We start from the raw sequence: 226,726 nt of genomic DNA on the forward strand, positions 1-226,726 counted from the left end.
GCGCGGAGTGCGTGGACCTCGATGGCAACCACGTGAGCGTCTACGACCACATCGCCGGCAAGTCCGGCGGCGAGTCGCAGGAGCTCGTCGCGTTCATCGTCGGCGCCGCCCTGCGCTACCAACTCGGCGACGCCGGCGCGGAGCGGCCCCGGTACGCGCCGGTCTTCCTCGACGAGGCGTTCATCAAGGCCGACGCCCGGTTCGCCGGCCGCGCCGTCGGCGCGTGGCGGGGGCTCGGGTTCCAGCTGATCGTCGGCGCCCCGCTGGACAAGGTCAGCGCGCTGGAGCCGCACGCCGACGTCGTGCTGCAGGCCATCAAGGACGCCGGCGGCCGGTCGCGGCTGGTGACGCTCGTGGGGGAGTGACGACCGGTCGGCGGCGGGCCGCGCCGCGGGCGCGACCCGTGTGTACTGTCGTGACGTGACCGAGACCACGCCGCTGATCACGAGCCCGGAACCGACGGTCGAGGGGTTCGTGCGCGAGTACCTGCACGAGCTCAACTTCAGCCAGGGCACGATCCTGGAGCGGGCCACGGCCAACGACCGGTACCTGGCGCTCGCGCGCACGGTGCGGCACTACCTCATGTCCCGGTGGATGCAGACCACGGTGAGCCAGTACCGCACGCAGTCGAAGGCGGTGGCCTACCTGTCGGCGGAGTACCTGCTGGGCCGCCAGCTCGACAACGCGCTCATCGCGACCGGGCTGGAGGAGGTGGCCGCGGAGGCGCTCGCCAGCCTGGGGCTCGACCTCGGCGAGCTGCGCGAGGTCGAGGTGGAGCCGGGGCTCGGCAACGGCGGGCTCGGCCGGCTCGCGGCGTGCTTCGTCGACTCGCTGGCGACGATGAGCGTGCCCGCGATCGGGTACGGCATCCGGTACGAGTACGGCATCTTCCGGCAGACGTTCGTCGACGGGCGCCAGGTCGAGGAGCCGGACACGTGGCTCGACAACGGCGACCCGTGGGAGTTCGCGCACCCCGAGCACGAGGTGACGGTGGGCTTCGGCGGCCACACCGAGAAATACACCGACGACGACGGCCGCGAGCGCTCGCGCTGGGTGCCGGGCTGGCAGGTGCTCGGCGTCCCGTACAACTCGATGGTGCCGGGCTACCGGAACGGGCGCGTCAACACGTTGCGGCTGTGGAGCGCGCGGGCCACGCACGCGTTCGATCTCAAGATCTTCAACTACGGCGACTACGCCGAGGCCGTGCGGTCCCAGACGTTCGCCGAGAACATCTCCAAGGTGCTGTACCCGGAGGACTCCACGCCGCAGGGCAAGGAGCTGCGGCTCCAGCAGCAGTACTTCTTCGTGGCCTGCTCCATCCGGGACTTCATCGACCAGCTGCTGCCGGACGGCTTCGACCTGCACGACCTGCCCGACCGCATCGTCTTCCAGCTCAACGACACCCATCCCGTCATCGCGATCCCCGAGCTCATGCGGATCCTCGTGGACGAGCGCGGCTTCGAGTGGGACGACGCCTGGCAGGTGACGCAGCGCTGCTTCGCGTACACCTGCCACACGCTGCTGCCGGAGGCGCTGGAGGTGTGGCCGGTCGAGCTGGTGGGGCGCCTGCTGCCCCGGCACCTGGAGATCATCTACCGCATCAACGACGAGTTCCTCGCCCAGGTGCGCGAGCGCTCGGGCGGGAACGAGCTGCTGGTGCGGCGCATGTCGATCATCGCCGAGCACCCCGAGCGGTCGGTCCGGATGGCGTACCTCGCGACGGTCGGCGGCTCGAAGGTCAACGGCGTCGCCGAGCTCCACTCCCAGCTGCTGCGCGACAAGGTGCTCGCCGACTTCGCCGCCTTCTGGCCCGAGAAGTTCACCAACGTCACCAACGGCGTGACGCCGCGGCGGTTCGTGAAGCTGGCGAACCCGGGGCTGTCCGGCCTGATCACGGAGGCCATCGGCGACGGCTGGGTCACGGACCTCGACCGGCTGCGCGAGCTCGAGCCCTTCGCCGACGACGCCGAGTTCCGCCGCCGGTTCCGCGAGGTCAAGGCGGCGAACAAGGACCGTCTGGTCTCGCTCCTGGCCGCGCGCGACGGCATCGCGGTCGACCCGGCCACGATGCTCGACGTCATGGTCAAGCGACTGCACGAGTACAAGCGCCAGCTGCTCAAGCTGCTGCACGTCGTGACGCTGTACGACCGCATCACCTCCGGGGAGCTCGAGCTCGGCGACGTCACGCCGCGCACCGTCGTCTTCGGGGCGAAGGCCGCCCCCGGCTACGTGATGGCGAAGGAGATCATCGCGCTCATCAACCACGTGGGCGCCGTGGTCGCCGCGCACCCCGACGTGTCCCGGGTGCTGCGGGTCGCGTTCCCGGCGAACTACAACGTCACGGTCGCGGAGACGCTCATCCCTGCCGCCGACCTGTCGGAGCAGATCTCCCTGGCCGGCAAGGAGGCGTCCGGCACCGGGAACATGAAGTTCGCGCTCAACGGCGCGCTCACGATCGGCACCGACGACGGCGCGAACGTCGAGATCCGGAAGCTCGTCGGAGACGAGAACTTCTTCCTGTTCGGGCTCACCGAGCCGGAGGCGAGCGCCGTCGCGGAGGCGGGCTACCGGCCGTCGTCGTACTACGAGGAGAACGCCTCGCTGCGCCGGGCGCTGGACCTGATCGCGCGCGGCGCGTTCTCCGGCGGCGACGCGTCGGTCTTCGAGCCGGTCGTGTCCAACCTGCTCACCGAGGACCGCTTCATGGTGCTCGCGGACTACCAGGCGTACCTCGACGCGCAGGAGCGGGTGGAGCGCGCCTACGCCGACCCGGACGCGTGGAGCCGCTCGGCCGTGCTCAACGTGGCCCGCTCCGGCTTCTTCTCCTCCGACCGCTCCGTGCGCGACTACCTCGACCGCATCTGGCACGCCGCGCCGCTCACGGCCGACTGACCGGATCGGCTCCGGCGGCGCCGGGCTCAGCGGCGCCGGCGGGTGCCGAACACTGTGCGGGTGATCTCGCGCGCCAGGGTCGTGCCGACCGTGGTGAGGATCGCGTCCATCGGGCTGCGCGCGCGGCTGCGCGACGTCGAGCCGGAGGCTGGACGAGGCGCCTTCTCGGCCTGCCGGCGCGCCTTCTCGGCCTCCTTCTCGAGCTCGGCGGCGCGCTCGGCCGCGTCACGGGTCGCGGCGTCCTGCGCGGCCCGGGCCTGCAGCAGCTCGTACGCGGACTCGCGGTCGACGGCGGCGCCGTAGCGCGCCTGGCCGGGGGAGGCCGCGACGGCGGCGTCGAGCACCTGCTGCGGTGCGGGATCCATCGACGCCTGGGGTGCGCGCACCCGCGTCCAGGCCACGGGCGTCGGCGCGCCCTTCTCGTCGAGCAGCGTGACGACGGCCTCGCCGGTGCCGAGCGACTGCAGCAGCCGCTCGAGGTCGTAGGGCGAGGTGGGGAAGGTGCGGGCGGCCGCCCGCAGCGCCTTGGCGTCGTCGGGCGTGAAGGCGCGCAGCGCGTGCTGCACGCGGTTGCCGAGCTGGGCGAGCACGTCGGCGGGCACGTCCTTGGGGGACTGGGTGACGAAGAAGACGCCCACGCCCTTGCTCCGGATGAGCCGCACCGTCTGGACGACCTGCTGCAGGAACTCCTTCGACGCCCCCGTGAACAGCAGGTGCGCCTCGTCGAAGAAGAACACGAGCCGCGGCTTGTCGGGGTCGCCCACCTCGGGCAGCTCCTGGAACAGCTCGGCCAGCAGCCACATGAGGAACGTGGAGAACAGCGCGGGGCGGTCCTGCACGCCGGGCAGCTCCAGGGCGGAGATCAGCCCGCGGCCGTCCGCGGCGGTGCGCAGCAGGTCGGCGGTCTCGAACGCCGGCTCGCCGAAGAAGACGTCGCCGCCCTGCGCCTGCAGCCCCACGATCTCGCGCAGGATGACGCCGGCGGTCGCGGCCGAGACTCCGCCGATGCCCTTGAGCTCCTGCTTGCCCTCGTCGGAGGTGAGGTACGTGATGGTGGCCTGCAGGTCCTTGAGATCGAGGAGCGCCAGCTGCTGCGTGTCGGCCCAGTGGAAGATCAGCTCCAGGCTGGAGGACTGGGTCGCGTTGAGGCCCAGCACCTTGCTGAGCAGCAGGGGTCCGAAGTCCGTGACGGTCGTGCGGATCGGCACGCCGGTGCCGAGCCCGCCGAGCGAGTAGAACTCGACGGGGTACGACGTCGGCGTCCACTCCTGCCCGATGCTCGCCGCGCGCTCGGCGACCTTCGGGTCGTCCGGCCCCTCGACCGCGAGACCGGAGAGGTCGCCCTTGATGTCCGCGAGGAACACCGGGACCCCCTGGGCGGACAGGCCCTCGGCCATGCCCTGCAGCGTCTTCGTCTTGCCGGTGCCCGTGGCGCCCGCGACGAGCCCGTGCCGGTTGAGCGTCGCCAGCGGGAAGCCGACCTGGACCCTCGGGTCGGGGGTGGGGTCTCCACCGAGCGGGCCGGACAGCAGGGCTCCGAGCGGCAGCGTCGGGGCGTCGGAGGCGTACCCCGCGCGGACCTCGTCGGCGTAGGACGCCGGCGCGGCGGGCTCGGCGTCCGGCTCCGCCGGCCCCGCGCCCTCCGGCGAGGGAGCGGTGACGGCGTCGGGCACGTCGGCTGCGGGTGCCGCGTCCCGGCTCGCGGCCTCCGCCGCCTCGAGCGCGGCCTGTGCGGCGGCCGCCTTCGCCTCGGCCGCCTCGGCGGCGGCCTGCGCGGCGGCCGCACGCAGCGCGGCGAGGTCGGCGTCGTCGGTGGGCGGTGTCCCCTCGGCCATGGCCCGCACGCTAGCGCGCGGCCGTGACGGGTGCGCGGCGAGCGGACGCCCGATTGAGAATGGTTCTCACATCTGCTTCACTGGTCGCGCACCTGAGAAGCGTTCTCAAGTGCTCCCTTCGTGCTGCCCAGACCTGGAGAGAGTCATGCCTTCCACCACCCGAACGCACCGAGCCCCCGGCGCGCGCCGCCTGCCGGCGTGGGGGCTCGCCGTGGCCTTCCCCGCCGCGCTCGCCGGCTGCGCCTCGGGCGAGCCCGCCGGAGCGGGCGCGTCCGAGCCCGCGGCCGAGACGACGACGCAGGCCACCGAGGCGGCCGCGCCCACCGCGCGGATCGCCCTCACCTACGACGGCGGCGTCGTCGTCCTGGACGCCCAGACGCTCGAGCAGGTCGCCGACCTGCCGCTCGACGGCTTCACCCGGCTCAACCCCGCCGGCGACGGGCGCCACCTGCTCGCCTCCACCACCGGCGGGTTCCGCGCCCTGGACCTCGGCACCTGGGCCGAGGCGCACGGCGACCACCACCACTACTGGACCGCCGAACCGCGCCTCACGGACGTCACCTACGCGGCCGAGGAGCCCGGTCACGTCGTCGTGCACGACGGGCGCACCGTCCTGTTCGACGACGGCACCGGGCAGGTGACCGTGCTCGACTCCGCCCACGTCGGCGAGGGGGCGACACCCGCGCGGGAGCTCACGACGCCGTCGGCGCACCACGGGGTCGCCGTCGAGCTCGGCGACGACTCGCTGCTCGTCACGGAGGGCACCGAGGAGTCGCGCTCGGGCGTGCGCGTCCTGGACGCCGACGATCAGGAGATCGCGGCGAGCGACGACTGCCCGGGCGTGCACGGCGAGGCCGTCGCGGCCGACGAGGCGGTGGTCGTGGGCTGCGAGGACGGCGTCCTCGTCTACTCGGGCGGCGAGCTGACCAAGGTCCAGGCGCCGGATGCCTACGGCCGCATCGGCAACCAGGCCGGGTCGGAGGAGTCGCCGGTCGTGCTCGGCGACTACAAGACGGACCCCGACGCCGAGCTGGAGCGGCCCACGCGTGTCTCGCTCGTCGACACGCGCACCGGCGAGCTCTCGCTCGTGGACCTGCCCGCCAGCTACACCTTCCGGTCCCTCGCGCGAGGCGACGACGGCGAGGCGCTGGTGCTGGGCACCGACGGCGCGCTGCACGTCATCGACCCCGAGAGCGGGGAGCTCGAGGCGTCGATCCCCGTGATCGACGCCTGGGAGGAGCCGCTCGAGTGGCAGGAGCCCCGCCCGGCGGTGCTCGCCCTCGACGGGTCCGTGTACGTCACCGACCCGGCGACGCAGTCGGTGCACGCCGTCGACGTCGAGTCGGGTGAGGTGTGGACGTCGGTCCGGCTGGACGTCGCCCCGAACGAGATCTCGGGCGTCCCGGGCGGCGTCGGGGCCGACGGGTCGCACGACTCGCACGACCACGGCGCGCACGACGACGAGTGACCGCACCGACGCCGCCCGGCGCTCCCGGGCGGCGTCGGTAGACTCCCCGCCGATGCCCATCGATCCCTCGGCCGTCCGCGTCGTCACCGACTCGACCGCCTGCCTGCCCGCCGATACCGACGCCGACGGCGCGGCCGCGCCCGTCGTCGTGCCGCTCCGTGTCGTGTCGGGCGAGGAGTCGTGGCGCGAGGGCGTCGACATCACGCCCGAGGAGGTGGCGGCGCGCATCGCCGCCGGCGAGCGGCTGAGCACGTCGCAGCCCGCCCCGGCGGAGTTCGCGAGCGTCTACCGCGACCTCGCCGCCGACGGCGCGCGTGCCGTCGTCGGCGTGCACCTGTCCGGGGCCCTGTCCGGCACCGTCGACGTCGCCGCGAGCGCCGGCCACCGCGCCATGATTCCGGTGCGTGCCGTGGACTCACGCACCGTCGCGATGGCGCTGGGGTTCGCCGCACTCGAGGCCGCCCGCTGCGCCGCCGAGGGGCACGACGCCGCGACCGTGGCCGAGCGTGCCCGGCAGGTCGCCGCGTCGAGCACGACCGTGTTCCTCGTGGACTCCCTCGACCACCTGCGCCGCGGCGGGCGGCTCTCCGCGCCGGCGGCGGCGCTCGGCACCGCGCTCGGCGTGCGGCCGATCCTCGCCGTGCGCGACGGGGTGATCGAGATGTCGCAGCGCGTGCGCACGCGTCGCGCGGCGACGGACCGGCTGGTCGAGCTCGCGGTGCGTCGTGCCGAGGAGTGCGAGCGGCCCGGCGTGGCCGTGCACCACCTGGGGGTGCCGGACCGGGCCGCGGAGCTCGCGGCGCGACTGGGGGCCGCGACGGGGGCCGAGCCGGTCGTCACGCCCGTGAGCGCGGTGCTCGGCGCGCACGCCGGACCGGGCGCGCTCGCCGTGGTCGTCGCCGAGCTGGGCGGACGCCCTCGCGAGATCGCGCGCTAGGGAGCCTGCCCCCAGAAGCGGGCCGTCCACAGGGGTGCCGGTGGCGGCGCCCGGGGGCCGGCGGCGGCCCTAGCGTCGCCGCGTGACCACCACGCTGCCCCACGACCACGACGGTGCCGACGTCCCGCCCGACGACCTCGCGCCGCCGGGCGACCGCACGGTGCCGGACGACGGGCCGTGGGACGAGCCGGGGTCCGGCCCCGAGCCGGATCCTGCGCTCGGCGAGGCCGCGGCACGGTTGCGGGCGTGGCGTGCCACGCGCGCGGGCACCGGCGAGCGTCCTGCCCGGGACGACGGCGGCCGCGGGCGATCGCTCGACGCGGCGCCCTGGCCCGCCGTCGCGGCGGCACGGGAGCCGGGCGAGGCGGCAGGCACCGTGCCGGGAGCGGTGCCGGATGCCGCGCCGAGGCCGGTGCAGCCGGACGAGGACGAGCTCGCGGCTCGGCTACGGGCCCGCAGGTCGGCGCGGCACGTGGCGGCCGCGTACGCCGCCGCGCACGGGCACCCGCTCGGGGCGCACGACGACGCCGGCGGCCCGAGGCGGTGGTCGATCGGCCTGCGCACGGCCGTCGTCGCGTCCGTCGTGGTGCTCGTCGTGGCCGTCGTCGTCGCGGTCGTCGCGACGGCTCGCCCCGACGACGTGATCACCCTCGCCGGCGCGAGCGCGCCGTCCGCGGCTCCGTCCGGGTCCGCGGCGCCGACCGCCGCCCCGTCCTCGGCGCCGGAGTCCGGTGCCCCGGCCGGGGCGGAGGGTTCCGCGGAGTCCTCCGCCTCCGCGGACCCGCCGCCCGGGACGGTGGTCGTGCACGTGGTCGGGGAGGTGCGCGAGCCCGGCCTCGTCACGGTCCCGTCCGGTGCGCGGGTGGCGGACGCCGTGGCGGCCGCGGGCGGCACGACCCGCCGCGCCGACGCCGCGGCGCTCAACCTGGCGCGAGCGGTCGTGGACGGCGAGCAGATCCGTGTGCCGCGGCCGGGGGAACAGCTGCCCTCGGCCGACGGCGCTGCGGGGCCGGGCGGCGCGGAGGGCGCCGCTGGGCCGGGCGCGGGCGGGGCGGGCACCGCGCCGGGCACCGCCGTGAACCTCAACTCCGCCGGCGCGGCGGACCTCGAGGAGCTGCCGGGCATCGGCCCCGCGCTGGCCGAGCGGATCATCGCGTGGCGCGACGAGAACGGGCCGTTCACCAGCGTCGACGAGCTCGACGAGGTGTCCGGGATCGGCCCGTCCGTCCTGGGGCAGGTCCGCGACCTGGTCACCCTGTGAGGCCGGTGTCGCACCCGGACAGCGCCGCCCCGCCGGTGGCCCCGACCACCGCGCCCCCGGGGCGGCGCGTCGACCTCCGGCTGGTGCCCGCGGCCGCGGTGGCGTGGGCGGCGGCCTGGGTCCTCACCGGACCGGCGCTCGACCAGGCTCGCGCGGTCGCCGTCGTGGCGGTCGCCGGCGCGGTCGCCGCGGGTGTCGTGACCGCCCTCGCGCTGCGTCCACCGGGACGGTCACGGGCACGGTCGGCGGGGCCTCCGGCACGGTGGCGCGGCGCAGGTCCGCGGGGGGCCGGGATGCACGCGGTCCTGGCGCTGGCGTGCCTGGCTGCGGTCGCGCTGGGAGTGCACGCGCAGGCTGCCCGACAGGCGCCGCTGCGGGCCCTGGCCGGCCAGGGAGCGCACGCCGACCTGGTGGGTCGGGTCGCCTCGGAGGCGCGCCCCGCCGTCTTCGGGGACGGTGAGCGGTGGCTGGTGTCCGTGCGGCAGGCCACGGCGCGCGGGATCGCGTCGGCCACGGCGGGGCTCGTCGAGGTCACGGCGGACGCCCCCGCGCCGCGGTTCGGCGCCACTGTGGCGGTCTCGGGCGTGCTGCGCCCGGTCGCCGGCGGCGACGGCCCGCTGGCCCGGCTCGCGGCGGCGGGGCCGGTGGCGGAGCGGGCGCCGCCCTCGGCCCTGCTGCGCGCGACGCACACCCTGCGGTCGGCGCTCCTGGACGTCACCGAGCCCCTGTCCGCGCAGGCCCGCGGCCTGGTGCCGGGCGTCGCGGTGGGGGACACCAGCCGGGTGCCCGAGGACGTCGACGAGGCCATGCGCGTCACGAGCCTCACCCACGTCACCGCCGTGTCCGGCGGGCACTTCGCGATCGTGGTGGCCGCGCTCACCGCGCTGTGTGCGCTGGCGGGGGCACCGCGCACCGTGCGCGTCGTCGTGATCGCGGTCGCCGCCGCGACGTTCGTCCTCCTCGTCCGCCCGGAGCCCAGCGTGCTCCGGGCGGCGTGGACGTGCGCGGTCGCCCTGCTCGGTCTCGCGCTGGGACGGCCGTCGGCGGGGGCGCCCGCGCTCGCCGCGGCGGCCGCGGCGCTGCTCGTCGTCGACCCATGGCTCGCGCGCTCCTACGGGTTCGTCCTGTCGTGCGCGGCGACGGCGGGCCTCGTGCTTCTCGCGGGCCCGCTCGCCCGGCGCCTCGCGCCATGGACCGGTCGCCCGCTCGGGTTCGCGCTCGCGGTGCCGTGGGCCGCGCAGGCCGCGTGCGGACCGGTGCTGCTCCTGATCGACCCGCACGTGCCGCTCACGTCGGTGGCCGCGAACCTGCTCGCGACCCCGGCGCTGGTCCCGGCGACCGTGCTCGGGCTCGTGGCGACGCTGCTCGCCCCGTGGGCCCCCGCGCTCGCGCTGCCCGTCGCCTGGCTCGCGGGGCTCGCCACCGGCTGGATCGCCGCCGTGGCGAAGACCTTCGCGGCCGTGCCCGGCGCCCGCCTGCCCTGGCCGGGCGGCCCGTTCGGCGTGGCGGCGCTCGCCCTGCTCACCGTCGCGCTCCTCGCGCTCGTCCTGCGGCGGCCGCCCGGCGAGGGCTGGCGGCGCGAGTGGCGGGAGGCCGCGCCGCGCGCGGTGCGTCGGGTGCGCCGGCAGGTGCGACGCACGGCGGCACGCCACGGCCGCGCCCGGACCGCGGCGGTGGCGGGTCTGGCCGGGGCCGCCCTGCTCACCGTCCTCGTGGTGACGGTGCCCCGGCTCGCCGGCGCGGGACACCGGCCCCCGACGGACTGGCAGGTGGCGGCCTGCGACGTCGGGCAGGGCGACTCGCTGGCCGTGCGGACGGGGCCCGCGTCGGCCGTCGTCGTGGACGTCGGGCCGGACGGTGAGGCCGCCGGGCGGTGCCTGGACCGGCTCGGCGTCACGACCGTGGACCTGCTCGTGCTCAGCCACTTCCACGCCGACCACGTGGGCGGCCTGGCGCCGGTGCTCCGCGGCCGCACGGTGACGGCCGCCCTCGTCTCGCCGCTCGACGAGCCCGCGGGGCAGGCGGTGCGTGCGCGCTCGCTGCTCGCCGCCGCCGGGGTGCCGGTGCAGGTCGCGTCCGCGGGCGACGGCGGCACGGCCGGCTCGGCGACCTGGCAGGTGCTCGCCGCGTCGGGCGGGCCACCCGGCGCCGGGCAGGGCGGGGGAGACGAGGGCGACGGGGCGAACGACGCCAGCGTCGCGCTCGAGCTGCGCACCGCCGGCGGGCTCGACGTCGTCGCGCTCGGCGACCTCGAGGAGGCGGGGCAGGACGCGCTGGCGACCGAGCTCGCCGCGTCGGGGCGGGCGGCCGACGTCGACGTGGTGAAGATGGCGCACCACGGGTCGCGGTCGCAGTCCGCCACGCTCGCCCGGCAGCTCTCGCCCCGGGTGACGCTCGTGAGCGTCGGGGCGGACAACACGTACGGGCACCCGACCGACGACGCCCTGACGCTGTACTCCTCCGTCGGGTCCGCCCTCGTGCGCACCGACGAGTGCGGCACCGCGGCGCTCGTCGGCCGCGACGACGAGATCGGCCTCGCGTGCGGGTGACCGGGCACCGACGGGCGGGCGGCAGCGTCGGCGGTTCGTGGCAGGCTAGGGGCCGTGCCAGCCCCCTCCTCACGTCAGTCCCGCCCGGCCCGCAAGGGGAGGTCCGCGGCGAACAGCCGGTCCTGGGACGACCCCACGCTGGCGCCGGTCCTGCTGGTGCGCGGGCCCGAGGGGCTGCTCGCCGAGCGGGCCGTGGACGGCATCGTCGCCCTGGCGCGCGAGCGCGACGCCAGCACGGAGAAGGCCGAGCTCGACGGCGGCACGTATGCCGCCGGTCAGCTCGCCGTCGCGGCGAGCCCGTCGCTGTTCGGCGAGCCGAGCGTCGTCGTCGTGCGCGGTGCCGAGGCGGCCACCGAGGACCTGGTCGCGGACGTCGTCGCGTACGTCGCGGCGCCCGACCCGGAGACCGTCGTCGTGGTGGTGCACGGGGGCGGGCAGCGGGGCAAGAAGATGCTCGACGCCGTCGTCGCCAGCGGCGCGCCCGTCCTCGAGTGCGACCCGATCACGAAGGACGCCGACAAGGTGCAGTTCGTGACTGCCGAGTTCCGGGCGGCGCGACGCCGGGCGGACGCGGCCGCGGTGCGTGCGCTGGTCGACGCGCTCGGCACGGACCTGCGCGAGCTCGCGTCCGCGTGCTCGCAGCTCGTCGCGGACACCACGGGCACGATCAGCGAGGCCGTCGTCGACCGGTACTACGGCGGCCGGGTCGAGGCGACGGGGTTCAAGGTCGCCGACGCCGCCGTCGCGGGGGACACGGGCGGCGCGGTCGCGCTCCTGCGGCACGCCCTGGCGACCGGGGCCGACCCGGTGCCGATCGTCGCGGCCCTCGCGCTGCGGCTGCGCACCCTCGCCCGGGTCGCGGCCATCCGCGGCGGCGCGGCCACCGCACGCCAGCTGGGGCTGCAGGACTGGCAGGTGCGCAACGCGCAGCGCGACCTGTCGCGCTGGACCCCCGAGGGTCTCGCGACCGCCATCGGCGCGGTCGCCCAGGCGGACGCCGACGTCAAGGGCGGCGGCCGCGACCCCGTCTTCGCGGTCGAGAAGGCCGTGCTGACCATCGCCCGCGCGCGACGCGACTGACCGCCGCCCGCTCACGACACGGGCCGGACGCGCGAAGGGCGCCGCACCCGGGGGTGCGGCGCCCTTCGGAGCCTTGCTGGTCCGACCCGACGTGAGAGGCGTCAGGCGGACGGAGCGCGACGACTACAGGCGACTCAGAGAGCCTCGACCTGCTTCGCGATGGCCGACTTGCGGTTCGCGGCCTGGTTGGCGTGGATGACGCCCTTCGAGACGGCCTTGTCGAGCTTGCGGGACGCGGCCTGCAGCGCGGTGGCAGCGGCCTCCTTGTCGCCCGCGGCGACGGCCTCGCGCACCTTGCGCACGTAGGTCTTCAGCTCAGACTTGACGGCCTTGTTGCGCAGGCGCGCCTTCTCGTTCGTCTTGATGCGCTTGATCTGGGACTTGATGTTTGCCACGTGTGGACTTCCTGGTGTGTTCGCCTGCCGGCGAGCGGATAGGTCGTAGAGGGCGGCCACAGCTCCGGGACTGGGGTGGGGAACCCGTGGAGAGGAACTGCGGCTGTGCCCGCCGACCTGGGCGGACACGCAGAGAGCAACGATAGCAGAGGACCCGGGCCCGGCTGAACCCCCGAGCGGCCGGGCGGGCTGTGAGGTGCGCGTCAGCGGCGTGCGTCGGCCATCGCACGGGCGACCCGGTCGAACGTCCGGCGGTCCATGACGGCGCCCTCGCGGCGCACGGCCCGGGGGTCGACGCGGATCACGCGGTTGAGCCGCACCTCGCTGGGGCGCTGCCGAGAGTCCCACGCCCCGGTGCCGACGTCCATCCACAGCCGGCCGTGCCGTGCCTCCTGGGCGGCGTCCCGGTCGTGGTCCTTGCTGGTGAGCTGCAGGGCCAGCAGCCACGCGCCGTCGCGGCCCACCAGGAGCACGGGCCGGTCCTTGCCCTGGGCGTGGTCCTCCTCGTACGGCACCCAGGTCCACACGACCTCGCCGGGGTCCGGCTCCCCGTCCAGGCGCGGGGAGTACACGGGGCGCACCGCGCCGGTGAAGTCGCCGGGGTAGCCCCCGGCCGACGCGGGCCGAGCGGGAGTCGCGGTGCCACCCCGCCGGGTGGTCGTGGAGGGGCGCGAGGTGCCGCGCGACGCCGTGCGCCCGGACGAGCGGGTCGCGGAGCGCAGCACGTCCACCAGCAGGTTCAGCCATCGGTTCGCCACGGCGGACAGCCTAGGGTGCGGTCCGGGTTCCGACCGGCTCAACCAGCGAGCGAGAGGACGAACCGGGCCAGCCGGTCGGCCATCACCTCGGGCTCCCACGAGTGGTCGGCGCCGTCGACGGTCTCGGCCGTGCCGCCGGGCAGCGCGGCCGCGAGCTCGCGTGCGGCCTCCGGCATGCCGGGGAACGTCCGGGTCCCGGTCATGGCGAGCAGCGGGACGTCGATGCCCGCCAGCCCGCCGTCCGCCAGCGCGCGTGTCGCCCACGCCAGCGCCTGCGCGTCGGCGCGCTGCGAGACGACGGACGCCGCGATCGCGGGCCAGCCGGGGGAGGCCTTGGCGCCGGCGAGCCACTCGGGCGGCATGTCCTTCATGAAGTGCTCGGTGGCGCCCTCGAGGTCTCCGGCGTCGATCCGGTGCTCGATCTCGGCGGCCCAGTCGGCCGTCTCCTCGGCGCCCGACTCCAGGGGCGCCTCCCACAGGGCGAGCCCGAGGACGGGGAGGCCGCGGTCGGCCGCCCGCAGCGAGATCGCGCAGCCCGACGAGTGCCCGCACAGCACCGCGGGCCCGCCCGCGACGTCGAGCACCGCCGCCACGGCCTCGAGCTCGCGGTCCAGCTCGAGGCGCCCTGCGGCGGGAGAGTCGCCGCGGCCGAGGCGGTCGAAGACGACCGTCGTGACGCCGCGGTGCGCGAGCAGCTCGGCCGTGCGGGTGGTCACCGGGTCGACGGCGCGGAACGGGCCGGCGCCGGCGACGAAGACGACCGCGGGCCCCGTCCCCCGCAGGTCGTAGGTGACGCGGTCGCCGCGCGCGGTGACGACCGAGGCGGTGGTGACCTCGGGGCTGCCGGTCGTGGTGGAGGTGTCGTCGCTCATGGCGGATGGACCGGCCGGCCCGGGCCGACTCATCGGCGGGTCGGTCAGGGCACGAGAGGCGCCGCGAGCACCCGCCGGGCGGCATCGGGGTCGCCGTCGACGACGGCGCCCGCCTCACTCGGCGTGAGCCGCCCCCACAGCAGCAGGTCGAGCCGCTGCGCCGTCGCCGTGAGCGTCGCGTCCGGATCGTCCCCGCCACCGGGGCGACCGGCGTCGTCGCCGGCGCCGGGGGCGCCGAGCGTCCACGACCAGCCGAGGTCGGACGCGACGACGCGGAGCCGGTCGGCCGGCGGCGCCATCCGGCCCAGCCGCACCTGCCGCGGCTGGAACATCGTCACGACCTCGTCGACGCCGTCGCCCCACGTCTCGGGGGCGACGGCGACCGCTGCCAGGGCGGCCGGGCCGGACCCCAGCCGCGCGGCGTGCAGGTCGTGCAGGTGCACGAGCGTCTCGTGGGACTGGCGTCGCCACCAGAACGACGCCGGCCCGTCGCCGAGCAGCGTGCGCGCCGGGCCGTCCGGCCCCGCGGCGGCGAGCGTCGCGCGCAGGTCGGCGGCGTGCCGGCGGTAGAGCCCGGCGAGTGCTCCGGTCGCGTCGCCGGGCCCGGTGGTGTCGGGGGCGGGCAGGTCCTCGTCGCGCGACGGGTCGCCGACGGCCATCCCGGCCGCCCAGTGGTGCACGCCCGCGAGGTGCAGGACCAGCTCGGCCGCGCGCCAGTCGCCGCAGGCCGGGACGAGGGCGTCGGGCGCGACGTCGGGCACCGCGGCGGCGAACTCGTCCTGGAGGCGGGCGAGCAGGGCGAGGCGGTCCGGCTCGGGCCCGCCGTCGGTGCGCCGCCCGGTGCGCGGGTCGACGGCAGGACGGGGCAGCGCGCTGGAGGTCGGCACGGCGCGAGGCTAGCGCGCGGCACGACCCGGCGGCGTGGTGCTCCTCGGGAGCCCAGCTCCTCAGGAGCTCAGCACGGCGTCGACCTCGCCGAGGAAGTCGTCGAGGTCGCCCGGGTTCCGCGACGTCACCAGGGGGAAGCCTGCGCCGTCGTCGCGCACCACGGACCGGTCCACCCAGCGACCGCCGGCGTTGCGCACGTCGGTGGCCAGGGACGGGTAGGAGGTGAGGGTCGCCCCGCCGACGCACCCGGCCTCGACGACCGCCCAGGGTCCGTGGCAGATGGCCGCGACCGGGCGGCCGGAGTGCGCGAACGCGGCCACGAGCCCGACCGCGGCCTCCTGGAGGCGCAGCGTGTCGGCGTTGATGGTGCCGCCCGGCACCAGGAGCAGGTCCGCGCCGTCGGCGTCGACCGCGTCGTAGGTGGTGTCGGCGGGCACGGACCGGCCGGGATCCTTGTCGCCGACGAGGGTGCGCACCTCGCCCGGCTCGTTCGAGGCGACGACCACCTCGGCGCCCGCGGCGCGCAGGTGCTCGAGCGGCACCACCAGCTCGTCCTGCTCGACGCCGTAGCTCGTGACGATCGCCAGCACTCGCTTGCCGGTCAGGTCGGCGGTGTCGGTCATGTCGGGGCTCCTCCCGTCGCGTGGGTCGGTGGGTCATCGACCGTACGCAGGGGTGGGCGATGCCCGCACGTCGACGGGGGCATGGGACAATGACCGGGCCTCGTCACCACCGACGGCACCCACCCAGCGACCCTGACGGAGCGAGATCGCGTTGCCCATCCCCGGACCCGCGCTGAGTGCGCGCATCGAGCCGAACGCCACGGCGCCCGAGCTCATCCGCAACTTCTGCATCATCGCGCACATCGACCACGGCAAGTCGACCCTTGCCGACCGCATGCTGCAGCTCACCGGCGTCGTCGAGCCGCGGGCGATGCGGGCGCAGTACCTCGACCGTATGGACATCGAGCGCGAGCGCGGCATCACCATCAAGTCGCAAGCCGTGCGGATGCCGTGGCAGCTGGGCGACCAGGCCCACGCGCTCAACATGATCGACACCCCCGGGCACGTCGACTTCACCTACGAGGTCTCGCGCTCGCTCGCCGCCTGCGAGGGCGCCGTCCTCCTGGTCGACGCCGCCCAGGGCATCGAGGCCCAGACGCTCGCCAACCTGTACCTGGCGATGGAGAACGACCTCGAGATCATCCCCGTCCTCAACAAGATCGACCTGCCCGCCGCGCAGCCGGAGAAGTACGCGGAGGAGCTGGCGGGCCTGGTCGGCGGCGACCCCGACGACGTCCTCAAGGTGAGCGGCAAGACGGGCGAGGGCGTCGAGGCGCTGCTCGACCGGATCGTCGAGCGCGTCCCGGCCCCCGTCGGCGACGCGGACGCCCCGGCCCGGGCGATGATCTTCGACTCCGTCTACGACACCTACCGCGGCGTGGTCACCTACGTGCGGGTGGTCGACGGCAACCTCAGCCCGCGCGAGCGCATCGCCATGATGTCCACGCGCGCCACGCACGAGCTGCTCGAGATCGGCGTCATCTCGCCCGAGCCGATCGTCACCAAGGGGCTCGGCGTTGGCGAGGTCGGCTACCTCATCACGGGCGTGAAGGACGTGCGCCAGTCGAAGGTCGGCGACACGGTCACCAACATGGCCAAGCCCGCCGACGAGGCGCTCGGCGGCTACAGCGACCCGAAGCCGATGGTGTTCTCCGGCCTGTACCCGGTGGACGGCACGGACTATCCTGCGCTGCGCGACGCGCTCGACAAGCTCAAGCTCAACGACGCCGCGCTCAACTACGAGCCGGAGACGTCGGTCGCCCTCGGCTTCGGCTTCCGCGTCGGGTTCCTCGGCCTGCTGCACCTGGAGATCGTGCGCGAGCGCCTGGAGCGCGAGTTCGACCTCGACCTGATCTCCACCGCGCCGAACGTCGTCTACGACGTCACGCTCGACGACGGCACCGAGGTGAAGGTGACCAACCCGTCGGAGTTCCCGGGCGGGAAGATCGGGGAGGTCCGCGAGCCGGTCGTGCGCGCGACCATCCTCGCCCCGAGCGAGTTCGTGGGCACGGTCATGGGCCTGTGCAACGACCGCCGCGGCCAGATGCTCGGCATGGACTACCTGTCCGAGGACCGCGTGGAGCTGCGCTTCACGCTGCCGCTCGCCGAGATCGTGTTCGACTTCTTCGACCAGCTCAAGTCCCGCACCCGCGGCTACGCGTCGCTGGACTACGAGCCCTCGGGGGACCAGGCCGCCGACCTGGTGAAGGTCGACATCCTGCTGCAGGGCGACCAGGTGGACGCGTTCAGCGCCATCGTGCACAAGGACAAGGCGTACGACTACGGCGTCATGATGACGGCGAAGCTCAAGGAGATCATCCCGCGCCAGCAGTTCGAGGTGCCGATCCAGGCGGCCGTCGGCGCGCGCGTCATCGCCCGCGAGACGGTGCGCGCCATGCGCAAGGACGTGCTCGCCAAGTGCTACGGCGGCGACATCAGCCGTAAGCGCAAGCTGCTCGAGAAGCAGAAGGAGGGCAAGAAGCGCATGAAGAACATCGGGTCCGTCGAGGTCCCGAAGGACGCCTTCATCGCCGCGCTCTCCTCCGACAGCGGGGGCGGCAAGGACGCCAAGGACAAGAAGAAGTAGTGCCCGCGCTGCCTGACGGCGAGGCCGTGCCGGACGACGGTGCCCTGCCGTTCCTGCCGCTGGTTGAGCCTGTCGAAACCCAGAACCGGGTTTCGACAGGCTCAACCAGCGGCGGTGCCCGGCCGTTCGGGGTGTACGTCCACGTGCCGTTCTGCTCCGTGCGCTGCGGCTACTGCGACTTCAACACCTACACGGCGTCCGAGCTGGGCGGCGGCGCCAACCAGGCCGCGTACGCGACGACGGCGCTGCGCGAGGTCGACCTCGCGGCGCGCGTGCTCGACGACGCCGGCCTGAGCGGCCGCCCCGTGTCGACGGTGTTCTTCGGCGGCGGCACCCCCACGATGCTGCCCGCCGCCGACCTCGCGCGGATCCTGCGCGGGATCGACGACGCCTGGGGGTTGGCGGACGGGGCCGAGGTGACCACCGAGGCCAACCCGGACTCCGTGACGCCCGAGTCGTTGCGCGTGCTCGCCGACGCCGGGTTCACGCGCGTCTCGTTCGGCATGCAGTCGGCGGTGCCGCACGTCCTGGCCACGCTGGAGCGCACCCACGACCCGCGCCGCGTGCCCGACGCCGTGGCCTGGGCGCGCGACGCGGGCCTCGACGTCTCGCTGGACCTCATCTACGGCACGCCGGGGGAGTCCCTCGACGACTGGCGGGCGTCCCTCGAGGCGGTGCTGGCCACCGGCGTCGACCACGTCTCGGCGTACGCGCTCGTCGTCGAACCGGGCACCAAGATGCACGCCCAGGTGCGCCGCGGCGAGCTCGCGCTGCCCGACGAGGACGACCAGGCCGCCAAGTACGAGCTGGCCGACGACCTGCTCACCGAGGCCGGCCTGGGCTGGTACGAGGTCAGCAACTGGGCGCGCGGACCCGAGCACGCCTGCCGGCACAACCTCGCCTACTGGCGCGGCGACGACTGGTGGGGGATCGGCCCCGGCGCCCACTCGTACGTCGCCGCCCCCTCGTCGCCGGTGGAGCCTGTCGAGATGGCCGCCGGGGTGCGCTGGTGGAACGTCAAGCACCCCCGGCGGTACGCGGCGCTGCTGGAGTCCGGCGCGTCGCCCGGCGCCGGGCGGGAGCTGCTCACGCCCGGGCAGGCGCAGCTCGAGCGGGTGCTGCTCGGCGTCCGCGTGCGCGAGGGGCTGGACGTCGACGCCCTGGACCCGTCCCGGCGCGCAGCTGTCGCCGGGCTGGTCGCGCGCGGCCTGCTCGACGGCGTCGCGGCGGTGCGCGGGCGGGTCGTGCTCACCCGCCGCGGGCGGCTGCTGGCCGACGCGGTGGTGCGGGACCTCACCGCCTGATCTCGGCCGGGCCGGCCGTCGGTGGGTTGGCTCAGCCGCTCATCCTCCCGCCGGGCTGCGGACCGGCGACCGGCGGGGCCGGGTCATGAGACGAGGCGGATGTTGATCGGGTAGCGGTAGGCCTCGTGCCGGTTCACGGCGACGGCGGCGAGGATCGCGAAGACGATCGACGCGATCCAGACGGCGGCCCACAGGATGAAGCCGATGAACACGAGGAAGAGGATCGCCGAGACCACGTAGCCGATCAGCAGCGTGATCTGGAAGTTCAGCGACTCCTTGGCCTGGTCGGCGACGTAGGCGCTGCGGTCGCGCAGGAAGAGCCAGACCAGCAGCGGGGTGAGGAAGGCGAGCAGGCCGAAGCTCAGCAGCGCCAGCACGGGCGGGCCGAGGTGCGCGACCATCGCCCAGGTGCGCTCGTCCGACGGCGAGAGCGGGAGCGGGCCGTACCCGTACGGGGGCTGCCCGGGCGGCTGACCGCCGTACGGCGGCTGGCCCGGGGGAGGCCCACCAGGCGGCGGCTGCTGCGGCGGGGGTCCGTACGGCGGCGTGCTCATGGGGCCCATCCTCGCGCATCTGCCGTGGTCACGTGCGGTGGCGGAGCCGTTCGGCTGCGGCCAGAGTGGGCGAAGGCGCCGGCCCCGCCGGGTGCGTCGCCCGGACCACTGAGGAGGAACGATGAGCGAGAACACGCCGCAGCAGCCCGGCGACCCGCAGCAGCCCGGGTACCAGCCGCCGCCCGGCCAGCCCGCCCCGCAGCCGCCGTACGGGCAGCAGCCGCAGGCGGGGCCGCCCCCGCACGGCGGCCAGCCGCCCTACGGCGACCAGCCCTACGCCCAGCCGCAGCAGCCGTACGAGGGACAGATGCCCGACCCGGGCCTGTACCCGGGCTCCGAGTACCCGCCCGACCGGTCGGGCGGGCCGATCACGCCGCACGGCGAGGGCAGCGGCTTCCTGGGTGCGCTGTTCGACTACTCGTTCAGCCGGTACATCACGCCCAGCGTGGTGAAGGTCGTCTACATCATCGTCACGGTGCTGGTCGCGCTGGCGTGGCTCTCCGGCCTGGTCGCCACGTTCTCCCAGTCGGTCTGGGGCGGGATCCTCTACCTCGTGTTCGGGTGGATCATCGCGCTCGTCTACCTGGCCCTCGCCCGCATCACGCTCGAGTTCTTCGTGGCCGTCATCACGGTGTCGGAGAAGGTCAACGCCTACGCGCAGCGGGACGGCATCACGACGCGCTGACCCTCGCGCGAGTCACGCCGTCACGAAGTCGATCAGCTCCTCGACCCGGCCCAGCAGGGCCGGGTCGAGGTCGCGGTAGTCGCGCACCGTCGCCAGGATCCGCTGCCAGGCGCGGCCGACGTCCTCGGTGGACGACGCCGGCCATCCCAGCTCGCGCAGGATCCCGCGCTTCCACTCCGTGCCCCGCTCGATGGTGGGCCACGACGCCAGGCCGAGGCGCTCCGCCTTCACGGCCTGCCAGACGTCCACGTACGGGTGGCCCAGCACCAGCACGGTGCCGCGCGGGACCCGCCGCAATGCCTCGTCCGCCAGGCGCCGCTCCTTCGACCCGGGCACGAGGTGGTCCACCAGCACCCCCACCCGCCGCTCCGGCGTCGGAGCGAACTCGTCCAGCGCGTCGGCGAGGTTGTCCACGCCGTCGAGCAGCTCCACGACCACGCCCTCGACGCGCAGGTCGTCGCCCCACACCTTCTCGACGAGCTCGGCGTCGTGCTTGCCCTCGACCCAGATGCGCGACCCCCGCGCCACCCGGGCCCGTTGGTCGTGCACGGCCACCGAGCCGGACGCGGTGCGGGTGGGGCGCGCGGGGGCGCGGTTCGTCACCGGGGCGGTGAGCTCCACCGGCTGCCCGTCGACCCAGAACCCCGGGCCGAGCGGGAAGGACCGGGTGCGGCCCTTCCGGTCCTCGAGCACCACGAGGTGGACGCCGCCCGACTTCTCCACGCGGACCACCGCCCCGACCCAGCCGGTCGTGACCTCCTCGACCACGAGCCCGTGGTCGGCCGGCCGCGGCCGGGAGACCGGACGCCGGCGGTGGTGGGCGGAGCCGTCCGGCGCGCCCGGGGCGCGGGAGGTGGCGGAAGACAGGACGTCGGAGCCGTAGCGGTCGTGCACGGCCGTGAGCCTACGGTCGTGGTCACGGGGGAGCAGGCCCCGACACGCGCCGCGGGTCGGCCCGGCCCGGACGCGTCGGCTCAGGTCAGGTGTCCGGGTGCGTCGGGCGGCGTCAGGAGCCTTGTGACCGCGCCACGACCGCCGCCTCGGTGCGGCTCGCCACCCCGAGCTTGCGGAGGATCGCGGACACGTGCACCGACGCCGTCTTGCGGCTGATGAACAGCCGCTCGGCGATCTGCCCGTTCGTCAGGCCCTCGGCGACGAGGGCGAGCACCTGGCGCTCGCGGTCGGTGAGGGCCCGGTCGACGGCGCCCTGCCCGGCACGGGCGCGTCGCGACGCGCCGCCGGCGAGGCCCGCGCCGTCGAGCAGCGCCCGCGCCTGGTCGGCGACGAGGCCGCAGCCGATCGCGTCCGCGGCCTCGACCGCGGCGTCGAGCCGCTCGCGCGCGGCGGACCGGTCGCCGGCCTCCAGGAGCGACGCGCCGTCCCGGAAGAGCGCGTAGGGGCGCAGGTACGCCGGCCCGTCGGCCGAGACGACGGCCTCCCACGACCCGTCGCCGAGCTCGGCGTCGAACAGCGCCGCCCACGTCGGGTAGGTGGGCCACACCGCGCACGAGGCGAGGGCCTCGCGGTACGGCGCGACGTCGACCTCGCGCCCGGCCCTCCGGGCGCGGTCCAGCACGCGCGCGGCGACGGCGAGCGTGGTGAGCCGGTAGAACGGACCGAGCGCGCCCGGGGCGATCGCGAGGCTCACCAGGTCGAGTGCGTCGTCCAGGTCGTCGCGCAGCAGGGCGAGCTCGGCCAGCGTGGCTGACACCCGGGCCCGGATCTGCTCCTCGACGCGCCCGAAGCGCTGCCACGTCGCGCGGTGCGCCCGGGCCCGGGCCTGCGCGGCGTCGACGTCCCCGCGCCACATCGTGAGCCAGGTCCACCGCTCGCCCAGGTAGACGGAGTAGTCGCTGAGGTCGATGAGCGGGACGGACCGCTCGTACCACGCCGCCGCGTCGGCCCACCGCCCCGACCCGATCCACGCCTCGGCGACGTTGCCCTCCAGCATCGCGCGCGTGGCCCATCCCGCGCCGAGCGCGCGGGCGATCCGGGCGCCGGAGTCGGCGAGGCGCTCGGCCTCGCCGAACCGCGCGAGCTTGAGCTGGATGTCCGACGCGTTGGTGTAGTAGTGGCACTGGGCACGCCAGTCGTCGCCGGCGACCTCGTGGGAGCGCTCGAGCTCGTCCAGGGCGTCGAGGTCGCCGTTGTCCAGGCGGCTCATCGCGCGGAGGTTGAGGGCGAGGGAGGCGTTCTGGTGGTCGCCGACCGCCGTCGCGGCGGCGAGCGCCTCCCCGGCGACGGCGATCGCCGCGTCGTGGCGGTGGTCCATCATCGCGTTCCGTGCCTTGAGCCGGAGCAGCGGGGCCCGGCCGGCGTGGTCGTCCTCCGGCAGCAGGGCCAGCGCCTCGTCGAGCATGGAGTCCGAGTCCGGGTCGCCCGCCTTGCCGAGGATGTGGGCCAGGGTCGACAGCGCCTGTGCCCGACCCGAGGGGTCGTCGGCGGGCCACTCGGCGACGGCCTCCCGCGCCAGGCCGGCCGCCCGCTCGATCTGTGCCGCGTCCTGGAGCGCCACCGACACGTGGCGCAGCAGCGCGGCGTGGCTCAGCCCGGCGACCCGTGCGGCGTCGGGCACCAGGTCCCACAGCTCGAGCGCGCGCTCGCCGGCCGCGGCGATCACGGCGGACGACGTCCGGCCGTACGTCTCGGCCGCGGAGACGACCTCGACCGCGGAGGCGAGCGCACGGTCGGGCAGGCGGGCCCGCCACCAGTGGTCGGCGGCCGCCGCGATGCGCGCCAGGGTGCGGTCGCCCTCCTCCAGGGCGCTCGCGCACGCCGCGTGCAGCCGGCGCGACTCGCCGGGCAGGAGCTCGGCGTCGACCGACTCCTGGATGAGGGCGTGCCGGAAGCGGAAGCCGTCCGCGTCGGCGACCAGCACGTGGGCATCGACCGCCTCGCGGGCGGCCGGCTCGGCCTCGTCGAGCCCGGCAGCGCCGAGCATCGCGACGAGCAGCTCGTGCGGCGCGCGCTGGCCGGCGGCCGCGACGGTCCGGCAGAACCGCTGGGCGGCGTCGCCCAGAGACGAGTAGCGCAGCAGGAGCAGGTCGCGCAGCGAGTCGGGCATCGCGTCGCCCGCGAAGTCGGCCAGCTCCTCGGCGTAGAACGGCACGCCCTCGCTGCGCTCGACGAGCTCGCCCAGCACGGCCCCGGGGAGCTCGGGGGCGTCGGGGCGCATCGCGACGAGCGACGAGAAGAGGCGGGTCGCCTCGGCGTCGTCGAGCCGCGGCACGTCGACGCGCACGGCGAGCCGGGCCCGCTCCAGCTCGGCCAGGGTGGTGCGCAACGGGTGCCGCCGCCCCACGTCGTCGCTGCGGTAGGTGGCGATCACGAGCAGGCCCGTGCCGGGTGCGGTGCGCGCCAGCCGGGCGAGCACGGTCCGCGTCACGTCGTCGGACCAGTGCAGGTCCTCCAGCACGAGGATGACGGGCCGGTCGGCGGCGAGCGCGAGCGCGAGGTCGGCGAGCACCTCGGGCAGGCGGCCGGTGTCGACGTCGTGCCGCACGTCGACGAGTCGGGGCGCGACGACGCCCAGCGCGTCGGCGGCGGGGCCGGCGGCCGCGAGGGTCGCCTCCGGGCCGAGGGCGTCGACGACGTCCGCCAGCACGCCCGTGAGCGCGGCATAGGGCAGGGGGCCCGACCCGGAGTCGGCGCACTGCCCGTGCAGCACGAGAGGTGCGGCGTCGGCCGGTCCTCCCGACCGCTCCTGCTCGGCCAGGAACTCGGTGACCAACCGGGTCTTGCCGATGCCCGCCTCCCCGCCGACGACGACCACGCCGCCCGAGCCGGCGCGGGCGCTCGCGAACGCCTCGCGCAGGGAGTCCAGCTCGGCGGCGCGGCCGACGAGCGGCGAGGGGGCGGAGAGGGTGGGCACCTCGCCATCGTGCCAGGTGGCGTGCGGCGCCGCCGCGTCCGTCTGGGTCGCGGGCGGGGCCGTCGGGGTGCTCGTGGGCGTGGTCATCGGGACGTCACTGCGGCCAGGGCCGGACCAGGCCGCCGGGCAGCTCCCAGGGGCGGCGCTCCGCACGACGGCGGCGCGCCACCTCCCGGCGCCGGGCGCGACGCTCCCGGCGGACGAGCTGCGCACCGACCCGGCTCTCCGCCTCCCGGCGCACCGCCCGCTCCAGGTCCGCCTGGCGGACGCGGAACTCGTCGTAGTACAGGTACTCGTTCATCACCGTTCTCCTTCGCCGGGGCCGTGCGGCCGCCGGTGACTCCACCCTCGGCTCCTGAGGTACGGCGGCGGATCGGTCAGGTGCCGGATCTTCGGGGGCGGGGGTACCTCAGAGCGGGGCGGGGTACCTCAGGGCGGGCCCGCGGGCGGTGTTGCGGCGTGCCGGCGGCCGGGTCCCGCCGACCCCCGGCGAGCCCGCGTAGGATGGCACTCGGGATATGAGAGTGCTAAGACCGGGAGGGCTCGGTGCAGCCCACCCGGACCCGACCCGAGGAGGACCGTGAGCGAGGAACGTCGCCTGGCCGTGCTCCGCGCGATCGTGGAGGACTACGTCCACACGCGTGAGCCCGTGGGGTCGCGCGTGCTCACGGAGCGGCACGGCCTCGGGGTCTCGCCCGCCACGATCCGCAACGACATGGCCGCCCTCGAGGAGGCCGGGTACATCGCCCAGCCGCACACGTCCGCGGGTCGCATCCCCACGGACAAGGGGTACCGGCTCTTCGTCGACCGGCTCGCGGAGGTCCGTCCGCTCACGACGCCGCAGCGCCGGGCGATCGAGACCTTCCTGTCCGAGGCGATCGACATGGACGACGTCCTCGGCCGCGCCGGGCGGCTCATCGCCCAGCTCACCGGCCAGGTGGCCGTGGTCCAGTACCCGTCGCTGCGGCTCGCCGGGCTGCGGCACCTCGAGCTCGTCCCCGTCGGGGGCGCGCGGCTGCTGGTCGTGGTGATCAGCGACAGCGGCCGGGTGGAGCAGCGGTTCCTCGACGTCGGCGTCGGGCCGGGGGCGGAGCCCTCGGTCGTCGCCGTGGACGCCCCTGCCGGGCCGGAGCCCGACCCGGGCGCCCTCGACGAGGGCACGCTGAGCGTGCTGCGCGCCCGCCTCAACGCCGCCGCGGCGGGCAAGGGCCTGGAGGACCTGCCCGACGCGTTCGCACACGTCGTGGCCGGGATGGACGCCGCCCTGGCCCCGCTGGCGCGCGGCATCGCCGACCTGGTGGTCGACACGCTCGGCGCGCAGCGCGAGGAGCGCATCGTGCTGGCGGGCACCGCCAACCTGGCCCGCGCCGAGATGCGGTTCGAGCAGGGCCTCAGCCCGGTGCTCGAGGCGCTCGAGGAGCAGGTCGTGCTGCTCGGGCTCCTCACCGAGCTGGCGTCCGAGCCCGGCGGAAGGGTCGGCGGCGGCGTCGGCGTCCGCATCGGGCACGAGAACCGCCTCGACGGCCTCGCCGAGACCTCCGTCGTCGCGTCCGGGTACGGCGGCGACGGCGACACCGTGGCCATCCTGGGGTCGATCGGCCCCACGCGGATGGACTACCCGGGCACGATCGCCTCGGTGCGCGCCGTCGCCCGCTACCTGTCCCGGGTGCTGCCCGGCTGACCCCCCGGCACCCTTGAACCCGCCGACCTGACCGTGCACGTCACCGACACGTCACCGAAGAGAGACCTGTGACCGACTACTACGAGATCCTGGGCGTCCCCCGCGACGCCTCGGCCGAGCAGATCAAGAAGTCGTACCGCAAGCTCGCGCGCGAGCTGCACCCCGACGTCGCCGGCGAGGCCGGCGAGGAACGCTTCAAGGACGTCGCCCGCGCGTACGAGGTGCTGTCCAACCCGGACAAGCGCCAGCAGTACGACATGGGCGTGGACCCGAGCTCGCCGTCCGGCGGCGCCGGTGCCGGCTTCGGCAACGGCTTCGGCTTCCAGGACATCTTCGAGACGTTCTTCGGCGGCGGCGGGCAGCCGGCGGGCCCCGTGCCGCGCGCCCGTCGGGGCCAGGACGCCCTGGTGCGGATGGACATCGACCTCGCCGAGGCGGCGTTCGGCGCCAAGCGCGAGCTGCAGGTGGACACCGCCGTGGTCTGCGGCACCTGCGGCGGCAACGGCTGCCGGCCCGGCACCGACCTCAAGACCTGCGACGTCTGCCACGGGCGCGGCAACGTCCAGCGCGTGGCGCGCTCCTTCCTCGGCCAGGTCATGACCACCGCGCCGTGCGCCGCCTGCCAGGGCTTCGGCACGGTCATCCCCGAGCCGTGCGCCGACTGCTCCGGCGAGGGCCGGGTCCGCTCCCGCCGCACGTTGACCGTCAACGTCCCGGCCGGCGTGGACACCGGCACGCGCATCAAGCTCACCGCGCAGGGCGAGGTCGGCCCCGGCGGCGGCCCCGCGGGCGATCTGTACGTCGAGATCCGCGAGAAGCCGCACGACACCTTCGTCCGGCGCGGCGACGACCTGCACTGCACGCTCCAGGTGCCGATGACGGCGGCCGCGCTCGGCACCGTGCTCGACCTCGAGACCCTGGACGGCGAGCAGGAGATCGACCTGCGCCCGGGCACCCAGCCGGGACAGGTCGTGACGCTCAAGGGCCTCGGCGTCGGGCACCTGCACGCCGGCGGGCGCGGCGACCTCAACGTGCACGTCGAGGTCCAGGTGCCCACCGCCCTGGACGACGAGCAGACCGAGCTGCTGCGCTCGCTGGCCACGCTGCGCGGCGAGGAGCGCCCCGAGCCGCGGCTGACCGCGGCGCACCCGGGCGTGTTCTCCCGGCTGCGGGACAAGCTGAGCGGCCGGTGAGCCCCAGGACGCAGCGGTGAGCGCCCCCGTCTTCCTCGCCGAGGGCGGCGCGCTGGGCGCGCTCGCCCCGGGGGACGTCTACCTGCTCGACGGCGCCGAGGGGCGGCACGCGGGCGTCGTGCAGCGCCGCGGCCCGGGCGAGCGGCTGGACGTGGTCGACGGCGCGGGCACGCGGCTGCGGTGCGTGGTCGAGTCCGTCGACGACGGCGAGGTGCGCCTGCGCGTGGACGAGGTGGTCGTCGAGCCCGCCCCGGACGTCGTGCTGACGCTGGTGCAGGCGCTCGCGAAGGGTGACCGCGACGAGCTCGCCGTCGAGGCCGCCGTCGAGGTGGGCGTCGACGCCGTGGTGCCGTGGCAGGCGGACCGGTCCGTCGTCGTGTGGCGCGGGCAGCGGGCGGCGAAGTCGCTGGCCAAGTGGGTGGCGACGGTGCGCTCGGCGGTGAAGCAGGCGCGGCGCGCCTGCCTGCCGCCGGTGGCGGATCCCGTCACTTCCCGCCAGCTCGCGGTGCGCGTGCGCGAGGTGGTCGCGACCGGCGGGGCCGCCGTCGTGCTGCACGAGGACGCCACGACGCCGCTCGCGGACGTGGCCCTGCCGTCCCCGGCGCCCGGCGCCGTGGAGTCCCCCGCCCTGCTCCTCGTCGTCGGGCCCGAGGGCGGGATCTCGGACGCCGAGGTCGCCGCGCTCGAGGAGGCGGGGGCCGTGACGGCGCGCCTGGGGCCGCACGTGCTCCGCACCTCCACGGCGGGGCCGGTCGCCGTCGCGCTGCTGAGCGAGCGGCTCGGGCGTTGGGCCTGAGCGGCCGGCTGACCGTGGTCACGGCGCACGGTGGCGGCGCGCTGTCACGGTGCGCGGTAACGTCCGGGGCATGACGAGCGCGCCCAGCACCGACTGCCTGTTCTGCAAGATCGTCGCCGGCGACGTGCCGGCGGACGTGGTCGCCAGCACCGACCGCGTGATCGCGTTCCGCGACATCGACCCCAAGGCGCCCGTGCACGTGCTCGTGGTGCCGAAGGAGCACCACGGCGACGTCGCGACGCTCGCCGCGGCCGACCCGGCGCTGCTGGCCGAGGTGGTCGAGCTGGCCGACCGGGTGGCGGGCGACCTCGCGGACGGCCAGTTCCGCTTCGTCTTCAACTCCGGCCCCCGCGCGGGCCAGAGCGTGTTCCACGTGCACGGCCACGTGCTCGCCGGGGCCCAGCTGGGCTGGACGCCGGCCTGAGCGTCGCCCGGCGGCGGAATCCCCGTGCCGGGGTCGGTGCCCGCTCGATAGACTCGTGGTGCCCACCACCCCGTCTCGCGAAGGAGGGCCCCGGCGCAGCCGGCCCCATGACATCGACACCCAGCACCGCGCCGGGCGACCCCGCCGCGCACGCCGAACGTTCGACCGAGCACCGCATCGTGGTGCCCCCGCACGTGCCGATGGTGGCGCTGCTCGGCAGCCGGGACTCCGTGCTGCGGGCGGTGGAGGACGGTTTCCCCGGCGTCGACGTGCACGCCCGCGGCAACGAGATCGTCGTCAGCGGCCCGGCCGGCGACGTCGCCCTGGTCTCCCGCCTCCTCGACGAGCTCGTCGAGGTGGTCGAGTCCGGCACGCCGCTCACGCCCGAGGTCGTGGCGCGGTCGGTGCAGATGCTCACCGCCGCGTCGGTGCAGCGCCCGGCCGAGGTGCTGACCTTCAACATCCTCTCCAGCCGCGGTCGCACGATCCGCCCGAAGACGGTGGGGCAGAAGCGCTACGTCGAGGCGATCGACGCCAACACGATCACGTTCGGCATCGGCCCGGCCGGCACGGGCAAGACGTACCTCGCGATGGCCAAGGCCGTCCAGGCGCTGCAGGCCAAGCGCGTGAACCGCATCGTGCTCACCCGGCCCGCCGTGGAAGCGGGGGAGAAGCTCGGCTTCCTGCCCGGCTCCCTGAGCGACAAGATCGACCCGTACCTGCGGCCGCTGTACGACGCGCTGCACGACATGATGGACCCCGACGCCATCCCGCGGCTCATCGAGGCCGGGACGATCGAGGTGGCGCCGCTCGCCTATATGCGCGGTAGAACCGTAAATGATTCTTTCCTGATTCTTGACGAGGCGCAGAACACCTCCGCCGAGCAGATGAAGATGTTCCTCACCCGCCTGGGCTTCGGCTCCACGATGGTCATCACGGGCGACGCCACGCAGGTGGACCTGCCCGGCGGGACGACGTCGGGCCTGCGGGTGGTCGAGGACATCCTCACCGGCGTCGACGACGTCGAGTTCTGCCGGCTGACCTCGGCGGACGTGGTGCGGCACCGCCTGGTGAGCGACATCATCGACGCGTACGCGCGCTGGGACGTCGCGACGGCGCGCCCGGAGCCGGGTCGGCAGGGACAGGGCAGACAGGGACAGGGACGGCAGGGCCGCGGCCCGCACGAGCGAGGGACGCGCAGGTCATGAGCATCGAGGCTGCGGCGAGTGGACGGGGCGAGCGCCCATGAGCATCGAAGTAGCAAACGAGTCCGGTGTCGAGGTCGACGAGGCGGAGTTCGCCGCGCTCGGCCGGTTCGTGCTGGACACCCTGCACGTGCACCCGCGCAGCGAGCTGTCGATCATGTTCGTCGACACGGCCGTCATGACCGAGCTGCACGTGCAGTGGATGGACGAGCCCGGCCCCACGGACGTGCTCTCCTTCCCGATGGACGAGCTGCGCCCCGGCCGCGAGGGCGAGGAGACGCCGCCCGGCACGCTCGGCGACGTCGTCCTCTGCCCCGAGGTGGCCGCCCAGCAGGCGAAGGTCGCGGGGCACTCCACCACCGAGGAGCTGCTGCTGCTCACGACGCACGGCATCCTGCACCTGCTCGGCTACGACCACGCCGAGCCCGAGGAGGAGAAGGAGATGTTCGCGCTGCAGCGCCGCCTCCTGCTCACCTTCCTCGCGGGCCGGTGACGGCGACGTCGGACCGGACGGTGGCCTGATGGACGGACCGGAGCTGCTGCTGGCGCTCGTGGCGGCGGTCGCGCTCGCCCTGGCGGGGATGCTGTCGGCGGGCGAGGCCGCGGTGCTGCGGATCACGCGCACCTCCGTGGCGGACGCGGTGATCGAGGCGGAGACGTCGGAGGACCTCACCCCGACGGCCCGCCGCACCCGGCTCGCCCGGCTGCGCGCGGTGCAGGGCCTCGTCGTCGACCCGCCCGCGGCGGTCGCGGCGTTCGCGCTGGTCCGGGTGTTCGCCGAGACGGTCGCGCTCGCCGCGGCGACGCTGATGATCGCGGACTGGTTCGACTCGTGGTGGCAGGTGTTGCTCGCCGCCGCCGTCGTCGGCCTCGTGGCGGGCGTCGTCTTCGTGCGGCTGAGCCCGCGCGCTCTCGGCCTGCGGCGCCCGCTCCCGGTGCTCGTCGCGCTCGCCGGCCCGCTGTCCGCGGTGCACCGCGCCGCCGCCTGGCTCACCGACCGCACGCCGGACCGCGCGGGCGGGCGCGGCCCCGAGCGCGACGGCGAGCACGACCCCGGCGAGGACGCCCTGCGCGAGGTCGCCGAGCGGGTGCGGGACAACGAGGCGATCGAGGACGCCGAGCGCGAGCTCATCCGTTCCGTGGTCGAGCTGGGCGGCACCCTGACCCGCGAGGTGATGGTGCCGCGCACGGACATGGTCACGGTCGCCGCGACGACGCCGCTGGGCAAGGTCATGCGGCTCTTCCTGCGCTCCGGCTACTCCCGCGTGCCGGTCGTCGGGGAGGAGGTCGACGACCTCGTCGGCGTCGCCTACCTCAAGGACGTCGCGCGCGTCCTGGAGAACGAGCCGGCGGACGCGGAGCGCCCCGTGGTGGAGGTCGCCCGCGACGCCGTGTTCGTGCCGGAGTCCAAGCCCGCGGACGAGCTGCTGCGCGAGATGCAGGCCTCCCGCTCGCACATCGCCGTCGTCGTCGACGAGTACGGCGGGATCGCCGGGCTCGTCACCGTCGAGGACGTCATCGAGGAGCTGGTCGGCGAGCTGACCGACGAGCACGACACCGCACCGGTCCTCGAGCCCGAGGACCTGGGCGACGGCACCTTCCTCGTCTCCGCGCGGATGCCGGTCGACGAGCTCGGCGAGCTGTTCGACCTGCGGCTGGACGACGACGACGTGGACACCGCCGGCGGCCTGCTGGCCAAGGCGCTCGGCAAGGTGCCGCTGACGGGCGCCACAGCGGACGTCGGCGGCCTGCACCTGACGGCCGACCGCGTCGACGGGCGCCGCAAGCAGCTGGCCACCCTCCGGGTGCGCCGCACGACACACCCCTCGCACGACGAGGACGACCCAGCAGCGGGTGGCGAGCACGCCACGCCGCCAGACCAGAAGGAAGCCCACGCATGACCTCCTCCCACCACCATCCCTCCGTCGTCGCCCCGCACGACGAGGGCGACGCCCACCGCTCCGGCTTCGCCTGCCTCGTGGGCCGGCCCAACGTCGGCAAGTCGACGCTCACCAACGCGCTGGTGGGGGAGAAGGTCGCGATCATGTCCGCGCGGCCCCAGACCACGCGGCACACCATCCGCGGCATCGTGCACCGGGACGACGCGCAGCTCGTGCTCGTCGACACGCCGGGACTGCACCGCCCGCGCACCCTGCTCGGGGAGCGGCTCAACGCGCTGGTGCAGGACACGCTCGGCGAGGTCGACGTCATCGCGTTCTGCCTGCCCGCCGACCAGAAGATCGGGCCGGGCGACCGGTACATCGCCTCCCAGCTGGCCCCCCTGATGGAGGGCCGCCGGGCCGTCCCGGTGGTCGCGGTGGTGACGAAGTCCGACCTGGTGGACCGGGGGCGTCTCGTGGAGCACCTGCTCGCCGTCGACGAGCTCGCCCGCTCCGTCGACCGCGACTGGTCCGCCATCGTGCCGGTGTCCGCCCGCGACGGCTACCAGGTGGACGAGCTGACCGACGTGCTCGTCGCGCACCTGCCCGCCGGACCCGAGCTCTACCCGGGCGGCGAGCTCACCGACGAGCCGGAGCAGGTGATGGTCGCCGAGCTGGTGCGCGAGGCCGCGCTGGAGGGCGTGCGCGACGAGCTGCCGCACTCGCTGGCCGTCGTGGTCGAGGAGATCCTCGAGCGGGAGGGCACCGGCGACCCGGCGAAGGGGAAGCCGCCGCTGCTCGACGTGCGCGTCAACCTGTTCGTGGAGCGCGAGAGCCAGAAGGCGATCGTCATCGGCAAGGGCGGGTCGCGGCTGCGCGAGGTCGGCACGAACGCCCGCAAGGGCATCGAGAAGCTGCTCGGCACGCGCGTGTACCTCGACCTGCACGTCAAGGTGGCGAAGGACTGGCAGCGCGACCCGAAGCAGCTGCAGCGCCTCGGGTTCTGACGCGAGGTCCGGGCGTGGTCCGGGCGTGGTCCGGGCGAGGTCCGGGGGACGTCCCCCGAGGTCGCGGGGGAAATCCTGGCCGTGCCCGGGGACTGCGCCGAGTAGCATCGCTGCGTGGTGTTCCGGACTATTGCGACGACGGCGGCGATCCTGGTGGGCCTGGCACTGACCGGGGCGGTGGCCGGCCCGCAGTGGGACCCGGTGCCCGTCACGGACCACCTCGTCCCGGCGACCGAGGACACGGCGATCGGCGGCGTGGACCCCGACGCCGACCTGGGCGAGGTCGGCGAGTTCGAGGTGCGCGAGACCGCGGTGACCATCCCGCTCGACGGCGCCGTGGTCGGCGGGCTGCTGCGGCAGCCGCTGGGCGACGACGGCGAGCCGCTGACCGACCGGCCCGGGGTCGTGTACGTGCACGGCGCGGGCACGGGCAAGGCCTCGGAGGCCTTCACCGAGTCGGCCACGGCGCTCGCCAGCGCCGGCGTCGTCACCCTCGTGCCCGACAAGCGCCTGGACACCTACACCACCCGTGACCGGGACTACGTCGCCATGGCCGCGGACTACCAGCACTCGGTCGACCTGCTGCGCACCATCGACGGCGTCGACCCCGAGCAGGTGGGTGTCTACGGCGAGTCGGAGGGCACGTGGATCGTGCCCGTCATGCAGGCGAAGGACCCGACGATCGCGTACACCGTCCTCGTGTCGGCGCCGGTGGTGCCGCCCCGCCAGCAGGCCGCGTTCGCGGTCGACAGCTATCTGCGCAACACCGGCGTGCCCCAGCAGGTCTTCCGCGCCATCCCGCGCGCGGTCGGCATGCAGCTGCCGGGCGGCGGGTTCGAGTACGCCGACTTCGACGTGCGCCCGTGGCTCGAGCAGCAGACCGCCCCCGTCCTCGTCGTCTACGGCACGGCCGACCCGTCCATGCCGATCGAGCAGGGCGCGCGACAGGTCATCGCGGACACCGCGGTGAACGGCGACGACGCCCCGGTGACGGTGCGGTACTACGCCGGGGCCAACCACGGCATCAACGTGGCGCTGGACGGCGGGATGCACCTGCACCCCGACTTCGCGCGGGACGTCGCCACCTGGATCCAGGGGATGCCGGGCACCGCCGAGGCGGCCCCCCGGATCGCCGGCGACACGCCCAACCAGCTCTACGTCGCCTCGGCCGTGCCGCAGCCGCGGTGGTGGGGCAACGGGGACATCGTCGTGGGCGCGGTGATCGCGGGCGCGGGGCTGCTCGTGCTCGGGCCGCTGGTGTGGGGGGTGCACGCCCTGGTACGCCGCACCGTGCTGCGCCGGTCGTCGGCCGTGGCGCCCCGTCTCGCCCGCGGGCTGCGGTCCTCGCTGCTCGGGCTGGCGCTCGGCTCGGTCGCGACCATGGCGGCGCTCGTGGTGTACCTCCTGGCGGTGGCGCGCCTCGCCCTGGACTACCAGCGCGACGACCTGGTGGTGCAGGGCGGCTGGATCGTGGTGCGCCTCCTCGGGGTCGCGACCGCCGTGGCCGCCGCCCTGGTGATCCGGCGCGTGGCCGACGCCCGCACGGAGCGCCGGGCGGGGGGCGACGTGGCCGTCGCGCGCGGCTGGCCGGCGGTGCTGACGTTCTGGTGCACCCTGGCGGGCTCGCTCGCCCTGCTGGGCACCCTCGCGTACTGGGGCGTGTACCAGCTCGGCATCTGACCGCGTCTGTGAACGTGCCGTGCGGGGGCGGCGACGGTGTGACCAACCCACCCGCGCGGGAGACGACGCGGAGCCTCGGCGTCGGGTAGAAACGGGTGCGGGGGCACCGTGCCCCGGCCCCCTTCGGATCCCAGCCCTGGAGACGCACGCATGACCGACCCCGACACCCTCGACGCCCCCGAGCAGGAGCGCTCGCCGTTCGGTGGGGTGGCGGTCCGCGAGCTCGTGCGTGACGTGGTGGCCGCGTTCGCGCTGCTCGTCGCGCTCCCGCTCCCGTGGGACCACGCCCACCGCGGCAGCGACCGGCTCGAGATCGTGCTCGTCACCGTGCTCGCGCTGCTCGCGCTCGCGGCCCCCTACCTGCGGCGCGGCGGCGTCGGCCCGTCGTCGTGGGACGTGCTGTCGTCGCGCCGCACCGTGGCGCTCGCCTGCGTGCCGTACGTGGTGGTCGCCGTCGTCTACCTGGTGCTGGACGCCTTCGCCCCCGCGGACGCGGCGGGCGGCGTCGGCGCCGGTCTCGCGGTCGGTCTCGCGGGCGCCGCGCTCGCGGCCGCGCCCCGGTGGGTGCACACGCCCGCCGTCGTGGCGGGCGTGGTCGCGGTCGGCACGCTGGCCGCCCCGGTCGCGGCGCTCGTCCAGGGCGCGCCCTGGGCCGGGCCGGTGATCGGCGTCCTCAACGCCCTCGTGGTGCTGGGCGTGCTGTGGTTCACGGTCGGCACCTACCTGCGCTCCGGCGACCTCGCCGCGGGGTACGTGCTGCTCGCCCTCGGCGGCGCCGTCGCGCTCGAGCTCGTCCTCTTCGCGGGCGGCAACGTGGACCCGTGGTTCGAGAGCGTGCACGAGCAGCGCCTCGGCCTGCTGCTCCTGCCGGTGGTCGCCGCCGTCACGGCGCGCCGCATCGTCGACGACGCCGCGGCCACCGCCGGCGAGACCGACGACGTCCGCGCCGCGCGCTGGGTGGCGGTCGCGCTGCGGGCCCTGGGGCTCGTCGCGCTGGTCGCGGCGTTCGTCGCGCTCGTGGCGCTGCTGCTGATCGTGGCCGACGGCGTGAGCGTGGGACGCGTGCTGCGCCTCGTCGTCGGCGTGCTGATGGTCGGTGTCGCGGTCGCCGCGCGGCGTTCCCTCGCGCGCGACCCGCGCGCCGGGCACGCCGCGGCCGTCGGCGCCTCGTGCGTGATCGTGGTGCTCGGCCTGGTGATGGTCGTCGCGCGCGCCGGCCTCGGCACCCAGTCGAACGTGGAGGAGCTGCTGGTGGCCTTCGGGCTGCCGGCCATCGCCCTCGCCGTGCTGCTCGTGCCGCCGTCGGTGCGTGCGCTCGTGGCGTCGGCTCCGGGGGCGCCCGAAGCGTCCGAGCCCGCGGCGGACGACGCCGGGACGACCGCGCCGTCCGAGCCTGCGCAGGCTGACGTCTCCTCGTCCGACGGTTCGTCGTCCCCCGGGACCGGCGCCCTTCCGGCAGCGGAGCCGGTCGCGCCGCAGGCTGCGACCCCGGCGGCCACGCCCGTCGAGGCTCCCGCGCGCACGGCGCCCCAGGCCGCGCCCGCCGCGGCCCGGCCGGCGGCCCGACCGCTCGACGCCACCCAGCAGATGGAGCCGGTGCGCGTCGCGCAGGCTCCCGACTCCACGCAGGTGCTGCCGCCGGTGCGGGAGGCGCCGGCCGCGGCGGCGCCGGGCTGGACGGTGGCCCAGGCGATGGACCCGTCGACGCCGCTCGCCGACCTCGCTCGTATCTCCGCGGAGGCACCGCACCTGCGGTCCTACGTGGCCGCGAACCCCTCGACCTACCCGGCGCTCCTGGACTGGCTCGGTGCCCTCGGCGACCCCGCCGTGGACGCCGCGCTGCGCTCCCGGCGCTAGGTCAATACGCTGCGGCAAGGCGGGCGTCCGGCCAGATCCTGGACGCTCCAGGCGACGCCCTGACGAAGGTGTACGGTGGCAGCGTGCAGCGCACGGTGGTCCTTCTCCTTCGGTGCCGCGGCGGGGCCCTCTAGGCCGGACTCCCGTCGCGGAGGTTGTGGCGCGCCGGCCGACTGGTCATGACCGACGACCCCATCCGGGACGTGGGTCACCGAGCCCCCACCGAAGGACGCGACACCATGCAGAACCACCACCCTCAGGGCATCGCCGGCGCCAACCCGCAGCGCCCCTCCGGGATGCCGTACACCCGCTACGTCCCGTTCCACGAGCAGATCACCGTCGACCTGCCGGACCGCACGTGGCCCGACAAGCGCATCACCCAGGCGCCGCGCTGGTGCGCGGTCGACCTCCGTGACGGCAACCAGGCCCTGATCGAGCCGATGGACGCCGAGCGCAAGCTGCGGATGTTCGACCTGCTGGTCCAGATGGGCTACAAGGAGATCGAGGTCGGGTTCCCGTCCGCGTCGCAGACGGACTTCGACTTTGTGCGGCAGCTCATCGACACCGGTCGGATCCCCGACGACGTGGTCATCCAGGTGCTCACCCAGTGCCGCGACCACCTCATCGAGCGCACCTACGACGCCATCCGCGGCGCCAAGCAGGCGATCGTGCACATCTACAACTCGACGTCGATCCTGCAGCGCGAGGTCGTCTTCCGCAGCGACATGGACGGCATCGTCGACATCGCCCTGCAGGGCGCGCGGCTGTGCCGCAAGCTCGAGGAGACCATCCCCGAGACGACCGTCTACTACGAGTACTCGCCCGAGTCGTACACCGGCACCGAGCTGGAGTTCGCCGCCCGCATCTGCAACGAGGTGCTGGAGGTGCTCGAGCCCACGGCCGAGCGCCCGGTGATCGTCAACCTGCCGGCCACGGTCGAGATGGCCACCCCGAACGTCTACGCCGACTCGATCGAGTGGATGAACCGGAACCTGGCGTACCGCGAGCACGTGGTGCTGTCCCTGCACCCGCACAACGACCGTGGCACCGCCGTCGCCGCCGCCGAGCTCGGCTACCAGGCCGGCGCGGACCGCATCGAGGGCTGCCTGTTCGGCAACGGCGAGCGCACCGGCAACGTCGACCTGGTGACGCTGGGGATGAACCTGTTCGGGCAGGGGATCGACCCGCAGATCGACTTCTCCGACATCGACGGCATCCGCCGCACGGTGGAGCACTGCAACCAGATCCCCGTCCACGAGCGGCACCCGTACGTGGGCGACCTGGTCTTCACCGCGTTCTCCGGCTCGCACCAGGACGCCATCAAGAAGGGCTTCGAGCACATGGGCGCCCGCGCGGAGGCGGAGGGCAAGCCGGTCGACGAGCTCACCTGGGGCGTGCCGTACCTGCCGATCGACCCGAAGGACGTGGGGCGGTCGTACGAGGCCGTCATCCGCGTGAACTCGCAGTCCGGCAAGGGCGGCATCGCGTACCTGCTGTCCACCGAGCACTCCCTGGACCTGCCGCGCCGCCTGCAGATCGAGTTCTCCGGCGTCGTGCAGCGGTACACCGACGCCGCGGGCAGCGAGGTCACGGGCTCCGACATCTGGCGGATCTTCAGCGACGAGTACCTGCCGGTCGAGGCCGGCGACTCGCGCGGCCTGGAGCCGTGGGGCCGCCTGCGCCTGCGCGAGACCCGCACGACGGCGGCCGAGGGCGGCGCCACGGCGCTGGCCGTGGACGTGCTCGACCAGGGCGTGGAGCACACGCTGGAGGGCGTCGGCAACGGCCCGCTCGCCGCGTTCGTCGACGCGATCTCCAAGGTCGGCGTGGACGTGCGGGTGCTGGACTACGCGGAGCACGCGCTGTCCGAGGGCGGCGACGCCACCGCCGCCGCGTACGTCGAGTGCCAGGTGGGCGACGGCGTGCTGTGGGGGGTGGGCATCGACCCGTCCATCACGGGCGCGTCCCTCAAGGCGATCGTGTCCGCCGTGAACCGGGCCGCCCGCGCCTGACGGCTCTCGTCGGTCGAGCCGGTGGAGACCTCGCGATGGTCCCGACCGGCTCGACCGGCGGAAACATGTGGGTGGGGGCTGAGAGAATAGGGCCGTGCCCCTCTACCGAGACGACGCGATCGTGCTGCGCACCCACAAGCTGGGCGAGGCCGACCGCATCGTCACGTTCCTCACCCGCGAGCACGGCAAGGTGCGCGGGGTCGGTCGCGGCGTGCGGCGCACGTCGTCGCGGTTCGGGGCCCGCCTGGAGCCGTTCATGGTGGTGGACGTCCAGCTGCACACCGGGCGCAACCTCGACACCGTGACCCAGGTGGAGACGGTGGGCCCGTACGCCCGCGCGATCTGCGAGGACTACGGGCTGTACACGTCCGGCGCGGCGATGCTCGAGGCCGCCGACCGCCTGGTCGCCGCGGAGCACGAGCCGGCGGTGCAGCAGTACTGGCTGCTCGCCGGCGCGCTGCGGGCGCTGGCGGAGCGGGCGCACGCGCCCGGCTTGGTGCTCGACTCGTACCTGCTGCGCGGGCTCGCGGTCGCCGGGTGGGCGCCGTCGTTCACCGAGTGCGCCCGCTGCGGCGAGCCCGGCCCGCACCACGCGTTCTCGGTGGGTCAGGGCGGCGCGGTGTGCTCCCGCTGCCGGCCGCCGGGGTCGACGGCGCCCGCGCCGGAGACGTTCGCGCTGCTGGGCGCGCTGCTCGGCGGCGACTGGGAGACGGCGGACGCCTCCGACCCGCGCCACCGCACCGAGGCCTCGGGCCTGGTCGCCGCCTACTCCCAGTACTACCTGGAGCGCACGCTGCGCTCGTTGCGCATGATCGAGCGCGCCTGAATCCGAGAAAGAGACCCGATGCCCCGTTCGTCCGACGCCCAGTACGCCGAGCCCTACCCGCACCCGTCGGGCGCGACGCCGCCGAACATCCCGGCGCAGTTCGTGCCGAACCACGTGGCGATCGTCATGGACGGCAACGGCCGCTGGGCCAACGCCCGGGGGCTGCCGCGCGTGGAGGGGCACAAGCAGGGGGAGAAGTCCCTGCTCGACGTCGTGGCCGGAGCGGTGCAGATCGGCGTCAAGCACGTCTCCGCGTACGCGTTCAGCACGGAGAACTGGAAGCGGTCGCCGGACGAGGTGAAGTTCCTCATGAACTTCAACCGTGACGTCATCCGCCGCCGCCGCGACGAGATGTCCTCGTGGGGCGTGCGCATCCGCTGGGCCGGCCGGCGGCCGCGGCTGTGGGGCTCCGTGATCAAGGAGCTGCAGGTCGCCGAGGAGATGACCAAGGAGAACGACCGCTGCACCCTGACGATGTGCGTGAACTACGGCGGTCGTGCCGAGATCGCCGACGCGGCGGCCGCCATCGCGCGCGACGCCGCCGCGGGGAGGCTGAACCCGGCGCGCGTCACCGAGAAGACGGTCCAGCAGTACCTCGACGAGCCCGACCTGCCGGACGTCGACCTGTTCCTGCGGTCGTCGGGGGAGCAGCGCACCTCGAACTTCATGATCTGGCAGGCCGCGTACGCGGAGATGGTCTTCCTGCCCGAGCCGTGGCCCGACGTCGACCGGCGGCACCTCTGGCGCGCCGTGGAGGAGTTCGCCCGCCGCGACCGCCGCTACGGCGGCGCCGTCGACACCCCCGACGCCGGCTGAGCCTGCCGAGACGGGACACGCTGGTTGAGCCTGTCGAAACCCGTTGAGGGGAACGACAGGCTCAACCAGCGGGTGGGGTGCCGGGGGTTTCGACAGGCTCAACCAGCGTTGAGGACCTTCGCCATCGAGTCGACGAGGGTGGGGAAGCCGTCCTCCCAGTAGACGGACAGCGCGGTGGGCGGCGACACGGCCGACACCTCGGGCGGCCCGACGACCTTCACGACCTTCCCGGCCTTGACCGCCGGGATGGCCTGCAGGTCCTTGTTCTCGTCGAAGGCCTTGGCGGCCTCGTCGCTGTACGCGTAGGCGACGACGAAGTCGGAGTCGAGCTTGTCGAGCTCCTCGTAGGACAGGTCGTAGTAGAAGCCGCCCTTCGACGTGTCGAGGTCCGAGACCGCCGGGGCGTTCTTCACGCCCAGACCCTCGAGGAACGTGGTGCGCGGGTCCGCCGGCGTGTAGACCGACACGATGCCCTTGGTCGGGTCGTCAACGATGGCGGCGAACGTCTTGCCGGCGAACTCGGGGTGCTCGTCGGCCTTCTTCGCGACGAAGTCGTCGATGTCGGCCAGCACCTTGTCGCCGGCCGCGGACCGGCCGAGCGCCTGGGCCGTGAGCGTGATCGTGTCCTGCCAGGTGGTGGTCCACGGGGCGTCCGGGTAGGCGACGACCGGGGCGATGTCGCTGAGCACGTCGTATTGCTCCTCGGTGATCCCCGAGTAGGGCGCCACGATGAGGTCGGGCTCCGCCTCGACGAACTCCTCGTACGGCACCGTGGAGCCGCCGTCCGGGTCGGACAGGATGGCGGGCTTGTCCACGCCTGCCTCGTCGTAGGCGTCCTCGACCCAGGGCAGCAGCGCGTCCTCGCCGACGGTGAAGACCTGCTCCGCGACGGCGACGGGGTAGACGCCCGCGGCGATGGCGGCCTCGGTGGAGCCCCAGCCCCAGGTGGCGACCCGCTGCGGAGCCTTCTCGACCACCGTCTCACCGAGCGCGTGCTCGATGGTGACCGGGAACTCGTCGGTGGGCTCGGACTGCACGTTGCCCGTGGCGGCCGGGCCCTCGTCGTCGGACGAGCCGCCGGAGCAGCCGGCGAGGGTCAGGGCGGCGGTGGCCGCGACGGCGGCCGCGGCGGCGAGAGGACGGCGAAGACGCACGAGTTCTCCTCGGTGTGCTCGCGCGGACGGCGCGAGAGGAACGGTAGGTGAGGCGAGCCTAACCTATCTTCCACCGTCGGTGTGCGACCGTCCGAGGGGCACGACGAGCGGTGTGCCCGACACCGGGTCCGGCACGACCTGGGCCCGCAGGCCGAACGCCGCGTGCACCGACGCGGCGGTGAGGACGTCGCCCGGTCGCCCCTCGGCCACGACCTGCCCGGCGCTCATCACGACGAGGTGGTCGGCGTACCGGGCGGCGAGGTTGAGCTCGTGCAGCACCATGACGACGGTCGTGCCGCGGGTCCGGTTCAGCTCGGTGAGCAGGTCGAGCAGGTCGACCTGGTGGGCGAGGTCGAGGTACGTGGTGGGCTCGTCGAGGAGCACGATGTCGGTCTCCTGCGCCAGCACCATCGCGATCCACACGCGCTGGCGCTGCCCGCCGGACAGCTCGGCCACGGGCCGGTCCGCGAGGTCGGCGACGCCGGTGGCCTCGAGGGCCCGCAGCACCGCGCCGTCGTCGGTGGAGCTGTGCCGGCCGAACCACCCCTGGTGGGGGTAGCGACCGCGGGCCACCAGCTCCGCGACGCGGACGCCGTCGGGCGCGATCGACGACTGCGGCAGCACGCCGACCCGCTTCGCCAGCTCCTTGCGCGACAGGGCGCCCACGTCCTCGCCGCCCAGCGTGACGCGGCCCTCGTCGAGGGGGTGCAGGCGCGCCAGGCCGCGCAGCAGCGTCGACTTGCCGCAGGCGTTGGGGCCGACGATCGCCGTCACCCGGCCGGCGGGGAGCTCGAGGTCGAGCCCGTCGATCACGCGGTGGCCGTCGTAGCCCAGGCTCACGCCGTGGGCGCGCAGCGTGACGTCCGGCGCCGCCTCGCGGGGCGAGCCGGGGGTCGCGTCGGGACGCGCGGGCGCCGGGGCGGGCCGGTGCACGTCGGTCATGCGAGTCTCTTCCTTCGGTCGGTGGCCAGGAGCCACAGCAGGTAGGGGGCGCCGATGAGGCCGGTCACGATGCCGGTGGGCGCCTCGAGGCCAAACAGGAGGTGCTGGGCCACGACGTCCGCGGCGAGCACCAGGAGCGCGCCGGTCAGCACGGAGACGCCGAGCGCCGGGCCGCCGTCGGACAGGAGGCGGCGGGCGATCGCCGGCGCGACGAGCGCGACGAAGGCGAGCGGGCCGACGAACGACGTCGCCACGCCCACCAGGCCGACGGCCAGGAGCAGGGACGTGACCCGCGCGGCGTCCACGGGGACGCCGAGGGCGCGCGCGTTGTCGTCGCCCAGGGCGAGCGGGCCCTGCCACCGCGAGACGACGGCGATCCCGGCGCCGAGGACGAGGGCGGACGCGGCGAACGTCACGAGGTCGCCGCCGCGGACGTCGGCCACGCTGCCGACCGTCCAGACCAGCGCGGACTGCGCGGCGCGGATCTCGACGCTGGCCAGCAGCCACGCCAGCAACGACGAGCACAGGTAGGCGAAGCCGACGCCGACCAGCACGAACCGGATCGAGTGCAGGCCCTGGCGCCACGCGAACACCCAGATCGCGAGGGCGACGAGCAGCGCGCCGGCGAACGCCGCCCCCGACACGGCCAGCCCGGTGAGCCCGAGCACGAGCATGGCGGTGACGGCCCCGAGGCTGGCGCCGCTGGCGATGCCGAGGATGTCCGGGCTGGCCAGCGGGTTGCGCAGCGTGGTCTGGAACATGGCGCCCGCGAGCCCGAACGACGCCCCCGCGAGCACCGCCGTCTCGATGCGCGGCAGCCGCAGCCGGTGCACGACGAACACGTCGGCGTCCGACCCGAACCCGAACAGCGCCGCCAGGGCGCGGCCGGGGGCGAGCGAGGCCTCGCCGAGGGTGAGGGCGAGCGTCGCGCACGCCACGAGCAGGACCGCGAGCACGGCGACCACGAGGGCGAGCCGGCGACGTCGGCGGTGCCGCAGGACGGCGACGGGGTCGGCGGGGGATCCCGGCGCGTCCGGGCGGGCGGCGAGGTCGGCGGTCATGTCACACCCCCGCCACGGTCTTGCCGCGGGCCACGGCGACGAGGACGGGGGCGCCGATCGCGGCGGCCACGACGCCGGCCTCGAGCTCGGAGTGCGGCAGCACGAGGCGACCGATGACGTCGGCGCCCAGCAGCATCACGGGGCCGAGGACGGCGGTCAGGGGCACGATCCACCGGTAGTCCGTGCCGACGAGGCGGCGGGCGGCGTGCGGGACGGCGAGCCCGACGAGGGCGATCGGCCCGGCCAGCGCGGTCGCCGTACCGGCGAGCAGGACGACGGCGAGCGCCGTGAGGCCGCGCGTCACCCCGACGCGCTGGCCGAGCGCGGAGGCGACGTCGTCGCCGAGCGCGAGCATGGACAGCCGGTGCGCCAGGAACCCGGCGAGCACGACCCCGACGGCGACGAACGGCCACAGCACCGCGAGGGTCTCCGTGCCCCGCCCGGTGAGCGAGCCCACGGCCCAGAAGCGGTACATGTTGAACGCCTCGGGGTCGCGCAGCAGCACCAGGGTGATCAGGGGCGTGATGAGCGCGGTGACCGTGGCGCCGACGAGCGCGAGCTTGACGGGCTGCCCCGCGCCGATGGAGAAGACGAGCAGCGCGGCGGCGGCGGTGCCGGCGAACGCGAACCAGACGAACCCGAGCGGGGAGGCCACGCCGAGCAGCGACACGGCGATCACGACGGCGAGCGACGCCCCCGAGTTGAGGCCGAGCAGGCCGGGGTCGGCGATGGGGTTGCGCGTGACGCCCTGGACGAGGGTGCCGGCGATGCCGAGGGCGGCGCCCGCGGCGAGGCCGATGAGCGTGCGCGGCACGCGCTGGTCGCGCACGACGTCGTGGTCGACGTTCCCGGCGATCGGGTGGGTGAGCGCCTGCCAGACGGTCGCGACGTCGATGTCGCGCACGCCCAGGGCGAGGCTCGCCAGGACGACCAGCGCGAGCACGACGAGGGCGGCCAGGACCACGAGCAGGCGGCCGCGGGCGCGCCGGGCGACGAGGGCCGCCGCGGGGCGTGCCGCCGGGGCCACGGGGGCGGTGGTGGCGCTCATGCGGCGTCCTCCGCCGCGGGGGCGGCGGTGCGGTCCGCGCGGTGCGTCAGGCGGTAGACCACCCACGAGACCAGGGCGACCGCGCCGAGGCCGACGGCGACGAGCGTGACCGGGTGGCGCAGGCCCACGGCGATCGCGGCGTTGACCGCCGCCGTGCCGACCGTGGTCCAGATGCCCGCCCACACGGCGCAGCCCGCGAGCAGCGCGACGAGATAACGGCCGAAGGGCATCCGCAGGTAGCCCGCGGCGAGGTTGACGAGGGTCTGCACGCCGACGGTGAAGAACGACAGGGTCACCGCGGGCGGGCCCCACCGGTTCACGCGCGCGATGACGGTCACGGCGCCGGGGCTCGCCAGCGCGTCGGCGACCCGGCCGCGGGACGTGCCGCGGGCCACGCCGCGGCCGGCCCAGTAGGTGGCCTGGGCGCGCACCAGCACGATGCCGAACGCCGCCGCGTACACCACCCAGAACGGCACCCCGGCGATGGTGAACACGCCGGTGCCGCCGGACTCCTCGGCGGCCCGGGCGAGCGCGGGCGTGGTCAGCTGCACGGGATCATTGTGCCCGACTGAGGTATGCCTGCCCTAATTCGACCGGTCGGCGGACGCGCGGCACGCGGCGCACGTGCCCCACAGCTCGACGGTGTGGTCGATGTCGGCGAAACCGTGCGCGGCGCCGACGGCCGCCGCCCACTGCTCGACCGTCGGGCCGTCGATCTCGACGGCGCGCCCGCAGGCCCGGCAGACCAGGTGGTGGTGGTGCTCGCGCCGGGCGCACCGGCGGTACAGGCTCTCGCCGTCCTCGCTGCGCAGCACGTCCACGTCGCCGCCGTCGGCCAGGGCCTGCAGCGTCCGGTACACGGTGGCGAGGCCGACGGCGTCGCCGCGCGAGCGCAGGAGCTCGTGCAGCTGCTGCGCGCTGCGGAACTCGTCGGTGTCGCCGAGGGCGTCCGCGACGGCCGCCCGCTGCCGCGTCATCCGCGGCGGCGGGGCGGTGCGTGCGGTCCGGGTGGTGTCGTTCACGGCGTGCACTCCTCCTGAGGCGCTCCCCGCCCGGCGCCGGCCGGGGCGACGGCGACGTCGTCGGGGATGTCGGGATGCGGGTCGACGGGCGCGCGGCGCCTGGCGAGCAGCGGGTGCAGCGCCGCGACGACCACGTAGACCGCGATCGCGAGCACCACGATGAGCGCGCCCGGCGAGACGTTGTGCCAGTAGGTGATGGACAGGCCGGTGACGCACACGAGGACGCCGACGACCGACCCGACGAGCATCGTGCGGCGGAACGACCGCGTGACGAGCTGGCCGATCGCCACGGGCACGATCATGAGCGCCGAGACGAGCAGCAGCCCGACGACGCGCATCGCCACCGTCACCGTGAGCGCGGCCAGCACCGCCACCGCCATGTTCAGCGCCCACACGGGCAGGCCGGAGGAGACGGCGAACTCCTCGTCGTGGCTCACCGAGAACAGCGCGGCGCGCAGCCCGAGGCCGATGAGCAGGATGAGCCCGCACAGCGCCACCGTGACCCAGACGTCGGACAGGGTCACCGACGAGATGGAGCCGAAGAGGTACGCCATGAGGCTGCCGGACGAGCCGCCCGCCAGGCCGATGAGCAGCACGCCGCCCGCGATGCCGCCGTAGAACAGGATGGCGAGCGCCAGGTCGCCCGACGTGCGGCCGCGGCGGCGCACCACCTCGATGAGCACCGAGCCGGCGACGGCGGCGACCACCGCGCCGGGGACGGCGAGGACGTCGTCGGGCACGAGGCCCATCGCGGCGCCGACGAGCCAGCCGAGGGCGACGCCCGTGAGCGCGACGTGCCCGATCCCGTCGCCCAGCAGGGCGAGGCGCTTCTGCACCAGGTAGGTGCCGACGACGGGCGCGCTGACGCCCACCAGCAGGGCTGCGACGAGCGCGCGCTGCATGAACGGGTCGGTGACCATCTCCCACAGGCCGCTCACGGTGCCACCTCGTCCTCGGTGTCGTCGGGTCGTTCGAACGGGCCGTCGGCCAGGCGCACGTCCTCGGGCCGCTGCACGGTGCGGCCGTGCGCGTGCGGGTGCACGTGCTCGTGGGCCTCGCCGCCGTGGCCCGGCTGCGGGGCGGGCGGGGCGCCGTCGTGCACGACCTTGCCGTGCCGCAGCACGACGCACCGCTGCACCAGCGGGGCGAGCTCGCCGAGCTCGTGGAGCACGACGAGCACCGTCATGCCGTCGGCCACGAGCCGCGTCATGGTGGCGGCGAACGCCTCCTGGCTCGGCCGGTCGACGCCCGCGACGGGCTCGTCGAGCACGAGCAGCTCGGGCCTGCGCACCAGGGCGCGGGCGATGAGCACGCGCTGCTGCTGGCCGCCGGAGAGCTGATGGGTGGCGTACCGGGCGCGGTCGGCCAGGCCGACCAGGTCGAGCGCCTCGCGCACCCGGGAGCGCCAGCCGCGCGGCAGCCGCAGGCGGCGGCCGTGCAGCAGCCCGGAGGCGACGACCTCCGCGGCGGTGGACGGCACGCCCGCGGCCGCGCTGACGCGCTGGGGGACGTAGCCGACGCGGGACCAGGGCACGGCGTTGCCGAGCGCGTGGCCGAAGAGGTGCACGCTGCCCGCCGTGGCCGGCAGCACGCCGACGAGCGTGCGCACCAGCGTGGACTTGCCGGAGCCGTTGGCGCCCAGCAGCGCGACGACCTCGCCGCGCCGGACGGTGAGGTCCACCCCGCGCAGGACGGGGCTGGCGCCGAGGCGCACGTGCACGTCGCGGGCCTCGATCGCGGGGACGGCGTCGTCGGGCGGCGTGGTCGCGCCGCTCGGGGAGTCGGTGGCGAGGGTGGTCATGAGCACTGCAGCCCTTCGGTGAGCGCGGCGAGGTTGTCCTGCATGACCGAGACGTAGTCGTCGCCGGCCTCGGCCGCGTCCTTCGACAGGCCCTCGAGCGGGTCGAGGACGGCGGTCGTGACGCCGATGTCCTTCGCGAGGGTCTCGGCGACCTTCGGGCTGGTCAGCGTCTCGGTGAAGACGGTGCTGACGTCGTTCTCCTCGACGATGGCACCGACCTCGCGCAGCCGCGCGGGGGACGGCTCGGCCTCCGGGTCGAGGCCTACGATGCCCACCTGCTCCAGGTCGTAGCGCTCCGCGAGGTATCCGAACGCCTCGTGGGACGTGACGAGCGTGCGCGACGCGCACTCCTTCAGCCCGGCGGCGTAGTCGGCGTCGAGGTCCTTCAGCGACTTCTCCAGGGCCCGGGCGTTCTCGGCGTACGTGGCGGCGTGCTCCGGGTCCGCCTCGCCGAGCGACGCGGCGACGGCGTGGCCGACGTCGATCACGCGCGTCGGGTCGAGCCAGAAGTGGGGGTCCATCGCGCCCTCTGCGTGGTCGTGGCCGTCGTCCGTGCCCTCGTCGGCGTGCTCGTCCGCGCCCTCGAGGGCGTCCGCCGTCGCGTCCTCGTCCGTGGGGGTGCCCGGGTGCTTCTCGAGCGACACGACGTCGCTGGTGTCCACGACGTGCTCGGGCGACTGCGTCCCGACGGCCTCGTCGACCGCCGCCTGGAAGCCGGAGGAGTAGACGACGAGGTCGGCCGTGCCGATCTCGCGCACCTGCGCGGGGGAGAGCTCGAGGTCGTGGGGCTCCGCCGCGGGCGGCGTGAGGTTCGAGACGGTGACGAGGTCGCCGCCCACCTGCTCGGCCACGTACTGCAGCGGGTAGAACGAGGCCAGCACCTCGAGCGTGCCGTCGGCGGCGCCGTCGTCGGTGGAGCAGCCCGCCAGCACGGCGGGCAGGGCGAGGACGGGCAGGGCGGCGAGGGCCGCGCGTCGGCGAAGCATGAGAACGATTCTCAGGAAGTTGAGAACGGTTGTCAACTCGCGGGGCTGTCGACACCGCCGAGCCTCCCTACCCTGGAGGAGGGAGCGGCCGGCGGGCGTCGCAGGGAGGGGACGGGCCGATGCGGTTCGACGAGCTGGTGCTGGTCAGGCTGGTGCGCCCGGACGACTGGGCGCCGCTGCCCGCGGACGCGGAGGTGCAGGTCCAGGACGCCCACCTGGCCGCGGTCGCCGACCTGCACGACCGCGGCCTGCTGCTCGCGGCGGGACCGGCCGCAGGACCCGACGAGCGGCTGCGTGGCTTCGGGCTCATGACGTGCGGAGTCGTGGAGGCGCGGGAGCTGTGGGCCCAGGACCCCGGCGTGCTCGCGGGGCGTTTCGTGGCCGAGTGCACGCGGTGGCTGCCGGCGGGGATGGTCGTCGCCGGCCCGGGCGTCCCGCCGCGCTCGTCGGCCGAGGCGGAGGGCTGAGGGCGTCGGGTCGCGCCCGCCCGGGAGGCGGCCGGCCGCCCCGGTAGGCTGGGGGCACCGCAGCCGGTCGACGTCGGGCCCCGACGTGCCGACCGGGCGGCGTACCCCGCACCGGCCCCACGAGCCACGTGGCGGCCCGACACCCAGGAGTGATCCGTGGCAGCACCGTCCCCCAGCGCCCAGCTCGACGCCGTCGTCTCCCTCGCCAAGCGGCGGGGCTTCGTGTTCCAGTCCGGCGAGATCTACGGCGGTACGCGCTCCGCGTGGGACTACGGGCCCCTCGGCGTCGAGCTGAAGGAGAACATCAAGCAGCAGTGGTGGCGCGCGATGACGCGCCGCGACGACGTCGTGGGCCTCGACTCCGCCGTCATCCTCCCGACCCCCGTGTGGAAGGCGTCGGGCCACCTCGGCGCGTTCAACGACCCGCTGACCGAGTGCCTGTCCTGCCACAAGCGGTTCCGCGAGGACCACATGATCGAGGAGTTCGAGGAGAAGAAGGGCCGCGCGCCCGAGGGCGGCCTCGCCGAGATCGCCTGCCCGAACTGCGGCACCCGCGGGCAGTGGACCGAGCCCCGCGACTTCAACATGATGCTCAAGACGTACCTCGGCCCCGTCGAGGACGAGTCCGGCGTGCACTACCTGCGGCCCGAGACGGCGCAGGGCATCTTCGTGAACTTCGCCAACGTCGCGGCGGCCGCGCGCAAGAAGCCGCCGTTCGGCATCGCGCAGATCGGCAAGTCGTTCCGCAACGAGATCACGCCCGGCAACTTCATCTTCCGCACGCGCGAGTTCGAGCAGATGGAGATGGAGTTCTTCGTCGCGCCGGGCACGGACGCCGAGTGGCACCAGTACTGGATCGACACCCGCATGGCCTGGTACACGGACCTGGGCATCGACCCGGAGAACCTGCGCCTGTACGAGCACCCGGCGGAGAAGCTGTCGCACTACTCCACCCGCACGGTGGACATCGAGTACCGCTTCGGCTTCACCGGCAGCGAGTGGGGCGAGCTCGAGGGCATCGCGAACCGCACGGACTTCGACCTCAAGACGCACTCGGAGCACTCGGGCAAGGACCTGTCGTTCTTCGACCAGACCACGAACGAGCGCTGGCTGCCGTACGTCATCGAGCCGGCCGCGGGCCTCACCCGCTCGCTCATGGCGTTCCTCGTCGAGGCGTACGCCGAGGACGAGGCGCCCAACACCAAGGGCGGCGTCGACAAGCGCACCGTGCTGCGCCTCGACCCGCGCCTCGCGCCCGTCAAGGCCGCCGTCCTGCCGCTGAGCCGCAACGAGGCCCTGTCGCCCAAGGCGCGCGACCTCGCCGCGGAGCTGCGCCGGTCCTGGAACGTCGACTTCGACGACGCCGGCGCCATCGGCCGCCGCTACCGCCGCCAGGACGAGATCGGCACGCCGTTCTGCGTCACGGTCGACTTCGACACCCTGGACGACGACGCGGTGACCATCCGCCACCGCGACACCATGGCGCAGGAGCGCGTCTCGCTGGCCAAGGTCACCGGGTACCTCGCGGAGCACCTCGCCGCGTTCTGACCCGACCCCGCGTCACCCGAGCGCCCGGTCCCGCCTCCCGCGGGGCCGGGCGCTCACGCGTCCGCGACGCGGGCGAGGGCGCCGGCGACCGTCGCCAGGGCGGCGGCGTCCCACGGCTGCGGCGTGACGAGCACCAGGTGCGTGACGCCCCAGCCGGCGGCGGCCTCCGCCTTCGCCGCGAGGACGTCGGCCGTCGCGCCGGGCTGCAGCCGCGCGCTGAGCGTGCGGTCGATCGCGTCGGGGTCGCGCCCGACGTCGGCGCAGTGCTCGGCGAGGACGGCGAGCTTGTGCCGCACGGTGACGCCGTCGTCGGGCAGGTCGAAGACGTTGCACGCGTCGGCGTGCTCGGCCACCAGCCGCAGCGTCCGGCGCTCGCCCGCGCCGCCCACCAGGACGGGCGGGCCCCCGGGCGTGGTGGGCGCCGGCCGGCAGCGCGGGCGCTCCAGCCGCAGCCCGTCGCTGCCGGTGAAGGGCGACTCGTCGCCCGCCCACATCTGTCGCGCGAGGCGCAGCACGTCCTCGAGCCGGTCCAGGCGGGCCCGCGTGCCGGGCAGCTCCAGGCCCATGTCGGCGGCCTCCTGCGCCTCGTGGCCCGCGCCGACGCCGAACCACGCGCGCCCGCCGGACAGGACGTCGAGCGTCGTGACGGCCTTGACCAGCAGGGCCGGCGCGCGGAACGTCGCCGCGCTCACCATCGTGCCGAGCCGGACCCGCGACGTGCGCGCGGCGAGGTAGCCGAGCGTCGTGTACGCCTCGAGCTGGTCGTCGTGCTCCGGCGGCAGCGTCGGGTCCGCCTGCACGAGGTGGTCGGGCACCCACAAGGTGTCGACGCCGGCGTCCTCGGCACGGCGCGCGACGTCGGCGAGGGCGCCGGGCAGGGTGTCGGGCGGGGCGTCGGGCGGGGCGTCGGGCCACGACTGGTCGGTGACGTTGATGCTGATGCGCACGGGTGCTCCTTCGCTCGGTCACCACGCCGACCGGGGCGCGATGTCGTCGTGGGTGAGGCTGCCGTGCACCACCCCCTCGATCACCTTGGTGAGGGCGTCGACGGCGGGCCGGTGCGGCGCGGACGCCGGCTCCAGCAGCACGATCTCCCGCTCGACGAGGTCGCGCAACGTGCTGGTGCGCAGCTCGCCCGCCGGGCGCAGCGTGCGCATCATCGGGGTCGCGAGCGCGACGCCCAGCCCCTGGGCGACGAGGGCGAGCGTGGTGGAGGTGTCGTTCACCTCGTGGGCGGCGCGCGGCTCGAAGCCCGCGGCGCGGCACGCGTGCCGCACGGCGGCGCCGTAGTGCGTGGGCAGCGGCGGCAGGATCCAGGGCACGTCCTCCAGGTCCGCCAGGGCGAGCCGGTCGGGCAGGTCGGCCGTCGGCGCGGACACGACGCCGAACCTCTCGGTGCGCAGCGGGCGCAGCGTGGTGCCGGGCACGCGGGGGATCGGGGCGCCCGGGTAGTCCAGGCCGAGCCCCAGGTCGACGTCCCCGCGGCGCACCGCGGCGGCGACGTCGTCCACGGTGAGCTCGTACCCCTCGAGCGTCACCCGCGGGTGCAGCGTCGCGAGCCCGGCCACGAGGCGGGGGAGCATGCTGGCCGCGACGGTCGCGAAGGCGCCCACCCGCACCGTGCCGACCGTGTCCGCCGTGGCGGCGCGCGCCGCCAGCACGGCGTCCCGCTGGGAGACCAGCAGCCCCTCGGCCCGGGCCGCGAGCACGGCGCCCGCCTCGGTGAGCGCCACGCCGCGTCCGTGCGGGCGGACGACCTCCGTGCCCAGGTGCCGGGCCAGCACCGCGAGCTGCTGCGACACCGCGCCGGTCGTGTACCCCAGCGCGGCCGCCGCGGCCGTCATCGTGCCGTGCTCGGCCAGCGCCCGCAGGGCCCGCAGCGCGGGCCACGGCAGGTCGTGCGAGGTCGTGTCCACGTCGTCACCTCCGCCTCCATCGTGCGCCCATCCGCGCGCGCTCACCGTATAGCCGGCCTGAACGGTGGGCGTCACCAATCTTCGATGGTGCTGGACGCTCCGGGTCGGCACGATGAGACCGGGTCGCCGAGCGAGGGAGGTCGGGTGGCGCACAGCGTGCCGAGGGCGCAGGAGCTGCCGGGAACGACGGACGCCGTCGTGGTCGGCGGCGGGGTGATGGGCGCGTCCGTCGCCTTCCACCTCGCCGAGGCGGGGGCCCGCGTCGTGCTGCTCGAGGCCGGCGAGCTGGGCCGCGGCAGCTCCGGCAAGCCGATCGGGGGCGTGCGCGCGCAGTTCTCCGACCCGGCGAACGTCGCGCTCGGCCACCGCAGCCTCGAGCTGTTCGAGGACTTCCGGTCCCGGCCGGGGGCCGACGTCGGGCTGCGGCAGCCCGGCTACCTCTTCGCGCTGCCCACCGACGACGACGTCGCGCTCTTCGGCCGGTCCGTCGCGATGCAGCGCGACCTCGGCGTCGACAGCCGGCTGCTCACCGTCGCCGAGGCGCGGCGCCTCAACCCGTACCTGTCCGCGACGGCGTACGCCGGCGCCGCGTACGCGCCCCGCGACGGCTGGGCGCACCCGGCGTCCGTCGTCGCAGGGTACGCGGACGGCGCGCTGCGGCACGGGGCGAGCGTCGTCACCGGGGCTCCGGTGACCGCCGTCGAGGCCGCACCGGGCGGCCGGTCGACGGTCGTCACGCCGCGCGGCGCCGTCACGGCCGCCGCCGTCGTCGTGTGCGCCGGGGCCTGGTCGCGCGCGGTCGGCGCCCTCGCGGACGTCGAGCTGCCCGTGGACCCCGTGCGGCGCCAGATCGCGTTCACCGCGCCGCTCGAGCCCGCGCCGCCGACGCTCCCGTTCACCATCGACTTCGGCACCACCTACTACCTGCACAACGCCGACGCGCGGGGCACGCTGCTGCTGGGCGCCTCGGAGCCGGACACCCCGGTCGGCTTCGACACCGCCTACGACCCGGGTTGGGAGCCGTGGCTGCGCGGGCTCGCCGCGCGGGCCACGCCGGCGCTCGCGGACGCCCCGCTGACCGGCGGCTGGGCCGGGCTGTACGAGCTGACGCCCGACCACGACGCGCTGATCGGCGAGGCGCCGACCGGCCCGGGCGGGGCGCGGGTGCTGTACGCGTGCGGGTTCTCCGGCCATGGCTTCCTGCAGGCACCCGCCGTGGGCGAGGCCGTCACCGACCTGTACCTCGGGCGGGCGGGGACGCCCGCAGCACGGGGTGTCGACGTGTCCGCGTTCGACGCCGGGCGGTTCGGGGCGCGCCGGACGCGCACCGAGGCCAACATCATCTGAGAGAGGACGCACGCACCGTGACGACCGAGTTCTTCGCACCGTGGCAGCTGCGGGCCGCGTTCGCGCGCTCGCTGTCCGACATGTACGGGCGGGAGGTGCCCGCCTACACGACGCTGCTCGAGGTGTCCCACGACGTCAACGCCGACGTCGTGCGCGCCCGCGGCGCCGACGCCGAGCGGCTCGGTTCCATCGACCGCGTCACCGCCGAGCGGCACGGCGCCATCCGGGTGGGCACGCCCGCGGAGCTGCAGCAGGTCGCGCGGATCTTCGGCGCGATGGGCATGCACCCGGTGGGCTTCTACGACCTGCGCGACGCGTCGTCGTCCTCCGTGCCCGTGATCTCCACGGCGTTCCGGCCGACCGACCGCGCGGAGCTGGCGCGCAACCCCTTCCGCGTCTTCACGTCCCTGCTGGTGCCGTCGGACCGACGGTTCTTCAGCGCGGACCTGCAGGCGCGGCTCGAGACCTTCCTGACGAGGAGGTCCCTCTTCGGGCCCGAGCTGCTCGCGCTCGCCGACCGCGCCGAGGCCGACGGCGGCCTGGGCGCCGACGACGCCGCGGAGTTCCTGCGCCTCGCCACCGCCGCGTTCGAGCTGGGGCGCGAGCCGGTCGACCAGGCCTGGTACCGGGAGCTCGAGGCCGTCTCCGCCGTGGCCGCGGACATCGGCGGCGTGCCGTCCACGCACATCAACCACCTCACCCCGCGGGTGCTCGACATCGACGACCTGTACGCCCGTATGGAGGCGCGCGGCATCACGATGATCGACGCCATCCAGGGCCCGCCGCGGTGGGAGGGGCCGGACGTGCTGCTGCGGCAGACGTCGTTCCGGGCGCTCGCCGAGCCGCGCACGTTCCGCACGCCGGACGGCGAGGTCGTGCAGGACTCCCTGCGCGTGCGGTTCGGCGAGGTCGAGGCGCGCGGGATCGCGCTGACCCGCGAGGGCCGGGCGCGGTACGACGCCGCCGTCGTCGAGGGCGCGACGCCCGAGGTGTGGCGCCGCGCGTTCCCCGCCACCGAGGCCGGGCTCGTGGAGCAGGGCCTCGGGTACTTCATGCACGAGGTCGGCGACGACGGGTCCCTGACGCGCGAGCCGGTCGTCTACGAGGACTTCCTGCCCCGCTCGGCCGCGGGCATCTTCCAGTCGAACCTCACCGAGGAGGGCGCCAAGGACGCCAGCCAGGCCGGCGCGGAGCGCGACGCCGGCTGGATGGCCGACGCCGTCGGGCGCGAGCTGTTCGACCCCTTCGACCTCTACGCGGCGCAGGTGGCGGCCTCGCTCGCCTCCGCCGCGCAGCGACTCGGCGTCGCGCCGGAGACCCTGGCCGCGACGCCCGCCGTCCCCACCACCACCAGCACGGGAGCAGACCGATGACCACCCAGACCTCCAGCACGCTGACCGCCGAGCTGCGCGAGGCGGCCCTCGCCGCGCTGCGGCGGATCGGCGCCGACGTGCCGTCCGTCGAGCTCGTCGAGGCCGGCTCCGGGGTCTCGACAGGCTCGACCAGCGAAGGGATCGACGTGGTCTCGCCGCTGTCGGGCGAGCCGCTGCTCCGCCTGCCCGAGGCGGGCGCCGCCGACGTCGACGCCGCGGTCACGGCCGCCGCGGAGGCGTTCCGCACCTGGCGCTCGGTGCCCGGGCCGGTGCGCGGCGGCGTCGTGCGCCGCCTGGGCGAGCTGCTCACCGAGCACAAGGCCGACCTGGCCGAGCTCGTGACCCTCGAGGCCGGCAAGATCACCTCCGAGGCCCTCGGCGAGGTGCAGGAGATGATCGACGTCTGCGACTACGCCGTCGGCCTGTCGCGGTCGCTGGGCGGGCGCACCATGCCCTCCGAGCGCCCCGGCCACCGCCTCATGGAGCAGTGGCACCCGCTCGGCGTCGTCGGTGTCGTCAGCGCGTTCAACTTCCCGGTCGCGGTGTGGTCCTGGAACACGGCGGTCGCGCTGGTCTGCGGCGACACCGTCGTGTGGAAGCCGAGCGAGAAGACGCCGCTGAGCGCGCTCGCGTCGAACGCGCTGCTGCGGCGGGCGCTCGCGGAGGCCGGGTTCCCCGAGGCCGTGAGCCAGGTGGTGCTCGGCGCGCGCGAGGCGGGGGAGGCGCTCGTCGCCGACCGGCGCGTCGCGCTGCTGTCCGCCACGGGGTCGGAGCGGATGGGCCGGCAGGTGGCGCCCGTCGTCGCGGGGCGCGGCGGCCGGTACCTGCTGGAGCTCGGGGGCAACAACGCCGCCGTCGTGACGCCGTCGGCGGACCTCGACCTCGCCGTGCGCGGCATCGTGTTCGCGGCCGCCGGCACGGCCGGGCAGCGGTGCACGTCGCTGCGGCGGCTCGTCGTGCACTCGTCCGTGGTGGACGACCTGGTGGGCCGGCTCGAGCGGGCGTACGCCGGGCTGCCCGTCGGGGACCCGCGCGCGGACGGCACGCTCGTCGGTCCGCTCACCGACGCCGCCGCGCGCGACCGCATGCTCGCCGCGCTCCAGGAGGCGCGGGCCGACGGCGGCACGGTCGTCGTCGGAGGAGCGGCGGTGGACGTCGACGGCGCCCCCGGCGCCGCGTACGTCTCGCCGGCGCTGGTGCGGATGCCGGCGCAGACGGACGTCGTGCGTCGGGAGACGTTCGCACCGATCCTCTACGTGCTCACCTACGACACGCTCGAGGAGGCCATCGCCCTGCACAACGACGTCCCACAGGGGCTGAGCAGCGCCATCTTCACCCTCGACGTGCGGGAGGCCGAGACGTTCCTGTCCGAGGCCGGTTCCGACTGCGGCATCGTCAACGTCAACATCGGCACCTCCGGCGCGGAGATCGGCGGCGCGTTCGGCGGCGAGAAGTCCACCGGCGGCGGCCGCGAGTCCGGCTCCGACTCGTGGAAGCAGTACATGCGGCGCGTCACCAACACCGTGAACTACTCCACCGAGCTCCCCCTCGCGCAGGGCGTGAACTTCGGCTGACCCACCCGCCACCCGCTGGTTGAGCCTGTCGAAACCCGGCCCGTGGGTCTCGACAGGCTCGACCACCGGGTGCATGACAGATGTCATGTCGACGTCGTGACAGGCGACCCTGCAGGTCAGGGCGCCGCGCGACCAGGATCGAGGCATGACCTCGACACCTCGTCCCACCCCCGCGCTGAGCCTGCGCGGGCTGCGCAAGGAGTTCCCGTCACCGTCCGGCCCCGTCCGCGCGGTCGACGGCATCGACCTGGAGATCGCCCCCGGCGAGGTGGTGGCCTTCCTCGGCCCCAACGGCGCGGGCAAGACCAGCACGATCGACATGGTGCTCGGCCTGAGCACGCCCACGTCCGGCACCGTGCAGGTCTTCGGCGCCGAGCCCGCCGACGCGATCGCGGCGGGCCGCGTGGCCGCCGTCATGCAGACCGGCGGCCTGCTGCGCGACATCACCGTCGCCGAGACCGTCGCCCTCACGGCGTCGCTGTTCGGCCGGACCGGGTCGCCGCAGCCCTACCTCGAGCGGGCGGGCATCGCCGACCTCGCCGACCGGATGGTGGGCAAGTGCTCCGGCGGGCAGCAGCAGCGCCTCCGGTTCGCGATGGCGCTGGTCAGCGAGCCTGACCTGCTGCTCCTCGACGAGCCCACCACCGGCATGGACGTGGAGGGCCGCCGCGAGTTCTGGGCCGCCATCCGCGCCGACGCGGCCGCCGGGCGCACCGTCGTCTTCGCCACGCACTACCTCGAGGAGGCCGACACCTACGCCGACCGGGTGGTCCTCGTCAGCCGGGGCCGCGTCGTGGCCGACGGCTCCACCGCCGAGGTGAAGAGCCTCGCGTCGGGCCGCACCGTGAGCGCGCGCATCGACGACGACGGCGAGCGCGCGGCCGTCGCCGCCCAGCTGCGCGGCCTCCCGGTCGTGGACGCCATCGACCACCGCGGGGCACGCCTCGTCGTGCGGACCGGCGACTCCGACGTCGTCGCCCGCTTCCTGCTCACCCAGACCGCCGCGAGCGACCTCGAGGTCGCCTCCGAGAATCTCGAGGACGCGTTCGTCGCCCTCACCGCCACCACCACGGACGGAGCCGCCCGATGAGCGCCACGACCTCCACCCCCGCCGCGGCCGGCGTGCCGACCGCCGTCTCGACCGCCCGCCCGCGCATCCGTACCGCCGCGGCGGTCCGCACCTACCTCGGCGTCGAGATGCGGCGTTCGCTGCGCAACCGGCGCACGCTCATCTTCTCGACGGTGATGCCGCCGGTGCTGTTCCTCATCTTCGGGCTCCAGGGCGACTACGCGAACCAGAGCACCGGCAACGGCAACGTCACCGGCTGGATCGCCGTCTCGATGGCGCTGTACGGGGCGATGGTCGCCGCCACCGGCGGCGGCGCGAGCGTGTCGGTGGAGCGGGCCCAGGGCTGGACGCGGCAGCTGCGCCTCACGCCGCTGAAGCCCGCCGCGTACGTCGTCGTCAAGGTCGCGGCGGCGATGGTGCTGGGCGGCGTCTCGGTGCTGCTCACCCTCGTCGTCGCGGCGTTCACCGGCGCGCAGATGTCCGCGGGCGCCTGGATCCTCTGCGCCCTGCTCGCCTGGGTGGGCTCGCTCGTCTTCGCCGCGTTCGGCCTGTTCATGGGCTACCTGCTGCCGGCGGAGAACGTCATGCAGATCCTCGGCCCGGTGCTCGCGCTGCTCTCCTTCGCCGGCGGGCTGTTCGTGCCGCTCGGCGACGGGTGGTGGGCCACGGTCGCGCAGTTCTTCCCCACCTACGGGCTGGCCGAGCTGGTGCACGCGCCGCTCGGCGGCGACCTCGGGGTCGCGGCCGTGGTGAACGTGGTCGCGTGGGCCGCGATCTTCTCCGCCGGCGCCGCGTGGCGGTTCCGCAAGGACACGGCGCGGGTGTGAGCGCCCGGTCCGTCACGACGGGTGGCGGGCGTGGCACGGTGGGGGACGTGACCTCGACGTCCCCCACCGCGGCGTCCGCGGAGCCGCCCGCCGGGGGCCCCGTCGACCCCGACTCCCGCGCCCCCTTCGGGCGCATCCCGCGGTTCGGCCCGATCCTCGCGCTCGTCTGGCTCGTCTTCCTGGTCGAGCCGCTCCAGTCCTCGCTCGAGGCCCCCGAGGGATGGCTCCGGGTGGTCGGCGTGGTCGGGGTGCTGGGCGTGGCGGCGATCTTCGCCGCGATCTTCCTCCGGTTCCGCCGCACGGTCGTGCTGGCCGGGGCTGCCGCCGACGGGGAGAGACCCGCGCTGGGCACCCGCGCGGCCGGGACCTTGCTGGTCGCCCAGGTGGTGTGCGTCGGGCTGTCGTGCCTCGCCGCGCAGCAGCACGGCCTGGTCGGCCTGGTGTTCGTCTGCGTGACGGCGATCTACGTCGTGCGCGGCCGCGCCGCCGTCGCGATCGTGGTCGCGAGCGTCGCGGTCATGCTCGTGCTGCCCCGCGTCCTGCCGGGCTGGCAGACCGAGGACGGCAACGTCGTCGGCGCCGTGCTGGCCAGCGCCGCGGTGTACGGGTTCACGCAGGTGATCGACCGGAACCGGCGGCTGCGGGAGGCCCAGCAGCAGGTGGCGGACCTCGCCGTCGCCCGGGAGCGCGAGCGCATCGCGCGCGACATGCACGACGTCCTCGGCCACTCGCTCACCGTCATCTCCGTCAAGGCGGAGCTGGCCGCCAAGCTGCTGCGCGCCGGCGCCGCCGATCGCCCCGCCACCTCGCCCGAGGCGCGCGCGGCGGTCGAGGTCGCCGACATCCAGGACCTGGCCCGCGGCGCTCTCGCAGACGTGCGCGGCATGGTCGCCGGGTCACGACAGGTCACCCTCGCCGGAGAGCTCGCCGCCGCCCGGTCCGCGCTCGACGCGGCCGGGATCGAGGCGGGGCTGCCCGGAGCGGTCGACGACGTGCCCGCCGAGCAGCGGGAGCTCTTCGCGTGGGTGCTGCGGGAGGGCACCACGAACGTGCTGCGGCACTCCGGCGCCACGCGGGTGGTCGTCACCGTCCGTCCCGTCCGGCTGGTCGTCGACGACGACGGCACGGGCGCGGGGCCGGCACCCTCGGGCGGCGGGAACGGCCTGATCGGCCTCACCGCCCGCGCCCGCGCGGCCGGCGCCGTGCTGGAGACCGGCCCGAGCCCGCTCGGCGGCTTCCGGCTGGCCGTCACGGTCCGGTCGGGCGCGTCCGGTCCGGGTGCCAGGATCGTCCCGTGATCCGACTGCTGCTGGCCGACGACCAGGCCCTCGTCCGGGGCGCGCTCGCCGCGCTGCTCGACCTCGAGACCGACCTGGAGGTCGTGGCCCAGGTGGGGCGGGGCGACGAGGTGGTCGACGCCGCCCGCGCCTGCGCCGCCGACGTCGCCCTGCTCGACGTCGAGATGCCGGGCCTCGACGGCATCGCGGCCGCCGCCGCGCTGCGCCGCGAGCTGCCGGCCTGCCGGTCGCTCGTCGTGACGACCTTCGGCCGGCCCGGCTACCTGCGCCGGGCGCTCGACGCCGGGGCGAGCGGGTTCGTCGTCAAGGACACGCCCGCCGAACAGCTCGCCGACGCCGTCCGGCGCGTGCACTCGGGGCTGCGCGCCGTCGACCCGGACCTCGCCGTCGCGTCCCTGACCGTGGGTGCGAGCCCGCTCACCGAGCGGGAGCGGCACGTGCTGGCGCTCGCCGCGGACGGCGGCACCGTGGCGCAGGTGGCGGCGGAGGCGTTCCTCTCCGAGGGGACGGTGCGCAACTACCTGTCGGCGGCGATCGGCAAGACGGGCGCGCGGACGCGGGCGGAGGCGGTGCGGATCGCGCAGGAGAACGGCTGGCTCTGACCGCTCGCGGCATCAGCGCGCCGGCCAAGGCGGGAGGGTGACGAACCTGACCGCAGGGCGCTGCGGTGGTTTGCGACAATGGGGGACGTGACTTCCACCCTCGATCCCGTCAGCACGCCCGCGCCCGGAGAGCTCGGCGCGGCCGAGCGCGTCCTGCCGCCGCTGCAGATCGGCCCGATCACCGTGGACACCCCGGTGGTGCTGGCCCCGATGGCCGGCGTCACCAACCGCGCGTTCCGCACGCTGTGCCGCGAGGCCGGCGCGTCGCAGGGCTTCGACCCCGGGCTGTACGTCGCGGAGATGGTGACCAGCCGCGCGCTCGTGGAGCGCAACGTCGAGTCGCTGCGCATCGTCACCTTCGGCGAGGACGAGAACCCCCGGTCCGCGCAGGTGTACGGGGTCGACCCGGCGACGGTGGGCGCCGCGGTGAAGATCATCGCGGGCGAGGACCGCGCCGACCACGTCGACCTCAACTTCGGCTGCCCGGTGCCCAAGGTGACGCGCAAGGGCGGCGGCGCCGCGCTGCCGTGGAAGCGGCAGCTGTTCACCGACATCGTGCGCGCCGCGGTCGAGGCCGCCGAGCCGCACGGCGTGCCCGTCACCGTGAAGATGCGGGTGGGCATCGACGACGAGCACCACACGTTCCTCGAGGCGGGCCGGATCGCGGAGTCGCTGGGCGTCGCGGCGGTCGCCCTGCACGGGCGCACCGCGGCCCAGCACTACTCCGGCACCGCCGACTGGACCCAGATCGCGCGCCTCAAGGAGGCCGTGCGGACGATCCCGGTGCTCGGCAACGGCGACATCTGGTCGGCCGAGGACGCGCTGCGCATGGTCCGCGAGACCGGCGTGGACGGCGTCGTCGTCGGACGAGGCTGCCAGGGGCGCCCGTGGCTCTTCGCCGACCTCGCGTCCGCGTTCCACGGCACGACGACGCGGGTGCGCCCCGGCCTGCGCGACGTCGCCGACACGATCTACCGGCACGGCGAGCTGATGATCGACTACTTCGACGGCGACGAGGGCAAGGGCATGCGCGACCTGCGCAAGCACATGGCCTGGTACCTCAAGGGGTACGTCGTCGGGGGAGAGGCGCGGCACGCCCTGGCGATGGTCTCCACGCTCGCCGAGCTGCGCGAGCGGCTCGACGCCCTCGACCTGGAGCAGGGCTACCCCGGCGAGGACGCCGAGGGCCCGCGTGGTCGCGCCGGTTCGCCGAAGCAGCCGCACCTGCCCTACGGCTGGCTCGACTCCCGCGACCTCGACGCCGAGTTCGAGGCGAGGCTGCGGGAGGCCGAGCTGAGCGTCAGCGGCGGCTGACCGAACCGTGCCGAGGTAGTTCACGAAGCGCCGAGGTAGTTCAAAAATCGCCGAGGTAGTTCGAGGAGCCGTGAGGTAGTGCACTACCTCACGGGGCTCGAACTACCTCGGCGATTTTTGAACTACCTCGGCGGATCCGGAACTACCTCGCGGACGGTCAGGCGCGGAGCCAGACCGTGGTGTCGGCGGGCACGCGCGTCTGCGGGTCCGCGGACCGGTCGGTCATGACCGGCCCGGAGGCGAGTAGCACGTCCGCGCCGCGGGGGAGCAGCACCGGCTCGGTGCCCAGGTTCGCCAGCACGACGACGTCCTGGTTGCGCAGCGCCACGACGTCGGGCGAGTCGGCCCAGGCGTCGAGCCAGGCGAGCGCTCCCTGGCCCAGGCCCTCGGCCTTCCGCAGGGCGAGCGCGGCGCGGTAGGTCTCGAAGGTCGAGCCGGGGACGCCGTACTGGGCGTCGGCGGCGTACCGCGCGAACGACGCGGGCTGCGGCAGCCACGGGTCGCCCGCGGGGCCGAAGCCGAACCCGGGGGCGTCGGCCGACCAGGGCAGCGGCACGCGGCAGCCGTCGCGTCCGGCCTCGGCGCCGCCCGTGCGGAAGTGCCCCGGGTCCTGGCGGACCTCGTTCGGCAGCGACGTGTGCTCGGGCAGCCCGAGCTCCTCGCCCTGGTAGAGGTAGGCCGAGCCGGGCAGGCCGAGCATGAGCAGGCTGGCGGCGCGGGCGCGGCGCAGGCCGAGCTCCTCGTCGGGCTGCGGGTCGGTGGCGAAGACGCCGTTGACCTTGCGCGACGGGTCGGCGGAGCCGAGCCGCGAGGGGTGTCGCACGACGTCGTGGTTGGACAGCACCCAGGTGGTGGGCGCCCCGACCTCGTCGTTCGCCCGGTACGACGCCGCGACGACGGTGCGCAGCGCGGCGGCGTCCCAGCCGGTGGTGAGGAACGAGAAGTTGAACGCCTGGTGCATCTCGTCGGGGCGCACGTAGCGGGCCAGGCGGCTGAGCGGCTCCACCCACGCCTCGGCGACGAGGCAGCGGTCGCCGTCGTACTCGGCGAGCACCCGGTGCCAGGCGCGGTAGATCTCGTGCACGCCGTCCTGGTCGAACATCGGGCCCTGGTTGCCGGCGCCGGTGGAGCCGTCCTCGGGGGCCCCCGGGTCGACGTCGCCGGTGCTCTCGTCGGCGGCGTCGTCGGACGAGCCGGCGACCATCTCCACGTGCCCGTCCCAGTCGGGCAGGCCGTCGGCCTTGATCATGCCGTGCGCGACGTCGACGCGGAACCCGTCCACGCCCCGGTCGAGCCAGAAGCGCAGCACGTCCTCGAACTCCGAGCGCACCTCGGGGTTGGTCCAGTCGAGGTCGGGCTGCGTCGAGTCGAACAGGTGCAGGTACCACTGGCCGGGGGTGCCGTCGGGCTCGGTGACACGCGTCCAGGCGGGGCCGCCGAAGATCGACTGCCAGTTGTTCGGCTCCTGGGAGCCGTCGGCGCCGCGGCCGTCGCGGAACAGGTACCGCGCGCGCTCGGGGGACCCGGGGGCGGCGGCGAGCGCCTGCTGGAACCAGGCGTGCTGGTCGGAGGTGTGGTTCGGCACGAGGTCGACGATGACGCGGATGCCGCGGGCGTGGGCGCCGGCGAGCAGGTCGTCGAAGTCGGCGAGCGTGCCGAACAGCGGGTCGACGTCGCGGTAGTCGGCCACGTCGTAGCCGGCGTCGTTCTGCGGGGAACGGTAGAACGGGGACAGCCAGACGGCGTCGACGCCGAGGGTCTCGAGGTGGTCCAGCCGCGCGGTGACGCCGGGGATGTCGCCGATGCCGTCGCCGTTCGCGTCGGCGAACGAGCGCGGGTACACCTGGTAGATCACGGCGTCGCGCCACCACTGCCGGGCGGCGCCGCTCCCGGCGTGCACGACGGCGCCGGTGCGGAGCAGGTCGTCCCCGACGTCGGACCTGTCGTCGGCCACCGTCGCGGCGGGGGTGGGCTGGGTGGAGGTCATCGCTGGCTTCCTCACCTGATCGGGGTCTGGGTCGGCACGGTCGGTCGATCCGTGCCAGACCGTCGAGTGTAAGCGTTGCTGCAAGGGTTGCAGCAATCGCCCCCGAAGCGGCGCCCGTCAGTCCTTCGGCGCCGCCCCGGTGGAGCCGCGCACGACCAGCTCCGGCGCGAACAGTAGCTCGGTGCGGGTGGCCTGCTCGCCCTGGATCTCGGTGAGCAGCGCGCTCACCGTCGCGCGAGCCATGGCCTCCACCGGCTGCCGCACGGTGGTCAGGGGCGGCTCGGTGAACGCGATGAGCGGGGCGTCGTCATACCCCACGACCGACACGTCCGCGGGCACGGACAGGCCCCTCGAGCGCGCGGCACGCACGGCGCCGAGCGCCATGAGGTCCGACGCGCAGACGATCGCCGTGTGGTCGGCGTCGAGCAGCTCGGCGGCCGCGGCCTGCCCGCCCTCGAGCGTGTACAGGCTGGAGCGCACGTGCCCCCGCGCGGCGTCCTCGTCGTCCGCCAGCCCGTGGCGCACGAGCGCGGCGAGGAACGCGGCGAGCTTGCGCCGCGACGGCACGTACCGCTCGGGGCCGATGGCGAGGCCGATCCGGCGGTGGCCCAGCGTGACCAGGTGCTGCACCGCGACGTCCACGCTCGCGGCGTCGTCGGGCGAGACGAACGGGGCGTCGATCCCCGGCGCGTAGCCGTTGACCAGCACGATCGGCACTCCCTGGCTGCGCAGCATCGAGTACCGCGTGTGGTCGGCGCGCGTGTCCGCGTGCAGCCCGGAGACGAAGACGATGCCGTCGACCGAGTGGTCCACGAGCGTGCTGACGTACTCGTCCTCCGTGGTGCCGCCCGGGGCCTGCGTGCACAGCAGGGGCGTGTACCCGCGCTGGGCGAGGATCGACTCGATCGCTTGCGCAAACGCCGGGAAGACCGGGTTGGTCAGCTCGGGGACGATGAGGCCGACCAGGCCGGCGGAGCGGCCCCGCAGCACCGACGGGCGCTCGTACCCGAGGACGTCGAGCGCGGCGAGCACGGCCTGCCGGGTGGAGCTGGCCACCCCGGGCTTGCCGTTGAGGACGCGGGACACCGTGGCCGTCGACACGCCTGCCTGCTCTGCCAGGTCGCTCAGTCGGGTTCGCACCCGAGGAATCGTAGGGGACACGGGACCTCCTCGTCCTGGGGTGGGACGCCGGCGGTCGGTCGCCGGTCGCCTGCGCGTCTCCTGCTGGTTGCCGCGCGTTGCTGAAAGGTTATCGCAAGATCTTGCATCCCGCTGCAACCGTCCGTACGTTGTGGGCATCAAGGGCCCGGCGACGAGCGCGTCGCGCGGGCCGTCCACCGATGACAGCTGGGAGTAACCACGATGCGAAGGAGCATCCTTCTCGCCTCGGCCCTGGCCGCGACCCTGGCCCTGACGGCGTGCGGCAGCGGCGAGCCGAGCGGCGACTCGAGCGCCGACGCGGACGCGAGCGCCAAGCCCTCGGCCTCCGGTTCGCTGACGGTCTGGGTCGACGAGACCCGCGAGGCCGCCGTCCAGGCGGCCGCCGAGGCGTACGAGGCGGAGTCCGGCGTCGACGTCGAGATCGTCCAGAAGAACTTCGAGGACATCCGCGCCGACTTCCTCGCGCAGGTTCCCACCGGCGAGGGCCCGGACATCACGGTCGGCGCCCACGACTGGCTCGGCGAGTTCACCGCGAACGGCGTCGTCGCGCCGATCGAGCTGGGGGACAAGGCGGGCGACTTCATCCCCGTCTCGGTGCAGGCGTTCACCCAGGACGGCCAGGTCTACGGCCTGCCGTACGCCATCGAGAACATCGCGCTCATCCGCAACACGGAGCTCGCCCCCGAGGCGCCGAAGACCTTCGACGACATGATCGCCGCGGGGAAGAAGGCGGACACCAAGTTCCCGTTCCTCATCCAGTCGGACGGCGACAAGGGCGACCCGTACACGTACTACCCGTTCCAGACGTCGTTCGGCGCGCCGGTCTTCGAGCAGAACGACGACGGCTCGTACCGTCCGGAGCTCGCCCTCGGCGGCAAGAACGGCGAGGCCTTCGCCACCTGGCTCGGCGAGCAGGGCGAGGCGGGCAACCTCAGCACCGACATCTCCTACGACATCGCGGTGGAGGCGTTCGCCAAGGGCCAGTCGCCGTTCGTCGTCGGCGGCCCGTGGATGCTCGAGAAGTTCAAGGGCATGAAGCTGTCGGTCGACCCGATCCCTGCGCCCGGCGACCAGCCCGCGCAGCCGTTCGTCGGCGTCCAGGGCTTCTACGTGAGCGCCCAGAGCAAGAACGCGCTCCTCGCGAACGACTTCCTCGTGAACTACCTGTCGACGCCCGAGGCGCAGACGGCGCTGTTCAAGGCCGGCGGCCGCCCGCCGGCGCTGGTCGAGGCCGCGGACGCGGCGTCCGAGGACCCGCTGGTCGCGGGCTTCCGTGAGGTCGGCGCCTCCGCGGTGCCGATGCCGTCCATCCCGGAGATGGGCTCGGTGTGGTCCTTCTGGGGCGTCACCGAGGCGAGCATCATCTCCGGCAAGGCCGACGACCCGGCCAAGGCCTGGGACACGATGGTCTCCGACATCGAGGGTGCGCTCGGCTGATGTCGCGTGCCCGCTACAAGGGCGCCGAGGCCGGCTCCGGGACGCATCCCGGAGCCGGCTTCGCCGTCAAGCTCGTGCTCATCGCGCTCGTGGACGCGCTCGGCGTCTTCGGGGTGCTCGCCGCGTGGCGTGCCGGGTCGTGGGGGATCCTCGCGGCCATGGTGGCCCTGCTCGCCGCCGCGAACTGGGTGTACTTCACCAAGCGCTCCCTGCCGCTGAAGTACATCCTGCCGGGGCTGGCCTTCCTGCTCGTCTACCAGGTGTACGTGGTCGGCTACACCGGCTACGTGGCCTTCACCAACTACGGCGACGGCCACAACTCCACCAAGGAGCAGGCGGTCGACGCCCTCCTGGCGCAGAACGAGCGCCGGGTCGACGGCTCGCCGGCCCTGCCGCTGACGGTCGTGGAGAACGGGGACGGCGAGCTCGGCTTCGCCGTCGTCGAGGGGGGCGAGACGGAGGTCGGCACCGCCGACGAGCCGCTCGCGGCCGCGCCCGACGCGACGCTGGACGGCGGCACCGTGACCGAGGTGCCGGGGTGGACGGTGCTCGACCGCGCCACCGTGCTGCAGCGGCAGGACGAGGTCACCACGCTGCGGGTGCCCGTGTCCGACGACGCCGCCGACGGCTCCGTGCGCACGCAGGACGCCCGGACGGGCTACGTCTTCCAGCCCGTGCTGGAGTACGACGAGGCCGCCGACACGATGACCGACACGTCGACCGGGGTGGTCTACACGCCCAACGACGACGGCCAGTTCGAGTCCGCCGACGGCGAGACGCTGCCCGTGGGCTGGCGCGTCACGGTGGGCTTCGAGAACTTCGCCACGGCGTTCGGCGACGAGCGGTACGCGGGCCCCTTCGTGAAGATCCTGTTGTGGACGTTCGCGTTCGCCGTGCTGTCGGTCGTGACGACCTTCGCGCTGGGCATGTTCCTGGCGATGGTGTTCAACGACCCGCGGCTGCGCGGGCGCAAGGTCTACCGGACGCTGATGATCCTGCCGTACGCGATGCCGGGGTTCCTCGCGGCGCTGCTGTGGTCGGGCATGCTCAACAAGAGCTTCGGCGTGATCAACCAGGTGCTGCTGGGCGGCGCCGCGATCCCGTGGCTCACCGACCCGTGGCTGGCCAAGCTGTCGGTGCTCGGGGTCAACCTGTGGCTCGGCTTCCCGTACATGTTCCTCATCTGCACCGGGGCGCTGCAGTCGCTGCCGGGCGACGTGTACGAGGCGGCCCGGATCGACGGCGCCGGGAAGTGGCGCACGTGGCGCTCGATCACGATGCCGCTGCTGCTCGTGGCCACCGCGCCGCTGCTCATCTCGAGCTTCGCCTTCAACTTCAACAACTTCACCCTGATCAAGATGCTGACGGGCGGCGGTCCACGGTTCGACGACGCGTCGGTGCCCCTCGGGCACACGGACATCCTCATCTCGATGGTCTACAACGTGTCCGGGCTCGACGGCTCGGCGCCGCGCGACTACGGCCTCGCCAGCGCGCTGTCCATCGTGATCTTCGTGGTGGTCGGGGTCATCTCCGCCGTCGCGTTCCGCCAGACCCGCAAGCTCGAGGAGATGGTCTGATGACGACGACGACCGACCGCGCGGGCTCGTCCGCGACGACGGGCGCGGGTCAGCAGGAGCTGCGGCACCGGATGAGGCCGGGCCGCTGGGCCCGGGAGCTCGGCTGGCGCCACGTCGTCGGCGTGCTGGCGGTGCTGTACGCCGTCTTCCCGATCGTGTACGTGGTGTCGGCCTCGCTGTCGCCGACCGGCACCCTCACCGGGTCGAACGAGCTGTTCGCCCAGGTCAGCGGGGTGAACTACGCCGCGCTGGGTGCCACCAAGTTCTGGACGTGGATGGGCAACACGCTCGTCATCGGCGTCGCGACGGCCGTCGGCACCGTGCTCATGGGCGCGGCCGCGGCGTACGCCTTCTCCCGCTTCCGGTTCGCGGGCCGGCGGCTGGGCCTGACGTCGCTGCTCATCATCCAGATGTTCCCGCAGATGCTCGCGTTCGTCGCGATCTTCCTGCTGCTCATCTCGCTCGGCGAGGTCGTGCCGGCGCTCGGGCTGAACTCCAAGCTGGCGCTCATCTGCGTGTACCTCGGCGGCGCCCTGGGCGTGAACACGTTTCTCATGTACGGGTTCTTCAACACCGTGCCGCGGGAGCTGGACGAGGCGGCGAAGATCGACGGCGCCACGCACGCCCAGGTGTACTGGACGATCATCCTGCGGCTGGTGACGCCGATCCTGGCCGTCGTGGCGCTGCTGAGCTTCATCAGCACGTTCGGCGAGTTCATCATCGCCCGCGTGGTGCTGCAGTCGGAGTCCAACTGGACGCTGGCGGTGGGGCTGTACGGCTGGGTGTCGTCGTTGCTCGAGGCCAACTGGGGCCTCTTCGCGGCGGGCGCCGTGCTGTCGGCCATCCCGGTGCTCGCGCTGTTCCTCTTCCTGCAGAAGTACATCGTGGGCGGCCTGACGGCGGGCTCCGTCAAGGGCTGAGCCCCCCGCCGCACGGCGGCCGCCGCGAGGTTCGCGCGGATCCACCCGCGATCCTTGTGGCGGCCGTCACAGCGCGGTCCTAGCCTGGGCGTCATGACCGACGACTCGCGCTCCTACGCCCCGGACCTCGCACGGCTCACCGACGCCGCCGACGACTCGTTCTCCGTGCGCCGCGCGTACGGCGAGCCCTACGAGCACCAGGGGCAGCTGATCATCCCCGTCGCCAAGGTGTGGGGCGGGATCGGCACCGGCTCGGGAGGCGGCGCGGGGAACGGCGCCGCCAACGGCGCCGGCACGGGGACGGGCAGCGGCTCGGGCCGGGGCACGGGGCAGGGCAAGGGCGACGGCAGCGCGCCGGGCTGGCGCCGGTCGTTCAACATCGGCTCGGGCGGCACCGACGCCGCCGCCGACGAGCCCGCCGACACGGCGGACGCGGGCGACGCGCCGCGCGGCGGCGGGTCCGCTCGCGGCGACGCCTCCGGCGAGGCCCAGGGCGACGCCAAGGGCGAGCTGCAGGGCGAGGCCCACGGGGAAGGCCACGGCGAGGGTGGCGGCGGTGGCGGCGGCTACGGGCTGCGCGTCAAGCCGCTGGGCGTCGTCGTGGTCTCGGCCGAGGGCACGCGCTACCAGCCGGTGCTGGACCTCAACAGGGTGATCCTCGGCGGACAGGTCGTCGGGATCGCCATCGCGCTCGCCGCCGGGTGGGCGATCGGGCGCCGCCGCCGCTGACCGTCGTCCGGTCGGTCCGGCGGCCAGCCCGCCGGACCGACGAGAGGACGACATGACGACGCACACCACTTCGACCACCGCCCGTACCACCGCCCGGACCACCGTCCGCACGCTCCTGGACGTGCCGCACCACGACGGGTCGGCCCTGTACGCCCCGGCCGGCACGCCCGCGCTCGGCGACGAGGTCACCGTGCGCGTGCGGGTGCCGAAGGGTGCCGGGGCGCGCGACGTGCGCCTCCGGACGGTGCACGACGGCGAGCCCCGCCTGCTGCCCGCCCGCCGCGACGGCGGGGACGCGCACGAGGACTGGTACGCGGCCGACGTCGTCGTGCACCACCCGGTGACCTCCTACCGCTTCTTCCTCGCCGTGCCGGGCGGGTACCGCTGGCTCGACGGGCGCGGGGTGCACGACCGCGAGGTGCCCGACGCCGCGAGCTTCCGCCTCACGACGCACGCCCCGGCGCCGGGGTGGTTGCGCGACGGGCTCGCGTACCAGGTGTTCCCCGACCGCTTCGCGCGGTCCGCCGGCGCGGACTCCCGCCCGGTGCCCGGGTGGGCCGTGCCCGCCGCCTGGGACGACGAGCCGGCCGGCTCCGGCCCGCTGGCGGGCACCCAGCTGTTCGGCGGCGACCTCGACGGCGTCGTGGAGCACCTCGACCACCTCGAGGCGCTCGGCGTGCGCACCCTCTACCTCACGCCCGTCTTCCCGGGGCGGTCGAACCACCGGTACGACGCGGCGACCTTCGACCACGTCGACCCGCTGCTCGGCGGCGACGCGGCGTACGCGCGGCTGGCCCGCGCCGTGCACGTGCGCGGGATGCGCCTCATGGGCGACGTCACGACCAACCACACCGGCGACGGGCACGAGTGGTTCGCACGGGCGCTCGCGGACCCGGCGTCGCCCGAGCGCGACCTGTACCTGTGGGACGACGGCGGGCCCGATGTCGTGCGGCCCGCCCGGTACGGGAGCGACGCGGACCCGTACGTCGGCTGGCTCGGGCACGGCTCGCTGCCCAAGCTGGACTGGGCGGCCGAGGAGACGTGGCGGCGGATGGTCACGGGCGACGACGCGGTGATCGCGCGCTACCTGCGCGAGCCGTTCGCCCTCGACGGCTGGCGCGTGGACGTGGCCAACATGACCGGCCGGCGGGGGAGCGCGGACCGCACGCACGCCGTCGCTCGGGCGCTGCGCGAGCGCATCCTCGCCGAGCGGCCCGACGGCGCGCTGGTGGCGGAGCACTTCCATGACGCCGCCGGTGACCTCGCCGGCGACGGCTGGCACGCCGGTATGAACTACGCGGGCTTCACCCGCCCCGCCTGGTCGTGGCTGGTGCCGGGCGGCTCCGACGTGCCGTTCCTCGACCTACCCGTGCCGGTGCCGCGCCGCCCGGCCGCCGCGATGGTCGAGACGATGCGCGAGGTCGCGGCCCTGGTGCCGTGGCGGGTGACGGCGACGCAGTGGAACATGCTGAGCTCGCACGACACGCCGCGGCTGCGCTCGCTCGTGGGCTCGCGCGCGCTCGTCGAGGTGGCGGCGACGCTGCTGTTCACCTACCCCGGCGCGCCCGTGGTGTTCGCGGGCGACGAGGTGGGCGCCACCGGCACCAACGGCGAGCACGCCCGCACGACGATGGCGTGGGACCAGGCCGCGCGCGGCGGCGGGCCCCGGTGGGACGCCGCCACGTTGGGCGTCTACCGGCGGCTGTCCGCGCTGCGCTCGTCGTCGGCCGCACTGCGCGACGGCGGACTGCGCTGGGCGGCGGTGCACGACGACGCCGTGGCCTACCTGCGCGAGACGCCGGACGAGCGCGTGCTCGTGGTGCTGGCCCGGGCGCCGTGGCCCGGCGTGCGGCTGCCCGGTTCCCTGCTGGCCCCCGGCGCCGACCCGGAGGTGCTGTTCGGTGGGCTCGGCGTCCGCGCGACGTCGGGCGGGCTCGACGTCGCCGGCGACGGGCCCGGCATCGCCGTCGTCCGCCTCGCCTGACCCGCCGACCAGGCGGTCTCGCGCGTTCTGAGCGCTCAGAACGCGCGAGACCGCCTGCTCGGCACCGGGCCGGCGTGGCAGCATCGGGGCGTGGCTGCAGAACTGGAGCGGATCGCCGTCGTCTCGGACGTGCACGGCAACCTCGGGGCGCTCGAGGCGGTGCTCGCCGACATCGAGACCCGGGGGATCACGCGGGTGATCAACCTCGGGGACGACGCCGGCAAGGGGCCGCGCGGCAGCGCCGTCGTCGACCGCCTGCGCGAGGTCTGCGAGGCGGACGTGCGCGGCAACTGGGACGACTTCCTGCGCACGATCGGCGACGGAGACCCCGACGAGATGGTGTGGTGGCGTGACGAGCTGCGCCCCGACCAGGTGGCGTGGCTCGGCGCCAAGCCGCTCAGCCACGACCTGCTGCTCTCGGGCCGCCGCGTGCGGCTGTTCCACGCCTCGGCCACGAGCGTGCACACGCGCGTGCACTTCCACCACACGCCCGAGGAGTTCGCCGGCATGTTCGCCGCGACCGACCTCACCGGGCGCGGGCCTGAGCCGACGGTCGTGGGGTACGGCGACGTGCACGACGCCTACCTGGAGGTCTCCGACGGGCGCACGCTGTTCAACACCGGCAGCGTGGGCAACCCGCTGGACGACCCGACCCCGGTGTACGCGATCCTCGAGGGCGTGGCGGACTCCCCGGACCCGGCGCCGTTCGGCATCCAGCACGTGCGGGTGCCGTACGACGTCGAGGCCGAGCTCGCCGTCGCCCGCGAGGTGGGGATGCCCCGCTACGCAGAATGGGCGCAGGAGCTGCGGACGGCCGTCTACCGCGGACGCGCGGTCGTGTCGACCTGACGCGCGGCCTCGACGACGGCGGCCACGAGCGGCCCGTTCTCCGGCGCCGCCGCCGCCGCCGGCGCCGAAGCGCGAGCGCGCGTACCCGTAGGCGATCCCGGAGCCGGGGTCGGCGAAGCCGAGCGCCCCGGCGGCGCCCGAGTGCCCGAACGCCCCGGCCGGGGCGTGGGCGAACCGGGACGCGATGCGCTCGAAGCCGGTCCCGAAGTGGTCGCGCTCACCGGTGACCAGGTCGCGCCCGGCCTGCCGGGGGATCGCGAGGTCGCGCGCCGTCGCGGGAGAGAGCAGCGGCTCCCGCCCGGCGGCCCCGGAGATCGCCGCCGCGTAGAGCGCCGCGACGCCACGCGCCGTGCCGAAGGCTCCCGACGAGGCAGGGCCGCCGGTGTGGATCCTCGGGTCGGAGGCCAGCGCGACGACGTCGGTCGGCGCGGGGGCGTGCCGGTTGAACGCGAGGTCCGTGAGCGTCGCGTCGGCCGGCGCCACCGGGACGGCGTCGGGCTCCGGGGCGCCGGTCGCGCGCACGACCGGGGCGAACCGGGCGCGGGCGGAGTCCGGCAGGCCCAGGTGCAGGTCGACGTCGAAGGGGTCGCGCACGCGCTCGGCGTACAGCCGGGCGAGAGTCGCCCCTGTCGCCCGGCGCACCACCTCGGCGACCAACGCCCCGATGACCAGCGCGTGGTAGCCGTACCCGCTGCCGGGGCGCCACCAGGGGCGCTGGCCGGCGAGCCGTTCGGCGAGGGCGGCGTCGTCGGCGATCTCGTCGACGGTGAAGCCCCCGGGCACGGCGACGAGGCCCGCGCCGTGGGACCAGAGCGTGCCGACGGTGACGTCCCCCTTGCCCTCCGCGGCGAACTCGGGCCAGTAGTGCGCGACGGGACGGTCGAGGTCGACCGCGCCGTCCTGCACCGCGAGGGCGCCGACGAGGTGGGCGATGCCCTTGGCGACGGAGAACAGGCCGGTCACGGTGTCGGCGGACGTGTCGGGCGCCCAGAGGTCCACGACGGACCGGCCGTGATGCCGGACGGCGAGCTGCGCGCCCACCGGCTCCGGGTGGGCGGCAACCGAACGGGCGAAGGCCTCGCGCACGGGCTCGAAGCCCGGGTCGACCGTGCCGAGCACGACGTCGGTGCCCGCGACCGCGGTCATCGTGCCTCCCGGGCGGCGGGGCCGTCGACGGCCGGGCCGGACTCCGCGGCCACCAGCTCGACGATGGGGGCGAAGAACGCGGCGACCGCGGGGTCGTCCCCGCCGCGACGCCGCGACTCGGCCAGGTCCTCGGGGCGCCGCCATCGCACGACGTCGACCCAGGTCTCGGCGTCGAGCCGCACCAGCTCGGCCCCGAGGAAGCCCTGGCGGTGGGCGGCGAAGGCCGCCACCATCCCGGGCCGTGCGGCGAGCAGCTCGTCGGCGCGGTCGGCGGGTACGCGGAAACGGGTGAGCTCGACGGTCACCGGGGCGCCGCCGCCTGTGCTGCCGGTAGGGAGGGACATGAGGTTCTCCGCTCGCGAGACGTACGATGTGGTCACCGATCCATATCGTCAACATAGGTGACTATATTCCGTCGTCGCCACCGGAGGAGGAGATCTCGCATGGACACCCCCCGCTCGTCGCGCGCCGTGGCCAAGGCGGAGCACCCCGACCTCGGCGTCCTGGCGAGTCGGCTGTTGTTCGCCGTCCAGGGTGCGCTCTTCGGCAGGCTCGCCGCCGAGGGCTTCGACGACCTGCGGCCGCAGCACGGCGCGGTGCTGGCCTGGCTCGACACCGACGGGAGCCGTGCGACCGACCTTGCCCGCCGATCCGGCCAGCACAAGCAGGTGGTGGGCAAGCTCGTGGACGAGCTGGAGGCGCTGGGCTACGTCGAGCGGCACCCCGACCCCGACGACCGCCGGGCGAAGCTCGTCGTGCCGACCGCCCGCGGGCGGCGCCAGATGACCCGGTCGGACGCGATCGTCGCCGACCTCGAGAGCGAGCTCGCCGGCGCCGTCGGGCCCGAGGCGTACGCCCGGTTCGACGCGCGCCTGCGGGCGGTCGTCGAGGCCGCCCGGGGCGTCGGCGGGGCTCGCTAGGCTGCCCCCGTGCAGACCTTCGAGCAGGGGGCGTTCGACGCCGAGGTGATGGGCCCCGCGGCGCGCCCGGGCGTGCCCGAGGAGTGGCTCGGGTCGTACACCGACGCGGACACCGAGCGGTGGTACCCGGAGCCGCCCAAGTCGAAGCACCGCACCGCGTTCGAGCGCGACCGCGCCCGCGTGGTGCACTCGTCGGGGCTGCGTCGGCTCGGCGCCAAGACGCAGGTGCTCGGGCCCGGCAGCGACGACTTCGTGCGCACGCGGCTGACGCACTCCCTCGAGGTGGCGCAGGTCGGGCGGGAGATGGGGCGTGCGCTCGGCTGCGACCCCGATCTCGTGGACACCGCCTGCCTCACGCACGACCTCGGCCACCCGCCGTTCGGGCACAACGGGGAGCGGGCGCTCGCGGAGGTCGCGGCGGGCATCGGCGGCTTCGAGGGCAACGCCCAGACGCTGCGGCTGCTCACGCGCCTGGAGCCCAAGATCTTCGCCGGCGACGGGTCGCCCCGCGGCCTCAACCTCACGCGGGCCAGCCTCGACGCCAGCGTGAAGTACCCCTGGGCGTTCGGCGCCGGCCCGGCGCGTCCCGACGGCGCGCCCACGCCGAAGTTCGGCGTCTACCCCGACGACCGGCCGGTCTTCGAGTGGCTGCGGCGCGGCGCGCCGCGCGGCCGTGCGCGGTGCATGGAGGCGCAGGTCATGGACCTCGCCGACGACATCAGCTACTCCGTGCACGACGTCGAGGACGCGGTCGTGGGCGGCCGGCTCGACCTGCGGGTGCTCGACGACGCGGACGAGCGGGCGCGCGTGGCCGCGCACGTGCGGGCCTGGTACGGGAGCTGGCACGAGCCCGACGCGATCGACGCGGCCCTGTGCCGGCTGCGCGACACCGGGTACCTGGTGACGGACTTCGACGGCTCCCGCCGTGCCCTCGCCCGCCTCAAGGACGCGACCAGCCAGCTCATCGGCCGGTTCAGCGGCGCGGCCCAGGACGCGACGCGCGAGGTGTTCGGCGACGGCCCTCTCACGCGGTACGTGGCGCGACTGGTCGTGCCGCAGGAGACCGCGGACGAGATCCTCGCCCTCAAGGGCGTCGCCGTCGCCTACGTCATGGCGCCGCGCGAGTCCGAGCCGGTGTACGGGCGCCAGCGCGAGGTCGTCGCGGAGCTCGTGGACGTCCTCGCCGATCGCGCGCCCGATGCCCTGGAGGCGCCGTTCGCCGCCGACTGGCGCGCCGCGGTCGACGACGGCGCGCGGCTGCGCGTCGTCGTCGACCAGGTCGCGTCGCTCACGGACGTGTCGGCGCTCCAGTGGCACGACCGCCTCGTGCGCGGGCGCTGACCGGGCGTCAGGACTGCTCGGCCATCCAGCTGTCGCTGGCCTTCTGGACGTCGGCGGCCGTGACGTGGTCGGCCACCTGGGCGAAGAACCACCGGTGCCCTGCCGGGCAGCGCACGGCGGCCTGCCGGAACCCCGGGAACCAGTCGCCCGGCTCCTGCGTGCTCGTCGCACCCGCCGCGACGGCGCGGGCGTGGGCGGCGTCGGCGTCGTCCACGGACAGCGTGAACGAGCCCGTGGTGGCGCCGTCGCGGTCGGGGGCCACGGCTCCCTCGGCGGGGAAGGCGGCGGCGACGGTGAACGTGGACACCCCCTTCTCGGTGGCGATCCGCAGGTCGGAGTGGATGACGGCGTCGCCCGCGGTGATCTCGTCGATCACCTCGGCGCCCAGGCCGGCGACGTAGAAGTCGATCGCGGCGCGCGGGTCGGCGACGGTGAGGTTCGGGTGCAGCGGCGACAGGTCCATGGGAGCCTCCGGAGGTCGGTCGAGCTGGACGGGCACCACCCATGCTGCTGTCGGTGGGTGCGGGCAGTCTTGGAGGAATGCGACAGGTGTTCGAACAGCGGACGGGGCGGCCCGTGCCGACGGCGCCACCGGGCCCGACGGCGTCGACGCGCGGGCTCGTCGACCCGGCGGCCGCGCGCTCCGGGTTCGAGCTGGTGCGCCTGGACCCCGCGCCCGACCTGGCGGACCTCGTGGAGCGGCACTGGGTGGTGCGGTGGAGCCTGCCGCCCGGCGCCGAGTTCACGCAGGTGGTGATCCCGCACCCGAACGCCAACGTGGTGGCCGAGGCTGACGGGTTCGGCGTGCACGGGATCCCCGGCGGCCTGTTCTCGCGGACGCTGCGGGGATCGGGCGCGGTGCTGGGTACCAAGCTGCGCCCGGGCGCGCTGCGGGTGCTCCTCGGCGGCCCCGACGCGCTGCGCCCCGGGCTCGTCGCGCCGGCCGCCGTCGCGCTCTCGGGTGCGCACGGACCGGCCGGGCACGACGTCGAGGACGCCGGTCGCCGGGCCGTGGCCGCCGCGCGGGCGGGGGACGACGCGGCGGCGGTCGCGGCCGTCACGCCGGTGCTGCGGGCCGCGGCGGCAGCACGTCGAACGCCCCGGGCGGCTCGCGCCCTCGACCGGGTCGCCCACGTGCTCGGCGCGGTGGTCGCGGGGGAGCTGGGGCCGGACGCCGGGGTCGCCGACCTCGCCGCGCTGGTCGGGACCACGCCCCGCTCGCTGCAACGTCTCTTCGCCGACTGGGTCGGCGTCAGCCCCAAGTGGGTGCTCCAGCGGCACCGGGTGCATCTCGCCGCGGACCTGGTCGCCGCCGACCCCGGCCTGCCCCTCGCCGAGGTCGCCGCCGCCGTCGGCTACTACGACCAGGCCCACCTCACCACGGACTTCGCGCGTGCTCTTGGGACGCCACCGGCCGCCTACGCCCGCCGGTGCGCCGCCTCGCGCGCCGCGCTCGCGACCGCGGTCGCCGGCCCGGCCCCGTCCCCCCGGGGGACGGCCGACCTGGTCACCTCCGGGCGCGCATAGACTCGGGCCCGTGGCGGGACTGATCAAGCGCGAGGACGTGGAGGCGGTACGCGAACGCGCACGGATCGAGGAGATCGTCTCCGCCCACGTGACGCTCAAGCCCGCCGGCGTCGGCTCGCTCAAGGGGCTGTGCCCCTTCCACGACGAGCGCTCGCCGTCGTTCCACGTGCGGCCGGGCGTGGGGCGCTGGCACTGCTTCGGCTGCGGCGAGGGCGGCGACGTCATCTCGTTCGTGCAGAAGATCGACGGGATGGGGTTCACCGACGCCGTCGAGTACCTCGCCGACCGTGCGGGCGTGCAGCTGCGCTACGAGGACTCCCGCACCGGGGCCGCCGCGAACCGGGGCCCGCGCGAGGAGCCGGGCAAGCGGCAGCGCCTGATCGAGGCGCACAAGGTGGCCGCCGAGTTCTACGCCGAGCAGCTCTTCGCCCCGGGCGCGCAGGCCGGGCGCGCGTTCCTCGCCGAGCGCAGCTTCGACCGCGCGGACGCCGAGCGCTTCGGCGTCGGCTACGCCCCGACCGGCTGGGACACGCTGCTGCGCCACCTGCAGGGCCGGGGCTTCACGCAGGCGGAGCTCGTCGCCTCCGGGCTGGTCAGCCAGGGGCAGCGCGGCATCTACGACCGGTTCCGCGGCCGGCTCGTGTGGCCGATCCGCGACGTCACGGGCGCGGTGATCGGGTTCGGCGCTCGCCGCCTGTACGACGACGACCAGGGGCCCAAGTACCTCAACACGCCCGAGACGTCGCTCTACAAGAAGTCCCAGGTGCTGTACGGGATCGACCTGGCGAAGAAGTCCATCGCGCAGGGCAAGCGCGTCGTGATCGTCGAGGGGTACACCGACGTCATGGCCGCGCACCTGTCCGGGGTGGAGTCGGCCGTCGCGACGTGCGGCACGGCGTTCGGCGCCGAGCACGCCAAGGTGGTGCGGCGCCTGCTCGGGGACACGACGGCGGGCGGCGGCCTGCAGCTCGCGTCGGGGGCCTCCCTGGGCGGCGAGGTGATCTTCACGTTCGACGGCGACGCGGCGGGGCAGAAGGCCGCCGTGCGCGCGTTCGGCGAGGACCAGCGGTTCCACGCGCAGACGTTCGTGGCCGTCGAGCAGAGCGGCATGGACCCCTGCGAGCTGCGCATGGCCCGCGGGCCCGAGGCGGTGCGCGCCCTGGTGGACGGGCGGCAGCCGCTGTTCGAGTTCGTCATCCGCACCACGCTCGACACGTTCGACCTCGACACGGTCGAGGGGCGCGTCGGTGCGCTGCGCGCCGCCGCGCCGCTGGTCGCGGGCATCCGCGACCGGTCGATGCAGCTGGGGTACTCCCGCTCGCTCGCGCGGTGGATCGGCATCGACACCGAGGACGTCCGCCGCGAGGTGGCGCGCGCCGCCTCGACGCCGTCGCGCGGCGCCCGGCAGGACCAGCGCCGCGACGCGCGTCCCGCTCCCGAGGACGCGCCGGCGACGCCCGTCCTCGCCGCGCCCGACCCGCGCGACCCGGTGGCCCGGCTGGAGCGCCAGGCGCTGATCGTCGTCCTGCAGTACCCGCAGCACGTGCCCGCGTCGTTCGACGAGCTCGGCGAGGACGCGTTCGGCGTCCCCGCCTGGCGGGCCGTGCACGACGCCGTGCGCGCGGCCGGCGGCGTGGCCGCGGGCCGCGACGTGGGCGGCGGCCGCTGGGTGGAGGCGGTGGTCGAGGAGGCGCCGGAGACGGTCGCGCCGCTGGTCACGGAGCTGGCGGTCGCACCGGTGCCGGAGGACCGCGAGTCCGTCATCGGGGCGTACGTGGCCGACGTCGTGCGCGCCCTGGTCGACCTCGGGCTCACGCGCCGCATCGCGGACGCGAAGAGCCGCCTGCAGCGCCTCGACCAGGAGAAGGACCCGGCCGCCTACCAGCAGGCGTTCACCGATCTGCTCGCCATCGAGCAGCAGCGCCGCACGCTGCGGGAGCGCGCCGGGTCCTGAGGCGGGTCCGGTCCGTCACAGGTCTCGCACGAGGAACACCGAGTCGCCGTGGACGGCGTCCGCCTCCACGCGGCCGGAGGGCACGAAGCCGGTCTTCGCCAGCACCCGGAGCGAGGCGGTGTTCCAGTCGCGGACGGTCGACCACAGGCGCCGGTAGCCCGACTCGCGCGCCCAGCCGACGACCGCCCCCGCGGCCTCCGTCGCGTACCCCGCGCCCCAGGCCCGGCGCAGCAGCTCGTACGCCAGCTCCGGCTCGTGGGGGCCCACGGCGCCGTCGACCAGGCCGCAGTACCCGATGACGTCCCCCTCGCGTCGGCGCTGCGCGGCCAGCAGACCGAGCCCCGCGCGGGAACCGCCGCGGATCCACGCCTCGATCTCGTCGGTCGTGGGGCGGCCTGCCTCGTCGAGGCGGCGGTGCGGCGGGACGCGGGGGTCGCGCTCGGCCCACAGCGCTCGCTGGACGACCGCCTCCTCGACGCGCCAGGGTCGCAGCAGCAGCCGCTCCGTCTCGAGCACGACCTGCGGCCCCCGCGCCGACACGACTCCCATCCGCCGACCCTAGCGGCCGGCGGACGGGGGCCGGCCGGTCAGCGCAGGTGCCGCGCGAAGAACCGCGCCGCGTCGTCGCCGGCGAACGCCGGGACGCCGGTGTGGCCGCCCAGGTTGGCCTGGAGCGTCTTCTCCGCCGAGCCGAAGGCGTCGAACAGGTCCAGGGCCGCCTGTCGGTCGTTGCCCTCGTCGTCCCACTGCAGCAGCACGTGCACGGGGATCGTGACGCGCCGGGCCTCCTCGACCGTGGCCCGGGGCACGTAGCTCCCGGCGAAGAGCCCGGCGGCGACGAGGCGCGGCTCGACCACCGCCAGCCGGACGCCCACGGCGATCACCCCGCCGGAGACACCGACCGGCCCGCCGATCTCGGGCAGGGCGAGGAGCGCGTCGAGGGCGGCCTGCCACTCCGGGACCGCCTGGTCCACGAGCGGGAGGACCAGCCGGTCGACGACCTCGTCGGGGACGGGCTCGCCGGCGGACAGCGCGCTGCGCAGGTCCGCCCGCGCCTGGTCGGCGCCCGGGAGAGGTGGTCGGTCGCCGCTGCCGGGGCCCTCGAGGGCGACCGTCGCGATGCCGTCGACCGCGGCGTGCCGCGCCCGGCCCACCAGCCGTGGGTACATCCGGTCGAGGCCGAGGCCCCCGGGTGAGCCGAGCAGGATCAGGGGAGCGGGGGCGGACGGCGTGGCGGTCGCCGGCGTCCAGAGGATGCCGGGGATCCCGGGGGCGTCGCCGAGGGTGAAGCGGCGCTCGAGGACGCCGTCGTCGAGCTGCCGCTCGGTCGTGAAGGTCAGGGTGGTGCCCGGCGTCGGGCTGGGGGTCGAGCGCGGTGCGGCGTTCATGGTCGTGCCTCTCGGGAGTGCTGAACCAGCGGCGCTCCCGGGCGACCTATCGCCCGACCATGACTCCGTGGAGGAGCACCTGTGTCGTTCCGTTCACGGGTACCACCTCCTTGCTCTGTCTCGCACGGCCTCGGCGAGAGGCTAGCAGCGGGTGCGGCGCCGCTCCACGAGTTTCCGGTCACGGGTGCGGCCCCTCGGCGGGCGCCAGGCTGCCGTGCACCATGGCGTGGGCGAGCCGGTGGGTGGTGGCAGCGTCGACCGGGACGGCTCCGGTGACCAGCGTGAGCAGCGTCCCGCCGTACAGCAGGACGAGCGTGGGCACCGCCGCGGGGTCGACGTCGAGGCCCGTGTCGGCGTGCATCGCGGCCGTGAGGTCGGACGCCTGCGTGGCCAGCCCGGCGAGGGCCGCGGCGAGCGCGGGCCGGCGGCGTGCCTCGAGCTGGAGCTCCGCGATGGCGAGGTAGCGGTCGCGGTGGCGGGTCGCGGCGTCGAGGAGCGAGGCCGCGAGGAGGTCGGTCATGCGCTCGAGGATCTCGGCCCGGGCGTCCCGCTCGTCCCGCTCGTCGTGCCGGTGGACGCCCAGCGGCTCGGCCGCCACCGACGACTCCGTCGCGGCCCGGGCGTCGGCGAGGTGCAGGTCCACGACACGCTGCGCCGTGGCGACCAGCAACTCCTCGCGGCCGGGGAAGTAGTTCGCGGCCGTGCCCGCGGGCAGGCCGGCGGCACGCTCGACGGCTCGGTGGCTGAGCCCGTGCACCCCCGCGTCGACGAGCAGCGCGATCGCGGCGTCGGTGAGGGCGCGGCGTCGCTCGGGGTTGGTCCGGGGCACGTGCGCCAGTATGGCAAGATCGATACCACCACGCACGTAGTGGTATCGACTCGCACGGAGGACGACATGGCAGACACCGCGATCGTGGTCGGGGGCGGCATCGGCGGGCTCGCGTCGGCCGTCGCGCTGGCCGAGGCGGGCTGGCGCACGACGGTGCTCGAGCGGGCCCGCGAGCTGGGCGAGGTCGGCGCGGGGGTGGCGCTCACCCCGAACGCCGTGGCAGCGCTGGGCGGTCTCGGGCTGGACGGGGACGCGGTCGCCGCACTCGGGCCCCGCACCTGGGCCACGGGCACGTGGGACTGGCACGGTCGGCCGATCCTCCGCCTGCCCGACGACCCCGGCCTGCGTGCGACCACCGCCCTGCGCGGCGTGCACCGCGCGCGCCTGCACGGGGCGCTGCTCGACCGTGCCGGCGCGCTCGGCGTCGAGGTCGTCACCGACGCGCGCGTCACGACCGTCACCCAGGGCGACCCGGGCGGCGAGCGCGCCGTGGTGCGCCACGCGGGCCGCGCGGGGACGGAGCAGGCGCGCCAGGCCGACCTGGTGGTGGGGGCCGACGGCGTGCGCAGCGCGGTCCGCGCCGCACTCTACGACGGTCGCGGGCCCGTGTACTCGGGGTACTCGAGCTGGCGTGCGGTCGTGCCGGGGCTGTCCGTCGGGCCGGGCCTGCTGCAGTACTGGGGACCGCACGCGGAGTTCGGCACGATGCCGGTGTCCGACGGCGCCACCTACTGGTACGGGTACGTGCGACTGCCGGAGGGCACGCGGTTCGACGACGAGCACTCGGCCGCCGCCGAGCGGTTCGCGGGCTGGGCCGACGAGGTGCGGCGGGTGATCGACGCGACGCCGCCCGCCGCCGTCATCCGGCACGACGTGCTGCACCTGCCCGGCGGTCTGCCGCGCTACGCGCGGGGCCGCGTCGTCATGGTCGGCGACGCGGCGCACGCCACCCTCCCCACGATGGGTCAGGGCGCCGCCACCGCGCTCGAGGACGGCGTGTGCGTGGGCCGGATCGTGGCGGCGGGGGTGGCGTCGGGCAGGCCGCTCGGCGAGGCGCTCGCGGCCTACGACGCCACGCGGCGGCCACGGTGCCGGGCGCTCGCGCGCGCGTCGGTGAGCAGCGGCCGGTTCGGTTCCCACCTGGGCCCGCGCTGGCAGGGCCTGCGCAACGCGCTCCTGCGCCGTGTGCCGGCCGCGGCCGTCACCCGCGGCGCCCGCGCCGTCATGGGCTGGACGCCGCCCGCGCTGCCCTGAGCACCGGCCGGGGCGCGATCAGGCCGGTGTGGCGTCCGCCGTCGCCGCGCGGCGCTCGCGGGCCTCCTGCAGGTCGGCGGGCATGAGCGCGGCGAGCACGACCAGCACCGCGGCCACGCCCACCAGCAGCACGAACACGAGGTGGATCGCCGACATCAGGCCGGGCCCGGCCGGGGTGCCGTCCGGGCCGACGGTGGTGCGCGCGTTGACGATCGCGCCGCACACCGCCACGCCGACGGCGGAGCCGAGCGACCGGGCGAACATGTTGGTGCCCGTCACCGCGCCGCGCTCGGTGAACGACGCCTGCGACTGCGCGGCGATGAGCGTCGGCACGGCGGTGAGACCCATGCCCGCCCCGATGACGAAGCACGCCGCGGCGACCGCGAACACCGACGACCCGGAGGCGAGCAGGAGCGTGAGCGCCGTGCCCACCACCACGAGCGACGTGCCGATCACGGCGGTGTACCGGAAGCCGATCCGCAGGTAGAACCGCCCGGCGTTGGACGCCGACAGCGGCCAGCCCACCGTCATGGCGGCGAGCGCGAAGCCGGCGACGAGCGGGCCGGTGCCCAGCACGCCCTGGGCGTAGATCGGCACGTACGTGGACAGGCCGAGCACGACGACGCCCACGAGCAGCGACACCGCGGTCGACACGCCCACCACGCGGCGGCGCAGGATGGCGAGGTCGACGATCGGGTGCCGGGTGCGCCGCGCCTGCACGGCGAACGCCGCGAGCAGGAGCACCGCGGCCGAGAAGATCACGACCGACGGCAGCGAGCCCCACCCCCAGCGGGTGCCGCCCTCGAGCAGGCCCAGCAGCAGCATCGTGCTGCCGCCCGCGAGCAGCGCCGCGCCCAGGTAGTCGATCGGCTCCCGCTCGCCCTCGCGCGGCGCCTCGCGGTACCGGCGCGCCAGCATCCAGGCCGCGAGCGCGCACAGCGGGATGTTCACCCAGAAGATCCAGCGCCAGCTCGTGAACTGGGAGAAGACGCCGCCCAGGGTCGGGCCGACGACGGCGGAGATCGCCCACACGGACGCGAGGTAGCCCTGCGTCTTCGCGCGCTCCTCCAGGGTGTAGATGTCCGCGGCGATCGTCATCGACACCGGCATGACGGCGCCCGCGCCGAGGCCCTGGAGCACGCGGCCCGCGATGAGCACGCCCATCGTCGGGGCGGCGCCGGCGAGCACCGACCCGGCGAAGAACAGCGCCACGCCGGCGAGCATCAGCCGCTTGCGGCCGAGCACGTCCGCCAGGCGCCCGAACACCGGCGTGCTCACGGCCTGGGCGAGCAGGTAGGTGGAGAACAGCCAGGGGAGCTGGTCGAACCCGCCGAGCTCCCGGGCGATCGTGGCCGACGCGGTGGCGATGATCGTCGAGTCGAGCGCGACGAGCGCCGTCGCGAGCATGAGGGACAGGAGGATGGGGCCGCGCTCGGAGCGCAGCCCGACGGAGGCATGACCGGTCGTGGGCACGTGAGGCACAAGCCGGTCGCCCGTGGCAGGTATTCCCGGTCGGGCCGGAAGGCGCGGGTGCGAGAGACTGTGCCCTGCACCGCCGCCCCCACGAAGGACCGTCCGTGACCCAGACCCGCCCCTCGTCCGACCCGCTCTACCTCGACTGCGACACCGGCGTCGACGACTCGCTCGCCCTCGCCTACCTGCTCGCCTCCCCGGAGATCGACCTGGTCGGGGTGGGGAGCGTGCACGGCAACGTCGGCGCCCGGCAGGGCGCGGTGAACACGCTCGACCTGCTGGCGCTCGCGGGCCGCGACGACGTCCCTGTCGCCGTGGGCGCGCACGACCCGCTCGCGGGGCGCTACGGGGGTGGGGTGCCGCACGTCCACGGCCGCAACGGCGTGGGCGACGTGCACCTCCCGTCGTCCGGCCGCGAGCCCGTGGACGAGTCCGCGGTGGAGCTGCTCCTGCGGCTGTCGCACGAGCACGCCGGGCGGCTGCGCGTCGTGGCGGTCGGGCCCCTCACCAACCTTGCCCTCGCGCTCCGCGCGGACCCGACGCTCCCGGAGCGGGTCCGCGACGTCACCGTCATGGGCGGCGCGGCCCTGCACCCGGGCAACGTGTCGCCGGCCGGCGAGGCGAACGTCGCGAACGACCCCGAGGCGGCCGCGGAGGCGCTCGCCGCCGACTGGGACGTCACCCTGGTGCCCCTCGACGTCACGATGGCCAACCTGCTCGAGGAGACGGACCGCAAGGCGCTGCTCGAGGCGGGGACCGCGCTGGCCCCGTGGCTCGGCGAGGTGCTCGACCTGTACTTCGGCTTCCACGTGCCCACGTTCGGCCGTCGCTGCTCGGCCCTGCACGACCCGCTGGCCGCCGCGATCGCGGTGGGCGGCGTGACGCCGACCGTGGCGCCGCGGGTGCCCGTCGTCGTCGACGCCACCGACGGGCCCGGCCGGGGCCAGACGCTGTGCGACCTGCGCGGCCGGTACGCCGGGTACCCCGACGTGCCGGGGGCGCGCACGCGCGTCGTCCTCGCCACGGACCGGCCGCTCGCCCCGCACCTCATGGAGCGGCTGCTCACCCTCTGACCGGGCGCAGCCCGACCGCGACCGACGACGACCGCCCGACACCCCGGAGAGACGATGCCGACGACGCCCACCGCTCCCGCCCCGACCGCGGCACCGTCCGTCGTGGTCGTGGGCTCCGCCAACGCCGACCTGCTGGCCCGTACCGAGGTGCACCCCGCCCCGGGCGAGACGGTGCTCGGCCGCGACCTGTCGGTGCTCCCCGGCGGGAAGGGCGCCAACCAGGCGGTGGCGGCCGCCCTGCTCGGGGCGCGGGTGGCCTTCGTCGGCGCGGTGGGCGACGACGAGTTCGCCGACGCCGCCACGTCGGGGCTGCGGGCGGCCGGGGTCGACCTCGAGCGGCTGGCGGTCGTCCCGGGCGGCACCGGCGTCGCGGTGGTCACCGTCGCCGCCGACGGGGAGAACTCGATCGTCGTGGTCCCCGGGGCGAACGGCACGGTCGACGCCGCCGCCGTGGGCCGGCACGCGGACCTGCTCGCCGCGGCCGGCGTGGTGGTGCTGCAGGGCGAGATCCCGCGCGACGGGGTCGAGGCCGCCGCGCGCCTGGCCGGCGGACGGCTGGTGGTGAACCTGGCGCCGGTGATCGCCGTCGACCCCGCGGTGCTGCGGCGCGCGGACCCCCTGGTCGTCAACGAGCACGAGGCGCACGGCGCGCTCGGGCTCCTCGACCCCGGCGGCTCCGTCGGGGCCGACGTCGGCGACGAGGACGTCGTGTCCCGGCTGCGTGCCCTCGGTGTGCCCTCGGTGGTGCTGACCCGGGGGCCGCTGGGCGCCCTGGTCGCCGGCCGTGAGGGCGCCGGCGAGCCCGCTGACGTCCCCTCTGGCGCTGACGTCGTCGTCGTGCCCGCGCCGCGCGTGGACGCGGTGGACACCACGGGCGCGGGCGACGCGTTCGTCGGCGCGCTGGCGGCCGAGCTCGCGCGGGGGAGCGGGCTCGTCGACGCCGCGCGCGTCGCCGTCCGTGTGGGGGCGTTCGCCGTCCGTGGGTCCGGGGCGCAGCCGTCCTACCCGCGGGTGGGCGACGAGCTGCCCTGAGCCGACGACCGCCCCTGCGCGACGTCGCGGGGGACACGACGAAGGCCCCTGTCCTGCGGTGCAGGTCAGGGGCCTCTCTCGATGCTCCCGCGGTTGGACTTGAACCAACGACCGTCCGATTAACAGTCGGATGCTCTGCCAGCTGAGCTACGCGGGATCGCGTGGTCGTCCGGCCGGTGGCCTTCGAACCGGGAAGAACAATACCAGGCTCACACGGGTAGTCCGGACGCTCCCCGGACCCTGGACTCCGTGGCGTCCACCACTCGGGCGACGCGCGGGTCGTCGAGATCGACGCCCGCCCCGGCCACGGCCTGGGAGAAGAACCGGCCGTCCGCGGTCCTGCGCACGGCGACCTTCACGTCGCCGCCGGGCACGGCCACGGTCTCGGACAGCACCACCGACCACTGCACCCGCTCGCGCAGCGCCTGCGGGAACGACGTGCGCTCGGCGTCCATGAGCCGCAGCACCGTGTCCGGGGCGGCGTCCACCCACTCGATCGCCAGCTCGGACCGCTCGGGGTCGAACACCCCCCGGTCGACGTCGCACCACGGGCGTCGCGTCACGACGTCCCCCGTGCCGGGGCCGACGACGACCAGGTCGGCCGTCGTCGCCACGGCCCACCGGTCGTCGACGAGCTCCGCGGACGCGAGGATCCGCTCGCCGCGGGCCAGGGGAAGGGTGCGGCGGACGTCGTCGGGCAGGGGCAAGCGGCGGAACCACATGGCGTCACCGTACCGAGGTGGACGGCGAGGCGAGGCGCCGCGCACGACGTCGCCGGATCGGCCACCATGTGACGGTGCCCGCACACAGCCCTGAGACGGACCCCGCGCCCACGGGTCGAGCCACGGCGACGCGCCTTCTCGTCGTGCTTGTGGCGACCGTGATCGGAGCGCCCGTCCTGGCGTTCACCGCGCTGGCGGGCGCCATCAGCGGGGGCCTCGGCCTCCTGCTCGTCCCGCTGCCGGTCGTCGCGGCCGCCTGGGTGGGGTCCGAGGCGATGCTCCCGGCGGGGCCTGTCGCTCGGCGGGCAGGGGCGACCGGTCCGGTGGTCGGGCTCGCGGCCTGGGGAGCCGCGCTGAGCCCGACGGTGTCTGCGCCGGTCGGCCCGGTGATCACCGCGGTGGCTGCGGGACTGGTCGCGGCCGCGATCGCCGCGCTGCCGCTGCGACCGCCGTGGTGGGTCGCCGGGGCGGCGGTCCTGATCGGCATCGCGGTGCTCGCCTGGCTCGGGTACGACGTCGTGGACCCGACGATGGGGACCGCGTGAGAGGACGGGCCGCGGGCAGGTCCGGGTCGACCGGGCGCGGTCAGCCCGCGGCGGGCCCGCGCTGCTCGTCCTCGGCGCTCGGTGCCGGGTCCGGTCCCGCCTGCTCGCGTTCCCGCTTGAGGCGCGCCTGCTCCAGCAGCCACCGCATCTCGGGGTCGTCGTCGGGGCTCGAGGGAACGTCGTCGGTCTCCCAGGTGCGCCGACGCCCCGGGTACTGCGCGGGCGGCAGGGGCCCGGCGGGGTACCCCGCCCGCGGTGCGGGGCGACGGTTCGCCCGGGCGCGCCGGCTCACGACGATCCACGCGATCGACCCGGCGAACGGGAGCAGCAGGATGATGAGGATCCAGAAGCCCTTCTGGATGCCGCCGCCGTCCTCCTCGTCGGACTGGACGACGTCCACGAGGGCGTAGACGACGAGCGCGAGGTAGGCCAGCATCGGCAGCACGCGGAGCATGGCCCGGAGCGTAGCGGGTCGGTGCCCCGTGCCGGGCTTGAACCGGCGACCGATCGATTATGAGTCGACTGCTCTGACCAGCTGAGCTAACGGGGCGCGCGGCGAGCATACCGGCCCGGGCGTGCGCCGGGCCGAGGGGCGCGGTGTCATGGGCAGGTGACCATCGCCGTCAAGCGTGTCTACGACGAGCCGTCCCCGGAGGACGGCTCGCGGGTGCTCGTGGACCGGCTCTGGCCGCGCGGCGTCTCGAAGGAGCGCGCCCGCCTCGACCGCTGGTCCAAGGAGGTCGCGCCGTCGTCGGACCTGCGGACCTGGTTCCACCACGACCCGGAGCGCTTCGAGGAGTTCGAGCGGCGCTACCGTGCTGAGCTCGCCGACAACCCGGAGGTCGCGGAACTTGCCGCGCTGGGCGCGGGGGACCGGCGTCTGACGCTGCTGTACTCGGCGCGCGACCCGGCGCACAACCAGGCGCTGGTGCTGCGCGACGTCCTGCAGGCCTACCTCGACGACGCGGGGTCCGGCTCGGGCACCTGAGCTGCCTGTGCCTCCCGCGGGGCGCGGCTGAGCGCCTGGGTCGTCCGCTCGAGGTCGCGCGCGACGGCGCGGCGCAGCCGCGGCCCGAACGGGCGCTCGACGAAGCGGTGCACGAGGTAGGCGACGGCGAGCATGACGACGGTGACGAGCGCGAACGTCGCGCCGGCGGGCAGGTGCGGGCTCGTCTTGCCGATGAGCCACTGCCCCCACGACGAGTGCAGCAGGTACAGCGGGTAGGTCAGGGCGCCGACGACGGTGAGCCACCGCCACGAGAGCCGGTCGAGGCGCGTGAGCGCGACGACGGCGACGAGCACGAAGCAGGCGACGATGGCGACCCAGTACGTCTGGGGGCCCACGGTGACGTCGGTGCTGGTCGCGATCCGCAGCGCCTGGCTGTGGCCCGAGACGACCGCCGCGAGCGCGACGTTGAGCCCCAGGACGAGCCACAGCACGAGCGACCGGCGCTCCTTGGTGAGCAGGAAGAGCATCATGCCGCCCGCGAACAGGGGCGCGTCGGTGCCCACGAGCAGCGTGGTCCACAGGGTGCTGCCGGACTGGACGGCGACGGCGGCCACGACCGGCCACACCGCGGCGAAGGCGACGAGCCGGTTGCGGGTCATCCCGACGGCGAGCAGGAGCCCGACCAGCACGTAGAACCGCAGCTCGGCCCACAGGGTCCAGTAGACGGACTCGATGTCCTGGACGCCGAACGCCCGCTGGACCATCGTGAGGTTCGCCGCCGTCTCCGGGATGCCCACGTCCTTGTGCCCGGGCGCGACGACGACGAGCAGCAGCACGACGGCGGCCACGGACAGCCAGTACGCGGGGAACAGCCGGCCCACGCGGGACGCGGTGAACGAGCGGACGTCACGGCCCCAGGCGGACATGAGGATGACGAAGCCGCTGATCACAAAGAAGAGCTGCACCCCGAACGAGCCGAACGCGGCCACCGGCTGGAGGTTCGGGAACGAGTCCTCCGTGCGGGCGCCCCAGGCCGAGTGGTTCACGGCGACGTAGTGGTAGGCGAGCACCGCCATCGCGGCCAGGAAGCGCAGCCCGTCGAGTGCCGCCAGCCGCGGGCGGCCCGCAGCGGGAGCGGCCGCCCGCCCCGGGGCGAGGGCAGGCGTCGTTGACTCGGTCATCCGTCGTAGCATCGCTCGGCACGTTATCAAACCGTGATAATCGGCGCCTCGACCGGCTCACGACGTGGGAGAATGCGGGCCATGGCGATGCGAGAGATCCGGGTGCTGCCCGACCCCGTGCTGCGCACCCCGTGCGACGAGATCACCACCGTGGACGACCGGGTGCGGTCCCTCGTGGAGGACCTCGTGGAGACCGTCGACGCCGACGGGCGGGCGGGGCTCGCGGCCAACCAGATCGGCGTGAACCTGCGGGCCTTCTCCTGGAACGTCGACGACGAGATCGGCTACGTGCTCAACCCGCGCATCGTCGAGCTCTCCGACGAGACGCAGGACGGCGACGAGGGCTGCCTCTCCGTGCCGGGGCTCTGGTACCCGACCACCCGTGCCTGGTACGCCCGCGTGGTGGGCATGGACGTCGACGGCAACGAGCTCGTGGTCGAGGGCACCGGACTCATGGCGCGCTGCCTGCAGCACGAGTGCGACCACCTGGACGGCAAGCTCTACCTGGACCGCCTCGAGCGCGCCGCGCGCAAGAAGGCCATGCGGGAGCTCCGCGAAAGGCTCTGAGTTCCTCAAGGGGTGCTCAAGAGGAGCGATGAGATCTGCGTTTCCTCTCGCACCCCGGCCCGCCATCGGGCAGGATGTGTCAAGACGACACACCGTCGGAGCTCGCCGACCAGCAGGCCAACCGGTTCGAGGACGTAGGGGAAGACGGACCTCGGAACCAGGGAGGACAACATGGCTGGTGCGATCACCCGCGGTGTGCTGTTCGTGCACTCGGCACCCCGTGCGCTCTGCCCTCACCTCGAGTGGGCGGCGGGCAACGTGCTCGGGGGACGCGTGTCGCTGGACTGGACTGCCCAGCCGGCGGGGCGCGGACTTTACCGTGCCGAGTACTCGTGGCAGGGCGCCCAGGGAACGGGTGCCCGGTTGGCTTCTGCCCTGCGGGGCTGGGACCACCTGCGCTACGAGGTGACGGAGGAGGCGAGCCACGGCGCCGACGGCGCGCGCTGGTCGCACACCCCCGACCTCGGCATCTTCCACGCCATGACGGACGTGCACGGCAACGTCGTCGTCCCGGAGGACCGCATCCGGGCCGCGATGGAGTCGGCGCACGACGGCCGCGGCGTGCGCGAGGCGCTCGACCTCGCCCTCGGCACGGCCTGGGACGACGAGCTCGAGCCCTTCCGCTACGCCGGCGCCGGCGCTCCCGTGCGCTGGCTGCACCGGGTCGGCTGAGCCAGAACGGCGGTCGAGCCTGTCGGAACCCGAAACGTTGGTTGAGCCTGTCGAAACCCGGCGAGGGCTTCGACAGGCTCAACCAACGAGACTCAGGCGCTCGTCACGGTGAGCGCGACGTTGTGCCCGCCGAAGCCGAACGAGTTGTTGAGCGCGACGATGTCGCCGTCGGGCAGCTTCTCCGGCGTGGCGCGCACGAGCGGCACCTGGAGCTCCGGGTCCGGGTTCTCGACGTTGATCGTGGGCGGGGCGAGGCGCTCGTGCACGGCCTTGACGGTGAAGAGCGTCTCGAGCGCGCCGGCGCCGCCCAGCAGGTGGCCGGTCATGGACTTGGTGGCCGAGAGCCGCACGTGGTCGGCCTCGCCGCCCATGAGGGTGCGGATCGACGCGGTCTCGGTGAGGTCGCCGACCTTCGTGGACGTGGCGTGCGCGTTGACGTGCACGACGTCGCGGGATGTGACGCCCGCGTCCTCGAGCGCGCGGCGCATGGCGGAGACCTGCCCGGTGCCCTCGGGGTCGGGGGAGGTGATGTGGTAGGCGTCCGCCGACAGGCCGACCCCGGCGATCTTCGCGTAGACGCGGGCGCCGCGGGCGGCCGCGTGCTCCGCGCTCTCCAGCACCACGATCGCGGCGCCCTCGCCGACGACGAAGCCGTCGCGGTCGACGTCGTACGGGCGGGACGCGCGCTGCGGGTCGTCGTTGCGCAGGGAGAGCGTGCGCGACGCGGCGAACGCCGCGATCGGCATGGGGTGGATGGTCGCCTCCGTGCCGCCGCAGACGACGACGTCGGCCCGGCCGTTGCGGATCATGTCCACGCCGTAGCCGATCGCCTCCGCCCCCGACGCGCACGCGGAGACCAGGGCGTGGGCCCCGGCCTTGGCCCCGAACTCCATCGAGACGTAGGCGGCCGGGGAGTTGGGCATGAGCATCGGCACGGTCATCGGCAGCATCCGGCGGGCGCCGCGCTCCTTGAGCGTGTCCCACCCGTCCAGCGTGGTCCAGATGCCGCCGATGCCGGAGGAGACCACAGCGCCGAGCCGCTCGCCGTCGACCTCGGGTGCGCCGGCGTCCTGCCACGCCTCGCGGGCGGCGACCATCGCGTACTGCGTGGACGGGTCCATCCGCTTCGTCTCGGGCCGGGAGAGGACCTGGTCGGGCGTGACCTTGATGGACGCGGCGAACGTCACGGGAAGGCCGTAGGTCTCGGCCCAGTCGTTGTCGAGAGTGCGCGCGCCCGACTCTCCCGCGAGGGCGGCAGCCCAGGTGCTGGGGGCGTCGCCACCGAGAGGGGTGGTGGCGCCGAGGCCGGTGACGACGACGTCGCGCGAGGCGGGTGCGGCAGTCATGGGTGGGTCACTCCTGAGGTGAGAGCGGGTTCGGGTGGTTCAGGTTGCCGGGCGGGCCGGGGTCACCGGCCCGCCCGCGCGGCGGGGCGGGCGCCCCGCGGCGTCACGCGGCCTGCGCACCCTCGATGTACGAGACGGCGTCGCCGACCGTGGTGAGGTTCTTGACCTCGTCGTCGGGGATGCGGACGCCGAACTTGTCCTCGGCGTGGGTCACGATCGTCATCATCGACAGCGAGTCGATGTCGAGGTCGTCGGTGAACGACTTCTCGCTCACGACCGCGTCCGTGGGCAGACCGGTCTCCTCGGCGACGATCTCGGCGAGGCCCTCGAGGATCTCCTGGGAGGTGTAAGCCATGGGGTGCGTCTCTCCTTGAAACGGGGTACCGGCCGTCCGGCACCGTGGGGTGTTGCGGTGCGATTGTCCCGCACCACGGGGGTCGGTCACGACCCCGGGCGTCCGATCGCGTGGCCGATCGCCGGGGTCGCACCTGAGGCTAGGGCAGCACCACGACCTGGGCCGCGTAGACGAGGCCCGCTCCGAAGCCGATCTGCAGGGCCAGGTCGCCGGAGCGGGCCTGCCCCTCGGCGAGCAGCCGCTCGGTCGCGAGCGGGATCGACGCGGCGGACGTGTTGCCGGTGTCGGCGATGTCACGCGCGACGACGACGGTGTCGGGCAGCTGCAGCTGCTTGACGAGCTGGTCGATGATGCGCATGTTCGCCTGGTGCGGCACGAAGACCTGGACGTCCTCGGGCTCGACGCCCGCCTCCGCCATGGCCTTCGCCGCGATCGGCGCCATCTGGAAGCCCGCCCACTTGAAGACGGTCGGGCCGTCCTGACGCAGCGTCGGCCAGCCGGCGGTGGGCTCCGCCCGCAGGTCCGACCAGGGGCGCGTCTGCGTGATGGCCTGCGCCTTCGCGCCGTCCGAGCCCCACACCGTCGGGCCGATGCCCGGCACGTCGGAGGGGCCGACCACGGCCGCGCCCGCGCCGTCGCCCAGCAGGAACGAGATCGAGCGGTCGGTCGGGTCGACGAAGTCGGACATCTTCTCGGCGCCGATCACCAGCACGTGGCGGGCGGCGCCCGACCGCACGAGGGCGTCCGCCTGGCCGATCCCGTAGGCGTAGCCGGCGCAGGCGGCCGAGACGTCGTAGGCGGCGGCCGGGGTGGCGCCGAGGCGCTCCGCGAGGAGCGCGGCGCCCGCCGGCGTCTGGTGGAAGTACGTCACCGTGGACAGGATCACCACGTCCACGTCCGCGCCGGTGAGGCCGGCCGCGTCGAGCGCCCTGCGGGCCGCGGCCTCCGCCAGGTCGAGCACGTCGACGTCCGCCGCGGCGTACCGCCGCGTGACGATGCCCGTGCGCTGGCGGATCCACTCGTCGGAGGAGTCGATCGGCCCGGCGACGTCGTCGTTCGTGACGACGCGCTCGCCCCGCTCGCCGGCGATCGCCAGGATCCGCGAGAAGCGGACGGGCTCGGCCTGGCGGAGCGTGCGGCGCGGCCCCGGGGGCGGCTGGTTCACGCGGCGGTCCCGGCGCCGGCGGCGACCGAGTGGCGGGCGATGAGGTCGCGCGCGGCCTCGACGTCGTCGGGGGACTTCACCGCGACCGACTCGACGCCCTTGAGCGCGCGCTTGGCCAGGCCCGTGAGGACCCCGCCCGGGGCGAGCTCGAGGATGCCGGTGACGCCGCGCTCGGCGAGCGTGGCCTGGCACAGGTCCCAGCGCACCGGCGCGGTGACCTGCGCGGCGAGGCGCGCGAGGACGTCCGTGGCCGTGCCGTGCCCGTGGGAGCCGGCTGCGAGGGTGTCGTAGGTGGCCCCGTCGGCGTCCGACAGCAGGGGCAGCCGCGGGTCGGTGGCCAGCCAGCCGGTCGCGACCTGCTCGAAGGCGACCCGGGCCGTCTCCATGAACGGGGTGTGGAACGCGCCCGCGACCTGCAGCGGGATCACCCGGGAGCGCGTCGGCGGGTCGGCGGCGAGCGCGGCGAGGCGCTCCTTGTCACCGGCGGCCACGACCTGGCCGCCGCCGTTGACGTTCGCGGGGAAGAGGCCGGCGGCCTCGATCGCGGCCAGCACCTCGTCGGGGTCGCCGCCCACGACGGCGCTCATGCCGGACTCGGCGGCGGACGCCGCCTCCGCCATCGCCCGCGCGCGGTGCGAGACCAGCCCGACGGCGCCGGCGTCGTCCAGCGCGCCCGCGACGGCGGCGGCGCTGAGCTCGCCGACCGAGTGGCCGGCGGTGACGTCCACGACCTCGGTGGTGGGGCGGCCGTCGAGGATGGCGCGCAGGGCGAGCAGCGACGACGAGACGATCAGCGGCTGGGCCACGGCGGTGTCGCGGATCGTGTCCGCGTCCGACGTCGTCCCGTGCTGGGCGAGGTCGGTCCCGGCCGCGGCCGAGAAGGAGTCGAGCAGGTCGGCGGTGCCGGGCAGCTCCAGCCAGGGGCTGAGCATCCCGGGGGTCTGAGAGCCCTGTCCAGGGCAGACGACGGCGAGCACGTGCTCACGTTGCCACCCCGCGCGGGGGGCGCGTCGTCGCGACGCGCACGAACCTCGTCGGAGGCGATTGTGGGAATCCTCTAACTGCCGCCCTCGAGCTGGCCGAGGGCGAGGGCGATCTGCAGCACGAAGGACTCGCGGGCGTCGAGCGGGTCCCAGCCGGTGATCTCCGAGACCTTGCGCAGCCGGTACCGGACCGTGTTGGGGTGCACGTACAGGCGCCGGGCGGCGGCCTCGAGCGACCGGCCGGTGCCGAGGTACGCCGAGAGCGTCTCGAGCACCGAGCCGGACGCCTCCTGCAGGGGCCGGAACGCCTGGGCCACGAGGGTGCGGCGCGCGGTGACGTCGCCGGTCAGCACCCGTTCCGGCAGGATCTCGTCGGCGAGGACCGGGCGGGGGGCCTGCGGCCAGGCAGGCGCCGCGGCGAGCCCGGCGAGGGCTGCGGCCGCGGACGAGGCGGCGTCGGACACGTCCGGCACGACGCCGCCGATCACCACCGGGCCGGGGCCGAAGCGGTCGAGCAGCGACGTCGCGGCGGCCACCAGGTCGCCCTCCCCGCCCAGCACGAGCACCAGCCGGTCCCCGTGGATGCCGACCAGGGCGTCGCCGGCCGCGCGCCGCGCCAGGCGGCGCAGCTCGGCCGTGCGGACGTCGTCGAGCCGCGTCGTCGCCTCGCCGACCACCACAAGCGCCTGGCCGCGGCCGCTCCAGCCGAGGGCCGAGACGCGCGACCGGAGCGAGTCGTCGCCGTCGCCGCGGACCAGCGCGTCCACGACCAGCGCCTCGAGGCGGGCGTCCCAGGCGCCGCGGACCTCCGCGGCCCGGGCGTACACCTCGGCCGCCGAGAACGCGATCTCGCGGGAGTAGCGCAGCACGGCCTCCCGCAGCTCGCGCTCGTACCCGGGGGCCGCGATCTCGTCCGAGTGCTGCTCCACGACGTCGACCATGAGCCGGACGAGCTGCAGGGTGTGCTGCAGGGAGATCGAGCGGGTGAGCTCGGGGGGCGCGGCCGCGAACATCTCGCCCACGCCGTGCGGCGTGGGCGTCGGCTCGGCGAACCAGCTCACGAACGCGTTGATGCCGGACTGCGCGACCAGGGCCACGTAGGACCGGTCCTCGGCCGGGAGCTGGCGGTACCAGTGCACCTCCTCGTCGAGGCGCCGCATCGCGGCGGAGGTGAGCACGCCGAGCCCCTCGCGCACGCGCTGCACGTTCTCGCCCCGGGAGACCGGGGTGCCGTCCGTCGCGGTGCCGTCCTCGGGGACGGCGGTCCCGTCGGTCGGGGAGGTCGCGGTGCCGCTGGTCGTCATGGGACGAGGATACGGGCGCCGTTGTGGGGAGTGCACAAACACCGTGCCGGCCAGAGCGGCCCCCGGCCGGCACGGAGCGCATTGGATAGGGTCGGTCCCATGGCCCTCATGCCCCGGCTCCGGCAGCTGTTGCGCCGGCCGTTCTCCGCCTCGACGGTGGCGGCACGGCGGCCGTCGCCGTCGCAGGAGCACGGGGACACGCCGTCCGAGGACGCCCTGCGGGCCATCCTCACCGACGACCCCAACGACGCGCCCGCCTTCCGCGCCCTCGCCGAGATCGTGCGCCGGCGGGCGGCCGAGTCGCCCCATGCCGAGGACCCGCTGACGGCCCCGTCCGACGAGGCCGCGCAGCAGCGGGCCGCCGATCTCGCCGTCTGGTCGCTCGCGGAGGAGCTCGCGGGGCACCCGCGAGGCTGGCGCCCGCTGCTGGAGCTGGGCCGGCTGTCCGTCTCGGACGACCCGGAGGGCGCGGCGCGGCGGCTCGCCACCGCGGCCGAGCGCGATCCTGGCGGCGAGGCGCTGGCGGAGGGTCTGGCGATCCTGCGCGACGCCGGCATGCCGACCGAGGCGCTGGGGCTCGGCGTCGGTCACTGGCGCGTGCGGGAGCACGTGCCGGAGGTGGGGCGCCAGCTGGTGCTCGCCGCGCTCGAGGCGGGCCGTGTCGCGGAGGCGCGCCAGCACCTGGAGTCCCTCGCGCTGCACCCCGGCACCGACGAGCTGCGGGCGGAGCTGGGCCGCGTCGTCGCCGCGCGCGAGCAGACGTCCCCGACCTAGAAAGGCGAGTGCCCTCGCACGCTGGTCGAGCCTGTCGAAACCCGGTAGGAGGTTTCGACAGGCTCAACCAGCGAACGAGGGCTGGCCTCTGCCTGGCGTCAGCTGTCGCCGCCCGCGACGCCGGACGTGCCGGCGTTGACGTCGAGCAGGCGGTACTTCTCGACCGCCTTGGCGACGACGTCGGCCGAGACCTCGCCGCGACGGGCGAGCTGCTGCAGCGTCTTCACGACCATCGACGGGCCGTCGATGAGGAAGAACCGCCGCGCGGCCGCGCGGGTGTCGGAGAAGCCGAAGCCGTCCGCACCGAGCACCGCGTAGTCGCCCGGCACCCAGGCGCGGATCTGGTCCGGCACCAGGTGGTCGTAGTCGCTGGTGGCGACGAACGGGCCCTGGGCGCCCGACAGCTTCTGCGTCACGAACGGGGTGCGCGGCTCGGCCGTGGGGTCGACCAGCGCGTCCTTCTCCGCGGCCAGCGCGTCGCGACGCAGCTCGTTCCAGCTGGTCACGGACCAGACGTCGGCCGACACGCCCCAGTCCTCGGCGAGGAGCTGCTGCGCCTCGAGCGCCCACGGCACGCCCACGCCGGAGGCGAGGAGCTGGGCCTTGGGGCCCTCGACGTCCGACGTCGAGATCCGGTGGATGCCGCGGAGGATGCCCTCGACGTCCACGTCCTCCGGCTCGGCCGGCTGGATCATCGGCTCGTTGTACACCGTGAGGTAGTACATGACGTTCTGGTCGCGCCCGTCGGACCCGTCGCCGTACATGCGCTCGATGCCGTCGCGCACGATGTGGCGGATCTCGTAGCCGTACGCCGGGTCGTACTGCACCATCGCCGTGTTGGTGCCGGCGATGAGCGGCGAGTGCCCGTCGGCGTGCTGCAGGCCCTCACCGGTCAGGGTGGTGCGGCCGGCGGTGGCGCCGATGATGAAGCCGCGGGCGAGCTGGTCGCCGGCCGCCCAGAACTGGTCGCCGGTGCGCTGGAAGCCGAACATCGAGTAGAAGATGTAGACCGGCACCATGGCCTCGCCGTGCGTCGCGTACGACGTGCCGACGGACTGGAAGGCGGCGGCCGAGCCGGCCTCGTTGATGCCGGTGTGCATGATCTGCCCGGCCTCGGACTCCTTGTAGCTCAGCATGAGCTCGCGGTCCACGGCGAGGTAGTTCTGCCCCTGGGTGTTGAAGATCTTCGCGCTCGGGAAGATCGCGTCCAGACCGAAGGTGCGGGCCTCGTCGGGGATGATCGGCACGATGCGCTTGCCGAACTCCTTGTCCTTGATGAGGTCCTTGAGCAGGCGCACGAAGGCCATCGTGCTGGCGACGTGCTGCGTGCCCGAGCCCTTCTTGAGGATCTCGTAGGACTTCGGCTCCGGCAGCGTCAGCGGCTTCGGCGTCGAGCGGCGCTCGGGCAGGAAGCCGCCCAGGTGCCGGCGGCGCTCCAGCATGTACTGGATCGCCTCGTCGTCCATGCCCGGGTGGTAGTACGGGGGCAGGTACGGGTCGGCGTCGATCTGCTCGTCCGTCAGCGGGATGTGCAGGTTGTCGCGCAGCGCCTTGAGGTCCGAGTTCTTGACCTTCTTCATCTGGTGCGTGGCGTTGCGGCCCGCGAAGCTCGAGCCGAGGGCGTAGCCCTTGACCGTCTGCGCCAGGATGACCGTCGGCTGGCCCGTGTGGGCGCGGGCGGCCGAGTACGCGGCGTAGATCTTGCGGTAGTCGTGCCCGCCGCGCTTCATGTTCCAGATGTCGTCGTCGGTCATGTTCTCGACGAGCGCCTTCGTCCGCGGGTCGCGGCCGAAGAAGTGCTCGCGGATGAACGCGCCGGACTCCGCACGGTAGGTCTGGTAGTCGCCGTCGGGCGTGGCGTTCATCAGGTTGACCAGGGCGCGGTCCTTGTCCGCGTTGAGCAGGGCGTCCCACTCACGGCCCCAGACGACCTTGATGACGTTCCAGCCGGCGCCGCGGAACTGGGCCTCCAGCTCCTGGATGATCTTGCCGTTGCCGCGGACCGGCCCGTCGAGGCGCTGCAGGTTGCAGTTCACGACGAACGTCAGGTTGTCGAGCTGCTGGTGCGCCGCCTGCTGCAGCATGCCGCGCGACTCGGGCTCGTCCATCTCGCCGTCGCCGAGGAACGCCCAGACGTCCTGCTGGCTCGTGTCCTTGATGCCGCGGTTGTGCAGGTACTTGTTGGTCCATGCCTGGTAGATCGCCGACGCCGGGCCGAGGCCCATGGAGACGGTCGGGAACTCCCAGAAGTCCGGCAGCATGCGCGGGTGCGGGTAGGAAGGCAGACCGCCGCCGGCGTGCGACTTCTCCTGGCGGAACCCGTCGAGCGTCTCCGCCGACATGCGGCCCTCGAGGAAGCTGCGGGCGTACTGGCCGGGGGAGGAGTGCCCCTGGAAGTACACCTGGTCGCCGCCGCCCGGGTGGTCCTTGCCGCGGAAGAAGTGGTTCAGGCCCACCTCGTACAGCGTCGCCACCGACGCGTAGGAGGAGATGTGGCCGCCCACCGAGATCTCGGGGCGCTGGGCGCGCGTCACCATGACGGCCGCGTTCCAGCGGATCCACGAGCGGTAGCGACGCTCCATCGCCTCGTCGCCCGGGAAGTACGGCTCGTCGTGCACGGCGATCGTGTTGACGTAGGGCGTCGCGAGCGTCGCCGGGATGTGCACGTTGCGCTCCCGCGCGCGACGCAGCAGGTTGAGCATGACGTAGCGCGCCCGCGGGCCGCCCTTGTCGTCGATCAGACCGTCGAACGACTCGACCCACTCGCCGGTCTCGGCGGGGTCGATGTCCGGGACGGCGCTGAGCAGGCCGTTGATCAACGGTCCGGTCTCGTCGTACGAAGCCACCAGCAACCTCTCTCATCTTCGGACGGTGTGCGGCACATGGTCGCCGCCCCGGTCCGTGTCAGGCATCCCGTCGTGAAGGCACCGCGGCGCGTGGTCGCGACGGTGCGGCCCCCGAACGGGTGGTCATCACTCATTGTGTCCCCAGACGGGCCGGGGGAACACCATCGGGCGGTCAAGGATCCGTGATCTACGTCATGCCGGCACCTGTCGATGTTGCCGAGATCACTGTCCCGGCTCGATCGGAGGCAAACTCGCAGGGGTCAGGGGGTTGCCGGGCGCCGACGCGTCCGGTGGACTACGTTGGCGCACACGAGAGATGACCGCCACACGCGGTCCGCGCGGCTCAGCAGTCAACGGAGAGGAACGAAGGTCCAACGTGGGTAAGCAGGCGGAATCCCCGGCAGCACGCTTCGGGTTCACCACCGGCCAGGTGGTGCAGGAGTTCGGGTGGGGAGACGACGTCGACGACGCGCTGCGGGCCGATATCGAGGCCCTGGTCGGCGGCGAGCTCGTCGACGAGGACTACGACGACGTCACCGACGGCGTCATCGCGTGGTGGCGCGACGAGGACGGCGACCTGACGGACATGCTCGTCGACGTCCTGACGGTGCTCGACGACGGCGGCCTCATCTGGTTGCTGACGCCGAAGCCGGGCCGGGACGGGCACGTCGCGCACGACGAGATCCAGGAGGCCGCGACCACCGCCGGCCTCCATGCCACCAGCACGTTCGCCGTCGCGCCCGACTGGTCGGCCACCAAGCTGGCCAACCGCGGCCGCGGGCGCTGAACCGGTGACGGGCACGACGCCCGAGGTGCGCTGGCGCGCGGGCGACCCCGCGCCCGACTTCACCCTGCCGGACACGCACGGCACCCCCGTGCACCTCGCCGACCTGCGCGGCGAGCCGGTGCTGCTCGTCTTCTTCCCGTTCGCGTTCTCGGGCATCTGCACCGGAGAGCTGTGCGAGCTGCGCGACAACATCGAGGAGTTCGAGGCGGCGGGGGTGCGCCTGCTGGCCGTCTCCACCGACCCGGTGTTCACGCTCAAGGCGTGGCACGAGCAGGAGGGGTTCGGCTTCGACCTGCTCAGCGACTTCTGGCCCCACGGCGCCGTGGCCGACGCCTACGGCGTGTTCGACCAGGGCAGCGGGCACGCGCTGCGCGGCACCTTCCTCATCGATGCCGACGGGATCGTGCGGTGGTCGGTCGTGAACCCGCGGGGGCAGCGTCGCGACCTTGAGGCGTACCGCGAGGCGCTCGCCGAGATCTGACCGCGACGAGCGCCGCGCGGCGGTCCGGCGAGGCGTCGCCGCCGGGTATTCTTTGCTGCGCTGTCCAGGGCCTGTAGCTCAGCTGGTCAGAGCGCCACGCTTACACCGTGGATGTCGGGGGTTCGAGTCCCTCCGGGCCCACCACCCCCGCTTTTCTTGCTCTGACCTGCAGCTTTGCTTCCGGCCGCCCTGGACGCGCGAGGACACCAGGGCCCCCGAATGGCCGTTCATTCCCCCGCCACACCCCCGCGGGGGAATGGTGGAGCGCCCCCTGAGGTCCCCACCGGAGTCAGGACGCTTCAGTCCGTCTCCTCACGGCGATACCGTTTTCCCCAAGCCGTGCTCGTGGAGGTCGGCGATCGCGGCCGTGCATGCATCGTCGAGCGCGGCACGCGCCTCGCGGGCAGCTGCTGCGGGGTCGACGGCGTCAGCGGGCTCGAGCAGTACGGCACACGCCGTGGCCAGTGTTGTCTGGGGGTCGCTGCCGGGCAGCAGGTCGGCGACATGCTCGCGGGAGCCGATGTCGCGCAGCCCGTGCAGGAGCCCGGCGGCGGCGTGCACCTGCATCTCCAGGGGCAGGTCGGCGCGGATCACCTCGTGACGTCGCAGGACGGGAAAGATTCGCAGGAGCACTGCCACAGGGCCGATGGAGCGGGTCATTCGCTCGATAGCGGGATGGTTCCCCATCACGCTGCGCACGTTTTGCCCGGTCGAGAGCACGGCGACCGCGAAGGGATGCTGCTCGAAGGTGCTGGCGACCAGCGGCAACAGGCGGTGCGGGACGACGTTCGCCGGGTTGTCGCGTATCGCGGCGCCGATCTCGGAGAGCACGTCGAGGAAGTCGTGGGCGAGCAGGTCGGCGAAGAGGTCTTCCTTCGTCGCCCAGTACAGGTAGACCGTGCCCTTGCCGACTCCGGCGTGGTGGGCGATGTTCGCGATCGTGACGCCGCGCGTCCCGCCCTGCAGCGCCAGCTCCCGCGCGGCGTGCAGGATCCGCTCGATCCGCGGCGACGTGGTGCCCGTCGTCCCCATCAGTGACTCCTCGTGTCCTGCGCCTCACCGGTTGCTGGGTGGTCGCGTCCGTCGTCTGCGTCGCTGTGGCCGCACGGTCCGGCCGTGCGCCCATTCTCGCTGGAGCCGGGCAGCCAGCATGCCGCAGCGGTCGCGGCCTGGACGCACGTCGCACGTGCGTCTTCAGACCTGTCGCCGCTGCGGCGTGGTGGCTGCCACGGTGCGGCTGGATCAGGCGGCGAGATCGGCCTCGCGCAGTCGGAACAGGGGCAGCCGGGCGAAGACGGCCCGTGCCGGAGGCAGGGCGAACATGCGTCGGTAGAAGGCCTGGATGCGACCGCTGCGCCTGATCTCGTCCTCGGTGTCCACGGTGAAGATGGCGCGCATCGGTGACGCGGACCTCTGGAAGGTCGCCACGGGGCCGCGCATCGCCGCTTCCCAGGCGGTCAGGGCCTTCTCGAGCGAGTCGGGGTGCTTCAGGAGCATCGCCCGCAGCACGTCGGCGCCGCTGAGGCTCGAGGTCGCGCCCATCCCGGAGTAGAGGGTGGGGCACCAGGCCGCGTCGCCGAGCAGCATGACGTTGCCGTGGTGCCAGTGGTCCACGTGTGCCTGCTCGACCGAGTCGAAGAGGAACTCGTCGGTGCTCTCCAGGTGGCTCAGCGCCGCCTCGAGCATGTCGCCGAGCGGCTCAGGTCCGTAGACCTCACGCAAGCGCGCAGCGACCCCGATCTCCTTGGCCCGGGCCCGCTCGGCGTCGACGTCCTGCGCCTTGTAGGAGAACGCCACCGTCGGCGCGTGGTCCTCGAAGCTGAAGACGGTGAACGAGCGTCCCGCCTCCTTGATGCTCGCGCCGTCCTGGACCCGCAGACCGGGAAGGCCCTGCGGCAGCTCGTAGGCGCAGACCATGTCGCCCACCCGGTCCAGATAGTCGGTGTGCGGGCCCCAGGCCAGCCGGCGGACCGTGGAGCGCAGACCGTCGGCACCGACCACCAGATCGAAGTCCTCGGTCCGCTCGGTGCCGTCCACGGTGTTGCGCAGAGTGACCGTCGCGCGGTCCGCACCCTGGACGATCGCCGTCGGAGTCGTCGAGAAGTGGACGTCCACGGAAGCGGGCAACGACTCGAAGGCCGCTGCCTCGACGTCCCCGCGCAGCATCAACCACGGGCTCGTCGGAGTGTCCCCGAACCCGACGCTCGGGCCCCGCAGCCCCTGGCGGTCGGCCTTGTAGGTCCTGCCGTCTGCCGGGTTGCGCGCACGCAGCCCTGTGATGCCCAGGTGCTGCGCGGCGATCCGACCGGAGCCGAACATCATGATGAAGTAGCCGCCGCGACGCCGACCGGGGGACCGCTCGACGATCTCGGCCTCCCAGCCCGCCTTCTCGAGCGCGATCGAGGCCGACAGCCCGGCGATTCCTGCCCCGACGACCAGGGCCCTGCGTGAGGTGTTCGATGCGTCCGTCATAGGGACATCGTTGACCCGACTGACCCATCTGGTCAATCGGTCAGTTCTGGGTTGGTGAGTAACGTCGGCCACATCTCGGCCGTGGCGCACGCGACTCCCTCACCCAGTGACTGAGGGCTGTCACGCACAGGGCGGCATCCTGTAGACCTTCGACAACGGACGCCGATGCATCAGAACTGACCGATTCTGAGTCGCGCCAGAATCGGGTTCTGGATGTTTCGAAACCTCCAGGTGGTGCTGTCCTTGGGGCAGGCCTAGAGGCCGGCTCGGAACCAGGATGATCGGCGACGGCAGGGGCCGGACACGTCCGTGGGGCTGACCTGATCGCGCACCATCCGTTCGACGCCGGCTCGCACGATGCCGCTCAGGAACCAGGTGGTCAGCTGTACGTCGGCCCTGGCCGACGCGGCGGAGGAGTTCAGGGTGTCGGTGAAGACCATCCGGCGACGCATCGCCGACGGCACCGTCGTGACGACGACGCACGGGCGTCGCCGGGAAGAAGAACGATCATGCGAACCACGAACTCGAAGGACCGGGCGACCCGCCGTAGGCGCCTCGTGGCGTAGGTGTGCCGTCGTGCCCAGGAGATCCCTCGGGCTCCACCCATGGGCGTCACCGGGTACCGGGTGGGCAGGCTCATCCGTATCGACCTGGACGAGCTGCGCGACAGGCTGGCGATGACGATCCCGTCGGCACGGACGTAGGGCGGCGACTTCATGAGCGATGACTGTGGACGCCGCTCGGTGCGGCGCGGACGCACTTGCGCAGGTCGCACGGTGCCGCGGAGTCCGCGGCACCGTTGATTTTCCCGAGAACGCCTCGCCCGGCGATCGTCAGATGCCGTCCCGTCGGCGTCACGACGACCTGTGCCCTGGACGACGCCGACCGCTCGACGGTGCCGAATCGTCACCGTCGGGCCAGCTCTCGAAGGCGCGTGCAGGGCGAGGTGAGCATGGCTCGATGATCGACCCGGTGCGTTACCGCAAACGTACGGGGTGGGCACCCCGTACGGACCCCGTACGCACCCTCGCCCAACAGATCACCGCAGGTCAGGGTGCGTACGGGGATTGCCTCTTGACGTCGCTCGAGGGGTGGAGCCTTCGGAGCGATTGCAGGGCCAGGAAAGGAACGGATCTGACGCGTGTGGGAATGGGGACTGGACGCTTTCCGAAACCCTGCCGCATGCAGCTCACACGGCCCCGAGCGCTACTTGGTGACGGAGACGGCGACGATGGTCGTCGCGCTGGCCCGGTCGGGCGCTGGTTCACCTGATCTGCATGACGCGCGATCGCTCACGACACCGGTCGAATGGACGAGGACGTCGATACGACGGTGGGGTCTCCCGGCCCGGCTCACGGCGTTCGACGAACCGCGGCACGTGGAAGGACGACCATCATGAGCGAGCTCACGGAAGACACTCCTGTGCGCGACCTGCTGGTACGCATGACTGCAGATTCGGTCGACGCGTCGGACCTGGACACCCGGACGCTGATGCTCGTCCGGCTTGCCGCACTCGTCGCGGTCGATGCACCCCCGGTGTCGTACCTGATGAACCTCGAGGCGGCCGCCGGCTCGGGGCTCGACGCCGACACGGTCGCCGACGTGCTCGCTGCAGTCGCTCCCATCGTCGGGACCTCCCGCGTCGTCGCAGCATCGGCCGGTATCGCGAAGTCTCTGGCGATGGAGGTCGCGGTCGCCGTCGTCGACGCTGAGGAACAGAACGAGGCGTAGCACCCGTGACAGGCGACGGGGGCGGCCGCGTCCCTGCCCGTGACGGTGCGGGGTCGGGGAAGGAGACGGCGGCGGGCTCGGGAAGGTCGCTCACCTGGGGGCCCAAGCTCGGCATCTGGGCGTGGAGCTTCGTGGGTGTCGTGGCGACGGTCGTCATCGTCGTCCTCGCCCTCGCGGCGGTGAGCGAGATCGTCCTGCCGCTCACCTTCGCCGCCGTACTCGCCGTGTGCTTCAAACCGCTGGCCGACCAGCTGCGCCGCCACGGGGTCGGCGGCTCCGTCGCGGCGGGACTGATCGTCCTGCTCCTGCTCGGCCTCGCGACGATCGTCGTGGCCGCCACCGTGCGAGGTGTCGCCCAGCAGACGGCGGGGATCGGTGACTCCGTCGACGACGCGATCGCGCGCCTCGTCGCTGAGACCGACCTCGACCAGGGCACGCTGGACGCCGCCCGCCAAGCGGTCGAGGACGCCGCCCCCACCGTGACCGGTGGGTTCGTGACGGGGCTGGTCGAAGGTGTCGGCACGATCGTCGGCCTGGCGAGCGGTCTGATCCTGGGTGCGCTGATCATGTACTACCTGCTCAAGGACGGCACCAGGCTCAAGGCGGCAGCGGCCTCGCTGTTCGACCAGGACGACACGCGCGCGGAGGTCGACGGCTTCATCGGCGACTCGTGCCGAACCTTGCGCGACTACGGACGGGGCCGCACCGCGATGTCCGCCATCGTCGCCGTCGTCATCGGGCTCGCCGCGCTCGTGCTGGGCCTGCCGCTGGTCCTCACCATCGTGGTCGTGAACTTCGTCGGTGGCTACATCCCGTACATCGGCGCGTTCCTCGGCGGTGGGCTGGCCGTGATCGTCGCGCTGGGCGACGGCGGCCCTCCCACCGCCGCGATCATGCTCGTGGTGGTGATCGCATCCAACCTGCTGCTGGAGAACTTCGTGGAGCCCCGCGTGATGGGGCGCACGCTGGACATCCATCCCCTGGTCGTCCTCGTGGTGACCGCGCTCGGTGGGATCGTCGGCGGCATCGTCGGGCTGATCCTGGCGGTCCCCGCCTGGGTGGTCGCCGCCGAGGGCCTCGCCCGGCTGCGCCGCCGCGGCTTCTTCGACCGGGTGTTTACCCGTGCCAAGCCCACGGTGCAGCGGATGCTCCAGTAGCCCGACCCGGCGCACCCATCCACCACGTCGGAGGGAGCGGAGGTGCAAGCCAGCGAACCACACGAGGAACGCAGCGACGGCGGCACCGATACGGCCGGCACGCCGCCCTTGCAGGCCCTCACCGCCAGGCGCCGAAGGGCGCTGGTCACCCTCGGCCTGCTGCGCGCGGGCGCGACGGCGCTCCTTCTGGTCGCGCTCTACTACGTGCTGCCCTTCGACCGGGGCTCGACCTCGTCCCTCGTGCTCGTACTCGTGCTCGGCCTCGCAGCGCTCGTGGCGACGACGGTCTGGCAGGTGCGCGCAATCGTCCGTTCCCCCTACCCGGGTATCCGGGCGACACAGGCGTTGGCGACCGTCGTGCCGCTCTTCCTCATCGTGTTCGCGACGACGTACTTCATGCTCTCGTTCCAAGACCCAAGTTCGTTCAGCGAGAGCCTGAGCCGGTCCGACGCGCTGTACTTCACCATCACCACGTTCGCCACCGTCGGGCTGGGGGACGTGGCCCCCACCGCGCAGGGCGTACGGCTCCTCGTCGCCGTGCAGGTCCTCCTCGACCTCGTCGTCCTCGGGCTGGGCATCAAGGTGATCATCGGCGCGGTCAGGAAGGGCCGCTCCAGCTGACCTTCCCAGAGAGTTCCCTGTCCATCCGTGGATCGCGCCGTCCCGGAGCGCGTCGTTCACCTCTTCTGCGTGATGTGCCGCTCGGGCGCCGTTCCTAGCGTCGACGGTGTCCATACTCTCGCCCGACCAGGGAGCTCCCGATGCGACCCGATGCGCATGCCCGCACGATGCTGCCGATCCCTGACCGGCCGGCGCCGGGTCTGACGACCTACGACGCCAAGGACCCTGACACCTCCTACCCGCCGATCGAGCCGCTGCTGCCGCCCGAGGGCGCCCCGAACGTGCTCGTGATCCTGCTCGACGACGTCGGGTTCGGGGCGTCGAGCGCGTTCGGCGGGCCGTGCCGCACCCCGACGGCGGAGCGGCTCGCCGCGAGCGGGCTGAAGTTCAACCGGTTCCACACGACGGCGCTGTGCGCACCGACCCGCCAGGCGCTGCTCACGGGCCGCAACCATCACTCCGTGGGCATGGGGAGCATCACGGAGACGGCGACGTCGGCGCCGGGCAACAGCTCGCTGCGCCCGAACACCAAGGCGCCTCTTGCCGCGACGCTCAAGCTGAACGGCTACTCGACCGCCCAGTTCGGCAAGTGCCACGAGGTGCCGGTGTGGCAGACGTCGCCGATGGGCCCGTTCGACGCGTGGCCGACGGGCGGGGGCGGGTTCGAGACGTTCTACGGCTTCATCGGGGGCGAGAACAACCAGTGGGACCCGGCCCTGTACGACGGCACGACGCCGGTCGAGCCGCCTGCCACGGAGGAGGAGGGGTATCACCTCACCGAGGACCTGCTCGACCACGCGTGCGCGTGGGTGCGCCAGCAGAAGGCGCTGATGCCGGACCGGCCGTTCTTCGTCTACCTCGCTCCCGGCGCCACCCACGCCCCGCACCACGTCGCCCCCGAGTGGATCGAGAAGTACCGAGGCAGGTTCGACGACGGGTGGGACGCGCAGCGCGAGCGGACCTTCGCCCGGCAGCAGGAGCTCGGCGTCGTCCCGGCCGACGCCGAGCTCACCTCGCGGCACGCCGAGATCCCGTCCTGGGACGAGATGCCGGACGACCTCAAGCCCGTGCTCGCCCGGCAGATGGAGACGTACGCCGGCTTCCTCGAGCACACCGACGTGCAGGTGGGGCGGCTCATCGACACCCTCGCCGATCTGGAGGTCCTGGACGACACACTGGTCCTGTACATCATCGGCGACAACGGCGCGTCGGCCGAGGGCACCCTGCAGGGCGCCTTCAACGAGATGGCGAACTTCAACGGCATGGCCGCCCTGGAGACGCCGGAGTTCATGCGCGGCAAGATCGACGAGTTCGGGTCCCCGTCGTCGTACGGCCACTACGCCGTGGGCTGGGCATGGGCCATGGACACGCCGTACCAGTGGACCAAGCAGGTCGCGTCGCACTGGGGCGGCACCCGCAACGGCACGATCGTGCACTGGCCGCGCAGGATCGCCGAGCGGGGTGGCCTTCGCTCGCAGTTCGTGCACGTGGTCGACGTGGCGCCCACGGTGCTGGAGGCGGCGGGCCTGCCGGAGCCGGTGATGGTCAACGGCGTGCAGCAGTCGCCGATGGAGGGGACGTCGATGCTGTACGCGTTCGGCGACGCCGACGAGCCCGAGCGGCACGACCTGCAGTACTTCGAGATGTTCGGCAACCGCGGCGTCTACCACCGCGGGTGGAGCGCGGTGACCAAGCACCGCACGCCGTGGGTCATGGTCGGCGGCACGGTGCCGCCATTCGACGACGACGTGTGGGAGCTCTACGACGGGACGACGGACTTCAGCCAGGCCCACGACCTGGCCGCCGAGCACCCCGACGCGCTCGCCCGGCTCCAGCGGCTGTGGCTCATCGAGGCCACCAAGTACAACGTGCTGCCCCTGGACGACCGGACGTCCGAGCGGCTCGAGCCCTCGATGGCGGGCCGCCCCACCCTCGTGCGGGGAACGTCCCAGCTGTTCTACCCCGGCATGGGCCGCCTGTCGGAGAACAGCGTGGTGAGCATGAAGAACCGGTCGTTCTCCGTGACGGCGGAGGTCGACGTGCCCCAGCGCGACGCGCACGGCGTGCTCATCGCCCAGGGCGGGCGGTTCGGCGGGTGGAGCGTGTACGTCCACGAGGGCCGGCTGACCTTCGCGTACAACGTGCTCGGCATCCACCTGTACCGGGTGGTGGCGGACGAGCCGGTCCCGCCCGGCAGCCATCAGCTGCGGGCCGAGCTCGCGTACGACGGCGGCGGCCTCGGCAAGGGTGGCGACGTCACGCTCTACCACGACGGCACGCTGGTCGGCACAGGCCGGGTCGAGGCCACGCAGCCGCTGATCTTCTCCGCCGACGAGACGACGGACGTCGGGTACGAGTCCGGCACGACCGTCTCCCCGGACTACACGGCCCACGGCAGTCGGTTCTCGGGCCGGCTCCACTGGGTCCAGCTCGACGTCGACAAGGACGACGCCGACCACCTCGTCAGCCCCGAGGAGCGGCTGCGCGTCGCGATGGCGCGGCAGTAGACGACGTGCGTCGCTCGACACAGGAGGCTCTCATGGCGCAGACGGACGACCCGGGCCCTCCCCATACCGGGAGGGCCGTGCTGGGCGGCGGGATGGTGCCGGTCGTCGGGCGCGGGTTCCTCATGGGCAGCGCGGACTTCTACCCCGAGGAACGGCCGGTCCGGGGCAAGCGCGTCGGCAGCTTCTGGATCGACCGCTGTCAGGTGACCAACGCCCAGTTCGCGGCGTTCGTCGCCGCGACGGGCTACGTCACGGTCGCCGAGAGGCCGCTCGACCCGGAGGGCTTTCCCGGCGCCACGGCGGAGCTGCTGCAGCCTGGCGGCCTGGTCTTCCAGCAGACGGACGGGCCCGTCCCGTTGAACGACTACACCGCGTGGTGGCGCTATCAGCCGGGCGCGAGCTGGCGCACTCCCCGGGGCCCGGGGACCGACGTCGAGCTGCTGGCGGACCACCCCGTCGTGCAGGTGGCGTACGAGGACGCGAGCACCTACGCCGCCTGGCGCGGTGCCCGGCTGCCGACCGAGGCCGAGTGGGAGTTCGCGGCCCGCGGCGGGCTCGACGGGAGCGTGTATACCTGGGGCGACCAGCCGGACTCCGACGGGCCGTACCTGGCCAACACCTGGCGCGGGCGGTTCCCCTGGCAGAACCTCGCCCTCGACGGCTACGAGGCGACGTCCCCGGTGGGCTCCTTCCCCGCCAACGGATACGGCCTGCACGACATGGCAGGCAACGTCTGGGAGTGGACGAGCGACTGGTGGCACGAGGGCCACCGCCCCGCCGCTCATGCCTGCTGCGGTACGGACGACGGCCGGAGCACGGCCGCCCCGGGCGAGGGCGTCCCTCGGCGCGTGATCAAGGGCGGCTCGCACCTGTGCTCTCCCGACTATTGCTTGCGGTACCGTCCCGCGGCGCGACAGCCCGAGGCCGTCGACACCGCGACCTGCCACCTGGGCTTCCGGTGCGTCGTCGACAGGTCCGCGGACGCGGCGACCGCGTGAGGACGAGGGGCGGTGGCGGCCTCACCTGCCGGCAGCGGCGGGCGCGGCCCGCCGGAACCTGCTGGCCAGCGGCCCCGCGCTGAACCCGTGGGCGACCACGCTGAGCAGTACGGTCAGCGCGATGACGGCAACGACGTCGGAGGCAACGCCGTGGAGGTCCTCCAGCGCCAGCAGCGCGAAGACGACCGAGGCGAGCCCGCGTGGGCCGAACCAGCCGATGAATCCGACCCGGTAGCGGTCGAATCCCGCACCGAGGAGGGCGAGAGCGACCGGGAGCATACGGACCACGGTGAGGCTGAGGACCGCGTAGAGCACCATGGCCCAGCTCCACTGCGCCCCGATCACCGGCACGGCCACGGCGCCGAAGATGAGCCAGCTGACCATCGAAGCGAGGCTCCCGCACTGCTCGACGAAGTACGTCTCCTTCGCGCCGCCACGTCCCGCCACGTTCCCGAACATCAGCCCACCCACGAACGCCGCGACGAAGCCGTTGCCCTCGACCAGCAGTGCCGACGTGTAGGCGATGAGCGCGAGGGCCAGGACCGCGGGACCCGCGAGCTCCTCCGAGAGCCAGCCGCGATCGCGGGCCGTCCGGGTGAGCGCACCGCCGAGGCCGCCGATCACGGCCCCGACGAGCGCGCCCAGGGCGAGGGCCAGGACCGCGCTGCCGGGGCCCTCCACGCCGGCGATCCCGTGGTCCGTGGCGACTCCGGCGATCGCCACGAGCACGATCGGGGTGGCGATGCCGTCGTTGAGGCCGCTCTCGACGTTGAGCGTGTTCCGTACCTTCTCGGGGACGGCGGGGTTGGACATGACCGTGGCGCCGAGGGCCGCGTCGGTGGGAGCCAGTGCCGCGCCGAGGAGCAACGCCGCCCACGGATCGAGGCCTAGGACGAAGACGGCGATCACGGTCCCCAGGGCGACGGTCAGCGGGAGGCCGACGCCGAGCAGGCGGACGTACGTGCCTAGGTCACGCCGGAACCGGCTCAGCCGGACCCCGGAGGCGTCTCCGAAGAGCACCCAGACGAGAGTCACCTCGGCGATGAGCTTGACCAGCTCGGGACCGATGCCCACCTCGAACAGGCCGAGCACCTGGACGAACGCGAAGCCCGCCGCCACGAACACGATCGGAGCGGTCAGACCGGGGCGTCCGAGCCGGTCCGCCAGGACGCACCAGCCGAAGATCGTCACGAGCACGACCGTCAGCGCGAGATCGTCCACCCTCATCCCCTCCGTCCTGGCCCGCCGAGCGCCGACAGCACCTCGTCACGGATCGGCTCCAGCCGGGCTCTGTCGACGGACCGTGCGGCCTCGGCCAGGTGATCCAGCAGGAGCAGCATCCGGCGCAGCACCATCGGGGACGCCCGAGCCGTCGGCAGAAGGTCGGTGACAGCGGTCCGCAGGTAGTCCGACCACGCCGGCACGACGAGCCGTGCGCGGACCTCGCCGGAAGCGTCATGAACCTCGACGGCGGTCAGGTCACGCGTGGCCAGGTGTTGCAGCAGCTCGTCGGTCGTGTCGAGCGCGTCGACGGCGGTCGCCGGGTCGTTCACCGCCGTCGACAGGGCACGCAGGCCGATGTCCGCCAGCAGTCGGAACGCGAACATCGGGTCCTGGTCGAACGAGCGCTCGCGGCCACGGACGACCGCCCGCCGGACCAGGTCGTCCGGAAGGTCACCGCGAACGACCGCGGCGAGCGGCGTCCCCTCGACGATGGTGTCGCCCACCGCCACCCGGAAATGGACGACACCGTCGACCCGGCTGGCGGCCTCGACGAGCTGCCGCAGGTCGAGCTGCTGGACCACCCCGTGCCGGCCCGCCCAGACGATCGTCCGCACCGGGGGTGGGAGTTCGGCAGGGGGCTCGGCAGGGCCCTCGTCATGGGTACCGGGCCGTGGCGGGTACAGACGATCGATGACGCGCCGGCCCCGTGCCGCCACCACCTCGAGCACGTAGGCCAGCTGGATCGACAGGAATGCGCGGGTCTGCAGCTGCCGGATGAGCGCGATCGTCGTCAGCACGCCCAGGATCGCTACGACAGGGACGAGGACCGACACCCGCGGCAGGTCCGTTCCGGCCACGGCTGCGACGGTGCAGAACACGAACACCCCGATCGCTGACCCGAAGGTCCGCCACACCAGCGCGTCGCCGCGGAAGATCGGGAGACGCGGCGAGAAGGCGCCGGCCGACCACTGGACCACGCCGAACAACAGCGTGTACACGAGGCTGACCACCCCGATCACCCCGATGCCCAGGGTCACCAGGGGCTCCACCAGGCGACCGCCGTCCACGCTCGGGCCGACGCCGGAGGCCGGCAGTGTCAGCCCGGCGGCCGCGCCGACCCCGGCGCAGAGCAGCTGGACGACGCCCGATCGCAGCCGTCGGCGCGCGCGGAGCGGGCGACGTTCCGGCAGGCGTCGCTCCGTCGGACGCGGGAGGGGAGACATGTCTCGCGGCGCCCCGGACTGGTCAGCCCAGGGCTCTCTCCTTGAGGGCCGCGAACTCCTCGTCGTTGATCACCCCAGCGTCGTACAGCCCTTTGGCCTCGGTGATCTGCGACGCGGCCGACGACCCACCAGCCGTGGCGCGGATGTACGCGTCGGTCTTGGTGCGGTCCGCGCTCACTCGTGCCTCCTGCCGCTCGGCCATCCCACGCCCCCGGGCGATCAGGTAGACCAGGGCCGAGAGGAACGGGATCGCGATCAGGGCGACCAGCCACAGCGCCTTCCACCAGCCGCTGAGGTCCCGGTCCCGGAACAGGTCGCCGATGATGTGGAACAGCACGATGAGGTACATGACGAACGCGAACCACCAGAGCATGAGCCAGAACCAGTCCATGAAGCTGTTCACGGAGCTGCCCTCCTCGCAGATCGGGCCTTGACGGTCACGGCCCTGATCGCATGCTGCGGCGCTCGCCCGGCCCGCGTCGTCATGCAGAGTGCGTGAACTCCGTACCCGCGTGCCCGGTTCATGTGATCGGGGTGATGCCAGACGACGGCGTGCGCGCGTTGATGAAGGGGCAGGTCGACCGACGCCGGAGAGGCGATCCTCGTGGACTACATCGACCGACTGCGGCGCTTCGCCGTGAACGATCCGAACCTCGACACCGAGGTGCACATCGCACCGAGGGTGCTCGACCCGCGGGACGTTGCGCTGACGCGGCTGGCCGCGCTGGTGGCCGTCGGCGGCGCCGAGCCGACGTACGGCAGCCTCGTGGACGAGGCCGTGACGGCGGGAGCGACCACGGCCGAGATCGTCGACGTCCTCGCCGCGGTCGTGCCTGTCGTCGGCCTCGCCCGGGTGGTCGCGGCCGCGCCGAAGCTCGCGCTGGGTCTCGGCCACGACCTCTATGCGGCGGAGGCCGACTGAGTGCTCGGTCAGGAGCCGAGCAGCCCCATGGCGGTGGCCCGGTCGACCGCGCCGCTGCGGGACGACACCCCGAGCTTGCGATAGATCGAGCCCACCTGGGAGCTGGCGGTGTTGCGGGTCACGAAGAGCCGGGCACCGATCTCGCGGATGGTCAGGTGCGTCTGCAGGTAGGGCAGGAGCCGCAGCTCGGCCGGAGTGAGCGGGGCCGCCGGCGGGGAGCCGGGATCGGTCGGCGCGAGGGTGCGTCCTTCGGCCCCGAACGCCTTGCGCAGGTCGGCGGCCTCGTCGACGAGCGTGCCCAGGGCCGGTCGCCGCAGCAGGACGTCGTCGATCTCCCGGAACAGGTGGCGGACGGCGGCGACGTCGCCCGTCGCCCAGCTCGCTCGGGCGAGGTGGAGACGCACGCGTACGGCGAGCGTCGGGAAGGCGTAGGTGCAGAACGCCCGGGCCCGCATTCCCTGCGTCAGCCGCCGGCGTGCCTCCTCCATGTCGCCGTCATGGAGCGCAAGGCGGGCGGCGGCGGCGTAGCCCAGGCCGCTGGTCGGGTAGTCGTCCATCCGGTGCTCGCGCACGGCCCCCAGGGCGTGCTCGACGCGCCCGCGGGCGTCGTCCCAGCGGTCGTGGTCCATGTCGAGCAGGGCGAGCAGTGCCTCGCCGAAGACGAGGGTGTCCCCGTTCCCGACGGCGAGCGCGGTCGCGACGGTCTCCTCCAGGCACCGTGTCGCGCCCGCGACGTCACCCCCGGCCAGGAGCCCGTCGCCCGCCATGGCGAGCGCGGTGTCGCGCCACACGCTCCACGGCGGCTCCTGCGCCAGGGCGACGCGGGCATCGTCGACCATCCGCTGCGGGCCGTCCGGGCACCGCAGCGCGTGGTACATCGCACGCGCCGAGGTGAACGAGGCGGTCCCGTCGATCGTCTCGCCGTCGTACGTCGCGGCGTCGGCCACGGCGCCCCACCGCTCTGCCTCGAGCGCGCGCCCCTCGTACACCGCCACGTAACCGGCGAGCAGAGCGAGCGGCGGATAGCCCGCGATCGCGTCGTCGCCGAGGGCACGCAGCCATCGCTCGACGGTCGCGATACGCCCGGCCTGGAAGCTCGTCATGACGATCCGTGTGACGAGGCGGACGCAGCGGTCGCGCTCGGGCGTAGGGAGCAGGTGCTCGACCGCCTGCTCGGGCAGGTCGTGAGACTCGAACCAGTCTGCGGCACGGACCCGCAAGACATCCTCGTGACCGGGCTCGTCGGTCGCGAGCACGCCGAGGAGGAACTCCCGGAAGAGCGCGTGGTAGCGGTACAGCTCGCGACGCCGGTCGAGCGGGACCAGGAACATGCTCGACGCCTCGAGCCGGCGCAACAGCCGCTGCGAGAATCTCTCCTCGAGGACGGCGTCGCACAGCGGCGCGGACAGGACCTCGAGCACCGCCGTACGGCGCAGGAACCGTCGCATCGTCGCGGACAGCCGGCCGAAGGTCTCGTGCTGCAGGTAGTCGGCGATGTACGGGTCGCGCCCTGTCACCGACACTGACCGCGGGTCGCCGTGCCGAGCGACGAGCGCGGCGAGGTAGACGCCGGCCGGCCAGCCCTCGGTCCGCTCCGTCACGGCGGCGGCGTCGTCCAGCGACATGGTCACGCGCGCGGCCGCGAAGACCTGCTGGGTGTCGGCGACGCCGAGCGCCAGGTCGCTCGCGCCGATCTCCACGACCTCGTCCGAGGCGCGGAGTCGTGAGACGTGCGGCTGTGCGGCCCTGCTCGCGGCGACGAGCTGTGACCCGGCGGGCAGGCCCGCGATCACGACGCCGAGGGCGTCGTGGCCGGCCGAGGAGCGGATCTCGTGCAGGTCGTCGAGCACGAGCAGGAACGGTTGCCGCGCAGATCGCAGGGCCGCCGCGAGGCGCGGGGCGGCCCGTCCCAGGACGGACGTGTCGGGCCCGATCATGTCCGCGACCAGGTCGTCGTGCCCGGGACACGCTCGAGAGAACGCGGTGGCGACGACGGTGAGGAGGCTCAACGGGTCATCGTCGAGCCGGTCGAGAGAGACCCAGCCGACAGCACGGTCGTCGCGGGCGGCCCACTCCGCCAGCAACGTCGACTTGCCGTACCCGGCGGGCGCGGTCACGCCCACGACCCGGCAGCCGCTGGTCCGTGCGGCGTGGATCAGGTCGGCCCGGTTCGCCGTACCCGCACGAGGGCGGGGCACGGTGAACTTGGCCTCGAAGAGCAGGCGGCTGAAATCCGCGGATGCCCCAGCCGTGCCCGGCTCGTGGCTCACCCCTCAAATCTAGGGACCGCGGCCGCTCGGGGGCAGATGCTCGGCGCTTTTCACCCGAATGTGCCTGAGCAGGTCCCGGGGAGCCGGAGATCGTTCCTGATAGCTCGTTCACCACCTGCTCCAGCGCCGTCGCCATGGCACGGTGGGTGCACGCGGCATCGCTCGCCGACGTACCCCCGCTGAACTCCCGGCGAGGCGGCCACCCGGCGCAAATCTGCAGGTCAGAGCCAGTTCCGGGGACTACACCGTGGGTGTCGGGGGTTCGAGTCCCTCCGAGCCCACCACGCATGAATCGTGGTGAGGCCTGGTCCCGGTGAGGTCACGTCTCAGAAGGCGCGAGCCGCGACGTCCGGCCGCCGGGCTCCGGCGAGCAGCGCGCGCAGCGCGTCGACCGGCAGCGGCTTGCCCGGGTCGGTGAGGTAGTTCTCCGCGAGCGACGAGGGCTCGGCGGCGTACGCCTGGGTGTAGGCGGCGGCCTCGGGCTCGAACCGCCAGCCCTCCGACATGCCGCCGGCGTCGACGGTGTCGAACCCGAGACGGTCGACCAGCCGGGCGGCGGCGGCCTTGGCGCCGTCGTCGTCGCCCGCGATCGGCAACGCGCTGCGGTCGTGGGCGCCGGCGGGTCGGGCGAGCAGCGGGATGTGGCGGGCGAGGATGTTGTTGAAGGCCTTCACCACGTGGGCGCCGGCCAGCAGCTGCTGGGCGTACTCGCCCGTGGTCAGCTCAAGAGCGTCGAGCTCGGCGATGCGTCCGTCGCGGTGCGGGTAGTAGTTCCCGGTGTCGACGACGACCTTTCCCGCCAGGGCCTCGAGCGGCAGGTCGCGCAGCCTGGTCAGCGGGACCGCGACCACGACCTGGTCGGCGAACGCCGCCGCCTCGCTCGAGGTGCCCGCGCGGGCTCCGGCACCCAGCTCCGCCACCAGGTCGGCCAGCGACTCCGGGCCGCGCGAGTTCGCGATCAGCACCTCCAGGTCCGCGGCGACGGCCAGCCGGGCCACCGCCGAACCGATCGCGCCGCTCCCGATGATCCCCAACCTCGCCATGCTTCAATCTCCTCCTTGGTCGCCTTCTGGTCCGACCAAGCGACGCCGCCCTCCGATTGTTCCCGGGCCGCTCCGGAAGGCAGCTGTCGCGCGGCGCACACGTGTCCCTCACGGAGGTCCTGCTGCGACCCACGGGGCAGGGGCGCCGGCGACACGGGACGGTGCGACAGGCAGGGGTGACGAGGGGGTCCAGTCGCTCTCTGCTTCCGGCGTGGCGACGCGCCGGCCGCCCCGGTGAAACCCGGTGAGTCTCGTCCTTACCTGCGACTCGACCCTCCGCCTGTCAGCCCGTCCGACCGCGCTCGGGAGCCGGCTGTGACACCGCCGACCTGCTCGTGGGCGCCCGGTTCGGCGGCTCGGTCACACCGCCATCGCGGCCCGGCGCCGTCCTCCCGCAGCTCCGACGGGCGCCGTGCGCGCCGCCGCGTGGCCACCGCGGAGCGCCAGGAGCTGTTCCAGGGGACGGACCTCGCCCTCCTGGGACGCGGTGAGGAACGCGGCGACCAGGTTCCGGTGGGCCGCGGACTCGACCGGCGCGCGCGCCGGGCCCCGTGTGATCCGGGGCGCTGCCCGACGGACGAGCTGTCGGGCGTTGACGGCGCTCGTGCGCAGGAGGCGCGCGATCTCGTCGTAGGGGTAGTCGAAGACCTTCCGCAGCAGGTAGGCGGCCAGCTCGCCGCCCGACAGCCGGGACAGGAGCAGCCCGAGCGCCTCGGACAGCGCGGCGGTCTGGTCCACCCGGACGGCCGGATCGGCACCGTCGTCCTCCGGCCGCGGGGCGTGGACATCGGTCGGGTACTCGTGGCGGTGGCTGGCCGACTGCACGACGTTGATCGCCAACCGTTTCGTCGTGGTCGTGAGGAACGCCTCCGGGTTCCGCACCTCGGTCCGGTCGGTGCGCTGCCACCGCAACCAGGCTTCCTGGACGACGTCCTCCGCGCTCGAGGAATCCCCGCCGGTGACCCGGAGGGCGATGCGGAACAGCCGTGCGCGCTGCGAGGCGAAGAATACGCCGGCGCGCTCCAGGTCGTCGGGGCGCGCGCAGGCCCCGCGGATCGTGCGGTCGGGCTCGGTCGTCGACGCATCCATGGCGGCTCCTTCGGTGCGGGTCGTCCGGGTGGGCGACATGCCCAGCCTTCGGCCGCGTCGGGGGCTGGCGCGCCATGCAGTCCCGTGGTCCGGTCCGTGGTGCTGCGTGGTGCCGTGCGTGGTGCCGGGCGCGCGGGATGCCGTGCTCACGCGGGGGAGGGCGTGCCCCCCGCCGCGGCGCCGGGGCTCGCCAGCGCGCGCGAGAGCTCCCGTCGCGAGGCGATGCCGAGCTTCGTGTAGACCTTGCGCAGGTGCCACTCGACGGTGTGGGGGCTCAGGAACAGCTCCGCGCCGATCCTCGGGTTCGTCATCCCGTCCGCCGCGAGTGCGGCGATCTGTGCCTCCTGCGCGGTGAGTGGTGACGCCACCGTGTCGTCGCGCGCGCGGACCCTGACGCCGGAGGCGAGCAGCTCTCGGCGCGCCCGTTCCGCGAACGCGGCAGCGGGCATCGCCGCGAACAGGTCGTGTGCCGCGCGCAGGTGCTGCCGCGCGGCGGCCCGCCGGCCCTCTCGGCGCAGCCACTCCCCGTAGAGCAGATGGGTGCGGGCGACCTCCGCGGTGACACCTTCCCCGCTCAGGTGGTCGAGCGCCGCGCGGTACAGCGCGTCGGCGTCGTCCCCCGCGCGGAGCAGGGCCAGGCAGCGCGCCCTGAGCCCGCGCGCCCAGCCGGTGTCCGCCACGCCGATCAGCGTGTCCAGGCGGGCGAACGCCGCTGCGGCCTGCTCGGGCTCGCCGCAGCGCACGGCCGCCTCGACGTGCTCGACCAGCGCCAGCCCGATGAAATTGAACCCGTCGTGGTCGATCACGGTGCGTGACGCGGCGAGGGCCCGGTCGTACTGTGCCAGCCCGTTGTACAGCACGCCCTGGACGTAGCCCGTCACGGCGAGCAGCGACGCCTCGCCGCCCTCGGTGGCTCGGGCGAGCGCCTCGTCGAAGAAGGCGACGGCGGTCGCCTCCTCGCCGCGCCACGCCGTCAGGACCAGGGACGCGTAGGCGAACGGGGCGTTCCCGGTGGCGGCGGCGATCGTGTCGGCCTCGTCGATCTTCCGTGCCGCGCCGGCGAAGTCGCCGTGGAAGACGTCGACGCCCGCCGTGTAGACGAGCGCCGGCGGCAGCACGCCCAGGGCGCCGACGTCCCGGGCGAGGCGCACCGCCCGCGCCGAGATCCGGTCCCAGGCGGAGAAGTCCCACGCGTGGTGGAAGAACGCCTCCATCGCGACCGGCGCCAGCAGGAGCCAGCGGGTGGTGGCCCCGGGGCCGTCGAGCTCCTCCTCGGCGAACGGGACGAGAGCCGCCCGGATCGCGCCGACACCTGGCCCGGGGCCGTCGGCGAGGAGGGTGGCGATCGCGTCGAGCAGGGCGTCGGAGGGGCTCGACCCCGGCAGCTGCGCGTCGAGGCCGCGGGCGGCCCGCGCCGCCGCCGCGACCCCCGCGGTGCCGTGGACGCGGCCGGAGAAGACGGCGGCGCTGAGCGCCTCGAGGTAGGTCTCCCTGGCGAGCGGCGAACCTGCCGAGGCGAGGCCGGCGGCTGCCTCCAGCAAGAGGGGAGCGGCGTCGTCGCTGCGGCTGCGGGCGAAGAGGACGCGGGCGCGGAGACGGTTCACACGGGCGCGGTCCGTCGGGTCGAGCGGGCAGAGGTCGGCGGCTGTCGCCATCTCGGTCGCACGGTCGAGCGCCGCCGCCGAGAAGTGCGCCTCGGCCGCGGCGAGGGCGCGGCGTCCGCGCCGCCCTGCGTCCGGCGTGAGCTCGGCGGCACGTTCGAGCAGCACGGCCTCGGCGGCCATGCCGCCGCGCTGCCGGGCACGGGCCGCGGCCCGCTCCAGGCCGTCGGCGACGTCCTCGTCCGGCCCGTCGCACGCCTGCGCGGCGTGCCACGCGCGGCGGTCGGGCTCGTGGACGGCATCGGTGGCCGCGGCCAGGGCCGCGTGCGCCGCCCGGCGTTCAGCGGGGCTGGCCGCGCGGTAGACCGCGGACCGCGCCAGAGGATGGCGGAACCGCACCGCCTCGCCGAACTCGACGAGGCCGGCCGCCTTGGCGGGCGCGACGTCGGGAGCGATGCCGAGGTGCTCGGCTGCCCTCAGCAGGAGTCGTGCGTCGCCGACGGGCTCCACCGCGGCGACGAGCAAGAGGGCCCGGGTCGGCGAGGGGAGCGCTCCCAGACGACGGCTGAAGTCCGCCTCGACACGGTCGGGGACCGAGCCGAGGACGTCGGTATCGAGCCCGTAGGCCAGCTCCGCCGCATGGCGACCTCGGTAGAGCTCCAGGAGGGCGAGCGGGTTCCCGTGCGTCTCCGCGACGAGCCGCGCCCGCACCGGGTCGTCCAGGCGGCCGTCGACGGCGGAGTCGAGCAGCCGGCCGGCCGACTGCGGGTCGAGGCCCTCGACACGCAGCTCGACGAGCCCCGCCAGCGCTCCCTGTCCCTCGGGGTCGCGCACCGCGGCCACCAGCGCGACGGGTTCGGCGAGGAGCCGCCTGGCGACGAACTCGAGCGTCAGGAGGGACGACTGGTCCAGCCACTGCGCGTCGTCCACGACGACGAGCACCGGCCTCGCCTCGGACGCACGGGTCAGGAGCGTGAGCACCGCGAGGCCGACGAGGAACCTGGCGGGTGGCTCTCCCGTCGCCGTCCCGAAGGCCACCGCCAGGGCGTCGCGCTGCGGGTCCGGGAGTCGCCCGGCCTCGCCGAGGAACGGGGCGCACAGCTGCTGCAGGCCGGCGTACGCCAGCTCGATGTCCGCCTCGACGCCGACGGCCCGCGTCACGGTGACCCCTGAGGCCTGGGCGGCCACGTAGTCGAGCAGCACCGACTTGCCGACGCCGGCGTCGCCCCGCAGGACGCACACCGCCGACGTCCCACCGCGGAGGCTCGCGAGCACCGCGTCGAGGGCCGCGCGCTCGCTGCCGCGCCCGACCAGACGGGGGAGGGGACTCGCGCTCATCGCAGCTCCTGGCCTCGCGGGGAGCACACCGTCGGTGGCGCCCTCGGGGGCAGGCTACCGGGCCGTGTCACGCACGGCGCCGCCACACGGTCGATCCATGGTCAGCAGATCGTCTGTCGCAGGAGGAACCGTGTCCCCACGTACACATCAGCTCGCCACAGCGGTGCTCGTGATCGGCACCGGAGGCTCGGGCCTGCGCGCCGCGATCGAGCTCGCCGAGGCGGGCGTCTCCGTGCTCGCCGTCGGCAAGCGCCCCGCGCCCGACGCGCACACCTCGCTGGCGGCGGGCGGCATCAACGCCGCCCTGGCCACGACCGACCCCGCCGACTCGTGGGAGCAGCACGCGGCCGACACGCTCCAGGAGAGCTACCTGCTGGCCGACCCCCGCACCGTGCAGGTCGTGACGCAGGGGGCGTCGCGGGGGATCGACGACCTGGAGCGCTACGGCGTGCGGTTCGACCGTCAGCCTGACGGCCGGATCGCGCAGCGCTACTTCGGCGCCCACACCTACCGGCGCACCGCCTTCGTCGGCGACTTCACCGGGCTGGAGGTCCAGCGGGCGCTGCTCGAGCGCGCGGCGGCGCTGGCCGTCCCCGTCCTGTCGACGGTCTACGTGACCCGGCTGCTGGTCAACGACGGGGTGGTGTTCGGCGCGTACGGCTTCGACCTCGTCGACGGGTCGCGCTACCTCGTGCACGCCGATGCCGTCATCCTCGCGACCGGCGGCCACACCCGGATCTGGCGGCGTACGTCGTCCCGGCGCGACGAGAACACGGGGGACTCGTTCCGCCTCGCCACGGAGGCCGGGGCCCGGCTGCGGGACGCCGAGCTGGTGCAGTTCCACCCGTCGGGGCTGATCGAGCCGGAGAACGCCGCCGGGACCCTCGTCAGCGAGGCCGCGCGGGGCGAGGGCGGCGTCCTCCTCAACACCCTGGGAGAGCGCTTCATGGCACGGTACGACCCGGAGCGGATGGAGCTGTCCACCCGCGACCGTGTCGCCCTCGCGTCCTCCACGGAGATCAAGGAGGGCCGCGGGACCCGGGCCGGGGGCGTGTGGCTCGACCTCTCGCACCTCCCGCGCGAGACGATCCTCACCCGGCTGCCGCGCGTGTACCAGACGCTCATGGACCTGCAGGTGCTCGACGTGACCCGCGACCCGATCGAGGTGGCACCGACCGCGCACTACTCGATGGGCGGCGTGTGGGTGCGCCCCGAGGACCACAGCACCGACGTGCTCGGCCTCTTCGCCATCGGCGAGGCGTCCAGCGGGCTGCACGGCGCGAACCGGCTCGGCGGCAACTCGCTCATCGAGCTCCTGGTGTACGGCAGGATCACGGGCCGCGCCGCCGCCGCGTACTCGGCTGGGCTGGCGACGCAGCGCCGGTCGCTGGGCGCCGTGCGGGACGCCGAGCAGGCGGTCGACGGGCTGCTCGACTCCGACGGCGACCAGAACGTCCGCGCGATGCAACGCAGCGTTCGCGACCTGATGACCGAGCACGCCGGGGTGGTGCGCGACGAGGCGGGCCTGCGCGCCGGTCTCGCCGGACTCGACGAGGTCGAGGACCGGATGACGCGGGCGGGCATCCATATCGACATCGGCGGGTACCAGGACCTCGCGCACGCCTTCGACCTGCGGTCCGCGGCGCTCGCGGCGCGGGCGACCTTGGAGTGCGCGTTGGAACGGCGGGAGACGCGCGGGTGCCACAACCGGTCCGACCACCCGGACCTGGACCCGGAGCTGCAGGTCAACCTGGTGTGGTCGCCGGGGACCGGGGTGCGTCGCGAGGCGCTGCCTCCGATCCCGACCGACATCGCCGAGCGCATGCACGACGTCTCCGCCGACGGAAAGCTCGTCGAATAGCGCGTGCGGTGTCACGCGCCCGCACGACGTCCGGTCGTTCAGGGTGACGGCGCCCGCCGTCGACGGACACGGCCTCCTGGCGTCGCAGCGCGCGCCCCGACGGCCTCCAGCCGACGCAGGAAGGACACCCCCATGAACGACCACGTTCTCGAGCCCGAGGCGCAGGCCATGGCCGACGCGACCGCACAGCCGCCCTACTTCTACGAGATGACACCCGAGGACGCCCGCCAGGTCCTCGCCGACGTCCAGGCGCAGCCCACCGACCTGGCGGACGTCGAGGAGGAGTGGGTCGTCGTGCCCGCCCCCGCCGGGGACGTCCGGGTGCGGGTCGTCCGGCCCGTCGGCAGCACCGCCCCGCTGCCCGCCGTCCTCTACGTCCACGGCGGAGGCTGGGTGCTGGGCGACGCCGGCACGCACGACCGCCTGGTCCGCGACCTCGCCACGGGCGCCGACGTCGCCGTGGTGTTCGTCGAGTACGACCGGTCGCCCGAGGCCCGGTACCCGGTCGCGATCGAGCAGGCGTACGCGACGGCGCAGTGGATCACCCGGCATGGTGCGGACGCGGGCCTCGACCCCGCCCGGATCGCCGTCGCCGGCGACTCCGTGGGCGGCAACATGGCGGCCGCCGTCGCGATCCTCGCCAAGCAGCGCGGTGACGTGACCTTCCGCCACCAGTCGCTCTACTACCCCGTGACCGACGCCGCGCAGGACACGGCGAGCTACGTGGAGTTCGCCGAGGGCCCCTTCCTGCGGGCCAAGTCGATGGCCTGGTTCTGGGACGCGTACCTGCCGGACGAGTCCCGGCGCCAGGAGATCACCGCGTCGCCGCTGCGGGCCACGCTCGAGGACCTCGCCGGCCTGCCCGAGGCGTTCGTCGTCGTCGACGAGAACGACGTGCTGCGCGACGAGGGCGAGGCCTACGCACGCAAGCTCCTCGCGGCGGGGGTCCGGACGACGACCGTGCGCTACAACGCGACGATCCACGACTTCATGATGCTCAACCCGCTGCGGCCGTCGGCCGCGTCGTCCGGCGCGGTCGCGCAGGCCGTCGCGGTCCTGCGCGCGGCGCTCCACGCCCGCTGAGACACCTACCCGCACCCACCACAGGAGACCGAGATGGACACCCAGTACCCCACCGTCGTGCTCGTGCACGGCGCCTTCGCCGAGTCCGCGAGCTGGAACGGCGTCATCGACCGGCTGCACGAGCTCGACATCGAGGCCGTCGCGGCGGCGAACCCCCTGCGCGGCGTAGCCGGCGACGCCGCCTACGTCCGTGACGTCGTCGCCGCGATCGGCCGGCCCGTCCTGCTGGTCGGCCACTCGTACGGCGGGATCGTGATCACCGAGGCCGCCGCGGGGAACCCCGACGTCGTCGGCCTCGTCTACGTCGCGGCGTTCGCCCCGGACCACGGCGAGAGTGCGTTCGAGCTCTCGGCGCGGTCCCCGGGCAGCACGCTCGGCGAGGCGCTGACGGCCTACCCGGTGAGCACCGGCGGCAACGAGCTCGCCATCCGGCTCGACGCCTTCCCCGCGCAGTTCGCGGCCGACGTGCCGCTCGCGGACGCGACACGGCTCGCGCGTACGCAGCGGCCGGTCACGGAGTCCGCGCTCCGGGACGGGCTTCCCACCGACACTCCGGCGTGGCAGACGCTGCCCTCGTGGTTCGTCTTCGGGGGCCAGGACCGCAACATCCCGGCTGCGGAGCTGCACGCCGAGGCTCAGCGCGCGCGGGCCCGGACGGTGAACGAGGTCGAGGGCGCGTCCCACGCGATCGCCGTCTCCCGTCCCCTCGAGGTCACGAGCACCATCCTGGAGGCCCTCGGCGCCGACGTCGCCGAAGAGGTCGCGTGACGCGTCGGCGGAAACACCGGCCGACGTCCGACGGCTCCCGCCCCGTTCGCTGGGGGCGGGAGTCGTCCGGGATCGACGTCGGCGACGCCGTGGCGGGCGGGGGTGCGCCGGTTCGGCGCGGATCGTCCCGAGCCAGGCATTGACACCGTTGGTCGCGTTCTTCTAATGTCTGCGTGCAGCACGAGTTATACGAATGACGCCAGGGTTGGCGCGGACCACGAGGAGGTGACGGCATGGCGCGAGGTGCGAACGGCGCGTCCAAGCAGCCGACCATGTGGGACGTGGCCAGCCTGGCCGGCGTCTCGCAGGCGTCCGTCTCCCTCGTGCTGAACGACGCCGGCCGCGGGCGCGTCTCGGACGCCACCCGCGAGCGGATCCTCGACGCCGTGCGGGAGCTGGACTACCGCACCAACGCGTTCGCCAAGTCGCTGCGCAGCGGCGAGTCCGGCCTGATCGGGTTCGTCTCGGACGAGGTCGCCAGCGCGCCGTTCGCGGGTCGTCTCCTGAAGGGGGCGCAGGAGCTGGCCTGGGAGACCGGGCACGTGATCCTGAGCGTCGACTCCTTCGGCGACGACGCGCTCGAGGAGGCCGCGATCGACATGATGCGGTCCTACCGGGTGCGCGGCGTCGTGTACGGGTCCATGTACCATCGGGTGCTGCGGCTTCCCGCCGCCCTGCAGGACATCCCGGCCGTCGTGCTCAACGCCCGGGAGGCGGACGGCAAGGTCCCGAGCTTCTTCCCGGACGAGGAGCGGGGCGGGTACACCGCGACGCGCCACCTGCTCGACGCCGGACATACGCGCGTCGCGATGATCAACATCCAGCCGCCCGACAGCGACCTGCCCGCCGGGATCGGCCGGATGGCGGGGTACCGCCGGGCGCTGGAGGAGGCGGGCGTGGAGTTCGACGAGCGGCTCGTGCGCTACGGCGGCGGTGTGGTCGAGGACGGCCTGGCGCTGACCCGCGACCTCATGGCCGGGCCCGCCGCCCCGACGGCGATCTTCTGCGGCAACGACCGGACCGCCTGGGGTGCCTACCGCGCCCTCGAGGCGCTCGGCCTGCGCATCCCCGACGACTGCTCGATCGTCGGCTTCGACGACCAGGAGACGCTCGCGCCGTACCTGGACCCCGGACTGACGACCGTGGCGCTGCCGTTCGAGCAGATGGCTCGCAGCGCCCTGGACACCCTGCTCGGGACGCGTCCCGACGAGGTGTCCGACCATCCCATCGAGTGCTCACTGGTCCCACGGGGATCGGTGGCGAGTGCGAAGGTGCACGAATGACAGCTCACGCAGAGGCCCGGGCGACGATCGTCGCGCGCCGCACGCCGTGGTGGCGGCGGGTGATCAGGTCCTGGCAGTTATACGTACTACTTACGCCGGCCGTCGTCTACGTCCTGGTCTTCAAGTACTGGCCGATGTTCGGCGCCCAGATCGCCTTCCGCGACTACAACCCCGTGGACGGCTTCACCGGCAGCCCGTGGGTGGGGCTCGAGCACTTCACCCGCTTCGTCGAGTCGTTCCAGTTCGAGCGGCTCATGGTCAACACCCTCACGGTGAACGCGCTCGGGCTGCTCATCGCCTTCCCCGTGCCGATCGTCCTGGCGCTGATCGTCAACCAGCTCTCCGGCGACCGGTTCAAGAAGTTCACGCAGACCGTTCTCTACGCGCCGTCGTTCATCTCCGTCGTCGTGGTCGTGGGCATGATCTACCTGCTCTTCTCGCCACGGTCGGGGATCGTGAACAGCGCGATCACGGCGTTCGGGGGAGACCCGGTCTTCTTCATGGGGTCGCCCGAATGGTTCCGGCCCCTCTACATCGGGTCGGACATCTGGCAGAACGCCGGGTTCTCCATGATCGTCTACCTGGCCGCGCTGACGGCGATCGACCCCGCCCTGCACGAGGCCGCCCGCGTCGACGGGGCGAACAAGTGGCAGCGGATGTGGCACATCGACATCCCCGGCATCCTTCCCGTGATCACGATCCTGTTCATCCTGGCCATCGGGAACCTCTTCAACCTCGGATTCGAGAAGGTCCTGCTGATGCAGACCGACCTCAATCTCCCGACGTCCGAGGTCATCCAGACCTACGTGTACAAGACCGGTCTGCAGGGCGCCCAGTTCAGCTATTCGGCCGCGATCGGGCTCTTCAACTCCCTCATCAACCTCGCCCTGCTGCTGACCTTCAACTGGGTCGCACGCCGGGCCAACAAGACGAGCCTGTGGTGATGACGCCATGACGACCATCCATCCTCCCGTCGAGGCGCCGGCCTCGACCCCGGACGCCGCGCCGCGGCCCCCGCGGGCGCGCCGCCGCCACCGCGAGTCCGGCGCCGACAGGGCGTTCACGATCGTCGTGACCGCGACCCTGCTGTGCGCGATCCTCGTGATCCTCTACCCGCTCTACTTCGTCGTGGTCGCGTCGGTCAGCGAGCCGTCCGCGATCCTCAACGGCGACGTGTGGCTGTGGCCCCGAGGCCTCACCTTCGAGGGATACGCCCGGATCCTGTCCGACCCGGGGATCCTGCGGGGGTTCGCCAACTCCGTCCTGTACACGGTCGTGGGCACGGCCGTCAGCGTCGCCACGATCCTCTGCGGTGCCTACGCGCTGTCGCGTCGTGACCTGTTCGGCCGCACGTTCTTCATGCTGCTGTTCGTCATCACGATGTTCATCGACGGGGGCCTCATCGCCCGCTACCTCGTGGTGCAGGAGCTCGGGATGCTCAACACCATGTGGGCCGTCGTCCTGCCGGGCGCGGTGGGCGTGTGGAACCTGATCATCGCCCGCACGTTCTTCGAGAGCAACGTGCCGGACGAGCTGCGGGACGCGGCCCAGCTCGACGGCGCGAACGACTTCCGGTTCTTCTGGCGGATCGTCCTGCCGCTGTCGAAGCCGTTGATCGCGCTGATGGTGATGATCCACCTGGTGGCGAACTGGAACGCGTTCTTCGACGCCCTGATCTTCCTCGACGACGAGAACAAGTACCCCCTGCAGCTCGTGCTGCGCAACATCCTGATCCAGTCCGAGGTGTCCGCCTCCGGAGGTGCGGGCGCCGTCGACTCCTATGCCGCGGCACAACGCATGGGAGAGCTGATGAAGTACGGAATGATCGTCATCTCCACGATCCCGCTGCTCATCGCGCTGCCGTTCATGCAGAAGCACTTCACCAAGGGCGCCCTGCTCGGCGCCGTCAAGAGCTGATCGACGCCGCGCCGACGCCCGTCGACACATTCCCCGATCTCTTCACCATGGCAATCGCGAGGAGCGAACCGATGAGACACAGCCGTTTTGTCATCCCTGCCGTCACCACCGTCGCCCTGCTGGCCCTGACCGCGTGCAGCGGCGGGTCTCAGCAGGCCGCCGAGATCGACGACGCCTCCGCCGACTTCGGGCTCCATGCCGAAGGCCTGCCGATCGTCGACAAGACGCTCACGCTCACCTTCGGCGGGTCGAAGTCCGCGCTGGCGCCGGACTACTCCGAGATGGAGCTCGTCCAGCGGTGGGAGAAGGACACCAACATCGCGATCGACTGGGAGAACCTGCCCGACCAGGTCTACCAGGAGAAGAAGAACCTCATGCTGGCCTCCGGCGACCTGCCGGACGTGCTGTTCAACTCCGGCCTGACCGACGCGGAGGTCGTGGACAACGGCAGCAACGGCACCCTGCTGCCGCTGGAAGGCCTCATCGACGAGTACGCGCCCACGCTCAAGAAGATCCTCGACGAGCGGCCGGACGTCCGGGCGGCGATCACCGCCTCGGACGGGCACATCTACACGCTGCCCTCGGTCGAGGAGCTGGGCATCCTGCCGTACCCCAACTTCCTGTTCATCAACACGAAGTGGCTGGACGAGCTCGGCCTGGAGATGCCGCGCACGATCGAGGAGTACCGCCAGGCGCTCGAGGCCTTCGCCACGAAGGACCCGAACGGCAACGGCAAGGCCGACGAGATCCCGCTGAGCTTCCGCCCCGACTCCTTCGCGGCGAACCCGTGGGACCTCATCACCGCGCTCGGCGGGCAGCCGGAGAACAACGACCACCGGATCGTGCGCGACGGGAAGGTCGAGTTCACGGCGAACACCGACGCCTACCGCGACGGGGTGAAGGCCCTCGGCGAGTGGTACGCGGACGGCCTCATCGACCCCGAGTCGTTCTCGCAGGACGACGTCGCCTACCTCGCCAAGGGCAAGGCGAAGACGCCCGTGCTGGGCTCGTTCTTCTGGTGGGAGCTGGAGGAGATGGTGGGCACCGACCAGCTGGACGACTACGAGCTCGTCGGCGTCCTCGAGGGCACCGACGGCCAGCAGCGCGCGAGCGTCACCAACAACCAGGAGATCAGCCGCGGCGCGATGGCGATCACCCGGGCCAACAAGTACCCGGCGGCCACGATGCGCTGGGCCGACCGGCTCTACGACCCGGTCATGTCGGCCGAGACGTCGTGGGGACCGATCGGCGTCACCCTCGAGAAGAACCCGAAGTCCGGCCTCCTGGAGCAGATCCCCGCCCCGGCAGGGACCTCGGAGGGGGAGCGCCGCCAGCAGGTCGCGCCGATGGGGCCGCGCATCACCACGGCCGAGGACTTCGAGACCGTCGTCGCCCCGGAGCCCCGGGCGGCCGAGCGGCAGAAGCTCGTCAAGGAGTTCTACGAGCCGTTCGCGGCGAACGAGAAGTACCCGCCGGTCCTGCTCTCGAACGACGAGCTGGACCAGGTCTCCTACCCGGAGACCGACATCAAGACCCTCGTCAAGGAGAAGTTCGCCAGCTGGATCGTCGACGGGACGATCGACGGCGAGTGGGACGGATACGTCTCCCAGCTCCAGAGCCTCGGGGTGGACGAGGTCACCGCGACCTACCAGCAGGCCTACGACCGCTTCATGGAGACCGATCAGTGACAGACACCACCGTCGACCGGGCGCGGGCACGCGCCACCGCGAACCTGCGCCCGGTCGCGCACTTCACCGCCCGCGACACCTGGCTGAACGACCCCAACGGCCTCGTGTTCCACGGCGGCACCTGGCACCTGTTCTTCCAGAACAACCCGGACGGAGACACGCACGGCAACCTGTCCTGGGGCCACGCGACGTCGCCCGACCTCGTGACGTGGACCGAGCAGCCGGTGGCGATCCGGCACACCGCGCAGGAGGAGGTCTTCTCCGGCAGCGCCGTCGTCGACGAGCGCAACACCGCGGGGTTCGCCGGGCCCGGCCAGACGGCGCTGGTGGCCGTCTACACCAGCGCGTACCGCCCCGGCCACCCGACGCTCGCCGGCCGGCAGGCACAGTCCCTCGCCTACAGCCTCGACGACGGTCGCACCTGGACCCGGTACGAGGGCAACCCGGTCGTCGACCGGGGCAGCGCCGACTTCCGGGACCCCAAGGTGTTCTGGTACGAGAGCGAGGGCGGCGGCCACTGGGTGATGCTCGCGGTCGAGGCCACCGACCGCCAGGTCGTGCTGTACCGCTCCGACGACCTCAAGCGCTGGGAGCACCTGTCGACGTTCGGGCCGGCGCACGCCACGGGCGGCGTGTGGGAGTGCCCCGACCTGTTCCCGCTGCCCGTGCGCGGGACCGACCGGGTGCGCTGGGTCATGATCGTCAGCCTCAACCCCGGCGGTGTGGCGGGTGGCTCCGGCGCCCAGTACTTCGTCGGGGACTTCGACGGCACCACGTTCACCCCCGACCGGCCCGGCGACGGGCCGCAGGGCGCCGACTGGCTCGACCACGGGCGCGACTACTACGCGCCCGTGTCGTTCAACGGCGCCCCGGACGGGCGGCGCGTCACCATCGGGTGGGCCAGCAACTGGGACTACGCGAACGAGACCCCGACCGCGCCGTGGCGCTCGGCGATGTCCCTGGCCCGCGAGCTCGAGCTCGTCCGCACGCCCGACGGGCGGGACCGGGTCGTCCAGCGGCCCGTGCTGCCCGCGGGGCCGCGCGACGGGCTGGTGGTCCACGAGGTCGCCGTCCCGGCGGACGGGGGGCGGCACGAGATCGTGCTGCACGGCGACGGGCCCGACGCCGTGGTCCTCACCGTGGACGGGGCGGCGCGGACGCTGACCAGCGACCGCCGCGACAGCGGGGACACCGGGTTCCACCCGGCGTTCCCCTCCGTCGACACCGCCCCGCTGCACGACGTCGGCGCGGCGGTCGACCTGACCGTCGTCGTCGACGGCTGCGTGCTCGAGGTCTACGCCTGCGGCGGCCTCACCACGCTCACGCAGCTCGTCTTCCCGAGCGCCCCGCTCACCCGGCTCACGGTGCGGGAGGCCGCCACGGCATGACCGGGCCCGGGCGGCCTCCGGCACGGTCGGCCGCCCGGGCGCGCCCCGCCGCACCCGGCGGGGCTGAAAGAAGAGACGAGAAGTCAGACCGAGACGAGAGAAGGAGCTTGTTGCGATGACGGAACAGCGACGGACGGATCACGGCCCCAGGCTCGGACGCAGGACGTTCCTGCGGGGCGCGACGGTCGCGGCAGCAGTGGCCGCGGTGGGGGTCCCGAGGCTCGCTGCCGGCGCGGCCGAGGCGGCCGACCCGGTGCTCCACCTGGCGTACGACGAGGCGAACGGGGCCACCGAGTTCCTCGACAAGGCGGGGCAGCGCACGTTCAGCGCCCACGTGGCGAAGAACCCGGCCGAGCGCGTGCCGGGCGTGCGGGGGAACGCCTTCCGCACCGACGGCTTCTCGACCTGGGCGACCGGTGACTTCGCGGCGCCGATCACCTCGCAGCTGACGGTGCAGACCTGGGTCGCCCTGGAGAGCTACCCCTCGGGGACGGAGCTGCCGTACGAGGAGCTGTCGTCCTCGTCGATCATCCACCAGAAGTCCGACTCCGCAGGCTTCGACCTCGGCATCAACACCTACGGCGAGTGGTGGTTCACCGCCACGATCGACGGCAAGGAGCGCACCGTCAAGGCGCCCTGGCTGTTCCCGCTGTACGAGTGGGTGCACGTCGCCGCCGTGGTCGACGGCGACGCCGGCGAGCTGCGGATCCAGCTGGACAGCAGCGCCGGGACCAGGGAGGCGCGCCTGGAGATCCCTGCCGGCTCGACCTTCGACCAGGCCACGGGTGCGCCGCTGGTGATCGGCAAGGCCGCGAAGGACGAGACGATGGACATATTCCTCGTCAACGCCCTGGACGCGGCGTACGACGACACGAAGATCTACACGGTCGCCCGCGACAAGGCCGCGCTCGCCGCGGAGTACACGGCGGGGATCGAGGGCGCGGGCAGCGCGGACGAGGCCCTGCAGGTCACGGCGCTGCGGTTCGCCGACGACGTCCTGCGGCCGCGCGTCCACGCCATGCCGCCGGCCAACTGGACCAACGAGCCGCACGGCCTCGTCGAGCACGGCGGAAAGTTCCACCTGTTCTACCAGCGCACCCCGAACGGCCCGTTCAAGTCGCAGATGCACTGGGGCCACATGTCCAGCGCGGACCTGGTGACCTGGAAGAACCAGCACGACGCCCTCCTGCCGGAGCTCAACGACCGGGAGGCGCAGCTGGGCGCCGTCGCCGGGGCGGGCCTGTCCGGCCAGGGGTCCAAGGGCATCTGGTCCGGCGACGTCGTCTCGGTCGACGGCACCGCGTACGCGTTCTTCACGACCGTGAACTACGGCGGGCCCTTCGACCCGGGCGTCACGCGCGCCACGAGCAGCGACCCGGACCTGGCCACCTGGACGAAGGACTCCGCCGGGCTGTTCGACAAGACCGGCGTGAACGACACGCGCGACCCGTACCTGTTCGCCGACGGCGACACCTGGCACATGGTCGTCGGCGCCGCCGTGGACACCGGGGGTGGCCTCGCGCACTACACGGCCTCCAGCGTCGGCGGGCAGTGGACCCGGTCGGAGAAGCCGTTCTCCACCGTGGGGTTCGGGCAGATGGACATCGGCTCCGTCATCTGGGAGATGCCGGTCTTCGAGAAGCTCGGCACCCACGACGGCACCGACGTGTACATCCTCCTGGCCAACCCCATCGGCGGCGAGGTGTCCAAGCTGACCGAGCCGTACACGCGCGGCGTCTACTGGACGGGGACCTGGGACGGGGCGCAGTTCACGCCGTTCGAGGCCACGCCGAAGCCGCTGGACGTGATCCACGGGCACCTGTCGCCCGCCGTCGCTCGCGGCCAGGGCGGCAGCCTCGTGGGGATCGGTATCGTCGACGAGCGGTCCAGCTCGCAGATGCAGCTCGACCTGGGCTGGGCGCACACCTACAGCCTGCCGCGCGAGTGGCGCCTGCTGGCCGACGGCAGGACGCTGGGGCAGCGCGCCCTGCCGGCCCTGCAGTCGCTGCGCGGCACGAAGCAGAGCGTCGCCGACGTCGCCGTCAGCGGCGACCACCGGCTGGCCGCGCAGGGCAACCAGGTCGAGATCCTCGCCCAGGTCGACCCGGCCAGCACCGGGACGCGGTACGGCCTCGCGGTCTGCGCGTCGCCCGACGACCAGGAGATCACCCGGATCTACTACGACGACGGCGACCTGGTCATCGACAAGAGCAGCTCGAGCACCGGCTTCGACAACGAGGAGGCCGTGCTCCTGCGCGCCCCGTACGACGAGGCCGCCTTCGGCAAGCCCGAGACGTTCCACGTCTTCGTCGACCACTCGGTCGTCGACGTCTTCGTCAACGACGCCGCCGCGTTCTCCAACCGGATCTACCCCACACGCACGGACGCGGACGGCGCCGCCCTGAGCACGGGCATCCTGCTGACGTCCGGCGGCGGGGAGACGCTGTTCACGTCGGTCGACGTCTGGACGCTGCGGGCCGGCGGGGCGTAGCCGCCGGGGTCCGGCTCGGCGTCCCTCGACGGGACGTCGGGCCGGGCCGGTGCAGCTACGGCCGCCACGCCTCGTCGAAGTCGGGGTGGTCGGCGTAGGGGAGCGCGAGGGCACGGAGCATGCGCTCGCCGACGAACTCGATGCCGCTGACCTGTCGTGCGTCGACCTCTCGGTCGAGGTCCTTGTCCATGTCGAGGCCCGTCGCCTCGTAGGCGAGATGGACGAGCTGCCGCTTCGCCTCGACCTCCGCCAGCAGCCGCGCCCGCGTGAACGGCCGATCGGGCTCGCCCCGCGGCGTCCCGCCGTCCGGCCCGCGGTCGCTCCGGAGCTCCGCGGCCGTCGCTCTGGCCTCGTCCTCGTTCAGCCGGGCGGTCAGGAACTCGGTCAGGGTCACAGGGGCAGCATACGGCCGCAGCGCGCCGCCGATCCCGGCGGCCGGAGGCCCACGGCGCCGACTGCGGGCGTACCGTGAAGGAGTGGGTGGTCGACGGCTCGGCCCGCACGAGGGCGATCGAGACGGCTCGCCGACGGAGGTTCGGTCCTCCGCTCCCGACGAGGACACCTCCGAGGCGCGCTGGGACGACGACGGCGGCTACGAGCCCGAGGACGCCGACGTCCCTCCCGACCGCGACACCCCGGTGCCGGCCGGGCTCTTCCTGCGCGGGATCCTGGACTCCGCCCTGCCGCACGAGCTCGGCACGGACGACGGGCCGGAGCGCTACACGGTCGCAGCGGTCTTCTCGCGCCAGGTCGCCCCGGAGGAGCGCGCCCTGATCGAGGGGCCGGACGCCCGGTCCACGCTGGCGGAGCGGGGATACCCGGGGGTGGGGCTCAAGGTCGCGGACCGTCGCCTGGAGATCTCGGGGACGAATCTGGCGGCGCTCGAGAGCGGACTCGCCTCGCAGGTCGCGGCACTGCTGCGGGGCGTCGAGCAGCAGGTTGCCGCGGCGCGTGAACGGCGCGACGACGAGCGTGCGCGGTGGAGCGAGGCGGAGGCCCGCCGTGCTGCCCGGGTGAAGGCGGAGGCAGACCGTGTCCGTTTCGAGTGACCGGCCGACGCCCTCGAGGACGACCGACCGCAGCCCCGCCAGGCGCGTCACGAGGGACTACGCGGTCCTGGCCAAGGTCGTCCGGGAGTCCGGCCTCACGCGCCGTCGTTACGCCTACTACTGGACGCGCCTGATCGCGACGGTGGCCGCGTTCGCCCTGGTGTGGGCCGGGGTCGTGCTGCTGGGCGACTCCTGGTGGCAGCTCGTGCTCGCCGCGGCGCTGGCCGTCGTCCTGGCCCAGCTGGCGTTCCTCGGGCACGACAGCTCCCACCGGCAGATCTTCCGCTCGCGGGCCTGGAACGACTGGACCGGACGGGTCCTGGCGAACGTGTTCGTCGGGCTGAGCCACGTGTGGTGGACCACGAAGCACAACGCCCACCACGAGGCGCCCAACCGCGAGGGGCACGACCCGGACGTCTCGCCCGGGGTCATCGCGTTCACGCCGGGGATCCTCGCGAGCCGCCGCGGATGGCGCCGGTGGTTCGCGCGCCGGCAGGGCTGGTTCTTCTTCCCGCTGCTGACCCTCGAGGGCCTCAACCTGCACGTGGCGAGCGTGCGCACCGTGCTGGGTCGTGGCCCGGTCGTGCACCGCGGCGTGGAGGTGCCGGTCCTGCTGACCCGCCTGGCCCTGAACGTCGCCGTCCTGGCGATCCTCCTGCCACCCGCGATGGCGGGCGCGTTCCTCGCCGTCCAGCTCGGCCTGTTCGGCGTCCTCCTGGGCGGGGCGTTCGCGCCCAACCACAAGGGCATGCCGATCGTCCCGGCGGACGCCGAGGTCGACTTCCTGCGGCGACAGGTGCTCATGTCCCGCAACATCCGCGGCAACGTCGTCGTCGACTTCTTCATGGGCGGGCTCAACCGGCAGATCGAGCACCACCTGTTCCCGAGCATGCCTCGGCCGAACCTCCGGCGCGTGCAGCCGCTCGTGCGCGAGTACTGCGCGACGCTCGGCGTCACCTACACGGAGGTCGGGTTCTTCGTCTCGTACCGGATCGTCGTGGGCTACCTCAACGACGTCGAGCACCGCGCGCGCGACCCCTTCGGCTGCCCGCTGGCCGCGCAGCTCGGACGGTGAGGCGCGCCGGCCCGAGCCGGGGGAGCGGCGCGTAGAGTCGAGGTATCCGGGACGAACGTCCCCCACCTGAGGTGCGCGGGTCCGGAGAAGCGAGGAGGCCGTCATGGCCACCGCCCCGACCCCGACCCCGCCGTTGGCCTCCGCGACCAACGGCAACCCCACCCGCAGGGTGACCGGCACCCGCCGGGCGTCCCGCGGCGCCCGCGCGAGCGCCGGGACCGTCCCCGGGAGCCCCCGGCGCGGTCGTTCCGGTGCGGTCTGGACCGCCGTCGGGGTCGCCGTGCTCCTCCTCGCCGCCCTGGTCGTCTTCATGCTCCAGAACACCCAGGCGGTCCTGGTCTCGTTCCTGGGGCTGGAGGGCACCGTCCCGCTCGCGGTCGCCCTGCTCATCGCCGGCGTCGGGGTCGGGGTCGTCGTGCTGATCGTCGGCGCGGCCCGCTCCGGCCGACGCCAACGGCGCTCGCACCGGACCGAGTGACCGGCCGCCCCGCGCTGGAGGTGCACCATGACCCGCGACGCCCTGGCCTCCCGACCGGACCGGCTCCACGACCTGCTCGGTGAGCTCGCCGCCGCGCAGTGGGCCGTGGAGGACGTGGTCGCCGTCGTCGACGGAGGCCTGCCGATCGACCTCGCGCTCTACCTGACGGCCCGGGCGCGGCTCGACGCCGCGGTCACCGCCTGGAACCGGCGCGCCGGGGCCGACGCCCGGGGGACAGCCCCCTTGTCCTGAGCCTCGGGCCACGTAGGCTCGAGGCATCCGCACGACCGAGTGACCGCTCACCCCCACGGCTGGGAAGTCGACCTCGAGCTCTGCGAGACCAGATGACCACAGCCACCGCCGACCGCTCGCCGGCAGCCGCCCGGCTCTCCGACGCCCCGCACACCAGCTCCTACAGCGCGCTGTCCCGCACCGTGCGCGAGGCGGGCCTCCTGCAGCGCGCGTACGGGTACTACCTGCGGACGGGCGCGCTGCTCGTCCTGGCGCTCGCGGGCGCGGCCACGGGGTTCGTGCTGCTCGGCGACTCCTGGCTCCAGCTGCTCGTCGCCGGCGCCCTCGGGCTGATCCTCACGCAGTTCGCGTTCCTCGCGCACGAGGCGGCGCACCGCCAGGTCTTCGCGACCGGGCCGGTCAACGACCGGGTCGGCCGGGTCCTCGCGAACGCCGTCGTCGGCATCAGCTACTCGTGGTGGATGTCGAAGCACACGCGCCACCACGCGAACCCGAACCACGTGGGCAAGGACCCGGACGTCGCGAACGACACGATCGTCTTCACCGAGGAGGGCGCCCGCGAGCACCGCGGCCTCCTGGCGCTCGTCACGCGGTACCAGGGCTGGCTGTTCTTCCCGCTCCTCACGCTGGAGGGCCTCAACCTGCACCTCACGTCGGTGCGCTCGCTGCTGCACGGCAACGACGCCGACCGCGGCGACCGCGCCCGGGAGCTCGTGACCATCGGCCTGCGGCTGGCGCTCGGCACGGCCGTGGTGTTCTGGTGGCTCCCGCTCGGCATGGCGTTCGCCTTCCTGGGCGTCCAGCTCGCCGTCTTCGGCGTGTACATGGGGGCGTCGTTCGCGCCCAACCACAAGGGCATGCCCATGGTCCCGGAGGGCAGCCGCCTCGACTTCCTGTCCAAGCAGGTGCTCACCTCGCGCAACATCCGCGGCGGCGCCTGGACGAGCGCGCTCCTGGGCGGCCTCAACCACCAGGTCGAGCACCACCTGTTCCCGAGCATGCCCCGCCCGCACCTGGCGCGCGCACGCCTCCTGGTGCGCGAGCACTGCGCCGCCCACGGCCTGCCGTACACCGAGACCGGGCTCGTGCGGTCGTACGCCATCGTCGTCGGCTACCTGAACCGCGTCGGCCTCGCCGCCCGCGACCCGTTCGACTGCCCCCTGCGGCAGAGCCTGCGGGGCTACTGAGTCAGGGCGTAGGCGTCGAGCCGTTGCCGCCCGCGTTGTCGACGGGTCCGCCGGAGGGCTCGGGCTCCGCCGGGGGAGTCGTCTCCTCGTCGGTCGGGTCCGGCTCCGGCTCCGTCGTCTCGTCCGTCGGGGTGGGCGTCGACGTCGGCTCGTCCGTGGGGGTGGGCGTCGACGTCGGCTCGTCGCTGGGCGTGGGCGTCGGCGTGGAGGACGGCGTGGGCGTGGAGGTCGGCGACGGAGTCTCGCTGGGCGTCGGCGTGCTGGTCGGGGTGGGCGTCGACGTCCGCTCCGGCCGCGACGTCGGCTCGGCCGGGGCCTGCGTCGTGGGGTCCGTCGCGCTCGGCGTCGGCGACGGGGTGGTCGACGGCGACGGGCTGTGGGTGACCGGGGCGACCGGGGCCCCGTCGTCCGTGTCGCGGAAGAACCAGAACGCGCCCGCGCCGACGGCGACCACGAGGAGCGCGGCCAGCACGATCAGGAGGACCCGGCGCGACCGGGACGGCTCGGGCTCCGCGGCGGCGGGCACCCCGGCGACGGGGGTGTCCGTGGGCGGCTCGGGCGGCGGCCCGCCCAGCACCTGGGTGGGCTCCTCCCCGGCGTCGGCGAGGGGCTCCGTCGGAGCGCCGGCGTCCGGCAGCGGCGTCAACGGCTCGGTCGCGTCGACGGCGCCGAGCATCCTCGTGCGCTGCAGCTCGGCCTCGGCGCCCGCCGCCGCGGCGGCTGCGAGACCGGCGGCGCCGATGGCCGCCGTGCGGTGCGGGTCCTGGGCGGCGATCTGGCCCATCGTCAGGGTCTGGTCGCCGTCGGCGTTCTGGGGGCCGTCGGCCCCCGGGGTCGTGGCCGCCGCCGTCGGCGGCGCGCCGCCGAGCAGCGTGGCCACCGTCTCGCCCATCGCGCCGGCCGTCGCGAACCGGCGGGCGGGGTTCTTCGCCATGGCCCGGACCACGAACCGGTCGACGGCGGAGGGGACGGCGGCCTGGCGCGCCGACGGCGCGGGGACGGGCGCGCCCACGTGGGCCAGCAGGACGTCGCCGGGGCGGGCCCGCTCGTACGGGGGGTGGCCCGTGAGGGCGAAGTAGGCGAGCGCCCCGACCGAGTACAGGTCGCTGCGCGCGTCGAGCGGGTGGCCCTGCGCCTGCTCCGGAGACATGTACGACGCCGAACCCGCGACGCGCTCGCCGTCGCCGTCGCCCCCGCCGGGCGCGGTGAGGCCGAGGTCGAGCAGCCCCACCGTCATGCTGCCGTCGTCGTGCCGGTCGACCACGACGTTGCGCGGGCCGACGTCGCGGTGCACCAGGCCCGCATCGTGCACGGCCGCGAGCCCGTCGAGCAGCCCGCCGACGACGGCGAGCGCCTCCGGCCAGGCCAGGCCCGTGCCGCCCGCCAGCTCCGACAGGGGGGTGCCGGGCAGGTGTCGCATGAGGAGCCAGGGGACGTTCGCCCCAGCGACCTCGTCCTCGCCGGTGTCGAGGACCTTCGCCACCCCGGGGTGGTCCACCAGGGCCGACGCCGCGATCTCGCGGGCGAGGCTGGCGCGCGCCACCTCGTCGTCGACGAGGTGCGGGTGGAGCACCTTGACCAGGAGCTCCGGCTCGTCGGCGGGCGCGGGGGACCCGGCGCCGTCCGCACCCTCCGCGTCGGCGACGTCGCCCGCCGTGGTCGCCGTGTCGGCCGGGGACTCCGAGCCGGGCAGGCGAGAGGCCTCGTAGACCGTGTACGTGCCGCCGGTGCCGAGGACGTCGCCCAGCACGTACTTCCCGCCGAGCACGACGTGGCCGGCTCCCGGCTCCTCGGCCGGGTCCTTCGGCGTCATGCCGGGCACCGCGGCGAACGTGGGGGGTCGAGGCGGACGCCTGCGCGCGGCGGCGTCGGGGCGGCGAACTCGGTCATTTCAGTCATGGGCCATCACAGGATAAGTGGTGGTCACGCGTGCTGCAGTGTGCCCGGTCACGCCTCGCGGAGGTCTGCCAGCGCGCTCTCGATGGCGCGGTGGAACGTGGGGTAGGCGTAGATGAGGCGCCGCAGGTCGGCCACGGGCACCCGCGCCTGCACGGCGAGCGTGAGGACGGCGAGGATCTCCCCGCCCGCAGGCCCGGCCGCCGTCGCGCCGACGAGCACGCCGGCGTCCGCGTCCTCGACCAGCTTGATCAGGCCCTCGTTGCCGGGCCCGTGCACGAAACCGCGCGACGACGCCGAGAGGTCGGTGGACCCGGTCCGGACCGTCAGCCCGGCCTCGCGCGCGGCGGCCTCGGTGAGCCCGACGCCCCCGATCTCCGGGTCGGTGAACGTCACGTGCGGGACGGCGCGGTAGTCGGCCCGCTCCTCGCCGCCGTCGTCGCCCGCGAGGATGTCGGCGGCCGCGATGCGCGCCTGGTACATCGAGACGTGCGTGAACGCCCCCTTGCCCGTGACGTCCCCGACGACCCAGACGCCGTCTGCCGCGCGCAGCCGGTCGTCGACCGGGATCGTGCGCCCGGAGTCATCGATGCCGACCGTCGCGACCCCGAGCGCCCGCAGGTCGGTGCGCCGTCCCGCGGCGACCAGCAGCTGCTCGGAGACCAGCCGTGTCCCGTCGCCGAGGGTCAGGGTGAACCCGGCGCCGTCGTGCGACACCGACGCGACCTTCGCCGACGTGCGCACGCCGATGCCCTCGGCGGCGAACCGGTCCGCGAGGAGCGCGCTCGCCTCGGGCTCGTCGGGGGCCAGCAGGCGGGGGCCGGCCTCGACCACCTCGACGGCGGTGCCGAACCGGGCGAAGACCTGGGCGAGCTCGCAGCCGATGGCCCCGCCGCCCAGCACAGTGAGCGACGTCGGCGCCTCCGTGGCGCGCACCGCGTCCCGGTTCGTCCAGTAGGGCGTGTCGGCCAGCCCCTCGACCGGCGGCACGGCCGGATCCGTGCCCGGGTTGAGCAGCACGCCCCGCGTGGCGCGGAACCGACGCTCGCCGTCGGGCGTGGCCACGGCCACCTCGCCCGGCCCCACCAGCCGCCCGCGTCCCCGGACCACGCGCGCGCCCGCCTTCTCCAGCCGCTCCACGGCCGCGGTGTCGTCCCAGTCGGTGGTGGCCTCGTCCCGGACGCGCCGCGCCACGGGCGCCCAGTCGGGCGTGACGTCGACCCGGCCGGCCAGCGTGCCGGCGCGGCGGGCCTCCGCGAGCGCGTCCGACGCGCGGACCATCATCTTCGTCGGGATGCAGCCGAAGTACGGGCACTCGCCGCCCACCAGTCGTGCCTCGACGGCGACGACGTCCAGCCCCGCACGGGCCAGCCGGCCGGTCGCGTCCTCCCCGCCCGGGCCGGTGCCGATCACCACGACGTCGACGGTCTCGACGGGCTGCTCGGTCGTCATGCGGGTCCTCCTTGCAGGGGTGGCCGGCCGGGTGCGCCGACCCCGGCCAGCGCACCACACCCGCGCGCCCGTCGCGCGGCGAACGGACGCGTCGGCGGCGACGGACGCCACTCTGCCAGGCTGGCGCGGTGGACCTGATCGCCGCCGGCCGCGACGCCGACGTCTTCGCCCTGGACGAGCGCCGCGTGCTGCGCCGCTACCGTGACGGTCGCCCCGCGGAGCAGGACGCCGTACTGCTCGCGGCAGTGCGCGCCGCCGGATATCCCGCCCCCGCGGTCCTCGACGTCGACGGACCCGCCCTCGTGCTCGAGCGGTTGACGGGCCCGACGCTCGGAGCGGCGCTGTTCGACGGCACCTGCGACGTCGCGGAGGCGGGCCCGCTGCTCGCGTCGCTGCACGACAGGCTCCACGCCGTGCCCTGGCAGGGCGGCTCTCTGCTGCACCTGGACCTGCACCCGTTCAACGTGATCATGTCCGCCCGGGGGCCGGTCGTCATCGACTGGACCGACGCGCGCCCCGGTCCGGCGCCGCTCGACGTCGCCATGACGGCCCTGACCTTCGCCCTCAGCGCGCTCGAGCCGGCGTCGGCCACCGTGGGCGGGGCGTCGGCCGACGAGGTCGCGCCCTTGGCACGCGGGCTGCTGGCGGCGTTCGTGGCCGCGTGCGACCCGGAGTACCGCGACCACCTGACCGCCGCCGTCGAGCTGCGGCGGGTCAACCCCGCGATGAGCGCCGCCGAGGTCGGACGCCTCGACGAGGCCGCGGCGCTCGCCGCCTGTCCGGCGTGACGGCCGCCGCGTCGTCGTCGGTGGCCCGGGGCAGGATGGCGGCGTGCACGTCGTCCTGACCCGAGAAGCTGACGGCACGGTCCGCGTGCACGACGGTGCGCAGCGCGCCGTGCCCGTCGGGGCGCTGCCCCCGCTCGTGGCCGACGCGGAGGGCGGGGCTCGCGGGGGCGCGGCCGTGCCGCGCTGGACGTGGGACGACACGAACCGCTGGTACCTCGGCCTGCTGCGGGCGGGCGTCCGGGTCGAGCGGTCGCACGACCTGCGCCTCGTGCATCGCATCCTGCGGCACTCCGCGGCCACCGCGGGCTCGGAGCTCGCGACGTCGCCGCCCGGCGCCTGGGACGCGATGACCCCGACGCCGGCGGGCGCGGAGCCGCTGGCGGGCGCTCGCCGCGCACCGCAGGGCGACGCGCTCTTCGACCTCGCGGCACCCGCGCCGTCGGCCCGCGACGAGCACGCGGCCGGGGCGGCCGACCCGGTGGCGGAGCTGCGGCGGCAAGAGGACGCGGTGCGCGGCTCGGCGGCCCCGGGCCGGCTGCGGCTGCTCGCGGCGGGGGAGTCGGCGGGCGCGCTCGTCGCCGCCGAGATGCATCACGCGGGCCTGCCGTGGCGCGCCGACGTGCACGACGCGATCCTCACCGAGGCGCTGGGCCCCCGGCCGCCCGAGGGGCGACGACCTGTGCGGCTCGAGGAGCTCGTGCGGCAGATCCGCGCAGCCCTGGACGCCCCGCCGTCGCTCAACCCCGACTCGCACCCGGACCTGCTCAAGGCGATGCAGTACGCCGGCGTGGGGGCGCGCAGCCTGCGCAAGTGGGAGCTGTCGACGATCGACCACCCGGTCGTCGCCCCGCTGCTGGAGTACAAGAACCTCTACCGGCTGCTCACCGCCAACGGCTGGCACTGGCTCGACGAGTGGGTGACCGACGGGCGGTTCCGCACCGAGTACGTGGTGGGCGGGGTGGTCACGGGGCGCTGGGCGTCCACCGGCGGCGGCGCCCTGCAGCTGCCGAAGGGCGTGCGACGCGCCGTGGTGGCCGACCCGGGCTGGTGCCTCGTGGTCGCCGACGTCGCCCAGCTCGAGCCGCGCGTCCTGGCGGCCATGGCCGGCGACGAGGCGATGGCGACCGCGGGCCGCGCCGGCGACCTGTACGCCGGCATCGTGGCCTCCGGGGTGGTGCCGACGCGCGAGCTGGCGAAGGTGGGCATGCTCGGCGCGATGTACGGCGGCACCACCGGGGCGAGCGCGCAGGTGCTGCCGCGGCTGGGCCGGGAGTACCCGCGCGCCATCGCGCTGGTGGAGGAGGCCGCGCGCACGGGCGAGCGCGGGGGCGTCGTGACGACATGGCTCGGCCGGTCGTCCCCGGTCCCGGGCGCCGCGTGGGACGAGGCCCAGGCGGGCGCGTTCGCCGACGACGCCGGCGCCGACGCGGCCGCCCGGGCCCGGTCGGCCACGCGGTCGTGGGGGCGGTTCACCCGCAACTTCGTGGTGCAGGGCACGGCCGCGGAGTGGGCGCTGTGCTGGCTGGCGTCGATCCGCCGGCGACTGTGGGCGCTCGGCGTCGCCGACGGGGCGCGGCCGGGCCTGGCCCCCGCCCCGTTCGCCGACCGCCCGCACCTCGCGTTCTTCCTGCACGACGAGGTGGTGGTGCACGCCCCGCGCGAGCTCGCCGACGCGGTCGCCGTCGAGGTGCGTGCGGCCGCCGACGAGGCGGGCCGCCTGCTGTTCGGCGACTTCCCGGTGGACTTCCCGCTCACCGTCGCGACGGTCGACTCGTACGCCGACGCCAAGTAGCTGCCCCGTGGCCGGCGGGTGTGGCCGGTGGTGTGGAGCTAGCGTCGAGGAAGGCTCCGCGCCGGCCGACGCGGACCACGAGACGGACGGCGGCAGGGTGCCATGGGCAGCATCCGGGTCGAGCGGACCCTCGTCGACGGGCTGGGGGTCGTCTACCGGCGCGCGGGCTCGGGGGCGCCACTGGTCCTCGTGCACGGCGCCGGCGAGGACGGCCGGGGCTGGACGCCCCAGCTGGAGTCGTTGTCGGACGAGTTCACGGTCGTGGCGTGGGACGAGCCGGGCGCGGGCGGCTCCGAGGACGTCCCGGACGGCTTCGCGCTCGCCGACTACGCGGACTGCCTGGCGGGCGTGATCGACCGGGCGGTGGGTCGCCCGGCGCACGTCGTGGGCCTGTCGTGGGGCTCCACGGTCGCGCTCGAACTGTACCGGCGGCACCCGGACCGGACGGCGTCCCTCGTCCTCACCGGCGGGTACGCGGGCTGGAAGGGCTCGCTCCCTGCCGAGGAGGTGGCCGCCCGTGTCGCGGGCGTGCGGCGGATGCTCGACGCCGAGCCCGGAGCGTTCGACCCGACGATGCCGGGTCTCTTCGCCGCGGGCCCGCCGCCCGAGCACGTGCCGCTGATCGAGTCGATGGCCCGCGACGTGCGGCCGCGCAGCATGCGCCACGCACTGGCGATCATGGCGGAGGCGGACCTGACCGACGTGCTGCCGACCGTCGCCGTGCCCGTCCTGCTGCTGTGGGGCGAGCTCGACGCCCGCTCCCCGGTCCGCGTCGCCCGGCAGCTCGAGGAGGCGATCCCCGGCGCGCGGCTCGTGCTGATCCCCGGCTGCGGCCACGTGACCAACCTCGAGCGGCCCGCCGAGTTCGACGCCGCCGTGCGGGAGTTCTGCCATGGCGTGGACGGCCTGGAGAGTGCCGACGGCGCGCGTTGACGGTCATCCACCCTAGGGTCGGGCGCATGGATGCCACAGCCGCCAGCGCCCCACCGCTCGCCGACGTCGTCGCCGCCCTCGAGGACCTCTACCCGCCGTCGACGGCGGAGGGCTGGGACGCGGTGGGCCTCGTGGTGGGGGACCCGGCGGCGCCGGTGCGCAGGATCCTGTTCGCCGTCGACCCGGTGGCCGAGGTGGTCGACGAGGCGATCTCCTGGGGCGCGGACCTGCTCGTCACGCACCACCCCCTGTTCCTGCGGCCCGTGCACTCGGTCGCGGCGACGACGTTCAAGGGCGACGTGGTGCACCGGCTCCTGCGCGCGGGCTGCGGGCTGTACGTCGCGCACACCAACGCCGACGCCGCCCCGCGCGGCGTCGCGGACGCGCTCGCGGACCTGGTCGGCATCACCGACCGGAGCCCGCTCGTCGTGGGGGACGACGGGGACGGCGTCGAGCGGGGGATCGGCCGGGTCGGCCGGCTCGCCGAGCCCACCACGCTGGGCGGGTTCGCCGAGCGCGTCGCGGCCGCGCTGCCGGCGACGGCGCAGGGCGTGCGCGTGGCCGGCGACCTGGACGCGCCGGTCGCGACCGCCGTCGTCGTCGGCGGGTCCGGGGACTCGCTGTTCGACGCCGTCCGCGCGGCCGCCGTCGACGTGTACGTGACCGCCGACCTGCGGCACCACCCCGCCTCGGAGCTGCGCGAGCGGGCGGAGTTCGAGGCCCGCCCCGCGGGCGGCAACGCGGCGACGCCCTTCCTGGTGGACGTGGCCCATTTCGCGAGCGAGTGGCCGTGGCTCGCCTACGCCGCCGAGGACGTCGTCGCGCGCCTCGGGGGCCGGCCCGGAGGCGTGACCGGGGAGGGTTCCGGAGAAGGTACGGTGACCACGAGGGTGAGCACGATCGGCACCGACCCGTGGACCGCGCGGGTGGCGAGCACCGTGCGCGAGACCGACCGCCCCACCAGCTGAATCACTGCGAGAGGACCCGCCCGTGGCCACTGCACCCCCCGAGGACCAGCGCCGACTGCTCGAGGTCCAGGCCCTCGACACGCGGCTGCAGCAGCTCGTCCACCAGCGCCGCAACCACCCGTCGCTGGCGACCATCGCGGAGCTCGACGGCCGCATCGGCGACCTGCACACCTCGCTCGTCGACTCGCGCACGGCCGTGGCAGACCTCGAGCGGGAGCTCGCCAAGGCGGAGTCGGACGTCGCCCAGGTGCGCACGCGCGCCGAGCGCGACCAGCAGAAGCTCGACTCGGGAGCACTCTCGGCGAAGGACTCCCAGGCCCTGGTGAGCGAGCTCGAGTCCCTCGCCCGGCGCCAGTCGGTCCTGGAGGACGCCGAGATCGAGGTCATGGAGCGGCTGGAGGCGCACCAGGGCTCGCTCGCCGAGGTCGAGTCGGCGCACGCCGAGCTCGAGGCCGCCAAGGCGAAGGCCACGGCTGAGCGGGACGAGGCGTGGGCCGAGATCAACGCGACCGGCTCGAAGGTCAAGGCCGAGCGGGAGGCCGTCGCCGCGGGGCTCGACGCCGGCCTGGTCGCCCTCTACGACAAGCTGCGCGCCCAGCTCGGCGGTCTCGGCGCTGTGGCGCTGCGCGGCGGCCGGTGCGAGGGCTGCCGCCTGGACCTGAACCCCGGCGACCTCGCGGCCGCCAAGGCCGCCCCGGCCGACCGGATCGTGCGCTGCGAGGAGTGCGGCCGCATCCTCGTGCGCCTGGCGGACGACGGCGCCGCGGCCTGATGGCGCGACCGTCCGGCGCGAGCCCGGCGGCGGGCGCCGACCTGCGCACCGTCGTCCTGGTGCGGCACGGCGTCACGGAGCTGACCGAGGCGCGCGCCTACTCGGGCGGCGCCGTCCCCGGCCCGTCGTTGACGACGCGCGGTCGCGTGCAGGCGGCTCGGGCGGCGGACGCCGTCTTCCGGATCGGCAAGGACCTGTGGCCCGACCTGCCGCGCGCCGGCACCCTCCTGGCCTCGCCGCTGGTCCGCACCCTCGAGACCGCGGCCGCGGTCGGCCGCCGCACCGGGCAGCACGTGCGGCCCGACGAGCGGTTCGCCGAGTGCGACTTCGGTGACTGGGAGGGCCTGACGCCGGAGGCGATCGCCGGCCGCTGGCCCGACGAGCTCGCCGCGTGGGCCACGACCGGCACCGACCGGGCCCCCGGCGGCGAGTCGTACGCCGACGTGGGGGAGCGCGCCTGGGTCGGCCTGCGCGACGCCGTCGCGGACGCCGACCCCGCCTCGACGACCGTCGTCGTCGCGCACACGGTGACGATCCGCGCGCTGGTCGGGAGGGCGCTCGGCACGCCGCCGTCGTCGTGGCGGCTGCTGCGCGTGCCCCCGTGCTCGCTCACCGTGCTGCGCTTCGGCCTGGCGGACGACGGCGAGCCGGCGCTCGCGGAGGTCGTCGCGGCGGGCTTCCCGACCGACGCTGGTTGAGCCCGTCGAAACCCGTTCCCCGCTGGTTGAGCCCGTCGAAACCCGTTCCCCGCTGGTTGAGCGTGTCGAAACCCGGTCGTTGCTGGTTGAGCTTGTCGAAACCCGGGTGCTCGGTTTCGACAGGCTCAACCAGCGGTGTCGCGCTTGGGCGGCAGCGCGAGCGCGAGGTCCACGCCCCGGTCGACCCACGCGTGCAGCGCGTCGTCGTCCGCCGTGACGTCGGGTCCCACCGTGACCGTGCCGCGCATGGTGCGCTCGCCCATCCGCATCTCGTGCGCGCCGTCGGTGAGCGCCTGCGCGTGACCGTCCGTCCCGACGTGCACCATGAGCTCGTCGTCGCCGACGCCCACCGCCATGTGGGTGTTCACCATGAACGCGACGCCCCCGAACATCTTCCGCTCGACGAAGTCGGCGCGCTCGGCGACGGCGTCGCGCACGCGGGCGGCGAGCACCTCGTCGTAGGCCATGCGGTCAGTGTGCGCCGGGTGGGCGGCTTCGCGCCCGTCAGGCGATGACGACCTCGAGCGTGCGCGGCCCGCGCCGCGTGGCTGCGTCGTGCAGGGTCGCCTCGACCATCCGGTACGACAGGCCGGTGCCGACCTCCGTGCCGATGACCTGCCCGTCCAGCTCGCGGGCCGCGTCGAGCAGTTCGTCCGCGCTGGTCGGGGCGGGCCCCGAGCGGCGCAGCAGGTGGCCCGTGAGCACGCCGCGGGTGTGCTTGGCGTTGTGCGACACGACGGTGCGCTTCCCGTCCGCCTCGCGCACGACCCGGACGGTCACCCAGTCGGCGGCGGCGTCTCCCGTGGTGGCGGGCTTCCACGCGGCGAGGTAGGCGGCCGAGCGGCAGTCGACGACGACGTCGCCCGCGGCGCGTGCGTCGAGCGCCGCGGACAGGTGCGGCCGCCACGCGGTGGCGAGCCTGCCGATGCCCGGCAGGTCGACGCCCATGGAGAGGCGGTACGCGGGGATCAGGTCGGCGGGGGAGACGGCGCCCCACAGGCCGGAGAACACCCGGACGTCGCGGGCGGCGCGGCGCGCGGCGTCGTCGGGCAGGTCGGCCAGGCCGGCCGCGGCGTAGAGCACGCCCGTGTAGACGCGGGACGCGGGCGCGGTCGGCGCGCCCTTGAGCTCGGTGTTGCGCGCGACCTCGGCGGCGAGCGACGCGGCCACCCCGAGCACCTGGGTCGCGTCCGGCCGCGCGCTCACCGCGGCGAGGGCGTCGAGCACGGCGCGCCGCTGGTCGGTGAGCTGCTCGGCCCCGGTGAGGCCGTCCAGGTCGGCCGGTGCGGCGCCGTCGGGCGCGGGCGTCTTGCCCTCGGAGGGCGGCAGGCAGATCAGCACCCCGACACCCTACGGGCGGGTCTCGGCACGCGGACCGTCCGGTGACAGTGCGGTCGGTCACCGCTAGCGTCGCCGGGCATGGTCCACGTGAAGGTCTACGGCAACCGACGGGTGTGGGGACAGCGGCGCGCGGAGGTGTCCGACGCGCTGCACGCCGCGATGGTCGGGGCGTGGCAGATCCCCGAGGAGAAGCGGTTCCACCGGTTCCTGCTGCTGGAGGACGGCGACCTCGTCGCCCCGCGCTCCGACGACTACCTGATGATCGAGATCGTCGCCTTCGCCGGCCGCACGCGGGAGGCCAAGCGTGAGCTGATCCGCCGCGTGTACGACGACGTCGCGCCCGCCCTCGGGGTCGCCGCGGACGACGTCGAGCTCGTCGTGATCGAGTCTCCCGCCGAGAGCTGGGGCATCCGCGGGCGGTCCGGCGACGAGCTGTCGCTGAACTACAAGGTCGACGTCTGACCGTGACGACGTGAGCGGGCGTCCGACCGGCTCGACCGCGCATAGACTGTGCCAGGCGGACGAGTCGGTCGGACGGTCGCGTCGGCGGTGCCCTCGGGTGTCGTCGCCGAGGAACGTCCGGGCTCCGAAGGGCGAGGTGGTGGCTAACGGCCACCCGGGGTGACCCGCGGGACAGTGCCACAGAAAGTAGACCGCCGTCGCCGGGCGACCGGTGGCGGTAAGGGTGAAACGGTGGTGTAAGAGACCACCAGCGCGGCCGGTGACGGTCGTGGCTCGGTAAACCCCACCTGGAGCAAGGTCAGACAGGGAGCGTTCGAGGGTTGCCCGCCCGATGCTCCCGGGTAGACCGCTCGAGCCCTGCGGCAACGCAGGGCCTAGATGGATGACCGTCGCCCGCGCCGGGGCAACCCGGCACGGGAACAGAACCCGGCGTACAGACCGGCTCGTCCGCACGTTCCGACCGCTGCCCTACGCCGCGTCAGGCGGCGGAGGGCTCCGGTCTGGCGGCATGCTCGAGCGCCCAGGTGAGGGCGTGGTCGGCGACCTGTTCCCAGCCCGGCGCGGCGCAGGTCCAGTGGTCCCGCCCTGGGAACTCGTGGTACGCGGTGACGGCCGGCGACTTCTCCCAGTGCTTGGCGTTCGACCGGTTCACCGACGGCGGCATGATGTGGTCGAGCTCGCCGGCGATGAACAGCAAGGGCGCCCGGTCGGTGCTGAAGTCCACCCAGGTCTCCTGGTGACCCGGCTTGAAGTTGGCGATCAGGCCGTAGTCCCAGACCCAGCGGCCGGGAGCCGGGATCGCGTAGCGCTCCCACGCCGCGCGCGACTCCTCCTCCGCGAGCGTGTTGGTGAACGCGTAGTGGAACTCCTCGGGAGTGAACCCGACGGCCCGATGCCTGTTGGCGGGATTCTTGAGCGCCGGGAAGAGCGACCTCGCCTGAGACGGCGGGTTGACCCGGACGCCCTCCGTCGGAGCGGAGTCGAGGACCACCCCGGCGGCGCCGAGGCCCCGGGCGAGGAGGATCTGGGTGAGGGTGCCCCCGAAGGAGTGGCCCATGATGATGGGCGGGCGGTCGAGGCCGCTGATGACTCCGGCGAGGTGCTCGACGGTCTCGGGGACGCCCAGGTCCGCGATGACCTCCGGATTCTCGCGGAGGGCCTCGACCTCGATCTCGAACCCGGGGTAGGCCGGGGTCACGACGGTGAAGCCCTTCTGCTGGTAGTGCTGGACCCAACCCTCCCAGCTGCGGGGGGTCATCCACAGACCGTGGACGAGGACGACGGTGTCGGGCGCGGTGGTACCGGTGGTGTCGCTCATGGCTGGCCTCTCAGGGGGAGTCGAAGTGCGCCAGAGGATCCGCGCCCAGCCGGTCGCGGTCGGTGTCGGGCGGGCGTGTCCGCTGCCCGGGTGGTCAGGAGGCGTGTGTCGCTGCCGGCACGGACGACACGATAGGGAAGCGCTCCCAACGCGGCGCGGCCGGTCGCGAAGTTCACCCGCTCGCGGAGTCCCGCTGGTCGGCGCCCGACGCGGCCGGCACGAGGGCGCGCAGGTATCGGCGGCGGTAGAGCCGCTGGGCCACGAGGATGACGGGGAAGGGCACCCGCCACAGCCCCCGACCCGGCCGGGTGAGCGAGCGCAGCGTCATGCTGACGCACCCGTCGTCGTCGCGATGGACGATGAACGCCTCCTCGCCCGTGACGGGATGACCCTCCAAGGCGCCGTAGGACAGGGCGGCCCGCCGCTCGGTCGCGATGACGTCGACGACCTCGATCGGCTCGCGCACCCGGAACGGACCCACGCCCGCGACGAGCCACGACCGCTGTCCTCGTCGCGCCGGGACGCCCGGCTCGAGCGGCGGGTCGACGGCGAAGCCGCTGCGCGTCTTCACGCCCCACGACAGGACGGCCTCGGAGGCGTCGTCCCAGACCTGGGGCCCGACGCCGAGGTGCACGGTGCGCTCGAACGCCCGCCATCCCTCCGGCGGCCGCCAGTCCTCGGCGGCGGGCGCGGTGGCGCCGAGGGCGCCTCCGGAGGTCAGCGTCCGCCGCCGGAGTCGGCGCTCCGCCAGGGGCGTGAGGTCGTCGACGCACCCTCCGGCGTGCTCGATGGCGGACCTGACCACGTCCGCCTCGCCCAGGGTGAGTCGGAACGCGGCGCTGGTGCCCGTGTCGTTCACGTCCCAGACGAGGTCGCCGCGCGCGCTGATCCCGGAGCCGCCGATGCTGTGCGGTGCGAGCGCGAGAGCGATGTCGAGGTCCTCGTCGTCCCGCGGGTCGAGGGCCACCGCAGAGCTCGACCCGCGACGAGCCGCCAGCCGGCGTTCGGCCTCCCGGACGGCGTCCTGCGCCCCGGGCGGCCACTCGTCGTCGGAGAAGACATCGATCTCGACGAGGGCGAGACGCAGCCGCTGCGCGCGCAGCGCGCCCTGGATGGCCGCCTCGACGGTGGCCCGTGGGGCGTGGTCTCGGACGACGAACCACGTGTGGGAGGCTGCCGGTCTGCTCATGCGCCCGTCCTTCCGCGCGCTGTTCGTGACGTCGCAGCGTAGCGGGCGCGACGGACCGTCCGAGGCGTCGCCGGCGACCCAAGGCGCGTGTGAACGGTGCGTAAAGAAACCCTATGCCGAGGTTCCGTTCCGGGTCGGCAGAGGTGTACCGTGTCGGACGTCGCGACGACGAGGTCGCGAGTCCGGAACGCAGCGCTCGAGACCGAGGCGCGCAGGGACGCAGGACGTGGGACGAAGGTGCGGCAGTGACTTTCACCGACGAGGCTCAGGCCGGGGGCATCGCCCTCGTGGAGCGGACCGACGTGAGCGTGGTGGACATGTGGGGCGAGATCGACATCGCCCTGCGCAACGAGGCGAGCGCGGCGCTCGCGAGGGCTTTCGAGCGCGACCTCCCCGTGGTGGTGGACACGTCGCGCGTGACGTTCATCGACTCCGCCGGGGTCGCCTTTCTCGTGCAGCTCTGCCGGATCGGTCGGGACGAGGGCCTGCGCGTGTCGCTGCACCGCCCGCCGGCGGCGGTCCTGGACGTGCTGCGGATGCTCGACCTCGACGTCCCCGGGGACGCCAACGTCCTCGACGGGCCCACCACGCCGACGGCGCCGGCCCCCCGCGCTCCGCACAGCCTCGCCGGCTGAGGGGCGCGAGGCGCGATCGGGCGTCAGTGGTCGCGACCGCTGGCGGCGAGCGCTGCGGCCCCGACGATCCCGGCACGGTTGCGCAGGGTGGCGGGGATGATCGGGGCGTGCAGGTCGAGCAGCGGCAGGAACTTCTCGTGGTGCTTGCTCACGCCGCCTCCGACGACGATGAGCTCGGGGGAGAGCAGCATCTCCACGGTCTCGAAGTAGCGCTGCAGCCGCTCGGCCCACTTCTCCCAGGACAGGTCGTGGCGCTCTCGTGCGGACTCCGCGGCCCGTGACTCGGCGTCGTGCCCGTCGATCTCGAGGTGGCCCAGCTCGGTGTTCGGCACGAGCACGCCGTCCACGAGCAGCGCGGAGCCGATGCCGGTGCCGAGCGTGACCACGAGGACGACGCCGTCGCGCCCCTGGGCGGCGCCGTACCGCTGCTCGCCGACTCCCGCGGCGTCGGCATCGTTGACGGCGGTCACCTGCCGGCCCGTCGCTTCGCTGGCCAGGGCGGGCAGGTCGACGCCCTTCCACGACTTGTGCAGGTTGGCGATGAACCGCACGACGCCGTGGTCCATCGGCGCGGGGAACGCGACGCCCACCGGCACGTGCGGCGGGAGCTGGAACGAGTCCACGAGCTCGGCGAGCACGCCCGCCACCGCCTCCGGCGTGGACCTCTCGGGGGTGGGGATGCGGCGGCGCTCGTCCGCGAACTCGCCCGTCGTCAGGTCGACGGGTGCCCCCTTGATCCCCGACCCGCCGATGTCGATGCCGAACGCGACCGGCTGCGCTGCCTCCACCATGGGGCCCATCTTGATGCAGGATCGTCCTATGAGCGACACAAGCCCGGTGCAGTACTGGTACAACACCAAGACCGGTGAGGTCGAGGAGAGCCGCGACCGCTCCAGTTGGAGCCATCGGATGGGTCCGTACCCCACGCGCGAGGCCGCCCGCAACGCCCTGGACTCCGCGCAGCGCCGCAACGAGGAGTGGGAGGGCGAGGACGCCGACTGGCGCGGCCGTGACTGATCGGCACGACGTCAGCCCGCGCCGATGAGTTCCCACAGCCTCCGGCGTCAGCCGGGCATGACGACGACTGTCGAGGCGAACGGTGTCACGCTCGGTGTCGAGCACTTCGGGGACGCGGCGGCTCCGCTGGTCCTCTGCGCGGGCGGCACGACGATGCTGTCCTGGCCGGACGCCCTGTGCGAGGCGCTCGCGCGCGGCGGCCGGCACGTGGTGCGGTACGACCTGCGCGACGCCGGTGCGTCCACCACCGCGGACCCGGAGGCGCCGTCCTACACGCTGCGGGACCTCGCCGCCGACGCCGCGGCGCTCGCCCGGGAGCTCGACGACCGGCCGGCGCACCTGGCGGGGATCGGCGTCGGCGGGATGGTCGCCCAGGTCGCCGCGCTGGAGCACCCGGAGGCGTTCGCGACGCTGACCCTCGTCGGCACGCGGCCCGTCGCGCCCGGCCCGGTCGATGACGACCTGCCCGACCACGACGGCGCGGCGATGGGGCGGCTGTTCTCGCTGCCGATGCCCGACTGGTCCGACCGCGACGCCGTCGCCGAGCACGCCGCCCGCGGCGCCGAGGTCCTCGGGGACGACCCCGTCGCGGCGCGCGCGGTCGCCGGGCGCATCTGGGACCGGACGCCGGGGACGGCGCCCGCGGTGCACGCCGCCAACCAGCTCGGCACGGTCTTCGCCCACCTCGACTGCGCCCCGCGCTGGCGCGAGCGCCTCGCCGAGATCGCCGTGCCGACCCTGGTCGTGCACGGCCGGCGCGACCCGTTCTTCCCGGTCGGCAACGGCCAGGCGCTGGCACGCGAGATCCCGGGTGCGGGCCTGCTGGTCCTCGAGGACGGGTCGACGGCGGTCCCCGACGCCGCTGCCGGCCGGGTCGCGGCGGCGATGCTCGCCCTCTCGGGCGGCACCGACAGCGCTGGGGGCGCCTAGCGCTCGAAGGAGTGCGCGGCGTCGGGGAAGGTGCCGCCGCGGACCTCGTCGGCGTAGTCCTGGGCCGCCTGGCGCAGCAGGTTGCCCACCTCGGCGAACCGGCGCGCGAACCGCGGCGACCAGTCCGTCATCCCGGCCATGTCGGTCCAGACGAGCACCTGCCCGTCGACGCGCGGTCCGGCGCCGATCCCGATCGTCGGGATGCGCAGGATCTCCGTGGCGCGTGCGGCGACGTCGACCGGCACCATCTCGAGCACGACGGCGATCGCCCCCGCTTCCTGCACGGCGAGCGCGTCCTCGCACAGCGCCTCGGCGGCGCCGTCCCCGCGGCCCTGCACGCGCGGACCGCCGAGGATGTTCTCCGACTGCGGCGTGAAGCCCAGGTGCCCGACGACGGGGATGCCGGCATCGGTCAGCGCGCGGATCTGGGCGGCGGACCGACGCCCGCCCTCAAGCTTGACCGCGGCGGCCCCGGTCTCCTTCATGACCCGCACCGCGGAGGCGAGGGCCTGCTCGGGGCCGGCCTCGTAGGTGCCGAACGGCAGGTCGACGACGACGAGGGCGTGCTCGGCGGCGCGCGCGACGGCGCGGGCCGGCGGGATCATGTCGTCGAGGGTGACCGGCAGCGTGGTCGCGTGCCCGTGCATCGTGTTGCCGATCGAGTCGCCCACGAGCAGCAGGTCGAGGCCCGCCGCGTCGAAGATCCGGGCCGTGACCGCGTCGTACGCCGTGAGCATCGTGAGCTTCTCGCCACGCTCCTTGGCCTCGGCCAGGTGGTGCACCCGCACGCGGCGGTGGCGCGTCAGGTCGGCGGCGGGCGAGGGTGCTGCGGCGACGTCGGCGGCGGCGTCGGGACCGGGGTTCGACATGCCGGCCAGCCTATGCCAGTCGCGACATACGCTATTAACACTTCTCGTGCAGGATGGGCTCATGGACAGGCAGCAGGAGTTCGTGCTCCGCACGGTCGAGGAGCGCGACATCCGCTTCATCCGGCTCTGGTTCACCGACGTGCTCGGGGTGCTGAAGTCGGTGGCGGTCGCCCCGGCCGAGCTCGAGCAGGCGTTCACGGAGGGCATCGGCTTCGACGGCAGCTCCATCGAGGGGCTGACGCGGGTCTACGAGGCGGACATGATCGCCAAGCCCGACCCGACGACGTTCCAGGTGCTGCCGTGGCGCGGCGAGCGGCACGGCACGGGCCGCATGTTCTGCGACATCCTCACGCCGGACGGCGAGCCCTCGCTCGCGGACTCCCGCAACGTGCTCAAGCGGACGCTCGCGAAGGCCAGCGACCGCGGCTTCACCTTCTACACGCACCCCGAGGTCGAGTTCTACCTGTTCAACCAGCTCGCGTCGCCGGAGGACCCGCTGGTCCCGGTCGACAACGGCGGCTACTTCGACCACCTGGCACGGGGCAGCACGCACGACTTCCGCCGCGCGGCGATCACGATGCTCGAGTCGATGGGCATCTCGGTGGAGTTCTCCCACCACGAGGCCGGGCCCGGCCAGAACGAGATCGACCTGCGGTACGCCGACGCACTGACCACGGCGGACAACCTCATGACCTTCCGCACGGTGGTCAAGGAGGTGGCGCTCGAGCAGGGTGTGTTCGCGTCGTTCATGCCCAAGCCGATGGCCGACCAGCCGGGCTCCGGCATGCACACCCACCTGTCGCTGTTCGAGGACGACCAGAACGCCTTCCACGAGCCAGGCGCCCAGTTCGAGCTCTCCAAGACGGCCCGGCAGTTCATCGCCGGCCTGCTGGTGCACGCGGCCGAGATCACGGCCGTGACCAACCAGTACGTCAACTCGTACAAGCGGCTGTGGGGCGGCGCCGAGGCGCCGAGCTACATCTGCTGGGGGCACAACAACCGGTCCGCCCTCGTGCGCGTGCCCATGTACAAGCCGGGCAAGGGCAACTCCGCCCGCGTGGAGTACCGGGCTCTCGACTCGGCGGCCAACCCGTACCTCGCGTTCGCCGTGCTGCTGGCTGCCGGCCTCAAGGGCATCGAGGACGGCTACGAGCTGCCCGAGGCCACCGGGGACGACGTCTGGGAGCTGACGGACCGCGAGCGTCGGGCCCTCGGGATCGCGCCGCTGCCGCAGTCGCTCGACGAGGCGATCGAGCTCATGGAGCGCTCCGAGCTGGTGGCCGAGACGCTCGGGGAGCACGTCTACGACTACGTCCTGCGCAACAAGCGGCAGGAGTGGGACGCCTACCGCGCGCAGGTCACGCCCTACGAGCTGCGCCGGTTCCTGCAGAACCTGTGACGGCCCGCCCGCCGACGCTCACGAGCCGGCTGCTGCACGCGGGGTTCGCGGACCTCACCCGGTCGGCGTCGTTGTGGTCCGACCCGGCGCTGCAGGAGGTGCTCGTGGCGCCCGGGCGCCACGACGCGCTCCTCGGGGCGCTGGGAGCCTGCGCCGACCCGGACCTCGCGCTGCTGCAGCTGGTGCGCCTGGCGGAGAACCTCGACGCCCGAGAGCGGCTCGGCGCGCTCCTCGACGAGGACGCGTCGCCCCGCGCGCGGACGCGGCTGCTGGCCGTGCTCGGGGCGTCGTCCGCCCTCGGCGACGAGGTGGTGCGCCGCCCCGAGCTGCTCGACCTGCTCGCCGAGCCAGACGGCGCCGCGGTGGATGCGCCCGACCTCGACGACACCGGCGCCACCGACGACGGCTCCGACGACGACGCCTCCGACGACGACGGAGCCGACCCCGGACCGCGCACCGTGACGGGCCCGGCCGAGGTGCGCGCGGCGCTGCTGCGCGCCGTCGGCGCCGACCCGGACGCCGCGGTGCCGGTGGCCGCAGACCCGGAATCCGGGCCGGGCGAGGGCTGGCCCGACACGGGTGCGGCGACCACGACGGACGCGCTGCGCCGGGCGTACCGCGCCCGGTTGCTGGCGCTGGCCGCCGACGACCTCACCGCGAGCGAACCGCTGACGCGCATGCCCGTCGTCGGCGCGGCGCTCGCCGACCTGGCGTCGGCCGCGCTCGAGGCCGCGCTCGCCGTCGCGCGGGCCGACCTGGACGACCACGGGGCGGGCGTGCGGCTCGCCGTCCTGGGCATGGGCAAGACCGGCGGTCGGGAGCTGAACTACGTCTCCGACGTCGACGTCGTGTACGTGTGCGAGCCCGGCGAGCTGCCGGGCGGGGGCACCCTCGACGAGGAGACGGCGCTCGCCATCGGTGCGCGCCTCGCGACGGGGCTGCAGCGCGTGTGCTCGGCCGCCTCCGCCGAGCCGGCCCTGTGGCCCGTCGACGCCGCGCTGCGGCCCGAGGGCGCGCAGGGGCCGCTGGTGCGGACCCTCGCGAGCCACGTCGCCTACTACGAGCGCTGGGCCGAGACGTGGGAGTTCCAGGCCCTGCTCAAGGCGCGTCCCGTGGCCGGCGACGCCGAGCTGGGGCGGGACTACCGCGCGGCGGTCGACCCGTTCATCTGGTCCGCCGTGCACCGCGAGCACTTCGTCGAGGACGCCCGCGCGATGCGCCGCCGGGTGGAGCAGCACGTGCCCGCGGCCGAGGCGGACCGGCAGATCAAGCTGGGCAAGGGTGGCCTGCGCGACGTCGAGTTCACCGTGCAGCTGCTGCAGCTCGTGCACGGCCGCGCGGACCCGCAGATCCGCTCGCCGCACACGCTGTCCGCCCTCGCGGCGCTCGCGGCCGGCGGGTACGTGGGGCGCGAGCATGCCGCGCGGATGGCGGTCTGCTACCGGTTCCTGCGCGCGCTGGAGCACCGGGTGCAGCTGTACCGGCTGCGCCGCACCCACCTGCTGCCCACCGCGGAGGAGGACCTGCGCCGTCTCGCGCGGTCGCTCGGCATGCGCGCCGAGGGTGCGAAGGGCCTGCTGGACCGGTGGCGTGCCACGCGGCGGGAGGTGCGCGCCCTGCACGAGGAGGTCTTCTACCGGCCGCTGCTGCCGGCCTCGGCGCAGCTCTCGGACGCCGAGCTGTCGCTGTCCCCGGACGTCGCGCGCGAGCGGTTCGCCGCGGTCGGCTACCGCGACCCCGACGGCGCGATGCGGCACGTCGTGGCCCTGACGACCGGCACCTCGCGCCGGGCGGCCCTGCAGCGGCAGCTGCTGCCCGTGCTGCTCGGCTGGTTCGCCGAGGGGGCCGACCCGGACGCCGGGCTGCTGGCGTTCCGCAAGCTGTCCGACGAGCTGGGCGCCACGCCCTGGTACCTGCGCCTGCTGCGCGACTCCGAGAACGCGGCGTACCACCTGAGCCGGCTGCTGGCGTCGTCCACGTACCTCGCGGACGCCCTCGCCCGCTCGCCGGAGTCGGTCCGCTGGCTGGCCGACACCTCGGGCCTGGAGCCGCGCGGCCCGCAGCGGCTCGCCGCGGAGGCGGACGCGATCCTCACCCGGGCCGACGAGCCCAAGGCGGCGGCGCAGCGCCTGCGGGCGCTGCGTCGGCGCGAGCTCGCGCGGACCGGGGCCGGCGAGGTGCTCGGGCTGCTGCCCCCGGTGGACGCCGCGGCCGCGGTCTCGGACGCGGCGGACGTCGTCCTGGCGGGCGGACTGCGGGTCGCCGAGCACGCGGCCCGGGCCGAGCTCGGGCTGGGGGAGTCGCCCGAGGCGAACCCCACCCGGATGCTGGTCGTCGCGATGGGGCGGCTCGGCGGGCGCGAGATGGGGTACGGCTCGGACGCCGACGTCATGTTCGTGCACGAGCCCGTGCCCGGCGCGGAGCCGACGCTGGCCCAGGACTTCGCCACCCGTGCCGCCACGCGGCTGCGCGCGCTGCTGTCCGAGGTGGGGCCCGAACCGACGCTGCCCGTGGACGCCGACCTGCGCCCGGAAGGGCGGCAGGGCCCGCTCGTGCGCACCCTCGACTCGTACGCCGAGTACTACGGCCGCTGGTCGAGCGTGTGGGAGGCGCAGGCGCTGCTGCGCGCACGGCCGGTCGCGGGCGACGTCGCCGGCGAGGCGTCGCTGGGCGCCCGGTTCGTGGCGCTCGTCGACCCGTTGCGCTACCCGGACGGCGGGCTCGACGACGCGCGCCTGCGCGAGGTGCGCCGGATCAAGGCCCGCGTCGAGGCGGAACGGCTGCCCCGCGGCGCTGACCCGTCGCGCCACCTCAAGCTCGGGCGCGGCGGCGTCGCGGACGTCGAGTGGACGGCGCAGCTTCTCCAGCTGCAGCACGCGGCCGAGGTGCCGGGCCTGCGCACCACCGGCACGGTCGCGGCGCTCGACGCCGCGACGTCGGCCGGCCTGCTCGACGCCGAGGACGCGGACCAGCTGCGCGACGCCTGGGTGCTCGCGTCGCGCCTGCGGTCCGCCGTGGTGCTCTGGTCGGGGCGCACCACCGGCGCGCAGACCGACCGGCTGCCGCACGACTCCCGCGACCTGACCGGCGTCGCTGCTCTGCTCGGAGACGTGGGCACCGGGGGAGAGCTCGAGGAGCTCTATCTGCGCACCGCCCGCCGCGCCCGCGCCGTCGTCGAGCGCGTCTTCTACGGCGAGGAGTGATGACGCCCGAGACGGAGGCTCCCGTCGGCCCCGCCGTACGGCACGATATGTCCATGCGCACGTCTTCGCCGTCGTCGGCCGCGGCCCCGACCACCCATGGTGCTCCTCGAGGAGCCCGCGCGTGAGCGCCGGCCTGCTCGGCCTGCTCGACGACGTCGCGGCCATCGCCAAGCTCGCCGCCGCGTCGCTCGACGACGTGGGTGCCGCCGCCGGCCGGGCGACGGCGAAGGCGGCCGGCGTCGTCGTCGACGACACGGCCGTGACTCCGCAGTACGTGCACGGGGTCGCCGCGGACCGCGAGATCCCGATCGTCAAGAAGATCGCCTGGGGATCGATCCGCAACAAGGTGCTGATCATCCTGCCGATCGCCCTGATCCTGAGCCAGTGGGCGCCGTGGCTGCTGACGCCGATCCTCATGGTCGGCGGCACGTACCTCGCGTTCGAGGGAGCGGAGAAGATCTGGGGGCGCCTGCGCGGCCACGAGGGGCACGACAAGCCCGCCGCGGCCGTCGGACCGGAGGCCGAGAAGACCCTGATCGCGGGCGCGGTGCGCACCGACCTCATCCTGTCGGCCGAGATCATGGTCATCGCGCTCAACGAGGTGGCGCACGAGCCGTTCTTCTCGCGGCTGATCATCCTGCTCGTCGTCGCGCTGGTGATCACGGTGATCGTCTACGGCGTGGTGGGCGTCATCGTGAAGATGGACGACATGGGCCTCGCGCTGGCGGGTCGCGAGTCGCGCGCCAGCCAGCGCCTGGGCCGCGGGCTCGTGTCCGGCATGCCGAAGGTGCTGGCCGTGATCTCGGTCGTGGGGACGGTCGCGATGCTGTGGGTCGGCGGCCACATCCTGCTGACCGGCACCGACGAGCTCGGCTGGCACGCCCCGTACGAGTTCGTGCACCACCTCGAGGAGGCGGTCGCGCACGCCGTGCCCGGCATCGGCGGGTTCCTCGGCTGGCTGGTCAACACGTTCTTCTCCGCCGTCATCGGTGTGATCGTGGGTGCTGTGGTCGTCGCCGTGGTGCACGTGCTGCCCTTCGGCAAGAAGCACGGCGGGGACGAGCACGAGGGCGGGGCCGGCGCGGCCTCCACAGCCGCCGACGACCACTGACGTGGCCCGGCACCTCGTCCGGCTCGACGACTGGTCGGAGGCCGACGTCGAGGCGGTGCTCGGTCTCGCCGACGCCTACGCCGCAGGGCGCGGCCCGACGACGGACGGCGCGGCCGTCCTGTTCTTCCCCGCGAGCAGCCTGCGCACGCGGGTGACGTTCGAGCGCGGCGCGCGACTCATGGGGCTCCAGTCGATCCTGTTCCCGCCGGAGACGCTCGAGAAGCCGGAGGCCGCCGAGGACGTGGTCGGCTACCTCGCGAACTGGGCGGACGTGCTCGTCGTGCGGCACCCCGAGATCGCCCTGCTCGACCGGCTGGCCGGCGTGGACGCCCTGCCCGTCGTGAACGCCATGACCCGGGCCAACCACCCGTGCGAGGTGCTGTCGGACGTCTACGCGCTCGCGCAGCGCGGCGACGTGCGGTCGATGCGTCTCGTGTTCGTCGGCGCGGACGGCAACATCGCACGGGCCTGGCAGGAGATCGGCCGCGTGCTCGGGCTCGATCTCGTCCAGTGCTGCCCCGCCGACCTGGCGAGCCCCGGCGCCGCGTGGACCGACGACCTCGCGGCGGCGCTCACCGGTGCCGACGTCGTGCTGACCGACGGCGCCGGGCGGCACGCCGACGCGCTCGCGCCCTACCGGGTCACGCGCGAGCTGATGAGACTCGCGCACCCGGGCGCGGTCCTGAACCCGTGCCCGCCGTTCACTCGCGGGCAGGAGGTCTCCGCGGACGCCGTCGCCCCCGGCGGCCCGTTCGTGGGATACGGCTTCAAGAAGCACCTGCTGCCGGTGCAGCAGGCGGTGCTGGCGCACTGCCTCCACCTGGGCTGAGGCGCGGCCGTCCGATTGCCGAACCGCGGGCGACGGTGTTCACTGTCGGACAATTCGACCGAGCGGTAGCTATTCGCCGCGGGCGATCCCGGCCGCGCGGTCGTGCACCATCGACGAAGGAGTCCGATGTCCGCACAGATCAGTCGTCGCACGGTCCTCGCTGCCGGAGCAGCCGCAGCCGCCGGAGTCGCCCTCCCTGCGGGGGCCGCGGCCGCAACAGCACGTCCACCCGCGACCGTGCCGTTCCGGCTCGACGCCCGGACCCTCGACGGCGGCGAGCAGGTCACCTCGCTCACCCTCGAGACCTCGCGTCTCGGGCCGATCGACCCCCGCAGCCTGACGACCGGCACGTTCGCCGTCCACGCCGCCGCGACCAGCCCGATCCCTCTGGACCCGAGCGAGGCCGACCTCGTCACGTTCGACCTGGACCGCACGGTCACGGAGGCCCGGCTCGACCGGCGGGGGGACGTCGTGCTCGAGCTCGAGTCCGTCGAGGGGCAGGTGGGCGGCGGCACCCTCGGCTACCTCCCCAGCAGGGGACGGAACGTCCGGCTCGACCTCGCCTACACCGTGACCCAGCGTCGGCCGGTCGTAGGGCGCGACCGCCGTCCGATCGCGATCGGCGAGCTCGTCCAGGGCGACCTCACCAATCCGGAGGTCGACGCGTTCGCGCACGGCGTCTCGCGCTCGGGAACCAAGTACCGGCTCTACTCGCCTCCCCGCGGCGGCAGCGGTGGCCGTCGCGGCAAGCGGCCACTGGTCGTGTGGCTGCACGGCGGTGGCGAGGGGGCCTCGCTGCAGGACGGGTACTACGACAACGAGACGACGCTGCGCGCCAACCGGGGCGCGCTCGGTTTCGCGACCCCGGAGGCGCAGCGAATCTTCGGCGGTGCGTACGTGGTGGCGCCGCAGAGCACGTCGTTCTGGATGGAGGACGGCGACCGGTTCGCGCCGATCATCCGGGAGATCGTCGACGAGGTCGTGCGGGCGCACGACGTCGACCTCGACCGCGTCTACGTCGCCGGCTGCAGCAACGGCGGCTACCTGACGATGAAGGTGGTCGCCACGTACCCCGAGCTGTTCGCGGCGGCGGTGCCGATCTGCGGCGTGGTCGGTCCCTTCGGGGACGCCACGGGGCCGCTGATCCCGGACGACCAGCTGGCGGCGATCACGACCCCGACCTGGTTGGTCGCCTCCCGGGACGACGGGACGGTGCCGCCGATGGACAACACGGTGCACGCGCACGAGCTCATCCCGGGCTCCCTCATGACGCTCTACGACACCGTGACCTGGGACGGCCACCGGTTCGACGGGCACTGGTCGTGGATCTACGTCGCCCGGAACGACCCGCAGCACCAGGGGACGCACGTCTGGCAGTGGATGGCCGCGCACCGCCGCTGACGTGCGGCGCGACGCCGACCCCGGGACGACGAACGGCGGCCGACCTGCGAGCAGGTCGGCCGCCGTTCCGGCGACATCAGGTGGTGGTCTCGACGGGCTCAACCACCGTGCCGATCAGATGTCGTAGTAGAGCTCGAACTCGTGGGGGTGCGGGCGCAGGCGGATCGGGTCGATCTCGTTGCTGCGCTTGTAGTCGATCCAGGTGGCGATGAGGTCCTCGGAGAAGACGTCGCCCTGCGTGAGGAACTCGTGGTCGCGCTCGAGGTTGTCGAGGGCCTCCTCGAGGGACGCGGGCACCTGGGCGATCTGCGCGTGCTCCTCGGGGGGCAGCTCGTACAGGTCCTTGTCGATCGGCGCCGGCGGCTCGATGCGGTTCTTGATGCCGTCGATGCCCGCGAGGAGCTGCGCGGCGAACGCGAGGTACGGGTTGGCCGTCGGGTCCGGCACGCGGAACTCGACGCGCTTGGCCTTCGGGGACGACCCGGTGACCGGGATGCGGATGCACGCGGAGCGGTTGCGGGCCGAGTAGACCAGGTTGACCGGGGCCTCGTAGCCGGGCACCAGGCGGCGGTACGAGTTGACCGACGGGTTGGTGAACGCCAGCAGCGACGGCGCGTGCTTGAGCAGGCCGCCGATGTACCAGCGGGCCATGTCGGACAGGCCGCCGTAGCCCTTCTCGTCGTAGAACAGGGGCTCGCCGTTCAGCCACAGCGACTGGTGCGAGTGCATGCCCGAGCCGTTGTCGCCGAAGATCGGCTTCGGCATGAAGGTGACGGACTTGCCGTGCTGCCAGGCGACGTTCTTGATGACGTACTTGAACTTCATCAGGTCGTCGGCCGAGTGCAGCAGGGTGTTGAACTTGTAGTTGATCTCCTGCTGGCCGGCGGTGCCCACCTCGTGGTGCGCGCGCTCGACGTCGAGCCCGACCTCGGCCAGGACGGCGCACATCTCGTCGCGCAGGTCGGCGAACTGGTCGTTGGGGGAGACGGGGAAGTAGCCGCCCTTGTAGCGGGTCTTGTACCCGAGGTTGCCGCCCTCCTCCTCGCGCCCGGTGTTCCACGCGGCCTCGACGGAGTCGATGCTGTAGAAGCTCTCGTGCTGGTTCGTCGAGAAGCGGACGTCGTCGAAGACGTAGAACTCGGCCTCGGGGGCGAAGAACGCCGTGTCCGCGATGCCGGTCGACTTGAGGTACGCCTCCGCCTTGGCGGCGATCGTGCGGGGGTCGCGCGAGTACGGCTCGTCGGTGAACGGGTCCACGATCGAGAAGTTCACGATGAGCGTCTTGCGCTTGCGGAACGGGTCCAGGTACGCGGTCGTGACGTCCGGCACGAGCTTCATGTCGGACTCGTGGATCGCCTGGAAGCCGCGGATCGACGAGCCGTCGAACATGAGGCCCTCGGTGAACGAGGACTCGTCGAACTGCTCCACGGGGATGTTGAAGTGCTGCATCACGCCCGGCAGGTCGATGAAGCGGACGTCGATGAACTCCACCCCCTCGCGACGGGTGAAGGCGATGGCCTCCTCGGCGTTCGTGAACATGCATGCACTCCTTGCGTGGATGGTGCCGTTCGGTCGGTGCCGCCGGACGGTTCCGAAGGACGGGCGCGGCGGGCTCGTGCGCGCCGCTCGACGCCCACGACGGTAGGGCGACGGCGTTTCTCCGGCATGGCGCCTTTGTTTCGAACACGTTACGGCGGTCGCGCCTCTGGTGCCGTGCCGCGCCGCGTAGCCTGGGCGCATGGCATCGCGGGAGGACATGGGTTCGTGGCTCGAGGGCGGACGTCGGGACGACTCCGGAGCCGCCGGACGCCTGGGGCTCCCCGAGGCCGGCCCGGGGTCGCTGGCTCGGCTCGGACGCCGGGCCGTGGCCCTCGTCGTCGACTGGGCGGTCGCGACGCTGATCGCCTACCTCGTCACCAGCCCGGCGTCGTTCGCGGAGCTGAGCTCGTGGGTCACCCTGGGCGTCTTCGCGCTCGAGAACCTGCTGCTGGTGAGCACCGTCGGGTTCACCATCGGCCACCGGCTGCTCGGGATGCAGGTGCGCACCCTCGGCGCCCCCGAGGGTACGGCCCCCGGGTTCGCGCGCGGCGCCGTCCGCACGCTGCTGCTGTGCCTCGTGATCCCCGCCGTCGTGTGGGACCGCGACGGGCGCGGCCTGCACGACCGGGCCGCCGGCACCGTCCTCGTGCGGCGGTGACGCGGACGGCCTGATCGGACGGACTGAGCACGAGAGCAGGGCCGGGTCGCCCGTGGCGACCCGGCCCTTCTCCTGTGCCCTTCTCCTGTGACTCGTGGCCTGTCGGCTCAGCGGCCCTTGAGCCCCTTGCGGTCGGGGCGCGCGCGCATCGGGTCGACGCCCTTGGGGATGGGCAGGCGGGCGCCGCCGAGCGCCTTGAGGCGCTTCTTGACCTGCTCCGCCTCGGGCTTGGTGAGGCTCCGCTTGAGCTTCTGCACCTTCTTGGCGATCTTGGGGAGCGGGACCTGCCCCTCCTCGTTGCCCATCTGGATGAGCGTGATCGGCACGTTCGGCAGCACGCGGGCCGTCTTGCGGCGCTCGTCCTCGAGGAGGCGCTGCACGCGGTGCGACGGGCCCTCGGAGACGAGGACGACGCCCGGCCGCCCGACGCCGCGGAACACGAAGTCCTGGGTGCGCGGGTTGATCGCGACCGGCTCGTCCGCGAAGTCCCACCCGCCGCGGACGGTGCCGAGCGCCGCACGGGCGGCGCCGGGCTGGCCCTCGATCTGGGTGTATGCGGCCTTCTCGGCCTTGCGGGTCAGGGTGAACATCGCGCCCAGCGCCGCGAACGGGATGCCGAGCACCACGATGTACAGGATCTGGAAGCCGGTCGGCACGTCGAGCAGCAGCACGATCGCCGCGACCACGGCGAGGATCGCGACGAACACGCCGAGGATCAGCCACGTGACCGTGGGGTCCTGCTTGCGCGTCATCTGGTACGCGGCCCACACCTGGTGGTACCAGCGTTGCTTCTTGGGCTTCTTCTGCTTACCGGTGGCGTCGGCGGGCGCGCCGGCGTCGGACTTGGTGCGGGCCATGGTCGTCAAGTCTAGTGCGCTCGGGGAGCCAGCAGGCTCGCGGCCTCCTGGCGCGACGTCGTCGGCTCCGCGAGGTGCGCGAGCGACTCCGGGATCGGCAGGCCGCGGCGGGTCATCGCCTGGCCCCACAGGCGCCCGGCGCGGTACGACGACCGGACCAGCGGGCCGGCCATGACGCCCAGGAAGCCCATCTCCTCGGCCGCCTCGGACAGCTCGACGAACTCCTCCGGGCGCACCCACCGGTCCACGGGGTGGTGTCGCAGCGACGGGCGCAGGTACTGCGTGATGGTGATCAGGTCGCAGCCGGCGTCGTGCAGGTCCTGCAGCGCCTCGCGGGCCTCGTCGATCGTCTCGCCCATGCCGAGGATGAGGTTCGACTTGGTGACCAGGCCGGCCTCGCGGGCGCGGGTGAGCACCGACAGCGAGCGCTCGTAGCGGAACGCGGGGCGGATCTGCTTGAAGATGCGCGGCACGGTCTCGACGTTGTGCGCCATGACCTCCGGCCGCGACTCGTTCACCACGTCGAGAAGCTCGGGGATGGCGTTGAAGTCGGGGATGAGCAGCTCGACGCCGGTGCCCGGGTTGAGCGCGTGGATCTGCCGCACGGTCTCGGCGTACAGCCAGGCGCCCCCGTCGGCCAGGTCGTCGCGGGCGACGCCGGTGATCGTCGAGTACTTCAGGCCCATCGTCCGCACGGACTCGGCCACGCGACGCGGCTCGTCGGCGTCGAAGTCCGCCGGCTTGCCCGTGTCGATCTGGCAGAAGTCGCAGCGGCGGGTGCACTGGTCACCGCCGATGAGGAAGGTGGCCTCGCGGTCCTCCCAGCATTCGAAGATGTTGGGACAGCCCGCCTCCTCGCACACCGTGTGCAGGCCCTCGCCCTTGACCAGGCCCTTGAGCTCCCGGTACTCGGGCCCCATCGTGGCCTTGGTCTTGATCCACTCGGGCTTCTTCTCGATGGGGGTGGCGGCGTTCCGGGCCTCGATCCGCAGCATGCGGCGGCCCTCGGGTGCGATCGTCACGGGTGTCTCCCGGTCGTCGTCGAGCAGGTGGACGTCGGGCGGGCGGGGCCTGTGCGGGTCCTGCCGCCGGACCTGGTCAGACTACGTGAGCGCCGTGTCCCGGCGCCGCGGTGTGCTCACCGTGTGGACGTGACCTCAGCAACACCCGCCGCGGCGACGGCCCGGCCGGAGGCGGCGCGCAGAGGACCGAGGTGGCGGGTGAGGGCGTCGACCAGCGGCGCGCGCACGTCGTCGAGGGTGACGTGGCGGCCGGTCTCGATCGTGAGCGAGGTGACGTCGGCGTCGGTGATGCCGCACGGCACGATGTGGTCGAACCGGCTCAGGTCGGGGTCGCAGTTGAGGGCGATGCCGTGCATCGTCACGCCCTTGGCGGTGCGCACGCCGATGGCGCACACCTTGCGCTCGCGACGGGCGGCGTCCGCGGCGAGCCACACGCCGGTGCGCCCCTCGACCCGGATCGTGTCGAGGCCGACGCCGGCGCACACCTCCATGGCGGCCTCCTCGAGCGCCCGCACGTAGGCGACGACGTCGATCGGCTCGGCGAGGCGCAGGATCGGGTAGACCACCTGCTGCCCGGGGCCGTGCCAGGTGACCTTGCCGCCCCGGTCGACGTCGACGACGGGCGTGCCGTCGGTGGGCCGCTCGTCGCGGTGCGTGCGCCGCCCGGCCGTGTAGACGTCGGGGTGCTCCACCACGATCAGGGTGTCGGGTCGGTCGCCGGCGACCACGTCGGCGTGCACGCGGCGCTGGAGCTCCCACGCCTCGTGGTAGTCGGTCAGTCCGGGCAGCGTCATCACGTCCACCCGGCCGAGGCTAGTCCTCGTCGGCGGCGCGCTGCGCGCGCACGAGGGTGACGAGGATCTCACGCAGCCGCTCGACGTCGTCGTCGGCCAGGCCGCGGGCGGTGAGGTCCTCGGCGGGCTGGAGCCGGCCGGCCTCCGCAGCCGCGCGGCGTCCGGCGTCCGTGACGGCGACGGCTCGGCGGCGCCGGTCGCGGGGGTCGGCTCCCCGGGTGACGTACCCGGCCCGCTCGAGCCGGGCGACCACGCGGCTCATCGTCTGCTCCGTGACTCCGTTGAGCGAGGCGAGCTCGCGCTGGGTTCGCGGGCCCGCGAACAGGTGGAGGAGCACCGGGAAGCCCGCGTGGTTGAGGTTCCACCCCGCCAGGTGCGCGTTCCAGTCGTGCTCGATGCGGCGCACCACGGTGAACAGCAGGCGGCCCGTGGGCCAGTCCGCCGGCTCGTCGCTGGTGGGGTCGACGGCGTCGGGCCACGCCTGTGGCCCAGGCGTGTCGCGCCGTTCGTCGGGCTGCACGTGCGACCTCCTGGAGGTGTCTGCCAGAATACTCAGCATGCTGAGCAATCGAGCGCGGGGCAATCGGGGGCGGGGCCTGCTGCGAGGCCTCGTCATTCTGGCAGCGATCGGGGTGTGGCTCGCGATCGGCGCCTTCGGGGGCCAGGCCCAGGGCAGCCTGAGCAGCGTCCAGACCAACGACGACGCCGCCTTCCTGCCCGCGAGCGCCGAGTCCACGCAGGCGGCCGACCTGGCCGAGCAGTTCACGGACTCCGAGACGCTGCCGGCGCTCGTCGTCGCCGAGACGGCGGACGGGTCCGCGCTGACGCGCGAGCAGCTCGCCGACGTGCAGGCGTACGCCGACGCGATCGCGGACGCGCCCCTCGAGGGCACGTCGGGCGACGAGCCCCGCACAGTGGGGGACATGAGCATCGCGGACCCCGTCGTCGTGCCGTCCGAGGACGGCCAGGCCGCGCTCGTCGTCGTGTCGCTGGACGCCGCGCAGGCGTCCGAGGACCTCGGGGCGGAGGAGTCGAGCGGTTCCGAGCTCGCGGTCGCGGCCCTCCGCGCGCTCGCCGCCGCGGACGTCGCCGACGGCGGGCTCGCGGGCACGGGGCTGGAGGCCTGGGTCACGGGGCCCGCGGGCTTCGTCGCCGACCTGGTGAGCGCGTTCGGCGCGATCGACACCGTCCTGCTGCTCGTCGCGCTCGGCGCCGTCCTGGTGATCCTGGCGCTCGTCTACCGCTCGCCGTTCCTGCCCTTCGTCGTGATCCTCACGGCGGTCCTGGCGCTCTGCCTCGCGGGGCTGGTGGTCTACCACCTCGCCGCGAACGACGTCCTGACGCTCAACGGCCAGTCGCAGGGCATCCTGTCGATCCTCGTCGTGGGCGCCTCCGTGGACTACGCCCTGCTCCTGGTGGCGCGGTACCGCGAGGAGCTACGGGCCACCAGCTCCCCGTACACGGCGATGCGCCGGGCCGTGCGCGCCTCGATCGAGCCGATCGCGGCCAGCGCGGGCACGGTGATCGTCGGGCTGCTGTGCCTGCTGCTGTCGGACCTGTCGTCCAACCGGAGCCTGGGCCCCGTCGCGGCGATCGGCATCGCCGCAGCGTTCCTGTCGGCGACGACGCTCCTGCCCGCCATGCTGCTGGTGGGCGGACGCCGGGCCCGCTGGGTCTTCTGGCCGCGCGTGCCGCACGCGCTCGGGCGGCACTCCGATGCCCAGGAGGCGCCGGAGCCCGTCGCCGTGACCGCGGACGACGCCGAGGGCGCTGAGGACGACACGCACGTGGACGTCGCCGGGCACGGCGTGTGGTCGCGCGTCGCCGGGTTCGTCGGCCGCCACGACCGGGTGGTGTGGGTCGTCACTGCCGTGGTGCTTGCCGCGGGCGCCGCGTTCGTGCCCACGCTGGACGCGAACGGCACCGGTGACTCGGAGGTGTTCCTCACGCAGGTCGACTCGGTCGACGGCGAGGCGGCCCTGACGCGCCACTTCGAGGGCGTCTCGGCGCAGCCGGCGACCGTGATCGCGCCCGAGGAGGACGCGGACGCCGTCGTGGAGGCCGCGGAGGGCAGCGACGGGATCACGGCCGCGACCCTCGTCACGGACCAGCCCGCCACCGCGCCCGGGATGCCCGCGCAGGGCGACCCGCTCGTCGTCGACGGCCGGGTGCGCGTCGACGTCACCACCGAGGCGCCGTCCGACAGCCAGGCGGCGGTCGACGCGGTGGCCGACCTGCGCACCGCGGTGCACGACGTCAGTCCCGACGCGCTGGTGGGCGGGGCGGCCGCCGAACGGCTCGACACCCAGCTCGCCGGCCAGCACGACCTGCGGGTGATCGTGCCGGTCGTGCTGGCGGTGATCCTGCTGATCCTCGTGCTGCTGCTGCGCTCCGTGCTGGCGGCCGTGCTGCTCATGGCCGCGAACGTGCTCTCGTTCGGGTTCGCGCTGGGTGTCTCCGCGCTGGTGTTCGAGCACGTGCTCGCCTTCCCGGGCGCGGACCCGGCGGTGCCGCTGTACGCGTTCTGCTTCCTCGTGGCGCTCGGGGTCGACTACTCGATCTTCCTCATGACGCGCGTGCGGGAGGAGAGCCTGCGGGTGGGCACCCGCCGGGGCGTGCTGCGGGGCCTGGCCGTCACGGGCTCGGTGATCACGTCGGCGGGCGTGGTGCTGGCGGCGACCTTCGCCGCCCTGGGTGTGATCCCGCTGCTGTTCCTCGCCCAGCTCGCGGTGATCGTCGCGTTCGGCGTGCTGGTCGACACGCTCGCCGTGCGCAGCCTTCTCGTGCCGGCCCTGGTGCACGACGTCGGCGACCGCGTCTGGTGGCCGTCGCGGCTCGGGCGGCGGTCGCGGGAGGTCACGCCGTCGAGTCGATGAGCTCCAGCAGGGCTCGGGCCGCGTCCCGGATGTCGTCGTGGTCGTACTGCCCGGCCCGGCTCTCCAGCGACACCACCGCGCACCGGTGCACCTTGGACAGGTCGCCGTAGGGGAACGACACGGCCTGCTTGGTCTCGGGGTTCTCGTCGTCGTCGATGCCGAGGTGCCAGTGCCGGAACTCCGTCCAGCCCTCGCGGTCCACGAAGCGGTTCTCGTCGTCCGTGCTGGGGGCGTGCTCGCTCCAGTCGTCCCGCTCGTCGCGGACCACCCGGCCCTCGCGCACCAGCGCGCGGGCCTGCTCCAGGCCCGGCTGGTTCAGTCGCGTCGCCATCGTCGTCGCTCCTTCCGGTCGCTCCTGCGGGGCCGTGGTGTGCGGCTCCCTCCTTCCGGTCTACGGGAGGCGCACGGTGCCCACAACCCGCCGGTCGCGGGGCTCGCCGGTGCGATACGGCTGTGTCGGGCACGAGATCGGGCACGGCGTCGGGCACGATGGGTCGCATGGTCACGGACGAGGCGGCAGTGGCGGGCGCGACCGACGGCGCGACGGCGGTACCTCCGCCACGCCTGGCGATCGTCGGGTACGGCGGAGCGGGCCGGGAGATCCACGCCCGCCTGGCGGCGGAGACCGGGCACCGGGTGACCGCGGTCGTGACCCGGGACCCGGGCCGGCGCAACCAGGCCGCGGGGGACTGGCCGGGGGCCCGGCTGCTGTCCGACCTCGACGAGCTGATCGCCGCGCGCCGCGCCTACGACCTCGTCGTGGTCGCCAGCCCCACGGCCCTGCACGCGGAGCACGCCGCCGCCCTCGCCCGCGCCGAGATCCCGTTCGTGCTGGACAAGCCGATCGGGCTCGACGCGCACCAGGCGCGCGCCGTCGTCGAGGAGGCGGCCGCCACCGGAACCCCGTTCACCGTGTTCCAGAACCGGCGCTGGGACCCTGAGCAGCTCACCCTGATGAGCCTGCTCGACGCGGGGGAGCTCGGCGACGTGCACACGTTCGAGCGCCGGTGGGAGCGCTGGCGGCCGGTGCCGCGGCAACGGTGGAAGGAGAACGACCCGGTCGGCGGCGGGCTGCTGCTCGACCTGGGCCCGCACCTGGTCGACTCGGCGACCCAGCTCTTCGGCCGGGTGGAGTCGGTCTGGGCGCAGACCCGGAAGGTCAGCACGCCCACCGAGGACGACGTCTTCCTGGTGCTGGAGCACGAGGCCGGCGGGGGCCGCGCGGCGAGCCCGCACGCCGTCGTGTCCCGGCTCTGGGCCGGGTCCGTCGTGGGCGCTCCTGGCCCCCGGACCCGCGTGCTCGGGACGGCGGGCGCCTACCTGGTGACGACCTTCGAGCAGGACGCCTCCCCCCTCGAGGCGCTGGACGACGACGCGCCCGAGGGGTCGGTCGGCTGGCTCACGCGCGGCCGCGACCGGCGCGCCGTGCCCGCGGCACCGGGCGGCCACGCCGACTTCTACCGGGCGCTGGTGCCGTGGCTGCACGGCGACGAGCCCGCGCCCGTCGACCCGGCCGACGCCGTGCGCACCGCCGAGGTGCTGGACGCCGCCCGTGTGTCGGCCCGCGAGGGGCGTCGCATCGCGCTCTGACCCCGGCCTGTGGATGACGGCGACGGCGGTGCGCCGGGAGGGTGTTCGATGGGCTCCGTGCCCACCCAGACGCTGCCGATCCCGACCGACGCCGGCACCCGCGACGCCCTCCTGGAGCGGGTGCGCGCCCTCGCGACGCTCCGGCACCCGTGCGTGGAACCCGTCGTCGCCGTCGACGTGCGCGACGACGGCACCCTGGCCGTGCGGCGCGGGGGCGCGGCGACCGACCTGCCCACCGTGCTCGCCGTCCGGGGGCGACTGACGTCGCGGGAGGCGGCGGGCGTCCTCGTCGCCGTCGCGCGCGGGCTGGCGGCGGTGCACAGCGCCGGGCTGCGGCAGGGCGCCCTGGCGGCGCACGACGTGGTGCTCGACCCCGGTGGCGGCGCGCTCCTGCGGCCCAGGGCCGACGTCGGCGGCACCGCGGGCGTCGGCGCGGCGGCGGACGACCCCGCCGACGGCGAGGCGGCGGACGTGCACGCCCTGGCGGCGCTGGTCGCCGACCTGCTCGGCGACCGGAGCGACGACGACGCGGCCGCGCTGCGCGCCGTGCTGGCGCCGGCGTCGGCGCCGGACCCGCGGGTCCGGCCGGAGGCGGGCGCGCTGGCGGCCCAGGCGGACGCCGCGGTGGCCGTCGAGACCGTGCGCCTGCCGGAGCCGGCGGCGCTCGCGGCGGCGTCTCTCGGCCGGCGCGCCACCGTCCCGGCGCCGGCCGCCGGTACCCCGCGCGCCGGCGTCCCGAGGGCGCGCCGCACGGTGCGGCGCGCGGACGGCGGCGCGGTCGGGCGCCCGCCGAGCCGGTCAGGGCACCGCGCGCCCGCCCCCCGGCGGGGCAGGGCCGGGCGGCGGGTGCTCGGCGTCGTGGGTGCGGTGGGCGTCGTCGCGGTGCTGACGACGGTCGCCGTCCAGGTGCGCGCCCCCGGCGGCGCCGCGGAGCCGGGTGCCACGGCGCGGGAGGCGACCCTGCAGAAGGCGGCGGCCGAGCGGGCACCGGCGCAGGACCCGACGCAGGACCGTGCCGACCCCGCGGCCGCCGCCGCGGAGCTCACCCGGCGCAGGGTCGCGCTGCTGGCTGCCGAGGAGCCCGCCCCCGAGGGGTGGGGCTCGGTCGACGTGCCGGCGTCGCCCGCGCACGAGGCGGACGTCGCGCTGCTGGAGGACACGGCGCAGGCCGGCACGCAGGTGCGCGGCGCGGCGGCGCGGGTGGAGGACACGGACACCCGGCGGCAGGAGGGCGCCGAGGCGGACGTCGTGGTGCGCTACGCGATCGGCGCGCACGAGCAGGTGGCCGACGACGGTACCGTCACCGCCGTCCCCGCGTCCGACGTCCGGACCGCGACGCTACGGCTCGCCTGGACGCCGGCCGGCTGGCGCGTCGCCGAGGTCTCCTGAGCTCCTCCCGGGCCGTGCCGGGGTGCCGGGAGACGACGAAGGGCGTCCCGGCCGCGGCCGGGACGCCCTTCGTCGGTCAGGGACGGGGAGAGGTCAGAGACCGACCTCGGCCTCGAACGCGCCCTCCTCGATGCGGGCCTTGATCGCGGTGAGGAACCGCGCGGCGTCCGCACCGTCGACCAGGCGGTGGTCGTAGGAGAGGAACAGGTAGGCGAACTGGCGGATGGCGATGGTCTCCTCGCCGTCCGGGCCCGTGACGACCGCCGGCTTCTTGGTGATCGTGCCGGTGCCGAGGATCGCGACCTGACCGCCGGGGACGATCGGCGTGTCGATGAGCGCGCCGCCCGAGCCGGTGTTCGTGATCGTGAACGTGGCGCCGGACAGCTCGTCCGGGCCCACCTTGTTCGCCCGGGTGCGGGCGCCCAGGTCGCCGATCTGCCGGGCGATGCCCGCCAGGTTCAGGTCGCCGGCGTTCTTGATGACCGGGACGACCAGGCCGCGCTCGGTGTCGACGGCGATGCCGACGTTCTCCGAGGGGTGGTAGGTGATCTCGCCCTTGTCCTGGTCGATCGACGCGTTGATCTTCGGGAACGCCTTGAGCGCCTCGACCGCGGCGAGCGTGTAGAACGGCAGGTAGGTGAGGTTCGCACCCTCGCGGGCCTTGAACGACTCCTTGGCCTTCGCGCGCAGCTTGGCGACCTTGGTGACGTCCACCTCGACCACGGTGGTGAGCTGGGCCTGCGTGTGCAGGGACTCGACCATGCGCTCCGCGACGATCTTGCGCAGCCGCGACATCTTCTCCGTGGTGCCCCGCAGCGGGGAGACCGGCAGCACGGCCGGAGCCTTGGCGGCGGGTGCCGCGGCGGGCGCGGGCGCAGCAGCGGCGGGCGCGGGGGCGGCGGCCTTCTCGGCCGCGGCGAGCACGTCCTCCTTGCGGATGCGGCCGCCGACGCCCGTGCCCTGGAGGGTCGAGACGTCCACGCCCTTCTCCGCGGCGAGCTTGCGCACCAGCGGCGTGAGGTAGGAGCCCTTGCCGGCGGCCGGAGCCGGGGCGGCGGGCGCCTCGGGAGCCGGGGCGGGCGGAGCCGGCGGGGCGGCAGGAGCAGCCGGGGCGGCGGGAGCCGGGGCAGGGGCGGCGGCAGCCGGCTGCTCGGGCTTCTCGGGGGCGCCGACGGGCTCCGGGGCCTTCGCGGGCTCGGGCTCGGCCGGAGCGGCGGGCGCGGCCGGGGCCGCGGCGCCGGAGCCCACGATCGCCAGGACGGCGCCGACCTCGACGGTCGCGTCCTCCTCGACGAGGAGCTGCTGCACGGTGCCGGCCACGGGGGACGGGATCTCGGTGTCGACCTTGTCGGTCGAGACCTCGAGCAGGGGCTCGTCGACCTCGACCGAGTCGCCGACGGCCTTGAGCCAGCGGGTCACGGTGCCCTCGGTGACGGACTCGCCCAGGGCGGGCAGGGTCACCTCGGTGCCCTCGCCGCCGCCGGCGGCGGGCGCCTCGGCAGCAGGAGCGGGGGCCTCGGGGGCCGGGGCGGGCTCGGACGGGGCGGCGGGCTGCTCGGGCTCCGCGGGGGCCTCGGGCTCGGCGGCGGGGGCCTCGGCGGCCGGAGCCGCGTCGCCACCACCGGCACCGGAACCGTCGCCGACGACGGCGAGGGTCGCACCGACCTCGACGGTGTCGTCCTCCTCGACGAGGATCTGCTCGAGCACACCGGCGACCGGGGAGGGGATCTCCGTGTCGACCTTGTCGGTCGAGACCTCCAGCAGGGGCTCGTCGACGGCGACGGTGTCGCCGACGGCCTTGAGCCATCGGGTGACGGTGCCCTCGGTGACGGACTCGCCGAGTGCAGGGAGCTGCACGTTCTCAGACATGACCTGTGGAGTCTCCTTCGATCAGTGGGTCAGGCGACGTGCCGAGGCGAGCCGGGTTGCCGGCCCGCGACATCTCCGGTTGCCGCGTTCTGGTCACTGCCTGCCATCTTGTCACCTCCACGGGGGTCGCCCCAATCGTTCGGGGGTCCGGGTTGGTGTGACGCTGGGTACACCTGACCGCCGCATGACCTTCAGGACACCTCCGGTCGGTCTCCAGGACGTCTCCGACCACGACGCCGACGACGGCGGTAGTCTCGCGCCATGTCGCTCAGGACCTCGCTGGGACGCCTGCTGGGCAGATCGTCGTCGTCGGCTCCCGGTGCGCCGCCCTCCTCGGGATCCCGGGGCGAGACGATGGCGCACCTGCAGGAGTTCGTGCGCACCCGGGTCGGGGTGGAGGCCTACGTGGAGCCGCCCAACGCCCAGACCCCGACGACGGTGCTGTTGGTCGCGACCACGGGGGAGTGGACGCGCCGCCGCGTCCCGGACGAGCGCACGGGCTTCGAGGTGGCGCGCTCGTTGGGGGTCCCGGTCTACAACGTGCGGTTCACCGGCTACCCGCAGCGCATGCGGGACTGGACGTCGGCGCAGCGCCGGAAGGGCTGAGTCGCGGCATGGACGTCGGCGGGGACGACGGCGGGGACGGCGGCACCGGCGAGCGCTGGTCGTCGGTGGCCGACGCGTGGGCGGAGCTCTGGGGCGCGCTCGCCGCGCCGGCCTGGCCGCCCCTGCTGTCCGCCGCGGGTGCGGGTCCGGGCTCGCGGGTCCTCGACGTGGGGTGCGGCACGGGCGAGCTGGTCGGGCACCTGCTGGCGGCGGGTGCGGTGACCGCGGGCGTCGACCCCGCCCCGGCCATGGTCGGGCGGGCCGCCGAGCGGCACCCCGCGGCGACCGTCGTCGAGGGTGACGCCGAGCACCTCCCGTTCGACGACGGCGCCTTCGACGTGGTCCTCGCGGTGAACGCCCTGCAGCTCGCCGACGACACGGGCGACGCCCTCGCGGAGGCCGCCCGCGTGCTGGCGCCCGGCGGCCGCGTGGGGATCGCCTGCTGGGCAGAGGGCTCCCGCAACGACCTCGACGTCGTCGAGCGCGCCGTCGCCGCGGCCTTCGAGGAGGACGTGCCGCCCGACGGACCGCTGCGCGCCCCGGGCGGCCTCGAGGCCGCGCTCACGGGCGCCGGGCTCGAGGTCGTCGGGTCCGGGATCGTCGACGTGCCGTGGACCGCGCCGGACGACGACCGGCTCGTGCGCGGCGTCCTGCTCGGCGAGGACGAGCGCACCCTGCGTGAGCTGGCGCCGGCGGTGCTGGCGGCGGCCGCGCCCTTCCGGACGCCCGGCGGCGCCTACCGCCTGGCGAACGCGTTCCGCTGGGCCGTGGCCCGTACCCCCGCCTGACGCGACGCTCCCGAGGACGCCGACGGCGCCCGGCTCACCGGGTCGGTGGCCGGGCGCCGTCGTCCGCGGTGGAGGTGCGGGGGCCGGTGCGCCGGGCGGGACGTCAGGCGCCCGCGCGGCCCTCGAGGAAGGCGAGCAGGGTGCGCACGCCGACGCCGGTGCCCCCGGCGGGCGTGTACCCGAACGACGACCCCTCGTTGTACGACGGGCCCGCGATGTCGAGGTGCGCCCACGGGGTGTCGCCGACGAACTCCGCGAGGAAGTGCGCGGCGAACAGCATGCCGCCCCAGCGGCTGGGGGCGGAGTTCACCATGTCGGCGACGGTCGACTTGAGCCCCGCCTTGAGCTCGGCGGGCATCGGCATCGGCCAGAACGCCTCGCCGGCCGCGTCGGCGGCGGCCTTGACCTCGTCGCGGACGGCGTCCGTGCCCATGACGCCGGAGGTGCGGCTGCCGAGCGCCACCATCTGCGCGCCCGTGAGCGTCGCGATGTCGAGGACGACGTCGTGCCCGTCCTCGACGGCGGCGACCAGGCCGTCCGCCATGACGAGCCGGCCCTCGGCGTCGGTGTTGGTGACCTCGACGGTCTTGCCGCCGCGCATCGTGACGACGTCGGCGGGGCGCTGCGCGTTGCCGCCCGGCATGTTCTCGGCCAGGCAGAGGTAGCCGGTCACCGCGACGGGCAGGCCGAGGCGCGCGGCCGCGAGGACGGTGTGCAGCACCGCGGCGGCGCCCGCCATGTCGGACTTCATCGTGGGCATGCTGGCCGGCGGCTTGAGCGAGATGCCGCCCGTGTCGAACGTGATGCCCTTGCCCACGATCGCGACCTTCTCGGCGGCCTTGGCGGGCGAGTACGCCAGCTTGACCAGGCGCGGGCCGCGCGTGGAGCCCTGGCCGACGCCGACCAGGCCGCCGTACCCGCCGGCGGCGAGCTGCTTGTCGTCGAGGACCGTGACCTTGACGCCCTTGATGCCCTTGACCGCGGCCTTGGCGGCGTCGGCGAACGCGGCCGGGTAGAGCTCGTTGGGGGCGTCGTTGACCAGGTCGCGCGTGCCGTGCACGGCCGCGGCGAGCACCTCGGCGCGCGCGACGGCGGCCTTGGCGCGGCCCGAGCGCGCGAACGACGTCACGACCTGGATGCCGCCGACGGGGGCCTTGGTGTCCTTGCCCGTGCGGTAGCGGGTGTACGAGTACGCGCCGAGCAGCGCGCCCTCGACGACCGCGCCGAGCTCGTCCTCGTCCACCGCGGGCAGCGCGACGGCGACCGTGTCCGACCCGGCGAGCTCGCGGGTGGCGGCGCCGGCCGCGGAGCGGAGCACCTCGCGGGAGAACGTGCCGTCGGCGGCGCGCTCGCCGAGCCCCGCGAGCACGACGACGTCGGCGGCGACGCCGTCGGCCGCGGGCACGCGGCGCACCTCGTCGCGGGCGCCGGTGACGCCGAGCCGGGGGGCGAGCGTCTCGATCTGTCGCACGAACGTCTCGGGCAGCTGGTCCGCGACGACGGCGACGCCGTCCGACGTGGAGCAGGTGCCGACGACGAGCGCGTCGACCTTGAGAGAGCTGGGATTCTTGCCGGTGAGGGTGAGGTCTGCCACGCGTCGATGCTATCCCCGCACCGGACGGCGCTCGCGGCCGCCTCGGTCGGGCCGGGCGGCCGGTAGTCTGCGGGCGTGGTCCTTCCCCTCCTGATCGTCGTCCTGCTGGCGTGCGCCGCGCTCGCCGGGTGGGCCTTGTGGTTCGTCGTCCAGGACCGCGCCGTGATCCTCAAGCAGCTGATCGGTGCGGCGGTCGTCGAGGCGCTGATCGTCGTGCAGGCGGTGGTGGCGGGCGTGCTCATGGTCACCCGCGACCACCCCGTCGATGGGCCGCTGTTCTGGGGCTACGTCGCCACCGCCCTCGTCGTGCTGCCGGTGGCCGCGATCTGGGCGTTCGCCGAGCGCACCAAGTGGTCGTCGGTCGTGCTGGCGGTGGCCGCGCTCACCGTGGGCTTCCTCGACTGGCGGCTGTGGCAGATCTGGGGGGCCGCATGAGCGCCACGACCCCGTCGGCCGCGCCCGGAGGGCGCCGGACCGGCTCCGGCTTCGGCCGGCTGCTCGTCACGGTCTACGGCATCCTCGCCTTCGCCGCGATCGGCCGTTCGTCGTACGAGCTGGCCACCAAGTTCTCCGAGGCGCCCGTCGCCTACTCGCTGTCGACGCTGTCGGCCGTCGTGTACGTGCTGGCCACCGTCGCCCTCGCCAAGGGCGGCCCGCGCTGGCGCGTCGTCGCGTGGGTGACCGTGGGGTTCGAGGCCGTCGGCGTCCTCGCGGTGGGCACGGCCTCCGTGGCCTCGCCCGACGTCTTCGGCGAGACGACCGTGTGGTCCGGCTTCGGCCAGGGCTACGGTTACGTGCCGCTCGTGCTGCCGTTCGTGGGGCTGTGGTGGCTCTGGCGCACCCGCCCGCACGGCCGGACCGACGACGTCGTGACGAGCCCGCCCGAGCCGACAGCGCCCACCGTGCATACCGAGCCGCCCACCGAGCCGCCCACCGAGCCCGCAGCCCCCGACCCGGAGGTCCGATGAGCCCGTACACCCTGCTCTTCAACGGCGTCTTTCGCCGGATGGACCCCGAACGGGCGCACGAGCTCTCGTTCGGCGCCATCTCGCTCGCCGGCCGCCTGCCCGTGCTGCGGGACGTCGTCCAGGGCGCGCTCGCCCCGTACCTGGGCCGCGGCAGCGGGGGGCCGGGCAGCATCGAGGTGCTCGGCCGCACCGTGCCCGCGCCGTTCGGGCTGGCCGGCGGGTTCGACAAGAACGCCCGCGCGATCCGCGGCCTGACCATGCTCGGGTTCGGGTTCGTCGAGATCGGCACGGTCACCCCGCGCCCGCAGCCCGGCAACGAGGCGCCGCGCATGTGGCGCGAGCTCGACGTGCGCGGCGTCCGCAACCGCATGGGCTTCAACAACGAGGGCGCGTCGGCCGCCGCGGCCCGGCTGCGCGAGCTGCGCGCCACGCCGGCCGGCCGCGCCGTCGTCGTCGGCGCGAACATCGGCAAGAACAAGACGACGCCCGCCGAGCGCGCTGCCGACGACTACGCGGCCTGCGCCCGCGAGCTGGCGCCGTGGGCCGACTACCTCGTGGTGAACGTCTCGTCGCCGAACACGCCGGGCCTGCGCGACCTGCAGACCACGGCCGAGCTGCGGCCCATCCTGACGGCCGCGCGCGCCGCGGCCGACGAGGCCACCGCCGCGGCCGGCACCCGCCGCGTGCCGCTGCTGGTGAAGATCGCGCCCGACCTCGCGGACGCCGACGTCGACGCCGTGGCGGACCTCGTCACGGAGCTCGGCCTGGACGGCGTCGTCGCCGTGAACACGACCATCGGCCACGACCGGGGCCCCGGCGGGCTGTCCGGGCCGCCGCTGCTCGAGCGCGGGCTGCAGGTCGTGGCCCGGCTGCGGGAGCGGCTCGGGCCGGACCCGGCGATCATCGGCGTCGGCGGGATCTCGAACGCCGACGACGTGCGTGCCTACCTGCGCGCGGGCGCCGACCTCACCCAGGGCTACACGGCCTTCATCTACTCCGGGCCGTTCTGGCCGTCGCGGGTCAACCGTGCCCTGACGCGCACCCGTGGCTCGGTGGCGGCCGGCAGCATCGACCGCCCGGACGGCGGTCGTGACGGCGGGAGCGCCGCATGATCCAGCCGCGGTGGGAGTGGGCCCTGGACGACGTCGAGGGGCGGCCGCTGAGCGTGCCGAGCCCGGTCTTCACCACGCAGTACGACGCCGAGCAGTGGCTCGGGGAGCACTGGCGTGAGCTGGCCGCCGGCGGGGCGACCCTGGCCCGGCTGCTGCACGACGGGTCGCAGGCGACGCCCGGCGTGGTGCTCCCGGGCGCCTGAGCGGTCTCACGCCCCGGCCGTCACCTGGGCCCAGGCGCGCGCCAGCCGCGGCACGGCGGCGGCGAGCTGGTCGGGGTCGCGGGTGAACGTCAGGCGGACGCGGTCGCGCGACGACCCGTCGGGCGTGAACGCCGGCCCCGGGGTGACCAGGACACCGCGGGCCACGGCCGCGGCGGCGAACGCCTGGGCGAGCGGCCGGCCCAGGTCCGCCCACAGGCACAGCCCGCCCGCGGGCACGGGCACCCGCCAGTCGGGAAGGGCGTCGCGGACGAGGTCGACGAGCAGGTCGCGTCGCGCGCGCAGGTTGGCGACGCGGCCCGGCAGGATCTCGTCCGCCCGGCGCAGCAGCTCGACGACGGCGAGCTGCTCGAGCACCGGCGTCGCGATGTCGGCCGACTCGCGCACACGCGCCAGGCGGCGCACGACCTGCGGGTCGGCGCGCACCCAGCCGACGCGCACCCCGCCCCAGAAGGACTTCGACGCCGACCCGATGGTCACGACGTGCGGCGAGGTGCCGTCGCCCGCGAACGGCTCCGGCACCTGCGATCCCGGGTCGAGGGCCAGGTCGGTGAGGGTCTCGTCGCCCACCACGGTGACCCCCGCGCGGTCGGCGAGGTCGCGGACCGCCGCCCGCGCCTCGGCGGGCATGGTGGCGCCGGTGGGGTTGTGGAAGTCCGGGACCAGGTAGACGAGCCGGGGCCGGGCCCGCCGCACGGCCGAGGCGAGCGTCTCGACGTCGCCGACCGGGACGCCCACGACCCGGCCGCCGAGGCGGCGCGCCGGCTCCAGGGCGTGGAAGTAGGTGGGGGACTCGACGACGGCCGTCTCGCCGCGGCCGACGAAGGCGTGCGTGAGCACCGCGATCGCCTGCTGGGCGCCGGTGGTCACGAGGATCTGCTCCGGCGTGGTCGGCACCCCGCGCGCCGTGTAGCGGTCGGCGATCGCCGACCGCAGCACCTCCACTCCGAGGTGGGCGTAGCCGCCGGTGCCGAGGTATCCGGGCAGCACCTCGAGCGCGGCGGAGTAGGCGTCGTGCAAGGCTGAGGTGGCCGACGGGGTCGCCTGGGCGAGGTCGACGAGGGCCTCGTCGGCGCCGTCCGGCGGGGCGTCGGCCGGGGCGTCGCCCGCGGCGACGGGGAGCCTGCCGCGCGCCGGCCCGGCGCCGCGGGGGAGCGTCGTCACGGTGCCCGACCCCACGCGGCTGACCAGGAAGCCGAGCTCGCGCAGACGGGCGTACGCGCCCGACGTGGTGGTCCTCGACACCCGCAGCGCGGCGGCCAGCTCCCGCTCGCTCGGCACCCGCGTCAGCGGCGGCAGGCTCCCGGAGAGGACCGCCGCCCGGAGTGCGTCCGCCAGGGCCAGGTAGGCCGGCCCGCCCGCGCGCCAGTCGCCCAGCAGGCGTGCCGTGGCGGCGGGGGAGAGCTGGCGGACGGCGGGCGGGGCGGTCGTGGCGGTGGGTGCGACGGTCACGGGGCCACTGTTGCCCTATTGGATATGGAATGCAAGGCCAATGGCGCGGAGGGTGGGGACCATGAGCACGACGTCCCGCCCCGTCCGCCGCCCCCGCGCCGCCCGTCGGCCCGGGCGGCGCCTGCACCGCCGACCGGCCGCCGGGACCGGCGCGCATCCCGCACCGAGCCCCGTCCCGAGCCCCGTCCCGCGCCCTGACTCGGGCGCCGCGCCGAGCGCGCCCCCGGCCACGGCGATGGGTCCGGTGCGCCGCGGCGTGCAGCTCGTCCTCGGGCTGCTCGGCTTCGCGTGGTCGATGGCGATGATGCTGCACGCCGGCGAGGGCGGCATGCCGTGGGACGTGCTGCACCAGGGGCTGGTGCGCAGCACCGGGCTCGGGTTCGGCGGAGTCGTCGCGCTGACGGCCGTGCTGGTGCTGCTCGCGTGGATCCCGCTGCGGCAGCGGCCCGGCATCGGCACCCTGGCGAACGTCGTCCTGATCAGCGTGGCGATCGGCCCGAGCCTGACGGCCATGGAGCGGCTCGTGCCGGACCCTGCCCTGGCAGCCCGGGTCGTCCTCGCGGTCGGTGGCATCGTCCTCAACGGCGTGGCCACCGCCGCCTACATCGGGGTGCGCCTCGGCCCTGGCCCCCGCGACGGGCTGATGACCGGCCTCGTCCAGCGCACGGGCTGGTCGGTCCGCCTGGTGAAGACGGGCATCGAGGTGAGCGTCGTCCTCGTGGGAGTGCTGCTCGGCGGCACGTTCGGCTGGGCCACGATCGCGTACGCGCTCGGCGTCGGGCCCGTGGTGCAGGCGACGGTGCGCTGGCGGTGGCTGGTGCCGGCGGGGCTCACGGGCGAGGCGCCGCGAAGCCGCCGACGGCCGGCAGGTGACGTCCCTGGGCGCGAGCACGAGCCCGCGGCCCGGCCCGCGGACGGCGACCGGATCGCCACCCGCGGCCGAGAGATCGCCGACGCGCTGGACGCGATCGCGCGCGAGCACCGCGACCACTGACGGCGCGGGTGGGGCTGGCCGACGTAGCGGTGACCTTCTCTCCGGCCAGCTCTCCGGCCAGCCGGACGGGAAGGAACCGCTACGTCGGCACGAGGGCCGTCAGGCCACTCGGGTCTGCGGGGCGTTCTCGGCGGTCTTGGCCGGGTCGCGCACGACGACGTCGCCCAGGACGTCGTCGATCCTCGCGAGGAGCTCGGCCGGGATGGTCACGCCGGACGCCTTGACGTTCTCCGCGACCTGCTCGGGCCGGGACGCGCCCACGAGGGCGGCGGCGACGTTGTCGTTCTGCAGCACCCAGGCGACGGCGAGCTGTGCCATCGACAGGCCGAGCTCGTCGGCGACGGGGCGCAGGTTCTGCACCCGGGTGAGCACGTCGTCGTCGAGGAAGCGGCGGATGCTCTGCGCCCCGCCCTTGTCGTCCGTCGCGCGCGATCCGGCCGGCAGCGGCTGCCCGGGCACGTACTTGCCGGACAGCACGCCCTGCGCCATCGGCGACCAGACGATCTGCGACAGGCCGCACTCCTTCGACGCGGGCACGACCTCGTCCTCGATGACCCGCCAGAGCATGGAGTACTGCGGCTGGGAGGAGATGAGCTGGAAGCCGAGGTCCTTCGCCAGGGCGGCGCCGGCGCGGATCTGGTCGGCGGTCCACTCGGAGACGCCGATGTACAGGGCCTTGCCCTGGCGGACGATGTCGGCGAACGCCTGCATCGTCTCCTCGAGCGGCGTCTCGGTGTCGTAGCGGTGCGCCTGGTAGAGGTCGACATAGTCCGTGCCGAGCCGCTTCAGGGAGCCGTTGATCGACTCCATGACGTGCTTGCGGGACAGGCCCGTGTCGTTGGGGCCGCCCGGGCCGGTCGGCCAGTACACCTTGGTGAAGATCTCGAGCGACTCGCGCCGCTCGCCGGCGAGGGCGTCGCCGAGCACCTGCTCGGCCTTCGTGTTCGCGTAGACGTCCGCGGTGTCGAACGTCGTGATGCCGGCGTCGAGGGCGGCGCGCACGCACTGCGTGGCGACGTCGTTCTCCACCTGCGAGCCGTGGGTGAGCCAGTTGCCGTAGGTGATCTCGGAGATCTTCAGACCGCTGTTGCCGAGGTACCGGTAGTTGACCATGCGCCCACCCTAGGACGCAGGATCGGGCACCCGGGCCCGGCGACCGTCACTCGGGCCAGACGCCGTGCTTCTTCGACGACGGCTTGGGCAGCCGCGACCGGCGGATCTGGAACGCGCGCATGACGGCGTACATCATCGTGCCCTTGGGGACCTCGCCGAACTTGGCCAGCAGGCGCTTCTTGAGCCCGCGCCACAGCAGGAACGCGTCGGCGATGGTGAGCAGCACGACGGCGTACAGCAGCATCAGCACGAGCGCCGACATCGTCACGTTCTGCATGAAGATGAAGTTCAGGACGATGAACAGGAACGCCACCGGCAGGAAGAACTCGCCGAGGTTCCAGCGCGCGTCGACGTAGTCACGCACGTAGCGCTTGAGCGGGCCCTTGTCGCGCGGCGGCAGGTGCCGCTCGTCGCCCGTCTGCATCGCCCGGTACTCGAGGTTGCGCTGCTCGCGCGCCTTCTCCCGCGCCGCCTTGGTCGCCGCCTTGCGGTCGTCCGGCACCAGGGGACGCTTGTTCGCGGCCTCGGCCACGCTGCGCTTGGGCGTGGGCCGGCCCTTGCCGGCGGGCGTGCCGGCCTTCTCGATCTCGGCGGCCGCGTCGACGGGGTCGGTGGAGTCGGGGGACGACGGCGTCGCGTCGGGCTTGTTGCGGGAGAACACGCACCCAGCGTAGTCGAGCGCGCAGGTAGCGTGAGCCGCGTGACCGACACCCACGCCACCTTCCCGGACGCCCAGCCGCACGACGACGCCTCCACCCTGCGCGCGCACGTCGACCGGCAGTTCCCCGCCCTGCAGGCGGACCTCGAGCGTCTCGTCCGCATCCCGAGCGTCTCCGCCGCCGCGTTCGACCAGGCGCACGTGGCCGAGAGCGCCGACGCCGTGGCCGCGCTGCTGCGCGACGCGGGGCTGCCCGACGTGCGGATCCTGCGCTCCGACCGCCCCGACGGGACGCCCGGCGCGCCCGCCGTCGTCGCTCGTCGACCGGCGCCCGAGGGCGCGCCGACGGTGCTGCTGTACGCGCACCACGACGTCCAGCCGCCCGGCGACGCGTCCGCGTGGTCGACGGACCCGTTCGAGCCCGTCCAGGTGGGGATGCGGCTCTACGGCCGCGGCGCCGCGGACGACAAGGCCGGGCTGGTGGCGCACGTCGGCGCGCTGCGCGCCCTCGCCGCACTCGGCGAGGAGACCGGCGACGACCTGCCGGTCGGGATCACCGTCTTCGTCGAGGGCGAGGAGGAGTCCGGCTCGCCGAGCTTCCGGCAGTTCCTCGCGGACCACAGGGAGCTGCTCGCCGCCGACGTCATCGTCGTCGCGGACTCCACCAACTGGAAGGTGGGCGTGCCCGCGCTGACCACCTCGCTGCGCGGCCTGGTCGACGGCGTCGTCGAGGTCGAGGTGCTCGGCCACGCGGTGCACTCCGGCATGTTCGGCGGCCCGGTGCTGGACGCCAACACGCTGCTCGCCCGCCTGGTCGCGACCCTGCACGACGACGCCGGCAACGTCGCGGTCGCCGGGCTGGTCGGCGCGCCCGAGCCGGAGGTCGACTACGACGAGGCCGCGTTCCGCGCCGACTCCTCCGTGCTCGACGGCGTGGCGCTCGCGGGCGAGGGCAGCATCGCCGGCCGCCTGTGGACCAAGCCGGCGCTGTCCGTCATCGGCATCGACGCGACGAGCGTGGCGCACGCCTCGAACACCCTCGCGCCGCGCGCCGCCGCGAAGCTGTCGCTGCGCATCCCGCCGGGGCAGGAGCCGCAGGCGGCCGAGGACGCGCTGCGGGCCCACCTCGAGTCGCACGCGCCGTTCGGGGCGCGCGTGACCTGGCACCCGGGGGAGCAGGGTCGTGCGTTCCACGCGGCGGACGACTCCGCGGCGATGCGCGCCGCCCGCTCGGCGTTCGCCTCCGCCTGGGGCACGGACCCGGTCGACGTCGGCATCGGCGGGTCGATCCCGTTCATCGCCGACCTGCTCGAGTTCTTCCCCGACGCCTCCGTGCTCGTCACGGGGGTCGAGGACCCCGACTCCCGCGCGCACGGCGCCGACGAGTCGGTCCACCTCGGCGAGCTGCGCAAGGTCGTCCTGGCCGAGGCGCTCCTGCTGCGCCGGGTCGCCACCCCGGAGAGCTGACGGGCGGTCGCGACGGGGCCGCCGGTCAGTCCGTCCCCGCCGCGGCGCGCAGGGCGTCGAGCGCGGCGGGGACGTCGCCGTCCGGCCCCTCGCGCAGCACGGCCTCGAGCCGTGCGGACGCGGCGGCCAGGTGCTCCTCGCCGAAGGTGGCCGCGGACCCCGCCATGGTGTGGCACAGCCGCGCGACCTCCTCGTACGCCGCCGGCTCGATCGTGCCGGCGGGCGCCGTCAGCAGCTCGGCCACCCGCCGGGCCCGGTCCCTGTTGCGTGCGTGCGCCCGCTGCGCGAGCGCGACCATCACCTCGTCCAGCCCGTCCTCCGCGGCGGTCACGTGTCCCACCCGAGGGCGGCGGCGAGCTCCGCCGACAGGTTCATGGGGTCGAAGGGCTTCGTGAGCACGGCGACGGCGCCGAGGCCGTCGAGCCGTGAGATGTCCTGCGCGCCGACCTTCGCGGTGAGGAACACGACCGGGACGTCGCGCAGCTCGGGCACCCCGCGCAGCCGCCCGAGCACCGTCGGACCGTCGTGCACCGGCATCATGACGTCCAGCAGGATCGCGTCCGGCAGCACGCGTCGCGCGACCTCCAGGCCCTCCGTGCCGTCGCCGGCCGTGTGGACCTCGTGGCCTCCGACCGCGCGCAGCGCGACGGCCGCCACCTCGCGGATCGACGGATCGTCGTCGATCACCACCACGCGTCGGCCCCCCGTCGCCACGTGTCGTGCCTCCTGTCGGCTCACCTGCGTTCGCTCGACGCTACCCCCGGACGGGTCGTGCCGCGCTTCGTCGCCCGGGCGGCATCGGGGGCGAAGGGCACGAACCTCTCCTAGTCTCGGCGCATGGGGGACGGGCGGCAGGCCACGGCGCGGGCGCATGCCGCGTTCATGGGGTGGAGCTGGACGGCGGCGGTCGTCGTGCTCGTGCTGGTGGTGCTGCTCGCAGGCCCCCTGGACCCGGCGACGCAGGCGGAGCTCTCGCGAGCGGCGATCGCCGCCGCGGGCGTGGTCGCGGCCCTGAGCTGCGGGTGGCGTGCGGTGCGGTCGGCCGGACGGAGGCGACGCGCCTGGGGGCTGCTGTCGCTCGGCGGCGTGGTCGGCCTGCTCGGCAACGTGTACGCCGGTCTCGTCGGCGACCCGGAGACCGGAGACACGGCCTACATCGCCGCGCTGCTGCTCGGCATGGTGGGGCTGGCCCTCTTCCCGACCGTCCGGCCGCGCGGGCACGAGCTCGTGCGCATGCTGCTGGACAGCGTCGTGGTCGGCGGGTCGGTCCTGTACATCGCGGTCTTCGGGGTCGCGCTGCAGGGCGAGGGCTTCGCGGCGCAGCCGGCGCTCACCGCGTACGCCCTCCCCGTCGCCGACGCGCTGCTCGCGACCCTCGCAGTGCTGGTCCTCACCCGGTCGCCGGCGGCCGAGCGGGTGCCCCTCGGCCTCGTCGGCATCGGTTTCGTGCTGTACGCGGTGGCCGACGTCGCGTTCGCGCTCCTCACGGCCGGCGGCGGGTTCAGCTTCGGGAGCCCGGTCGACGTCGGCTGGGTGGGCGGCTATCTCGCCATCGCGGTCGCTGCGCGGCACCCTGCCGCCTCCGGCAGCCCGGTGACGAGCCAGCGCGCCGACGGTTCGCCGGTGCTGGGGACCGTGATCACCTTCGGCATCTTCCTCGCGGCGGCCCTCGCACGCGTCTGGCAGTCGAGCGAGGACTTCCCGGGCGTCGCGAACGCCCTGTGGGTGGCGGTCCTCGTCGCGGTCGCCGCCCGACAGATCCTCGTCGTCGTCGACAACGAGTCGCTGCGCCACGGGCTGGAGCGCCGCGTGGGGGAGCGGACCGCGCAGCTGCGGGCCCTCGCGAGCGAGCGGGAGCGGACGCTGGAGTCCGTGGCCGACGGCATCTACGGTGTCGACGCCACCGGCCGGGTCACCTTCGTCAACGACGCCGGTGCGCGGACGCTGGGCGTCGCGGCGGGGGACCTCGTCGGGCGCGACGCCCACGAGACCTTCCACGCGCCCGCGCCGGACGGCACCCCGTACCCCGCCGAGGGCTGCTACATCACCGAGGCGGTGCGCGACGGGCTCACGGCGACGGCGGAGCAGGACGTCTACCGACGGATGGACGGCAAGGACGTGCCCGTCGAGGTCGCGGCGAGCCCGCTGCGCACCGACGGCGTGGTGAGCGGAGCAGTGGTCGTGTTCCGCGACATCTCCGAGCGTCGCGAGGTCGAGCGCATCAAGGACGAGTTCGTGTCTGTCGTGAGCCACGAGCTGCGCACGCCGCTGACCTCCATCCGCGGGGCGCTCGGGCTGCTCGACAGCGGCGTGCTCGACCGGTCCTCCGAGCAGGCCGCTCGCATGGTGCACATCGCCCTGACCAGCAGCGAGCGGCTCGGCAGGCTCGTGGACGACATCCTGGACGTCGAGCGCATGGACGCGGGCACCACGCAGCTGGAGCTCGCCGACCACCGGTTGCGCGACCTCGTCGAGGGCGCAGCGGAGCAGGTGTCGATCCTGGCCGACGAGGCCGGGGTGGAGCTGGTCTCCGACGGCAGCGACGAGGTGGTCCGGGTCGACGGCGAGCGCATCGTGCAGACCCTGACGAACCTGCTCAGCAACGCCGTGAAGTTCTCTCCTCGCGGTGGCGCCGTGCGGGTCGCCGCCACGCCGGTGGGCGACCTCGTGGAGGTGCGCGTCGACGACGACGGCCGGGGCATCCCGCCCGACAGGCTCGAGGCGGTCTTCAGGCGGTTCGAGCAGGTGGACGCCTCCGACGCGCGCGAGCGGGGCGGCACCGGGCTCGGGCTCGCCATCGCGCGCAGCATCGTTGAACGGCACGGGGGCCGAGTGTGGGCGGTGAGCGACGGCGAGGGGCACGGCTCCAGCTTCAGGCTGACGCTGCCGCGCGTGCCCGTGGCCGGATCGACCGGGCGGGATGGCGTGGCCGTCGCCCCACCGGCGCCCGGCGGCGAGGCTGCGACCCGGGTGGTCGTCGTCGACGACGACCCGTACGTGGTCGACGTCCTGCGCACGGTGCTCGAGTCGCGCGGGTACGACGTGGTCGGCGTGACCGAGGGACGCGCGGCGCTCGAGGTCGTCGAGCAGGAGCATCCGGCGGCCATCGTGCTCGACCTGGCGATGCCCGGCACGAGCGGTGCGGAGGTGCTGCGGCGCCTGCGCCGCACCGCGGCGACCGCCCAGCTGCCCGTCGTGGTGGTCTCCGGGACCCCCGCGTCGGCCGCGCGGGAGACCGCGGCGCTCGCGGACGGCTGGCTGGTCAAGCCCGTCGATCCGGAACGACTCGTCGCGACCGTGCAGGACGTGGTCAGGCTCCGCCCCCATCACGGCCGCGTCCTGGTCGTGGAGGACGACGACGACCTCCGCGCCGTGCTGACGGCCGTGCTGGAGAGCGGCGGACTGGCCGCGACGCCGGCGCGCGGGCTCGCCGAGGCGCGGGAGGCCCTGGCGCACGGCGACGAGCCCGACCTGGTGCTGCTCGACCTCCGCCTGCCCGACGGGACCGGCCACGACCTCGTGGCCGACCTACGGCGGAGCGGACGGCTCCGTCGGACGCCGCTCGTGGTGTACTCCGGCGCGGAGGTCGGCCCCGAGGAGCGAGAGGACCTGCGGCTGGGCAGTACTGTCTTCCTCACCAAGGGGCGGCAGGCGCCGGACGCCATCCTCCGCCCCGTGCTGGACCTGCTGGACGCCGCCGCCGGCCGCACGGCCGGCGCGCCCGCCGACCCGACCCTCCCGAGGACGCCATGACCGAGCCGTTGACCATCCGCGTGAGCGCCGGCACCGGCACGGGCCGCACGACTCTCGCCGCCTTCGACGCGGCGCTCGTCGACGCGGGCGTGGGCGACTTCAACCTCGTCCGGCTGAGCTCCGTGGTGCCCTCGGGCAGCACGATCCTCGAGGTGGACGGGCGCGACCAGCTGCCGGGGGAGCACGGCGACGCGCTCTTCTGCGTGTACGCCGCCGCGCACGCCTCGCTGCCCGGCCACGAGGCGTGGGCCGGGGTGGCCTGGTCCCGACGCGACGACGGCAGCGGTGCAGGCCTGTTCGTCGAGCACGACGGGCCGTCGCACGAGCAGGTGGTGACTGACCTGGCGCACAGCCTCGAGGACCTGTCCGCGACGCGCGGGCACGCCTACCACCCGGAGGGGAGACGGGTCGCCGGTCTGACCTGCGCGTCCCTGCCCGTGTGTGCCGTGGTCGTCGCGACCTTCCGCCGGGCGGGGTGGGAGGAGCTGAGCCGTGCGCGCTGACGTCACCTTCGAGCACACCGTCGCGGCGGAGACCGCCGAGAGGTTCTGGGGCCTGTACCTCGAGGCGTTCGAGCCCCTGCGCACCCGTGCCGCCGCCCGCCACGTGCTGCACCGCGAGGAGTTCGACGAGGAGATGAGCGACCCGCGGGTGCTCAAGCTCCTCGCCCACGACCCGCAGGGGGAGGCGGTCGGGCTGACGACGCTCGCGACCGACCTCGCCGCCGTGCCCTGGGTGAGCCCGGAGTTCTTCGCCGAGCGCTATCCCGAGCACGCCGCGCGGGGCGCGGTCTGGTATGTCGGGTTCACCCTGGCCCACCCGGGCCGGCGGGCGACCCGCACGTTCATGGACATGATCGACGCCCTCGTCGCCCACCTCGCCGAGCACCGGGTCGTGTGCGCGTACGACGTCTCCCGCTTCAACGACGACTCGCTGCGTTTCGCCGACAACCTGCGTCGCCGCCTGGAACGCACGCAGGCCGTGACGGTGGAGACGGTGGACCGGCAGACGTACTACGCGACCACCTTCCACTGAGGGCGTCGGTCCGCCGTCAGACCCGGCCGGCGTCTCGATGGGCGACGTCCAGCGCCCTCGCCCAGGCGGCGACGTCGTCGGGAAGGTCGGGGCTCTGCGCCGGGGCGTCCGGCCCCATGAGCGCGACGACGTCGGGTGCCGGGACGCGCGTGTTCCCCGGGCCCAGGAAGCGGCCGGCCACGTAGCCCCGCGCGTAGAGCTGCCCGCGGCACGTGAAGACCTGCTCGATGTAGACGACGCGCTCGTCCCAGCCCAGGACGCGCGTGGTGATCTCGAACCGGTCGCCGAGCTTGAGCGACCGCTTGTACGTCATCGTCGACGCGGCGACGACGGGGTACCACTTGCGGTCGCCGATCTTGGCGAAGCCGTCGAGGTCGGCGATGAAGTTGGACCGGGCCACGTCCATCATCTGCAGGTACGAGCCGTTGTTGACGTGCAGGTACATGTCGAGGTCGCCGGGGTGCACGCGCAGGCGCGTCACGGACGGGTCGAGCAGGCCCTGGCCGGGCACCGGCTTGCGGGGACGCAGGGACGCCCAGGTGAGCTGGATCATTCGAGTCACCCGCGCAGGCTATATCGGCGACCTCCGGTATCAGATACCTTGCGGCGGGTGCCCGGCGGTCAGACCGGGGGAGCGGGGTCGTACTGGATCGCGCGGCGCACCGCCCGCGCGACCTGCGGCGACTCCAGCCGGGCCACGAGGTGCAGGGCCATGTCGATCCCGGCCGAGACGCCGGCGGCGGTCACGACGTCCCCGTCGTCGACGAACCGCGCCTCGGTGTCCACCACGACGCTCGGGTCGATCTCGGCGAGCTCGTCGTAGTGGTCGTGGTGCGTCGTCGCCGGCCGCCCGGCCAGCAGCCCGGCCGCCGCGAGCACCAGGGCGCCGGTGCACACGCTCGCGAGGACCGGCGTCTGCACCCGGACCTGCCGCAACCACTCCAGGTGGGCCGGGTCGGCCATCATCGCCCGGGTGCCCCAGCCCCCCGGGTACACGAGCACGTGCAACGGTCCGACGTCGTCCGCGGAGTGTGCCGGCACCAGCCGCAGGCCCTTGGCCAGCCGTACCCCGTCGCCGTCCCGGGAGAACGTGCTCACGTGCGGCTTGACCCCCGACTCGGCGCTCGAGCGCTGCTCCCAGGCGGCGAGGACCTCGAACGGGCCGACGACGTCCAGCTCCTCCGCGTCGTCGAACACCAGGATGCCGATGTGGAGCCCGCCGTCGGTGCTCATGCCATCTCCTGCGTCGTGGGGGCCGTCGTGGCCCTGGTCAGATCACGTCGGTCAGATCACGTCGGGCTGGTCGCACCAGATCACGCTCAGATCCCCGGCAGCGCCAGCATCTGGTCGAGCGCCACCCGGGCCCAGTGGGCGTCGTCGGCGTCGACCACGATCCGGTTGACCACGCGCCCCTCGACCAGCGACTCCATCGCCCACACCAGGTGCGGCAGGTCGATGCGGTTCATGGTCGAGCAGAAGCACACGGTCGAGTCCAGGTAGTGCACCTGCTTGTCCGGGTGCGCCTTGGCGAGGCGTCGCACCAGGTTGAGCTCGGTGCCGATCGCCCAGGAGCTGCCCGGCTCGGCGGCGTCGAGGGCCTTGATGATGTACTCGGTGGACCCCACCTCGTCCGCCGCGGTGATCACCTCGTGCTTGCACTCCGGGTGGGCCATCACGGTCACCCCCGGCACCTTCGCGCGGATCTCGTCGACGTTGCGCGCGGAGAACCGCCCGTGCACCGAGCAGTGCCCCCGCCACAGGATCATGCGCGCGTCGCGCAGCTGCTGCTCGGTGAGGCCGCCCAGCGGCTTGCGCGGGTCGTAGACGACGCAGTCGTCCAGGCTCAGGCCGAGCTGGAGCACGGCGGTGTTGCGGCCGAGGTGCTGGTCGGGCAGGAAGAGCACCTTGCCGGTGCCCTCGACGCCGCCCACGCGGTCGAACGCCCAGCGCAGCGCGACCTGCGCGTTGGACGACGTGCACACGGTGCCGCCGTGCCGGCCGGTGAAGGCCTTGATGGCGGCGGACGAGTTCATGTAGGTCACGGGGACGGTGTCGTCGGCGATCCCGACGTCCTGCAGCACGGCCCAGGCCTCCTCGACCTGACCGATCTCGGCCATGTCGGCCATCGAGCAGCCGGCGGCGAGGTCGGGCAGCACGACCTGCTGCGCGTCCGAGGTGAGGATGTCCGCGCTCTCGGCCATGAAGTGCACGCCGCAGAACAGGACGAACTCGGCCTCGGGGCGGGCGGCGGCCTCGCGCGCGAGCTTGAAGGAGTCGCCGGTGACGTCGGCGAAGTCGATGACCTCGTCGCGCTGGTAGTGGTGGCCGAGCACGAACGCGCGCTCGCCCAGCGCGGCGCGGGCGGCGCGGGCGCGTTCCACCAGGTCCGGGTCGGACGGCGACGGCAGCGCACCGGTGCATTCGACGCCGCGCTCGGAGGCGAGGTCGCGGCCCTGGCCGAGGAGCAGCAGCGCGGAGGGTGCGGGCTCGGCGAAGCCGGTCGAGGCGCCCGCGGTTTCGTTCAGCAGGGTGGTCACCCCGCCTATGTTTCCACAGCGCACGCGTGCGGCCTGTGCCACGATCACGGGATGGTTCGCGGGATGCACGTGCTGCTCTGCGTCCGCGAGGACGACGCTTCCCTGGCCCCCGCGCTCGCGGCGGCGTGGCGGGCGGGCGCGCCGTCGTGCGACGTGCGCACCGTGGCCCTGCCGGACCCGCCGTCGCACGATGCGGCCGAGGCGGGGCGCGCCGGGGTGTTCGTCCCGCTCGAGGCCCTCGGCCTGACGAGCGCCACGGGGGCGGAGGACGGCCCGCTGACGGGTCCCGCCGCGGAGTCCGACCTCGTGGTGGTGCACGTGCCCGTGCTGGACGGCACGACCCTGCGCGAGGGTCGCGTCCCCGCCGCCGTGGCGGCCGCGGCCCCGCACGCCGTGCCGGTCGTGGTGCTGGCGGGCCGCAGCGAGGTCTCGCGGCGCGAGTGGTCGGGCGCCGGTGTGAGCGGGGTGCACGAGACGGGCGCCGACGCGGTCGCGACCACCGCGCGCGTGGCGCGGACGTGGGCGCCATCCTGGGCCTGAGCCGGTCGCGTCGTCGCGCCCGGCGAATTCGCGCGTAGGATCGGGAATGGCCGTACCGGTCCGCCTGTTGGAGGGAAGCATGACCGACACCACCGAGATCGCCACGCACGGCGTGGACCTGTCCGACGTCGCTGCCGACAAGGTCCGCAGCCTCCTCGAGCAGGAGGGCCGTGACGACCTGCGCCTGCGCGTCGCCGTCCAGCCCGGCGGCTGTTCCGGCCTGATCTACCAGCTCTACTTCGACGAGCGTCTCCTCGACGGTGACGCGCTGCGTGACTTCGACGGCGTCGAGGTCGTCGTGGACCGCATGAGCGTGCCCTACCTCGAGGGCGCGAAGATCGACTTCGCGGACACCATCGAGAAGCAGGGCTTCACGATCGACAACCCGAACGCCGGCAGCTCCTGCGCCTGCGGCGGTTCCTTCAGCTGAACCGCTGAGCGACCTCGACGGCCCGGCCGCCCCGCGTGGGTGGCCGGGCCGTCGTCGTTCCCGGACCAGGGGCCGGATCAGGCGTGGGCACCCAGCCGCACGGTGAGCGACCACGTGGTGCCGCCCGCCCCGCCGTCGCCCTCGGTCTCTGACTCTGTCGCGGTCTCGCTCACCGTCGCGTGCCCGCGCATCCGGGCCCACGCGGGCACGTCGTGGCGGGCCGCCGGGTCGGTCGACAGCACGGTCACGAGCGTCCCGGCGGGGAGATCCCGTGCGGCCGCGGCCAGCCGGATCACGGGCAGCGGGCAGCGCAGCCCGCGCGCGTCGACCACGGCCCCGACTGGTGCGTCGTCGGGCGCCTCGTGCGGGGCGTCGTCGGCGCTCACAGCCCGCCCACCCCGAGCACGTCACGCACCCGCTGCACGGCGGCCGGCAGGACGGCGAGGAAGCGGTCGACGTCGTCGGAGGTCGTGGAGCGGTCGAGCGCGATCCGCACGTTGCCGTGCGTGAGCACCCCCATCGCCGCGAGCACGTGCGACGGCTCCAGCGTGCTCGCGGTGCACGCCGAGCCCGAGCCGACGGCGAACCCGGCCCGGTCCAGCTCCGTCACGAGGGCCTCGCCGTCCACGTACAGGCAGGAGAACGTGACGACGTGGGGGAGCCGGTCGTCCGGGTCGCCGACCACCTCGACGTCGGGCACGGCGGCGACGGCGGCGCGGACGCGGTCGGTGAGGCGACGGCGGCGGTCGTCCTCGGCGGCCCGGTCGGCCGTCGCCGCCTGCAGGGCGACGGCGGCGGCGAAGGCGGCGGGGACGCTCACCCCGCCGGGCGCCCAGGGGTCGGCGTCCTCCGGGTCGGGCGGGACGGCGCGCACGCGCTGGCGCACCGCGAGCAGGCCCACGCCGGCCGGCCCGCCCCAGTCGGCCGGGTGGGCGGCGAGGAGGTCCCAGGAGCCGGGGACGACGTCGTGCCCGAGCGAGGCCCCGGCGTCCACCAGCAGCGGCACCCCCGCGTCCCGCGCGGCCTCGTGCGCGGCGGCCAGCGGCTGCCGCGAGCCGACCTCGCCGTTGGCGTGCTGGAGCGCGGCGAGCGCGACCCCGGGGCGCGCGACCGCCGACGCGAAGGCGTCCGCGTCGACGCGGCCGTGGCGGTCGACGTCGACGACCACGCGCGCGCCCCCGTGGGCCTGCGCGGCGGCGGAGGCGGCGTGCAGCACGGTGGCCCGCTCGACGCCGCCGACGACGACGTCGCCCCCCGCCCGGCGCCGTGCCTGCGCGGTGCCCAGCACCGCGGCGCGCAGCGCGGACGCGTGGCTCGCCGTGAAGCGCACCTCCTCCGTCCGCGCCCCCAGCACCTCGGCGACCGCCTCGCGCGCGCCGTCCAGGAGCCGGGCGGCGCGCCGGCCCTCGGTGTGCAGGCGGTGGGGGTCGGCCCAGCCGTCGTCGAGCGCCTGCAGGAGCGCCTGGCGGGCGAGCGGGTGCAGGGGCGCGCCGCCGCCGTTGTCCAGGTGCACGCGCTCGGGAGCAGGCGCCGCGACGGGTGCGTCCGCGGGCGAGCCGGGCTCGGTCGGGCCGGTGGTGTCGGTCACAGGCGTGCTCCGTGGGGCTGACGTGCGGTCCGACGGGCGTCGGACGACCGCCGGAAGGGCGCGAGGACCGCGCCCGGGGCACGATCGTGCCATCTTCGACGCCTCGTGGACCCACCGGGCCGACCCCGGGTGCCGACCGAGGATCTGACACACCCGAGGATCGATCTGACACTCTCCGGGGGTGTGTGTGCAAGAAGGAGTTGTGGACGTCCCGTGCGGAAAGAGTCACGCCCGCAGGGGGCTTTTGCGGCGTCGAACCTGCTCCGGGCGCGCTAGGCTGCACTTCATCGAGGACGAAGGTCCTGTCCGCGTGCCTGTTGCCCGCCAGGGGCCGTGGCGTTCGGTAGGACGTGACGTGAAAGGCCTCCCTTGCACTCGAAGAGCCCCACCCGCACCCGGCGGGTCATCCTGCGCGCGACGGCGATCGCCGGCGCCGTCGCAGTGCTGGCCTCCGGCTGTGCCAGCGACTCCGTCAAGCGCGGATACCTGCCCGGCTACAGCGACGGGGAGGTGACCAACCAGACCGAGCGGATCACGAACCTCTGGGTCGGCTCCTGGATCGCGGCCCTGATCGTCGGTGTGATCACGTGGGGCCTGATGCTGTGGTGCGTCGCCGCCTACCGCAAGCGCCGCGACGACCACCAGCTCCCGGTCCAGACGCGCTACCACATGCCGCTCGAGATCATGTACACGGCCGTGCCGACCATCATGATCCTGGTCCTGTTCTTCTTCACGGACCGCGACATGTCGGCGGTGCAGGACACCAGCGCCGAGCCCGACGTGAACATCCAGGTCATCGGCAAGCAGTGGAGCTGGGACTTCAACTACCTGGACTCCGACGTCTACGACTCCGGCCAGCACCTGCTCGAGCCGGGCGGCCAGACCGTCGACGACGAGGTGGACGGCGAGCCGGGCACGTCGAAGGACGTCCCGACGCTCTACCTGCCGGTCGACAAGACGGTCGAGTTCACGCTGGACTCCCGCGACGTCATCCACTCGTTCTGGATCCCTGCCTTCCTCTACAAGCAGGACATGATCCCGGGCCGTACGAACACCTTCCAGGTCACCCCGACCCGTGAGGGCACGTACGCCGGCAAGTGCGCCGAGCTCTGCGGCGAGTTCCACTCCGGGATGCTCTTCAACGTCAAGGTCGTGTCGCAGGCGGACTACGACGCCCACATGGCCGACCTCAAGGCCGCGGGCCAGACGGGCGAGCTCGGGCTCGACCTGAACCGTCAGCAGCACGACGCGAACTTCCCGCAGGAAGACACCCTCCCGGAGGTCGAGAACTGATGGCGGCCACGACAGCCACCGAGCCGTACGGAGCCGAGGTCATCCCCGGCCTCGCGCCGAAGCGCCAGAACCTCGGTCGCACCGTGGTCAAGTGGATCACCTCCACGGACCACAAGACGATCGGGTACATGTACCTCATCACGTCGTTCGCGTGGTTCGCGATCGGCGGTGTGCTCGCCCTGCTGATCCGCGCTGAGCTGTTCATGCCCGGCCTGCAGGTGGTGCAGAGCAAGGAGCAGTACAACCAGCTCTTCACGATGCACGGCACGATCATGCTGCTGCTGTTCGCGACGCCGCTGTTCGCGGGCTTCGCCAACGTGATCATGCCCCTGCAGATCGGTGCCCCCGACGTCGCCTTCCCGCGGCTCAACATGTTCGCGTACTGGCTGTTCCTCTTCGGTGGGATCATCGCCGGCGCCGGCTTCTTCACCCCGCAGGGCGCGGCCTCGTTCGGCTGGTTCGCCTACGCTCCGTTGTCCAACACGACGTTCAGTCCAGGGCTAGGCGGAGACCTCTGGGTGTTCGGCCTCGCGCTGGCGGGCTTCGGCACCATCCTCGGTGCCGTCAACTTCATCACCACGATCATCACGATGCGCGCGCCGGGCATGACCATGTTCCGGATGCCGATCTTCACGTGGAACACGCTCGTCACGAGCCTCCTCGTGCTGATGGCCTTCCCGCCGCTGGCCTCCGCGCTCTTCGCGCTGGGCGCCGACCGCCGGCTCGGGGCGCAGGTGTTCAACCCCGAGAACGGCGGGGCGATCCTCTGGCAGCACCTGTTCTGGTTCTTCGGCCACCCCGAGGTGTACATCATCGCGCTGCCGTTCTTCGGCATCGTGTCGGAGATCTTCCCGGTCTTCAGCCGCAAGCCGATCTTCGGCTACAAGGGCCTGATCTACGCGACGATCGCGATCGCGGCGCTGTCCGTGACCGTGTGGGCCCACCACATGTACGTCACCGGCGCGGTGCTGCTGCCGTTCTTCGCCTTCATGACGATGCTGATCGCCATCCCGACCGGCGTGAAGTTCTTCAACTGGATCGGCACGATGTGGCGCGGGAAGCTCACGTTCGAGACACCGATGCTGTGGTCGATCGGCTTCCTCGTGACGTTCCTCTTCGGCGGCCTGACCGGCATCATCCTGTCGAGCCCCGCGCTGGACTTCCACCTGTCCGACTCGTACTTCGTGGTGGCGCACTTCCACTACGTCGTCTTCGGCACCGTGGTGTTCGCGATGTTCGCCGGCTTCTACTTCTGGTGGCCGAAGTTCACGGGCCGCATGCTCAACGAGCGGCTCGGCAAGGTCCACTTCTGGCTGCTGTTCATCGGCTTCCACATGACGTTCCTCATCCAGCACTGGCTGGGTGTCGAGGGCATGGCCCGCCGCTACGCGGACTACATGCCCGAGGAGGGCTTCACCTGGGAGAACCAGGTGTCGACCGTCGGCGCGTTCATCCTGGCCGCCTCGACCCTCCCGTTCCTGTGGAACGTGTACACGACCTGGCGCAACGCGCCGAAGGTGACCGTGGACGACCCGTGGGGCTACGGCCGCTCACTCGAGTGGGCCACCAGCTGCCCGCCGCCGCGCCACAACTTCACCTCGCTGCCGCGCATCCGCTCGGAGTCGCCGGCGTTCGACCTGCACCACCCCGAGGTCGCGGCGATGGAGCAGGCGCCGGGTCACGGCCCGCTGAACCAGGTCTTCGGCGACCCGGAGCGCCAGGGGCACCAGCAGCTGGTCGAGGAGCGTCGCGACGCGGCGCAGTCGTCGGCGGCCCAGTCCACCACCACCGTGATCGACGACGAGGAGGAGAACCGCAAGTGAAGATCGAGATCAAGCTCTTCCTGTTCCTCGCCCCGTTCTTCGTCCTGGTCGGCGTGATCTACGGATTCGTCACCCACTTCCAGGAGCCCGTCGGCTTCCTCGGCATCCCGCTCGTGGGCGCGCTGGTGGCCATGGTGGGCGCCTACCTCGCCCTCACCGCCCGCCGGATCGACCCGCGTCCGGAGGACGACGAGGAGGGCGAGATCGAGCAGGGGGCCGGCGACCAGGGCGTGTACTCGCCGTGGAGCTGGTGGCCGCTCGTCATCGCCGGCGCCGCCGCGATCGCCTTCCTCGGCCTCGCCGTGGGCTGGTGGGTGCTGTACATCGGCTTCATCCTCGGCGTCATCGGGCTCGTCGGCTGGGTCTTCGAGTTCAGCCGCGGGCAGCACGCCCACTGACCTCTCAGGTCACAGAAGGCCCCCCACGCATGTCGCGTGGGGGGCCTTCGTCGTTCTCGGGACACGGATCGGCAACGATCGGTGCTCACGACGGTCCGAGCCTCCGCGCGCGTGAGCTCCCGTGATGGAATGAGACCTCCCGATTCCCTGAGAAGGAGCACCATGCGCGTCCCCCAGAAGACCGTGGCCGCGGTGTCGGCCGGCCTGGTCGCCCTCGCCCTGAGCGCCTGCGGGAGCGAGGAGCCCGCGACGCCCGCGGCCGGCGAGGAGCAGGCGGTGGAGGTCGAGACGGTCTCGACGATGACCGACCTGGCCGGGCAGATGCAGGCCGCGCAGGAAGAGGCCTCGAGCGCGCACATGGAGCTGACGTACTCGGGCGAGCTCGCCGAGGCCGCCGGGATGACCGACAGCACCACCAGCGCCGACGTCGCCTACGGCCCGACGTTCGACGAGACCACCATGCAGATGTCGATGGCGGTCATGGGGATGGACATGGACATCGTGCTGCTCGACGGCACGATCTACCTGTCCATGGGGGAGATGACCCAGGGCAAGTACCTGTCGCTCACCGCGGACGAGATGTCCGAGGACCCGGCGCTGGCGGGGACGATCGACTCGATGGAGTCGATGGACGCCGCCTCCCAGGCGAAGGCGATGGCCGACGCGGTCACCTCGTTCGAGCACACCGGCTCCGAGACCGTGGACGGCGTCGAGACGGAGGTCTACACGGCGACCATCGACCCGTCCAAGGTCACGGACGGCACCGCGGGGATCGACGCGTCGACCGCGGACCAGCTGGGGGAGATCTCGGCGGTGTACAAGGTGGACCCGAAGGGCCTGCCCGTCGAGGCCGACGTCACGATGGAGGTCGAGGGCCAGGAGATGGTCGTCGAGTCCACGTTCAGCAAGTGGGGCGAGCCGGTCGACGTCACGGCGCCCGCCGACGAGGACGTGATCCCGTACTCGGAGTTCGGCCAGGGCTGAGCCGGAACGCCGGCCACGGGAGAGCACAGGGCCTCGTACAGCACGCCTCGTACAGCACGCCTCGTACAGCACAGGGCCCCGCACGCGGATGCGTGCGGGGCCCTGTGCGTTCCCTGCGCGCCCGTGCAGGGCGCGGACGCGTCAGGCGGGGACGATGAGCCCGGCGGTCTGGGTGCGGGCGCGCTGGAGGCGGGCGGCGACGTCCTGCCAGTTGGCGATGTTCCAGACGGCCTTGACGTAGTCGGCCTTGACGTTGAGGTAGTCGAGGTAGAAGGCGTGCTCCCACATGTCCAGCATGAACAGCGGGGTGATGCCGACGGGCACGTTGGCCTGCTGGTCGAAGAGCTGGAAGATGGCGAGGCGCTGGCCGATGGCGTCCCAGCCGAGCACGGCCCAGCCGGAGCCCTGGATGCCGGTGGCGACGGCGGCGAACTGGGCCTGGAACTTGGCGAAGTCGCCGAAGTACTCCTTGATGGCCTCGGCGAGCTCGCCCTCGGGCTGACCGCCGCCTTCGGGAGAGAGGTTGTTCCAGAACACGGTGTGGTTGGTGTGGCCGCCGAGGTTGAACGCGAGGTTCTTCTCGTGCAGGTTCACCGCGGCGTTGTCGCCGGACTCGCGGGCCTCGGCCAGCTTCTCCAGCGCGGTGTTGGCGCCGGTGACGTAGGCCGCGTGGTGCTTGTCGTGGTGCAGCTCCATGATCTTGCCGCTGATGTGCGGCTCCAAGGCGCTGTAGTCGTAGGGCAGGTCAGGGAGCGTGTAGACAGCCATGCTGAGATACCTCCGGTTGCGTGCCGCACGTCGTGCCGGCGTGCGGTGGGGGACGTCGTCGACGACTGGTGTCCGGCCGGCTGATCTCACCCGCCGGGGACGACGATGGCCCGCGCACCCCGCCCGACGAATCGGGGGAGGGGAGCGCGGGCCACCGGTCCAGCCTGCAGGAGACTCAGTGCTCCCGCTCGACGTTTCCAGACCCCGAGACCAGCTCGGGGGTGTCGTGGGCGGGCTCGAGCTCGTCGTGCTCGCCGTGGGCGTGCGCCGCGGCCAACTCGGCGGGGGTCACGGGCTCCACCCGGTCCTCGTAGAAGAACCGCGACAGCTTCTGCCAGCGCTTGTCCTTCTTGTAGCCCTTGCGCTTGACGCCGCGGGCGTCGGTCGCGGGCTCGATCTCCAGCGGACGGCGCGCCTCGTAGTTGACGCGCAGCCAGCGCTCCTGCTCGTCGAGCGGGCGGTGGACCTCGATGTACTCGCCGTTGGCGAACCGGACGATGCGGCCGGTCTCGTGACCGTGCAGCACCAGCTCGCGGTCCTTGCGCTGGAGCCCGAGGCAGATCCGCTTCGTGACCCAGAACGCGAAGACCGGGCCGACGAAGAACAGGATCCGGAAGACCCAGGTGATCGAGTTGATCGACAGGGCGAAGTGCGTGGCGATCAGGTCGTTCGACCCGGCGAGCGCCAGGATGACGAACGCCGTGAGGAACGCGACGCCCAGGCCCGTGCGGGTCGGGACGTTGCGGGGCCGGTCGAGCACGTGGTGCTCTCGGTGGTCCCCGGTCACCTTCGCCTCGACGAACGGGTACACGAACAGGAACGTGAACAGCAGGCCCGGGATGACGACCGCCGGGATGAGGATGTTCAGCGAGAGCGTGAAGTCGCCCCACGTCACGATCTCGGCCTGGCCGGGCATGAGGCGCAGCGATCCCTCGAGGAACAGCATGTACCAGTCCGGCTGGGCGCCCGCGGACACCGGTGACGGGTCGTACGGCCCGTAGTTCCACACGTTGTTGATCGCCATCGTGCCGCCCATGAGGGCCAGCACGCCGAAGATGATGAAGAAGTTGCCGCCCATCTTCGTGGCGAACGCCGGGACGGCGGGGTAGCCGACGACGTTCTTGTCGGTGCGGCCACCGCCCGGGTACTGGGTGTGCTTGTTGAGCACCATGAGGAACAGGTGCACGCCGACCAGCGCCAGGATGAGCGCGGGCACGAGGAGGATGTGCACGGTGAAGAGGCGCGGGATGATGTGCTCGCCCGGGAACTCGCCGCCGAAGACGAACCACGAGAGGTACGACCCGATGATCGGGATCGACTTGATGACGCCGTCGGTGATGCGCAGGCCGTTGCCGGAGAGCACGTCGTCCGGGAGCGAGTAGCCGGAGAAGCCGGCGAGGAGGCTGAGGATCAGCAGCATCGTGCCGACGAGCCAGTTCAGCTCGCGCGGCTTGCGGAACGCGCCGGTGAAGAAGACGCGCATCATGTGCACCACGATGCCGGCGACGAAGATCAGCGCCGACCAGTGGTGGATCTGCCGCATCAGCAGACCGCCGCGCACCTCGAACGACATGTCCAGCGTCGAGGAGAAGGCCACCGACATGAGCTGGCCGTCCATCGTCGCCGGGGCGCCGTGGTGCGTGGTGAGCGCCATCGACGGCTCGAAGAACATCGCCAGGAAAACGCCGGAGATGAGCAGCACGACGAACGAGAACAGCGCGATCTCGCCGAGCATGAAGGACCAGTGGTCCGGGAAGACCTTGCGGACGAGCTGCTTCGCGAGCACGCCCATCTTGGTCCGCTGGTCGAGGTAGTCCGCGGACTTGCCGATCACGGTGGTCGGTTCTGCGGTGGGGGGAGTGGTCGTGGCGCTCACTTCAGTCGCTCCCAGTAGCTCGGGCCGACGGGCTCGTCGAAGTCGTCCTCAGCCACAAGATACCCCTCGCTGTCGACGGTGATGGGCAGCTGGGGCAGCGGGCGCTTGGCCGGTCCGAAGACCACCTTGGCGCCGTCGGCGACGTCGAACGTCGACTGGTGGCACGGGCACAGCAGGTGGTGCGTCTGCTGCTCGTAGAGGGCGACCGGGCACCCGACGTGGGTGCAGATCTTCGAGTACGCGACGATGCCGTCGTACGACGCGCCCTCGCGGTGGTCACGCTTGAGGTCCCGCGGGTCGAGCCGGACCAGCAGCACGACGGCCTTGGCCTTCTCGGTGATCCACTCGTGCGACTCGCGCTCCTCGGCGGGAACGTCGGGGATGACGTGCGCGACGGAGCCGACCGTGAGGTCCGACGCCTTGATCGGGCGGCCGGACGGGTCGTAGGCGAGGCGGACGCCCTTGCGCCAGATCGTGTGCCGGAAGCTGGCGACGTTCCAGGTGCCGCCGACGCTCGAGACGAGCGGCACGGCGATGGTCAGCGGGAAGAGGGCGAGCGCCGAGACGACCGCGCCCTTGAGGACGGGGCGGCGGGCGATGCCGGAGTCCTCGAGCCCGTCCTTGAACTGCTGCTGGACGACCTCGCGAACCTCCTCCGAGCTGCTGCTGGAGTGGCGCTCCTCGACGTACTCCTTGCCCGACATGAGGGTCTTGGCCCAGTGCACGGCCGCGAAGCCGATGCCGAACAGGGAGATGGCGATGGCGACGCCGAGCAGCACCGTCGAGAGGCGCACGCCGGGCGTGGTGCCGTCCGGGCGGACGGCGAAGTAGGCCACGAGCGAGCCGATCGTGCCGAGGCACGACACGGCGAAGAGGATCGCGACGATCCGCTCGTTGCGCTTGGCCGCCTTCGGGTCCGTGTCCGCGAGGCGCGGGTGGTGCTCGGGGACGCCCGGGTCCGCGAAGCGGTCGGACTGCACGACCGTGCCGTCGCCGTCGTGCCGGGCCACGTCGCGGGACGGGCCCTGGGGGTTCTGGTTCTCGCTCACGAGGACTTCGCTCCGATCCACACCGCGCCGCCGATGATCAGCCCGATGCCGATGACCCAGGCCCAGAGGCCCTCGCTGACCGGGCCGAGCGAACCGAGGGTGAGGCCGCCGGCCGAGCCCTGGTCCTGCTCGTCGAGGAACGCGATGATGTCGCGCTTCTCGTCAGGCGTGATGTTGGCGTCGTTGAACACCGGCATCGACTGCGGGCCGGTGAGCATCGCCTGGAAGATGTTGCGCTCCGACGTGTCGGTCAGGGGCGGCGCGAACTTGCCCTCCGACAGGGCGCCGCCGGCACCGACGGCGTTGTGGCACATCGCGCAGTTGGTGCGGAACAGGGCCATGCCGTTGGCGGCGTCGCCCTTGCTCCCGTCCACCTGCTCGTCGGTGGGGATGGCGGGACCGGCGCCGAGGGACGCGACGTACGCGGCGAGCGCAGCGGTCTGCTCCTCGTCCATCTGCCGGGGCTTGGCCTCGGCCTGGGGGCCGTTCATCTGCATCGGCATCCGGCCGGTGGAGACCTGGAAGTCGACCGCGGCCGCGCCGACGCCGACGAGCGACGGGGCCTCGGAGGTGCCCTCCGCGTTCGGGCCGTGGCAGGTGGCGCAGTTGGCCTGGAAGAGCTTCTTCCCGGTCTCGATGTCCGCGGTGCTGGCGGTGTCGGCCTGGGCCGGGCTAGGGGCCAGAGCGGCGTAGACGCCGCCCGTGACCAGCAGCGCCAGCAGCAACAGCACGACCGGCGCGAACCGGTGGTGCCTGCGGGCGGCGAGTGCCTTCACGAAATGATCCTCGTCTCGCAGATCGAAGGTGCAGGGTCAAGGCCGGCGGCGACGCCGGCCGGGGGGTTCAGCGCAGGAGGTAGATGACGGCGAAGAGGGCGATCCACACCACGTCGACGAAGTGCCAGTAGTAGGACGTGACGATCGCCGTGGTGGCCTCGTGGTGGCCGAAGTTCTTCGCGGCGAACGAACGCCCCAGGAGGAACAGGAAGGCGACGAGGCCGCCCAGCACGTGGAGGCCGTGGAAGCCGGTGGTCAGGTAGAAGACCGAGCCGTACGGGCTGGAGGAGATGGTGAGGCCCTCGTGGACCAGCTCGGTGTACTCGAAGATCTGGCCGCCGATGAAGAACGCGCCCATGAGGTAGGTGAGCGTCATCCACTCGTGCATGCCCCACTTGTTCACCTGGAGGATGGAGCCGGAGCGCACCGGCTTGAACCGCTCGGCGGCCCACACGCCCATCTGGCAGGTGACGGACGACAGCACCAGCACGGTGGTGTTGATCGTCGAGAAGGTGATGTTGAGCTTGTCCGCCTGGGCGGCCCACTCCGCCTCGGGCATCACCGACCGGACGGTGAAGTACATCGCGAAGAGGCCGGCGAAGAACATGAGCTCGCTCGCGAGCCAGACGATCGTCCCGACCGACACGGGGTTCGGACGGTTGACGCTCACGTGCTGGTGGGCATGGGGGGCAGCAGCCGTTGCGGTCGACACGTCAGCCATTATGGCCGACATACGGCCGGTTCGAGCCACTCGAGCGCGCGCTGCGCGAAGTCGATGTGCACAGAATCTGCGGAAACTCGCCACTCTGCCGCTACGAGGTGACGGATCGGTGGAGAGTGCCAGTAAAAGACCACGTTCGGCACCTGCCCGAGGTGACGCGAGTGTGCCACGATGCCAGCAAACGTCGACGTCCGGAGGCCGCGGCCGGCACCGGAGGTCGAGCCCGTGCCCGATGCCGTGCACAGCCGCGAAGGGAAGTCTCACGTTGACGGATCAGACGGATCAGACGACGCCCGGCCCGGCCGGGGCGCTCACCCCGACCGCCCGCACGGGGCCGGCGGCCCGCGGGCCGCGCATCCTCCTCTACAGCGACGACCGGACCGTGCGCGCCCACGTGCGCACCGCGGTCGGCCCGCGCCTGCGGGCCCACGCCCCGGAGATCGCCTGGGCCGAGGTCGCGACGCCCGCCGCGCTGATCGCGGCGGCCGACCGTGGCGGCTGGGACCTGCTGGTGCTGGACGGCGAGGCGGACAAGTCCGGCGGCATGGGACTGTGCCGCCAGCTGAAGAACGAGGTGTACCGCTGCCCGCCCGTCGTGGTCCTCACCGGCAGGCCCGACGACGGATGGCTAGCATCGTGGTCGCTCGCCGACGCCGTGGTGCCGAGGCCGCTCGACGCGATCGAGCTGCAGCGCACCGTGGCCGGCCAGCTCGCCGCGACGGTCTGAGGGGCGCACCCGCGAGGGGACGCCCGGGTCGTCCGGACCGCGCGTCCACCGAACCGGAGGGAACCTGGTGCCCACGAACGACCGCCCCGCGCCCGCACAGCCCGAGCCGATGGCGCCCGAGCAGACGGCGCCCGAGCAGACGTGGCCCGGCCTGCTCACGGAGCTCATCGCCGGCCACGACCTGACCGCGCAGGACACCGCCTGGGCGATGGACGCGGTGATGTCGGGCGAGGTCTCCCCGGCGCGGCTCGCGGCCTTCCTCGTGGGGCTGCGCGCCAAGGGCGAGACGGTCGAGGAGCTCACCGGGCTGGCGGACACGATGCTCGCCCACGCCCGCCGGTTCACCGTCCCCGGGCCGAGCGTGGACATCGTCGGCAGCGGCGGGGACCGCGCGCACACGGTGAACATCTCGACCATGGCGGCGGTCGTCGTGGCCGGCGCTGGCATCAAGGTGGTCAAGCACGGCAACCGTGCCGCGTCCTCGTCGTCCGGCTCCGCCGACGTGCTCGAGGAGCTGGGCGTGCGCCTGGACCACGGACCCGAGCGCGTCGCCGAGCTGGCCGAGCAGGTCGGCATCACCTTCTGCTTCGCGATGGTCTTCCACCCGTCGTTCCGGCACGCCGGCGTGGCGCGCAAGGAGCTCGGGGTGGCGACCGCGTTCAACTTCCTCGGTCCGCTGACGAACCCGGCGCAGCCGCGGGCGACCGCGGTCGGGGTCGCCGACGCCCGGATGGCGCCGCTGGTGGCCGGCGTCTTCGCCTCCCGCGGGACCCGGGCGCTCGTGTTCCGCGGCGACGACGGCCTGGACGAGCTCGCCGCCACGGGCGGCTCCACCGTGTGGGAGGTCCGGGACGGTCAGGTCACCGAGACGCGCCTCGACGCCGCGGCCGAGCTCGGGCTGCGCCCCATCGAGGTGGCGGACCTGCGCGGCGCGGACGCGCGCCACAACGCCGCCGTGGCGCGCGACGTCCTCACCGGCGTCGACCAGGGCCCGGTGCGCGAGACGGTACTGCTCAACGCGGCGGCCGCCCTCGTGGCGGACGGCAGCCTGCCCGGGACGGGCGCCGGCACGCTCGCGGAACGGCTGTCGGCCGGCATCGGGCACGCCGCGCGCAGCGTCGACGACGGCGCGGCCGCCGGGGTGCTGGAGCGCTGGGCCGCCGCGACACAGGCCTGACCGCGGCGCAGGCGGTCAGTCGTCGAGGCCGAGCGCGAACGCCTGCTCGAGGTCGACGTGCGAGTACGTGCGGAAGGCGATGAGGGTCTCGGTCCGCACGACGCCGGGCACCTTGCTGATCCCGTCCGCGATGACGTCGGCGAGCTCCTCGTGCTCCCGCACGCGCACCATGGCGACGAGGTCCGCCTTGCCGGTGACGGAGTAGACCTCGCTGACTCCCTTGAGGTCGGTGACCTTGGTGGCGACCTCGGGGATCTGGTCGGCCTCGGTGTCGATGAGCACGATCGCGGTCAGCATGCCGTCATCGTAGCCACCGGCGGAGCGTCCGCGACGGGCGCGGCGGCGTCGGGACGCTCGCCCGGGTCGGCCCAGAGGCCGGCGACCGTCGAGGCGACGGCGCCGAGGTCGGCGTGCGCCGCGGCGGAGCGCACCGGGCACGTCCAGGGGTCGCTCGCGTGCACGAGCCGGACGCCCGGGGCGTCGAGCCACGCCAGCACGAGGGCCGCCTCCTCGGGGTGGCAGGCGGGCGCCGGCGGCACCGGGGGCGCGACGTCCTCCGCCGTCGCGCGCAGGGCGTCGACCACGGGCAGCGGGTCCTCGTCGGGCCCCGTCACGGCGGTGGCCGCGAGCCGTGCGTGCTTCACGACGACCAGCTCCCACCCGCCCGCGGCCGTGGGGCGAGCGGCCACGAGCTCGGCGCAGCGGGCGACCGGGTCCAGCCGCTGGGCGCGCGCCGCGCCCTGCACGAAGGCCCGCAACCGGTGCGTGAGGCGCCCGGCCTCCTCGAACCGCTCCTGGGCGGCGAGCCGGCCCACGCGCGCCGCGAGGGCGTCGACGACGGCCGACGGGTCGGACGTGAGCGCCGTGCGCGCCGCGTCCGCCACGGCGTCGTACCCGTCGTCCGGCGCGCCCGTGGCCGTGCAGGGTGCCGAGCAGCGCCCCATGCCGGCGAGGGCGCACGGGCTGCCCGCCGTCCGAGCGACGCGGGGGAGGCGTGCCGTGCACTGGCGCAGCGGCAGCGCGTCGTGCACCGCCTCGACCGCGGCCAGCGCCGTCTGGCGGGACGGGAACGGGCCGATGTGCGGGGCCCCGGCGCGCACGTCGCGGACGACCGACAGGCGGGGGTAGGCCTCGTCCGTGAGGCGCACCCACGACTGCCGCTCGGGATGCTTGGAACGCCGGTTGTACCGCGGGGCGTGCTCGGCGATGAGGCGGAGCTCGCGGACCTGCGCCTCGAGCGGCGTCGCGCAGACCACGGGCGTGACGGCGTGGGCGATGCGCACCATCTCCGTGATGCGGCCGCGCTTCTCGGCGGCGGTGAAGTAGGACCGCACGCGCTTGCGCAGGTTGGTGGACGTGCCGACGTAGAGCACCTCGTCGCCGGGGCCGCGGAAGAGGTACACGCCCGGGGCCTCGGGCAGCCCGTCCGCGAGGGTGCGCTTGCGGCGCACGTCGGGCGGCACGGGGTCGGCCGCGCCCGCGAGGTCCTCCAGGTGGGTGATGCCCAGCGGCGCCAGCCGCTCGAGGAGGGCGTGCAGGACGTCGACCGTCGCCCGGGCGTCGGCCAGCGCGCGGTGCTCGGGGGTCACGCGCGCCCGGAAGAGCGCGGCCAGGGTGGACAGCTTGTGGTTCGGCGCCTCGTCCCGGGTGACCACGCGGCGCGCGAGGGGCACGGTGTCGACCACCCGGAACCCCGGCCACTCGTACCCGAGCCGGTCGCACGCCGCCCGCAGGAAGCCCACGTCGAACGGCGCGTTGTGCGCCACCAGGACGGCGTCGCGGGCGAACTCCAGGAAGCTCGGCAGGACGAGGTCGACCGGGGGAGCCGTGGCGACCATGGACGTCGTGATGCCCGTGAGCCGGGCGACGAACGCGGGGACCGCGTGCCCCGGGTTGACGAGGGACTGCAGCTCGCCGAGCACCTCGCCGCCGCGGACCTTGACCGCCCCGATCTCCGTGATCCCGCCGTCGGCGGCGCGCCCGCCCGTCGTCTCGAGGTCGACGACGACGAAGGTGACGTCGCGCAGCGGCGTGCCGAGGTCCTCGAACGAGGGCTGGAGCGCGGTGCTCCGGGTCGGGGGCGGGGTGGTGCTCGGCATGCCGGGACCGTAGCGGCGGCCTCCGACAGGGCAGCCGGACGGCCTGTCCCGGACAGCGGTCGAGCCCGCCGGGACGTGGTCTCGGCGGGCTCGACGGGTCGTGCAGCGCGGGTGGTCCTGGTCCCCGCGGCGTCAGCTCGCGGACTTCTGCCGGGTGTCGACATACAGCTCGTCGATCTCGGCGGCGAAGTCCTTGACGAAGACGTGGCGGCGCACGCTCTGCTTGGGCGTGAGGTACCCGTTCTCGACCGTGAGGTCGCCCGGCAGCACCGCGAACTTCCGGATCGACTCGGCCTTGGACACCGCCTGGTTGGCGCGGGTCACGGCGGTGTCGAGCGCGGCCAGCACGTCCGGGTCCTTCGCGGCCTGCTCGGGCGTGAGCTCCGGCTTGTCGTGCATCTTGAGCCAGCCGGGCAGCCCCTCGGCGTCGAGCGTGATCAGCGCGCCGATGAAGGGGCGGTTGTCGCCGACCACGACGCACTGGCTCACGAGGGCGTGGGCCCGGATCCGGTCCTCCAGCAGCGCGGGCGCGACGTTCTTACCGCCGGCCGTCACGATGATCTCCTTCTTGCGGCCCGTGATGGTGAGGAAGCCGTCGTCGTCGAGGGCGCCGAGGTCGCCGCTGCGGAACCAGTCGCCCTCGTCGAACGCGTCGGCGGTCGCCTCCGGGTTGTTGTGGTAGCCCTTGAAGACCTGGATGCCGCGCAGCAGGACCTCGCCGTCCGGTGCGATCTTCACGCCGCACCCGGGCAGCTGCGGCCCGACGGAGCCGATCTTCGTGTTCTCGGGCCGGTTCACGCTGGTCGGCGCGGTGGTCTCGGTGAGCCCGTAACCCTCGAGGATCGTCAGGCCCAGGCCGCGGAAGAAGTGGCCGAGGCGCTCGCCGAGGGGGCCGCCGCCGGAGACCGCGTACTGGGCCTGCCCGCCGAGCACGGCACGCAGCTTCGAGAACACCAGGGTGTCCGCGACCTTGTGCTGCAGGCGCAGCCACAGCGACGGGCCGGAGGGCGCGTCGAGCGCCCGCGAGTACTCGATCGCGGTCGCGGCCGCCCAGTGGAAGATCTTGAGCTTGCCGCCGGCGGCCGCGTTCTGCTCCGCGGCGTTGTACACCTTCTCGAAGACGCGGGGCACGGCGAGGATGTAGGTCGGCTTGAAGGCGCCGAGCCCGGCGGTGACGGTCTTGAGGTCGGCCCAGTGGCCGAGCACCGTGCCGCTCGCGATCGCCAGGATCTCGATGTAGCGGGCGAACACGTGGGCGAGCGGCAGGAAGAGGAGGGTGCGCCCGCCGTCCTTGAAGACCTCGGGCACCACGGCGACGGCGTTCACGGCGAGCAGGGCGAGGTTGCCGTGCGTGATCTCGGCGCCCTTGGGGGTGCCGGTCGTGCCGGAGGTGTAGATGATCGTCGCGACGTCGGCGAGGTCCGCGATCCCGCGGCGGCGCGCGATCTCCTCGTCCGTGACGTCCGCCCCGGCCGCCGTGAGCTTGGCGATCGCGCCGTCCTCGAGCTCGAGGACCTCGCGCAGCGCCGGGGCGCGGCCGGACACCTCGGCGACCGTGGCGGCGAGCCCGGAGTCCTCGACGACGAGCAGGGTGATCCCGGAGTCGGTGAGGATCCACTCCACCTGCTCGGCGGACGACGTCTCGTAGATCGGCACGGGCACCGCTCCCGCGGCCCAGGCGGCGAAGTCGAGGAGGGTCCACTCGTAGCGGGTGTGGGACATGATGCCGACCGGGTCGCCGGGCTGCACGCCCTTGGCGACCAGGCCCTTGGCGACGGCCACCACCTCGGCGTCGAACTGTGCGGCCGAGACCGGCTGCCAGCCGCTGCCGGAGGGACGCTCGGCGAGCGTGGCGCGCGGGTCGCTCGCCATGCGGGTGGCGAGGATGTCGTTGAGGTTCGACGTGGCAGGCAGCTCGACCGCCTGCGGAATGGTGATCTCGTCCATGCTGACTCCATCGTCCATGCTCAGTGCATTGGCCAGGGGTGCGTTCCCCGGCCGCCACGATACCGGGTCTCACGAGTGGTCCAGGACACGGTTCGGTGACGGTCGGTGACCGTCGGTGGTGGACGAGCGTCGCACCCTCCGGTCGCGGTGGCTAGTCTGGTCCCTGCGCGCACCGCGCGCCCCCGTGCCGCGACGGCGGCCGGGTGACGCGCCGTGCGGACGCGGCGTCCCGACACATGAACGCGAGGTTCCTGCATGCACGCCATCGGAGTCGACATCGGCGGCACGAAGATTGCCGTGGGTGTGGTGGACGAGGCGGGCAAGATCCTCGCGAAGGTGCGGCGCGAGACGGTGGCCGACGACGTCGCCTCCATCGACCGTGCCATCGCCGACGCGTGCACGGAGCTGGCCAAGGAGCACGAGATCGGGGCCATCGGCCTCGCGGCGGCCGGCTTCGTGAGCCCCGACCGCCGGTCGGTGCTGTTCGCGCCGAACATCGCCTGGCGCGAGTACCCGCTGGCCGAGCGGATCGAGGGCCTGCTGGACGTCGACGTCCCCGTGGTCGTCGAGAACGACGCGAACGCCGCGGGCTGGGCGGAGTTCCGCTTCGGGGCCGCCCGCGAGGCCACCGACATGCTGATGCTGACTGTCGGCACGGGGCTGGGCGGGGCGATCGTGGTGGACCGCGAGCTGGTGCGCGGCAAGTGGGGCGTCGCGGCCGAGGTCGGGCACATGCGCGTCGTCCCGGGCGGCCACTACTGCGGCTGCGGCCACGAGGGCTGCTGGGAGCAGTACGCGTCCGGCACGGCGCTGGTGCGCGACGCGAAGCAGGCCGCGATCGCCCAGCCGGAGCGCGCCGAGCGGCTGATCGAGCTGGCCGGCGGCGACGTCTCCGCGCTCGAGGGCCCGCACGTCACGCAGGCGGCGCAGGAGGGTGACGAGCTCTCGATCGAGCTGCTCGCGACGCTGGGCCGGTGGATCGGCGAGGGGTCGGCGTCCGTCGCGGCGCTGCTCGACCCCGAGCTGATCGTCATCGGCGGCGGCGTGGGCGCGGCCGGCGACCTGCTGCTCCTGCCCGTGCGCAAGGCCTACGAGGCGCAGCTGTCGGCGCTCGGGCACCGCCCCGTGGCGCAGATCGAGCTCGCCGAGCACGGCAACGAGGCGGGCATCATCGGCGCCGCCGACCTCGCCCGGCGCTGATCCTGCGCTGAGCCCGCGCCGGCACCCGTCGGCGCGGTCCGCGTCAGACGACGGCGCCGGTGCTGTGGTCGTCCGGGTCCCGGCGGTGCGGCATCCGCCAGAGCAGGATGCCCAGCGCGACGAGGAACAGCACGCCGGCCACCGGGCCGGACCAGGCCGGGATCCGCAGCGCCGGCACGGCCGAGCGCAGGACGACGCCGACCACGACGAGCACGGGCACCGCGACGACGACCGACCAGGCGAGCGTGAGGAGCGGGTCGCGCGACAGGACCGGCTCCGGGTCCGGCGGCACGAAATGAGACTCCGTCTCTTCCAGCTCCTCGACCTCCGGGGTGGCGGGCCAGTCGCGGGGACCGGGGCCTGGCGCGCGCCCGGCCGCAGTCGTGTCGGCGTCGCCGCCCGCGTCGCCCGCATCACCCGCGTCGCCCGCATCACCCGCGGCGTCCTCCGCCGGCCCGGCGTCCGCCGCCTCGTCGAGCGGGCCCAGCTGCGCGACGATGTCGGCCCAGCGGGCCTCGACCGCCTCGTCGGGCAGGTCGTCGTCCGGCAGGTCCGGTTCGGCGTCCGGGTTCGGTGCGGGCATGGGTTCACTCTATTGTCGTGGGCGATGCTTCGTGTCGGCGGTCCCGCCCGTCGGCGCCAGGGCCCGTCACCGGCGGTCCGCTGAGCGGGGCGGCCGTGCGACATCTGGGCAAGGAGGACCGTTGTTCTACTGGGTGATGAAGAACGTGCTGGTGGGGCCGTGGCTCCGGCTGGCGTTCCGCCCCTGGACGAAGGGCGTCGAGAACGTCCCGTCGTCCGGCCCGGCGATCCTCGCGAGCAACCACCTCGCCGTCATCGACTCTTTCGTCCTGCCGCTGGTCCTCGACCGGCAGGTCCAGTTCCTGGGCAAGTCGGACTACTTCACCGGCGGCGGCGTCCGCGGCCGGCTGGTGGCCGGCTTCATGCGCGGCGTCGGCACGATCCCCGTGGACCGCTCCGGCGGCAAGGCCAGCGAGGCCGCCCTGAACACCGGCCTGCGCGTGCTCGCCGACGGGGACCTGTTCGGCATCTACCCCGAGGGCACCCGCAGCCCCGACGGGCGGCTGTACCGGGGGAAGACGGGCGTCGCGCGCCTCGCCCTCGAGTCCGGCGCCCCGGTCGTCCCCGTCGCGATGGTGGGCACCGACGTCGCGCAGCCGCTCGGCCGTTCGGTCCCGAAGCCCATGCCGATCGGGATCGTCTTCGGGGAGCCGCTCGACTTCAGCCGCTACCGGGGGATGGAGGGCGACCGGTTCGTGCTCCGCTCCGTGGCCGACGAGATCATGTACGCCATCCTGCGGCTGTCCGAGCAGGAGTACGTCGACGTCTACGCCGCCACCATGAAGGCGCGGCTCGCCGCGGCGGCGCAGCACCAGCCGGAGCAGGGCGGCGCCGACGCCTGAGCGCCTCGGGCGGCTCAGGCCGCGGTGAGGCTCAGCCACGCGTCGGGCGGCAGCTCGGGCCGGCCGGGCACGGCCCGGTGCGTCAGCGTCCACCGGTCGCCCGCGACGTCGGCCGCGACCCGCGGCCAGAACGCCGCGGCCGCCGCGTTGGCGTCCTGGAACGCGATCTCCCACGGGCCCGGGACGTCGCGCAGCACCGCCGCCGCGACCCCGGCTCCCACGCCCGAGCGGCGCACCGCCCGGACCACGAAGAACGCGGACAGCACCCGCGTCGGCGACCCGAGGCCCCGGACCAGCGCGAACGCCACCGGGCGGTCGTCAGGCGGGCCCTCGGTCCCACCTGGCCCACCCGGGCGGCCGCCCGGCACCGTCGCGAGGTACGCGCGCCAGTCGGCGGAGGGGTCGTCGTGGCCCAGGTGCTCGAGCGCGGAGCGGAGGCGTTCGTCGCGGAACCGCCCGTCGGGCCGGGGGAGCTCGCCGGTGACGGCGGACAGGTCGTGACGGAAGAGCAGCCACAGCCGCTCGAGCGCGTCGCGGTCCGCCGGGACGGCGCGACGGACGAAGGGCTGCGGGGCGGGCAGGGGACGCGGCGCGGGAGTCGTCATACGCAAGAGCCTCCCGGCGCCGGGCGGCGGGGAGGCTCGCGACATCATCGCACGGCCGGGCGGCGGCGCGCACCCATGGTTCGCCCGGCGGACGGCCGGGCCCGGGCGCGGGGAGGTGCTCCTAGGATGGGAGGGATCCCGTCCCCCACCGAGAGGTAGCCCCTGTCATGTCGGTTCGTCGCGTGGCTCTCCTGACCGCCGGCGGCTTCGCGCCCTGCCTGTCCTCCGCCGTCGGCGGCCTCATCGAGCGCTACACGGAGCTCGACCCGTCGATCGAGATCATCGCCTACCAGTACGGCTACCACGGGCTCCTCACGGGCACGAAGATCGTGGTCGACGACGAGGCCCGCAAGCAGGCCGGCATCCTGCACCGCTTCGGCGGCTCGCCCATCGGCAACTCGCGCGTCAAGCTCACCAACGCCGCGGACTGCGTCAAGCGCGGCCTCGTCAAGGAGGGCCAGAACCCGCTCGAGGTCGCGGCCGAGCAGCTCAAGGCCGACGGCGTCGACGTGCTGCACACCATCGGTGGCGACGACACGAACACCACGGCCGCGGACCTCGCCGCGTACCTGCACGACAACGGCTACGAGCTCACGGTCGTCGGCCTGCCCAAGACGATCGACAACGACGTGGTGCCGATCAAGCAGTCGCTGGGCGCCTGGACCGCCGCCGAGGAGGCCGCGGGCTTCGCCGCCAACGTCATCGGCGAGCACCGCTCCGGGCCGCGCATGCTCATCGTGCACGAGGTCATGGGCCGGCACTGCGGCTGGCTCACCGCGGCCACCGCCAAGGAGTACCGGAAGTGGCTCGACGCGCAGGAGTGGGCGCCCGCCCTCGGCCTGACGCGCGAGCGCTGGGACGTGCACGCGGTGTTCCTGCCCGAGCTCGAGATCGACATCGACGCGGAGGCCGCCCGCCTGCGCGCCGTCATGGACTCCATCGGCAACGTCAACATCTTCCTGTCCGAGGGCGCGGGCATGAACGAGATCGTCCAGCAGCTCGAGGCCGCCGGCGAGGAGGTGCCGCGCGACCCGTTCGGGCACGTCAAGCTCGACACCATCAACCCGGGCCAGTGGTTCGCGAAGCAGTTCGCCGAGAAGCTGGGTGCCGAGAAGGTCATGGTCCAGAAGTCGGGCTACTACTCGCGCGCCGCGGCGGCGAACGCCGAGGACCTGCGCCTCATCAAGTCGATGACCGACCTCGCCGTCGAGTGCGCCCTGCGCGGCGAGCCCGGCGTCATCGGCCACGACGAGGAGGACGGCGACCGCCTCAAGGCGATCGCGTTCCCCCGCATCGCCGGTGGCAAGGCGTTCGACGTCTCGCAGGGCTGGTTCGGCGAGATCCTCGACGGCATCGGCCAGCCGCTGGTGCCCGCGAAGCCCGCCGCGCACTGACGGCACCCGCCGAGACAGCGCCGACCACCTGAGGCAGGAGCAGCCCGCATGACCACCGCCGTCGACACCCCGCCCGGGAGCGATCCCGAGGGCCTGGACCGGTTCCGAGCCCTCGAGGCGCGCCAGCAGCCCGTGTGGCCGGACGCCGAGGCGCTCGCGGCGGTGGCGGGCCGGCTCTCGCAGGCCGCGCCGCTCGTGGTGCCGGCCGAGGCCCGGCTGCTCACCGAACGCCTCGCCGCGGCGGGCCGCGGCGAGGCGTTCCTCCTGCAGGGCGGGGACTGCGCGGAGACGTTCGCCGACGCGAACGCGACGCGCATCCGCAACAAGGTCCGCACCATCCTGCAGATGGCCGTGGTGCTCACCCACGGCGCGAGCACGCCCGTGGTGAAGATGGGCCGGCTGGCAGGGCAGTACGCCAAGCCGCGCTCCTCGGACGCCGAGACGCGCGACGGGGTCACGCTGCCCGCCTACCGCGGCGACATGGTCAACGGGCACGAGTTCACGCCCGCCTCGCGCACGCCCGACCCGCTGCGGCTCGAGCAGGCGTACCGCATCTCGGCGGCGACGGCGAACGTCGTGCGGGCGTTCACGCAGGGCGGGCACGCCGACCTGCGCCGCGTGCACGAGTGGAACCGCGGCTTCATGCGCAACCCCGCGTACGCACGGTACGAGCGCACGGCCGCCGAGATCGACCGGGCGATCCGCTTCATGGAGGCCTGCGGGGCCGACTTCGACGCCCTGCGCTCGGTGGAGTTCTACCTCAGCCACGAGGCCCTCATCCTCGACTACGAGCGGGCGCTCACCCGGGTCGACGCCCGGTCCGGCGAGGCCTACGCGACGTCGGCCCACTTCCTGTGGATCGGCGAGCGCACCCGCCAGCTCGACGGCGCGCACGTCGAGTTCCTCTCGCGCGTCGCGAACCCCATCGGGGTCAAGCTCGGCCCGACGACGTCGCCCGACGACGCCCTGGCGCTCGCCGCGCGGCTCAACCCGGACAACACCCCCGGACGACTCACCTTCGTCACCCGCATGGGCGCCGGGAAGGTGCGCGACGTGCTGCCCGAGGTGGTCGAGAAGGTCACCGCGGCGGGCGTGGCCGTCACCTGGGTGACCGACCCGATGCACGGCAACACGATCACGTCCGACAGCGGCTACAAGACGCGCCGGTTCTCCGACGTGCTGGACGAGGTCACCGGCTTCTTCGAGGTGCACCGCGCGCTGGGCACCGTGCCGGGCGGCCTGCACATGGAGCTCACGGGCGACGACGTCACCGAGGTGCTCGGCGGCAGCGAGGAGATCGACGACGCCGGCCTGGCGCTGCGGTACGAGACGCTCGTCGACCCGCGCCTGAACCACCAGCAGTCGCTGGAGATGGCGTTCCGCGTGGCGGAGATGCTCACGAGCTGGTGACGACCGCTCACCAGACGGTGAGGGTGACCGTGCTGCCCTTCGGCGCCTTGCCGGTGGTGTCCTGGAACCGGACGGTGTCGAGGATGCCGCCCAGGTAGGCGTTCTCCTTGACGGTGAAGCCCGCCTTCTCGAGCGCCTTGCGCGCCGGCTCGGTGTGCTTGCCCACGACGTTGGGCACCTCGACCAGGGGCGGGCCCTGGGAGATCGTCAGCGTCACGGTGTCCGTGCGGTGCGCCGTGGCCCCCTCCTTCGGGTCCTGCGCCAGCACGTGCCCCTTCGGCACGTCCTCGGAGTACTCCGGGTCGGCCAGCTCGACGACGAGCCCCAGCCCCTCGAGGTCGGCGACGGCCGCGTCCTTCTCCTTGCCCACCTCCTGCGGCACCTGGACCGGAGCGGGGCCGTCGGAGACGGTGAGGGTCACGACCGTGTCGTGCCGCTGGCGCGAGCCCTCGTCCACCGACACGTCGAGCACCTCGCCGCGGTCGGCCTCGTCGTCGTACGAGCGCGTGGGATCGCCCACGGTGAAGCCGGCGTCCTCGAGGGCGGCGGTGGCATCCTTGCGGTCCGCGCCGACGAGGTCGTCCGGCACCGTGAGCATCTGCACCCCGCGCGAGACCACCAGCTCCACGGAGCCGTCGGTGCGCACGCGGTCGCCGGGGGCGGGCACGGTCGTCACCACCGAGCCCTCCGGGACGTCGTCGTCGAAGGCGCGGCTGGTCGTGGTGCCGAGCCCGGCGTCCTCGAGGACGGCGCGGGCGTCGTCGGCGGCCACCCCGGCCACGCCGGTCGGCACCGACGTCCACGCGCCGGGGCCGTCCGCGAACCACCACCAGGTGCCGAAGCCGCCACCGCCGAGCAGCAGCAGGACGGTGAGGAGCCACGCGACCGTGCGCCGCCGCCGCGAGGGACGCCGGTAGGTCTCGGTGGGCTGCTCGACGAGCCGGTCCGTGGGTTGCGCCGGCGCGCTCGCCGACACCTCCTGGAAGAAGGCGGTGGGGATCTGGTCGACGGCGTCCGTCCCTGCCTGCCCGTCGTCCTGCCCGTCGGTCCCGGTGCCGTCCGGGGCGCCCGCCCGGTCGAGGTCGGCCGGGCCGGGCCCGGCGACGACGGCGGACGGCTCCGCGCGGCGGGCGAGCACGTCGGGGTCGAGCCCGGCGCGCAGCGTCTCGACGGCGGTGAGCGCCGCGGCGGCGTCCGGCGGGCGCTGCCGCGCGTCGCGCGCCGCGAAGGACGCGACGAGCGCGTCGACCTCGGCGGGCAGCCAGCCCACGAGCGCGGACGGGGCCGGGAGGTCCTCGTGCACGTGGTGGAAGGCGACCTGGATCGGCGTCTCGCCGGCATACGGGAGCGTGCCCGTGACGAGCTCGTACGCGAGCACCCCGACCGCGTAGACGTCGGTGCGCGCGTCGCAGGTGCCGCTCGTGATCACCTCGGGCGCGAGGTAGGCGACCGTGCCGAGCACGGTGCCGGTGGCGGTCGTGGTCACCTCGGTGACGGCGCGGGCGAGGCCGAAGTCGGCGACCTTGACCCGGGTCCCGGGGGCGAGGCCGCGGTCCGTGCTGTCGTCCGTGCTGCCGTCCGTGCTGCCGTCGGGGCTGCCCGCCGGTGGCGCGTCGTCGCCGACGACGAGCACGTTCTCCGGCTTGACGTCCCGGTGCACCAGCCCCTTGCGGTGCGCTGCGGCGAGGGCCGCCAGCACCTGCGCGACGACGTCGAGCGCGCGGCCCAGCGTGAGCGCGCCCGAGTCGTGCAGCTCGCGCCGCAGGTTGGTGCCGGGCACGTACTCCATGGCGAGGTAGCTGGTGTCGCCGTCGACACCCTGGTCGTACACCGCGACGACGCCGGGGTGGGTGAGCCGGGCCGCGGCGCGCGCCTCGCGGCGGAACCGGGAGACGAACGCGGCGCCGTCCACGCCGTCCGCCAGGTGGGGGTGCATCACCTTGATCGCGACCTCGCGGTCGAGGCGTCGGTCGGTGGCGCGGTACACGGTGGCCATGCCGCCCCGGGCGACGCGCGCGACGATCTCGTACCGCCCGTCGACCAGGCGGCCGAGCATCGGGTCGGTCGTCGCGATGGCCACGCGACGAGTGTAGGGGCGCCCGGATCGGCAGGCCCGTAGGCTGGCCCGGTGAACGACACGACCGCGCCGGAGCCCGGCGTCCCCACCCCCGGCAGCACCAGCGAGAGCCAGGACGACCGCGCCGTCGTCGAGTCCCTGGTGGACGAGTGGCTCACCCTGCCCGACGTCGCGGAGGTGCTCGGGACGGCCGTGAGCAAGGTGCGCGGGCTGGTGTCGGAGCGCACCCTCGTGGGGATCAAGCGCGGCGAGCGGAACACCTTCCAGGTGCCCGCCTCGTTCCTCGTGACCGACGACGGCGCCCCGCACGTCCTGGGCACGCTGCGCGGCACGGTGCTGCTGCTCTCCGACGCGCGGATGGACGACGCGGCGATCCTGCGCTGGCTGTTCGAGACGGAGCCGTCGATCGGCGGCGCGCCGATCGGGGAGCTGCGCGCGGGGCGACGGGCCGAGGTGCGCCGGGTGGCTCAGGCGCTGCTCTGACGGCCGGCCTCTCCCGTCGGGAGGTCAGGCCGCCCGGTCGACGGCGGCGCGGGCGAGGTCGAGCAGGACCTCGCGGCCGGGGTCGGCGAGCCCGGCCGCGGCCAGCGCGTCGAGCGCGCCGTCGGCGAGCGTGCCGATGAGCGTCTCGACGCCGTCCAGGGCCCCCGACCCGGCGATGACCCCACGGAGCCGGTCCACGGTCGCCGCGTCCAGGGTCGGGTCGCCCAGCCGCGCCACGACCAGGTCGCGGTCGGCGGCGCCCGCCGCCGCGAGCGTGCGGGCCATCAGCACGGTGCGCTTGCCCTCGCGCAGGTCGTCCCCCGCGGGCTTGCCCGTCACCGACGGGTCGCCGAACACGCCGAGCACGTCGTCGCGGAGCTGGAACGCCTCCCCGAGCGGCAGCCCGGCGTCCGAGACGGCCGTCACGCGCGCGGGCGAGGCGCCCGCGAGCAGTGCGCCGAGCACGAGCGGGCGCTCCACCGAGTAGCGCGCCGACTTGGCGCGCAGCACGCCCCGGGCGCGCTCCTCGTCGGCCGCGGGGTCCAGGCCCCAGGGCTCGGCCTGCACGAGGACGTCGAGGTACTGGCCCACCACCACCTCGGTCTGCATGGCGTCGAACAGGGCCCGCGCCGCGGCGGCGCGGTCGGCGGGCAGGTCCGCGACGGCGGCCGCGATCTCGCGCTGGCACGCCACGAGGCAGAGGTCGCCGAGCAGGATCGCGGCGGCCGTCCCGAACCGCTCGGCCGAGCCCGCCCAGCCGGCCCCGGCGTGCCGCGCCTCGAAGGCGCGGTGCGCGGTGGGCGCGCCCCGCCGCGTGTCCGACGCGTCCATGACGTCGTCGTGCAGCAGGGCGGCCGCCTGGAACAGCTCGAGGGCGGCCCCGGCACGGACCACCGCGTCCCGCTCAGGGCCCGCCGCCGCGCCGCCGTGGGCGCGATAGGACCAGTAGCAGAACGCCGCGCGCAGCCGCTTGCCGCCGCGCAGCAGCACGGCGGCCTGGTCGGTCAGCGCCGTCGCCGGGGCGCCGATGGTGGAGACCTCCTGCGCGAGGGCGTCGAGGTGCTCCTCGACCCGGACGTCGACGTCGGTGCGGAGGTTCTCGAGGTCGACCAGCGACGCGGCGGTGGGCATGTCGACAGCCTATGCGGCCGGCCGGGTGGTCCCGACTGCTCGGCGACGCCGCCGGGCGGAGCTGCCGGGCGGAGGTGCAGGGCGGGTCGCGGGAGCCGTCAGCCCGCGACCACGGAGCCGCTGACGGTGACGAGGCGCCGCTCGCCGTCGTCCAGCACGCCGAGGGTGACCGACTCCACGACGGGGTCCGCGTCCTTCTTCCCCTTCGGCGTGCTCTCGCGGCCGAACGTCGTCTGGGCGGTCAGGCCCGAGAAGGACGAGGCGTCGGACTCGTCGAAGCCCGCCTTGCGCAGCCGCTTCGCGAGCTGGTCGATGACCTCCTGGGTGGAGCGCGACGTGCTGAGGTTGAGGGTGACGTCCGTGAGCGCCCCCTCCCCGGGGGTCGCCGAGCTGGCGAGCACGGTGGCGTCCTCGGGGGCGCCGAGCAGCTTCTTCGGGAAGCCGGCGGCGTACCCGCCGACCGTCGTGTCCGGGTCGAACGTGGGCAGGGTGGCCGCGTCGCTCGGGCCCGGGTCCGTGGCAGGGGCCTCGGTGGCGCCGCGCACTCCGACGCCCGAGCCGTCCTCGCCCGTCGCGGAGACCTCGTCGTCCGGGGCCCCGGAGTCGCCGAGCAGTCCGCAGCCGGACAGGGTGAGCAGGGTGGTGAGCGCCGCGGCGCCGACGCCGCGCACGCCTGCCGCGGGCGCGGGGCGCGACCGGACCGGGTGACGCGGCCGGCGGGGGAGCGTGGGCACGGCGCCTACCGTAGCGGCCCACGGCGGCGCTTCCGCATCCCGGTGCCGACCGACGTCGCGGACGTCGCCAGGCGACGCGCGGCGGGGAGCCTGCCCCCAGTGCCGCGCCGTCCACAACCGGGCGACGGGCGGCGTCCGAGCCGGCGACGCCGCGGTGGGATCGGGTCATGGACGCCGCATACTCCACCGACCGCGCCGGAGCATCCCGCTCGGCCCTCGAGGCCCCGCTCGTGCTCCGCTCCTCCCGCGACCTCCTCGCGGCCGTGCCGTACCTGCTGGGGTTCCGGCCGCGGGAGTGCGTGGTCGTGGTGGCCGTGACGGCGGAGGGACAGATCGGTCTCGTCGCCCGGACCGCCCTGGCGGAGCTCGCTGACGGCTCGGGGGCCGGCGGGACGGCCGGCATGGCGGCCGACGTGGACGCCGTCGCCCGTGCCGCCTCCCGGGTCGGGGCGCGCCTGGCGCTGGTCGTGCTGTACACGTCCGCCCCGCCCGGCCGGGCTCGTGCGCACGCCGCGGCCGTGGTGGGCGCGCTGGACGAGTCGCTGGCGCCGACGGTCGACGTGGAGGCCTGGCTGGTGGGCCCGCAGGGCTACCGCGGGCTGGACTGCGTCGACCCCGCGTGCTGCCCGCCGCAGGGGCGCCCGGTGAGCGAGCTCGAGCACGGCGAAGTGGGGGCGGCGTTCGTGGTGGCCGGGCGGGCGATCGCGGCCTCGGAGGAGGAGGCGCACCGGATCCGGCGGCCGTCGGACGGCGTGCGCGACCGCGTCGCGAAGGCGGCCGCGCGCGCCCAGCGGGCGCGCGCCGCGGCGAGCGAGGAGGCCGCGGCCCCGCGGGTGCCCGAGGCGCGTGCCGCGTCGGGCTCGGCGGGTCGCCGAGGGCCGGGCCGGGCGGACGCGCTGGGGCGGTGGCGGGCCGAGGCCTACGAGGTGTGGCGGGACCTGGTGCGCCAGGCGGCCGCGGAGCTGTGCGAGCGCCCGGCCACCGAGGTCGAGCTCGCGCCCGCGCGCCTCGGTCGACTGGCGGTGGCGCTCGCGGACGTCCCGGTCCGCGACGCCGTGCTCCTGTCCCTGGTCCCCGGCGGTCGCGAGGTGGCGGACCGCACCGCCGGTGTCGTCGGCCCCGGCACCGCAGGCGGTGGCCACGGGGCCGGCCACGGGACGGGCCTCGGTGCCGACGGTGGTGCCGACGGCGGTGCCGGCGACGGAATCGACGTCGAGGCTGCCACGGCGCGCGCGATCGCCCGGGTGGTGGACCCGCGGGTCGGCGTGCCGCCCGACGCGGCGACGGCGGACGCCGCCCGGGTCGTGCTGGAGCAGCTGGTGGGCGGCGCGCCGCGGCGGTGGCACGCGGCGCCCCTGGCGCTGCTGGGCTTCCTGGCCTGGTGGCGGGGCGACGGGTGGCTCGCCGCGCGCCGCGTGCGCGAGTCCGCCCGGCAGGACCCGGGTCACCGGCTCGCGGCCCTCCTGGCCGGCGTTCTCGAGGCTGCGGTGCCGCCGGGATGGGTGAGCTCGACGCGACAGCCCGTGGCGGCCGGTGTGGCGCGGCCCACGGTCGGGTAGCGTGCCCCCCATGGCGATCGTCGTCGGACTCCTGAGCACGGCCGAGGGACAGGCGGCTCTCGCCGCAGCGAAGCGCGAGGCGCAGGAGCGGTCCGTCCCGCTCACGGTCGTCGTCGCCCGAGCCGACGGCGGGCCCGAGCAGCAGGCGGTCGAGGACGACCTGGCCGCGTCCGGGGTCACGCACTCGGTGGTCGCCGGCACGGGAGATCTCGCCGAGGACCTCGTCCGCACGGCGCACGACGCGGGCGCGGAGCTCATCGTCGTGGGGCTGCGCCGCCGCAGCCCGGTCGGCAAGCTGATCCTCGGGTCCGGGGCGCAGCGCATCCTGCTCGAGGCACCCTGCCCGGTCCTGGCGGTGAAGCCGTGACGACACGCGCGCCCGGGTCGCCGGGACGTGTGACGCTCGTGACCGTCCGCGGACGACCCCCGGCGTGGCGCCGGCGGACCAGCACCCGTCGTTTCGCCCGGCGTGCCGGGAATCTTCGCGCCGTCTCGTGCGTTGAGCCAGCACCGGAGAACGGACGACGCGGGTACGGGACTGGGCGCAGGAGCCCGTGGTGCCCCTCCGTCGCGGATGTCGCCGGTACAATAGAGGTGTTCGCCTGAGCCACGACAGCCCGAGTCGGAGGCCTTGACGGCGAAGCACCGTCCCCTCGAATGCCGAAAGGTCGGTTTGTGGCGTCCACTGCGCAGAACCCTGCACTTCCCCGAGAGTTCGAGCACCCTGCCCTGCAGGGCCTGCTCGCCCGAGGCACCGCCGACGGCCGGGTCGACGCCGAGAGCTTCCGCGCTGCCTGCGAGAACGCCGCGGTGGCGGACCCGAAGCGTCTGAAGGCGGTCCTGCGCGCCTTCGCGACCGCCGGGGTGGAGATCGGTGTGCCCACGGCCACCAAGGTCGCCGCGGCCAGCGCCGGCCGGAGCACGACGACGCGTGCGAAGGCGCCGGCGGCGCGGCCCGCGAGCCCGGTGAAGACCTCGACCGTGACGACCTCCGCCGTGAAGTCGTCCGCGTCGGCGGACGACGAGCCCGCCGAGGCCCCGGCCGGCAAGAAGCCCGCGACGAAGGCCGCCGGTGCCAAGACCGCCGCGGCGAAGGGCACGAAGCCCGCGCGCGGCCGGAAGGCGGCGCCGAAGGACGACCCGATCCCTGACGGCGTCGAGGACGTCGAGCCCGACGACGCGAACGACGTCGAGGGCGAGCAGGACAACGAGGCCGCCGGGCGAACCACCGCGAAGGGCGGCAGGGCCGGCAAGGGCGAGGACGAGGAGACCGGGTTCGTCGTCTCGGACACCGACGACGACGACCAGCCCGCGCAGCAGGTCGTCACGGCCGGCGCCACCGCCGACCCCGTGAAGGACTACCTCAAGCAGATCGGCAAGGTCGCGCTGCTGAACGCGGAGCAGGAGGTCGAGCTCGCGAAGCGCATCGAGGCCGGCCTGTTCGCGGAGGAGCGCCTGTCCAAGGACTACGCCGACTACGACAAGACCAAGGCGAGCGCCGACGAGCGTCGCATGTACCGCGACCTGCGCTGGATCGCGCACGACGGCAAGCGCGCCAAGAACCACCTGCTCGAGGCCAACCTGCGCCTCGTCGTCTCGCTCGCCAAGCGCTACACCGGCCGCGGCATGCTGTTCCTGGACCTCATCCAGGAGGGCAACCTCGGTCTGATCCGCGCGGTCGAGAAGTTCGACTACACCAAGGGCTACAAGTTCTCGACGTACGCCACCTGGTGGATCCGGCAGGCGATCACCCGCGCCATGGCCGACCAGGCCCGCACCATCCGCATCCCGGTGCACATGGTCGAGGTCATCAACAAGCTGGCCCGCGTGCAGCGTCAGATGCTCCAGGACCTGGGCCGCGAGCCCACCCCGGAGGAGCTGGCCAAGGAGCTGGACATGACCCCCGAGAAGGTGGTCGAGGTCCAGAAGTACGGCCGCGAGCCCATCTCGCTGCACACGCCGCTGGGCGAGGACGGCGACAGCGAGTTCGGTGACCTCATCGAGGACTCCGAGGCCGTCGTCCCGGCCGACGCCGTGAGCTTCACGCTGCTGCAGGAGCAGCTGCACCAGGTGCTCGACACGCTGTCGGAGCGCGAGGCGGGCGTCGTCTCCATGCGCTTCGGCCTGCAGGACGGCCAGCCCAAGACGCTGGACGAGATCGGCAAGGTCTACGGCGTCACGCGCGAGCGGATCCGCCAGATCGAGTCCAAGACGATGTCGAAGCTGCGGCACCCGTCGCGGTCCCAGGTGCTGCGCGACTACCTGGACTGATCCGCGCACCACGCGAGCACGTCGCACGAGAGCCCCGGTACCGATCGGTACCGGGGCTCTCGTGCGTCCGGGTGGGCGAGCGGACGGGACGGGAGGCGCGTCGCCGGTCAGGGCGCGACGTCGGCGGCGACGGACCACCGCGACGACGGGGCCAGGACGCCGCGGGGGTCGAGGGTCCGCCGAAGGGCCACGAGCCGGTCGTAGGTCGCGGGGCCGTACGCCTCCCGCACCAGCGCCGCGGAGACGTCGTCGCGCGGGCCCGCGAAGTTGAGGAGGGCTCCGCCGGTGGCCCACGGCGCCATCGCGTCGTGCACCCCCTGGACGTGCGCCGCGGCGTCGGGCGGCCCGGCGGGGACGCCGAGCGCGCCGACGAAGAGCGTCCAGCCGGCGTCGCGACCGCCCACCGCGCCGGCGACTGCCGGGGGCCGGGCGACCGCGCCACCCAGGAGGCGGATCTCGGCCATGAGCACGGGGGAGTCGGGCGGCACCGCCCCGAGGAACGCGTCGACCGCGTCCTCGGACAGCTCGCGCAGCAGCCCGCCGCGCTCGAGGAACGGCATCGGGTCCTCCGGGTCGGCGTGGACCGCGCCGAGCTGCACGTACGGCAGGTCGCCGACCGCGTCGAGCAGCGGGGGCGCGACGCCGCGCAGTGCGTCCACCAGCGGGTCCGGCGCCGCGAGCTCACCGTGGCGCACGTAGCGGACCACGAGCACCGCGCGCCCGCGCAGCGGCTCGGGCAGGTCGGGCAGCGGCGGCAGGTTGAGCCGCGCGACCGAGGTCGAGACGTCGTCGTCGAGCGCCGACGTGAGCTCGCGCCACCGGTGCAGTACGGCGGGCGCGTCGTCGACGTCGAACCAGAGCGTCCCCGCGCGCAGGGTGGACAGCGGGAACAGGTCGAAGGTCATCGCGACGACCACGCCGAACGCGCCGCCGCCGCCCCGCAGCGCCCAGAAGAGGTCCTCGCGCCGGGTGGGCGTCGCGGTGACGAGCTCCCCGGCGGCGGTGACCACGTCGAGCGAGCGCACGTGGTCGGCCGCGAAACCGAAGGTGCGGGCGAGCGGCCCGAGCCCGCCGCCGAGGGTGTAGCCGACCACCCCGACGTGCGGCGACGACCCGCACAGGCCCCCGAGGCCGTGCGGCGCCCCGGCCTCGAGCACCGCCGACCACGGCACCCCGGGGCCCACCGTGGCGGTGCGGGCCGCCGGGTCGACGTCGAGACCGTCGAGCGCGGCCACGTCGAGCAGCACGTCGTCGGGACCGGTGGGCGGGGCGCCGTGGCCGGTGGCACGGACGCCGACCCCGGCGCCGTGGTCCGCGGCGGCGCGCACGGTCGCGACGACGTCGCCCACCGACGCCGCGCGCACGACGAGCGCCGGCCGGTGCTCCAGGGCGAGGTTGAAGCCGGGCAGCGCGGCGTCGTAGCCCGGCTCCCCGGGTTCCAGGACGTCGCCGTCGAGCCCGGCAGCGAGCGCGGCGCGCAGCCGTGCGGAGCGGGGCAGGTCGCGGGCGGGGGCTGCGGTGCCGGTCATGGTCTCTCCTGGTGCTCGGGAACGTCCTGAGAACAGGGAGACGGCGGGCCGTGCGGAAGTGACGGCGCCGCCGGGTGAGGAGCGGGTGAACCCGCGCCGCGGGGTGGTCCCGGGCGCTAC

At 74.1% G+C, this 226,726-nt stretch carries 207 protein-coding genes, 3 tRNA genes, 1 other RNA gene and 1 pseudogene (1 of these 212 only partly in view); 121 read left to right on the top strand and 91 right to left on the bottom strand.

Features of this window, described 5'->3' with window-relative positions; all coding sequences use genetic code 11:
* Together AAG589_RS01550 and AAG589_RS01555 are read left to right on the top strand one after the other, a co-directional pair.
* On the top strand, nt 1-365 hold the final stretch of the coding sequence (locus tag AAG589_RS01550; protein WP_430565493.1) for an ATP-binding protein. The gene continues 3,049 nt to the left of window position 1, outside the view; the window shows 365 of its 3,414 coding nt (coding positions 3,050-3,414); its start codon lies off the left edge, out of view; its stop codon occupies nt 363-365.
* A gap of 55 nt (nt 366-420) precedes the next feature.
* Entirely contained in the window at nt 421-2,892 is a 2,472-nt protein-coding gene (locus AAG589_RS01555) for a glycogen/starch/alpha-glucan phosphorylase (RefSeq protein WP_430565494.1), read from the top strand.
* Nucleotides 2,893-2,918: 26 nt separating this feature from the next.
* Here the strand turns inward: AAG589_RS01555 and AAG589_RS01560 are convergent, their stop codons facing one another.
* Complete coding sequence (locus AAG589_RS01560) at nt 2,919-4,727, bottom strand: helicase HerA-like domain-containing protein (protein WP_430565495.1); 1,809 nt, start codon at nt 4,725-4,727, stop codon at nt 2,919-2,921.
* A gap of 145 nt (nt 4,728-4,872) precedes the next feature.
* Between AAG589_RS01560 and aztD the strand changes: the two genes are divergently transcribed.
* From aztD to holA, 5 genes are all read left to right on the top strand, one after another.
* Complete coding sequence (gene aztD / locus AAG589_RS01565; protein ID WP_430565496.1) at nt 4,873-6,195, top strand: zinc metallochaperone AztD; 1,323 nt, start codon at nt 4,873-4,875, stop codon at nt 6,193-6,195.
* 52 nt (nt 6,196-6,247) lie between these two features.
* Nucleotides 6,248-7,132, top strand: a complete 885-nt coding sequence (locus AAG589_RS01570; protein ID WP_430565497.1) for a DegV family protein — start codon at nt 6,248-6,250, stop codon at nt 7,130-7,132.
* 82 nt (nt 7,133-7,214) lie between these two features.
* A complete protein-coding gene (locus AAG589_RS01575; protein WP_430565498.1) occupies nt 7,215-8,393 on the top strand; it encodes a ComEA family DNA-binding protein in 1,179 nt (392 codons plus the stop codon).
* 5 nt (nt 8,394-8,398) lie between these two features.
* Complete coding sequence (locus AAG589_RS01580; RefSeq protein ID WP_430565499.1) at nt 8,399-10,942, top strand: ComEC/Rec2 family competence protein; 2,544 nt, start codon at nt 8,399-8,401, stop codon at nt 10,940-10,942.
* Nucleotides 10,943-10,996: 54 nt separating this feature from the next.
* Nucleotides 10,997-12,022, top strand: a complete 1,026-nt coding sequence (holA, locus tag AAG589_RS01585; RefSeq protein WP_430565500.1) for a DNA polymerase III subunit delta — start codon at nt 10,997-10,999, stop codon at nt 12,020-12,022.
* A gap of 134 nt (nt 12,023-12,156) precedes the next feature.
* Here holA and rpsT read toward each other — a convergent pair whose 3' ends face one another.
* The 5 genes from rpsT to AAG589_RS01610 form a co-directional block, all read right to left on the bottom strand.
* Complete coding sequence (gene rpsT / locus AAG589_RS01590; protein ID WP_430550092.1) at nt 12,157-12,417, bottom strand: 30S ribosomal protein S20; 261 nt, start codon at nt 12,415-12,417, stop codon at nt 12,157-12,159.
* Nucleotides 12,418-12,620: 203 nt separating this feature from the next.
* Complete coding sequence (locus AAG589_RS01595; protein WP_430565501.1) at nt 12,621-13,175, bottom strand: type II toxin-antitoxin system PemK/MazF family toxin; 555 nt, start codon at nt 13,173-13,175, stop codon at nt 12,621-12,623.
* A gap of 38 nt (nt 13,176-13,213) precedes the next feature.
* Nucleotides 13,214-14,047 (bottom strand): alpha/beta fold hydrolase, encoded by an 834-nt coding sequence (locus AAG589_RS01600; protein WP_430565502.1) that lies wholly within the window; start codon nt 14,045-14,047, stop codon nt 13,214-13,216.
* A 44-nt stretch (nt 14,048-14,091) separates the two neighbouring features.
* Nucleotides 14,092-14,934 (bottom strand): maleylpyruvate isomerase N-terminal domain-containing protein, encoded by an 843-nt coding sequence (locus AAG589_RS01605; protein WP_430565503.1) that lies wholly within the window; start codon nt 14,932-14,934, stop codon nt 14,092-14,094.
* A gap of 60 nt (nt 14,935-14,994) precedes the next feature.
* On the bottom strand, nt 14,995-15,558 hold the full coding sequence (locus AAG589_RS01610) for a DJ-1/PfpI family protein (RefSeq protein ID WP_430565504.1): 564 nt from the start codon (nt 15,556-15,558) through the stop codon (nt 14,995-14,997).
* A 151-nt stretch (nt 15,559-15,709) separates the two neighbouring features.
* On the opposite strand from AAG589_RS01610, the gene lepA reads away from it, so the two are divergent.
* Both lepA and hemW read left to right on the top strand, forming a co-directional pair.
* Nucleotides 15,710-17,584 carry a translation elongation factor 4 gene (gene lepA, locus AAG589_RS01615; protein WP_430565505.1) on the top strand — a complete coding sequence of 625 codons (1,875 nt, stop codon included), beginning with the start codon at nt 15,710-15,712 and terminating at the stop codon, nt 17,582-17,584.
* A complete protein-coding gene (gene hemW / locus AAG589_RS01620) occupies nt 17,584-18,888 on the top strand; it encodes a radical SAM family heme chaperone HemW (RefSeq protein WP_446719661.1) in 1,305 nt (434 codons plus the stop codon). Before lepA ends, hemW begins: the two co-directional genes overlap by 1 nt.
* A gap of 83 nt (nt 18,889-18,971) precedes the next feature.
* Here hemW and AAG589_RS01625 read toward each other — a convergent pair whose 3' ends face one another.
* A complete protein-coding gene (locus AAG589_RS01625; protein ID WP_430565506.1) occupies nt 18,972-19,442 on the bottom strand; it encodes a DUF4870 domain-containing protein in 471 nt (156 codons plus the stop codon).
* Nucleotides 19,443-19,563: 121 nt separating this feature from the next.
* Between AAG589_RS01625 and AAG589_RS01630 the strand changes: the two genes are divergently transcribed.
* Nucleotides 19,564-20,127: a DUF4282 domain-containing protein gene (locus AAG589_RS01630; protein ID WP_430565507.1), complete on the top strand. Its 564-nt coding sequence runs from the start codon at nt 19,564-19,566 to the stop codon at nt 20,125-20,127.
* A 12-nt stretch (nt 20,128-20,139) separates the two neighbouring features.
* Here the strand turns inward: AAG589_RS01630 and AAG589_RS01635 are convergent, their stop codons facing one another.
* The 3 genes from AAG589_RS01635 to AAG589_RS01645 form a co-directional block, all read right to left on the bottom strand.
* On the bottom strand, nt 20,140-21,021 hold the full coding sequence (locus tag AAG589_RS01635; RefSeq protein ID WP_430565508.1) for a DUF3097 domain-containing protein: 882 nt from the start codon (nt 21,019-21,021) through the stop codon (nt 20,140-20,142).
* A 112-nt stretch (nt 21,022-21,133) separates the two neighbouring features.
* Nucleotides 21,134-24,085, bottom strand: a complete 2,952-nt coding sequence (locus tag AAG589_RS01640) for an ATP-binding protein (RefSeq protein WP_430565509.1) — start codon at nt 24,083-24,085, stop codon at nt 21,134-21,136.
* 7 nt (nt 24,086-24,092) lie between these two features.
* On the bottom strand, nt 24,093-24,299 hold the full coding sequence (locus AAG589_RS01645; protein ID WP_430565510.1) for a hypothetical protein: 207 nt from the start codon (nt 24,297-24,299) through the stop codon (nt 24,093-24,095).
* 279 nt (nt 24,300-24,578) lie between these two features.
* Between AAG589_RS01645 and AAG589_RS01650 the strand changes: the two genes are divergently transcribed.
* The 13 genes from AAG589_RS01650 (at nt 24,579) to AAG589_RS01710 (ending at nt 39,375) form a co-directional block, all read left to right on the top strand.
* On the top strand, nt 24,579-25,679 hold the full coding sequence (locus AAG589_RS01650; protein ID WP_430565511.1) for an HrcA family transcriptional regulator: 1,101 nt from the start codon (nt 24,579-24,581) through the stop codon (nt 25,677-25,679).
* A 68-nt stretch (nt 25,680-25,747) separates the two neighbouring features.
* Nucleotides 25,748-26,872, top strand: a complete 1,125-nt coding sequence (gene dnaJ / locus AAG589_RS01655; RefSeq protein WP_430565512.1) for a molecular chaperone DnaJ — start codon at nt 25,748-25,750, stop codon at nt 26,870-26,872.
* Nucleotides 26,873-26,888: 16 nt separating this feature from the next.
* Nucleotides 26,889-27,668 (top strand): 16S rRNA (uracil(1498)-N(3))-methyltransferase, encoded by a 780-nt coding sequence (locus tag AAG589_RS01660; RefSeq protein ID WP_430565513.1) that lies wholly within the window; start codon nt 26,889-26,891, stop codon nt 27,666-27,668.
* Nucleotides 27,669-27,738: 70 nt separating this feature from the next.
* Nucleotides 27,739-28,092 carry an HIT domain-containing protein gene (locus AAG589_RS01665; RefSeq protein ID WP_430565514.1) on the top strand — a complete coding sequence of 118 codons (354 nt, stop codon included), beginning with the start codon at nt 27,739-27,741 and terminating at the stop codon, nt 28,090-28,092.
* 107 nt (nt 28,093-28,199) lie between these two features.
* Nucleotides 28,200-29,300 (top strand): PhoH family protein, encoded by a 1,101-nt coding sequence (locus AAG589_RS01670; RefSeq protein WP_430565515.1) that lies wholly within the window; start codon nt 28,200-28,202, stop codon nt 29,298-29,300.
* A gap of 37 nt (nt 29,301-29,337) precedes the next feature.
* The gene (ybeY, locus tag AAG589_RS01675; protein WP_430565516.1) at nt 29,338-29,790 is read left to right on the top strand and encodes an rRNA maturation RNase YbeY; all 453 of its coding nucleotides are present in this window, start codon (nt 29,338-29,340) and stop codon (nt 29,788-29,790) included.
* Between the two features lie 28 nt (nt 29,791-29,818).
* Nucleotides 29,819-31,198, top strand: coding sequence for a hemolysin family protein (locus AAG589_RS01680; RefSeq protein WP_430565517.1), 1,380 nt, complete (start codon nt 29,819-29,821; stop codon nt 31,196-31,198).
* Nucleotides 31,195-32,184 carry a GTPase Era gene (gene era / locus AAG589_RS01685; RefSeq protein WP_430565518.1) on the top strand — a complete coding sequence of 330 codons (990 nt, stop codon included), beginning with the start codon at nt 31,195-31,197 and terminating at the stop codon, nt 32,182-32,184. The genes AAG589_RS01680 and era overlap by 4 nt, the downstream gene beginning before the upstream one ends.
* 114 nt (nt 32,185-32,298) lie before the next feature.
* Nucleotides 32,299-33,864, top strand: a complete 1,566-nt coding sequence (locus AAG589_RS01690) for an alpha/beta hydrolase family protein (protein WP_430565519.1) — start codon at nt 32,299-32,301, stop codon at nt 33,862-33,864.
* A 150-nt stretch (nt 33,865-34,014) separates the two neighbouring features.
* The gene (locus AAG589_RS01695; RefSeq protein WP_430565520.1) at nt 34,015-35,721 is read left to right on the top strand and encodes a DUF7937 domain-containing protein; all 1,707 of its coding nucleotides are present in this window, start codon (nt 34,015-34,017) and stop codon (nt 35,719-35,721) included.
* A gap of 239 nt (nt 35,722-35,960) precedes the next feature.
* Nucleotides 35,961-37,733 (top strand): 2-isopropylmalate synthase, encoded by a 1,773-nt coding sequence (gene leuA / locus AAG589_RS01700; RefSeq protein WP_430565521.1) that lies wholly within the window; start codon nt 35,961-35,963, stop codon nt 37,731-37,733.
* 94 nt (nt 37,734-37,827) lie between these two features.
* Nucleotides 37,828-38,559, top strand: coding sequence for a DNA repair protein RecO (recO, locus tag AAG589_RS01705; protein ID WP_430565522.1), 732 nt, complete (start codon nt 37,828-37,830; stop codon nt 38,557-38,559).
* Nucleotides 38,560-38,577: 18 nt separating this feature from the next.
* Nucleotides 38,578-39,375: an isoprenyl transferase gene (locus AAG589_RS01710; RefSeq protein ID WP_430565523.1), complete on the top strand. Its 798-nt coding sequence runs from the start codon at nt 38,578-38,580 to the stop codon at nt 39,373-39,375.
* 98 nt (nt 39,376-39,473) lie between these two features.
* Here AAG589_RS01710 and AAG589_RS01715 read toward each other — a convergent pair whose 3' ends face one another.
* From AAG589_RS01715 to AAG589_RS01755, 9 genes are all read right to left on the bottom strand, one after another.
* Nucleotides 39,474-40,529: an iron-siderophore ABC transporter substrate-binding protein gene (locus tag AAG589_RS01715; RefSeq protein WP_430565524.1), complete on the bottom strand. Its 1,056-nt coding sequence runs from the start codon at nt 40,527-40,529 to the stop codon at nt 39,474-39,476.
* Nucleotides 40,530-40,592: 63 nt separating this feature from the next.
* Entirely contained in the window at nt 40,593-41,471 is an 879-nt protein-coding gene (locus tag AAG589_RS01720) for an ABC transporter ATP-binding protein (RefSeq protein ID WP_430565525.1), read from the bottom strand.
* On the bottom strand, nt 41,468-42,532 hold the full coding sequence (locus AAG589_RS01725) for a FecCD family ABC transporter permease (protein ID WP_430565526.1): 1,065 nt from the start codon (nt 42,530-42,532) through the stop codon (nt 41,468-41,470). Before AAG589_RS01725 ends, AAG589_RS01720 begins: the two co-directional genes overlap by 4 nt.
* Nucleotide 42,533: 1 nt before the next feature.
* Nucleotides 42,534-43,580 (bottom strand): FecCD family ABC transporter permease, encoded by a 1,047-nt coding sequence (locus AAG589_RS01730; protein ID WP_430565527.1) that lies wholly within the window; start codon nt 43,578-43,580, stop codon nt 42,534-42,536.
* Nucleotides 43,577-44,131 (bottom strand): DedA family protein, encoded by a 555-nt coding sequence (locus AAG589_RS01735; RefSeq protein ID WP_430565528.1) that lies wholly within the window; start codon nt 44,129-44,131, stop codon nt 43,577-43,579. The genes AAG589_RS01730 and AAG589_RS01735 overlap by 4 nt, the downstream gene beginning before the upstream one ends.
* Before the next feature lie 33 nt (nt 44,132-44,164).
* Nucleotides 44,165-44,557, bottom strand: a complete 393-nt coding sequence (locus AAG589_RS01740) for a Fur family transcriptional regulator (RefSeq protein ID WP_430566202.1) — start codon at nt 44,555-44,557, stop codon at nt 44,165-44,167.
* A 41-nt stretch (nt 44,558-44,598) separates the two neighbouring features.
* Nucleotides 44,599-45,522, bottom strand: a complete 924-nt coding sequence (locus AAG589_RS01745) for a metal ABC transporter permease (protein WP_430566203.1) — start codon at nt 45,520-45,522, stop codon at nt 44,599-44,601.
* A gap of 14 nt (nt 45,523-45,536) precedes the next feature.
* The gene (locus AAG589_RS01750) at nt 45,537-46,403 is read right to left on the bottom strand and encodes a metal ABC transporter ATP-binding protein (protein WP_430565529.1); all 867 of its coding nucleotides are present in this window, start codon (nt 46,401-46,403) and stop codon (nt 45,537-45,539) included.
* Nucleotides 46,400-47,389: a metal ABC transporter solute-binding protein, Zn/Mn family gene (locus AAG589_RS01755; protein WP_430565530.1), complete on the bottom strand. Its 990-nt coding sequence runs from the start codon at nt 47,387-47,389 to the stop codon at nt 46,400-46,402. Before AAG589_RS01755 ends, AAG589_RS01750 begins: the two co-directional genes overlap by 4 nt.
* 119 nt (nt 47,390-47,508) lie before the next feature.
* Here AAG589_RS01755 and AAG589_RS01760 point away from each other — a divergent pair, with 119 nt between their 5' ends.
* Together AAG589_RS01760 and AAG589_RS01765 are read left to right on the top strand one after the other, a co-directional pair.
* A complete protein-coding gene (locus tag AAG589_RS01760; protein ID WP_430565531.1) occupies nt 47,509-47,856 on the top strand; it encodes a hypothetical protein in 348 nt (115 codons plus the stop codon).
* A gap of 156 nt (nt 47,857-48,012) precedes the next feature.
* Nucleotides 48,013-49,404: a glycine--tRNA ligase gene (locus AAG589_RS01765; protein WP_430565532.1), complete on the top strand. Its 1,392-nt coding sequence runs from the start codon at nt 48,013-48,015 to the stop codon at nt 49,402-49,404.
* Between the two features lie 53 nt (nt 49,405-49,457).
* Here the strand turns inward: AAG589_RS01765 and AAG589_RS01770 are convergent, their stop codons facing one another.
* Nucleotides 49,458-50,351 (bottom strand): LLM class flavin-dependent oxidoreductase, encoded by an 894-nt coding sequence (locus AAG589_RS01770; RefSeq protein ID WP_430565533.1) that lies wholly within the window; start codon nt 50,349-50,351, stop codon nt 49,458-49,460.
* An 18-nt stretch (nt 50,352-50,369) separates the two neighbouring features.
* A complete protein-coding gene (locus tag AAG589_RS01775) occupies nt 50,370-51,320 on the bottom strand; it encodes a LysR family transcriptional regulator (protein WP_430565534.1) in 951 nt (316 codons plus the stop codon).
* A gap of 144 nt (nt 51,321-51,464) precedes the next feature.
* Here AAG589_RS01775 and AAG589_RS01780 point away from each other — a divergent pair, with 144 nt between their 5' ends.
* The 8 genes from AAG589_RS01780 (at nt 51,465) to dusB (ending at nt 60,724) form a co-directional block, all read left to right on the top strand.
* Nucleotides 51,465-52,667: an NAD(P)/FAD-dependent oxidoreductase gene (locus AAG589_RS01780; RefSeq protein WP_430565535.1), complete on the top strand. Its 1,203-nt coding sequence runs from the start codon at nt 51,465-51,467 to the stop codon at nt 52,665-52,667.
* Between the two features lie 17 nt (nt 52,668-52,684).
* On the top strand, nt 52,685-54,040 hold the full coding sequence (gene hglS, locus AAG589_RS01785; RefSeq protein WP_430565536.1) for a 2-oxoadipate dioxygenase/decarboxylase: 1,356 nt from the start codon (nt 52,685-52,687) through the stop codon (nt 54,038-54,040).
* Nucleotides 54,037-55,614, top strand: coding sequence for an L-piperidine-6-carboxylate dehydrogenase (amaB, locus tag AAG589_RS01790; RefSeq protein ID WP_430565537.1), 1,578 nt, complete (start codon nt 54,037-54,039; stop codon nt 55,612-55,614). The genes hglS and amaB overlap by 4 nt, the downstream gene beginning before the upstream one ends.
* A 145-nt stretch (nt 55,615-55,759) precedes the next feature.
* Entirely contained in the window at nt 55,760-56,704 is a 945-nt protein-coding gene (locus AAG589_RS01795) for an ABC transporter ATP-binding protein (protein WP_430565538.1), read from the top strand.
* Nucleotides 56,701-57,510 (top strand): ABC transporter permease, encoded by an 810-nt coding sequence (locus AAG589_RS01800; protein ID WP_430565539.1) that lies wholly within the window; start codon nt 56,701-56,703, stop codon nt 57,508-57,510. The genes AAG589_RS01795 and AAG589_RS01800 overlap by 4 nt, the downstream gene beginning before the upstream one ends.
* A 47-nt stretch (nt 57,511-57,557) precedes the next feature.
* Nucleotides 57,558-58,808, top strand: a complete 1,251-nt coding sequence (locus AAG589_RS01805) for a sensor histidine kinase (RefSeq protein ID WP_430565540.1) — start codon at nt 57,558-57,560, stop codon at nt 58,806-58,808.
* Nucleotides 58,805-59,410: a response regulator transcription factor gene (locus AAG589_RS01810; RefSeq protein ID WP_430565541.1), complete on the top strand. Its 606-nt coding sequence runs from the start codon at nt 58,805-58,807 to the stop codon at nt 59,408-59,410. Before AAG589_RS01805 ends, AAG589_RS01810 begins: the two co-directional genes overlap by 4 nt.
* A 78-nt stretch (nt 59,411-59,488) precedes the next feature.
* On the top strand, nt 59,489-60,724 hold the full coding sequence (gene dusB, locus AAG589_RS01815; RefSeq protein WP_430565542.1) for a tRNA dihydrouridine synthase DusB: 1,236 nt from the start codon (nt 59,489-59,491) through the stop codon (nt 60,722-60,724).
* A gap of 157 nt (nt 60,725-60,881) precedes the next feature.
* On the opposite strand, the gene AAG589_RS01820 is transcribed toward dusB, so the two are convergent.
* Together AAG589_RS01820 and AAG589_RS01825 are read right to left on the bottom strand one after the other, a co-directional pair.
* The gene (locus AAG589_RS01820; protein ID WP_430565543.1) at nt 60,882-62,711 is read right to left on the bottom strand and encodes a glycoside hydrolase family 13 protein; all 1,830 of its coding nucleotides are present in this window, start codon (nt 62,709-62,711) and stop codon (nt 60,882-60,884) included.
* A 117-nt stretch (nt 62,712-62,828) separates the two neighbouring features.
* Nucleotides 62,829-63,851: a LacI family DNA-binding transcriptional regulator gene (locus tag AAG589_RS01825; RefSeq protein ID WP_430565544.1), complete on the bottom strand. Its 1,023-nt coding sequence runs from the start codon at nt 63,849-63,851 to the stop codon at nt 62,829-62,831.
* 222 nt (nt 63,852-64,073) lie between these two features.
* On the opposite strand from AAG589_RS01825, the gene AAG589_RS01830 reads away from it, so the two are divergent.
* From AAG589_RS01830 to AAG589_RS01855, 6 genes are all read left to right on the top strand, one after another.
* Nucleotides 64,074-65,309, top strand: a complete 1,236-nt coding sequence (locus AAG589_RS01830; protein WP_430565545.1) for a sugar ABC transporter substrate-binding protein — start codon at nt 64,074-64,076, stop codon at nt 65,307-65,309.
* Nucleotides 65,309-66,886 (top strand): ABC transporter permease subunit, encoded by a 1,578-nt coding sequence (locus tag AAG589_RS01835; RefSeq protein ID WP_430565546.1) that lies wholly within the window; start codon nt 65,309-65,311, stop codon nt 66,884-66,886. Before AAG589_RS01830 ends, AAG589_RS01835 begins: the two co-directional genes overlap by 1 nt.
* Complete coding sequence (locus tag AAG589_RS01840; protein WP_446719662.1) at nt 66,886-67,806, top strand: sugar ABC transporter permease; 921 nt, start codon at nt 66,886-66,888, stop codon at nt 67,804-67,806. The genes AAG589_RS01835 and AAG589_RS01840 overlap by 1 nt, the downstream gene beginning before the upstream one ends.
* Nucleotides 67,807-67,899: 93 nt before the next feature.
* Entirely contained in the window at nt 67,900-68,535 is a 636-nt protein-coding gene (locus AAG589_RS01845; protein ID WP_430565547.1) for a hypothetical protein, read from the top strand.
* A 52-nt stretch (nt 68,536-68,587) separates the two neighbouring features.
* Nucleotides 68,588-70,519, top strand: a complete 1,932-nt coding sequence (locus tag AAG589_RS01850; RefSeq protein WP_430565548.1) for a glycoside hydrolase family 13 protein — start codon at nt 68,588-68,590, stop codon at nt 70,517-70,519.
* 90 nt (nt 70,520-70,609) lie between these two features.
* Complete coding sequence (locus AAG589_RS01855; RefSeq protein ID WP_430565549.1) at nt 70,610-71,368, top strand: metallophosphoesterase family protein; 759 nt, start codon at nt 70,610-70,612, stop codon at nt 71,366-71,368.
* Between the two features lie 75 nt (nt 71,369-71,443).
* On the opposite strand, the pseudogene AAG589_RS21230 reads toward AAG589_RS01855, so the two are convergent.
* A pseudogene (locus tag AAG589_RS21230) lies at nt 71,444-72,514 on the bottom strand (serine hydrolase domain-containing protein); the annotation flags it as partial.
* On the bottom strand, nt 72,511-72,858 hold the full coding sequence (locus AAG589_RS01860; protein WP_430565550.1) for an antibiotic biosynthesis monooxygenase: 348 nt from the start codon (nt 72,856-72,858) through the stop codon (nt 72,511-72,513). The gene AAG589_RS01860 and the pseudogene AAG589_RS21230, both read right to left, overlap by 4 nt.
* Before the next feature lie 99 nt (nt 72,859-72,957).
* Between AAG589_RS01860 and AAG589_RS01865 the strand changes: the two genes are divergently transcribed.
* Together AAG589_RS01865 and AAG589_RS01870 are read left to right on the top strand one after the other, a co-directional pair.
* The gene (locus tag AAG589_RS01865) at nt 72,958-73,434 is read left to right on the top strand and encodes a MarR family winged helix-turn-helix transcriptional regulator (protein WP_430565551.1); all 477 of its coding nucleotides are present in this window, start codon (nt 72,958-72,960) and stop codon (nt 73,432-73,434) included.
* A gap of 48 nt (nt 73,435-73,482) precedes the next feature.
* Nucleotides 73,483-74,775 carry a deoxyguanosinetriphosphate triphosphohydrolase gene (locus tag AAG589_RS01870; protein ID WP_430566205.1) on the top strand — a complete coding sequence of 431 codons (1,293 nt, stop codon included), beginning with the start codon at nt 73,483-73,485 and terminating at the stop codon, nt 74,773-74,775.
* Between the two features lie 7 nt (nt 74,776-74,782).
* On the opposite strand, the gene AAG589_RS01875 is transcribed toward AAG589_RS01870, so the two are convergent.
* Nucleotides 74,783-75,238, bottom strand: coding sequence for a VOC family protein (locus AAG589_RS01875; protein ID WP_430565552.1), 456 nt, complete (start codon nt 75,236-75,238; stop codon nt 74,783-74,785).
* 86 nt (nt 75,239-75,324) lie between these two features.
* On the opposite strand from AAG589_RS01875, the gene AAG589_RS01880 reads away from it, so the two are divergent.
* Together AAG589_RS01880 and dnaG are read left to right on the top strand one after the other, a co-directional pair.
* Nucleotides 75,325-76,302 carry a helix-turn-helix domain-containing protein gene (locus tag AAG589_RS01880; RefSeq protein WP_430565553.1) on the top strand — a complete coding sequence of 326 codons (978 nt, stop codon included), beginning with the start codon at nt 75,325-75,327 and terminating at the stop codon, nt 76,300-76,302.
* Nucleotides 76,303-76,312: 10 nt separating this feature from the next.
* The gene (dnaG, locus tag AAG589_RS01885) at nt 76,313-78,256 is read left to right on the top strand and encodes a DNA primase (RefSeq protein ID WP_430565554.1); all 1,944 of its coding nucleotides are present in this window, start codon (nt 76,313-76,315) and stop codon (nt 78,254-78,256) included.
* Nucleotides 78,257-78,271: 15 nt separating this feature from the next.
* On the opposite strand, the gene AAG589_RS01890 is transcribed toward dnaG, so the two are convergent.
* From AAG589_RS01890 to AAG589_RS01900, 3 genes are all read right to left on the bottom strand, one after another.
* Nucleotides 78,272-78,805 carry a GNAT family N-acetyltransferase gene (locus tag AAG589_RS01890; RefSeq protein ID WP_430565555.1) on the bottom strand — a complete coding sequence of 178 codons (534 nt, stop codon included), beginning with the start codon at nt 78,803-78,805 and terminating at the stop codon, nt 78,272-78,274.
* 38 nt (nt 78,806-78,843) lie between these two features.
* Nucleotides 78,844-79,644 (bottom strand): alpha/beta hydrolase, encoded by an 801-nt coding sequence (locus AAG589_RS01895; protein WP_430565556.1) that lies wholly within the window; start codon nt 79,642-79,644, stop codon nt 78,844-78,846.
* Nucleotides 79,645-79,822: 178 nt separating this feature from the next.
* A complete protein-coding gene (locus AAG589_RS01900; RefSeq protein ID WP_430565557.1) occupies nt 79,823-80,473 on the bottom strand; it encodes a TetR/AcrR family transcriptional regulator in 651 nt (216 codons plus the stop codon).
* A gap of 66 nt (nt 80,474-80,539) precedes the next feature.
* On the opposite strand from AAG589_RS01900, the gene AAG589_RS01905 reads away from it, so the two are divergent.
* On the top strand, nt 80,540-81,727 hold the full coding sequence (locus tag AAG589_RS01905; protein WP_430565558.1) for an FAD-dependent monooxygenase: 1,188 nt from the start codon (nt 80,540-80,542) through the stop codon (nt 81,725-81,727).
* Nucleotides 81,728-81,745: 18 nt separating this feature from the next.
* Here AAG589_RS01905 and AAG589_RS01910 read toward each other — a convergent pair whose 3' ends face one another.
* On the bottom strand, nt 81,746-83,200 hold the full coding sequence (locus AAG589_RS01910; protein WP_430565559.1) for an MDR family MFS transporter: 1,455 nt from the start codon (nt 83,198-83,200) through the stop codon (nt 81,746-81,748).
* 104 nt (nt 83,201-83,304) lie between these two features.
* Here AAG589_RS01910 and AAG589_RS01915 point away from each other — a divergent pair, with 104 nt between their 5' ends.
* The gene (locus AAG589_RS01915) at nt 83,305-84,273 is read left to right on the top strand and encodes a nucleoside hydrolase (protein WP_430565560.1); all 969 of its coding nucleotides are present in this window, start codon (nt 83,305-83,307) and stop codon (nt 84,271-84,273) included.
* 54 nt (nt 84,274-84,327) lie between these two features.
* A complete protein-coding gene (locus AAG589_RS01920) occupies nt 84,328-85,305 on the top strand; it encodes a ribokinase (protein ID WP_430565561.1) in 978 nt (325 codons plus the stop codon).
* An 84-nt stretch (nt 85,306-85,389) separates the two neighbouring features.
* On the opposite strand, the gene AAG589_RS01925 is transcribed toward AAG589_RS01920, so the two are convergent.
* Nucleotides 85,390-85,462: transfer RNA gene (locus AAG589_RS01925), tRNA-Asn, on the bottom strand.
* A gap of 52 nt (nt 85,463-85,514) precedes the next feature.
* The gene (locus tag AAG589_RS01930; RefSeq protein WP_430565562.1) at nt 85,515-86,027 is read right to left on the bottom strand and encodes a hypothetical protein; all 513 of its coding nucleotides are present in this window, start codon (nt 86,025-86,027) and stop codon (nt 85,515-85,517) included.
* A gap of 74 nt (nt 86,028-86,101) precedes the next feature.
* Between AAG589_RS01930 and AAG589_RS01935 the strand changes: the two genes are divergently transcribed.
* Nucleotides 86,102-86,572 carry a hypothetical protein gene (locus tag AAG589_RS01935; protein ID WP_430565563.1) on the top strand — a complete coding sequence of 157 codons (471 nt, stop codon included), beginning with the start codon at nt 86,102-86,104 and terminating at the stop codon, nt 86,570-86,572.
* 40 nt (nt 86,573-86,612) lie between these two features.
* On the opposite strand, the gene AAG589_RS01940 is transcribed toward AAG589_RS01935, so the two are convergent.
* Nucleotides 86,613-87,026 (bottom strand): PLD nuclease N-terminal domain-containing protein, encoded by a 414-nt coding sequence (locus AAG589_RS01940; protein WP_430565564.1) that lies wholly within the window; start codon nt 87,024-87,026, stop codon nt 86,613-86,615.
* Between the two features lie 22 nt (nt 87,027-87,048).
* Nucleotides 87,049-87,122, bottom strand: a tRNA-Ile gene (locus AAG589_RS01945).
* A 60-nt stretch (nt 87,123-87,182) separates the two neighbouring features.
* Between AAG589_RS01945 and AAG589_RS01950 the strand changes: the two genes are divergently transcribed.
* Complete coding sequence (locus tag AAG589_RS01950) at nt 87,183-87,560, top strand: DUF488 domain-containing protein (protein ID WP_430565565.1); 378 nt, start codon at nt 87,183-87,185, stop codon at nt 87,558-87,560.
* Here AAG589_RS01950 and AAG589_RS01955 read toward each other — a convergent pair.
* Nucleotides 87,524-88,702 carry an acyltransferase family protein gene (locus AAG589_RS01955; RefSeq protein WP_430565566.1) on the bottom strand — a complete coding sequence of 393 codons (1,179 nt, stop codon included), beginning with the start codon at nt 88,700-88,702 and terminating at the stop codon, nt 87,524-87,526. The two genes, AAG589_RS01950 and AAG589_RS01955, sit on opposite strands and share 37 nt — an antisense overlap.
* Nucleotides 88,703-88,783: 81 nt before the next feature.
* Here AAG589_RS01955 and def point away from each other — a divergent pair, with 81 nt between their 5' ends.
* Entirely contained in the window at nt 88,784-89,269 is a 486-nt protein-coding gene (gene def, locus AAG589_RS01960) for a peptide deformylase (RefSeq protein WP_430565567.1), read from the top strand.
* 171 nt (nt 89,270-89,440) lie between these two features.
* Nucleotides 89,441-89,941 (top strand): DUF3145 domain-containing protein, encoded by a 501-nt coding sequence (locus tag AAG589_RS01965; RefSeq protein WP_430565568.1) that lies wholly within the window; start codon nt 89,441-89,443, stop codon nt 89,939-89,941.
* A gap of 92 nt (nt 89,942-90,033) precedes the next feature.
* Here the strand turns inward: AAG589_RS01965 and AAG589_RS01970 are convergent, their stop codons facing one another.
* The 5 genes from AAG589_RS01970 to AAG589_RS01990 all read right to left on the bottom strand — a co-directional run bounded on the left by AAG589_RS01970 (nt 90,034) and on the right by AAG589_RS01990 (nt 95,094).
* Nucleotides 90,034-91,287 carry a beta-ketoacyl-[acyl-carrier-protein] synthase family protein gene (locus AAG589_RS01970; RefSeq protein ID WP_430565569.1) on the bottom strand — a complete coding sequence of 418 codons (1,254 nt, stop codon included), beginning with the start codon at nt 91,285-91,287 and terminating at the stop codon, nt 90,034-90,036.
* Nucleotides 91,288-91,390: 103 nt separating this feature from the next.
* The gene (locus AAG589_RS01975; RefSeq protein WP_079574895.1) at nt 91,391-91,642 is read right to left on the bottom strand and encodes an acyl carrier protein; all 252 of its coding nucleotides are present in this window, start codon (nt 91,640-91,642) and stop codon (nt 91,391-91,393) included.
* Nucleotides 91,643-91,781: 139 nt separating this feature from the next.
* Complete coding sequence (locus tag AAG589_RS01980; protein ID WP_430565570.1) at nt 91,782-92,807, bottom strand: beta-ketoacyl-ACP synthase III; 1,026 nt, start codon at nt 92,805-92,807, stop codon at nt 91,782-91,784.
* Nucleotides 92,804-93,784, bottom strand: coding sequence for an ACP S-malonyltransferase (locus tag AAG589_RS01985; protein ID WP_430565571.1), 981 nt, complete (start codon nt 93,782-93,784; stop codon nt 92,804-92,806). The genes AAG589_RS01980 and AAG589_RS01985 overlap by 4 nt, the downstream gene beginning before the upstream one ends.
* 80 nt (nt 93,785-93,864) lie before the next feature.
* On the bottom strand, nt 93,865-95,094 hold the full coding sequence (locus tag AAG589_RS01990) for a PucR family transcriptional regulator (RefSeq protein ID WP_430565572.1): 1,230 nt from the start codon (nt 95,092-95,094) through the stop codon (nt 93,865-93,867).
* Nucleotides 95,095-95,193: 99 nt separating this feature from the next.
* On the opposite strand from AAG589_RS01990, the gene AAG589_RS01995 reads away from it, so the two are divergent.
* Entirely contained in the window at nt 95,194-95,868 is a 675-nt protein-coding gene (locus AAG589_RS01995) for a hypothetical protein (protein WP_430565573.1), read from the top strand.
* Nucleotides 95,869-95,966: 98 nt separating this feature from the next.
* Here the strand turns inward: AAG589_RS01995 and aceE are convergent, their stop codons facing one another.
* Nucleotides 95,967-98,714, bottom strand: coding sequence for a pyruvate dehydrogenase (acetyl-transferring), homodimeric type (gene aceE, locus AAG589_RS02000; protein WP_430565574.1), 2,748 nt, complete (start codon nt 98,712-98,714; stop codon nt 95,967-95,969).
* Nucleotides 98,715-99,090: 376 nt separating this feature from the next.
* Here aceE and AAG589_RS02005 point away from each other — a divergent pair, with 376 nt between their 5' ends.
* The 3 genes from AAG589_RS02005 to AAG589_RS02015 all read left to right on the top strand — a co-directional run bounded on the left by AAG589_RS02005 (nt 99,091) and on the right by AAG589_RS02015 (nt 100,126).
* The gene (locus AAG589_RS02005; protein WP_430565575.1) at nt 99,091-99,501 is read left to right on the top strand and encodes a DUF3052 domain-containing protein; all 411 of its coding nucleotides are present in this window, start codon (nt 99,091-99,093) and stop codon (nt 99,499-99,501) included.
* A gap of 4 nt (nt 99,502-99,505) precedes the next feature.
* Entirely contained in the window at nt 99,506-99,982 is a 477-nt protein-coding gene (locus AAG589_RS02010) for a peroxiredoxin (RefSeq protein ID WP_446719663.1), read from the top strand.
* 67 nt (nt 99,983-100,049) lie between these two features.
* A tRNA-Val gene (locus AAG589_RS02015) sits at nt 100,050-100,126 on the top strand.
* A gap of 168 nt (nt 100,127-100,294) precedes the next feature.
* Here the strand turns inward: AAG589_RS02015 and AAG589_RS02020 are convergent.
* Together AAG589_RS02020 and AAG589_RS02025 are read right to left on the bottom strand one after the other, a co-directional pair.
* Nucleotides 100,295-101,014: a TetR/AcrR family transcriptional regulator gene (locus tag AAG589_RS02020; RefSeq protein WP_430565576.1), complete on the bottom strand. Its 720-nt coding sequence runs from the start codon at nt 101,012-101,014 to the stop codon at nt 100,295-100,297.
* Nucleotides 101,015-101,224: 210 nt separating this feature from the next.
* On the bottom strand, nt 101,225-102,454 hold the full coding sequence (locus tag AAG589_RS02025; RefSeq protein WP_430565577.1) for an FAD-dependent monooxygenase: 1,230 nt from the start codon (nt 102,452-102,454) through the stop codon (nt 101,225-101,227).
* 1,395 nt (nt 102,455-103,849) lie between these two features.
* Between AAG589_RS02025 and AAG589_RS02030 the strand changes: the two genes are divergently transcribed.
* The 5 genes from AAG589_RS02030 to AAG589_RS02050 all read left to right on the top strand — a co-directional run bounded on the left by AAG589_RS02030 (nt 103,850) and on the right by AAG589_RS02050 (nt 109,468).
* Complete coding sequence (locus AAG589_RS02030; RefSeq protein ID WP_430565578.1) at nt 103,850-104,185, top strand: carboxymuconolactone decarboxylase family protein; 336 nt, start codon at nt 103,850-103,852, stop codon at nt 104,183-104,185.
* 5 nt (nt 104,186-104,190) lie between these two features.
* Entirely contained in the window at nt 104,191-105,342 is a 1,152-nt protein-coding gene (locus tag AAG589_RS02035; protein WP_430565579.1) for an AI-2E family transporter, read from the top strand.
* Nucleotides 105,343-105,450: 108 nt separating this feature from the next.
* Entirely contained in the window at nt 105,451-105,963 is a 513-nt protein-coding gene (locus AAG589_RS02040) for an ion channel (RefSeq protein ID WP_430565580.1), read from the top strand.
* A 140-nt stretch (nt 105,964-106,103) separates the two neighbouring features.
* The gene (locus tag AAG589_RS02045; RefSeq protein ID WP_430565581.1) at nt 106,104-108,470 is read left to right on the top strand and encodes an arylsulfatase; all 2,367 of its coding nucleotides are present in this window, start codon (nt 106,104-106,106) and stop codon (nt 108,468-108,470) included.
* A gap of 32 nt (nt 108,471-108,502) precedes the next feature.
* Complete coding sequence (locus tag AAG589_RS02050) at nt 108,503-109,468, top strand: formylglycine-generating enzyme family protein (protein ID WP_430565582.1); 966 nt, start codon at nt 108,503-108,505, stop codon at nt 109,466-109,468.
* Between the two features lie 21 nt (nt 109,469-109,489).
* Here AAG589_RS02050 and AAG589_RS02055 read toward each other — a convergent pair whose 3' ends face one another.
* The 3 genes from AAG589_RS02055 to AAG589_RS02065 form a co-directional block, all read right to left on the bottom strand.
* A complete protein-coding gene (locus AAG589_RS02055) occupies nt 109,490-110,695 on the bottom strand; it encodes a cation:proton antiporter (protein WP_430565583.1) in 1,206 nt (401 codons plus the stop codon).
* Nucleotides 110,692-111,729, bottom strand: a complete 1,038-nt coding sequence (locus tag AAG589_RS02060; protein WP_430565584.1) for a DUF2254 family protein — start codon at nt 111,727-111,729, stop codon at nt 110,692-110,694. Before AAG589_RS02060 ends, AAG589_RS02055 begins: the two co-directional genes overlap by 4 nt.
* A 208-nt stretch (nt 111,730-111,937) precedes the next feature.
* Nucleotides 111,938-112,318, bottom strand: coding sequence for an SHOCT domain-containing protein (locus AAG589_RS02065; RefSeq protein WP_430565585.1), 381 nt, complete (start codon nt 112,316-112,318; stop codon nt 111,938-111,940).
* A gap of 201 nt (nt 112,319-112,519) precedes the next feature.
* Here AAG589_RS02065 and AAG589_RS02070 point away from each other — a divergent pair, with 201 nt between their 5' ends.
* A complete protein-coding gene (locus AAG589_RS02070; protein WP_430565586.1) occupies nt 112,520-112,837 on the top strand; it encodes a carboxymuconolactone decarboxylase family protein in 318 nt (105 codons plus the stop codon).
* Between the two features lie 8 nt (nt 112,838-112,845).
* On the opposite strand, the gene AAG589_RS02075 is transcribed toward AAG589_RS02070, so the two are convergent.
* The 4 genes from AAG589_RS02075 to AAG589_RS02090 all read right to left on the bottom strand — a co-directional run bounded on the left by AAG589_RS02075 (nt 112,846) and on the right by AAG589_RS02090 (nt 120,178).
* Nucleotides 112,846-115,107 carry a LuxR C-terminal-related transcriptional regulator gene (locus tag AAG589_RS02075; protein ID WP_430565587.1) on the bottom strand — a complete coding sequence of 754 codons (2,262 nt, stop codon included), beginning with the start codon at nt 115,105-115,107 and terminating at the stop codon, nt 112,846-112,848.
* 326 nt (nt 115,108-115,433) lie between these two features.
* Nucleotides 115,434-116,150 carry an NADPH-dependent F420 reductase gene (locus tag AAG589_RS02080; RefSeq protein WP_430565588.1) on the bottom strand — a complete coding sequence of 239 codons (717 nt, stop codon included), beginning with the start codon at nt 116,148-116,150 and terminating at the stop codon, nt 115,434-115,436.
* A 360-nt stretch (nt 116,151-116,510) separates the two neighbouring features.
* Nucleotides 116,511-117,239 carry a sigma factor gene (locus AAG589_RS02085; RefSeq protein ID WP_430565589.1) on the bottom strand — a complete coding sequence of 243 codons (729 nt, stop codon included), beginning with the start codon at nt 117,237-117,239 and terminating at the stop codon, nt 116,511-116,513.
* Nucleotides 117,240-117,385: 146 nt separating this feature from the next.
* Nucleotides 117,386-120,178: a helix-turn-helix transcriptional regulator gene (locus tag AAG589_RS02090; protein ID WP_430565590.1), complete on the bottom strand. Its 2,793-nt coding sequence runs from the start codon at nt 120,176-120,178 to the stop codon at nt 117,386-117,388.
* A gap of 97 nt (nt 120,179-120,275) precedes the next feature.
* Between AAG589_RS02090 and AAG589_RS02095 the strand changes: the two genes are divergently transcribed.
* From AAG589_RS02095 to AAG589_RS02135, 9 genes are all read left to right on the top strand, one after another.
* Nucleotides 120,276-122,039, top strand: coding sequence for an FAD-dependent oxidoreductase (locus AAG589_RS02095; RefSeq protein ID WP_430565591.1), 1,764 nt, complete (start codon nt 120,276-120,278; stop codon nt 122,037-122,039).
* 132 nt (nt 122,040-122,171) lie between these two features.
* Nucleotides 122,172-123,122 carry an alpha/beta hydrolase gene (locus AAG589_RS02100; protein WP_430565592.1) on the top strand — a complete coding sequence of 317 codons (951 nt, stop codon included), beginning with the start codon at nt 122,172-122,174 and terminating at the stop codon, nt 123,120-123,122.
* A 33-nt stretch (nt 123,123-123,155) separates the two neighbouring features.
* The gene (locus AAG589_RS02105) at nt 123,156-123,890 is read left to right on the top strand and encodes an alpha/beta fold hydrolase (protein WP_430565593.1); all 735 of its coding nucleotides are present in this window, start codon (nt 123,156-123,158) and stop codon (nt 123,888-123,890) included.
* A 233-nt stretch (nt 123,891-124,123) separates the two neighbouring features.
* Nucleotides 124,124-125,173, top strand: a complete 1,050-nt coding sequence (locus tag AAG589_RS02110; protein WP_430565594.1) for a LacI family DNA-binding transcriptional regulator — start codon at nt 124,124-124,126, stop codon at nt 125,171-125,173.
* A complete protein-coding gene (locus tag AAG589_RS02115; protein ID WP_430565595.1) occupies nt 125,170-126,117 on the top strand; it encodes an ABC transporter permease in 948 nt (315 codons plus the stop codon). The genes AAG589_RS02110 and AAG589_RS02115 overlap by 4 nt, the downstream gene beginning before the upstream one ends.
* Nucleotides 126,118-126,124: 7 nt before the next feature.
* On the top strand, nt 126,125-127,090 hold the full coding sequence (locus AAG589_RS02120; RefSeq protein ID WP_430565596.1) for a carbohydrate ABC transporter permease: 966 nt from the start codon (nt 126,125-126,127) through the stop codon (nt 127,088-127,090).
* Between the two features lie 71 nt (nt 127,091-127,161).
* The gene (locus AAG589_RS02125; protein WP_430565597.1) at nt 127,162-128,778 is read left to right on the top strand and encodes an ABC transporter substrate-binding protein; all 1,617 of its coding nucleotides are present in this window, start codon (nt 127,162-127,164) and stop codon (nt 128,776-128,778) included.
* Nucleotides 128,775-130,166: a glycoside hydrolase family 32 protein gene (locus tag AAG589_RS02130; protein ID WP_430565598.1), complete on the top strand. Its 1,392-nt coding sequence runs from the start codon at nt 128,775-128,777 to the stop codon at nt 130,164-130,166. Before AAG589_RS02125 ends, AAG589_RS02130 begins: the two co-directional genes overlap by 4 nt.
* A 115-nt stretch (nt 130,167-130,281) precedes the next feature.
* Nucleotides 130,282-132,657: a GH32 C-terminal domain-containing protein gene (locus AAG589_RS02135; protein ID WP_430565599.1), complete on the top strand. Its 2,376-nt coding sequence runs from the start codon at nt 130,282-130,284 to the stop codon at nt 132,655-132,657.
* Between the two features lie 55 nt (nt 132,658-132,712).
* On the opposite strand, the gene AAG589_RS02140 is transcribed toward AAG589_RS02135, so the two are convergent.
* A complete protein-coding gene (locus AAG589_RS02140) occupies nt 132,713-133,051 on the bottom strand; it encodes a DUF6221 family protein (RefSeq protein ID WP_430565600.1) in 339 nt (112 codons plus the stop codon).
* A gap of 82 nt (nt 133,052-133,133) precedes the next feature.
* Between AAG589_RS02140 and AAG589_RS02145 the strand changes: the two genes are divergently transcribed.
* The 5 genes from AAG589_RS02145 (at nt 133,134) to AAG589_RS02165 (ending at nt 136,698) form a co-directional block, all read left to right on the top strand.
* Nucleotides 133,134-133,706, top strand: a complete 573-nt coding sequence (locus AAG589_RS02145) for a hypothetical protein (RefSeq protein ID WP_430565601.1) — start codon at nt 133,134-133,136, stop codon at nt 133,704-133,706.
* On the top strand, nt 133,690-134,781 hold the full coding sequence (locus AAG589_RS02150; protein ID WP_430565602.1) for a fatty acid desaturase family protein: 1,092 nt from the start codon (nt 133,690-133,692) through the stop codon (nt 134,779-134,781). The genes AAG589_RS02145 and AAG589_RS02150 overlap by 17 nt, the downstream gene beginning before the upstream one ends.
* A 103-nt stretch (nt 134,782-134,884) precedes the next feature.
* The gene (locus AAG589_RS02155) at nt 134,885-135,259 is read left to right on the top strand and encodes a hypothetical protein (RefSeq protein WP_430565603.1); all 375 of its coding nucleotides are present in this window, start codon (nt 134,885-134,887) and stop codon (nt 135,257-135,259) included.
* A gap of 27 nt (nt 135,260-135,286) precedes the next feature.
* Complete coding sequence (locus tag AAG589_RS02160; RefSeq protein WP_430565604.1) at nt 135,287-135,511, top strand: hypothetical protein; 225 nt, start codon at nt 135,287-135,289, stop codon at nt 135,509-135,511.
* Between the two features lie 92 nt (nt 135,512-135,603).
* Nucleotides 135,604-136,698, top strand: a complete 1,095-nt coding sequence (locus AAG589_RS02165; RefSeq protein ID WP_430565605.1) for a fatty acid desaturase family protein — start codon at nt 135,604-135,606, stop codon at nt 136,696-136,698.
* A 1-nt stretch (nt 136,699) separates the two neighbouring features.
* Here AAG589_RS02165 and AAG589_RS02170 read toward each other — a convergent pair whose 3' ends face one another.
* Together AAG589_RS02170 and AAG589_RS02175 are read right to left on the bottom strand one after the other, a co-directional pair.
* Complete coding sequence (locus AAG589_RS02170) at nt 136,700-138,511, bottom strand: serine/threonine-protein kinase (protein WP_430566207.1); 1,812 nt, start codon at nt 138,509-138,511, stop codon at nt 136,700-136,702.
* Between the two features lie 134 nt (nt 138,512-138,645).
* Nucleotides 138,646-140,046 carry a dihydrolipoyl dehydrogenase family protein gene (locus AAG589_RS02175; RefSeq protein WP_430565606.1) on the bottom strand — a complete coding sequence of 467 codons (1,401 nt, stop codon included), beginning with the start codon at nt 140,044-140,046 and terminating at the stop codon, nt 138,646-138,648.
* A gap of 128 nt (nt 140,047-140,174) precedes the next feature.
* Here AAG589_RS02175 and AAG589_RS02180 point away from each other — a divergent pair, with 128 nt between their 5' ends.
* The 6 genes from AAG589_RS02180 (at nt 140,175) to AAG589_RS02205 (ending at nt 145,997) form a co-directional block, all read left to right on the top strand.
* Nucleotides 140,175-140,834, top strand: a complete 660-nt coding sequence (locus AAG589_RS02180) for a phosphotransferase (RefSeq protein WP_430565607.1) — start codon at nt 140,175-140,177, stop codon at nt 140,832-140,834.
* Between the two features lie 43 nt (nt 140,835-140,877).
* Nucleotides 140,878-142,626: a bifunctional 3'-5' exonuclease/DNA polymerase gene (locus AAG589_RS02185; protein WP_430565608.1), complete on the top strand. Its 1,749-nt coding sequence runs from the start codon at nt 140,878-140,880 to the stop codon at nt 142,624-142,626.
* A gap of 102 nt (nt 142,627-142,728) precedes the next feature.
* On the top strand, nt 142,729-143,559 hold the full coding sequence (locus tag AAG589_RS02190) for an alpha/beta fold hydrolase (RefSeq protein WP_430565609.1): 831 nt from the start codon (nt 142,729-142,731) through the stop codon (nt 143,557-143,559).
* Nucleotides 143,560-143,585: 26 nt separating this feature from the next.
* Nucleotides 143,586-144,527, top strand: a complete 942-nt coding sequence (locus AAG589_RS02195; RefSeq protein ID WP_430565610.1) for a Nif3-like dinuclear metal center hexameric protein — start codon at nt 143,586-143,588, stop codon at nt 144,525-144,527.
* Nucleotides 144,528-144,549: 22 nt separating this feature from the next.
* Entirely contained in the window at nt 144,550-145,299 is a 750-nt protein-coding gene (locus tag AAG589_RS02200; protein ID WP_430565611.1) for a zinc ribbon domain-containing protein, read from the top strand.
* Nucleotides 145,299-145,997: a histidine phosphatase family protein gene (locus tag AAG589_RS02205; protein WP_430565612.1), complete on the top strand. Its 699-nt coding sequence runs from the start codon at nt 145,299-145,301 to the stop codon at nt 145,995-145,997. The genes AAG589_RS02200 and AAG589_RS02205 overlap by 1 nt, the downstream gene beginning before the upstream one ends.
* 125 nt (nt 145,998-146,122) lie before the next feature.
* Here AAG589_RS02205 and AAG589_RS02210 read toward each other — a convergent pair whose 3' ends face one another.
* Together AAG589_RS02210 and AAG589_RS02215 are read right to left on the bottom strand one after the other, a co-directional pair.
* Nucleotides 146,123-146,464, bottom strand: a complete 342-nt coding sequence (locus tag AAG589_RS02210) for a TfoX/Sxy family protein (RefSeq protein WP_430565613.1) — start codon at nt 146,462-146,464, stop codon at nt 146,123-146,125.
* 37 nt (nt 146,465-146,501) lie between these two features.
* Entirely contained in the window at nt 146,502-147,338 is an 837-nt protein-coding gene (locus tag AAG589_RS02215) for a YaaA family protein (protein WP_430565614.1), read from the bottom strand.
* Nucleotides 147,339-147,416: 78 nt separating this feature from the next.
* Here AAG589_RS02215 and AAG589_RS02220 point away from each other — a divergent pair, with 78 nt between their 5' ends.
* Nucleotides 147,417-147,800 (top strand): tautomerase family protein, encoded by a 384-nt coding sequence (locus AAG589_RS02220; protein ID WP_430565615.1) that lies wholly within the window; start codon nt 147,417-147,419, stop codon nt 147,798-147,800.
* Nucleotides 147,801-147,860: 60 nt separating this feature from the next.
* Nucleotides 147,861-148,250: RNase P RNA component class A (rnpB, locus tag AAG589_RS02225), an RNA gene on the top strand.
* 28 nt (nt 148,251-148,278) lie between these two features.
* Here the strand turns inward: rnpB and AAG589_RS02230 are convergent.
* Both AAG589_RS02230 and AAG589_RS02235 read right to left on the bottom strand, forming a co-directional pair.
* Entirely contained in the window at nt 148,279-149,118 is an 840-nt protein-coding gene (locus AAG589_RS02230) for an alpha/beta hydrolase (RefSeq protein ID WP_430565616.1), read from the bottom strand.
* Nucleotides 149,119-149,290: 172 nt separating this feature from the next.
* Nucleotides 149,291-150,307: a DUF1990 family protein gene (locus AAG589_RS02235; RefSeq protein ID WP_430565617.1), complete on the bottom strand. Its 1,017-nt coding sequence runs from the start codon at nt 150,305-150,307 to the stop codon at nt 149,291-149,293.
* Nucleotides 150,308-150,552: 245 nt separating this feature from the next.
* Here AAG589_RS02235 and AAG589_RS02240 point away from each other — a divergent pair, with 245 nt between their 5' ends.
* Nucleotides 150,553-150,942 carry an STAS domain-containing protein gene (locus AAG589_RS02240; RefSeq protein ID WP_430565618.1) on the top strand — a complete coding sequence of 130 codons (390 nt, stop codon included), beginning with the start codon at nt 150,553-150,555 and terminating at the stop codon, nt 150,940-150,942.
* Nucleotides 150,943-150,965: 23 nt separating this feature from the next.
* Here the strand turns inward: AAG589_RS02240 and ppgK are convergent, their stop codons facing one another.
* Nucleotides 150,966-151,733 carry a polyphosphate--glucose phosphotransferase gene (gene ppgK, locus AAG589_RS02245; RefSeq protein ID WP_430565619.1) on the bottom strand — a complete coding sequence of 256 codons (768 nt, stop codon included), beginning with the start codon at nt 151,731-151,733 and terminating at the stop codon, nt 150,966-150,968.
* Between the two features lie 28 nt (nt 151,734-151,761).
* Here ppgK and AAG589_RS02250 point away from each other — a divergent pair, with 28 nt between their 5' ends.
* Nucleotides 151,762-151,959, top strand: a complete 198-nt coding sequence (locus tag AAG589_RS02250; protein ID WP_430565620.1) for an SPOR domain-containing protein — start codon at nt 151,762-151,764, stop codon at nt 151,957-151,959.
* Between the two features lie 57 nt (nt 151,960-152,016).
* Entirely contained in the window at nt 152,017-152,889 is an 873-nt protein-coding gene (locus AAG589_RS02255; RefSeq protein WP_430565621.1) for an alpha/beta fold hydrolase, read from the top strand.
* Here the strand turns inward: AAG589_RS02255 and panB are convergent.
* Nucleotides 152,886-153,758, bottom strand: a complete 873-nt coding sequence (gene panB / locus AAG589_RS02260) for a 3-methyl-2-oxobutanoate hydroxymethyltransferase (RefSeq protein WP_430565622.1) — start codon at nt 153,756-153,758, stop codon at nt 152,886-152,888. The two genes, AAG589_RS02255 and panB, sit on opposite strands and share 4 nt — an antisense overlap.
* Nucleotides 153,759-153,819: 61 nt before the next feature.
* Between panB and glnA (AAG589_RS02265) the strand changes: the two genes are divergently transcribed.
* From glnA (AAG589_RS02265) to AAG589_RS02285, 5 genes are all read left to right on the top strand, one after another.
* A complete protein-coding gene (glnA, locus tag AAG589_RS02265; protein WP_430565623.1) occupies nt 153,820-155,157 on the top strand; it encodes a type I glutamate--ammonia ligase in 1,338 nt (445 codons plus the stop codon).
* Nucleotides 155,154-158,360, top strand: a complete 3,207-nt coding sequence (locus AAG589_RS02270; protein WP_430565624.1) for a bifunctional [glutamine synthetase] adenylyltransferase/[glutamine synthetase]-adenylyl-L-tyrosine phosphorylase — start codon at nt 155,154-155,156, stop codon at nt 158,358-158,360. Before glnA (AAG589_RS02265) ends, AAG589_RS02270 begins: the two co-directional genes overlap by 4 nt.
* Before the next feature lie 121 nt (nt 158,361-158,481).
* Entirely contained in the window at nt 158,482-159,471 is a 990-nt protein-coding gene (locus AAG589_RS02275) for a DUF808 domain-containing protein (protein WP_430565625.1), read from the top strand.
* A gap of 1 nt (nt 159,472) precedes the next feature.
* On the top strand, nt 159,473-160,300 hold the full coding sequence (locus AAG589_RS02280) for an ornithine carbamoyltransferase (RefSeq protein WP_430565626.1): 828 nt from the start codon (nt 159,473-159,475) through the stop codon (nt 160,298-160,300).
* 237 nt (nt 160,301-160,537) lie between these two features.
* A complete protein-coding gene (locus tag AAG589_RS02285) occupies nt 160,538-161,701 on the top strand; it encodes a prolyl oligopeptidase family serine peptidase (RefSeq protein WP_430565627.1) in 1,164 nt (387 codons plus the stop codon).
* A 114-nt stretch (nt 161,702-161,815) separates the two neighbouring features.
* On the opposite strand, the gene glnA (AAG589_RS02290) is transcribed toward AAG589_RS02285, so the two are convergent.
* Nucleotides 161,816-163,240 (bottom strand): type I glutamate--ammonia ligase, encoded by a 1,425-nt coding sequence (glnA, locus tag AAG589_RS02290; RefSeq protein ID WP_430565628.1) that lies wholly within the window; start codon nt 163,238-163,240, stop codon nt 161,816-161,818.
* A gap of 199 nt (nt 163,241-163,439) precedes the next feature.
* Between glnA (AAG589_RS02290) and AAG589_RS02295 the strand changes: the two genes are divergently transcribed.
* Nucleotides 163,440-163,898, top strand: a complete 459-nt coding sequence (locus AAG589_RS02295) for an RDD family protein (RefSeq protein ID WP_430565629.1) — start codon at nt 163,440-163,442, stop codon at nt 163,896-163,898.
* Nucleotides 163,899-164,005: 107 nt separating this feature from the next.
* Here AAG589_RS02295 and AAG589_RS02300 read toward each other — a convergent pair whose 3' ends face one another.
* From AAG589_RS02300 to AAG589_RS02315, 4 genes are all read right to left on the bottom strand, one after another.
* The gene (locus tag AAG589_RS02300; protein ID WP_430565630.1) at nt 164,006-164,755 is read right to left on the bottom strand and encodes a DUF4191 domain-containing protein; all 750 of its coding nucleotides are present in this window, start codon (nt 164,753-164,755) and stop codon (nt 164,006-164,008) included.
* Nucleotides 164,756-164,766: 11 nt separating this feature from the next.
* Complete coding sequence (gene lipA / locus AAG589_RS02305; protein WP_380324759.1) at nt 164,767-165,777, bottom strand: lipoyl synthase; 1,011 nt, start codon at nt 165,775-165,777, stop codon at nt 164,767-164,769.
* A 116-nt stretch (nt 165,778-165,893) separates the two neighbouring features.
* Nucleotides 165,894-166,571 (bottom strand): lipoyl(octanoyl) transferase LipB, encoded by a 678-nt coding sequence (gene lipB, locus AAG589_RS02310; protein ID WP_430566208.1) that lies wholly within the window; start codon nt 166,569-166,571, stop codon nt 165,894-165,896.
* A gap of 19 nt (nt 166,572-166,590) precedes the next feature.
* Nucleotides 166,591-167,091, bottom strand: coding sequence for a MarR family winged helix-turn-helix transcriptional regulator (locus AAG589_RS02315; RefSeq protein WP_430565631.1), 501 nt, complete (start codon nt 167,089-167,091; stop codon nt 166,591-166,593).
* A 37-nt stretch (nt 167,092-167,128) separates the two neighbouring features.
* Between AAG589_RS02315 and AAG589_RS02320 the strand changes: the two genes are divergently transcribed.
* On the top strand, nt 167,129-169,447 hold the full coding sequence (locus AAG589_RS02320) for an MMPL family transporter (RefSeq protein ID WP_430565632.1): 2,319 nt from the start codon (nt 167,129-167,131) through the stop codon (nt 169,445-169,447).
* Here the strand turns inward: AAG589_RS02320 and AAG589_RS02325 are convergent.
* Entirely contained in the window at nt 169,428-169,778 is a 351-nt protein-coding gene (locus AAG589_RS02325; RefSeq protein WP_430565633.1) for a hypothetical protein, read from the bottom strand. The genes AAG589_RS02320 and AAG589_RS02325 overlap by 20 nt on opposite strands.
* A gap of 167 nt (nt 169,779-169,945) precedes the next feature.
* Between AAG589_RS02325 and AAG589_RS02330 the strand changes: the two genes are divergently transcribed.
* Nucleotides 169,946-171,037: a Gfo/Idh/MocA family oxidoreductase gene (locus AAG589_RS02330; RefSeq protein WP_430565634.1), complete on the top strand. Its 1,092-nt coding sequence runs from the start codon at nt 169,946-169,948 to the stop codon at nt 171,035-171,037.
* Nucleotides 171,038-171,094: 57 nt separating this feature from the next.
* Nucleotides 171,095-172,426, top strand: coding sequence for a hypothetical protein (locus AAG589_RS02335; RefSeq protein WP_430565635.1), 1,332 nt, complete (start codon nt 171,095-171,097; stop codon nt 172,424-172,426).
* Between the two features lie 93 nt (nt 172,427-172,519).
* Here AAG589_RS02335 and sucB read toward each other — a convergent pair whose 3' ends face one another.
* Entirely contained in the window at nt 172,520-174,295 is a 1,776-nt protein-coding gene (gene sucB, locus AAG589_RS02340) for a 2-oxoglutarate dehydrogenase, E2 component, dihydrolipoamide succinyltransferase (protein WP_430565636.1), read from the bottom strand.
* A 261-nt stretch (nt 174,296-174,556) separates the two neighbouring features.
* On the opposite strand from sucB, the gene AAG589_RS02345 reads away from it, so the two are divergent.
* Nucleotides 174,557-174,901, top strand: a complete 345-nt coding sequence (locus AAG589_RS02345) for an oxidoreductase (protein WP_430565637.1) — start codon at nt 174,557-174,559, stop codon at nt 174,899-174,901.
* Between the two features lie 8 nt (nt 174,902-174,909).
* Nucleotides 174,910-175,689 (top strand): class I SAM-dependent methyltransferase, encoded by a 780-nt coding sequence (locus tag AAG589_RS02350; protein ID WP_430565638.1) that lies wholly within the window; start codon nt 174,910-174,912, stop codon nt 175,687-175,689.
* Between the two features lie 103 nt (nt 175,690-175,792).
* On the opposite strand, the gene AAG589_RS02355 is transcribed toward AAG589_RS02350, so the two are convergent.
* Nucleotides 175,793-177,283 (bottom strand): leucyl aminopeptidase, encoded by a 1,491-nt coding sequence (locus AAG589_RS02355; protein ID WP_430565639.1) that lies wholly within the window; start codon nt 177,281-177,283, stop codon nt 175,793-175,795.
* A 75-nt stretch (nt 177,284-177,358) separates the two neighbouring features.
* On the opposite strand from AAG589_RS02355, the gene AAG589_RS02360 reads away from it, so the two are divergent.
* Genes AAG589_RS02360 through AAG589_RS02375 form a run of 4 tightly spaced genes read left to right on the top strand, consistent with a single transcriptional unit; the run spans nt 177,359 to nt 179,566 of the window.
* Nucleotides 177,359-177,718, top strand: coding sequence for a hypothetical protein (locus AAG589_RS02360; protein ID WP_430565640.1), 360 nt, complete (start codon nt 177,359-177,361; stop codon nt 177,716-177,718).
* Complete coding sequence (locus AAG589_RS02365) at nt 177,715-178,251, top strand: hypothetical protein (RefSeq protein ID WP_430565641.1); 537 nt, start codon at nt 177,715-177,717, stop codon at nt 178,249-178,251. Before AAG589_RS02360 ends, AAG589_RS02365 begins: the two co-directional genes overlap by 4 nt.
* The gene (locus tag AAG589_RS02370) at nt 178,248-179,363 is read left to right on the top strand and encodes a quinone-dependent dihydroorotate dehydrogenase (RefSeq protein WP_430565642.1); all 1,116 of its coding nucleotides are present in this window, start codon (nt 178,248-178,250) and stop codon (nt 179,361-179,363) included. The genes AAG589_RS02365 and AAG589_RS02370 overlap by 4 nt, the downstream gene beginning before the upstream one ends.
* Nucleotides 179,360-179,566, top strand: coding sequence for a hypothetical protein (locus AAG589_RS02375; RefSeq protein ID WP_430565643.1), 207 nt, complete (start codon nt 179,360-179,362; stop codon nt 179,564-179,566). Before AAG589_RS02370 ends, AAG589_RS02375 begins: the two co-directional genes overlap by 4 nt.
* 6 nt (nt 179,567-179,572) lie before the next feature.
* Here AAG589_RS02375 and yczR read toward each other — a convergent pair whose 3' ends face one another.
* The gene (gene yczR / locus AAG589_RS02380) at nt 179,573-181,036 is read right to left on the bottom strand and encodes a MocR-like transcription factor YczR (protein ID WP_430565644.1); all 1,464 of its coding nucleotides are present in this window, start codon (nt 181,034-181,036) and stop codon (nt 179,573-179,575) included.
* Between the two features lie 61 nt (nt 181,037-181,097).
* On the opposite strand from yczR, the gene yczE reads away from it, so the two are divergent.
* Nucleotides 181,098-182,030: a membrane protein YczE gene (yczE, locus tag AAG589_RS02385; RefSeq protein ID WP_430565645.1), complete on the top strand. Its 933-nt coding sequence runs from the start codon at nt 181,098-181,100 to the stop codon at nt 182,028-182,030.
* A gap of 99 nt (nt 182,031-182,129) precedes the next feature.
* Here yczE and AAG589_RS02390 read toward each other — a convergent pair whose 3' ends face one another.
* Together AAG589_RS02390 and AAG589_RS02395 are read right to left on the bottom strand one after the other, a co-directional pair.
* Nucleotides 182,130-183,143 carry an aldo/keto reductase family protein gene (locus AAG589_RS02390; RefSeq protein WP_430565646.1) on the bottom strand — a complete coding sequence of 338 codons (1,014 nt, stop codon included), beginning with the start codon at nt 183,141-183,143 and terminating at the stop codon, nt 182,130-182,132.
* Nucleotides 183,144-183,189: 46 nt separating this feature from the next.
* Nucleotides 183,190-183,804, bottom strand: coding sequence for a DUF3043 domain-containing protein (locus tag AAG589_RS02395; RefSeq protein ID WP_430565647.1), 615 nt, complete (start codon nt 183,802-183,804; stop codon nt 183,190-183,192).
* A gap of 39 nt (nt 183,805-183,843) precedes the next feature.
* On the opposite strand from AAG589_RS02395, the gene AAG589_RS02400 reads away from it, so the two are divergent.
* Nucleotides 183,844-185,268 (top strand): M20/M25/M40 family metallo-hydrolase, encoded by a 1,425-nt coding sequence (locus AAG589_RS02400; protein WP_446719664.1) that lies wholly within the window; start codon nt 183,844-183,846, stop codon nt 185,266-185,268.
* A 25-nt stretch (nt 185,269-185,293) separates the two neighbouring features.
* Here the strand turns inward: AAG589_RS02400 and AAG589_RS02405 are convergent, their stop codons facing one another.
* Together AAG589_RS02405 and AAG589_RS02410 are read right to left on the bottom strand one after the other, a co-directional pair.
* On the bottom strand, nt 185,294-185,599 hold the full coding sequence (locus AAG589_RS02405) for an Hpt domain-containing protein (RefSeq protein WP_430565648.1): 306 nt from the start codon (nt 185,597-185,599) through the stop codon (nt 185,294-185,296).
* Nucleotides 185,596-185,982, bottom strand: coding sequence for a response regulator (locus tag AAG589_RS02410; RefSeq protein WP_430565649.1), 387 nt, complete (start codon nt 185,980-185,982; stop codon nt 185,596-185,598). Before AAG589_RS02410 ends, AAG589_RS02405 begins: the two co-directional genes overlap by 4 nt.
* A 123-nt stretch (nt 185,983-186,105) precedes the next feature.
* Here AAG589_RS02410 and AAG589_RS02415 point away from each other — a divergent pair, with 123 nt between their 5' ends.
* The 3 genes from AAG589_RS02415 to AAG589_RS02425 are packed head-to-tail and all read left to right on the top strand — an operon-like array spanning nt 186,106 to nt 190,056.
* Nucleotides 186,106-189,021, top strand: a complete 2,916-nt coding sequence (locus tag AAG589_RS02415; protein ID WP_430565650.1) for a response regulator — start codon at nt 186,106-186,108, stop codon at nt 189,019-189,021.
* Nucleotides 189,018-189,524: a pyruvoyl-dependent arginine decarboxylase gene (locus tag AAG589_RS02420; RefSeq protein ID WP_430565651.1), complete on the top strand. Its 507-nt coding sequence runs from the start codon at nt 189,018-189,020 to the stop codon at nt 189,522-189,524. Before AAG589_RS02415 ends, AAG589_RS02420 begins: the two co-directional genes overlap by 4 nt.
* A complete protein-coding gene (locus AAG589_RS02425; RefSeq protein ID WP_430565652.1) occupies nt 189,514-190,056 on the top strand; it encodes a hypothetical protein in 543 nt (180 codons plus the stop codon). The genes AAG589_RS02420 and AAG589_RS02425 overlap by 11 nt, the downstream gene beginning before the upstream one ends.
* A 16-nt stretch (nt 190,057-190,072) precedes the next feature.
* Here the strand turns inward: AAG589_RS02425 and AAG589_RS02430 are convergent, their stop codons facing one another.
* The 3 genes from AAG589_RS02430 to nadA form a co-directional block, all read right to left on the bottom strand.
* Nucleotides 190,073-190,609, bottom strand: a complete 537-nt coding sequence (locus AAG589_RS02430; RefSeq protein WP_430566210.1) for an acyl-CoA thioesterase — start codon at nt 190,607-190,609, stop codon at nt 190,073-190,075.
* Nucleotides 190,610-190,677: 68 nt separating this feature from the next.
* On the bottom strand, nt 190,678-191,289 hold the full coding sequence (locus AAG589_RS02435) for a DJ-1/PfpI family protein (RefSeq protein WP_430565653.1): 612 nt from the start codon (nt 191,287-191,289) through the stop codon (nt 190,678-190,680).
* 86 nt (nt 191,290-191,375) lie between these two features.
* Nucleotides 191,376-192,584 carry a quinolinate synthase NadA gene (gene nadA / locus AAG589_RS02440; protein ID WP_430566211.1) on the bottom strand — a complete coding sequence of 403 codons (1,209 nt, stop codon included), beginning with the start codon at nt 192,582-192,584 and terminating at the stop codon, nt 191,376-191,378.
* Nucleotides 192,585-192,644: 60 nt separating this feature from the next.
* Here nadA and AAG589_RS02445 point away from each other — a divergent pair, with 60 nt between their 5' ends.
* Together AAG589_RS02445 and AAG589_RS02450 are read left to right on the top strand one after the other, a co-directional pair.
* Nucleotides 192,645-193,133: a hypothetical protein gene (locus AAG589_RS02445; RefSeq protein WP_430565654.1), complete on the top strand. Its 489-nt coding sequence runs from the start codon at nt 192,645-192,647 to the stop codon at nt 193,131-193,133.
* Nucleotides 193,134-193,212: 79 nt separating this feature from the next.
* A complete protein-coding gene (locus tag AAG589_RS02450) occupies nt 193,213-193,563 on the top strand; it encodes a HesB/IscA family protein (RefSeq protein WP_416343171.1) in 351 nt (116 codons plus the stop codon).
* Between the two features lie 77 nt (nt 193,564-193,640).
* Here AAG589_RS02450 and AAG589_RS02455 read toward each other — a convergent pair whose 3' ends face one another.
* Together AAG589_RS02455 and AAG589_RS02460 are read right to left on the bottom strand one after the other, a co-directional pair.
* Complete coding sequence (locus AAG589_RS02455) at nt 193,641-193,949, bottom strand: sulfurtransferase TusA family protein (RefSeq protein ID WP_430565655.1); 309 nt, start codon at nt 193,947-193,949, stop codon at nt 193,641-193,643.
* Nucleotides 193,946-195,151 carry a cysteine desulfurase family protein gene (locus AAG589_RS02460; RefSeq protein ID WP_430565656.1) on the bottom strand — a complete coding sequence of 402 codons (1,206 nt, stop codon included), beginning with the start codon at nt 195,149-195,151 and terminating at the stop codon, nt 193,946-193,948. The genes AAG589_RS02455 and AAG589_RS02460 overlap by 4 nt, the downstream gene beginning before the upstream one ends.
* A gap of 369 nt (nt 195,152-195,520) precedes the next feature.
* Here AAG589_RS02460 and ctaC point away from each other — a divergent pair, with 369 nt between their 5' ends.
* The 4 genes from ctaC to AAG589_RS02480 all read left to right on the top strand — a co-directional run bounded on the left by ctaC (nt 195,521) and on the right by AAG589_RS02480 (nt 199,649).
* Nucleotides 195,521-196,444, top strand: coding sequence for an aa3-type cytochrome oxidase subunit II (gene ctaC, locus AAG589_RS02465; protein ID WP_430565657.1), 924 nt, complete (start codon nt 195,521-195,523; stop codon nt 196,442-196,444).
* Complete coding sequence (gene ctaD / locus AAG589_RS02470; RefSeq protein WP_430565658.1) at nt 196,444-198,267, top strand: aa3-type cytochrome oxidase subunit I; 1,824 nt, start codon at nt 196,444-196,446, stop codon at nt 198,265-198,267. The genes ctaC and ctaD overlap by 1 nt, the downstream gene beginning before the upstream one ends.
* Nucleotides 198,264-198,665 (top strand): cytochrome c oxidase subunit 4, encoded by a 402-nt coding sequence (locus tag AAG589_RS02475; RefSeq protein ID WP_430565659.1) that lies wholly within the window; start codon nt 198,264-198,266, stop codon nt 198,663-198,665. Before ctaD ends, AAG589_RS02475 begins: the two co-directional genes overlap by 4 nt.
* Nucleotides 198,666-198,827: 162 nt before the next feature.
* Nucleotides 198,828-199,649 carry an LppX_LprAFG lipoprotein gene (locus AAG589_RS02480; RefSeq protein WP_430565660.1) on the top strand — a complete coding sequence of 274 codons (822 nt, stop codon included), beginning with the start codon at nt 198,828-198,830 and terminating at the stop codon, nt 199,647-199,649.
* Nucleotides 199,650-199,790: 141 nt separating this feature from the next.
* Here the strand turns inward: AAG589_RS02480 and AAG589_RS02485 are convergent, their stop codons facing one another.
* From AAG589_RS02485 to ctaE, 5 genes are all read right to left on the bottom strand, one after another.
* Nucleotides 199,791-200,417, bottom strand: a complete 627-nt coding sequence (locus tag AAG589_RS02485; RefSeq protein WP_430565661.1) for a superoxide dismutase — start codon at nt 200,415-200,417, stop codon at nt 199,791-199,793.
* 175 nt (nt 200,418-200,592) lie between these two features.
* On the bottom strand, nt 200,593-202,293 hold the full coding sequence (gene qcrB, locus AAG589_RS02490; RefSeq protein ID WP_446719665.1) for a cytochrome bc1 complex cytochrome b subunit: 1,701 nt from the start codon (nt 202,291-202,293) through the stop codon (nt 200,593-200,595).
* Nucleotides 202,290-203,342: a cytochrome bc1 complex Rieske iron-sulfur subunit gene (gene qcrA, locus AAG589_RS02495; RefSeq protein WP_430565662.1), complete on the bottom strand. Its 1,053-nt coding sequence runs from the start codon at nt 203,340-203,342 to the stop codon at nt 202,290-202,292. Before qcrA ends, qcrB begins: the two co-directional genes overlap by 4 nt.
* The gene (gene qcrC, locus AAG589_RS02500; RefSeq protein WP_430565663.1) at nt 203,339-204,118 is read right to left on the bottom strand and encodes a cytochrome bc1 complex diheme cytochrome c subunit; all 780 of its coding nucleotides are present in this window, start codon (nt 204,116-204,118) and stop codon (nt 203,339-203,341) included. Before qcrC ends, qcrA begins: the two co-directional genes overlap by 4 nt.
* Before the next feature lie 67 nt (nt 204,119-204,185).
* Nucleotides 204,186-204,839, bottom strand: a complete 654-nt coding sequence (gene ctaE, locus AAG589_RS02505) for an aa3-type cytochrome oxidase subunit III (protein ID WP_430565664.1) — start codon at nt 204,837-204,839, stop codon at nt 204,186-204,188.
* 265 nt (nt 204,840-205,104) lie between these two features.
* Here ctaE and AAG589_RS02510 point away from each other — a divergent pair, with 265 nt between their 5' ends.
* Entirely contained in the window at nt 205,105-205,566 is a 462-nt protein-coding gene (locus AAG589_RS02510) for a hypothetical protein (protein WP_446719666.1), read from the top strand.
* 109 nt (nt 205,567-205,675) lie between these two features.
* A complete protein-coding gene (gene trpD / locus AAG589_RS02515) occupies nt 205,676-206,743 on the top strand; it encodes an anthranilate phosphoribosyltransferase (protein ID WP_430566214.1) in 1,068 nt (355 codons plus the stop codon).
* A gap of 15 nt (nt 206,744-206,758) precedes the next feature.
* Here the strand turns inward: trpD and AAG589_RS02520 are convergent, their stop codons facing one another.
* The 3 genes from AAG589_RS02520 to AAG589_RS02530 form a co-directional block, all read right to left on the bottom strand.
* Complete coding sequence (locus AAG589_RS02520; protein WP_380323486.1) at nt 206,759-207,040, bottom strand: Lrp/AsnC family transcriptional regulator; 282 nt, start codon at nt 207,038-207,040, stop codon at nt 206,759-206,761.
* Nucleotides 207,034-208,842, bottom strand: coding sequence for a DEDD exonuclease domain-containing protein (locus AAG589_RS02525; RefSeq protein WP_430565665.1), 1,809 nt, complete (start codon nt 208,840-208,842; stop codon nt 207,034-207,036). Before AAG589_RS02525 ends, AAG589_RS02520 begins: the two co-directional genes overlap by 7 nt.
* 132 nt (nt 208,843-208,974) lie before the next feature.
* On the bottom strand, nt 208,975-210,789 hold the full coding sequence (locus AAG589_RS02530) for an AMP-dependent synthetase/ligase (RefSeq protein ID WP_430565666.1): 1,815 nt from the start codon (nt 210,787-210,789) through the stop codon (nt 208,975-208,977).
* Nucleotides 210,790-211,044: 255 nt separating this feature from the next.
* On the opposite strand from AAG589_RS02530, the gene AAG589_RS02535 reads away from it, so the two are divergent.
* Nucleotides 211,045-211,989, top strand: coding sequence for an ROK family glucokinase (locus AAG589_RS02535; RefSeq protein WP_430565667.1), 945 nt, complete (start codon nt 211,045-211,047; stop codon nt 211,987-211,989).
* 43 nt (nt 211,990-212,032) lie between these two features.
* Here the strand turns inward: AAG589_RS02535 and AAG589_RS02540 are convergent, their stop codons facing one another.
* Nucleotides 212,033-212,572, bottom strand: coding sequence for a hypothetical protein (locus tag AAG589_RS02540; protein ID WP_430565668.1), 540 nt, complete (start codon nt 212,570-212,572; stop codon nt 212,033-212,035).
* A 121-nt stretch (nt 212,573-212,693) separates the two neighbouring features.
* On the opposite strand from AAG589_RS02540, the gene AAG589_RS02545 reads away from it, so the two are divergent.
* The gene (locus AAG589_RS02545; protein WP_430565669.1) at nt 212,694-213,413 is read left to right on the top strand and encodes a lysophospholipid acyltransferase family protein; all 720 of its coding nucleotides are present in this window, start codon (nt 212,694-212,696) and stop codon (nt 213,411-213,413) included.
* Between the two features lie 14 nt (nt 213,414-213,427).
* Here the strand turns inward: AAG589_RS02545 and AAG589_RS02550 are convergent, their stop codons facing one another.
* Nucleotides 213,428-214,018, bottom strand: a complete 591-nt coding sequence (locus AAG589_RS02550; RefSeq protein WP_430565670.1) for a GNAT family N-acetyltransferase — start codon at nt 214,016-214,018, stop codon at nt 213,428-213,430.
* Nucleotides 214,019-214,185: 167 nt separating this feature from the next.
* Here AAG589_RS02550 and AAG589_RS02555 point away from each other — a divergent pair, with 167 nt between their 5' ends.
* Both AAG589_RS02555 and AAG589_RS02560 read left to right on the top strand, forming a co-directional pair.
* Nucleotides 214,186-215,412, top strand: coding sequence for a pyrophosphate--fructose-6-phosphate 1-phosphotransferase (locus tag AAG589_RS02555; RefSeq protein ID WP_430565671.1), 1,227 nt, complete (start codon nt 214,186-214,188; stop codon nt 215,410-215,412).
* Between the two features lie 48 nt (nt 215,413-215,460).
* Nucleotides 215,461-216,822 (top strand): class II 3-deoxy-7-phosphoheptulonate synthase, encoded by a 1,362-nt coding sequence (locus AAG589_RS02560; RefSeq protein ID WP_430565672.1) that lies wholly within the window; start codon nt 215,461-215,463, stop codon nt 216,820-216,822.
* 7 nt (nt 216,823-216,829) lie between these two features.
* On the opposite strand, the gene AAG589_RS02565 is transcribed toward AAG589_RS02560, so the two are convergent.
* Nucleotides 216,830-218,902, bottom strand: a complete 2,073-nt coding sequence (locus AAG589_RS02565) for a Stk1 family PASTA domain-containing Ser/Thr kinase (RefSeq protein ID WP_430565673.1) — start codon at nt 218,900-218,902, stop codon at nt 216,830-216,832.
* A gap of 48 nt (nt 218,903-218,950) precedes the next feature.
* On the opposite strand from AAG589_RS02565, the gene AAG589_RS02570 reads away from it, so the two are divergent.
* The gene (locus AAG589_RS02570) at nt 218,951-219,382 is read left to right on the top strand and encodes an Rv2175c family DNA-binding protein (protein WP_430565674.1); all 432 of its coding nucleotides are present in this window, start codon (nt 218,951-218,953) and stop codon (nt 219,380-219,382) included.
* A 24-nt stretch (nt 219,383-219,406) separates the two neighbouring features.
* On the opposite strand, the gene AAG589_RS02575 is transcribed toward AAG589_RS02570, so the two are convergent.
* Nucleotides 219,407-220,513, bottom strand: coding sequence for a polyprenyl synthetase family protein (locus tag AAG589_RS02575; RefSeq protein WP_430565675.1), 1,107 nt, complete (start codon nt 220,511-220,513; stop codon nt 219,407-219,409).
* A gap of 98 nt (nt 220,514-220,611) precedes the next feature.
* Complete coding sequence (locus tag AAG589_RS02580; RefSeq protein ID WP_430565676.1) at nt 220,612-221,247, bottom strand: hypothetical protein; 636 nt, start codon at nt 221,245-221,247, stop codon at nt 220,612-220,614.
* A 167-nt stretch (nt 221,248-221,414) separates the two neighbouring features.
* On the opposite strand from AAG589_RS02580, the gene AAG589_RS02585 reads away from it, so the two are divergent.
* The 3 genes from AAG589_RS02585 to AAG589_RS02595 all read left to right on the top strand — a co-directional run bounded on the left by AAG589_RS02585 (nt 221,415) and on the right by AAG589_RS02595 (nt 225,077).
* Nucleotides 221,415-222,806: a DUF4192 family protein gene (locus AAG589_RS02585; RefSeq protein ID WP_430565677.1), complete on the top strand. Its 1,392-nt coding sequence runs from the start codon at nt 221,415-221,417 to the stop codon at nt 222,804-222,806.
* Nucleotides 222,807-222,816: 10 nt separating this feature from the next.
* Nucleotides 222,817-223,173 (top strand): universal stress protein, encoded by a 357-nt coding sequence (locus AAG589_RS02590; RefSeq protein WP_430565678.1) that lies wholly within the window; start codon nt 222,817-222,819, stop codon nt 223,171-223,173.
* A gap of 308 nt (nt 223,174-223,481) precedes the next feature.
* On the top strand, nt 223,482-225,077 hold the full coding sequence (locus AAG589_RS02595) for an RNA polymerase sigma factor (protein ID WP_430565679.1): 1,596 nt from the start codon (nt 223,482-223,484) through the stop codon (nt 225,075-225,077).
* Nucleotides 225,078-225,184: 107 nt separating this feature from the next.
* On the opposite strand, the gene AAG589_RS02600 is transcribed toward AAG589_RS02595, so the two are convergent.
* The gene (locus AAG589_RS02600; protein ID WP_430565680.1) at nt 225,185-226,606 is read right to left on the bottom strand and encodes an FAD-binding oxidoreductase; all 1,422 of its coding nucleotides are present in this window, start codon (nt 226,604-226,606) and stop codon (nt 225,185-225,187) included.
* Nucleotides 226,607-226,726: the final 120 nt, after the last annotated feature.

This window comes from Isoptericola sp. F-RaC21 (assembly GCF_038593535.1).
GTDB lineage: Bacteria > Actinomycetota > Actinomycetes > Actinomycetales > Cellulomonadaceae > Isoptericola.

Excerpts from the sequence above, each read along its gene's own strand:
- AAG589_RS01560 (WP_430565495.1), bottom strand. The coding sequence starts at position 4,727 with ATGGCCGAGGGGACACCGCCCACCGACGACGCCGACCTCGCCGCGCTG.
- aztD (WP_430565496.1), top strand. The coding sequence starts at position 4,873 with ATGCCTTCCACCACCCGAACGCACCGAGCCCCCGGCGCGCGCCGCCTG.
- AAG589_RS01570 (WP_430565497.1), top strand. The coding sequence starts at position 6,248 with ATGCCCATCGATCCCTCGGCCGTCCGCGTCGTCACCGACTCGACCGCC.
- AAG589_RS01600 (WP_430565502.1), bottom strand. The coding sequence starts at position 14,047 with ATGAGCGACGACACCTCCACCACGACCGGCAGCCCCGAGGTCACCACC.
- AAG589_RS01610 (WP_430565504.1), bottom strand. The coding sequence starts at position 15,558 with ATGACCGACACCGCCGACCTGACCGGCAAGCGAGTGCTGGCGATCGTC.
- AAG589_RS01625 (WP_430565506.1), bottom strand. The coding sequence starts at position 19,442 with ATGAGCACGCCGCCGTACGGACCCCCGCCGCAGCAGCCGCCGCCTGGT.
- AAG589_RS01630 (WP_430565507.1), top strand. The coding sequence starts at position 19,564 with ATGAGCGAGAACACGCCGCAGCAGCCCGGCGACCCGCAGCAGCCCGGG.
- AAG589_RS01640 (WP_430565509.1), bottom strand. The coding sequence starts at position 24,085 with ATGACCACGCCCACGAGCACCCCGACGGCCCCGCCCGCGACCCAGACG.
- AAG589_RS01645 (WP_430565510.1), bottom strand. The coding sequence starts at position 24,299 with ATGAACGAGTACCTGTACTACGACGAGTTCCGCGTCCGCCAGGCGGAC.
- AAG589_RS01665 (WP_430565514.1), top strand. The coding sequence starts at position 27,739 with ATGACGAGCGCGCCCAGCACCGACTGCCTGTTCTGCAAGATCGTCGCC.
- AAG589_RS01670 (WP_430565515.1), top strand. The coding sequence starts at position 28,200 with ATGACATCGACACCCAGCACCGCGCCGGGCGACCCCGCCGCGCACGCC.
- ybeY (WP_430565516.1), top strand. The coding sequence starts at position 29,338 with ATGAGCATCGAAGTAGCAAACGAGTCCGGTGTCGAGGTCGACGAGGCG.
- AAG589_RS01680 (WP_430565517.1), top strand. The coding sequence starts at position 29,819 with ATGGACGGACCGGAGCTGCTGCTGGCGCTCGTGGCGGCGGTCGCGCTC.
- era (WP_430565518.1), top strand. The coding sequence starts at position 31,195 with ATGACCTCCTCCCACCACCATCCCTCCGTCGTCGCCCCGCACGACGAG.
- AAG589_RS01695 (WP_430565520.1), top strand. The coding sequence starts at position 34,015 with ATGACCGACCCCGACACCCTCGACGCCCCCGAGCAGGAGCGCTCGCCG.
- leuA (WP_430565521.1), top strand. The coding sequence starts at position 35,961 with ATGCAGAACCACCACCCTCAGGGCATCGCCGGCGCCAACCCGCAGCGC.
- AAG589_RS01710 (WP_430565523.1), top strand. The coding sequence starts at position 38,578 with ATGCCCCGTTCGTCCGACGCCCAGTACGCCGAGCCCTACCCGCACCCG.
- AAG589_RS01720 (WP_430565525.1), bottom strand. The coding sequence starts at position 41,471 with ATGACCGACGTGCACCGGCCCGCCCCGGCGCCCGCGCGTCCCGACGCG.
- AAG589_RS01725 (WP_430565526.1), bottom strand. The coding sequence starts at position 42,532 with ATGACCGCCGACCTCGCCGCCCGCCCGGACGCGCCGGGATCCCCCGCC.
- AAG589_RS01730 (WP_430565527.1), bottom strand. The coding sequence starts at position 43,580 with ATGAGCGCCACCACCGCCCCCGTGGCCCCGGCGGCACGCCCCGCGGCG.
- AAG589_RS01740 (WP_430566202.1), bottom strand. The coding sequence starts at position 44,557 with ATGACGCGGCAGCGGGCGGCCGTCGCGGACGCCCTCGGCGACACCGAC.
- AAG589_RS01745 (WP_430566203.1), bottom strand. The coding sequence starts at position 45,522 with ATGGTCACCGACCCGTTCATGCAGCGCGCGCTCGTCGCAGCCCTGCTG.
- AAG589_RS01750 (WP_430565529.1), bottom strand. The coding sequence starts at position 46,403 with ATGACCACCCTCGCCACCGACTCCCCGAGCGGCGCGACCACGCCGCCC.
- AAG589_RS01755 (WP_430565530.1), bottom strand. The coding sequence starts at position 47,389 with ATGCTTCGCCGACGCGCGGCCCTCGCCGCCCTGCCCGTCCTCGCCCTG.
- AAG589_RS01760 (WP_430565531.1), top strand. The coding sequence starts at position 47,509 with ATGCGGTTCGACGAGCTGGTGCTGGTCAGGCTGGTGCGCCCGGACGAC.
- amaB (WP_430565537.1), top strand. The coding sequence starts at position 54,037 with ATGACCACCCAGACCTCCAGCACGCTGACCGCCGAGCTGCGCGAGGCG.
- AAG589_RS01795 (WP_430565538.1), top strand. The coding sequence starts at position 55,760 with ATGACCTCGACACCTCGTCCCACCCCCGCGCTGAGCCTGCGCGGGCTG.
- AAG589_RS01800 (WP_430565539.1), top strand. The coding sequence starts at position 56,701 with ATGAGCGCCACGACCTCCACCCCCGCCGCGGCCGGCGTGCCGACCGCC.
- dusB (WP_430565542.1), top strand. The coding sequence starts at position 59,489 with ATGGGGGACGTGACTTCCACCCTCGATCCCGTCAGCACGCCCGCGCCC.
- AAG589_RS01820 (WP_430565543.1), bottom strand. The coding sequence starts at position 62,711 with ATGACCTCCACCCAGCCCACCCCCGCCGCGACGGTGGCCGACGACAGG.
- AAG589_RS01830 (WP_430565545.1), top strand. The coding sequence starts at position 64,074 with ATGCGAAGGAGCATCCTTCTCGCCTCGGCCCTGGCCGCGACCCTGGCC.
- AAG589_RS01835 (WP_430565546.1), top strand. The coding sequence starts at position 65,309 with ATGTCGCGTGCCCGCTACAAGGGCGCCGAGGCCGGCTCCGGGACGCAT.
- AAG589_RS01840 (WP_446719662.1), top strand. The coding sequence starts at position 66,886 with ATGACGACGACGACCGACCGCGCGGGCTCGTCCGCGACGACGGGCGCG.
- AAG589_RS01845 (WP_430565547.1), top strand. The coding sequence starts at position 67,900 with ATGACCGACGACTCGCGCTCCTACGCCCCGGACCTCGCACGGCTCACC.
- AAG589_RS01850 (WP_430565548.1), top strand. The coding sequence starts at position 68,588 with ATGACGACGCACACCACTTCGACCACCGCCCGTACCACCGCCCGGACC.
- AAG589_RS01860 (WP_430565550.1), bottom strand. The coding sequence starts at position 72,858 with ATGTCCCTCCCTACCGGCAGCACAGGCGGCGGCGCCCCGGTGACCGTC.
- AAG589_RS01865 (WP_430565551.1), top strand. The coding sequence starts at position 72,958 with ATGGACACCCCCCGCTCGTCGCGCGCCGTGGCCAAGGCGGAGCACCCC.
- AAG589_RS01870 (WP_430566205.1), top strand. The coding sequence starts at position 73,483 with ATGGGCCCCGCGGCGCGCCCGGGCGTGCCCGAGGAGTGGCTCGGGTCG.
- AAG589_RS01875 (WP_430565552.1), bottom strand. The coding sequence starts at position 75,238 with ATGGACCTGTCGCCGCTGCACCCGAACCTCACCGTCGCCGACCCGCGC.
- AAG589_RS01890 (WP_430565555.1), bottom strand. The coding sequence starts at position 78,805 with ATGGGAGTCGTGTCGGCGCGGGGGCCGCAGGTCGTGCTCGAGACGGAG.
- AAG589_RS01895 (WP_430565556.1), bottom strand. The coding sequence starts at position 79,644 with ATGAACGCCGCACCGCGCTCGACCCCCAGCCCGACGCCGGGCACCACC.
- AAG589_RS01905 (WP_430565558.1), top strand. The coding sequence starts at position 80,540 with ATGGCAGACACCGCGATCGTGGTCGGGGGCGGCATCGGCGGGCTCGCG.
- AAG589_RS01920 (WP_430565561.1), top strand. The coding sequence starts at position 84,328 with ATGCCGACGACGCCCACCGCTCCCGCCCCGACCGCGGCACCGTCCGTC.
- AAG589_RS01930 (WP_430565562.1), bottom strand. The coding sequence starts at position 86,027 with ATGTGGTTCCGCCGCTTGCCCCTGCCCGACGACGTCCGCCGCACCCTT.
- AAG589_RS01940 (WP_430565564.1), bottom strand. The coding sequence starts at position 87,026 with ATGCTCCGCGTGCTGCCGATGCTGGCCTACCTCGCGCTCGTCGTCTAC.
- AAG589_RS01955 (WP_430565566.1), bottom strand. The coding sequence starts at position 88,702 with ATGACCGAGTCAACGACGCCTGCCCTCGCCCCGGGGCGGGCGGCCGCT.
- def (WP_430565567.1), top strand. The coding sequence starts at position 88,784 with ATGGCGATGCGAGAGATCCGGGTGCTGCCCGACCCCGTGCTGCGCACC.
- AAG589_RS01965 (WP_430565568.1), top strand. The coding sequence starts at position 89,441 with ATGGCTGGTGCGATCACCCGCGGTGTGCTGTTCGTGCACTCGGCACCC.
- AAG589_RS01970 (WP_430565569.1), bottom strand. The coding sequence starts at position 91,287 with ATGACTGCCGCACCCGCCTCGCGCGACGTCGTCGTCACCGGCCTCGGC.
- AAG589_RS01975 (WP_079574895.1), bottom strand. The coding sequence starts at position 91,642 with ATGGCTTACACCTCCCAGGAGATCCTCGAGGGCCTCGCCGAGATCGTC.
- AAG589_RS01990 (WP_430565572.1), bottom strand. The coding sequence starts at position 95,094 with ATGACGACCAGCGGCACCGCGACCTCCCCGACCGACGGGACCGCCGTC.
- AAG589_RS01995 (WP_430565573.1), top strand. The coding sequence starts at position 95,194 with ATGGCCCTCATGCCCCGGCTCCGGCAGCTGTTGCGCCGGCCGTTCTCC.
- AAG589_RS02020 (WP_430565576.1), bottom strand. The coding sequence starts at position 101,014 with ATGGGGACGACGGGCACCACGTCGCCGCGGATCGAGCGGATCCTGCAC.
- AAG589_RS02025 (WP_430565577.1), bottom strand. The coding sequence starts at position 102,454 with ATGACGGACGCATCGAACACCTCACGCAGGGCCCTGGTCGTCGGGGCA.
- AAG589_RS02030 (WP_430565578.1), top strand. The coding sequence starts at position 103,850 with ATGAGCGAGCTCACGGAAGACACTCCTGTGCGCGACCTGCTGGTACGC.
- AAG589_RS02045 (WP_430565581.1), top strand. The coding sequence starts at position 106,104 with ATGCGACCCGATGCGCATGCCCGCACGATGCTGCCGATCCCTGACCGG.
- AAG589_RS02050 (WP_430565582.1), top strand. The coding sequence starts at position 108,503 with ATGGCGCAGACGGACGACCCGGGCCCTCCCCATACCGGGAGGGCCGTG.
- AAG589_RS02055 (WP_430565583.1), bottom strand. The coding sequence starts at position 110,695 with ATGAGGGTGGACGATCTCGCGCTGACGGTCGTGCTCGTGACGATCTTC.
- AAG589_RS02080 (WP_430565588.1), bottom strand. The coding sequence starts at position 116,150 with ATGGCGAGGTTGGGGATCATCGGGAGCGGCGCGATCGGTTCGGCGGTG.
- AAG589_RS02085 (WP_430565589.1), bottom strand. The coding sequence starts at position 117,239 with ATGGATGCGTCGACGACCGAGCCCGACCGCACGATCCGCGGGGCCTGC.
- AAG589_RS02090 (WP_430565590.1), bottom strand. The coding sequence starts at position 120,178 with ATGAGCGCGAGTCCCCTCCCCCGTCTGGTCGGGCGCGGCAGCGAGCGC.
- AAG589_RS02095 (WP_430565591.1), top strand. The coding sequence starts at position 120,276 with ATGGTCAGCAGATCGTCTGTCGCAGGAGGAACCGTGTCCCCACGTACA.
- AAG589_RS02100 (WP_430565592.1), top strand. The coding sequence starts at position 122,172 with ATGAACGACCACGTTCTCGAGCCCGAGGCGCAGGCCATGGCCGACGCG.
- AAG589_RS02105 (WP_430565593.1), top strand. The coding sequence starts at position 123,156 with ATGGACACCCAGTACCCCACCGTCGTGCTCGTGCACGGCGCCTTCGCC.
- AAG589_RS02110 (WP_430565594.1), top strand. The coding sequence starts at position 124,124 with ATGGCGCGAGGTGCGAACGGCGCGTCCAAGCAGCCGACCATGTGGGAC.
- AAG589_RS02115 (WP_430565595.1), top strand. The coding sequence starts at position 125,170 with ATGACAGCTCACGCAGAGGCCCGGGCGACGATCGTCGCGCGCCGCACG.
- AAG589_RS02120 (WP_430565596.1), top strand. The coding sequence starts at position 126,125 with ATGACGACCATCCATCCTCCCGTCGAGGCGCCGGCCTCGACCCCGGAC.
- AAG589_RS02125 (WP_430565597.1), top strand. The coding sequence starts at position 127,162 with ATGAGACACAGCCGTTTTGTCATCCCTGCCGTCACCACCGTCGCCCTG.
- AAG589_RS02135 (WP_430565599.1), top strand. The coding sequence starts at position 130,282 with ATGACGGAACAGCGACGGACGGATCACGGCCCCAGGCTCGGACGCAGG.
- AAG589_RS02155 (WP_430565603.1), top strand. The coding sequence starts at position 134,885 with ATGGCCACCGCCCCGACCCCGACCCCGCCGTTGGCCTCCGCGACCAAC.
- AAG589_RS02160 (WP_430565604.1), top strand. The coding sequence starts at position 135,287 with ATGACCCGCGACGCCCTGGCCTCCCGACCGGACCGGCTCCACGACCTG.
- AAG589_RS02165 (WP_430565605.1), top strand. The coding sequence starts at position 135,604 with ATGACCACAGCCACCGCCGACCGCTCGCCGGCAGCCGCCCGGCTCTCC.
- AAG589_RS02170 (WP_430566207.1), bottom strand. The coding sequence starts at position 138,511 with ATGACGCCGAAGGACCCGGCCGAGGAGCCGGGAGCCGGCCACGTCGTG.
- AAG589_RS02175 (WP_430565606.1), bottom strand. The coding sequence starts at position 140,046 with ATGACGACCGAGCAGCCCGTCGAGACCGTCGACGTCGTGGTGATCGGC.
- AAG589_RS02190 (WP_430565609.1), top strand. The coding sequence starts at position 142,729 with ATGGGCAGCATCCGGGTCGAGCGGACCCTCGTCGACGGGCTGGGGGTC.
- AAG589_RS02195 (WP_430565610.1), top strand. The coding sequence starts at position 143,586 with ATGGATGCCACAGCCGCCAGCGCCCCACCGCTCGCCGACGTCGTCGCC.
- AAG589_RS02205 (WP_430565612.1), top strand. The coding sequence starts at position 145,299 with ATGGCGCGACCGTCCGGCGCGAGCCCGGCGGCGGGCGCCGACCTGCGC.
- AAG589_RS02210 (WP_430565613.1), bottom strand. The coding sequence starts at position 146,464 with ATGGCCTACGACGAGGTGCTCGCCGCCCGCGTGCGCGACGCCGTCGCC.
- AAG589_RS02220 (WP_430565615.1), top strand. The coding sequence starts at position 147,417 with ATGGTCCACGTGAAGGTCTACGGCAACCGACGGGTGTGGGGACAGCGG.
- AAG589_RS02230 (WP_430565616.1), bottom strand. The coding sequence starts at position 149,118 with ATGAGCGACACCACCGGTACCACCGCGCCCGACACCGTCGTCCTCGTC.
- AAG589_RS02235 (WP_430565617.1), bottom strand. The coding sequence starts at position 150,307 with ATGAGCAGACCGGCAGCCTCCCACACGTGGTTCGTCGTCCGAGACCAC.
- ppgK (WP_430565619.1), bottom strand. The coding sequence starts at position 151,733 with ATGGTGGAGGCAGCGCAGCCGGTCGCGTTCGGCATCGACATCGGCGGG.
- AAG589_RS02250 (WP_430565620.1), top strand. The coding sequence starts at position 151,762 with ATGAGCGACACAAGCCCGGTGCAGTACTGGTACAACACCAAGACCGGT.
- AAG589_RS02255 (WP_430565621.1), top strand. The coding sequence starts at position 152,017 with ATGACGACGACTGTCGAGGCGAACGGTGTCACGCTCGGTGTCGAGCAC.
- panB (WP_430565622.1), bottom strand. The coding sequence starts at position 153,758 with ATGTCGAACCCCGGTCCCGACGCCGCCGCCGACGTCGCCGCAGCACCC.
- glnA (WP_430565623.1), top strand. The coding sequence starts at position 153,820 with ATGGACAGGCAGCAGGAGTTCGTGCTCCGCACGGTCGAGGAGCGCGAC.
- glnA (WP_430565628.1), bottom strand. The coding sequence starts at position 163,240 with ATGTTCACGAACGCCGAGGAGGCCATCGCCTTCACCCGTCGCGAGGGG.
- AAG589_RS02295 (WP_430565629.1), top strand. The coding sequence starts at position 163,440 with ATGGCATCGCGGGAGGACATGGGTTCGTGGCTCGAGGGCGGACGTCGG.
- AAG589_RS02300 (WP_430565630.1), bottom strand. The coding sequence starts at position 164,755 with ATGGCCCGCACCAAGTCCGACGCCGGCGCGCCCGCCGACGCCACCGGT.
- lipB (WP_430566208.1), bottom strand. The coding sequence starts at position 166,571 with ATGACGCTGCCCGGACTGACCGACTACCACGAGGCGTGGGAGCTCCAG.
- AAG589_RS02320 (WP_430565632.1), top strand. The coding sequence starts at position 167,129 with ATGCTGAGCAATCGAGCGCGGGGCAATCGGGGGCGGGGCCTGCTGCGA.
- AAG589_RS02325 (WP_430565633.1), bottom strand. The coding sequence starts at position 169,778 with ATGGCGACGCGACTGAACCAGCCGGGCCTGGAGCAGGCCCGCGCGCTG.
- AAG589_RS02330 (WP_430565634.1), top strand. The coding sequence starts at position 169,946 with ATGGTCACGGACGAGGCGGCAGTGGCGGGCGCGACCGACGGCGCGACG.
- sucB (WP_430565636.1), bottom strand. The coding sequence starts at position 174,295 with ATGTCTGAGAACGTGCAGCTCCCTGCACTCGGCGAGTCCGTCACCGAG.
- AAG589_RS02345 (WP_430565637.1), top strand. The coding sequence starts at position 174,557 with ATGTCGCTCAGGACCTCGCTGGGACGCCTGCTGGGCAGATCGTCGTCG.
- AAG589_RS02350 (WP_430565638.1), top strand. The coding sequence starts at position 174,910 with ATGGACGTCGGCGGGGACGACGGCGGGGACGGCGGCACCGGCGAGCGC.
- AAG589_RS02365 (WP_430565641.1), top strand. The coding sequence starts at position 177,715 with ATGAGCGCCACGACCCCGTCGGCCGCGCCCGGAGGGCGCCGGACCGGC.
- AAG589_RS02370 (WP_430565642.1), top strand. The coding sequence starts at position 178,248 with ATGAGCCCGTACACCCTGCTCTTCAACGGCGTCTTTCGCCGGATGGAC.
- AAG589_RS02375 (WP_430565643.1), top strand. The coding sequence starts at position 179,360 with ATGATCCAGCCGCGGTGGGAGTGGGCCCTGGACGACGTCGAGGGGCGG.
- yczE (WP_430565645.1), top strand. The coding sequence starts at position 181,098 with ATGAGCACGACGTCCCGCCCCGTCCGCCGCCCCCGCGCCGCCCGTCGG.
- AAG589_RS02390 (WP_430565646.1), bottom strand. The coding sequence starts at position 183,143 with ATGGTCAACTACCGGTACCTCGGCAACAGCGGTCTGAAGATCTCCGAG.
- AAG589_RS02415 (WP_430565650.1), top strand. The coding sequence starts at position 186,106 with ATGGGGGACGGGCGGCAGGCCACGGCGCGGGCGCATGCCGCGTTCATG.
- AAG589_RS02420 (WP_430565651.1), top strand. The coding sequence starts at position 189,018 with ATGACCGAGCCGTTGACCATCCGCGTGAGCGCCGGCACCGGCACGGGC.
- AAG589_RS02430 (WP_430566210.1), bottom strand. The coding sequence starts at position 190,609 with ATGATCCAGCTCACCTGGGCGTCCCTGCGTCCCCGCAAGCCGGTGCCC.
- AAG589_RS02435 (WP_430565653.1), bottom strand. The coding sequence starts at position 191,289 with ATGAGCACCGACGGCGGGCTCCACATCGGCATCCTGGTGTTCGACGAC.
- AAG589_RS02445 (WP_430565654.1), top strand. The coding sequence starts at position 192,645 with ATGGTTCGCGGGATGCACGTGCTGCTCTGCGTCCGCGAGGACGACGCT.
- AAG589_RS02450 (WP_416343171.1), top strand. The coding sequence starts at position 193,213 with ATGACCGACACCACCGAGATCGCCACGCACGGCGTGGACCTGTCCGAC.
- ctaD (WP_430565658.1), top strand. The coding sequence starts at position 196,444 with ATGGCGGCCACGACAGCCACCGAGCCGTACGGAGCCGAGGTCATCCCC.
- AAG589_RS02480 (WP_430565660.1), top strand. The coding sequence starts at position 198,828 with ATGCGCGTCCCCCAGAAGACCGTGGCCGCGGTGTCGGCCGGCCTGGTC.
- AAG589_RS02485 (WP_430565661.1), bottom strand. The coding sequence starts at position 200,417 with ATGGCTGTCTACACGCTCCCTGACCTGCCCTACGACTACAGCGCCTTG.
- ctaE (WP_430565664.1), bottom strand. The coding sequence starts at position 204,839 with ATGGCTGACGTGTCGACCGCAACGGCTGCTGCCCCCCATGCCCACCAG.
- trpD (WP_430566214.1), top strand. The coding sequence starts at position 205,676 with ATGGCGCCCGAGCAGACGGCGCCCGAGCAGACGTGGCCCGGCCTGCTC.
- AAG589_RS02520 (WP_380323486.1), bottom strand. The coding sequence starts at position 207,040 with ATGCTGACCGCGATCGTGCTCATCGACACCGAGGCCGACCAGATCCCC.
- AAG589_RS02525 (WP_430565665.1), bottom strand. The coding sequence starts at position 208,842 with ATGCCGAGCACCACCCCGCCCCCGACCCGGAGCACCGCGCTCCAGCCC.
- AAG589_RS02530 (WP_430565666.1), bottom strand. The coding sequence starts at position 210,789 with ATGGACGAGATCACCATTCCGCAGGCGGTCGAGCTGCCTGCCACGTCG.
- AAG589_RS02535 (WP_430565667.1), top strand. The coding sequence starts at position 211,045 with ATGCACGCCATCGGAGTCGACATCGGCGGCACGAAGATTGCCGTGGGT.
- AAG589_RS02540 (WP_430565668.1), bottom strand. The coding sequence starts at position 212,572 with ATGCCCGCACCGAACCCGGACGCCGAACCGGACCTGCCGGACGACGAC.
- AAG589_RS02550 (WP_430565670.1), bottom strand. The coding sequence starts at position 214,018 with ATGACGACTCCCGCGCCGCGTCCCCTGCCCGCCCCGCAGCCCTTCGTC.
- AAG589_RS02555 (WP_430565671.1), top strand. The coding sequence starts at position 214,186 with ATGTCGGTTCGTCGCGTGGCTCTCCTGACCGCCGGCGGCTTCGCGCCC.
- AAG589_RS02560 (WP_430565672.1), top strand. The coding sequence starts at position 215,461 with ATGACCACCGCCGTCGACACCCCGCCCGGGAGCGATCCCGAGGGCCTG.
- AAG589_RS02575 (WP_430565675.1), bottom strand. The coding sequence starts at position 220,513 with ATGCCCACCGCCGCGTCGCTGGTCGACCTCGAGAACCTCCGCACCGAC.
- AAG589_RS02585 (WP_430565677.1), top strand. The coding sequence starts at position 221,415 with ATGGACGCCGCATACTCCACCGACCGCGCCGGAGCATCCCGCTCGGCC.
- AAG589_RS02590 (WP_430565678.1), top strand. The coding sequence starts at position 222,817 with ATGGCGATCGTCGTCGGACTCCTGAGCACGGCCGAGGGACAGGCGGCT.
- AAG589_RS02600 (WP_430565680.1), bottom strand. The coding sequence starts at position 226,606 with ATGACCGGCACCGCAGCCCCCGCCCGCGACCTGCCCCGCTCCGCACGG.